Consider the following 221,859-nt stretch of genomic DNA (forward strand, 5'->3'; position numbering starts at 1 on the left):
TGCTTGACGGTGGAGGTCAGCTCTTCCATCGAGGCCGCGGTCTCCTGCAGCGAGCTCGCCTGCTCCTCGGTGCGCGAAGACAGGTTCTGGTTGCCGGCCGAGATCTGGCTGGAGGCGGTGGCAATGGCATCGGTGCCCTGCCGCACGCCGCCCACCACGCCGGCCAGGCCCTGGCGCATGGCTTCCACGGCGCGGGTGATCACGCCCATCTCGTCGCGCCGGTCCGAATCCAGCTGCCGCGACAGGTCGCCCCGCCCCAGCGCCTGCACATGCACGCTCAGCAGCCCCAGGGGCCGCACGGTGCGGCGGATGAAGACGATCAGCGCGGCGCCCAGCAGCACGGCAGCCAGCGCAATGCAGCCGCCCAACCAGGCCATCTGCCGGTAGAGCGCCGCCAGCACTTCGGCGGTGGGCACTTCCGCCACCACCAGCCAGCCCGTCGCCTCGCTCCTCGCCACGGAGGCATGGCGCTCACGCCCGTCCGCCGCTGCGAGCACGGCCCGCGCGTCGTCGATCCACAGGGCCTCCTTGGCCGAGATCCGCTCCAGCCATGCGGCCGATTCGTCGCCCGGCAGGAGCTCGGCCAGCTTCTTGCCGGCCGCCGACGGATGAAAGACCAGCGTCGCCGCGGCAGCGCCGCCCGTCGGGTTGACGATGTAGAGCCCGCCGGTGTCGAAGATCTGCGTCTTCTTCACGGCCTCGCCGAAAGCGGCCTGCTGCTGTGCGATGTCCAGGCCGATGTAGAGCACGGCGATCACGCGGCCCGCCGCATCCCGCACTGGCTCGTAGACCGTCATGAACGGGCGGCCGAACAGCATGACGCGGCCCACGAAGCGCTTGCCCTCGCGCAGGACCGGATAGGCGCCGCTCTTGCGGTCGAGCAGGGTGCCGACGGCACGATCGCCGTTCTCCTTCTTGACCGAGGTGGTGATGCGGCGGAAGTCCTCGCCCTGCGCGACGAACACCGTGGCGTTGGCGCCGGGAAAGTCGCGTGCGAAGGCGTCCACCTCGGCGATGCGCGCGGCGTCGATGGGCGTGCCGTCGATGCTCAACGCGCCCTGCGCCGCCGCGTCGAGCACGAAGCTGGCCGCGAACTGGCGCCGGAACACGCCGAAAGCGTTTTCCGCCGTGAGGCGCATGGTCTGGTCGAAGATGTCCAGCGACCGGGCGATGGCCTCGGCCTTGGCATTGGCGTACTGCGCGGCGCTGCGCTGCTGCTGCGAGGCGGCCAGCGCGTAGAAGACCGCCAGCACCAGCGCCGCCACCAGGAACATGCCCGCGGCGGCGCCGAGGGTCATGGTGCGGGTCAGGGAAACGAAGGAGGGCTCACGCCTCGAGGGGTTCGCGGTGTTCATCAGACGTCCTCCAGCTCAGAACTCGGTCCAGTCGCCGGCCGCGGCGACGCGCGCGCTTGCCGCCACGGGCCTGGGGAGCAGGCCCTCCTTCTTCTCGGGCAGGCTCGAAGTCGAAGTCGAAGTCGAAGGCGCGATGCGAATGGCCTGCGCGCCGGCATCGAGCCGGAACACGCTCACCGCCCGCACCAGGCTGCCGGCCTGCTCCTGCATCGACGCAGCCGCCGCGGCCGCCTCTTCCACCAGCGCCGCGTTCTGCTGCGTGACCTGGTCCATCTGCGTGATGGCCTGGTTGATCTGCTCGATGCCCTGGGTCTGCTCGTGGCTCGCCGCGGTGATTTCCCCGACGATGTCGCTCACGCGCTGGATGCTGCCGACGATCTCTTCCATGGTCTTGCCGGTCTCGCCCACCAGGGCGGTGCCCGCGTCCACCTTGCCGACCGAGTCGTCGATCAGGCCCTTGATTTCCTTGGCGGCGGCAGCGGAGCGTTGCGCGAGGCTGCGCACCTCGGAGGCCACCACCGCGAAGCCCTTGCCCTGCTCACCGGCCCGCGCAGCCTCCACCGCGGCGTTGAGCGCGAGGATGTTGGTCTGGAAGGCGATGCCGTCGATCACGCCGATGATGTCGACGATCTTCCTGGAGGAGGCATGGATGGAGGCCATGGTGTCCACCACCTGGTTGACCATGCCGCCGCCCTTGACGGCGACTTCGGAGGCCGAGCGGGCCAGTTGATTCGCCTGGCGCGCGTTGTCGGCGTTCTGCTTGACGGTGGAGGTCAGCTCTTCCATCGAGGCCGCGGTCTGCTGCAGCGAGCTCGCCTGTTCCTCGGTGCGCGAGGAAAGATCCTGGTTGCCCGTCGCGATCTGCGTGGAGGCTGCTGCGATGGTGTCGGTGCCGCTGCGCACGTCGCCCACCACGCGCGCCAGGTTGGCGTTCATGCCCTGGAGCGCCTGCATCAGCAGGCCGGTCTCGTCGCGGGTCTTCACCACCACCTCGCTGCGCAGGTCGCCGGCGGCCACGGTCTGCGCCACCTGCACCGCCTCGTTGAGCGGGCGCGTGATGCTGCGCGTCAGCAGCCAGGCCAGCACCGCGCCCAGCGCCAGCGCGAGCACGGCCAGCACGATCACGTTGACGCGGCCCGAGCGATAGAGCGCGTCGACCGAATCGGCCGCGCGGTCGATGCGCTCGGCCTGGTGCGTCAGCATGCCGCGGATGCTGGCGTCGTAGGCGTCGAGCATCGGGATCAGCTTCTCGTTGGTGATGCGCGCAGCCTCTTCCTGCCGGCCCTCGGCCTTGAGCTTGAGGATGCCGTTGCGCAGGCCGATGTACTCGGTGCGCTTCTTCTTGATGTCGGCGCTGATCGCCTGCTCCTCGGGCGTGTCCAGCATCTCCTCCAGCTTCTTCTGCGTCTCGGAGATGAGCGCGCTGGTCTTCGTCATGTTCTTCTGCAGGGAGTCCTGCACTTCCGCGTCGTTGCTCTTGACCAGCGCGAAGGTGCGCACGCTGTTGTTGCTGGTGTTCAGCAGCCAGCTCGCGGCCAGGCGCTCCTTCTGCAGCGAACGCTGGACCATCTCCGCGGTGGCCTCGCCCACGTTCTGCAGGCGCAACACGCCGATGCCCGCGACGATGGCCAGCAATGCCAGCACCAGCGCGAAGCCGATGCCCAGGCGGGTGCCAATCTTCCAGTTCCTCATCTCCATCCCCCGCCGGCTCATGGCCGGCTCCAAACAGTTAAAAAATGGGCTCTTCCCCAGAAACACCGCGGAACCGGCTTTGCCGGGCCGCTGGTGTTGCCCCCGGTGAGGGGGTGCGCGGCTACACGAAGTGAGCCAACCTGGGGGAGAGCCAAGTCAGGCTGCGATCCTTTCGATCAGGCCCATCTCGTCGCTCGACATCAGGCGGTCGATGTCCACCAGGATCAGCATCCGCTCCTCCAGCGTGCCCAGCCCGATCAGGTAGTCCGTGTCCAGCGACGCCCCCATCTCCGGCGCCGGCTTGATCTGCTCCGCAGCCAGCGTGATCACGTCCGACACGCTGTCCACCACCATCCCCACCACGCGCCCGCCGATGTTCAGCACGATCACCACCGTGAACTGGTCATACGTCGGCGTGCCCAGCGCGAACTTGATGCGCATGTCGATGATCGGCACGATGATCCCGCGCAGGTTCACCACCCCCTTGATGAACTCCGGCGCGTTGGCGATGCGCGTCACCGCGTCGTAGCCGCGCAGCTCCTGCACCTTCTGGATGTCGATGCCGTATTCCTCCTCGCCCAGCGTGAAGGTGACCACCTCCAGCCGGTTGCCGTTGAGGGCAGGGACGTTGGCCTGCGGGCGCAGGCTTGCGATTTCAGCCATGGAGGTCTTCCTTCTGTAGGTGGATTCAGGTGAACTTCTGCATGATGCGAACGAGCTTGTGCCCGTACTGCGGATCGGTGGCGTAGCCCGCCTTCTGCAACCCGTGCGCAGCCGCGGCGGGGTCGTCGGTGGCCAGCACGTTGGCGTAGCGCGGGTTGCGCGTGATGAACTTCGCGTAGTCGGTGAAGGCCTCCTCGTAGGAGCCGTAGGCCCTGAACTTCGCGCGCACCTTCTGCGGCTCGCCGTCCACGTACTCGGTGGTGGTGGTCTCGACCGTCGGGCCCTTCCAGCTGCGGTCGGCCTTGATGCCGAACAGGTTGTAGCTTTGCGTGCCGTCGTCGGCGCGGATCTCGCGCTTGCCCCAGCCGGATTCGAGCGCGGCCTGCGCCAGGATCAGCGGCGCAGGCACGCCGCTCGCCTCGCTCGCGGCCTGCGCCGAGGCGCCCATGCGGTCGACGAAGGCGTCGACCTTGCCCTGCAGCGAGTCCACCGTGGCCGGCGCACGCTCGACGTTGCTCTGGTAGAGGCTCAGGTCCGCGGCGCGGCGCGGCGCCGGCGACGTGGCGGGCAGCGTTGCCGGCGTCGGCGCGGAACCCAGCGGGATGCCCGCCTGCGGCTTGAGCGCGAAGCCGGCCGGCGGCGCCAGCGACATGCCTTCGGCCTCGCCCTCCGGCGCGGCGGACGGGAGGCTGCGGCTCAGCTGCGCGAGCATCGCCTCGGCCAGCCCGACGCCGCGCCCCGAGAGGTTCTGCGCAAGCTGCTGGTCGAACATCGAGAGGTAGAGCTTCTCGTTCTGGCTGTCCAGCAGGCCGCTCTGCGGCACCGCCTGGCGCATGCTCTTGAGCACCATGTTCATGAACAGCGCCTCGAACTGGCGCGAGACCTGCTTCAGGCCTTCCTCGGGCGAGGCGCGCACGGTGCGCCGCAGTGCGTCGACACCCTGCACGTCCAGCGCGAAACGCTGGTCGAGTGCGGCGTTGCGCGTGTCGGTGGTCATCGCCATGCGCGGGCCTTCAGATGACTTCCAGTTCGGCGCGCAGGGCGCCGGCACTCTTCATGGCCTGCAGGATGGACACCAGGTCCTGCGGATTCGCGCCCAGGCTGTTGAGGCCCTTGATCACGTCCGACAGCGAGGCGCCGCCGCGCACCATCTGCAGCGCGCCGCCGCCCTGCGTTACCGAGACCTGCGAGGTCTGGGCAACGACCGTGGAGCCGCCCGAGAAAGGTCCGGGTTGGCTGATCACCGGCTCGGTGTTGATCACGACCGAGAGGTTGCCGTGCGCCACCGCGCAGTCGTTGACGCGCACCGCCTGGTTCATCACCACCGAGCCGGTGCGCGCGTTGATCACCACGCGCGCCCCCGCCTGCGTCGGCGTCACCTCGATGTTCTCGAGCCGGGCCAGGAAGCCGACGCGCTCCTGCGCCTCCGGCGCGCGCACGCGGATCATCCGGGCGTCGGCCGCATCGGCGGTGCCGGGGCCGAGCTGGCGGTTGATGGCCTCGACCACGCGCTGCGCGGTGCCGAAGTCGGAGCGGTTGAGCTCCAGCGAGAAGGTGCCTTCGCCGCCCACCGGCGCGTCGACCGTGCGCTCGACCAGCGCGCCGGCCGGAATGCGGCCCGAGCTCAGCTGGTTGATCTGCACCTTGCTGCCGTTGGCCGAGGCGCCGGCGCCGCCGACCACCATGTTGCCCTGCGCGATCGCATAGGTCGCGCCGTCCACGCCCTTGAGCGGCGTCATCAGCAGCGTGCCGCCGCGCAGGCTCTTGGCATTGCCCATGGAGGAGACGGTGACGTCGATGGTCTGGCCGGGCCGCGCGAAGGACGGCAGCGTGGCCGTGACCATCACGGCCGCCACGTTCTTGAGCTGCATGTTGACGCCGGCCGGGATGGTGATGCCCAACTGCTGCAGCATGTTGTTCAGGCTCTGCGTGGTGAAGGGCGTCTGCATGGTCTGGTCGCCCGTGCCGTCCAGGCCCACCATCAGGCCGTAGCCGATCAGCGGGTTGTCGCGCACGCCCTGGATGCTGGCCAGCTCCTTGATGCGCTCGGCATGGGCGGGAAAGGTCAGCACACAAAGCGCTGCAATCGCAGTCATCAAATATCGCGACGAACTCATAAACAAACTCTCTCTTTCAGAGCGGCACCGGAACGGGCCGCGTTCGGGGGACACCGCGGAACCGGCTTTGCCGGGCCGCTGGTGTCGCCCCCGGTGAGGGCTGAAGGCCGCGGCTCCAAGCCTGCCTGCGCAGGCTTGGACGGCCTGAAGGGCAAGACCTCTGGTCGCAGCACGTTGGGCGGCTACACGAAGTGAGCCAACCTGGGGGAGAGCCATCAGAAGGGCATCACGTTGAGGAAGAAGCGTTGCATCCAGCCCATGTGCTGCGCCTCGTCGATGTAGCCCTTGGCCGTGTATTCGATGCGCGCATCGGCCACCAGCGTGGAGGGCACGGTGTTGCTGCCCGAGACGGTGCGCGGGTTCACCACGCCCGAGAAGCGGATGTACTCGGTGCCCTGGTTGATGCCCATCTGCTTCTCGCCGGAGACCAGCAGGTTGCCGTTGGGCATCACGTCCGTCACGGTGACGGTGATCACGCCGTTGAAGGTGTTGTTGGCGTTGGCACCGCCCTTGGCATTGAGGATGTTGTTGCCGGACAGCTTGGCGTCCTGGTCGTCCAGCAGGCCGCCGAGCAGCTTGGGGATGGTCGGGAAGGCGGCCGTGAGACTGCCCGTGCGGCTCGCGTTGGCGCCGGAGTTCTTGCTCGCGTTGACCTTCTCGCTGATGACGATGGTCAGGATGTCGCCGATGTTGCGCGGGCGGCGGTCCTCGAAGAGCGCATTGCCCCCGGGCCCGTCGCGGAAGATCGCGCCGTTGGCGCGCGGCGCCGGCAGCGGCGCGTATGCGTTGGCGCGCGCCGTCATCGGCTGGTGCACCAGCGGCTCGCGCGGGATCTGGGCGCAGCCGGTGGCCAGCAGGGCCGCAAGCGCGCCCGCGGCCAGACGATGAAGACGAGCGCAGTCCATCACAGCTGGGCCAGGCGCTGCAGCATCTGGTCGGAGGTCTGCACGGCCTTGCTGTTGATCTCGTACGCGCGCTGCGTCGCGATCATGTTGACCAGCTCCTCCACCACGTTGACGTTCGAGGCCTCCACATAGCCCTGGCTCAGGATGCCCGCGCCTTCCAGGCCCGGGTTCAGCTGGTTGGGCGCGCCGGAGGAGTCGGTCTCGGCATAGAGGTTCTCGCCCATGCTCTGCAGGCCCGCGGGGTTGAGGAAGGTGGCCAGCTGCAGCTGCCCGACCTGCACGGTCGCGGTGCTGCCGGCCTGCGTGACCGAGACCATGCCGTCGCGGCCGATGGTCATGCCGGTGGCGTTCTGGGGGATGGTGATGGCCGGCTGCACCGGGAAGCCGCTGGCGGTCACCAGCTGGCCGTCCTTGTCGGTCTGGAAGGAGCCGTCGCGCGTGTACGAGGTGGTGCCATCGGGCATCAGCACCTGGAAGAAGCCGGCGCCGTTGATCGCCACGTCCTTCGGGTTGTCGGTCTTGGTCATGTTGCCCTGCGCATGGATGCGCTCGGTGGCCACCACGTGCACGCCGGTGCCGACCTGCAGGCCCGAGGGCAGGCGCGTCTGGTCGGAGGTCTGGCCGCCGACCTGGCGCAGGTTCTGGTACATCAGGTCCTCGAACACCGCGCGGCTGCGCTTGAAGCCGGTGGTGCCGACGTTGGCCAGGTTGTTCGAGACCACGTCCAGCTGGGTCTGCTGGGCATCGAGGCCGGTCTTGGCGATATAGAGCGAGCGCATCATGGCGATGGGTCCTTTGTGCTTTGAATGGGGATCAGCCGTAGGCGAGCAGCTTGTTGGCCGACTGCGCGTTGTCGTTCGCGGTCTGCATGGCCTTCATCTGCATCTCGAAGCTGCGGGCCTGGGCGATCATGGAAACCATGGCCTCGACCGGATTGACGTTGCTGCCCTCGACCGCGCCGCTGGTCACGGTCACGGCCGCGTCGGCCTCGGCCGGCGGCAGGCCCTCGCGCATGCGGAACAGGCCGTCGTCGCCGCGCACCAGGTCGGTGGTCGGCGGGTTGACCAGCTTGAGGCGGCCGACCTCGGCCACGCCCACCAGCGGATCGCCGGCGCCGCGCGCCGTGATGGCGCCGTTGGAGGCGATCTGCACCTTGGAGCCGGGCGGCACCACCAGCGCGCCGCCCTCGCCCACCACCGGGCGCGCGCCCATGGTGAGCAGCTGGCCGTCGGCACCGACCTGCAGGTTGCCCACGCGGGTGTAGGCCTCGCCGCCGTCGGGCGTCTGCACCACCAGCCAGCCGTCGCCGTGCACCGCGACGTCGAGGTCGCGGCCGGTCTGCGTCAGCGGGCCGTGGCTGAAGTCGGCACCCGGCGTGGTGGCGACCACGAAGGAGCGGGTGGACGGCTCGTCGCCTCCCACCACCGGCACCGCGCGGAAGCTGTTGACCTGCGCGCGAAAGCCCGGCGTCGAGACGTTCGCCATGTTGTTGGCGACCGAGGCCTGCTGTTCCATGGCCTGCTTGGCGCCGCTCATGGCGACATAGAGCATGCGGTCCACTGGGTGCTACTCCTGGTGCCGCTCAGCGGATGTTGATGAGCGTCTGGACCACCTGGTCCTGCGTCTTCACCGTCTGCGCGTTGGCCTGGTAGCTGCGCTGGGCGACGATCAGGTTCACCAGCTCGGAGGTGAGGTCCACGTTCGACGACTCCAGCGCGCCCGATTCGAGCGAGCCCTGCTTGGTGCCCTCACCCGGGGTGCCGGTGAGCGCCGGGCCCGAGGCCTGGGTCTCGGCCCAGACGTTGCCGCCCTTGGGCTCCAGGCCGTTCGGGTTGGCGAAGCTGGACAGCACCACCTGCCCCATCAGCTTGGTCTGCTCGTTCGAGAACTTGCCGGTGATGGTGCCGTCGGGGTTGATCGAGAAGGAGGTCAGCGTGCCGGAGGTGTAGCCGTCCTGCGACAGCTTGTTCATGCCGTTGGCATTGCCGAACTGCGTGGTGCCCGAGAGGTCCACCGCCATGTTCATCGCGGCCGAGCCGTTGCCGAAGTCCAGGTTCGCGATGTTGAAGGTGCCGCCGGCCGGGGCGGTCATGTTGCCGTTGGTATCGAAGCTCAGGCCGGTGATCGCGCCGGCGCCGATGGCCGCGCCGTCGGCCTGGGCGTAGACGTCCCAGGCGTTGTCGCCGGTCTTCACGAAGTAGGCGGTGAGCTCGTGCGGGTTGCCCAGCGAGTCGTACACCGGGCCGATGGAGTTGGAGTAATTGAAAGTGCCCGAATCGGTGGCATCGAAGGGTGTCTTGCTCGGCACGGCCAGGCGCGAGTCGAGGTTGAACTCGGCCTCCACGCCGGTGGTGGCGTTCGGGTTCATCGAGCTGGTCTGCACCTGCAGCGCGGTGGGCGTGCCGCCGGAGAGGCCGCCGGCGGCCGTCACGCCGTAGCCGGTGAGGCGCAGGCCCTGGCTGTTGACGATGTAGCCGTCCTTGTCGCGGGTGAACTGGCCGTTGCGCGAGTAGGCCACCTCGCCGCTGGGGCTGGAGAGGCGGAAGAAGCCGTCGCCGTTCTGGATCGCCACGTCCAGCGGGCGGCTGCTGGTCTGCGTGACGCCCTGCGTGAAGTTCTGCACCACGCCCGAGACCGAGGCACCCAGGCCGATACGCGAGCCGGCATAGATGTCCTGGAAGGTGGCGGCAGCCGACTTGTAGCCCACCGTGCCCGAGTTGGCGATGTTGTTGCCGATGACGTCGAGGTTGGCGGCGGCCACGTTCAGGCCGCTGATGCCCTGGGAGAAACTCATGATCGATCCTTGTTGCTATGCATGAAAGAAGCAGCCGGCCACGCTTGCGCGGCGGCCGAAGGGAGAACTGTTCAGAGGTACATGCGCACGTCGTCGAGGCCGATGCTGCGGCCGTTGGCCAGCTCCAGCGTGACCCCGTTGGTGCCCTGCTTGACGGCCGCCACCTGCGCGAAGGTGAGCGCGGTGGCTTCGACCGCGGTGCCGTCGTTGGTGGCGACCACGCTGAAGCTGTAGTTGCCGGGCGGCACCGCCCCGCCGTCGTCGGCCTTGCCGTCCCAGGTGACGGCGTTGACGCCCTCGGCCAGGGAGCCCAGCTCGAGGGTGCGCACGGTGCGGCCCGCGGCATCGACGATCTTGACCTGCACGTCGCCGGCCGTGCCGGGCAGCTGCACGGCGAAGGGCACCGTCGCCGGCTCCTCGCCGTCCTTGGGCGCGGTGGTGGTGATCTGGTTGCCGGGCGACAGCACGTTGTAGCCGATCAGCGAGGCGGCCTGCAGCACCTGGTTGCTGCCGGTCTGGCTGACCAGGCCGGACAGCGTGCTGTTGAGCTTCTCGATGCCGCTGACCGTGCTCATCTGCGCGAGCTGCGAGGTGAGCTCGGCGTTCTGCATCGGGTTGAGCGGGTCCTGGTTGTTGAGCTGGGTCACCAGCAGCTTGAGGAAGCGCTGTTCGCTGTCGGAGCCGCTCACGCTGCTGCTGCTGCTCGATGTCGAGCTCGTGCCGCCGAGGGATGAGAGTGCGTCGTTGATGGCCATGTTCTGGAGGCTTGTGCTTGTTGTTGGGCGGGGTTACTGGCCGACCGACAGCGTCTTGACCATCAGCGTCTTGGCGGTGTTGAGCACCTCGACGTTGGCCTGGTAGCTGCGCGAGGCGGAGATCATGTTGGTCATCTCCTCGACCACGTTGACGTTGGGCATGCTCACGTAGCCCTGCACATTGGCGTGCGGGCTCTTCGGGTCGTAGACCATCCTGGCGGGCGAGCTGTCCTCGACCACGCCGGCGACCTTCACGCCGCCGATGTCCTGCTGGCCGGAGGCCGCGACTTCGAACATGACCTGCTTGGCGCGGTAGGGCTGGCCGTCGGGGCCGGCCACGCTGTCGGCGTTGGCCAGGTTGCTGGCGGTCACGTTCATGCGCTGCGACTGGGCAGCCATCGCCGAGCCGGCGACGTTGAAGATGTTCATGGAGGCGCTGGGCAATGGCATCGCAGGTGCTCCTTATTGCTGCGCCGCCGCCAGCAGCGACTTGATCCTGGCGCTCATCACCGTGAGGTTGGCCTCGTAGCGCAGCGCGTTGTCGGCGAAGGCGATGCGCTCGGCATCCATCTCGACGGTGTTGCCGTCGATGCTGGACTGCGTCGGCACGCGGAAGAGCAGGTCGGTATCGGGCATCGCCGAGGCGTCGCCCTGCAGGTGGCGCGCGGAGGTGGTGGCCATCGTGACCGACTGGCCGCCGCGGCCCTGCTCCACGGCCTGCGCGAGCCGGCTCGCGAAGTCGAAGTCGCGTGCCTTGTAGTTGGGCGTGTCGGCGTGGGCGATGTTGGCCGCCAGCACTTCCTGGCGCTGGGCCCGGAGGTTCAGGGCTTCGCGGCTGAATCGAAGCGCTGCATCCAGCTTGTCGATCATGAGGGCTCCATCTGTTTGGCGTCGCGGCCAGGGGAAGGCGTGGCGACAGATGGAAAGCGAGTCTATGCACGGGCCGCGTTAGCAATGGGCCGAACAAAGGGGCATTTGGCGTGCACTTCGCACCTTGGTGCAGGGCGCCGGTTTCCTAGAATCTGGCCCACCGATGATGGACAAGACCTGCTTCTCGCTTCGCTTCATGCCGATCGTGCTGGCCACGAGCCTGGGCGCTGCCGCGTGCCTGGCCGGGCCGCCGGACGGGAGCGATGCGCGGGCCGTCGTCGAGCAATTCCTGAAGACGCAGACCGCCGGCCTGCCGGGCCAGGCCCGCATCCGGGTGACGCTGCCGGGCTCGGCCCTGCCGGCCTGCGAGGCGCTCGAGGCCTTCCTGCCGAACGGCGCCTCGGCCTGGGGCCGGGTCTCGGTCGGCCTGCGCTGCCCGGGCGAGCGGCCCTGGACGCGCTTCGTGCAGGCGCACGTCGCGCTCGAAGGCCGCTACCTGGTGGCCGCGCGCGCTCTCGACGCCGGCCAGCCCCTGGGCGCCGGCGACGTGGCGGCGCGCACGGGCGACCTGACGGCGCTGCCGAAGTCGGTCCTGGCGGACCCGGCCGAGCTCAAGGGCATGGTGACGATCAACCGCGTCGCCGCGGGCGCGCCGCTGCGGCGCGAGCAGCTGCGTGGCACGGTCGTGATCCAGCAGGGCCAGACGGTGCAGGTGGTCGCCGAGGGGCAGGGCTTCACGGTCAGCACCGAGGCGCGCGCCCTGAACCGGGCGGAGATCGGCGCCACCGTCCAGGCCAAGACCCGCGATGGCCGGCTGGTCAGCGGGGTGGCCGACGAGGAAGGCCAGATCCGGCTGGCGCACTAGTTACAGCTGGATCGACCCTAAAGTTCGGGCCTGGACTGCCGATAAAGCGGTCAGCCCTTTGAGGAATCATCTTGAAAATCGACCAACCCGCCTCCTCGGCCACACCACTCACCCGCACGGGCAAGGGCGCCAAGGCCCAGCCGTCCGCCGGCGCCGACGCCACCGAACAGGCCAAGGACGCGGTACAGCTGTCCTCGGCCCAGGTCCATTCGCTGCCCAGCGACCCGAACACCGACTTCGATGCCGCGCGCGTCGCCGAGATCCGCAAGGCCATCCTTGCCGGCGAGTACACGGTGCATCCCGAGCGCATCGCCGGCGGCCTGCTGAAGAGCGTTCGCGACCTTCTCGGCGGCAAGAGCGGGGGCTGAGAACGATGAGCGCCACGCTGCTGCCCCACCTGCTGGCCGAGAAGTCCTGCGTGGAAGAGTTCCTCGATCTGCTGGGTCAGGAGGAACAGGCCATGCAGGAGGGCCTGTTCGCCGACCTGACGCCGCTGACGGCGCGCAAGGCTGCCCTGCTCGACCGCATGACCGCACTCGACCGCGCCCGCGAATCGGCCCAGGTGGCGATGGGCTTCGAACCCGGCCGCGCCGGTGCCGACGCCGCCGCCACGGCCGCCGGCGCCGCCGCGCAGGAGGCCTGGGCTGCGCTGCTGGAGCTGGCCGAAAGCGCCAAAACCGGCAACCGCCGCAACGGCGCCCTGGTCCACGGCCACCTCGACTTCACGCGCAACGCACTGCACTACCTGCAGGCGGCCGCCCTGCCCTTCTACGGGCCGGATGGGATTCGAAAGGCGGTGGGCGGGACGGGGACGCGGCTGGCGCTGGGGTAGGCGCGGGGCGGGGCTCTCCGGCGGGGAGCTCTCGAAGGCCAAGCCGATCGACGAGGGCCACAACTTTGGCGAAGTGAACGCCAGGTGAAGCCGTGCCGGTTTCTCCTCGGTCTGGTACAGCCACAATGAAGCCTTGCCCTTTGGGCGGCGTGTCAGTCTCATCCGACAGACAAGAAAGCCGCGATGAGAACACCATCGACGTTTTTCGGACGACGGCGGATGCCGTGCTCAACGCTTCAGGAGACATGAAATGACCAGCAAGAACACGATCTGCCTGTGGTACGACGGCACTGCCGTCGACGCCGCAAACTTCTATGCCAAGACATTCCCCGACAGCGCTGTCGGCACCATCCACCGCGCACCGGGCGACTACCCCGACGGCAAGCTGGGTGATGTCCTGCTGGTCGAGTTCACCGTGGCCGGCATCCCCTGCATCGGGCTGAACGGCGGCCCGCACTTCAAGCACAACGAAGCCTTCTCCTTTCAGATCGCCACCGACGACCAGGCCGAAACCGATCGCTTGTGGAATGCGATCGTCGGCAATGGCGGCCAGGAAAGCGCGTGCGGCTGGTGCAAGGACCGGTGGGGATTGTCTTGGCAGATCACGCCCCGCGCCCTCACCGCGGCAATCGCCGACCCCGATCGCGCGGCGGCCAAGCGCGCGTTCGACGCGATGATGACGATGAAGAATATCGACATCGCCGCGATCGAGGCCGCACGGCGGGGCTAAGACCTGTTAACGGGCCCTAGGCGAGTGCAGGGTCGGACGTCGTGACTTCGCGTCCATCCGCTCGGGCGAGAAGCCGGGCGGCGCTGGAGGCCGCAAGCTCCAGACGCCTGACGTCGCGCTCGTCCAGGTCGCTTTCGCCTTCGATGTTGAAGCCGCAGAGCATGCCGTAGACCCGCCCGTCCGCCATCCGGACGGGCACGCCGATGTGCGTTCCCATTCCCTCGAAGTTGGCGGGCAGTCCCTGCTCTTCACGCACGCTCGTGACGCTCTGAATCAGATTGGGCAGGCGCCCGTCGAGGATGCGCTGGCAGATGGTGTGTTCGAGCGGTGCAGACTGGCCCCGCTGTATGCGCAGCGCACTGCTCTGGGATTCGATATGTCGAAACACGCGCCTGCCGTCGACGAACTCGCTCACGAAAACCACCTGCAGTCCCAGCAGTTCCCGAACGACCACCAGCAGTTCCCCGATGGCGCGATCGACCGAAACCTCTCCGGAATGGAATTGAGCTTCCGCGGTGATGATGCCGAGGCGGGCCTCACGGCTTTCGCCGGCAGGAACTTGCGGTGTGCTTGGAACAATTTCCATATATAACGAGATTCAGGCGATCGTACGCGGCGTGCGACGGCCTTGGAAGTACATTTCGCACGCTCTCGGTGCCGCCTTCTTCCGCACTGCGACCCGTCAAGGCAGGTTGCCTCGCCCCTGGGCCCTGATGTTGTCGAGCCAGTCGTCGATCTCGATCCTGCTGAAAATGAAGATCAGCGCCACGGACGCGGTGTTGAAAACTGCCAGTCCTATGTTGCCGTCGCCCACCAGGTAGGCGGCCGCCGGCGCGGCGCTGGTGCAGACCATGGTGGCCGCCGTCATGCCGGTGTAGTGCATGGCGCACACGGCCACACCCATCACCGCGGCCGCAATGAACTGGTGCGCCAGTTCCGTGAGGTTGAAGGCCAGCCACAGCGCGGTCGCCGCCGCGCCGATGGCGATCGCGACCGAGCCGGCCACGACGACCAGGTCGAAGCTCATGCTGGCACGCATGTTCATGGCGAACATGCCGATGTAGTGCATCACGCACACGCCGATGCCCGCCAACAGGCTGCCGGCCAGCCAGCCGCCGCGGGTGAAGCGCTTGCCGCCGGCCAGGTACAGGGCAATGCCCGAGATGACGATCGCGGCGACCAGAGACAGGGCCGTCAGCGGCACGTCGTAAGCAATGGCCACGGGCAGCCGGTAGGCCACCATGCCGATGAAGTGCATGGACCAGATGCCGATGCCGCCCAGCGCCACCGCGCCGCCGCCCAGCATGGGCAGGTCGAGCGTGCCGTCCTTGCGCACCATCTTGTGGGCGCACAGCAGGGCAAGCAGCGAGCCGAAGAAGGAGATCACATACGAGAGCGCGACGGTTCCGAGGTCGTAGCGCGGGGAGAGCAGTTGGCCGACGATGGGATCCATGGGGTGTGATCGTAGGGTCGAGGGGCGAGACGGCCATCAAAGCCGGGGCGAGCTCTCGCTTCGAAATGTGCATTAGTTGGCCCATTCCGGCGCTTGCCCGCGTCCCGCCTCTCCCCCAGGGCACGAAGGGGAGGCCTCGCCTTCAGTCGCCCGGGATGTGAGGCGGATTCAACGCCACGCGCCTGGCCGCCTTGGCGCGCATCCGGATGTTGAGCGCCTCCACGCCCAGCGAGAAGGCCATGGCGAAGTACACGTAGCCCTTGGGCACGTGGTGATCGAAGCCCTCCGCGACGAGCACGACGCCCACTACCACCAGGAAGGACAGCGCCAGCATCTTGATGGTGGGATGGTCGGAGACGAAGCGGCCGATAGCGGCGGCGAACAGCATCATCAGCAGCACGGAGGCGACCACCGCCGCGATCATGACGCGGACGTCGTCCACCATCCCTACCGCGGTGATGATGGAGTCCAGCGAGAACACCAGGTCGACGACCATGATCTGCAGGATGACGGAGAGCAAGGTGGCGCCGGCCGCACCGCCCGTCTCCTCGTGGCCGCCTTCCAGCGACTGGTGCACCTCGGTCGTGCTCTTCCAGATCAGGAACAGTCCGCCCAGGATCAGGATCAGGTCGCGGCCGGAGATGTCCTCGCCCGCCACCGAGAAGAGCGGAGCCACCAGCCCGACGATCCAGGCCAGCACCAGCAGCAGGCCGACGCGCATGAACATCGCCATGAAGAGTCCCAGCCGTCGCGCGAGGTCGCGCTTGGCGGCGGGCAGCTTGTCCACCAGGATGGAAATGAAGATGATGTTGTCGATACCCAGCACGAGCTCGAGCGCGGTCAGGGTGGCGAAGGCAATCCAGGCTTGAGGATCCGTCAGGAGTTCCAGCATCGCAGTCCTTTTTCAAGCAGAGGCGCGAGGGGCGGCCCCACGCGGTTTTTTTCAAGGAGCGCCGATCATGCGTCAATTCACAGGACGGTCTCCCGCGCTGCCTGTCTTGCTGGGTCCTTCGTCGGCGCAAGTGGGCGCCGCTCGCCGCTAGACCACCGAGGCCGACGCCGAATCCGAAGCGCCCGCAGCGCCCGGCGCATCGGGCGCGGCGGTCACGATGGAACGCAGCGGCGGCTGCGGCTGCGACTTCAACAGCGCCTGCAGGTCCGGGCGCGGACGGCGCAGTTCGGCGCTGGACGCGAAGGCCCGCTCCATCGCGTGCGCGGCACCCAGCACCTGGCGGTCCGCCCTGAAGCCCCCGACGATCTGCAGGCCGAAGGGCATGCCCGCATGATCGACACCGCAGGGCAGCGAGAGCGAAGGATGCGTGAGCAGCGTGACCACGTAGGTCAGCGCCAGCCAGCGGTAGTAGTTCTCCTGCCGTTCCCCGTTGATCGTGTCCGCGTACAGCTGCGTCCACGGGAAGGGCGAGACGGGCGTGGTCGGCGACAGGATCAGGTCGACGTCGGCGAAGACGTCCTGGAACTTGCGGATCAGGCGGGTCTGCTCGGCCTGGGCCCAGGCGCTGTCCAGCAGGCTCATCCGCGCGCCCATCTCGTAGTTGGCGCGCGAGTTGGGGCCCAGGCTCATCGGGTCCTTCTCGTACGCGGCCTGCATGCCGGCGACAAAGGCCTCGGCACGCAGCACGTCAAAGCACCTGTGAACGTCGCCGAGGTCGAGCTCGATCTCGTCGCAGCGCTGGAAGAGGTGCCGCATGCCCTCGATCTTGCGGCGGAAGGTGGCGCGGATGTTCTGGTCCACGGCGCAGGCGCCGAAGTCCTCCGTCCAGGCGACGCGCAGCCGGCTCAGGTCGACGTCGGCCGGCCTCAGGAAGGACAGCGCATCGAGCGGATAGCTCAGCGGATCGCCGGCGTGCATGCCGGCCGAGGCGGCCATCTGCAGGCAGGCGTCCTCGACGGTGCGCCCCATGGGGCCGACGACCGAGATCGATGTCCAGCCCAGCAGCTTGCGCACGCTGGGCACGACACCGGGCGAGGGCCTGAAACCCACCACGCCGCATTTGGCGGCGGGGATGCGCAGCGATCCGCCGGTGTCGGAGCCGGTGCAGACCGGCAGCATGTCGCAGGCCAGCGCGGCGGCGGAGCCGCCGGACGACCCTCCGGCATTGAGATTCGGATTGAAGGGGTTGCCGGTCGCGCCCCACACCTCGTTGCGCGAGTTGGCGCCCGCGCCCATCTCGGGGACGTTGGTCTTGCCGGCCACGATGGCCCCGGCCCGGCGCAGGCGCGCCACCAGCTCGATGTCCTCGGTCGGCACATGGTTGCGGAACAGGGGCGAGCCCCAGGTGGTGAGGAGGCCCTGCGTCGGTTCGAGATCCTTCACGCCCAGGGGCAAGCCATGCAGCAGCCCGAGCGGGCGCCCGGCCATGACGGCTTCCTCCGCGGCGCGCGCTTCGGCGCGCGCGCGCTCGAAGCAGGTGGCGGTGACGGCGTTGACGAAGGGGTTCACGCTTTCGATGCGCGCGATGCAGGCCTCCAGCAGTTCCACCGGCGACAGCGCCTTGGCGCCGATGAGGCGGCGCAGCTCGACCGCGGAGGTCTCGACGAGCTCGCCGGCGACGGTATGGGCGGGCGCGGCCATGTTCAATCCGCGGTGATGTTGGAGCGGGCCGCGACCGCGCGCATCACCGGCAGTTCCTTGTTGATCAGCTCGCTGGCGGCGGCCGCGTTGCTGAAGGCAGGCTCCAGGCCGGCCGCGACCAGCTTCGCCCGGGTGTCCGCATCGGCCATGGTCGCGGCCAGGGCCTTCTCGAGCCGCGCCTTGACGGCGGGAGGCAGGCCCTTGGGGCCCGCGAAGATCAGCCAGGTGTCCATGTCGATGCCGGGAAAGCCGCTCTCGGCCATCGCGGGCACGTTGGGCAGGAGCGCTGAGCGCTTGGCGGTCGTCACCGCAATCGCCTTGACCTTGCCGCCGGCGAGCTGCGGGATGGCTGCGGTCACCGTGTCGACGCTGAAGGGGATCTGCCCGCCGATGAGATCGGTCATGGCCGGCGCACTGCCCTTGTAGGGAACGTGCGTCATCTTCAGCCCGGCGGCATTCAGGACGGTCTCGCCGGCGAAATGCGCGGTCGTGCCGCTGCCGAAGGAGCCGTAGGCGTACTTGCCCGGGGAGGCCTTCACGTAGTCGACGAACTGTTTGAAGTTCTGGACGGGGACGTCCTTGTTCGCGAGCAGGACGAGCGCGGTGCGGCCCGCGAGCCCGATCGGATCGAAGCCCTTGACGGGGTCGTAGGGCAGGTTGCTGCGGATCGCCGGGTTGACCGTGAAGGTGGTGCCCGAGCTCAGCAGCAGCGTGTAGCCGTCCGGCGCGGCCTTGGAGACGTAGGTCGCGCCGATGATGGTCCCTGCGCCGGCGCGGTTGTCGATGACCACCGGCTGCCCCAGCTCCTTGCCCAGGCGCGCGCCGATCACGCGCCCCAGCACGTCCGTCGCCCCGCCGGGCGGGAAGGGAATGATCAGGGTGACGGGCCGCGACGGAAAGTCGCTCTCGGCGGCGACGGCTGGCGCGCCGACCACGCCGAGGGAGGACGCCAGCGCAAAGCCGGCCAGGACGGAGAGGGTCTTCATCGGGGCTCTTGGAGATAAGAAAAGTGAAAGGAGGGTGAAAGACGGGGCCGCGCAGCGGCCGTCACGAAATCGTAAGAGTCCACATGGATTGCAGCAAGCGCCATGTTTAGAATCTTTCATTGCCAGAATCGCAATTCAAATCCATGGCCGGCTATTTGCTGCAGGAGACCGCCGTGCGCTACTTCCTCGAAGTCGTGCGCACCGGCTCGGTCAAGGAAGCCGCCTTGAAGCTCAATGTGGCGCCCTCGGCGGTCAGCCGCCAGGTGGCGCGCCTCGAGCGGGAGATGGACAGCCTGCTGTTCGAGCGCCACGCCCGCGGCATGGTGCCGAATGCCGCCGGGGAACTGCTGGCGGCGCACGCCAAGCGAGCGCAGCAGGACAACGAGCGGGTGCTGAACGACATCGCCGCGCTGCGGGGCCTGCGCAGCGGCTTCGTGCGCGTGGTCAGCGCCGAGGGATTCGCCTTCGACTTCATCCCCACGCTCATCGCCCGCTTCCGGGAGAAGTACGAAGGCATCCGCTTCCACCTGGAGGTCTGCTCCCGCACCGACATTCCGAGGCGCATCCGCGACGGCGAAGCGGACGTGGGCGTGACGCTGAGCTCGGTGCCCGAGCCCGGCATCCAGCTGGAGCTTCGCCATCCGAGCCCCATCCTCGCCGTCATGTCCACCGAGCACGCGCTGGCCCGGCAGCGCCAGCTGTCCCTGAGCCAGGCGGTCGCCTATCCGCTGGCGCTGCCGCTGCCCAACAGCTCGGTGCGGCAGCTGCTCGACATCAGCTGCAGCCGGCAAGGCCTGCAGTACCGGACCGCCATGTCGAGCAACCACGCCGATGCGCTGGTGAGCTTCGCGGCCGCGGCGCCCGAGTGCATCGCCTTCTACGGCGAGCTGTCCATCCGGACCCGGCTTCTTGCAGGGACGCTGGTGGCGGTTCCGCTGCGCGACCGGGAGATGAACGAACGCTACCTGGAGGTCGAGACGCTGGCCGGCCGGGCGCTGTCCGACGCGGCCAAGGGCTTCGTGCATTTCCTGACGGAAGCGATCCGGGCGGGATGAGCGGGCCCTCAAACAGCATTGCCGTTGGCGCAACCGACAAATCGAATAATTGCGCGGCTGGCACACGCGACCACGGCGATGCAGGCGCGACAATGACGGCCGCTCGCCGGCCTTACGATTCGCCCACTTCGATGACCCGCCCTCCCCCTTCCCTTCCGCCTCCTGAACTTGGCGCCGCCCTGCCGCCGCCCGTACATCCCGTGAGCTCGGCCCCGCTCACGATCCGGGAGTGAGCGGCTCGATGGCGCAGAAGCACAAGGAGGTCCTGGTCCTCGGCGCGGGCATCGTCGGCGTCAGCACGGCGCTGGCGCTGCAGCTGCGCGGCCATGCCGTCACGCTCGTCGACCGGAAGATGCCGGGGCTCGAAACCTCCTACGGAAACGCCGGCATCATCCAGCGCGAGGCGGTGCAGCCCTATGCCTTTCCGCGCGACATCGGGACGCTGCTGCGCGTCGCGACCGGGCGCAGCAACGACGCCCACTATCACCTGGATGCCTTGTGGCAGGTGTGGCCCCGGCTGTTCGCGTACTGGCGCTCGTCGGCGCCTTCGAGCTACGCCGAGATCGTCCCGGCGTACAGCCGGCTGATCGAGAAATGCATCGACGAGCACGCCTTCTGGATCGAGCAGGCCGGTGCCGGCGAGCTCATACACAAGGAGGGATGGCGGCAGATCTACCGCTCCCGCGAAACCTTCGATGCAGCCGCGGGCGATGCGACGGCCGCGGCGCGCGAGCACGGCCTGGGCTGTTCCGTGCTCGGCAGCGACGAGCTGGCGTCGGCAGAGCCGGGGTTGCAGCGGGCGCTTGCCGGGGCCATCCACTGGACCGATCCCTGGAGCGTGCGCGATCCGGGCGACCTGGTCGCACGCTACGCGAAGCTCTTCATCCGACGCGGCGGCCGCTTCGCCCTGGGCGATGCGATGACGCTGCGGCAACAAGGTGCCGGCTGGTCCGTCGATGCAGAAGGTGGCAGCGCTCAGGCGGAAGAGGCGGTCGTCGCGCTGGGCCCCTGGGCCGATGCCCTGCTCCGCCCCCTGGGTTACCGCCTGCCCTTGTTCATCAAGCGGGGCTACCACCGCCACTACGAAGGGCACGCCGGGCTCCGGCTGCCGATGCTGGACGTCGAACGCGGCGTGATGCTGGCGCCGATGTCGCGCGGCCTGCGGCTCACCACCGGTGCGGAGTTCGCCCGCCAGGATGCGGCCGCCACCCCGGTTCAGCTCGGCCGCGCGGAACAGTCGACACGCGAACTCGTGCCGCTGGGCAAGCCGATCGAGGCCTCGCCGTGGCTGGGCTCGCGCCCCTGCACCGTCGACATGAAGCCGGTGCTCGGCGCGGCGCCGCGCCACAAGGGCCTGTGGTTCAACTTCGGCCATGCGCACCAGGGCTTCACGCTGGGGCCCGTCACCGGCCGGCTGCTTGCCGAGCTGATCAGCGGCGAGCCCGCGTTCATCGATCCGACGCCGTACCTCGCGAGCCGCTTCGGTTGAGGGTGGGTCTGGGCAAGCAAGGTGTGGAGGACAGGATCGTGCTGAAGAACGTCATCGGCTTTGCCATGCTGGGCATGTGCCTGATGGGCCTGGAGAACTACCGATGCGCGCATCTGCAAAGCCGGCGCACCGCCGAGCAAGCGCAATTGCTGGGCGAGCTTGCGTCGTTGAACCGGCCCGCCGTGTCCCAACTGATCGAGGATTGGCGCACGACCTATCCTGAACCCAACGAGGACCGGCTGCACGAGCTGCGCGACCTGGCCGCACAACTGAGCGTCGATCCGGACGCGCTCGACAGGCGCCAGGTTCCTACAAATTGAAGGGCAGCTGGCGCAGCGGCTTGCCGGTCAGCCGCGCAATGGCGTTGGCGAACGCGGGCGCCAGCGGCGGCAGGCCGGGTTCGCCCATGCCGGTGGGCGCGTCGGCGCTGGGCACGATGTGGACTTCGAACGCCGGCATGTCGGTCATGCGGGCCACGGTGAAGTCGCCAAAATTGCTCTGCGTGACGACGCCGTCTTTCAGCGTGATGGCCGACCCGGGCAGGCACATCGACAGGCCCATGGCCGCCGCGCCCTGCACCTGGGCCTCCACGCTGCGCGGGTTGACGGCCAGGTTGCAGTGCACACCGGTGGTCACGCGGTTCAGCACCGGCTGGCCGTCCCGCACCGAAGCTTCCACCACGTAGGCCACCACCGAGTCGAAGGACTCATGCACTGCCACGCCCCAGGCACGGCCGGCAGGCAGCTGCTTCTTGCCGTAGCCGCTCTTGTCCACCGCAAGCTGCAACGCTGCGCGGTGGCGCGGGTGCTTGTCCCCGAAGAGCTGCATCCGGTAGGCCACCGGGTCCTGCTGCGTGGTGCGGGCGATCTCGTCGATCAAGGTCTCCATCACGAAGGCGGTGTGGGTCGACCCCACGCTGCGCCACCACAACACCGGCACGTTGACCTTGGGGTGGTGCACGGTCAGGCGCATCGGCAGCGGGTAGGGGTCCCGCATGCCCTCCGTGGCCGTGGCGTCGATGCCGTCCTTCACCTGGAAGGGCTCGAACACCGAGCCCGTGGTGATGGACTGGCCGACGATGACGTGGTCCCAGGCCAGGACCTTGCCGCGTTCGTCGAAGCCGATGCGCGCGCGGTGCAGGTGCATGGGGCGGTAGTAGCCGCCCTTGATGTCATCCTCGCGGCTCCACAGCAGGCGCACCGGCACGTTCAGGCCGGCGGCACGCGCGGCCTTGGCGATCTCGCAGGCCTCGACCACGAAGTCGCTCGTGCTCGCGAAACGCCGGCCAAAGCCGCCGCCCGCCATCTGCACATGCACCGCCACCTGCTGGGGCTCGAGGCCCAGCGCACGCGCGGCCGCGGCGCCGTCCAGGCCGGGGCACTGGGAACCTACCCACAACTCGGCGCGCCCCTCGGAAAGCCGAACGGTGCAGTTGAGCGGCTCCATGGGCGCATGGGCGAGGTAGGGGAAGACGAACTCGGCTTCCAGTTTCCGGGGCGCAGTTGCCAGGGGTGCCATGTCGGCGTCGAACTTGCGCTGGCCGGGGCGCTCGGCCATCTCGCGGTACTGGGTCAATTGCCGTTCGCTGTCGACCTTCTCCACGGCGGCCGTGTCCCACTGCAGCTTCAGCGCGTCGCGGCCCAGCTTGGCCGGCCAGTAGCCGTCGGCCACGACGGCCACGCCTTCGGCGCCACGGTCCAGCGGCACGCGCAGCACGGCCTTGACGCCCTTGACGGCGCGCGCGGCGCTGTCGTCCAACGAGGCCAGGCGTGCGCCGAACACCGGCGGGTGGGCCACGACCGCCGTGAGCTGGCCGGGATGCTTGACGTCGATGCCGAAGTCCTGGCGCCCACTGCTCTTGGCGCGCGCGTCCAGGCGCGTGGTGGCGCGGCCGATGGTGCGGAAGTCCTTGGGGTTCTTCAGCGTGACCTTCTCGGGCACCGGCAGGGCCATGGCAGCCTCGGCCAGTTCGCCGTAGCCCAGCTTGCGGCCACCGGGGCCCAGCACCATGCCGGCCTGCGTGCGCAGGGAGGCCACGTCGACCTTCCAGCGCACCGCCGCCGCGGCGAGCAGCATGGCCCGGGCGCGTGCGCCCAGCTCCCGGTACTGCGTGAAGCTGTTCTTGATCGAATTGGAGCCGCCGGTGAGGTGAATGCCGAACAGCGGATCGAGGTAGGCAGCGTCGTTCGAGCCGTTGCGGCTGCGCACCAGACTCCAGTCCGCGTCGAGCTCCTCGGCCAGGATCATCGGCAGGCCGGTCTGCACGCCTTGGCCGAACTCCAGCCGGTTGATGGTCACCGTGACCTCTCCATTGGGGGCGATCTGCACGAAGGCCGTTGGCTGTTGCGTCGGCTTGAGGGCGCTCGCCCCCTGCCCGTCGCCGTTGGCCTGCGCGGTTGCCAGAGGGGGAAAGGCACCGAGCGCAAGCCCGCCGGCACCGGCCAGCTTCAGGAAACTGCGGCGCGGCAGCATGGCGGGACGATCGATCCGGCCTCCAGCCATCAGGCGCTGGAAGGCGCGCGGCAGGTCGCGATAGTCGACGTTGGGCAACATGGCGGATTCCTTCAGGCGAGGGTTTTGGCGGCATCCGCCACGGCGGCACGAATGCGTGCATACGTCCCGCAGCGGCAGATGTTGCCGGTCATGGCAGCGTCGATCTCGGCTGCCGTGGGTTGCTTGCCGCGGGGCAGCGATTGGAGGAAGGCCGTGGCGCTCATGATTTGGCCGCTCTGGCAGTAGCCGCATTGCGCCACGTCGTGCTTGACCCATGCGGCATGCACGGCGGCACCGACACGGTCGCTGCCATCGGTTGTCGCTTCGACGGTGGTGATCTTCTTGCCCTCGGCAGCGGAGATCGGCGTGATGCATGAGCGGATGGCCTGGCCATCCAGATGCACGGTGCAGGCGCCGCAGAGCGCCGCGCCACAACCGAACTTGGTGCCGGTCATGCCCAGCGTGTCGCGCAAGGCCCAGAGGATGGGGGTGGCGGGGTCGGTGTTTACCGTGTGTTCACGGCCGTTGACGTTGAGCGCGCTCATGTTCGAATCTCCGCGGTGGGATGGGTCAGGAATGGGGAGACCAGCCTGGGCTGGGATCGATCACTTGGCGCCGTCGAGCAGCCATTGCGCAAGCGCCTGCAGCTCCGGCATCAAGCGTTTCCTATGTGATGGGAAACTGTACGGACGGGCATCCAAAAGAAAAAGTGCTCAATGCTGCATGCCTTGTGAAGCTAAGCTTCAAGGTATGAAGCTGAAGCAACTGGACGGATTGATGGCGTTCTGGAAAGTGGCGGAGCACCGCGGCTTCTCCGCGGCCGCCGCAGAACTGGAGGTCTCACCCTCTGCGCTCAGCCAGGCCATTCGACAACTGGAGACCCGACTCGGGGTGCGACTGTTGAACCGGACGACGCGAAGCGTCAGCCTGACGGAAGCCGGCCAGGCCTACATGGCCCGGGTCGGCCCGGCCCTCGGCCAGGTCATCGAGGCGGGGGAAGAGCTCAACGCGCTCCAGGGACGGCCCGCCGGGACACTGCGCCTCAATGCCGCAAGGATTTCCACTGCGCTGGTCGTGCAACCCCTGCTGGCCGGATTCCTCCAGGAGAATCCCCATGTTCAACTCGAACTCACCAACGACGAAGGCTTCATCGACATTGTCGAGAGAGGTTTCGATGCGGGCGTGCGCTTTGGCGAGAGTGTTCACCGGGACATGGTGGCCATCCCCCTCGGTGGACCGGTCCCCGTCGCGGTGGTTGCGACCCCGGAGTACCTGCGGCACCATCCTGCTCCCCGCCATCCGGATGATCTGGTGCGCCACAACTGCATCCGGTTCCGCTTTGCTGCGACAGGCGCGATCTACAAGTGGGAATTCGAGCTGGACAAGCGCCTGGTGGAATATGAGATCCAGGGCAACCTGACCATCAGCGACTCCCTGTTCGGGTTGGAGGCCGCACTCGAGGGCGTCGGACTGGCCTACACCTTCGAGCAGCTGGCACGGCCCTACCTGCGAGCCAAGCGGCTGAAGCGGGTGTTGACCGCGTTCTCGCCGACCTTTCCAAGCTTCTACCTGTACTACCCCAGCAGGCACGACCAGCCGACGAAACTGAAGGCGCTCGTGGAGTACGTCAAGCGGCACGGGTCTTGAGCTCGATCGCGAGAACGGCCGCGGCCGGTCAAAGTCGCTTCCGATAGAACACACGCTCATAGCCGCTTTGGGCCCGGCGGTCGTACTCGACATAGCCGATCCTGGGGTAGAGCACCTGGTTCTCCGTCATCCTGGAGTTCGTGCAGAGGTAGATGGACTCGAAGCCGCGTCCACGCGCCTCGCCTTCGGCAAACTCCAACCGGCGCGGCAGGTCCGACATCTCTTCTGCCAGGTCAGGCCGTGAAGCGCACGGGGAAGTCCAGCGGCCTCACGAGTTCTACCCTATCGAGAGGAAGCCATGCCCTTGCCTTGCCGGTACAACTCACGTATCGCCAAAGGGGGAGGTGCCATGAAACACCTGACGAACTTCACTCGCTGGATCTCGCTGCTCGCATGCATGCTGGTCGTTGCAGCGTGCGCCAACCTCGAAGCCGTGCGCGACTTCAGCGCGAGCTCCGCCAGCCTCACTGCATACAAGGACGTCACGGAGCGCTACCTGGCGAGCGATGACGTGGTGCTCGCGGAGCTGCCTGCATCGCCGGACTTCGCGCCCATCAAGACGGCGGTGCAAGCCCACAAGCAGGCCGTCGCGCAGGAGCAGGAGTCGCTCTTCAGGCTGCACAACGTCGCCACCGGCTACATGGCCGCGCTGGCCAACCTGGCCGGCGAGGGCGCCTTCGACATCTCGCAGGAGTTCGACCAGGTGACCGGCGCCATCGTCGCCGTGCCGGGCCTCGGCCTCAACACAGAGCACGTACAGGCCTACGCCAGCATCGCGCAGAGGGTCACCAGCTGGGCCTTGGCCGCCAAGCAGGCCCATGAGGTGAAGAGCCTGGTCAAGGAACACGGCCCGGCCATGGACACGCTGCTGCAGGCCATGGGCACCGTGGCGGACGCCTACCAGGTCGAGCTCAAGAACGAGCAGGGGCGAATCGCCTCCTTCCAGCAGGCGCGCGAGATTGCCTGGAATGCCGACCTGTCAGCCGAGGCCGCCCTCGCGGGCGATGACCGCGCCATCACCATCGACCGCCGCGAAGCGGTGATCGCCTGGTCGCGGCGCGGCCAGGCGCTGCGCGTCAAGGAACAGGCCAGCGCCATCGTTGCGGCCCAGGAGGCGCGCAGCGGCATCGACATCGTGCGGCAGGGCCACGCCGAGATGCTGCGCAACGTGGACCACCTCAGCGACAAGCAGTTGATCGCCTTGCTGCGGAAAGCCACCGTGGACCTGATGGAGGTCCGCGCCAATCTCAGGAAGCTTTGACGTCGATGCAACCAAAAGGGAGTGAACATGCCAAGAATCCAGATGCTCGAGGACGCCGATGCCGTGGTGAAGGCCGCGGAGCTGTTGCGGCAGTCGGCCGACGCCATGCAGGATCGTCGCCAGCAGGCCTTCGACAGCGGCGCGATCACGGCGCCGCAGGCCAGGAAGAACGTGCTCGAAGAGAACAACCTTCGCATTCACATCAGCGAGATGCTGCTGCGCGCGATCAAGCTGGTCGTGGATGGCGCAGGGCCCTCCCAGAGCGATCTGGAGGGCGCCATCGAGAAGGCGAACGAAGAGATCCGGAAGATCGAACAGGTGCGCCAGGCACTGAGGATCTTCGCGTCCGTCCTTCACCTCGCCACCGCCATCCTCGGGCGCGACCCGGTGAGCATCATCGACGCGCTGAGCGCCGTGAAGAAGCACAGCGGCGCGGTTTGAGTCGGACCGCGCTCGCCTGCAACCGTCGTTTTTTTCAACCACCCAGGGAGAGCAAACATGGCCACCACCCAGTCCATCGGCTGCGACATCATGAAGCGCGCCATCGCGCAGATGAAGCAGGAAATCAAGCGCAAGCGCGAGCGCGTCCAGGCCCAGTCGGAGCAGATCGAGAAGCTCGGACTCGAGCTCAAGTCGCTGGAGAACGAGCTTGAAACGGACCTGGCCCAGCTCAACGCATTCGAGGAGGAGTTTTCTGCCTCCTGCGGACCGGGCTGAGGCGCCCGCCTATGGCACTTGGGGCACCCTCACCCTCAGCAACGGCGCTTACTTGCTCGTTCAGAGCGGCAAGATCGCAGCCGTGGTGGGGGCCCGCGGTCCGCAGGGCGGCTACATGCAGTTCGGCTTGATCGACTGAAGCTCGGGGGCGATGCTCCCCGGGTGCGGCGTCTTCGTTCGCTGCTAGTCAAGCAGCGGTTCGAGCCCAGGCGCCTGGTCGACCTCGGCAGGCTTGTAGAGCTTGTGCTGCGCCGTCGGGCCGGGGGCGTCGGTGACGACCGCAAGGCGCCACGGATCCCCCCGCTTGGCGCAGGCGCGTTCCTCGCTCGTGAGCTGGAAGCTGGCCGCTCCGGGCGCGATGCCCTTCACCGCGAGCTTGAGCAAGGTGTTGCCCTTCTTGTCCGACACCTCGATGTCGTAGCCGAGCTTCTGGGCGGAGACGTTCTCGGCCTTGTACCCGTAGCCGGCGAAGTGACGCGTCAGGTAGTCCATCGCGGCCGCCTGCACCTCTTCCCGGGATGCCGGGCCGGTTGGCGCCTCTTGCGACACGGCCGGAACGCTGCCTCGCGCCCGAGCGGCCTGCATGTCTTCCTCGGTCGGCAGCCACCCGCGCGGGCCGCGCACCAGGACCGCCATCTTCTGATCGGGGTCCCACGTCGCGATGTGCCATTCCTGGTCGTCCGGCACCCGCGTCGACACCTTGGCAGACCTGTCGCTCTCCACCTCGAGGATGGCGACCCGGTTCGTCTGCAGCACGGCCCTCAATCCCAGGCCCGCATCCAGCGAGCGCTTGAGCAGGTCGAGCCGGTTCTTGGCGCGCTGGACCTGCTGCGCGCTGCGGTCGCCGCCGCCGACCCGGCGCTGCACATCCAGGGACTCGAGATAGAACCATCGCCCGCCGGCGCCGATGGTCACGAACTCCGCCCACAGGGTGGCGATGACGTTGTCGCCCGTTGCCAGCCAGGCGTTCTCGGCCGCTTGCTGCCGGGCATCGAACACGCCCATCCTGGCGATGATCTCGACGGGAGTGCGCTTCTCCCCTGTCAGGCGCTTTTCATTGATGACCGCGAGGACCGCGGGGTCGACTTCTTTGTCCATGGAGCGATTGTGGCGCACCGCGGCGCCGGTCTCGCGTCCTCGAGCAGCGCGCACGCCGCGCCCCTCGACAATCCGCTGAATATGCACGCCGCCGGATTGCGCCTATCCTTTCGCTCCTGACGCGCAACACAATCACCACCTGGAGACCAGCGATGGCAGTCAACGAGCTCTATCGTCAGAAGCGATGCAGCGCCGCAGACGCGGTTCGGCACATTCGCAACGGTGACACCATCATCGTCCCCACCGGCGCCGGCGAGCCGCCGACCCTCCTCACGGCGCTGTCCGAACAGCGCCGCAGCTTCCGCGATGTCAAGGTCTGCCAGATCCTGGCCGTTCGCAAGTACGCCTACATCGACCCGGAAACCGTCGATTGCGTCCGCCACGTGGCGCTCTTCTATGGCAGCGCCACGCGCGCAGGAGGCCAGGCCGGCTGGATCGATTTCATTCCAAACTATTTCAGCGAGATCCCAGCCCAGATCGAGCGCGGACAGATCGGCGCCGAGGTGGTGTTCAGTCTCGCGTCGCCGATGGATGACCAGGGGTATTTCTCGCTGAGCATCGGCACCGACTACACCATGGCCGCCGTGGCCAAGGCCCGCGCCGTGGTGCTGGAAGTCAACCCGAACGTGCCGTATGCCTTCGGCAACTGCCGCGTCCACATCTCGCAGGTCGCGGCGCTGATCGAAAGCGAAGAGCCGGTGCTCGAAGTCGGCCTGCCTGCCATCGGCCCGGTTCAGGAAGCCATCGGCAAGCATGTGGCCGACCTGATCGAGGACGGCTCCACCCTCCAGATCGGCTATGGCGGTATTCCCGATGCAGTGGTGATGCAGCTCACCAACAAGCGCGACCTCGGCATCCACACCGAGATGATCGGCGACGGCATCCTGTCGCTGGTGGAAAGCGGCACCGTCACCAGCCGCTGCAAGAACTACCTGCCGGGCAAGATCATTGCGACCTTCGCGCTCGGCTCGCAGAAGCTGTATCGCTTCATGCACCGCAACCCCGCGCTGGAAATGCACCCGGTCGACTTCACCAACGACCCGATGCTGGCCGGTCAGAACGACAAGCTGGTGTCGATCAATGCGACGCTGCAGGTCGACCTGCTCGGCCAATGCGGGTCGGAAAGCCTCGGCAGCTCGCCCTACTCGGGCACCGGCGGCCAGGCCGATTTCGTGCGCGCCGCCAACCGCTCGCGCGGCGGCAAGTCCTTCATTACGCTGCCTGCCACCGCGAAGAACGGCACGCTCTCGCGCATTGCGCCCGTGCTCTCGCCCGGCACACATGTGACGACCAGCAAGAACGACGTCAATTACGTGGTGACCGAGTTCGGCGTGGCGCAGCTGCGCGGAAAATCAGGCAAGCAACGCGCGCAAGAGCTCATCGGCATTGCCCACCCGGCGTTCCGTGAGGAGCTCAGGAGCCAGGCGAAGGCGATGCGTCTGATCTAGTCACACGTCTGCACTCAAGGGGCGTTGGATTTCTCGAAAGTCATCTGCGCAGATTCTGAAGGGAGAACGGATGAGATCGATCGTGCATCTTGCGCTCAGCGCTTTGCTGCTTTCTGCCATGGCGTTGCCCGCCGGCGCAGCGGGGACGAACAAGCTCTGCAACGGACGACAGACGGACATCGTCTTTGCTGTAATTCATGAGAGTTCGGACGACTCGGATTCGAGATGCGAGCTTCAGGGATCGCGGTGCCACGTGACGCTCCAGGGCTGGTACACCATGAAACCGGGCGTCTGCATGGACGTCGACGTGGGACATCAATGGGAATCCTATCTGTCGATCTTCATCAAGGATACGGCGGCCGGCCAGTACAGGCCCGAAACCTTTCCAGTCAACGACAGGTTCTACAAGGACAGGAACGAGAAGAACTCCGGAGTCGTTAACGTCACCGCGTGCATGCCTGTCGGACCGTTCAAGAAAAAGCGGCCTGGCGCCCTCGCGCCCATGCTGAGTTCAGCAGTCGCATGCGATCCCGGCGAGACGCCGCATCCGGTCAATTACGTCATGCGCGGTGGACCGCAAACCAACGTCGTCGTCACGTTGAACTAGTCCGCTGAATCACTGAAATCGGTCGGTGCTGTCCACCCGAGACGGGCGCGCTGCGGCGTTGCAAATGCTCGCGAAACCTACGGGTATCGCTGCGCTTTGCACCTTGCATCGCATCCCGTCTCGGGCGTCCCTCACCGCCCATTTCAATGATTCAGCGGACTAGTGGGCTGTAAAGGCCGTGTCGCCACGGTCGGTCGTTCGCCCAAGAGCGGACGCGGTTCGTCGCATGGACGTCACCGCACTTTCACGGCGCCGACATCGCCGTTGCCTAGTCTTCCCTCCCATGCACAACATCGTTCTCCCCTGGCGCCCCGTGAGCGCCCTGATCCTGGCCTGCGCACTGTCCGCCTGCGGCGGCGGCGACGACGGCGGCGGCTTCGCCAGCCCCTCGGCCACCAACGGCACCACCGGCGCCCAGAAGACCGAGACCCCGGCGCAAGCCACCTCCAGCGACAGCGCCGAAGTGCGCTACGCGCCCTGAACCACAGCGACGAGGAGAAGAACCCCATGAGCTCGCGCCGCCAATTCATCCAGGGCACTGCCACCACCGGCATCGCCGCCGCCACGCTGGCCGCCTTCCCGCCCAGCATCCGCAAGGCACTCGCGATCCCCGCGCACCACGAGACCGGCACCATCCAGGACGTCAAGCACGTGGTGATCCTGATGCAGGAGAACCGCTCCTTCGACCAGTACTTCGGCACGCTGCGCGGCGTGCGCGGCTTCGGCGACCGCTTCACCATCCCGCTGCCCGGCGGGCGCAAGGTCTGGCAGCAGAACAACGCCGCCGGCCAGCCGGTGCTGCCCTACCACCTGAACCAGGCCCAGGGCAACGCGCAACGCGTGAGCGGCACGCCCCACTCCTGGGGCGACGGCCAGAACGCCTGGGACGGTGGCCGCATCGAGCAGTGGGTGCGCTACAAGACGCCGGCTTCGATGGGCTACTACAAGGAAGCCGAGCTGCCCTTCCAGTTCGCGCTGGCCAATGCCTTCACCCTGTGCGATGCGTACCACTGCTCGATGCACACCGGCACCAATTCCAACCGCATGTTCATGTGGGCCGGCACCAACGGCCCGACCGGCGCGGGCGTGGCCACCGTAAACAACGAGTGGGACTCGATCGATTCCTCGGCCCTGGGCTACGACTGGAAGACCTACCCCGAGCGCCTGCAGGAAGCCAAGGTCAGCTGGATCGTCTACCAGAACATGCCCGACAACTTCGGCGACAACCCGCTGGCCGGCTTCCGCCAGTACCGCAAGGCCAACGAGGCCTCGGGCAAGCCGGTGAGCAACGACGCGCTCTCGCCGGCCTACGACCCGGCCAGCGACGACGCCGGCAACCCGCTGTACAAAGGCATCGCCAACACCATGCCGGGCCCGCTGGGCGACGTGAACGCGTATTTCGAGACCTTCCGCAACGACATCAAGAACGGCAAGCTGCCGCAGGTGTCCTTCGTGGTCGCGCCGGCCACCTACTCCGAGCACCCCGGCCCCTCGAGCCCGGTGCAGGGCGCCTGGTACATCCAGGAAACGCTGGACGCGCTGACCGCCGTGCCCGAGGTCTGGAGCAAGACCGTGCTGCTGGTCAACTTCGACGAGAACGACGGCTACTTCGACCACGTTCCCTCGCCCTCGGCCCCCTCGCTCAACCCCGACGGCACGCCGGCCGGCAAGACCACGCTGCGCGAGTCCGACATCGCCTTCGAGCGCTTCGTCCATCCCAACCCGCCCGGCACCACCAGCCAGCCGCAGCCCGACGGCCGCGTCTACGGCCCCGGCGTGCGCGTGCCGCTGTACGTGATCTCGCCCTGGAGCCGCGGCGGCTGGGTCAACTCGCAGGCCTTCGACCACACCTCGATCATCCGCTTCCTCGAGAAGCGCTTCGGCGTGAAGGAGCCGAACATCAGCCGCTACCGCCGCGCGGTGTGCGGCGACCTCACGAGCTGCTTCAACTTCGAGCGGCCCAACAACGAGCCGCTGCCCACGCTGCCGGGCCGCAAGACCCTGGGCCAGGCCGACGCGCTGCGCGCCGCGCAGCAGCAGCTGCCGCAGATCGTGCCGCCGGCCAATCCGCTGCTGCCGGTGCAGGCCACCGGCACGCGGCCCTCGCGCGCCCTGCCCTACGAGCTGCACGCGAGCGCGCGCAGCAACGCGCGGCAGGGCACGGTCAAGCTGGTGTTCGCCAACAGCGGCGAGCAAGGCGCGGTGTTCCACGTCTACGACAAGCTGCACCTCGAGCGGCTGCCGCGCCGCTACATGGTCGAGCCCAACGAGCGCCTGGACGACGAGTGGACGGTGATGACCGACAACGCCGGCCTCTACGACCTGTGGGTGCTCGGGCCCAACGGCTTCCACCGCCACTTCAAGGGCGACCTCAATCGCCTGCGCGCGGGCAACGCGCCCGATCCCGAGATCCGCGTCGGCTACAACGTGCGTCGCGGCGACCTGCACCTGAAGCTGCGCAACGAGGGCGAGCGCGCCTGCGTCTTCACGATCAAGTCACGCGCCTACCGCAACGACGGGCCCTGGACGGTGCGCGTGCGCGGCGGCGACGATGTGGAAAAGCAGTGGGACATCGAGGCCAGCGGCTGGTGGTACGACTTCGAAGTGAGCTGCGATGCCGACCCGGCCTACTACCGCCGCTTCGCCGGCCGGGTCGAGACCGGACGGCATTCGGTGAGCGACCCGGCGATGGGGCAGCCGGATCTCTGAGGCGGATGCGTGGGCTACGCCCGCGTCAGCACCGTCCGCACCGCATAGCCATTGCGGTACACGCCCTCGATCGTCCCCAGGACCGGGTCCTTGGGCGAGGCCGTCACGTACTTCTCGTCCGCAGTCCGGTAGACGATGACGGTGCGGTCGGCCTGCGCGCTGAGCGTGCGGGCGACGCCGGTGGCTTGGTTGAGCGTGCGGTAGCTGTTCATGAAATCCCCTCTTCGGCGGGCGAATGCTAAACCGAAGGTACTCAATTCAGCCGATTCCAGGCCCTGGCTGCGGCGCCGGATGCGGGCAAAAGGCCACACTTTGAGCGCTTATCTGTCGTCGCACCGTCAAAGAAGCTCCTCGGCGACGAACAGCGACATCACCCCCAGCCGCAGCCGCTGCGCCCAGCCCACGCCGGGCTCGCGCGGATGCACGACCTCGCGCCCGGCCTCGCGCGCCACCCATTCGACGCTGCCCGCGTCGTGCGCCGCAGGGCGCAGGCGGTAGCTGCCGACGTCGCGGTCGCGCTGCAGGGTCTGCGTCACCTCGATGGCCAGCGCCGGGCTGTCGATCAGCAGGCCCAGCTCGGTGTTGGCGCGCATCGAGCGCCGGTCCATGTTCATCGAGCCGACCAGCAGCCGCCGGCCGTCGATCACTGCCAGCTTGGCGTGCAAGCGGCCCATCGAGGACGCGGATTCGCCAGGCGCCGCCGCCGCGGGGCGGCCCAGTGCCGGGCTGAGCTCGTGCAGCTCCACGCCCAGGCTCACCATCTCGGCCCGGTAGCGGGCATAGCCCCAGTGCACCAGCGGCTCGTCGGTGGCGGCCAGCCCGTTGGTCATGACGATCACGCGCAGGCCCTTGGCCCGGGCCCGCCGCATCAGCGCCAGGCCGCGCTCGCCCGGCACCAGGTAGGGCGTGGCGACCAGCACCTGCGAGCGCGCCTCGCGCATCGCCTGCAATGCGCCTTCGAGCGCGAAGGCCTCGGGCGCGGGACGGCCTTCGGTCGCCGCCTTCTCCGGCCCGTCGGCGAAGAGGCGCGCCGGCGCGAAATGCTGGGTCAGCCGCCCGGCGTCGAGCTCGTCCGCCACCGGGCGGTAGCCGAAGCGGTCCAGCGGCGCCACCGGCGGGTCGCCGCCCAAGCCGCGCAGGGCGTGCGCGAAAGCCGCGGCGCCGCCCTCCGGCAGCAGCGCTTGCACCGGCCAAACCTGCTCGCTGTTCCAGAAGCGGTCGAACAGCGCCTCGAAGCCGCCCACCACCGGCCCGGAGCACAGCACGTCCATATCGATGAAGTTCGAAGGCTCGCCGCGCTTGAAGTAGTCGTCGGCGATGTTGCGCCCGCCGATCACGGCCAGCGTGCCGTCGGCGATGAAGAGCTTGTTGTGCATGCGCCGGTTGATGCGCTCGAACTCGTGCATCGACAGGGCCACGCGGGTCCCCACGCCGCCGTCGCGCTGGGGCAGCGGGTTGAACAGGCGCACCTCCACGTTCGCCTGGGCCGCCAGGCCGGCCAGCAGCCGGCGGCTGTCGTTGGCGTACAGGTCGTCGACCAGGAGCCGCACCCGCACGCCGCGTGCGGCGGCATCGCGGAGCTCGCGCAGGAAGCGCCGGCCGGTCGCGTCGGCCGCGACCAGGTAGTACTGGATGTCGAGCGAGACCTGGGCCCGGCGCGCCAGGGCGATGCGCGCATCCAGCGCCTGGTCGCCGTCGGCCAGCAGCCGGAAGCCCGACAGCGCCGGGTCCGCGTCCACGGCCGAGGCGCGCGCCACCTGCGCCAGGCGCGTGTGCCCCACCGCCTCCAGCGCCGTGGAGCGCGGGCGCTCGGCGTCGGGCGGCGGCAGGCTCGCGCAGCCGGTGCTCAGCAGGGCCGCCAACGCGTGGCCCAGCAGCGAGGCCATGCCGGGCCGCAGGCGATGCAGCTCGCGCGCCAGCGGCGCGCGCGCCTGCCAATGCAGCAGCACCAGCAACGCATGCAGCCGTTCGCGCAGGCGGACCAGGACTTCGACGGACGGGGCAAGTGGGGGCTCGGACATTACGACTCCTCGGGGACGCGGCTTCACTGGACTACCTTCGCCTTCGGCTGCGGTATTCGCCTTGGGAGCGGCCCGGCGTCTCATCGCGGGCCGATGTCGCAAGGATGGCCGGCGCGGGTATTCGCTTCATTTCCCGCGGCCGCGCATCCGTAGCCGTTTCGCTGCACGGCCGGGCCGCCGCAACCGCCATGTATCAGGCGTGTATCGAGCAGGCAATCAGGGCCACGGCGCCGCCGAGCAGGCCTAGACTGGCGTCATGCAAGCCACTGCAGCGACCTCCAGCGACGGCGCAACGATCGCCGGCCTCTCGGCGCAACTGCAATCGCTGCGCCGCGTGGCGCTGGCGGTCGCGCACCCCGGCGGGCCGGGCCTCTTCGATGCGTTGGTGCGCGAGCTGGCCGAGGCGCTGGCGGTGCCCACCGTGTTCATCGCCGTGTTCTCCGACGACGTCTGCAGCCTCATGCAGACCCTGGCCGTGCGGCTGGACGGCAAGACCTTGCGCAACTTCGACTACGTGCTGCAGGGCACGCCCTGCGCGCACGTGGTCGGGCGCGAGTTCCGCTACGTGGCGCGCGGCGTGGCGGTGGAGTTCCCGCGGGGCTCGCTGTTCGCGGCCAAGGGCATGGACTCCTACGCCGCCTTCCCCCTGCGCGACAGCCAGGGCGAGGCGCTGGGCCTGCTGGTGGCGATGGACCGCGTGCCGATCGCCGACGGCGACGCCGCCCATGCCGAGGCGATGCTCAAGATCGTTGCCGGCCGCGCGGCCGCCGAGATCGAGCGCACCCGCACCGACGAGGCGCTGCGCTCGGCCGCGCTCGCCGTGTCGGGCGCGCGCAGCGACACGGTCTTCGACGAGCTGGTGAGGCTTCTCGCGACCATCCTGCACGTGGAGGTGGCCTTCATCGCGCGCCGCGCCGCCGACGAGCCCAGCCAGCTGACCATGCTTGCCATGCAGTACGACGGCCAGGTGTTGCACGACATCCGCTACGCCATCGCCGGCACGCCCTGCGAGACCGTCCTGGGTCAGCAGTTCCGCGCCTATCCGAACGACCTGCAGGCGCTGTTCCCCGACGACGAGGAAGCGAAGACGCAAGGTGCCGTCAGCTACGCCGGCTACCCGCTCCTCGCGCTCGACGGCACGCCGCTGGGCGTGGTGTCGGTGGCCTCGCGCCGGCCGCTGATGCAGGTGGACCGGGTGGAGTCGATGCTCAAGATCTTCGCCATGCGCGCCGCCGCCGAGGTCGAGCGCCTGGCCGCCAGCGAGGCGCTGCAGCAGTCCGAGGCCAGCTACCGCGCCATCTTCGAGACGGCGGAAGACGCGATCTTCGTCCACGACTGGGACTCGGACCGCATCCTCGACGTCAACACCAAGGCCTGCGAGACCTACGGCTACACGCACGAGGAGCTGACGCGCCTGACGGTGGCCGACGTCAGCTCCGGCGTGCCGCCCTACACCACCGAAGACGCGCTGCGCTGGCTGGAACTCGCCAAGCAGGGGCACTGCCCGTCCTTCGAATGGCAGCGCCGCAACAAGGACGGCAGCCTGCACTGGGACGAGGTGCGGCTGAAGCCGGTGAGCTTCAACGGCCGGCGCTACATCCTGGGCTTCGCGCACGACATCACCGAGCGGCGCGAGCGCGAGCGCGCCCTGCAGCGCAGCGAGGCGCGGCTGCGCGCCACGGTGGAAGCGGCCTTCGACTGCGTGATCGGCATGGACGCGGAGGGCCGCATCGTCGAGTTCAACGCCGCCGCCGAGCGCGTGTTCGGCTACCGGCGCGAGGCCGTGCTGGGCCGGCCGGTGGCCGAGGTGATCGTGCCCGAGCGCCGGCGCGAGGCGCACCGGCGCTGGATCCGCGAATTCCCCATCACCGGCAGCAGCCCGATGCTGGGCCGGCTGGTCGAATCGACCGCGCTCACCGCCAGCGGCGAGGAGATCCCGGTCGAGCTCGCGGTGAGCGTGGCCGAGGCGCCCGAGGGCAACATCTTCGTGGGCCATGTGCGCGACATCAGCGCGCGCCGCGATGCCGAGGCGGCGCGCCTCGCACTAGAGGCCCAGCTGCGCCAGGCGCAGAAGATGGAGGCCATCGGCCAGCTCACCGGCGGCATCGCGCACGACTTCAACAACATCCTGACCAGCGTGATCGGCTACCTGGTGCTCGGCGAGGAGCGCGCCGAAGGCATCGGCGACGCGGTGCTGCTGCGCCAGCTGGGCCAGGCCCACCTGGCGGCGCAGCGTGCGCGCGACCTGATCGCGCAGATGCTGGCCTTCGCGCGCCGCCAGCGCGGCGAGGCGCGGGTGCTCGACGTGGCGCCGCTGGTGCGCCAGACCCTGCGCCTGTTGCGCGCCACCCTGCCCTCCTCGGTCACGCTGGGCGGCAACGCCGGCGTCGACGACCTGGCCTCGCCGCTGTGCGTGGCGGTCGATCCGGTGCAGCTGGAGCAGGTGCTCTTCAACCTGTGCATCAACGCGCGCGACGCGCTGGACGGCGCCGGCCGCATCAGCGTGGACCTACGCGCCCATGCGCACGAACGCTGGCAGTGCGCCTCCTGCCGCGCGCCGGTGGACGGCGGCCCCTGGGTCGAACTGAGCGTGGCCGACAGCGGCAGCGGCATCGCGCCGGAGCTGCAGGAGCGCATCTTCGACCCCTTCTTCTCGACCAAGGCGCCGGGCAGCGGCTCGGGCATGGGCCTGGCGATGGTGCACGGCATCGTGCACGGCCATGGCGGCCACCTGCGCGTGCGCACCGCGCCCGGCACCGGCTCGGTGTTCTCGGTGATGCTGCCGCGGGCGGCGGCCTCGCCCGCGCCCTGCTCGGAGACGGCGCCGCAGCGCGCCGCCGCAGCCGAGGCGCCCGCCCTGCGCGGCAGCGTGCTGGTGGTGGAGGACGATCCGATGGTGGGCGACTTCCTGGTCGAGCGCCTGGCCAGCTGGGGCCTGCGCGTGCGCCTGCAGCGCGAGCCGCAGACCGCGGCGGACTGGCTGGCCGAGCCGGCGCACGAGGCCGACCTGCTGGTCACCGACCAGACCATGCCGCACATGACCGGGCTGCAGCTGGCGGCCCGCGCCCGCGCCCTGCGTCCGACCCTGCCGGTGGTGCTGGTGAGTGGCAATGCCGGCGGCTTCGATCCGCAGGAGCTGGCGCGCTGCGGCGTGCATGCGCTGCTGCGCAAGCCGATCGACGCCGAGCGCCTGCGCACGGTGCTGCGCGAGGCGCTTGCAGCGAGCGGCTGAGCTTAGGGCGCGATCGCCGAGGGGAAAGTAAAAGAGCGCTCATGGGCCTGCGCGCAGCAAAGGCGCCCGCGGGTCCGCTGCGGCGCGCCGCAGCGGACCCGCGAGCACCTTTGCGGGATACGTTGTGCCGGTATCCCCAAACATCCAAAGACTCAAGCGCTGGGGGCGTGGGACCGGGGCCCCGGTATTCAGATCAATCCCACCGTCTCCTCCGCAGAAGGTGGTCTGCGGGCCGGGCGATTTCTGGGGCGGCGAGGAGCGCAGTCTGGGGGCGGGCGCGCCTGCCGAAGGACAGGCGCGCTTCGTAATCTGACTCGCCGCGGCTGTTTGAGCGAAGTGCACCGAAGGGGCACGCAGCGAGTTCCGCGGCGCCGCCCCCAGACGAGCACCGCAGCGGAGTCGGCGCGTAGCGACGACCGCCCCAGTATGAGCCCGGGCCGCAGACCGCCTTCCGCGGCGCGCAGGCCTGCATCACCGCTTTGAACTCAATGCGCTCCTGAATTTTCGGAGGCGCCAGGCTCAGGCCGCCATTGCTTCGGCGACCCCAGGCTGCTTCGGCATCGCATAGCCGAGCGGCGCGGTGGCGTTGCGAATGCGGGTGGCCTGCGCCGCATCCAGGCAGGAGAACAGGATCTTGTTGAAGCGCGGCTCCAGCAGGCCGGAGACGATGTACTGCCAGCGGTAGGCCTTCAGCACCAGCGCATGGATGGCCGCGGCGCGCTCGGCATGCCCGGACTGTCCGGTGATCGTGCAGAAATAGCTCGCATCGGCGGCGGCCTGCGCCTGCACGGTGCCGTCGACCGCGCCGATCAGCGCGATCAGCTCGCCGACCGCGGCGTCGCGCCCGGCGGCGTCGAGGCGGGCGTCCTCCTTGAGGAATTCCATCTCGTCGAGGATCGCGTGCTGCGACTCCTCGCGCCAGTGGTACAGGAAGACGTCCTTCCACAGCGGGCAGATGTGCTCGTCTGGCGCAATGCTGGCGCGGTAGTGGGCCTGCGAGAAAAGCTCGATGTAGAGCGTCAGCGCCAGCACGGCCCAGTTGCCGCTGCCGAGCACCGCCTGCGCGATGGCATCGGGATCGGCGCTCATCACGTAGCCGGCCGGCATCTCCTGCTCCATCATCGACTCCAGCCGGCGGAACAGCTTCTGGTGCTTGAGCTCCTCGTCGGTCATGCGCACCAGCGCCTCCATGGCGACCTGGTCGCCCAGGGCCTGCGCGCGGCCCAGCTCCATCACCTTCGCGGCGATGAAGCGTTCGACCAGACCGAACATGAAGGCGTAGCTGCGCCCCTGGACCTGGCTGAGCAGGCGCTGCTCCTCGCCGCTCAGGAAGGGCAGCTCGTCCGCGAGCGACAGCCCGTCGGGCAGGAAGCGGCGGCCGTAGTCGAATCCGCGGCCGCGGATGATGTCGCGATCGATCTCCCAGCGCACCCGCTTGGAGACTTCGATGACCCTGGCATAACGCTCGGTGCTGGTGCTGTTCATGGCTCGGTTCCTCAGGTTGGATATAGATACAGGGCCAAAGCCTGACCCTGGCCGGCAGTCTGGAAGCCGCTGGTAACCGGGGCACTTCAGCTGTCACCGCCCGTGTTGCAGTTGTGTAGCGCCCGGGTGTCGCGCAGAATGCCGCGCATGGACGAGCCCACCCGCGTGCTCATCGTCGACGACGACGCCTCGGTGCGCGCCATGCTGCGCGAGTACCTCGGCGGGCATGGCTTCGCGATGAGCGAGGCCTCCAGCGGCCCGCAGATGCGCGATTGCCTCGAGCGCGAGCCGCCGCACCTGGTGCTGCTCGACATCCGGCTGCCCGGCGAGGACGGCCTGAGCCTGGCCAAGTACCTGCGCGAGCATCACGACGTGGCGATCATCATGGTGACGGCCTCGGGCGACGTGATCGACCGGGTGGTCGGCCTGGAGATCGGCGCCGACGACTACATCGCCAAGCCCTTCGACCCGCGCGAGCTGCTGGCGCGCCTGAAGAGCGTGCTGCGCCGCACCCGCGCGCGCACGGGCGCGCCCGAGCCGCCGGCCTCCGCGCCTGCACCACTTGTGGGCGCGCGCCAGCGCTTCGGGCGCTGCGAGGTGGACCTGGAGGCGCGCCGCCTGTTCGAGACCGGCGGCGCGGAAGTCATGCTGACCGCGATGGAGTTCGAGCTGCTGCGGGTGTTCCTGGCCAACCCGAACCGCGTGCTCTCGCGCGACCAGCTGCTGGTGCACACCCGCAACCGCGAGTGGGAGCCCTTCGACCGCTCCATCGACATCCGCATCGGGCGGCTGCGACGCAAGGTCGAACCCGACCCGGCGGGCGAGCCGCGCTGCATCAGGACGGTGCGCAACGCGGGTTACATGTACGTGCCGGACGCCTAGACCCTAGACCAAGACTGGCTCTACGTCCGGTTGGGGTTGAGCAGGTACTTCTCCCCGGTCGCCTGCTTGGCGTAGACCGCGATCTCCTCCAGCTTCAGGGCCTCGCGCAGCGACACCTCCTTGGTGTAGCGGCTGGCAAAGGTGGTCTTGAGCTCCGCCGCCACGCGCGCCTTGAGCTTCGCCGCCCCCTCCGGCCCGATCTTCTGCAGGAAGGGAAAGAGCAGCCACCCGCCCATGCCCCAGGTCATGCCGAAGCCGCGCGTGAACTCGGTCGGGCCGCGGTCCAGGCCACCGTAGATGTAGACCTGCTTGTGCGTCATCGAGCCGTAGCGGCTGTACTCGGTGGCGGTCCTGCTGATCGCCGCTTCCATGCAGTTCAGGATCTGCCCGGCCAGCTTGCCGCCGCCGATGGCGTCGAAGGCCAGCGTGGCGCCGGTGGCGACCAGCGCCTCGGTCAGGTCCTCCATGAAAGTGGGTGCGCTGGCGTCGCACACATGCTTCGCACCGATCGCGCGCAGGATGTCCGCCTGCTCCTTTCTGCGCACGATGTTGACGAGCTCGATTCCGTCCGCGATGCAGATCCGGTTGAGCATCTGCCCGAGGTTGGAGGCCGCGGCCGTGTGCACCAGCGCCTTGTGGCCTTCGCGCTTCATGGTCTCGACCATGCCGAGTGCGGTGAGCGGATTGACGAAGGCCGAGGCGCCCTCGGCGGGCGTCGTGCCCTCGGGCAGCAGCATGCACTGGGCGGCGGGGAGGCAGCGGTACTGCGTGTACATCGCGCCGCCGATCGCCGCGACCGTCTTGCCCAGCAGCGCCTGCGCCGCGGGCGAGGCACCGGCTGCGACCACCACGCCGGCGCCTTCGTTGCCGACCGGCATGGACTGGTCGAGCCGGCCGGCCATGGCCTTCATCACGCCTTCGGGCACGGGGGCGGTGATGACCGGGCGCTCGGGCGTGCCGCTCGCCCTGGCGGCCTTCATGTCGGCCGCGCCGAAGAGCAGGCCGAGGTCGGAGGGGTTCATCGGCGCGGCCTCGACGCGCACGATCACTTCGTCGGGCTTGGGCTCGGGGATCGGCTCCTCGACGAGCGAGAGCTCGAGTTCGCCGCTGCGCTTGATCAGCGAGCGCAGCTGCAGGGCCGTGCGGGGGATTTCGGTGGGCATGGACGCGTCTCCTCAATGGGCGTGCCAGTATGTCAGCTCACGTGATGATCCGCAGCACCCGGCTCATGATGTCGAAGGTGCGGCCATAGGGCGGCTGCAGCAGCCGGGTGCCGGAAAGCGCCGCCTGGTGGAACACGGGCTTGTGTTTGCTGAAGGTGCGAAAGCCGTGCTCGCCGTGGTAGGCCCCCATGCCGCTCGCGCCGATGCCGCCGAAGGGCAGTTCCTCCTGGCCGAAGTGCCACATGCAGTCGTTGAGGGTCACGCCGCCTGAAATGGTTCGGGCGAGCACCTTGTCGCGGTCCGCGCGGTAGGTGCCGAACCAGTAGAGCGCCAACGGACGCTCGTGCCGGTTGACGTACGAGATCACGTCCTCGATGGTGTCGTAGGCCATCACGGGCAGCAGCGGGCCGAAGATCTCCTCCTGCATGATCTTCATGTCGTCCGTCACGTTCAGGACGAGCGCGGGGCCGAGCTTGCGCGTGCCGCTTGCCGTGCCCAGTCCTTCCGGATGAAGCGGCACGACCCGCGCGCCGCGCTGGCGCGCGTCGTCCAGCAGACCCTGCAACCGTTCGACATGGCGGTCGCTCACGATGGCGGTGTAGTCCGGGTTGGCGTCGATCGCCGGGTACTGGCGCTCGACCTCGCGGCGCATCGCGTGGACGAAGGCATCGACGGCGTGGCGCTGGACCGCCACATAGTCCGGCGCGATGCAGGTCTGGCCGGCATTGAACAGCTTGCCCATCACGAGCCGCGACGCGGCCTGCGCCATGTCGACCTGCGGGCTGAGGATGGCCGGCGACTTGCCGCCCAGCTCCAGGGTGACGGGCGTGAGGTTGGCCGCCGCGGCCAGCGCCACCTGCCGCCCCACGGCCGTGGACCCGGTGAACAGCAGGTGGTCGAAGGGCATGGCCACGAAGGCCGTGCCGATCTCGGCGCCGCCGGTGACGACGGTCAGTTCCTCGGGGGCGAAGCTTTCGGCGACGGCCTGGCGCATGAGCTCGGCCACGCGCGGGGTCAGCTCGGACGGCTTGATCATGACGCGGTTGCCGGCGCCGATCGCCGCGATCGCCGGCCCCATCGCCAGCTGGTACGGATAGTTCCAGGGGCTGACCACCCCGACCACGCCGATGGGCTGCGGCATGATGCGGTTCGATCCGGGCCGGAAGGCCAGCGCGGTGGGCGCGCGCCGCACCTTCATCCACGACTTCAGGCGCCGCCGCGCATGCTTGATGGCCGCCACCACCATCATCACGTCGGCCAGGCGGGTCACATGCGCGGAGCGGTGACCGAAGTCGGCGCAGACGGCCGCCTCGAGGGCCGGCGCGATGCGCTCGGTCATCGCGAACAGCCGGTCGAGGCGCTCCAGGCGGATTGCACGCGAGGGATTCATGTCGGCGGCGAACGCGGCCTGCTGGCGGGCGAAGGCCTCGTGCATGCCGTCGAGCGACGGATCGGGGGTCGTCTTCAGGACGGCGTTCATGGCTTGCTCCCGGCGGCTTGCGCTTGCTGTGCGGTGTTGGCGTCGGCCTCGGCATAAGCCCGCCCGCCGGGCACCAGCGCCGAATGCGCGCGCCGCGAATGGATGAGCGGGTAGAACATCTCCACGAACCAGCGCTCCTTGCCGAAGGCCAGGTCGTCCTGCAGGCCGACCTTGGCCGGGTAGCGGCGAGTGATCTTGGCGGTGCCGAAGATCAGGTCCCACACGAAGAGCAGGTTGCCGAAGTTGCCCTTGTAGTGGCCGATGCCGTCTTCGTTGGTGAGCGCGTGATGCGCCCAGTGGGTGGCCGGCGTCGACACCGTCCGCTCGAGCACCCACGCCAGCGGATGCAGCCACTTCGCGCGGTACAGCGGCGCATCCCAAGGCACCGCGCAGTGCGCGCCCAGGATCACGGTGAGCTTGATCACGATGTAGACCAGATAGGCGTTGCCGAAGCCCAGGTAGATCAGCACGCCGGAGGCCCACAGGCCCGGCATCATCAGGTAGTAGAAGAAGTTGTTGCGGTAGGTGATGCGGATGCTCATGTAGTGCGCCGTGTGATGCGCGCGATGCAGCGGCCACAGCAGCGGCGTGTGCGAGATGCGGTGCCACCAGTACTGCGTCATGTCGTCGGCGACCAGCAGGATCGCGCCCATCGCCCACCAGGGCAGATGCGCCCATGCGTCGCGCTGCCCGGGCATCGCCAGCGCGGACAGCTTGCCCGTCACCCCGAAGATGAAGGGCTGCGACACCGCGAGCAGCGAGAGGAACATGAACAGCTCCAGCCGGGTGTCGTCGGCGGTGGCGTGGAAGTGCTCGTGCTTGCGGGAGCGGATCTCCAGCAGGGCGAAGAAAAGAATGATCGTGACGAGCACGATGTTCTGGATGAGGTTCACCAGTTGTCTCCTGGGGGTCGATCGTGGGGCCCGGGTCCTGCGTCCGAACGCCGGGGCTGTCTGTCTGTGTTCTTGTGGTGTCCGGCGCGATTGTTCCGGCCGGCCACGATTGAGTCCAATGCATATTGACGCCAGAATCAATGCACTGGCTGCAATCGCCGGGCAAGGAGCCTCCCCATGGATCTCAAGCGCTGGGCCCACATCGTCGCGGTCGCCGACCGTCGAAGCTTCATCCGCGCCGCGGAGCAGGTGCATCTCAGCCAACCGGCGCTGACGCGCAGCATCCAGGCGGCGGAAGCGGAGCTGGGCCTGCAGCTCTTCGACCGCGGCACGCAGGAGGTGGTGGCAACGCCTGCCGGCGAGTTCATCGTGGCGCGGGCACGGCAGCTGCTGTTCGACAGCCGCTGCCTGCAACGCGACGTGGAGCTCTATCGCAGCCGCGGCCTGGGCGACACCGCGTTCGGCGTGGGGCCCTTCCCGGCCGCGACCTTCCTGTCACCGCTGCTGGCCGCGCTGCGGCGGGAGTTCCCCGGTATCCAGCTGCGCGTGGAGATCAGCAACTGGCAACTGCTGCTGAAGCGCCTGGTCGAAGAGGATGTGGAGTTCTTCGTGGCGGACACGCGGGACCTGCCTGCGGACCCTGTGCTGCAGGTACGCGCCCTGCGCGATGAGCCGGGTCACTTCTACGTGCGTGCCGGCCACCCGCTGACGATACACAGGAGCGTCACGTTGCAGCAGGTGTGGGCGCACGGCGTCCTGTCGGTGCGGCTGCCCGCCGACGTGCGTGCCGCGGTCTCACGCCTCCTGGGCCTGGCATCGCCGGACGCGCTCTCGCCGGCCCTCGAGTGCGACGATGTCGAGATCCTGAAGAAGGTCGCGCTGGGCTGCGACTCGGTGCTGGCTGCGCCGCATGCCGCGGTGGCGCAGGAAGTCGAGGCGGGCACGCTTCACGCCTTGAAGGTCACGGGCCTGCCGCCGCTCTCGGCGCAGATGGGGGTGGTCACCCTGCGCGGGCGCACGCCCTCGCCGATGGCGGAGCTCATCATGGGGCGGCTGCCGATGGCGCCCGTGCGAAGGGCACGAGGTCGCGGCGCCTGAGGGCGCCCTCTCGCATCAAGGATGCCTCGGCATGGTTGGAGGTGCATCAGGTGTTTGCACCGGGCCCACGGCAGGTCCGGTGGGCATCTTGAACACGGGCTTGGGAGCGGGCGGTGGCGCGTTCTTCATTCGTCCCTCGATCGTCTCCGCGAGAAAGCGCACATAGCTGTTGCCAGGATTCTGCTCAGAATGGCGGCGAGAGATGGCCGCCAGCTTCTGCACCGGCGAATCCGGCTCAGCCTCCGCGAGGAGCGGCATCGCGTCCCATGACGAGAGGTATGCCAGCAGCTTGCGCGGATCGGTGCCGGGCTCGCTCAGCTTGGCGACGATGATGTCGTCCATCTTGCGGCCCGTCTTCGCGCTCTCGATGGTGGCGCTCGCGCGCAGCCATGTGCAGTAGCGAAGGCCATCCGCCCCGCCGTACAGGCCCACCTCCCGACCGAAGTCGGGCTCCGTGGCGCGCAGCAGCTGGGCCATGTCCTCGGAGGACTTCAGGAAAGATGCGGCACTGGATTCCTGGTCACTGTTGAGCCCGGACGCCAGGATGTCGGAGGCGAGTCGATTGGACGACTTCAGAACTTCCGCCATGAATTCCTTTTGCTTCGCCGGTGGCGCGCTGGGGATAAGGTGCGCGATCTCGCGAAAGTAGGCATCGGTGGGCAAGGCGCCGCTTTGGAGCGCCTGATCGAGGACCTGCTTGGTGTCCGGCAGATAGCCCAATCTCGCGTAGTACATCGCGGCATAAGCTGCGACTTGCTGGTTCGAATCGGCAGCGAGATTTTTCAACTCAAGCGCGATGGCATGGTTCGCGCCGGATGTGTTCTTGGGGTTGTAGAGGGCGAAAAGGATGGAAGTCATCGCGATCCTTTCCTCGTCGCTCAGTCGGCCACTGCGTGAAAGCCCGAGGGCCAACGTGGCCGACAGGGGCGTCGCGGGGATGCCATTCGCGTGCATTTCCTCCAGGACAATGCGCCCCTGTATCCCAGGCATCGGCTTATAGGAGCGCAGCGGATTCCGTTCGTCGATCTTGGGGGCAGCAACCGCCACGTTGGCCCGATGCTCGGCAGTACCGTTCAAGAGAACAACGACACTCGCGAGACCAGCTATGCCTAGCAATAGCCAAGAAAAGATTTTCATTCGGCTGTGACCAGGAGTCTTCCGTTCATGGGTACTTCGGCACGGACTGAGGCGCCTCAAGTGTTTGCACCGGGGGCACGGCAGGTCCGGTGGGCTTCTTGAAAACGGGCTTGGGCGCGGCAGGTGGCGGGTTCTTCATTTGCGCCTCGATCTCCTCCGCGAGAAAACGCATATCTCTGTTGCCAGGGTTCTGGTCGGATTGGCGCCGGGCGATGGCCGCCAGCTTCTGCACCTGCGAATCCGGCGCGGCCTCTGTAAGCAGCTGCATCGCATACGGCGACGAGAGGTATGCCATGACCTTGCGCGGATCGGTGCCCGGCTCGCTCAGCTTGGCAACGATGATGTCGTCCATGTTGCGGCCCGTCTTCGCGCTCTCGATGGTGGCGCTCGCGCGTAACCACGTCTCATAGCGCAGAGCATCCGTACCGCCGTACTGGCCGATCGCCCCACCGAACTGGGGCTCTGTGTCGCGCAGCAGCTCGGCCATGTCCTCGGACGACTTCAGGAAAGGCGCGGCATTGAAGTCCTTTCCACTGTTGAGCGCGTCCGCCAAGATGTCGGAGGCGAGTCGATTGGACGACTGCCGAATTTCCGCCATGAATTCCTTTTGCTTGTCCGGCGGTGCGCTAGTGATGAGATGCGCCAACTCGCGAAAGTAAGAATCGATATCCAAGGCGCCACTCTTGAGGGCCTGCTTGAGCACGTGCTCGGTCCCCGGCAAATACTCCAAACCGGCATAGTACAGGGCCGCGTCGTGCGCGATCTGCTTGTTCGGGTCGGCGGCGAGCCTTTTTAGTTCGAGCGCGATGTCTTGGTTCGCGCCGGATGTATTCTCCCGGTTATAGATTGCGGAAAGTACAGACGTCATGGCGATTTTTTCGTCGTCGCTTAATCGGCCATCGCGTAAAAATCCCAAGGCCAACGTCGCCGACAGCGGCGTCGCGGGGATGCCTTTCGCGTAGAGCTCATCCAAGGCAATGCGCCCCGCTAAACCTGGTGTCGGCTTATAGGAGCGCAGTGGATTCTGTTCGTCGATCTTGGAGGCGGCGACGGCCACGTTGGCCTGATACTCCGCAGCGCTGCTATTCGAAGGTTTGCCGGCACTGCCAAAAGTGCTCGCCGGGCTCGAAGTGGCAACCTGCATCGTCGGTAGACCAGTCTTTGGCGCCTCGGACGCAAAGTTGTAGTAGACGCTGAAGGCACTCGCGAGACCGGCCATGCCTAGAAGCGTCCAATGGAGTTTTTTCATTCGACTTATCCTCCGAAGTTCTTCAATAGCTGAAATACGACTGCAGGAACGATGACAGCCGTCAGGGTGCTCTTTCTGAATGAATTCCATCGCGAATACGGCGAATCCGGAGATGCAATTTGAATTGGGTTGCCACGCCGATCCACCTGCCCCCCAGCGGTGAAGATGTTGTAGATATCTTTCACAAAAGTATCGCAGCGATACTTTCCCCTCTGGTATGGGCTGGTTTCTGATTTCGGAAGCACCGGAACAGTGTCGATTTGCGGTGTGTAAACAGCACCCAATCTATAAATCTGGAGTGCACGCGCATTCATGTCCCTCCGGCTTGCCAGCACTTGGCCGGGCTTATTCGTGCAATCTTGCTCGAAACATCCTTTGACGTAAAAATCCGGAATGTTCGGGTAACCTGCACCCCAGTAAGCGTTTGGCCCCTGCGCTCGCACAGTTGATTTGAAGTTATCGACTGTCACGTACTGAACGACGAGGAACTCGTTCATGACTTGATAAATGTTCGTGCCGTCGAAATAACCGACATGCCCAGGCGCAGCAAGGAAGCCTACGAGAGCGCGCCCCACCACATCACCCGCCTGCTTTGGCTCAGGCTTGTTCAGATCTGGATCGGACCCAATGCCCCAGATGGCTTGCCCGTTTGCGGCCACGACAACGAGATTGCCATCGTCTTGCGGTTTCAAATATGCACCTGCATTGCCGGAGGTCGCGGAATACCAAGTCGCATAACGCGCAGGCGGCTCCTTGTAGTAAACGGGCTCGCTTTTTTGTACCGGAAGGGGCGGCGGGTCGTAGTAGGTGACGGCATTTCCATCGCCCTGCATGACCAGAAATCCACCGGGAAGATTAGATGTGCCGGTATTCCAGCGCACTGCTCCATCGGCCACCCGGTAATACACGAGATTCCCATCGCCCTGCATGATCAGCACGTACTGCTGATTGTCCGAATAGATGCTTTGCCCCGGATACATCACCGACCCCGGTGCCAGGATCGCGGCGTTGGCAAGTCCGGCGACCAAGAACAGGGCGGCGGCGATCACCTTCGAAATCAACTCCCTCATTTTTTTCCTTCGGCTGTTTAACCACCCCGGAATGGAGCGGCGGCCGATGCTAGGCGCTACCTATTCAACCGACAACTACCAGAGTTTGTAGTTGTGCCAAGTCTGGAAATTTGGTAGTGCATTCCATACGTGGATATCGATGGACGCAAAAAAGCCGGCACGATGTGCCGGCTTTTTCTTGCCTGCGCCCCTCAGGACACGACTTGGTAATACAGATTCTGCGGATGCCGCGCCTGCGCGAAGAAGAACCAGCGCTCAGCCATCAGCCCCGGCGCCTGCACCAGCAGCGCCAGCACGAAGGCGAGCGTCGACTGCGAGGCGATGCCCCACAGCAGCAGCAAAGCCGGCAGCGCGAAGCCCAGCACGATGAAGCCCAGCTTCACCTGCTTCAGCGCCGCACGGCTCGCGCCATGGAAGAACTCGCGCGTGTTGAATGAGCCAGCCGACATGCCCATGGACTTCTGCACCAGCTTGGGCGCACGGATGCCGGTGGCCGTCTGCAGGGTGGAGCGCGGCACCAGCGCGGCATTGCGGCGCAGCGACAGCGTGCGCGTGCCCCAGGCGGCGAACGTGACGGCGAGCGCGCAGGGGCCGCTCACGCGCAGCAAGGCCGGCTCGCCCGCGAGCGCCGCCAGCGCGCTGGCGAGGATCAGCCCCGAGGACAGCCCGATCAGCGCGAAGTTGACCAGCGTCAGCGGCTGCGCCCATTCCTGGATGAAGCGCAGGCAGGCGTAGATCATCGCGGTGCAGTACCAAAGCAGCGCCGCGACGGCGATCGCGGCCAGCGGCAGCCATGGCGCATGAATGCCGTTGCGAAGCGCCAGCCACCAGAGCGCGACCACCGCGATGAAGCTGGGCAACACGATCACCTCGCGCGAGAGCCACGAGGTGCGCCACATCAGCACCGCGCGCCAGGCGCGCTCGGGCCGGCCCAGGTGGCCGAAGGAGGCGCCCAGGCCGACCAGCAGCATCGCCTCGGCCACGATCAGCGACAGGCTCACGAAGCCCGGCGCGAGCGCCATGCCGGCCAGCGTCGCAAGGGCCAGCGTGACCACCAGGCCCTGCGCGGCGCCGGCCACGGTGGTGAAGACGACGACGGAGAACGCCGGGTTCACGACAGGCCTCCCAGCTTCGGCTGGATCCTGGTCGCACCGCCCGCTTCGTTGGTGACGCGCCGGGGCAGGTACTGGTTGGCGGGGTTGGTCTCCCACTCCGGCATCAGCGAATAGCCGCCGCGCTCGCGGATCGCCTTCGAGACCTCGGACTCCGGGTCCTTCACGTCGCCGAACAGGCGCGCGCCGGTCGGGCAGGCCTTGACACAGGCGGGCTTGCGGTCTTCCTTGGGCAGCTTCTCGTCATAGATGCGGTCCACGCACAGCGTGCACTTGGTCATGACCTGGCGCTCCTCGTCGAGCTCGCGCGCGCCGTAGGGGCAGGCCCAGGCGCAGTACTTGCAGCCGATGCACTTGTCGTAGTCCACGAGGACGATGCCGTCTTCCTTGCGCTTGTAGCTGGCGCCGGTGGGACACACCGGCACGCAGGGCGGGTCCTGGCAATGCAGGCAGCTCTTGGGGAAGTGGATGGTCTCGGTGCCGGGGAAGGCGCCGGCCTCGTAGGTCTGCACGCGGTTGAAGAAGGTGCCGGTCGGGTCGGCGCCATAGGGCTTCTCGTCGGCCAGCGGGCCGGCGCTGCCGGAGGTGTTCCATTGCTTGCAGGAGGTCACGCAGGCGTGGCAGCCGACGCAGACGTTGAGGTCGATCACCAGCGCGAGCTGCTTGGCCAGGGTCTCGCCGGGCTCGGCGCGCACGCTGTCGCGCCCGCTGCGACGTGCGGTGCTGCGCTGCGCGACGGGCGGCTCCAGCTCCGCTTCACGGGCGGCGGTGGCGGCCGATCCGCAGCCGCAGCCCTCGCCACAAGTGCCGCCCGCCACTTCCAGCGCGGGCTCGCGCACCGGCTGCCCGGTGGACGCCAACAAGTCCTTCAGCCACTGCATCATTTCCTGCTCCTTCCCGCGAAATAGGTGAGCACGCTCGCCGCCTTGCCCAGCACGCCCGGCGCGGCCGGCATGGTGGCGATCTGCGGGAAGCTCTCGTGCGGCTCGTCCGGCTCGGCCGGCCGGATGCGCACCCGCACGTCGTACCAGCCGGCCTGGCCGGTGACCGGATCGGAGTTGCTGATGCGCTTGCCATTGAAAGGCAGCTCCTCCGAGATCAGGTGGTTGAGCAGGAAGCCCTTGCGCGCCTCGTCCGCGCCCGGCGCCAACTGCCAGGCGCCGTCGGCCTTGCCGATGGCGTTCCAGGTCCACACGGTGCCGGGCTCGACCGCCTCGCTGTAGCGCAGCATGCAGCGCACCCGGCCCCACTGGCTCTCGACCCAGCACCAGCCGCCGTCGGCAATGCCGGCCGCCTTGGCGGTGAGCGGGTTCACATGCAGGTAGTTGTGGCTGTGGATCTGCCGCAGCCACGCGTTCTGCGAATCCCACGAGTGGTACATCGCCATCGGCCGCTGCGTGATCGCATTGAGCGGATAGGCCTCCAGCTCGGTCGCCGCCTCCTCGAGCGGCGGATACCAGAAGGGCAGCGGATCGAAGTAGGTGTCGATGCGCTCGCGCAGCGCGTCCGGCGGCTGGCGGCCGGCGCTCTTGCCCTGGGCCGCGAGGCGGAAGCTCTGCAGCGTGTCGGAGTACAGCGCGAGCTGCACCACGTCGTTCTTCTGGCGCCAGCCCTTGTCCTTGGCGAAGTCCAGGTACTCGCGGTTCCAGTTGCGCATGTAGTGCATGGTCTCGGGCATGTGGTACTGGAACACGCAGTTGTTCTCTGCGTAGGCCTCCCACTGCTTCGGATTGGGCTCGCCGCGCAGGTGATCGGTGCCGTCCTTGCCGCGCCATCCCATGAGGAAGCCGATGCCCGGCTGCGGCTGGAAGTTGACGACGAAGTCCGGGTAGTCGGCAAACTTGCGAGCGCCTTCCGGCGTGGTGAAGGCCGGAAACTTCATGCGCGAGGCCAGCTCGATCAGCACCTCCTGGAAGGGCTTGCACTGGCCGGTGGGCGGCACCACCGGAATGCGCACCGAATCCACCGGCCCGTCGAACTCCGAGATCGGCCGGTCCAGCATGCTCATCACGTCGTGCCGCTCGAGGTAGGTGGTGTCGGGCAGCACCAGGTCGGCGAAGGCCACGGTCTCGCTCTGGAAGGCGTCGCAGACCACCAGGAAGGGGATCATGTACTCGCCCTTCTCGTCCTTGCGGTTGAGCATCTCGCGCACCGCCATCGTGTTCATGCTGGAGTTCCAGGCCATGTTGGCCATGAAGATCAGCAGCGTGTCGATGCGGTAGGGGTCGCCCTTTACCGCGTTGGTGATCACGTTGTGCATCAGCCCATGGGCCGAGAGCGGATGCTCCCACGAGAAGGCATGGTCGATGCGGATGGGCGAGCCGTCGGGGTTGATGGCCAGCTCCTCCGGGTTGGCCGGAAAGCCCAGCGGCGCCGCGTTGAGCGGGGTGTTCGGCTGAATCATCTCCGGTGAATTGAAGGCGCGGTAGTTGGGCACGATGTGCCGCGGGTACGGCGCCTTGTGGCGGAAGCCCCCCGGCGCGTCGATGGTGCCCAGCACGCTCATCAGCACCGCCAGCGCGCGCACCGTCTGGAAGCCGTTGGAATGCGCAGCCAACCCGCGCATCGCGTGAAAGGCCACCGGGCGCGCCTGCGTGGTCGGGTGCTTCTTGCCCCACGCATCGGTCCACGGGATGGGCAGCTCGAAGGCCTGCTGCAGCGCGGTCTCGCCCATCTCGCGCGCCAGCTTGCGGATGCGGATCGGGTCGATGCCGGTGATGGCCGAGGCCCACTCGGGCGTGCAGCTCGCCACGCGCTCGCGCAGCAGCTGGAACGAGGGCGCGACGCGCGTGCCGTCGGCCAGGGTGTAGTGGCCTTCGAGGGCCGGGTCGCAGCCCTCGGCGATGCCTTCCGGGTAGGCCGGCTTCACGCTGCCCGAGGCCTTGTCCCACACCAGCTTGTTGTGCGGGTTGCGGCCGTCGCCCGGCGGCCCGCGCTCAGGGTCGAAGGCGAACAGGCCCTGGCGGTCGCAGTCGTCCAGCACCACCAGCTGCGGCGCGTTGGTGAAGCGCTTGAGGAAGGCGTGGTCGACCAGCTCGTTCGCGATCAGCTCGTGCAGCAGCGCCATGAAGAGCGCGCCGTCGGTGCCCGGCTTGATCGGGATCCATTCGTCGGCGATCGCCGAGTAGCCGGTGCGCACCGGGTTGATCGAGATGAAGCGACCGCCATTGCGCTTGAACTTGGCGAGAGCGATCTTCATCGGATTGCTGTGGTGGTCCTCGGCGGTGCCGATCATCACGAACAGCTTGGCGCGATCGAGGTCGGGCCCGCCGAACTCCCAGAAGCTGCCGCCCACGGTGTAGATCATGCCGGCGGCCATGTTGACCGAGCAGAAGCCGCCGTGCGCCGCGTAATTGGGGGTGCCGAACTGGCGCGCGAACAGGCCCGTGAGCGCCTGCATCTGGTCGCGGCCGGTGAAGAGCGCGAACTTCTTCGGATCGGTGGCGCGGATCTTCGCGAGCCGCTCGGTCAGCAGCTCGAAGGCGCGCTCCCAGCTGATGGGCTCGAACTCCCCTGCCCCGCGCTCGCTGCCGGGCTTGCGCAGGAGCGGCTGCGTGAGCCTTGCCGGCGAGATCTGCTTCATGATCCCCGAGGAGCCCTTGGCGCAGATCACGCCCTGGTTCAGCGGGTGGTTCGGGTTGCCGTCGATGTAGCGCACCTCGCCGTCCCGCAGATGCACGCGGATGCCGCAGCGGCAGGCGCACATGTAGCACGTGGTGGTCTTGACCTCGGTGTCCGCCGTCGGCGTCGGCGAAGCCAGCGGATCGTGGAGCGGTTCGCGCGAAAGGAAGTTGAACAAGGCGCTGCCTCCGGTTGTCGTGGGGTGTTCGCTACCCATGATAGGGTTGTGCCTCTGAACAAAAAAGCAGGTAATTCAGCTCACCATGACCGAAAAAATCGATCATCGTCTGCGCCTCACCCTGCGCCAGCTCGAAGTCTTCGCGGCGACTGCACGCGAGGGCTCGACGCGCGCCGCGGCCGGCCGCGTGGCGCGCTCGCAGTCGGCCGCCAGCGCCGCGCTGGCCGACCTGGAGGCGGCGCTGGGCGCCCAGCTGTTCGACCGCATCGGCCGCCGCCTGGTGCTCAACGAGAACGGCCGCGCCCTGCTGGCCCGCTCGGTCTCGCTGGTGGACCAGGCCTCGGAGCTGCAGGCCATGTTCTTTGCCGACCAGCAGGCGCCGCTGCGCATTGCGGCCAGCTTCACCACCGGCGAGTACCTGCTGCCGGAGATCGTGCTGCGCTGGAAGCAGCACAACCCGCAGGCGCGCGCGCGGCTGATCATCGGCAACACCACCGACGTGATCGCGGCAGTGGTCGGCTTCGACGCCGATGTCGGCTTCATCGAGGGCCGGCAGACGCACCCCGACCTGCTGGTGCGCCGCTGGCTCAGCGACGAGATGGTGATCGTGGCCGCTCCCACCCATCCCTTGGCGGGCAAGATCGTGGGCGTACGCGAGCTGGCCGAGGCCGCCTGGGTGCTGCGCGAGGAAGGCTCCGGCACGCGCGAGGCCACGAACGACTGGCTCGGCCGTCGCCTCGGGCCGCTCAACATCGAGCTGGAGCTGGGCAGCAGCCATGCCATCAAGCGGGTGGTGGCCTCGGGCGTGGGCATCGGCTGCATGTCGCGCTACGCAGTGGCGGACGCGCTGGCCGAGGGCTCGCTGGTCGAGCTGAAGACCACGATGCCGAAGAACTCGCGCGCGCTCTCGATCGTGCTGCATCGGGAGCGGCGGCCGGGGCGCACGATGCAGGGCTTCATCGATTACTGCCTGGCCGGTCCGCGCTAGCTCGGATCCTGCGCGCCGAGTACTGCCAGCGCCACCGAGGCGATGCGCGAAGGCAGCGAATCCGCCCGCGAGGTCAGCACGATCGGCACGCGCGCGCCCAGCACCAGCCCGGCGCATTCGCCGCCGCCGATGTAGGTGAAGCTCTTGTAGAGCATGTTGCCGGCGTTGAGGTCGGGCACCAGCAGCAGGTCGGCATCGCCGGCCACGCGCGACGCCATCTTCTTGATCTGCGCGGCCTGGGCGGAGATCACGTTGTCGAACCCGAAGGGGCCTTCGACCAGCGCGCCGGGCCAGGCGCCGGCGCGTGCCATCGCCACCAGCGCCTGTGCGTCGACGGTGGCCGGGATGGCCGGATTCACCGTCTCCACCGCGGCCACGATGCCGACCTTGGGCTGCGCGATGTCCAGCTTGCGCAGGAGCGCGATCGCGTTGCCCAGGATGTCGCGCTTGGCGTCCAGCGAGGGCGCGATGTTGACCACGCAATCGGCCAGCCCCAGCAGCTTGGGATAGCGCGGCAGGTCGAACAGGAAGAGATGGCTGATGCGCGTCTCGCCGCGCAGGCCGATGGTCTTGTCGACCACGGCCGACATCAGCTCGTCGGTGTGCAGGGAGCCTTTCATCAGCGCGCCCACCACGCCCTGGCGCGCCATCGCGACGGCACGGCGCGCGCTCTGCTCGGCGGTGTCGCTGCAGTCGATGATCTCGAAGTCGCCGGCATCGACGCCGGCCGCGCCGGCGGCCCGCAGGATGTCCTCGCGCGGGCCGATCAGCACCGGCTGCGCGAGTTCCTCGCCGCGGATGCGCGCGGCTGCGTCGAGCGCCGCCGCATCGCACGGGTGGACCAGACCGATGCGCACCCGCCGGCCCTTCGCCCGCTCGCGCGCCTGGGCGACCAGCGCGTCGAGCCGGGGGTGGGCGGGTTCCGCCGTCGCGAGCTGCAGTGCGGCTGAAGCCATGTCGCTGCTTCGGCCCGTGCTCAAACGAAGTCTTTGTACTTATCGAGGTGGCGGATGGGCTTGGCCAGCGCATCGCGGCGGAACGGGTCGCCCAGCTCGCGCGTGCACATGACCTCGATCACCGTGGTCTTGCCCTGGTTCATCTGCATGTCCACCGCCTTCTTGAGCGCGGGGCCCACGTCCTCCAGCCGGTCGACCACGATGCCCTCGGCGCCCATCGCCTTGGCGATGCCCGCGAAGCTCTGGTTGTCGAGCTCGCCGGCCACGAAGCGGCGGTTGTAGAAGTCGACCTGGTTCTTCTTCTCCGCGCCCCACTGGCGGTTGTGGAAGACCACCGCCGTGACCGGGATGTCGTGGCGCACGCAGGTCATGATCTCGACCATGCTCATGCCCCAGGCGCCGTCGCCCGCGTAGGCGATGGCGGGGCGGTCGGGCGCGGCCAGCTTGGCGCCGATCATGGTGGGCAGCGAGTAGCCGCAGTTGCCGAAGCTCATGGGCGCGAAGAAGCTCCTCGGCTCCTCGAAGCGCAGGTAGCTGTTGGCCACCGCGTTGATGTTGCCGATGTCGGTGGAGACCATGGCGCGCGGCGGCATCGCCTTCTCGAGCTCGCGCAGCACCTGGCGCGGGTGCAGCCACTTGCCGCCTTCCTTCTCGGCCTCCTGGATCATGTCGAGGCTGTAGGGGTCGCGCTCATGCGTCCAGCCGTCGAGCTCCTTCTCCCAGGCGGCCTTCTCTTCCTTGATCTTCGCGGCGCGTTCGGCCTTGGTGGCATCGCAGGCGAGCTTGCGGTCCGCCAGGCGCGCGAGCAGCGCCTTGGCCACGGCCTTGGCGTCGCCGTGGATGCCGACGGTGATCTTCTTCACCAGGCCCAGGTTGGTGTGCTCGGCCTCGACCTGGATGATCTTGGCCTCCTTGGGCCAGTAGTCCATGCCGTGCTGCGGCAGCGTGCCGAAGGGGCCCATGCGCGAGCCCAGCGCGAGCACCACGTCGGCCTGCGCCATCAGCTTCATCGCGGCCTTGCTGCCCTGGTAGCCCAGCGGGCCGGCCCACAGCGGATGGCTGGCCGGGAAGGAGTCGTTGCGCAGGTAGCCGTTGGCCACCGGCGCGCCCAGGCGCTCGGCCAGGGCCTTGCATTCCTCGACCGCATCGCCCATCACCACGCCGCCGCCCGAGAGGATGACGGGGAATTTGGCCGTGGCCAGCAGCTCGACCGCCGCCGCCAGGCTGTTCTCGCCGCCCGAGCCGCGCTCCACGCGCATGGGCTTGGGGATCTCGCACTCGACCTCGCCGTAGAAGTAATCGCGCGGGATGTTGAGCTGGGTCGGGCCCATCTCGGAGATCGCGCGGTCGAAGCAGCGCGCCGTGTACTCGGCCATGCGCTTGGGGTTGTTCACGTGGCCCTGGTACTTGGTGAACTCCTGGAACATCGGCAGCTGGTTGGCCTCCTGGAAGCCGCCCAGGCCCATGCCCATGGTGCCGGTCTCGGGCGTGACGATCACCACCGGGCTGTGCGCCCAGTAGGCCGCCGCGATGGCGGTCACGCAGTTGCTGATGCCGGGGCCGTTCTGCCCGATCACCACCCCGTGGCGGCCCGAGACGCGCGCATAGCCGTCGGCCATGTGGCCGGCGCCCTGCTCGTGCACCACCGGGATCAGGCGGATCCCGGCGGGCGCGAAGATGTCCATCGCATCCATGAAGGCCGAGCCCATGATGCCGAACATGTCGGTCACGCCGTTGGCGACCAGGGTCTCGACGAAGGCCTCGGAGGGCGTCATCTTCTGCACGCCGGTGACGGGGGTGCGGGCGGGCGTGGCGGGGGGTTGCTTGCTCATGGAAGGGTCTCCTTGGGTCGGCGAAGGTCGCTGGGTTTCTCGAAAGTTGGAACAAGTGGTTCCGGAATTCGTGTTGGCGGAATATAGGCCCCGGTTTGGCCTGCGTCAACCGAATTCCAAAAATCGGTACGATTTGTCCCGTTTTTTGTTGAAAAGACTATGATCCGGGCCATGAAAGTCGTCAATGGCCTGAACCCCGAGACCGCCGAGCTCAACGGCGACACGCCCACGATGCGCCTGTTCGCGCTGCTGGAGGTGATCGCCGCCAAGGATCAGCGCTATGCGCTGCAGGACCTGGTGGAAGCCACCGGCCTGCCCAAGCCCACGCTGCACCGCATGCTCCAGCAGCTCGAAAGCGCGGGCCTGCTGCAGCGCGCGGGCGACAGCCGGCTCTACGGCATCGGCACGCGGCTGCGGCGGCTGGCGGAGAACCTGCTGCTCAACGACAGCCACCACGGCGCGCGCCACACGGTGCTGCGCCAGCTGGTGGAAGAGATCGGCGAGAGCTGCAACCTCACCGCCCTCTCGGGCAGCGAGGTGGTCTACCTGGACCGCGTGGAAACTGCGGCGCCGCTGCGCTTCTACCTGCATCCGGGCTCGCGCGTGCCGGTGCATTGCTCGGCGAGCGGCAAGGTCTTCCTGGCGCAGATGAGCCCGGCGCAGCGCCGGCGCCTGCTGGCCAACGCCAAGCTGGAGGCCTACACGCCCAAGACGCTGACCGGGCTCGATGCGCTGGAGCACGAGGTGCAGCGGGTGCGCAAGGACGGCTATGCCTTCGACAACGAGGAGTTCCTGCCCGGGCTGCTGTGCATCGCCGCCCTGGTGCCCAACGAGAGCGGCCCTTCCAACCTGTGCATCGCGGTGCAGGCGCCAGTGATGCGCCTCGATGCCGAGAAGGCGAAGAAGCTGCTGCCCGCGCTGCAGCGCGCCGCGCTCGCGCTGTCGCGCATCGATGCCGACACCGAGGGCGAAGACCGGGCACAGGCCTGACGAAAGCACCGACATGACCGACATCGCCTCCCTCAAACCCGAGCGCCTGCTGAGCGTGCGCGAGGTCTTCGGCATCGACAGCGACCTGATGGCGCCCGCCTTCGCCGAGCGCGACGACCACGTGCCCGAGATCGACGCGGTCTACCGCTTCAACCCCGACGTGACGCTGGCCATCCTCGCCGGCTTCATGCGCGACCGCCGCGTGATGGTGCAGGGCCTGCACGGCACCGGCAAGTCGACCCACATCGAGCAGGTGGCAGCGCGGCTGAACTGGCCCTGCGTGCGGCTCAACCTCGACGGGCACATCAACCGCCTCGATCTGGTGGGCAAGGACGCGGTGGTGCTGCGCGAGGGCCAGCAGGTGACGGAGTTCCAGGAAGGCATCGTGCCCTGGGCGCTGCAGCGGCCGGTGGCGCTGATCTTCGACGAGTACGACGCGGGCCGGCCCGACGTGATGTTCGTGATCCAGCGCATTTTGGAGCGCGATGGCAAGTTCACGCTGATGGACCAGAACCGGGTGCTGCACCCGCACCCCTCCTTCCGCCTGTTCGCCACCGCCAACACCGTGGGGTTGGGCAACCTCAACGGCCTCTACCACGGCGCGCAGCGGCTCAACCATGCGCAGATCGACCGCTGGAACATCGTCGCCTCGCTCGACTACCTGCCCGCCGAGGAAGAGATCGCGATCGTGCAGGCGCGCGTGCCCTCGATGCAGAGCGAGGCCGGCCACGACCGGGTGCGCGCGATGGTGGCGGTGGCCGATCTCACGCGCAAGGGCTTCGCGGCCGGCGACCTGTCGACGCTGATGTCGCCGCGCACGGTGATCACCTGGGCCGAGAACGTGGAGATCTTCCGCGACCCGGCGCTGGCCTTCCGCCTCTCCTTCGTCAACAAGTGCGACGAGGCCGAGCGGCCGCTGGTGGCGGAGTACTTCCAGCGCTGCTTCGACCTGGAGCTGAAGGAATCGCACCAGCTGTCGGGCTCCTGAGGCTCGCGCCGTGACCGACGCGCAACAGAAAGTCCGGCACGCGCAGCAGGTCGATGAGCTCTGCGCAGGGCTGGTGCGCGCCTTCAGCGGCGAGGGCGACCTGCATTTCCGCGGCCGTCGCCTGCACCGCGGCCGCCAGCCCCTGCCCTGGTATGCACCGCACCTGCATCCCTCGCCGGAGAGCGACGACTTCGCCTCCTTCCGCGGCGCGGCGGACGGGCTTGCGCTGCGCCTGCGCGCATCGGACGCCGCGCTGCACGAGCGCCTGCGCCCCGAGGAGCCGGTCGAGCGCATGCTGTTCGAGATGCTGGAGCAGTTTCGCGTGGAGTCGCTCGCACCCGAGGCCATGCCGGGCATGCAGCGCAACCTGCGGCATCGCCATGAGCAGTGGTCCCTGTCCTTTCACCATGGCGGCCTGACCGATACCGCGCGCGGGCTGCTGCTCTATGCCGTTGCGCAGATCTGCCGCGCGCGCGTGACCGGCCAGCAGGTGGTGGAAGAGACCGAGGACATGCTGGAAGCCACCCGCTTCGCGCTCTCCCCGCTGATCGGACATGCGCTCGCGGGCTTGCGCCGCGAGCGTGCGGACCAGGCCGCCTATGCGGTGCATGCGCGCGCCATCGCATGCACCGTCGCTGCGATGCTGCATGCCGCCGGCGAGGGCGAGGAAGGCCAGGACGACCCCGACGCCGAGCCCGACGACAAGCGCAGCGTCTTCAGCCTGGTCGCCGACATGGACCGCGAGATCGTCGAGCGCTTCGCCACCGCCGACTCGGGCCGCAGCGCGCTGCTGGAGGGCGAAGGCGTTGGCTACCGCGTCTTCACCAATGCCTACGACCGCGAGCACGAGGCCGCCTCGCTGGTGCGCAGGGAACTGCTGGCCGAGCTGCGCGAGACGCTGGACCGGCGCGTGGCTGCGCAGGGCATCAACATCGCCCGGCTCGCGCGCGAGCTGCGCGCCCTGCTGGCCGAGCCGCAGCGCGAAGGCTGGGACGGCGCGCAGGAGGAAGGCCACATCGACGGCCGCCGCCTGGCCCAGCTGGTCGCCTCCCCCACCGAGCGGCGGCTGTTCCGCACGGAACGCCTGGAGCCGGTGGCCGACTGCGTCGTGAGTCTTCTCATCGACTGCTCGGGTTCGATGAAGGCGCATGCCGAATCGGTGGCGATGCTGGCCGACGTGCTGGCGCGCGCGCTGGAGCAGGCCGGCGTGGCCAGCGAGATCCTGGGCTTTACCACCGGCGCCTGGAACGGCGGGCGGGCGCAGCGCGACTGGCTGCGCGCCGGCCGGCCGGCGCACCCGGGACGCCTCAACGAGCGCTGCCACCTGGTCTTCAAGAGCGCCGAGACGCCCTGGCGCCGCGCGCGCCCGGCGATCGCCGCCCTGCTCAAGGCCGACCTGTTCCGCGAAGGCATCGACGGCGAAGCGGTGGACTGGGCCTGCCGACGCCTCGAGGCGCGCGCCGAGGAACGCAAGCTGTTGCTGGTGCTCTCCGACGGCTCGCCGATGGACAGCGCCACGAACCTCGCCAACGACGCGCACTACCTCGACCACCATCTGCAGGACGTGGTGGCGGGGCGCGAGCAGGCCGGCCGCATCGGCATTGCGGCCATCGGCGTGGGTCTGGACCTGAGCCCCTACTACAGCCGCAGCCACGTGCTGGACCTGGCGGCTTCGAGCGGGCCGGCGATGTTCCGAGAGGTGATCGGCCTGATGGCTGGGCTGATCCGGCCCTGACGCAGCCCGCCCGGCGCGTGATCTTTCACACGAAGTAGTCCCTCCAATCAGGCTCCCGTACGGATCGCGTACACATCTGCTTACGAAAGTAGTAACCTGCATGTGATCTTTTCACATGGATACGCGGCGCTAAAAACGCCGCGAGGAGACGGCGGATGCGGGTAGCGGGGCAGGACAACAAGAACGAGATCGATACGAGCCTGGCGGCGGACGCTGCCGACACCCGCATGGTGGCGCGGATGCGGCTGGTTCTCTCCATCTCCGCTTTGCTCGCGGTGTTCGTCGACCCCGCCAGCCTGCGGGGCGTGGGCGGATCTACCTGGCTGCTCTTCTGCGGCTACGTCCTGCACAGCTTGGTGGTGTACGTCTACTCGGAGCTGGAGGCGCCGCTCTCGCAAAGCCGGGTGATCCACTGGCTGGATGTCTGCTGGTATGGGTTGATCGTGCTGCTCACGGACGGCGTCCACAGCTCCTTCTTCCTGTTCTTCTTTTTTGCCATCCTCACCTCCTCCTTCCGCTGGGGCCTGGAGGAAGGCGCCCGCGTGACCCTGGCCTCGGTCGCCCTGTTCGCGGCCTGCGGCGTGGGGTCGGTGACCGAGGGGGACCTGCCCCGCCTGTTGCTGCGCGCCACCTTCCTGCTGGCGCTGGGCTACATGATCATTTACTGGGGCCGCACGAAGCTGGAGCTCAAGCGGAGGTTGGCACTGCTGCGCGCCGTCAGCCGGCTGTCGAACCCGCGCTTCGGGGTCGACCACACCGTTACGGGCATCCTGGAAAAAATCCAGCGCTTCTTCCTGGAAAGCAGCAGCTGCCTGCTGGTCGTGCGAGACAAGGAGTCCGGCGCCTGCTCGCTGCGCACCATCCGGCACGACGGCGTGCAGCGCTCTCCCCAAGCCGAGCGGATCGCCCCGGAACTGGCAGCGCTGCTGCTGGCGGTCGCGCCGCTTCGCCCGGTGATCTATCGCCGCGCTCGCTGGCCTCGCCTGCCGATCTTCGCCGGCGCAGCAACCTACGATGGGGAGAAGGGGCGATGGACGAAGGAAACCCACCCGGCCTGCGACGGCCTGGCGGAGCTGCTGGAGGCGGGCGCCTTCATCAGCGTGCCCGTCAAGCTGCGCAAGAGCGAAGGCCGCCTGTTCGTCCTCTCCCGGTGCGGCGTGTTCCACCGCGCCGATGCGCTGTTCCTGGGCCACGTGGTCGCGCAGGCCTTTCCGGTGGTCGAGAACATCGAGCTGCTCGACCGCATGGCCTCGGACGCCGCGTCGCAAGAGCGCCAGAAGATCGCGCTGGACCTGCATGACACCGCCGTGCAACCGTACATCGGGTTGAAGATGGGCCTCAGCGCGCTGCGCAACAAGGCGAGTGCCGACAACCCGCTGGTCGAGGATCTGGACCGGCTGTCGGATATGGCGGCGAAGGTCATCGGAGACTTGCGCCGGTATGCGGGCGCGGTGCGGGATGGGCTGGATCGATCGGAACAAGCAGTGCTGATGGCGCTGCGCCAGCAGGCGGCTCAGGTGCACGACTTCTACGGCATCGACATCGCGGTCTGCGTCGAAGGCGAGCTGAACGTGAACGACCGTATGGCCGCGGAGATCTCGCAGATCGTCCGCGAGGGCCTGAACAACATCTGCAAGCACACCCTCGCACACTGCGGCGCCGTCAGGTTGGCCTGCGCCGACGGCTTGCTGAGAGTGGAGATCGAGAACGAGGCGGATGAATCGCATTCGATCGAGTTCCTGCCGCGCTCGATCTGCGAGCGGGCCAGCGCGCTGGGCGGCAACGCGAGTGTCCAGCGGGGCACCGGCGGTGCCATATCAGTGCACGTCGAAATACCAATGTAGGAGGTGGAAGATGCAACCAACGGCAAAACCGATCGGCGTCATGGTGGTGGACGATCACCAGACCATGCTGTGGGGCCTGTCCAAGCTGATCGACGGCGAGAAGCCGCGCATGCAGGTGGTGGGCACGGCCAGGAACTGCGAGGAAGCGATGGAGCAGGTCGGGCAGCTGACGCCCGACGTCATCCTTCTGGACCTCGACCTCGACGGCAAGAGCGCACTGGACATCCTGCCCGGCCTGCTGTCGAACTGCGCATCGCGCGCCCTCATCCTGACCGGCGAACGTGAGCAGAAGACCTTGGACATGGCCGTTCTGCAAGGCGCCCGCGGCGTGTTGCGCAAGGATGCCTCGGCCGAGCAGGTGCTGCGGGCGATCGAACGGGTCCACAGTGGCGAGCTCTGCATGGATGCCGAGACGATGACCCGGGTGTTCTCGGAATTCATGGCAACCAGGCAAAGCCCCCGAAGCGATCCCGAAGCGGAGAAACAGGCCGCCCTGACATGCAAGGAGCGAAAGATCATCGTCGCCGTGGTTCAGGGCAGCGGTGCTTCGAACAAGGCGCTGGCGAACCAGCTCTTCATTACCGAGCACACGCTGCGCAACCATTTGACGTCGATCTATCAGAAGCTCGAAGTGACGAATCGGCTGGAGTTGTATGTCTATGCGGTGAGGCACCAGCTGGGCAAGCCCTTGTCCTAGACCGCCGAATCATTGAAATGGGCGGTGCGGGTGGACTATGTGGGACTACCCGAGCGCGCTCTGGCGCTACCTCGACGCGCTCGCCTAGTCCACGGGTCACCTCACGACGGCTTGACAAACAAGTCCTCGTAGAAGTGGATTAGCGCGCCGGTACCGTGTCGACACGCACATGCACGACAGCCGTCTCGTCTGCATAGACCCTGCGCCAGCCTGGCAGTTCGTCGAGCACTGAGTTCGCGAGTGTTCCGGGAGTGAGCAAGGTCCACCCGAACCTGTACTCGTTCAGAAATTCGACGAACAGCTTGCGATCCCTGAGTCTGAGAGCATCCACCACCTTCTCGAGGAACGCGTCGCCATAAATGTCCGCGCGCCCGTCGATGAACACCGGGACGCCTTCGTGAATCAGAAAGCCGCCGAACACGTAATCGTTCAAAACGGGCCCCTTGGCGCCAGCGGCCACCGCGGCATCGATCGCGGCCCTGGGCGTGATCATCGGCGCCGGTGCCGGAGGGCGCAGATGCATCGATGCTGCAGCGAACAATGCCGTGGCAGCCACGCACACGGCAACGGCCGCCGGCCGTGCCGGCGCAGCCAGGGCGAGGAACCAGCGGTCGAGCGCTTGCGCGTCACGGTTCGGGTTCCCCGATGCATACCACTGCCGTGCAAACGGGGTCGCGACCAGGAACGGTGAAACGAGTCCCAGCATCGCGATGTTTCGCTGGTGCTTCAGCGCCAGGTGCACGAGTCCAAGTACCAGGACCAGGCGCAGCCACGGCAAGCGCACCCGGCCGCTGAGCGCGAGTGCCAACACCAGGAGCAGCCACAGCTCCAGAGGACTCCCCTGTTGGAAATTCGGCGACACCCACTCATCGATGATGGCGAGCGCGGTCTTCATCCGCACGATGTGGATCGCATGCACGAGCACCCCCCAGCCGCTGGGCGTCAGCAACGCCGCGCCCAAAGAGAGCACGACGAACAGCATCCATGGCTTGGCCGCCACCATGCGCGTTCCGCGGGGATGCGCGAGCACCGCCTCCAGCGCCATGCCGAAGCCGAGCACCAGGCCGAGCAGAAAGCTGCCGTGCATGTTGGCCCACAGCACCATGATGCCGAGCAGCCACCATGGTGGCCTGCGGCGCGCCTCCGCTGCGTTCACCAGTCCCGATATCCATAGCGCCAGCAGCGCCCAGGCCATCACGTGGGGCCGCGCAAGCAGATGCGTCATCATCATGCCGGCGGCAAGCCCGGTGAAGAGCAGCGCGTGGACCGGCTCCATGCGGGCCAACAGGAATCGCATCAGCAACGCAAGCACGAAGCCGAAGCAGGCGGCTGACAGAGCGATCAGTCCGCCCCAGCCGGCCAGCTGATGGGCGCCCAGCATCACGAGTTCGGACAGCCACTCGAAGGCCGTCCAAGGCGCGCCGGGCATCGAATGCGAGAAGGTGTCGACGGTCGGTACGCTCCCGTGCTCCACCATCCAGCGGGCGGCTGCGAGGTGCCAGTAGGTGTCCGCATCTCGCAGCATCAGACCCGACCCGTACGCAGTCGACCCCACGAACGCGGATGCGCAAACGGCAAGAGGCCACGAAATGCCCCAGGTTCGCACCGCGGGTGCTTCCGCGTGGGCGTCGATCGTGGATTCCATATTGCCGACCTTTCTCGAAAATTGGTACATCGCCTCGGGGCAGGAACTAGCCCCTGCCACTCAGCATCGGCACGATGGTCCGGATGATCTGGATCGCGGCGGGCGTCAGGATGACCATCGAGATACAGGGGAAGATGCACACGACCAGCGGGAACAGCATCTTCGTGGGCACCTTGGCGGCGAGTCCTTCCGCACGCATCTGCCGCTTGTGCCGCAGGTCTTCGGAGAACACCCGGAGCGAATCGCCGATGCTCGTTCCGAACCTGTCGGCCTGCACCAGCATGGTGGCGAAGGTGCCGATTTCCTCCACGCCCGTGCGCAGCGCCAGGTTGCGCAGCGCCTTCTCCCGCGTGCTCCCGGCCCTCATCTCCAGGTTGGTCCAGTGCAGTTCCTGCGCCAGCTCGGTGCTCTTCATCTTGATCTCTTCGGTGACCTTCGCGAGCCCCGCATCCAGGCCCAGGCCCGCCTCGACGCAGACCAGCATCAGGTCGGCCGCATCGGGAAAGTTCTCGAAGATCTCGCGCTGACGGCGCCTGATCGTCCATTGGAGGGCGAGGTTGGGCAGGTAGCAGCCCGTCAACGCTGCCACGGCCAGGTACAGCACGAAGTTCAGGTCGGCGGCTGATCCCCCTGCCCGCAACGCCAGTGCCGTGCCCCCCGCCAAGGCCAGCGGCAGCAGCGACTTGAGTCCGAAGTACACGAGGTGCGCGTCCTCGTGCCGGATGCCGGCATTGAGGAACTTGAGCCGCAGCGGCGTGGCATCGGCATCCCCGGTGGGCGACGACAGCTGGGCGAAGGGGCCGACGATCTTTACGACCGTTTCCTGCCATTGCGAATGCTTGGGTGTGTCGGTCATCGCCTGCAGGCGCTGCCCCGTCCTGCTGGGCGCCAGCCAGATGAACAGGCCCACAAGCCCGAAGGTCACGGAAACGAAGACGAGCACGGGAAACAACAGCATGATCTTTCTCCTTTACACCCGGATCCTGACGATCTTCCTCATGATCAGGACGCCGATCGCCATCAGGCCGAGCATGTACTTGACCACGGTGATGCCGATCGGGTCCGTCCACAGCGTGGACATGAACTTCGGGTTCGTGAAGTTCATGACGGCTGCCAGGCCGAAGGGCATCAGGAGGAGGATCCAGGCCGACAGGCGTCCTTCCGAAGAAAGGACCTTGACCTTGGACATCAGCTTCAGGCGCTCGCGGATGAGCCCGCTCAGGTTGCTCAGCACCTCGGTCAGGTTGCCGCCCGAATCTCGCTGGATCATCACGGCCACCACGAAGTAGCGCAGGTCGGTCAGCGGGATGCGCTCGCTCAGGTTCGTCAGCGCCTGCGGCAGCGACACGCCGAAGTTGACCTCGTCGCTCACGATGCTGAACTCATTGGCGATGGGTTCGGCCATTTCCTCGCTGATCATCTGCAGACCCGAGGGAAAGGAATGGCCGGAGCGCAATGCCCGAACCACCAGGTCGAGCGCCTCGGGCAACTGCTGCTCGAGTCGGGCCAGGCGCCGGCTGCGCATGAACTGCACCCACAACAGGGGCACGACACCGAACAGCGCAGCCGCGACGAGGCCCAGCAAGGGAGTCTGGTGGAGAAGCCCGACGACCGCCAGGAAGCCGGCCACGCCGAAGGCGGCGCAGGAGAGCAGCAGCCTGGACACGGTCCATTCCAGCCCCGCCTGGAGGATGAAGCGATCGAGGTGATGAGCTCGCGGAAAGCTCAGCAGCAGCCGCTCGAGCACAGGCACGTCGCTCAGCATGCGCTGTTTCAGCACCTGCGCCTGCGCGGTCGAGTCGCTGGAGGCCGATAGTGCGCGCAGCCGCTTCTCGATCTGCCTGGCTTCGGGTCCCTTGTAGCTGCGCCAGATCAGATAGAGGCCCTCGAGCAGCAGGAGCACGGCCACGAACACGAGCACGGCGATGATCAGGAAGGTATTGCCCCCGATGTCATTCAACATGGCCTCTGCTCCCTATTCGTAGTGCTTGGATGAATCGAACATGGCATCCGGCAGCACGAAGCCGAATGAGCGCAGCCGCTCGGCGAACTTCGGCCTCACGCCGGTTGCGTGGAAATAGCCCTGCACCTTGCCGTCGGCGCCCACGCCGGTCTGCTTGAAGGCGAAGATCTCCTGCATGGTGATGACGTCGCCCTCCATGCCGGTGATCTCCTGGATGCTGGTGATCTTGCGCCGGCCGTCGATCAGGCGCAGCCCCTGGATCACCACCGTGATGGCCGAGGCAATCTGCTGGCGGGCGGCCTTGTGCGGCAGGTTGAGATTGGCCATGCCGATCATGTTTTCCAACCGGGCCAGCGCATCACGCGGCGTGTTGGCATGGATGGTGGTGAACGAGCCTTCGTGGCCGGTGTTCATGGCCTGCAGCATGTCGAAGGCCTCGGCGCCGCGCACCTCGCCGATCACGATGCGGTCCGGCCGCATGCGCAGGGCGTTGCGCACCAGCGCGCGCTGCGTGATCTCTCCCTTGCCCTCGATGTTGACCGGCCGCGTCTCCATGCGGATCACATGGGGCTGCTGCAGTTGGAGCTCGGCTGCGTCCTCGATGGTCACGATGCGCTCGGTCTCCGGGATGTAGCCGGACATGATGTTCAGCAGCGTGGTCTTGCCTGCGCCCGTCCCGCCGGAGATGAGAATGTTGATCTTGGACTTGGCCAGGCCTTCCACCATCTGCGCCATCTGCGGCGTCAGGCTCTTCAGGTCTTCGACCAGGTTCTGCATCCGCAGCGGGATGTGGGCGAAGCGCCGAATCGACATCATGGGTCCGTCCAGCGCGACGGGCGGAATCACGGCATTGACGCGCGAGCCGTCGGGCAGCCGGGCGTCCACCATGGGGCTGGATTCGTCGATCCGACGGCCGACCAGCGAGACGATCTTGTCGATGATCCGCAGCAGGTGCTTCTCGTCGGTAAAGCTGACGTTGGTCAGCTCCAGCCGCCCCTTGCGCTCCACGTAGATCTGTTCGTAGGAGTTGACCAGGATGTCGGACACCGTGGGGTCGGCCATCAGCAGCTCGATCGGACCGAAGCCCAGCATCTCGTGCTGGATGTCGCGGATCAGCATCCGGCGCTCGATCTCGTTGGTGGCGGTCTGGTCCTCCAGCAGCAGTCGCCCCACCATGGCCGAGATCTCCTGCCGCAACGACTCGGGCGGCAGGGTCTCCAAGGCCGCGAGGTCGAACTTCTCGAGCAGCTTGAGGTGCATCCGGCCCTTCAGGGCCTTGTAGGCGTCGGTGGCGTCGGGGTTCCTGCTCAGGTCGACGGTGGGGTGCCCAGGTGCACGCACGAGGGGCTCCATCGCGGCCGCATCGAGTATTTCGCGGAATGACATGGTGATTGGCCTTGCTGGTTGAAGGGGGAGGTGCCGGTGCGGCCCTGGTTACGCCCTGCGGAAGAGCCGGCCCAGCAAGCTGGGCGACTCTTCCTGTCGGGGGCTGAGTGCGAGCGCGAGGTCGGCCAGGCTCCGGCTCACCGGATTGGCGCGGGCGATCTCGACCAGCGGGACGCCGTGGTTGATCGAGGCATTGACCTCCTTGTAGGCATCCGGCACGGTGAGCAGGGTCACGGGACCCAGGGCGCGCCGCATGTCGGCCAGGGCGATCTCGCCGCTCTTCTCGTAGCGGTTGACGATCAGCTCGACCTTGTTCGCGTGATAGCCCAGCGACTTGAAGGCCGACAACAGCTTGGTCGCATTCCGGATGTAAGGCAGACCGGCCTGCAGCACCGGGTAGATGCGTTCCGCGCGATCGAGCGCACGAATGACGAGCGTATTCAGAGTGCGCCCCACATCGAGCAGCACGAAGTCGTAGCGCGTCGCGGCCAGGCTGACGATGGCATCGACGTGCTCCGCCTTGACCTCCATCGCCTTCGACAGGTCCTCGGGCGCCGCCAGGATGCTGTAGTTGGGCGCAACCTTGAAGGTGCTGGCCGCCAGGAAGGAAGCGTCCAGCCGGCTGATATCGTGCGCGATGTCGGCGATCGTCGAGTTCGGCCGCCCGTCGCTCACGTAGGACAGCGCGTCGCCGAACTGCAGATCCAGGTCGATCAGCAGCACGGATTTCGACTCGGCGGCCAGCTGCCAACCCAGGTTGGTCGACAGGAAGGTGGCGCCGCTGCCGCCCTTGCAGGACATGAAGGCCAGCACCCTCCCGGCAGCATGCCCCTGCATGCCCGCGAGCTTGGCCGCCAGCCGCCCCACGGCCGCCTCCAGCGCCGCCGCCGGCACCGGCGACGGCAGCACCTCGCGCACGCCGGCGCGCATCGAGTTGATCAGGAACTCCGGCGTCTGGGCCGCGCACATCAGGATGACGGCGATCTTGGGGTGATGGGTGGTGACGTACTCGACCAGCGCGAGTTCGTTCGGGTCGCAGCACATGCCGTCGACCAGCATCAGGTCCGGCTGCTCCTGCTCGGCCACCTGGCGCATCCGGCTCTTGCCGCCGTCGAACAGCACGACGGCGTGCGACAGCGCTTCGAGCACCTTGCCCATTTCCTGATGGTGATTCTTGTTCGGCGAGATGATGGCGATCTTCATGAGACTTCCTTAAGAGCAGATCGAGGCACTGTTCGGGTCCTGCCGCATGACTTCACGCGGCAGGAAGGTGGAGAAGGTGGGCATCGGGATGGGCGCCAGCCCACTCACCCCCGCGACTGGCGAAATCCATTGGTAGTTGAGGCCGGTGATGCTCACCGTCACGCCCTCGCAGTTGACGGAATTGCACCCCGTGGGCGTCCAGACGACGCTGATGCTGGTGATCTGCGGCAGCATGCCTTGCATCTTCGCGAGCACCAGGCCCTGCTGGCCCGTGTCGTCGCAGACCACGGCGTAGCGGGCGCCGGCCCGGGTGGCTTCCTGCGCCGCGTTCCAGGTGAAGAGCATGCGGCTGAAGTCCGTGATGCCCAGCAGGAAGGTGAGGAACACCATCAGGGCGAACGCGAACTCGACGGCCGTGGCGCCGGTTTGCTTGTTTCTCTTCATGTCGGGCCCCTCATGGTGGCGGTGATGTCGGTGAAGACGATGTCGCCGTTGGCGTCTCCGAAGGCCAATCCCAGAAAGCTGGGAAGGAGCGGCTGGAAGGTGTAGTTGCTCACCCGCACGGTGACGGTGGTGATGGCCGGGTTGGAACCCGTGGTCTGCCAGGTGCAGCAGCTCCCCGCCGGCACGTTCGAGAGGCTGAGGCCGCGCGCCAGAGGCGAGCCCGTGCCGGCCAGGTTGCCGTACACCATGAGGTTTTGCGCCTGCGTGATGTGGGTGCCGGGCGTCTGGAACGAGAGGTAGCGCACGGCGTCGCGCGCCGACTTGGTGAGGGTGTTGTACTCGTACACCGCGCGGCCGAACTCGGTCGTGATGAAGGTCAGCAGCATCAGCAGCGGGATGATCAAAGCCAGCTCGATCAGGGCCACGCCGCGTTGGTTTTTTCTGAGGATCTTCATGGTCTTCACCGCACGAGCACCGGAACGAGGGGCCCCGCCGTGCCGCCGGGCAGTCCGCTGGTGGTGCAGGGACTGCCGAGCGCACCGGCATTGCCCCTGAATTCCAGCTGGACGTTGGACATCGGAACGGTGAGCGGCTGCAGCATCAGCATGCAGGCGTAGTCGATCACGCCGTTGGCGCCATTGATGACCGGCACGGTCACGATCCGGCGGCTTTGCCCGTACTGCATATGGCCACCCGCCACGGGGCCGGGCGTCGCCAGCTTCTGGAAGCTGTTCAGCGACAAGCCGGTGATCGACTCGCAGCTGTTCGCTCCCCTGACCCGGGTGCCGGTGTCGGCGCAGGAGGCGTAGCTCGCGCGCTTGGTCACGTAGTTCTGCGCACTCGCATGCGCCCCGGCGCCCGGCGAGCCGTCGTAGGCATTGAAGGCGGCCGGCCAGTTGGTCGCGGTGTAGGCATAGCCGGTCAGGTCGGGCCGGTTCTGGTCCGGGCCGCTGCTGTTCTTGTAGATGCCGAAGCGCGCGTTCCACGCATCGGCCACCGATGTCTGCACGCCGGGCGTGCCGAGCGTGTCGCCCACCTCGGTGCCGCAGAAGCCGTTGAGCTCGGCCTCGGTCTCGGAGGCGTTGTTGCTGCCATCCAGGTTGGCCCAGCCGATCTCGCCGCCCACGGCCGCATTCTGTGCGTTGATGAGCGTCACCCATTGGCCGACCGTGAAGCCGTAGTCCGGCGCGGTGCCCCCGGGCATCGGCTTGAGCGCGACCGGGATCGGGCAGGTGGTCTGGGCGCTGGCGCGCGTTGCCACCGCCATCGCCGCGACGCTGCGGGTACTCGGATTGCCGGCGGTGTCGCCGGCGAAGGCGCCGATGGCCGGCATGAGCCACATCGCCACGTTGGGCTGTGTGTGCTGACACTGCGCATAGCGCGCGGCTGCCGCAACCGTGGTGGGGGCGTAGGCCGCATCCCTGAAGCTGATGTCCGTGGCCACGATCTGGCCTTGTCCACTCCAGGTGGCGGACTGCATGTTGACGCTGTTCTGGTTGCCGGCGTTCATGCCGGCACTGGTGGCGCGGGTCAGCGCCGTGCTCTGGCCGTCCAGTTCCCTCGCGGCCGCCAGCGCGCAACTGTCCATCGCCGTCTGCAGCTCCGTCTTCACGATGAAGAGGTGACCGAAGTCCAGCGCGATGCCCATGAAGCCGAGCAGGAACAGCAGCACAAAGGCCGCCGTCAGGATCACGGCCCCGCCTTGGCGACGACGACGAGCCATCACGTAGCGCATGGGATTTCTCCTTCCTGGTGGTCCGCCGGGCGGATTAGGGGCATGTCCCGGTCGTCAGGCAGGCGGCCAGGCGTGTGATGAAGGACCCGATACCCGCGGAGATGATCAGCGGCTGCACTGCCAGGACCAGCACGATGGAAATCAGCGCGATGATCAGCGCGTACTCCACGACCTGAGAGCCGTCTTCGTGTTGGATCAGCTTGGCAAGCATGAGGATTTCCTTTGGGTCGGGCTGACGCGGAATGCCGCAGGGGTTGGACGGAGGAGGACAGGCGATGGGCTGCCATCGCCGGTCCCCGTTCCGGTCATCGTCAGGCGCAGCTGTTCGCGACGGTCAGGCAGAGAACAACGCGATTGATGAAAGTAGCGAAGCTCCCGCCGTTGGCGGTCAGTGCCGAAAGCGCGATCACCAGGGCGATCGAGACGACAGCGATGATCAGCGCGTACTCGACGACTTGTGCGCCTTCGTCATCCTTGATGAAGGAGCCGACGGAGTTGCGGATGGCATTGACAAACTTGTTCATGTGATTACCTATTGGGTTGATGATTGAAAGAAGAAAAATGAGTTCGTGGATTGATGTCTTGCTGTGAGTTAGTGGGCTCAACTCCTTTCTTTCGAACGTTGCTATTGGGCTTTGCTTACTTCGAATTACCGATGCCGCCGCCGATGTTGATGACGTTGATTGCGGGCGGCGGCGTCTTGTAGGTGTCCTGGTAGCGAAGCATCGATTCGCGCGCTGCCCTGCCGTCCAAGCCGGTAGCAAGGTCGGTGTTCTTTCCCGCATCGGGATTGATGGTCATCTGCCGCTTGGCGTCGCGCACCGCCTCGCCGAAGCGCTTGTCGTAGTTCGGGGTTGTTGTCGATGCGCAGCCCGTCAGCAGACCGGCGAGCGCTGCGATGGCCAGAAGCTTCATGTTCATGACGGTCCTCTTCACTTGGTTTAGGGAGCGGTAGCGGCCGGCGCGGGCGTCGAGCTCTCCAACGCGCCGTTGAGATAGAGCTCGGCGCGGCTGGGCACGACGTGGTTGTCGGTGGGCAGGCGTGGCGACTCGGCCAACGGCTTGACCATGCGCGGGGTAATCACGAACAGCAGCTCGGTCTGCTCGTTCTGGAACTCGGTGCTGCGGGCCAGTGCGCCCACCACCGGCACTTCGCCCAGCCCCGGATAGCGCTTGACCGTCTCGTTGACGTTGTTCTTGATCAGCCCGGCGATGACCAGGCTCTGGCCGTCGTTGAGTTGCACGGTGGTATCGGCGCGGCGCACGGTGAGCGAAGGCAGCACCGCGGTGATGCCGTTGACGGAGGTGAAGGGCGAGCCCGTCTGGGTGAGGTCCGACACCTCCGACACCATCTTGAGATGCACCCGGCTGCCGTCCAGCACGGTGGGCGTGAACTTCACGCCGATGCCGAATTCCTTCTCCTCCAGGGTGATGGTGGGAAAGCCGCCGTTCTGGCTCTGGGACACCGGAATGAAGATCTTGCCGCCCGAGAGGAAGCTCGCCTGCTGGCCGCTGATGGCCATGATGTTGGGCTCGGCCAGCACGCGCACCAGGCCATCGTCCTTCTGGCCGTCGAGCGAGATGGCCGTCTTGCCGACCCGCAGCGCCTCCACGAAGCCGCCGCCGCCGCTCAGGAAGCTGGAGATCAAGGTGTAGGTGTTGGAGCCGCCGCTGGTGAACCTGCGCGCAGCGATGCTCGAACCCAGCTTGTCGAGCAGCGTCTTGCTGACCTCGGCGATCTTGACTTCGAGCATGACCTGCTGCGGCGTCGTGACGCGCAGCAGGTTCACCACCTTCTTGCCGTCGCCGTACGAGCTGGCCAGGTGCATCACATCGTCGAGCTTGAGCGAGTTGCTGACTTCGCCCGTGAGCACGATGGAACGCTCGGCCCCGCGCACCCGGATGCCTCTTTCCTCGGGCATCAGCTCGGCCAGCTTCGCCTGCAGGGCCATCGTGTCGACGGTGACGACGATGTCCTTGATGAAACATGTGCCCTCGGCGTTCTGCAGGACCACGTTCATGGAACCGGCGGTCCGGCCCTTGAAGAACAGGTCGGTCGGGCTGAGCAGACTCACTTCCAGATCGGCGACGCCGTCGCCGCCGCCGCCCGCTGCCGCCGGGGCGCCGCCCGGCATCGCACCCACGCCGGGCGCCACCGAGGGGGCGGCCGGCCGGCCCCCGCCACCCGAGGGACCGCCGACGAGGATGCGAGTGACCCGCGACTTCAGCGGGATGACCGCAGACTTGCCCAGGGTCACGTAGGTGGGCTGGTCGTCCGAGACGATGGAGGTGCAGCGCCGGGCCGCAGGAGCCGCGGGTGCCGCGGGAGCCACTGCGGGGGCCTGGGCGACCGGAGGGTTGTCGGCCCCGAAGGCAGGGCCGGCGACCGCGAGTGCCGCGAGCAGGCTGGCGAAATAGGCTTTGTTGTGCACTTGGACTCTCCTCGATGTCTTGCTAGAAGCAGCTGAGCGCGCGAGCCGAGCTTTGGATCACTTCGACGCACTCCGCTGCGGGTGTTCGGATGGCGGGCTTGCCGCCGGGGACTCGCGGCTTGGCTGCAGTGGGCGCAGGCGCTGCGAGCACCACGGGCAAGAGTTCCTTCTCGCCGAAGAGCTGGCTCTTGGTGATGCCCGAGGTCGCGACCATCGTCTTGTCGACCTGGTTGCGCAGCACCAGGGACAGGGTGCCGACGCTGCGAGCCAGGTCGAGCTTTTCCGAGTCCTCGAGCGAGAGCTCGAGCGTCACGGCACTGACCACCTTCGGCTTGGTGTCGTCGCGGCTCGCCTCTTGAGCGACGGCCAGGACCAGGACGTGCTCGAGCACCGTCTTGCTGATCTGCTTGCCTTCCTCGCCCTTGCCCTTGTCCTGCTGGGCGTTCACGACGATGTCCACGTAGTTGCCGGGCAGCGCGAAGCCGGCCACGCCCACCACGTCATTGACGCGAACCGTCATCGCTCGCTTGCCCGGGGCAATGACCGCGGACAGGCCGCCCTGCGTGCCCACCGGCGCCAACTTGCCCTCGAGGATCGCCTCGCCGCGCAGCAGGCTGACCTTCGCGACTCGCTCCTGGACGTCCTTCATGTCCTTGAAGGCACCCGCCGGCACGGAGCCGCTCGGCCAGTCGACGGTGGTCAGCATCTGCGAATTGATGCGGCTGCCCAGTTCGATGTCGACCACCGCCACCACCACCTTGTCGGAAGCAATGCCGCCCTGCCGGGAGACCCAGCCGCTCGCATAGACCGCGGCGACCAGCCCGATCAGCAGCGCCAGAATCAAAAGACCCATTGCCTTGATATTTCTCATTTCATGCCCCGATGAATTGATCGCTGAATTTGACGTGGCGGATCAGGCGTAGCCCAATTGCCGGCTCAGCACATAAGCGACCGTTCCAATGCTGATGCACACGCCATACGGGAGTTTTCCGATCGACTGCTCCGCATCGATTTCGCCATGCGGCTTCACGCGGACCAAGGCCGACAACGCCATGCCCTGCAACACGTTCTTTGCATTGCGCAGCATGCGGCCCAGCTTTTGGTGCAGCAGCGCAAATCCCAATGCACCGACGCCCCCGACGATGAAAGCGAAAAGCACCGCATTGAATGTTTCATCGACGCCCAGGAAAGCGCCGACCATCGCCATCAGTTTCACATCCCCGGCACCCATCACGCCCAGTGCATAGGGCGGCAGCATGATGAGGAAACCGAGGAAAAACCCACCGAAGGCCACCATGAAGGCCGAGCCTGGAGACACCGCAATGACGGTCTTGTAGACCAATGCAAATGCGCTGCCGCCGAAAGTCAGCCAGTTGGGAATGCGGTAGGTCCTGTAATCGCTGACGGCAGCAATCGCCAGCAAAACAAATAGCACCACGACGCGTGGGTCGAACGCCAGCATGGCGAGAAGCTCGAGGAATGCATAAAACTCTTGCATGATGATTTTTTCCGGCTGATTCGATCGATTTCTTGAATTGACCTTGATGGGTCTTGCTTCCTCAGGCGCTCTTGCTCCACGCAAGCAACAAAAGCATGCAGAAAACCAGAACGAGCGAGCCGACCAGCGCAAACTCCATGAACGAAACCCCTGCCTCTTCCTTCCATAAAGTGGTCAGGGCAAAAGACGGGTATCCGGCAAATGGCATGTAGCTCTCCAAACAGTTGCTCGTCGCAGATCGCCTGTAACGCTTGGACCAAATTTCTTTCGTTGGAGCGACTTTAAAAAGTAAGACAAATGGATACATGAGCGCTTCGTCCTTTTTTGCTCGGGACAGAGCGCCCCTTCAGGCCGGCCCTTGGGCATGACAAAAAGCCTACGAAAGTATTCGTTTCACCTGCAACCAAGGCACCGTCACGGGCCGTGACTCGATGGGTGGTGATGCTGGTCTTGCCGGGCGGAGGACGCATCGCCCCGCGTGGCGGGGGTGTCAGGGGTGGCCGCGACGGCCAGGGGTGCCGGACTCGGCCGGTGGCGCGTCGCTCACCGGACGCGTGTCCCGCCGCGTCGCGATGTCATGACATCGCCCGGGCGGTGTAGCGACTTTGGTCGAATGACGGGGTCTTTCGACCTACAAACCCGCCGATTTCGAGAAGCTTTGCACAGTGGTCTTCGCGCAAAGATCATGGCTGCCCCGGTTGACAGCACTGCATCAGGCTCCTAAAGTTGTTCCATATGTGCGAACGTTGTTCTAGTATTTAGAACAACCGATCCAGGAACCCCATGGACTCCACGCTTGCCAAGGGCCTCGCTGCCATCGAATGGATGGTGCGCCAGCAGCGCGACTGCCGCGTGACCGACCTGGCCCAGGCCTTCGGCATGGCGCGCAGCAATGCGCATCGCACGCTGCAGACGCTGGTGGAATGCGGCTGGGCGGTGCAGGACCCGGCGACCAGCGCCTACCGCCCGAGCCTGCGCCTGTTCGAGCTCGGCTCCCTGGTGGCCGAGGTGGCGGACATCGGCGCGCTGCTGCGCCCGCACCTCGCGGCGCTGGCGCAGGCCACGGGCGAGACCATCCACCTGGCGGCCCTCGACGGCGCCGAGATCGTCTACCTCGACAAGTTCGACAGCCCGCTGCCGGTGGCCGCCTACTCGCGCGTGGGCGGCCGCGCGGCCGCCTACTGCGTGGCCTCGGGCAAGGCGCTGCTCGCTGCGGCGCAGCTCGATGTGGCCGCGCTGCGCGCGCGCCTGGGCACACTCGTGCCGCACACGCCCAACAGCATCACCGGCTTCGACGCGCTCCACGCCGAACTCGAGCGCACCCGCGCGCGCGGCTATGCCGAGAACCGCGAGGAATGGAGGCTCGGCGTCTGCGGGCTGGGCGCGCCGGTCTTCAATGCGCGAGGCGAAGCGGTCGCTGCACTGGGCATGAGCGTGCCCTCGATCCGCTTTGCGCGCACTCAGGCACGCGGCCTCGCCGAGCAGGTCATGACCTGCGCGCGCGACGCCAGCGCCACGCTGGGCTACCGGGTAGGCCCGGGGCCGATGACGACGACCACCCCCAAGAGAAGGAGACTGGAATGATTCGCTTCGCCCCCTGGCTGCGCACCGCCGTCCTGACGGCGGCCGCGCTCGCCGCGCCCTTCGCCACGCAGGCACAAGGCAGCAGCGGCAGCAACGGCCCCGACTACCCCACCAAGCCCATCAAGCTGATCGTCCCCTACCCGCCCGGCGGCGGCACCGACGTGATCGCGCGCATCGTGCAGGAGCGCTTCCAGGCCCAGCTGGGCCAGCCGGTGGTGATCGACAACCGCGGCGGCGCGGCGGGCTCGATCGGCACCGAGCTCGCGGCCAAGTCGGCGGCGGACGGCTACACGGTGCTGTTCACGCTCTCCTCGCACACCATCAACCCTGCGATTTACGCCAAGCTTCCCTTCGACACGCAGAGGGACTTCGAGCCGGTCGCGATGGTGGCCTCGCTGCCGCAGATCCTGGTGGCCAACGCCAGCTTCCCGGTCAACAACGTGGCCGAGCTGGTGGCGATGGCCAAGGCCAAGCCGGGATCGCTGTCCTATGCCACTGTGGGCAACGGCTCGCCCGGCCACCTGGCCGGCGAGCTGTTCAAGCTGCGCACCGGCACCGAGATGACGCACGTGCCCTACCGCGGCGGCGGCCCGGCCGTGACCGACGTGATGGGCGGCCAGGTGCCGCTGCTGTGGGTGTCCATTCCCGCGGCGGCGCAGTTCGTCAAGGCCGGCAAGCTCAAGGCGCTGGCCGTCTCCACCACCAAGCGCAGCGCCGCCTTCCCCGACGTGCCGACCATGCAGGAGGCGGGCATCGCCGACTTCGAGGTCGACTCCTGGTACGCGATGTTCGTGCCCACGAAGACGCCCAAGGCCGCCATCGAGAAGCTCAACCGCGTGGTCAACACCGTCGTGCGCGAGCCCGAGATCCGCGACAAGCTGCTGGCTCAGGGCAGCGAAGGCGTGGGCGGCACGCCGGAGCAGCTCGGCAAGGTGGTGTCCACCGAACTGGTTCGTTGGAACAAGCTGGCCAAGGAGGCCAACATCCGAGTGGACTGAACCGCAAGCCCCCATAGAAAGAACCCTATTGAATGACGCTCATGGAACACTCGACATCTCCCATCGCCGAACTCGTGGCCCGCGCGCGCTCGGCCCAGCGCATCTATGAAACCTGGTCGCAGGACCAGGTGGACATGGCGGTGGCCGCCGCGGGCTGGGCCATCATCGAGCCGAAGCGCAACCGCGAGTTGGCCGAGCTCGCGGTGGCCGACACGGGCATCGGCAACGTGGAAGACAAGGTCGGCAAGAACCATCGCAAGACCTTCGGCCTGCTGCGCGACCTGCGCGGCGCGCGTTCGGTGGGCGTGATCTCGGAAGACCCGGCGCGCGGCATCGTCGAGATCGCGCGGCCGGTGGGCGTGGTGTGCGCCGTCACGCCCTCGACCAATCCCGGCGCGACGCCGGCCAACAAGATCATCAACGCACTCAAGGGGCGCAACGCGGTGATCGTCGCGCCCTCCCCCAAGGGCTGGTCGACGGCGGCGCGGCTCATCGAATTCATCCATGCGCAGTTCGACCGCATCGGCGCGCCGCGCGACCTGGTGCAGCTGCTGCCCACCCCGGTCACCAAGCAGGCCACGAGCGAGCTGATGCGCCTGTGCGACCTGGTAGTGGCCACCGGCTCGCAGGCCAATGTGCGCGCCGCCTACGCGAGCGGCACGCCGGCCTTCGGCGTGGGCGCGGGCAACGTGGCCAGCATCGTCGACGAGACGGCGGACACGGCGCTGGCGGCCGATCGCATCGTGCTGTCGAAGACCTTCGACAACGCGACCAGCTGCTCGTCCGAGAACAGCCTGATCGTCGTCGATGCGGTGCGCGCATCCATGGTCGCGGCGCTCGAGGCGCGCGGCGCGGTCATGCTCGATGCGGCGCAGAAGAAAGCCCTGCAGTCGCTGATGTGGCCGGAGGGCAAGCTCTCGGCCGCGGTGATCGGCAAGTCGGCACGCGAGATCGCCGAGCGGGCGGCGGCGCAGGACGATGCGGGCCGCGCCGGCTGGATTGCGATCGCCGAGCGCCATCCACTCATCCTCATGGTGGCCGAGGACGGCGTGGGCCACGAGCATCCTTACTCGGGCGAGAAGCTGAGCCCTGTGCTCGCGGTCTATGCCGCGAAGGACTTCGAGGAGGCCGCTGCCACCGTCGAGCGCATCTACGCCTACGAGGGCGCAGGCCACTCGGTGGGGCTGCACAGCGCCGAGCCGGAACGGGCCATGCGCCTGGGCCTGACCTTGAAGGTATCCCGGGTGATCGTCGACCAGGCGCATTGCATTGCCACCGGCGGCAGCTTCAACAACGGGCTGCCCTTCTCGCTGTCGATGGGTTGCGGCACCTGGGGCAAGAACAACTTCTCGGACAACATGAACTACCGGCACTACCTCAACATCACGCGAGTGTCGCGGCCGATCCCCGAGCGCGTGCCGAGCCAGGAGGAAATCTTCGGCGAGTTCTTCGCCAGGCATGGTGCCGAGTGAGCGCCTCGACCGTTCGCGCACTGATCGAGGAACAGGCTGCGCGCCGGCCCGAGGCGATCTATGCACTGTCCACCGAGGGCGGCCCGCCGCTGCGCTATGACGACCTGGCCCGCGGATGCCGAAGCGTCGCGGCGGTGCTGCGCCAGCATGGCGCGAAGCCGGGCGACACCGTCTCGCTCGTCATGCCCAACGGCCTGCAGACCCTGCGCGTGCTGCTGGGCGCGATGCATGCCGGCCTGTGCGTGAATCCCGTCAACCTGCTGTCGCAGCCCGAGCAGATGCGCTATGTGCTCGCGCATTCCGACTGCCGGCTGGTGTGCATCTCGCCCGAGTGGGAAGAGCGCGTGCGCGCCATGCTGCAGGGCGTGGAGCGGCCGGTGTCGCTGATGGTGGTCGAGCCCGAGGCCGTCACCCTGCCGGGCGAGGCCGAAGCGCCCGCCATCGGCGAAGAGCCCGCCCCGGCGCCCGAGGACCTGGCCCTGCTGATGTACACCTCCGGCACCACCGGCATGCCCAAGGGCGTGATGCTGAGCCAGCGCAATCTCGTTGCCAATGCGCAAGCCATCAGCGCCGAACATGGGCTGGGTCCGGCCGATCGCGTGCTCGCCGTGCTGCCGCTCTACCACATCAACGCCTTCGCAGTGACCATGCTGTCGCCGCTCGCACACGGCGGCAGCCTGGCGATGCCGCCCAAGTTCTCGGCCGGCCGCTTCTGGGAGCAGGCGGCTCAGGCCCGGTGCAGCTGGATCAACCTGGTGCCGACGATGATCTCCTACCTGCTCGAAGGCGAGAAGCCGCCGCCGGCGCAGACCGCGGCCATCCGCTTCTGCCGCTCGGCCTCGGCCGCACTGCCGCCCGAGCACCACCGCGCCTTCGAGCAGATGTTCGGCATCGGCATCGTCGAAACCATGGGCCTCACCGAGACCGCGGCGCCCTCCTTCTCCAACCCCATGGACCCTGCGAAGCGCAAGCTGGGCTCGGTGGGCCGCGCCTCCGGTTGCGAGGCGCGGGTGATCGACGCCCAGCTCTCCGAAGTGCCCGACGGGACCACCGGAGAGCTCGCGATTCGCGGGCCCAACGTGATGCTCGGCTACTACAAGAACGACGAGGCCACGCGCGCCAGCTTCACGCCCGACGGATGGCTGCGAACCGGCGACCTCGGGCACCGCGATGCCGACGGCTTCTTCTTCGTCACGGGGCGCATCAAGGAACTGATCATCAAGGGCGGCGAGAACATCGCGCCGCGCGAGATCGACGAGGCGCTGCTCGCGCATCCCGCGGTGCGCGACGCCGCCGCGGTGGGCGTGCCGGACCGCCACTACGGGCAGGAGATCGGCGTCTGCGTGATCCTGCGCGAGGGCAGCGCCTGCACCGAGGAAGACCTGCGCGCGTACTGCGCGGTCGCGCTCGGGCGCTACAAGGCGCCGGGGCACTATCGCTTCGTGGAGGAACTGCCGCGAGGTCCTTCCGGCAAGGTTCAACGGCTCAAGCTGCTGCCGCTCTTCGAGTAGAGCGCACCGGCAGTTGTATTCCAGTGTGTTCGCCGCCCTGGCGATTACACGTCAGTTCAAAAGTCCGGTTCGGTCGACACATCGTCGATACATGCGCGCGCTGCAATGGCGACACCCGCTCGAAAGGCGGGAATGACGATCCCGACCGATTCGACATCCATCCAATTCATTTGAAGGAACTGACATGAACACCACCTCGAAGATCATTGCCGCAGCCGCTTTCTCGCTCTTCGCCGCTGCCGGCGCACAGGCCGAGACCTACCATGGCGTGCATGCGCCGGTCTCGGCCAACAGCCGCGCCGACGTGCGCACCCAGGCCGTGATCGCGGCACGCAGCGAGAACCCGTATGCGGAAGGCGTCTCGTCGCGCGTCGCGCCTGTCCTGAGCGCCTCGACCGACCGCGGCAGCGTGCGCAGCGAAGCCGTCGCCGCTGCACACAGCGCCAATCCCTATGCCGAAGGCTACGGCCAAGGCGTGGCGCGGGTGTCGGGCGGCAGCATCGAGCGCGCCACGGTTCGCGCCCAGGCGCGCGGCACTGCCCGCGGTGAGCAGTTGCCGCTGTAGGCGCTGCTCGGCCGGCCGGATGTGCGGTGCCTGCCGTACCGGCCGGCGAGCTCTCCGCGCGGAGCGAGCGGCTTCTACAGATGAACCGAGCGTCTGCCCTACATCTTCGAGTCGATGATGTTGAGCTGCTCGCCCAGTGACCGGTAGAGCTGGTATTGCTTGCGCACGAAGTCGCGCGTCTCCTCCGGCGGACGAACGAAGGGAATCGAGCCGGTCTGCTCGGTCGCGGCGATCCAGGCCGGGTCCGCGGCGATGGTCTTGAGCGCAGCCGCCAGCCGGTCACGCACCTCGGCCGGCAGCTTCGGCGGGCCGAAGACTGCGCTCCACCCGACGATGCCCTCCATCTCGCCATAGCCCAGCTCGCGCGCGGTCGGCACCTCGGGCATGGAGGCCATGCGCTCTGCGCTGGTGACCATCAGCGCCCTCAGCGCGCCGCTCTTGATCAGCGAGATGAACGACCCGAGGCTGCCGCAGGCGAATTCGGTCTGGCCGGCGACCAGCGACATCGAGGCCTCGCCGGTGCCCTTGTACGGGATCTGGGTCGGCGTCTGGTCGGTGAGCTTGAGAAGCCTGAACAGCTGCCGCGGCCCCATGTCGTTGGTGGTGAGCACGCCGGCAGTGCCGAAGTTCATGCTCTTGCCCTTGGTGCGCATGGCGCCGACCAGGTCCTCGAAGGTCTTGTAGGGCGACTTGGCGTTCACGATGCAGCCGTAGGGATTGAGCTCCAGCGTGCCGATGAAGGTGTAGTCATCCCACTTGTACTTGGTCGTCGACGGCATGATGGCCGGCAAGATGGCCTGCGACCCGGTGCGCGCCAGCAGCAGGGTGTAGCCGTCGGGCGGCGACGCGATGACCTGGGCCGATCCGATCACGCCGCTGGCGCCGGTCTTGTTCATGACCACCACGGCCTGGCCCAGCGCGCGCTGCGCGGCGGCCGCGAAGTTGCGCGCCGCCAGGTCGGCATCGCCGCCCGCGCTGTAGGGCGCAATGACGGTGACCGGGCGGTTCGGATAGGGGTCTTGCGCAAGGGCCTGTCCGCCCCCGAGCAGCAGCGCCGCCGCAGCAGCAGCGGTGCCGACGCCCTCGATGATTCGTGAAGTAAAGCGCATGCCTGTGTCTCCTTTCGTTGGAATCCTGATGAGCCGATGGCGCGTTCAGCCGCCGGCCTCGTTGGCCGCGCGCTTCTCGCGCAGCACCATCACGCAGTCCACTGCCACCGGCCCGTCGGGGCCGACCAGCACCGGATTGAGGTCGAGCTCGGCCAGCCGCTCCTGCATCGCCGCGGCAAAGCGCGACAGGCCCGCAAGCATCTGCGCGATGGCGCTGCGATCGACCGCGCTCTGGCCGCGCACGCCATCGAGCAACGCGCCCATGCGCAGCTCGCCCAGCATCTGCAGCGCCTCTGGCTCGTCGAAGGGTGCACGGCGGAAGGCGACGTCCTTGAGCACTTCCACCAGCACGCCGCCGATGCCGACCATCACCACCATGCCGAACACCGGACTGCGCTGCACGCCGACCACCAGCTCGACGTGGCCCTGCGCCATGCCCTGGACCACCACGCCGTGCAGCCGCGCCGCCGGCTCGGCCGCGGCGGCACGCTGCATCAGGGTGGCGAAGCCCTTGCGCACAGCCGCCTCGTCGTCGAGCTTGAGCAGCACGCCGCCGACCTCGGTCTTGTGGGTGATGTCGGGCGATTCGATCTTCAGCGCCACGGGGCCGCCGGCGGCGCGCCACAGTGCGACGGCCTGGTCCTCGTCATGCGCCAGGGCCACCGGGGCCATGGGCACGCCGGCCGCGCGCAGCCACTCGGTCGCCTGCACGGTCGGCTGCACGCCGTCGCGCAGGTCGGTAGGCAGCGCCGGCATCGTCGTCGCCGATCGAAGGGCCTGGCGGCCGGCGGCACTCTGCCGGAAGGCGTTCCAGCGTGCCAGCGCAGCGGCAGCCTCCACCGCGCGTTCGCCGGCGGTGTAGACCACGATGCCCAGCGCGCGCAGCCGCTGCAGCGCCTCCTGCGGCGCCGCCACCCAGCAGACGAAGAAGGGCTTGTCGGTGCGGGCCTGGATCTCGTCGAAGATGCGCACCAGTGTGTCGACGTGGGCGGTCATCAGCTGCAGCCAGACGATGCCGACGTGCACGCCCGGATCGTCCATCAGCGCCACCACCGATTCGCGCAGCAACTCGGGCCGCGCCACGAACTGGCCGGTCACGTCGACCGGATTGCCCATCGCGCCGAAGGCCGGCATCACCTCGGCCAACCGCGAGCGCGTGGCCGGCGCGAGCTCCGGGACGGCGAGCCCCATTTCCTCGGCGCGGTCCGCCATCATCACGCCGGCGCCGCCCGACTGGGTCGCAATGCCGAGGCCGTTGCCGGCGGCGGTGCGCGGCTGGCTCAGCGCTTCGAGCATGTCGAGCATCTGCTCCTCGTTGCGAGCGCGCAGCACGCCGTACTGGCGGATCACGGCGTCGAACACCGCGTCCTCCACGGCCAGCGCGCCGGTGTGGGAGGCGGCGGCGCGCGCGCCCGAGGCCATCCTGCCGACCTTGGTCAGCACCAGCGGCTTGCCCAGTTCATGGCAGCGCTGCGCCAGGCGAACCAGGGAAGCACCGTCCTCCAGGCCCTCGAGGTAGCCGGCGGCGACGCGAATGCGCGGGTCCTCGATGACACTCGCCATCAGCTCGCTGAAGCCGAGGTCCGCCTCGTTGCCCGTGTTGATGAAGTAGCCCAGCCCGAGGCCGCGCTGCCGCACCAGGGCGGCGATGGCGGTGCCGAAGGCGCCCGACTGGGTGACGAAGGCGATCGGCCCCGGGCCGGTCTCGCCGTCCGCGTACTGGCTGAAGGTGGCGTAGACCTTGTCGAAGGCGTTGATGAAGCCCAGGCAGTTGGGCCCGCACAGCACGACGCCGCATTCGCGCGCGCGCTGCGCCAGCGTCGCCTCCATTGCGCGGCCCGCGTCGCCCATTTCGCCGAAGCCGGAACTGAAGATCACCGCGGCGCGGATGCCACGCCGTCCCAGCGCCTCGACGGCGGCGAGCACGTCGGCGGCCGGTACCGCGACGATCGCCAGGTCTGCCGCCTCGGGCAGGCTCTCGATGTCCGGATGGCAGGGCAGCCCCCCGATCTGACGGTATTTGGGGTTGACCGGCAGGATGCGGCCGGCGTAGCCCTTGTCCAGCAGATGCTTGAGGGGGCGGCCGTTGATCTTGCCGAAGTCCGCCGAGGCGCCGATCACGGCGATCGATCGCGGGCTGATCAGGCGTTTCACGACCTCGGCGCGGTCCAGTTTCGAAAGGGTCATGGCGGAAGATCGGTCAGTGGGTGTTCAGTGGTGTCAGTTGGCGTCAATTGGAAAAGGCGGAAATGCCCGTCTGGGCCCGGCCCAGCACCAACGCATGGATGTCGTGTGTACCCTCGAGCGTGTTGACGGTCTCGAGGTTGAGCACGTGGCGGATCACGTGATATTCGTCGGAGATGCCGTTGCCGCCATGCACGTCGCGCGCGGCGCGCGCGATGTCCAGCGCCTTGCCCGCGCAGTTGCGCTTGAGCAGCGACACCATCTCCGGGCTGGCACGGCCTTGGTCGCGCAGCCGGCTCAGGTGCAGACAGGCGTGCAGGCCCAGAACGATTTCGGTCTGCATGTCGGCCAGCTTCTTCTGCACCAGCTGGTTGGCCGCCAGCGGCCGGCCGAACTGCTTGCGGTCCAGCGCGTACTGACGAGCCGCATGCCAGCAGAACTCGGCCGCGCCCAGCGCACCCCAGCAGATGCCGAAGCGCGCGTTGTTCAGGCAGGCAAAGGGGGCGCCGATGCCGCTGGCACCGGGCAGGCGCTGCGACTCGGGCACGAAGACGTCGTCCATCATGATCTGGCCCGTGGGCGATGCGCGCACCGAGAACTTGCCCTCGATCTTGCTCGTGGCGAGACCCTTCATGCCGCGCTCGAGGATGAAGCCGCCGATGCGGCCATCGTCGTCCTTGGCCCAGACGACCATCACGTCCGCGATCGGCGCGTGCGTGATCCAGGTCTTGGTGCCCGACAGGCGATAGCCGCCCTCCACCTTGCGTGCCCGGCTGTTCATGCTGCCGGGATCGGACCCGTGGTCCGGCTCCGTGAGGCCGAAGCAACCCAGCTTGTCCGCGCGCGCCATGGCCGGCAGGTAGCGCTCGCGCTGCTCCTGGCTTCCGAACAGGTAGATCGGCGTCATGCTGAGCGTCGTCTGCACGCCGAGCGCCGAACGGAAGCAGGTGTCGACCCGCTCGAACTCGCGCGCAATCAGCCCGTAGCCCACGTAGCTGATGCCGGCGCAGCCGAAGCCCTCGATGGTCGCGCCGAGGAAGCCGAGCTCGGCCATCTCGCGCATCACGCCGACGTCGAAGGTCTCGTGCCGGTGCGCATCGCGGATGCGCGGCATCAGCTGCCCCTGCGCATAGTCGCGGGCGGCGTCGCGGATCATGATCTCCTCGGGCGTCAGCAGGTCGTCGAAGCGCAGCGCATCCTTCCAGTCGAAGGGCACGTCGCGCATGGCCGCCTTTCGCAGGGTCTGCGCGTCGGGGATGTCGTGCGCCATGGTCAGCGCTCCCCGGCAGCGCCTTCGCGCAAAGGCCGGAAGCGCGGGATGCCGGCCTCCGCGCCGATGGCCTGGAAATGCGCCTCGACGCGCATGCCGATGCGCACCTGGCCGGGCGCGCAGTCGGTGAGCTGCCCGTACATGCGCGCGCCGTCGTCCAGGTCGATCAGGCACATCACGACCGGCAGCTCGGCTTCCCAGCCGGGGTAGTTCATCGCGACCGATCGCGACACGGTGTGCGAGTACACGGTACCGAAGGGTCGGGCCTCGGTCCAGTCCAGCTCGCGGCTGCCGCATTCGATGCACCAGGGCTTCGGATGGAAGTTGAAAGTCGCGCAGCGCCGGCATTTCTGCAGCATGAGCCGGCCCTCTCTGGCGCCGGCCCAGAACGGCCGCGTGAGGTCGGTGATGGTGGGCTGCGGCTTGTCCGGGTAAAGGTCTGCCATGCTCAGGGCTCCGTTCCGAGAATGAGGGAAATGCAGGTGCGGCCGGGGCGGCCGTAGGGAATGCCGCCGAAGCCGCAGGCGATGCCGATGCGGGCGCCGCGCACCTGCCGGTCGCCGGCCTCGCCGCGCAGCTGAGTGACCGCCTCGACCAGCGGCATGAAGCCGCCGATGGCGCCACCGGGCTGGCCACCCGAGAGCTGCCCGCCGTCGGTGGACATCGGGAAGTCTCCGTCGAAGCGCAGGTCGTGCTCCTCGACGAAGCGGCCGCCCTCGCCCTTTCGGCAGAAGCCGTGGTCCTCGATGGTCATCATCGCGATGAAGGGATAGTCGTCGTAGGGCTGGAGGAAGTCGATGTCCTCGTGCCGCACGCCGGCACGCTGCATGGCGAGCGGCGCGGCCACTGCATAGCCGGTGGTCGTGATGTCCGGCAGCGCGCGCGAGCCGTGGTAGTAGTTGTTCGCCTCGCCGGCGCCGAGAAGGTAGACCGGCCGGTCGGTGAGTGTGCGGGCGGTCTCGGCCGAGGTCACGATGTAGGCCAGGCCGCCGTTGACGATGGGCACGCAGTCCAGCAGGCGAATCGGATCGGACAGCACGCGCGAACTCATGTAGTCCTCCAGCGTGAAGGGCTGGCGATAAATCGCGCCGGGATGCAGCGATGCGTGGAAGCGGTTGGTCACCGCGATCTTGCCGAGCTGTTCGGACTTCAGCGCGTACTGGTGCTGGTAGCGCGTCTGCACCAGCGCGAATTGCGCGCTCGCCCCCATCACGCCGAAGGGCCCCTGGAAGTCCCAGTACACGCCGCGCGTGCGTTCCGGCGACAGCGGCAGGCCCGGCGCCAGCGAGGGAATGTTGAGCGGCGTGTCGGCACCGACCACCAGCACCCGGTCGACGATGCCGGCGCGGATCATCGCAGCCGCGCGGATCAGCAGCGACGCCGCCGATGCACCGCCCTGGTCGCCGCGCAGCAGCACCTGCGGGCTGATGCCCAGGTTCTCGGCCGTGGCGGCCGACCAGTTGACGGTGTGGGCGACCTCGGCATGCGAGACGCCGAGGCCCTGGCCATCGAAGTCGTTCTTGGACATGCCCGCCTTCTGCAGGGCCAGGTCCGCGGCCCAGGCGATGTATTCGTCCACGGTAAGCACCGGCTCACCCGGCTTGGCCCGGCTGTAGGGCGTTCGCCCGTAGCCCACGATCGCAACGTCTGCACGCATGAAGTCTTTTCCTTTGTCGGTCAGTGAAATTCGGCGGGAGCGGCTCAGCGCCCGGCGAAGCGGGGGATGCGGCGCTCCGCGAAGGCCTGCATGCCTTCCTTCTGGTCGGTGCTGTCGAACAGCAGTTCGAAGGCGCGGCGCTCCAGCAGCAGGCCGGTCGAGAGCGGCGCGTCCGCGCCGGCCAGCGCGACCTCCTTGAGCAATCGCAGCGCCATCGGCGGGCGCGCGGCGATGAGCGCGGCGAGTTCGAGCGCGCGCCCTTCGAGCGCCTGGTCGTCGACGACTTCGCTGACCATGCCCATGGCCAGCGCCTCGTCGGCGCCCACGGGCTCGCCGGTGAGCATGAGCTTCATCGCACGGTACTTGCCGACCGCCTTCATCAAGCGCTGGGTCGCACCGCCGCCGGGCATGATGCCGACCGTCACCTCAGGCTGGCCGAAGCGGGCGCTGCGCGCGGCCACGATCACATCGGCATGCAGCGCGAGCTCGCAGCCACCGCCCAGCGCAGGGCCGGCCACGGCCGCGAGCAGCGGCTTGGAGAACTCGGCGATGGGCTTCCAATAGCGCGGCACCGCCAGGCGCCAGACCTCGCTCGCACCGAGCGCGGCGATCTCCTTGATGTCTGCGCCGGCGGCGAAGCACTGGGTGCCGCCGCACAGCAGGACGCAGCGCACGCTCTCGTCCTGGTCCAGCTGCGCAAAGGCCTCGGCCAGCGCGCGGCGCAGCGCCTGGTTCAACGCGTTGCGCGCTTCAGGGCGGTTCAGTCTCAGGCGCGCCACGCCGTCGAGCGGGCGGTCCATCAGCAAGACGGCTGCGGCCTCTGTCATGCACTTGTCTCCTTCGGTATGCAGTGCATTGTCCCGAGGGTCAGGTCATTCCGCCACTTTCATTGCCAAATGGCGAATATTCAAATTCCAAATACCATTGCGACCCATGAACCTTCGCTCGCTGGACCTCAATCTCCTGCTGATCTTCGATGCCGTCTACAAGGAACGCAGCATCTCCAAGGCTGCGCGTTCGCTGCACCTTTCGCAGCCGACGGTGAGCAACGCCTTGGGGCGCCTGCGCGACCGGCTGGGTGATCCGCTGTTCGAGCGCAGCGGCCAGGGCATGGTGCCGACCTCGCGCGCCAAGACGCTGGCCGAGCCGATCCGCCAGGCGCTGGATGCGCTGGAGCGCGGCCTGCGGGGGGGCGGCGACTTCGACTTCGCGCACTCCGACCGCGAGTTCGTGGTCGCGGTGGAGGACTACGGCGAAACCATCATCCTGCCGCGCTTCGTGGACTGGCTCGCCAAGGTGGCGCCACGCATCCGCATCAGGATCCGCCCCGAGTCCAGTGCGCAGCTCATGGGCGAGCTGCGCGAGGGTGCCGTGGACCTGGCCCTGGACTACTTCGTGCCGCAGGAGCCGGGCTACCGGAACCAGTGCGTGCTGACCGAGACGCTGCTGAGCCTGTCACGGCGCGACCACCCCGAGATCGGCGAGAAGCTCGGCCTGGAGACATTCCTCGGACTGCGCCACGTCGTCCTCGCGCCGCGCACCAACACCATGCCCATGATCGACCTGGCACTGTCCAAGCGCGGCCTCGCGCGGAAGATCGCGGTGACCGTTCCGCACTTCCTGTCGATGCCGGTGATGGTGCAGACCTCCGACATGATCTGCACCCTGCCGCGACGCATGGCGCATCTGTACGCCGATCACTTCCGCCTCAAGTCGCACACGGTGCCGCTGCGCATGCCCAGCTTTCCCGTCTACCTTATCTGGCACGAGGCGGCGGAGCGCGATGCAAGCCACCAATGGTTTCGCAACCACCTGATGGATTTCTGCGAGCGGCTGTGAGGCTCTCACCCCCCATGCCTCAGAGCAACCCTGCCATCCTCCCCGCGGCCTTCCTCAACGCCCCGATCGCCTTGATCGCATCCTCCATCGTCATCCGCGCCGTCGGCGCATGCACCGCCATCGCCGCGCGCGGCTTCCCCGCGGCATCCAGCACCGGAACCGCCACGGCGACCAGCCCCGCGATGAACTCCTCCCGATCGGTCGAGTAGCCCCGCTTGGCGATCGCCTCGCACTCGGCCCGCAGCGTGTCCGCATCGGTGATCGTGTTGGCCGTCATGCGCGTCAGCGTGATTTGCCCGATGACCGCATCGCGTTCCTTCTGCGCCATCTGCGCCAGGAACAGCTTGCCGCTCGCCGTGCAATGCAGCGGCACGTGCGAGCCCACGTCCAGTGTCAGCCGCAGCGGCCATTGCGCCTCGACGCGGTCGAGGTACAGCACCTGCACCCCGTCCAGCGTCGTGAAGTTGCAGGTCTCCCCCACCTGCCGCACCAGCTCCGACAACACTTCGTGCCGCAGCCCGCGCACCACGCCGTGGTTCAGCGTGTCGAAGGCCAGCTGCCGCAGCGCGGGCCCGACGCTGAACATGCGCTCGTCCACGTCGCGCGCCAGGAAGCCCGTCGCCAGCAGCTGCGTGCAGATGCGATGCGCCGTGCCCTTGGGCAGCGACAGCTGCGCCGCCAGGTCGGCCAGCGAGAGCGCGCGGCCCTCGTTGGCCAGCAGGGCCAGCAGGCGCAGGCTGCGCTCGGCCGATGAGCCCGTCGCCGGCTCCTCGGGCTGGGGCGCGGGCGCGGAGACATGCGCCGCAGGGCGCTTCTTCGAGACAACGGCAGGGGCAGCAGCGGATTTGCGTGCAGGAGACGTCATACGGGTAAACCTCTAAAGTGGAACATTGCGTTCCGAAAATCCATCGCCTAGCATCGACGACCGAAGCGATTGTTCCATTGCCGAAAGCCTGCATGCCTGTTGAAGAAGAGTTCGATTACATCGTCGTGGGCGCCGGCTCGGCCGGCTGCGTGCTGGCCGGACGGCTCAGCGAAGACCCGGCGACACGGGTGCTGCTGCTGGAGGCAGGGCCGGCCGACAACTCGCTGTGGATCCACCTGCCCATCGGCTACGGCAAGACGATGTGGAGCCCCACCTACAACTGGCGCTTCGAGACCGACCCCGACCCGAACATGAACGGCCGGCGCATCTACTGGCCGCGCGGCAAGACGCTGGGCGGCTCCAGCTCGATCAACGGCCTGATCTACATCCGCGGCCAGCGCGAGGACTACGACCACTGGGCCGCGCTGGGCAACACGGGTTGGAGCTACGACGATGTGCTGCCCTACTTCATCCGGTCCGAAGGCAACCAGCGCGGCGCGGACGCCTTCCACGGCGCGGACGGCCCGCTCAAGGTCTCGGACATCGGCGCGAAGCACGAGCTGATCGAGGCCTTCATCGAAGGCGCACAGCAGATCGGCCCGTTGAGCGTGAAGCGCACCGACGACTTCAACGGCGCAGAGCAGGCCGGCGCCGGCTACTACCAGCTCACCACGCACCAGGGCTGGCGCTGCAGCACGGCCAAGGCCTACCTCGAGCCGGCGAAGGGCCGGAGCAACCTGCGCATCGCGACCGAGGCGCTGGCCAAGGGCCTCGCGTTCGAAAGCCGCCGCGCGGTCGGCGTGCGCTACACGCAGGGCGGCGTGGCGAAGAGCGCGCGCTGCCGCGCCGAGGTGCTGCTCTGCGCAGGCGCAATCCAGTCGCCGCAGCTGCTGCAGCTCTCCGGCATCGGCCCGCGCGCATTGCTGGAGCAGCGCGGCGTTCCGCTCGTCCACGAACTCCCCGGCGTGGGCGAGAACCTGCAGGACCACCTGCAGATCCGCCTCGGCTACGAGTGCACCAAGCCCATCACCACCAACGACCAACTCAACTCCTGGATCGGCCAGGCCAGGATGGGCCTCGAATGGCTGCTGCACCGCAGCGGCCCGCTGGCGGTGGGCATCAACCAGGGCGGCTGCTTCATGCGCGCGCTGGCCGATGCGAATGGGCAGCCCGTGGCGGCCACGCCCGACATCCAGTTCCACGTCGCCACGCTGTCGGCCGACATGGCGGGCGGCAAGGTGCACCCCTGGTCGGGCTTCACGCTGTCGATCTGCCAGCTGCGGCCGCAGTCGCGCGGCCACATCCGAATCCGCTCGCGCGACCCGGCCGAGCCGCCGGAGATGCAGCCCAACTACCTCGCGACCGAGCTCGACCGCGCGACCGCGGTGGCCGGCGTGAAGGCGGCGCGCGCCATCGCCGCCTCGCCGGCGATGCGGCCCTACGTCAAGCGCGAGCTCAAGCCGGGGCCCGAGGCGACGAGCGATGCCGATCTGCTGGAGTTCTGCCGCAACAACGGCGCCACCATCTTCCACCCCACCGGCACCTGCCGCATGGGCAGCGACCCGTTGGCCGTGGTCGATGCGCGCCTGCGCGTGCACGGCATCGGCGGGCTGCGCGTGGTCGACTGCTCGGCCATGCCCACGCTGGTGTCGGGCAACACCAACGCGCCGGCCGTGATGATGGCCGAGAAGGCCGTCGACCTGATACGCGAGGACGCCACCGCCCTCGCCCACTGAGTTCCGCCGCCCTCGCAGAAGGGCATCCCACAGACACTTCACCGGAGACAAAGAATGAGCGCAACGGACGAGAAGGCGATTCGACGGGTCGTGACCTCCGCGCTGGTAGGCGCCAGCATCGAGTGGTACGACTTCTTCCTCTACGGCGTGGTCGCCGGCATCGTGTTCAACAAGCTCTACTTCCCGGGCAGCGACCCGGTGGTGTCGACGCTGCTGGCCTACACCACCTTCGCGGTGGGCTTCGTCACGCGGCCGCTGGGCGGCGTGATCTTCGGGCACTTCGGCGACAAGATCGGCCGCAAGAGCATGCTGATCCTCACGCTGATGATCATGGGCGTGGCCACCTTCCTGATCGGGCTGGTGCCGACCTATGCGCAGATCGGCATCGCCGCGCCCATTCTGCTGCTCCTGCTGCGCGTGGCGCAGGGCATCGGCCTCGGCGGCGAATGGGGCGGCGCGGTGCTGATGGCCTACGAGTACGCGCCCAAGGAGAAGCGTGGCTTCTACGCCTCGCTGCCGCAGATCGGCCTGGCGATCGGGCTGTGCATGGCCTCGGGCGTGGTGGCGCTGTTGTCCTTCCTTTTGACCGACGAGCAGTTCCTGGCCTGGGGCTGGCGCGTCGCCTTCCTGCTGTCGGGCGTGATGGTGGCGGTGGGCATGTACATCCGCCTGCATGTGCAGGAGACGCCGGAGTTCGCCGCGGTGAAAGCGCGCAACGCCGAGCTGCGCATTCCCTTCATGGACATGATCCGGCGCTATCCGGGCAATGTGCTCAAGGGCATGGGCGCGCGCTACATCGACGGCGTGTTCTTCAACATCTTCGGCGTGTTCTCCATCAACTACCTCACCACCACGCTCAAGATCAGCCGCACCGAGGCGCTGCTGGGCGTGATGGCGGCGGCGGTGGTGATGATCTTCACCATCCCCTTCTTCGGGCGCATGTCCGACCGGCTGGGGCGGCCCAGGGTCTACATGTGGGGCTCGCTGATCACCGCCATCGCCGCCTTCCCCGGCTTCTGGCTCATGACGCACAGCGGCGGCAACGTGCTGCTGGTGTGGCTCGCGATCATCGTGCCCTTCGGCATCCTCTACGCCTCGGTGTACGGGCCGGAGGCGGCCCTCTTCTGCGACCTCTTCGATGCCAAGGTGCGCTACACCGGCATCTCCTTCGTCTACCAGTTCTCGGGCATCTTCGCCTCGGGCATCACGCCCATCGTCGCGACCGCGCTGCTCAAGTCGGGCGGGGGCGAGCCCTGGCAGATCTGCCTGTACGTGCTGTTTGCAGGGGTGGTGTCGGCCTTGTGCGCGTGGCTGATCGGGAGATCGGGGGGAGCGGGTCGGGTGGAGGGGCGGTCGTTCAGCGCGAGTGGCGCGGGGCGCTGAGGCTCGCACGAGTCAAGCACCCGGTGCCCCCACCCCAACCCTCCCGGGAGGGGGACGGAGCAAAGTCCGAAGCGGGGGCAGAATCCGGCCTTGCGCCATTCACGAGCACAAGGATCTCCATGACCGACCTGTCCGCCTTCCCGATCACGAAGAAGTGGCCCGCCGCGCATCCGGACCGGCTGCAGCTCTACTCGCTGCCGACGCCCAACGGGGTCAAGGTCTCGGTCATGCTGGAGGAAACCGGCCTGCCCTACGAGCCGCACCTGGTCAGCTTCGAGACGCACGACCAGATGTCGCCGGAATTCCTCTCGCTCAGCCCCAACAACAAGATCCCGGCGATCCTCGATCCCGACGGGCCGGGCGGCAAGCCGCTGCCCGTCTTCGAGTCCGGCGCGATCCTGGTCTATCTGGCCGACAAGACCGGCCAACTGATGCCCGCCGACCCTGCTGCCCGCTACGAGACGCTGCAGTGGCTGATGTTCCAGATGGGCGGCATCGGCCCGATGTTCGGCCAGGTCGGCTTCTTCCACAAATTCGCCGGCAAGCACTACGACGACAAGCGGCCGCTCGACCGCTACGTGGCCGAATCGCGGCGCCTGCTCGCCGTGCTCGAGAGGCGGCTCGCGGGGCGCGACTGGATCATGGGCGACGACTACACGATCGCCGACATCGCCACCTTCCCCTGGGTGCGCAACCTGGTGGGCTTCTACGAGGCGGGCGAGCTGGTGGAGTTCCACGCCTTCCCGCACGTGAAGCGCGCGCTCGAGGCCTTCGTGGCCCGCCCCGCGGTCGTGCGAGGCCTGGGCATTCCGAGCCGCACGGCGGGCGGCTGAATCCGCTGACGGGGCAGGTCCTTAGCGGCCTGCAGCAGGCACTCCCGAATCGACTGCTACAGGCCGCTGCTCCTCACTCTTCCTTCCACTCCTGCCCCGCCAGCGTCAGCGCTGCGCGGTAGGCGGCCCGGCCGGCCACCTTGGTTTCATGGATCAGATCTTTCACCCGCTGCGCCCGCTCCTTCGGCGGCAGCAGGTGGGGCGGCTCGTCCGCCAGCTGGCGGGCGGCGGCCAGCAGCGCGTTGGCCGCGCTGACGCAGAACTGGATGGCCGCACGATCGCTGGCGCTCCCGTGCTCGTGCTCCAGCACCAGTCCGGACGGCAAATGAGGCAGGATGGGCGCATCGTTGCCGGCCTGGATGTGGTCGGGCCAGGGCCCGATCATGGCCAGCCTGTCGTGCAGGCAATCCTGCGACGCCGTGTACGAGCAGAAGCCGTCGAACGCGCGCTGGGTGGTGTCGGACAGGGACTGTTCCATCGAATGCTGCTTCGTCATGCGCGCGCCGCCAGTGCCTGCGGCGCCGGTGGTTGGTGCCAGGCCGAGTCCGGCGCTCCGGACTCCTCGAGCCAGTCCCGGAGCGTCAACAGCAAGGCCTCCGGCTGGTCCGCATGCACCCAGTGGCCGGCATGGGGGATGGTGTGCACGCGCGCCTGCGGGAACATGCGCGCGATGCCCGCGTGCGACTCGGGCCGAACGTAGTCGGAATAGGCCCCCGCCAGGAACAGCGCCGGCCCCTCGTAGCACCGGCGCGACGGCCGCTGGAACTCGCACAGGTCCTGCATGCACATGGCCACCGCCAGCAGGTTGAGCCGCCAGTCGAAGCGCTCGTCGTTGCGCCAGACCCGGGGCAGCAGGAAGTCCATCGGCGCTTCGCCTTCGAGACTGCGGGCGAGCGCCGCGCTGGCCTCCTGGCGCCCCAGGGCCGCCGCCAGGTCCAGGCCCCGCATGGCCGTCATGTAGGGCGAAAACTGATCGCCGTAGCGCTCGGGCGCGATGTCGACCACCGCCACGCCGGCAAGCGCTTGCGGATGCTCGAGGGCCAGGGTCATGGCGGTCTTGCCGCCCATGCTGTGGCCGATCACGAAGGGCCGGCCCAGCCGCTCGCGCTCGATCAGCGCCAGCACGTCGCGTGCCATCTCGGCATAGGACATACCCTGGCCGCGGGGCGACGCCCCGTGGTTGCGGGCGTCGGGCAGGTAGACGCGATGGGTCTTGCCGAGCGCCTGGGCGATCCGCGTCCAGTTGCGTCCGGCCCCGAACAACCCATGCAGGATGATCACCGGGGGCCCGTCGCCGACGGCCTCACATGCCAAATCGATAGCCATGGCGCGCCTAGACCAGTTTCGCGTGCAGCCGCCCAAGCGGCGTGGATTTCATCAATCTCTCCCTCTGGCGCACCGTCATCTGTCGTGTCTCCTGAATGGGGATGGGAATGGCGATTGGAAGTGGGGCGGAGCTTAGGGGCGCCGCACCGGCCCGTAAAATGGTTTCGGTCGATGGGTCGCATTGATATGACGAATACCTGACACCCGCTGCCGGGGTGTCGACGAGCGGAGGCCGGCCATGCACTTCAACAAGCTGGACCTGAACCTGCTGGTGGCGCTGGACGCGCTGCTCATCGAGGGCAGCATCAGCCGGGCGGCGGCGCGCGTGCACCTCAGCCAGTCCGCCATGAGCAACGCCCTGGCCCGGCTGCGGGCCTTTTTCGAGGACGATCTGCTGGTGCAGGTGGGCCGCACGCTGGAGCTCACGCCCCGGGCGAAGGCCCTCAAGGAAGCCGTGCGCGACGTGCTGATGCGCGTCGACAGTGCCATCGCGGCGCAGCCGCAGTTCGACCCCTCACGCTCCGACCGCACCTTCCAGCTGCTGGTCTCCGACTACACCACGGTCACCTTGATGCCGCACCTGCTCGCCCTGGCGCGCCGGCAGTCGAGCACCGTGCGCTTCCAGCTATGCCCGCTGCCGCATCTGGACCAGCCGCAGCGCGCGCTGGGGCGCGGCGAGGCCGACATGATGGTGGTCCCGCGCAACTACTGTTCGCCCGACCATCCGGTCGAGCCGCTGTTCGAGGAGGAGTACGTGTGTGCGGTCTGGAACGGCAGCCGCTTCGCGCGCGCCGGCGCCGTGAGCGAGGCGGACTACGCGGCGGCCGACCACGTCGAGGTGCAGCCGTCCGGCATTGGCCAACCCACGCTCGACAGCTGGTTCCTGGAGCGCAGCGGCATGGAACGCCGCATCGAGGTCACGACCTTCAGCTTCATCGCCGCGCCCTTCCTGGTCCTGGGCACCGACCGCATCGCCACGATCCAGCGGCGCCTGGGCCGCATGGCGCAGCAGTTCCTGCCGCTGGCGATCCTGGAGGCGCCCGTGGTGCTGCCCCGGATGGCGCAGTCGGTGCAATGGCACAAGTACCGCAGCCGCGACCCGGGGCTGGTCTGGCTGCGCGGCCTGCTGCACCAGGCCGTCGAGGAAATGGATGCGCAGCCGGCGGCGGCGCTCCCTACATCCGCCCCTTCCAAGGCACCAGCCGCCGCTCCAGCCAGCGCATCAGCAGATCGAACAGGTAAGCCACCACGCCGATCACGATGATCCCCATGATCACGATGTCGGTGCGCAGGAAGTTGGAGGCGTTGAGCACCATCTGCCCGAGCCCCATGTTGGCCGCCACCATCTCCGCCGCCACCAGCGTGGTCCAGCCGAAGCCGATCGCGATGCGCATGCCCACCAGGATGTCGGGCAGGGCCGAAGGCAGGATCACGTGGCGGATCACCTGCATGTAGCTGGCGCCCATCGAGTAGGCGGCGTTGATCTGCTCCTGCGACGCGCTGCGCATGCCCGAGCGCGCGGCCAGGGCCAGCGGCGCGAAGCAGGACAGGAAGATCAGCAGCACCTTGGGCAGCTCGTCGATGCCGAACCAGATGATGATCAGCGGCAGGTAGGCCAGCGGCGGCAGCGGCCGGTAGAACTCCAGCGGCGGGTCGAAGATGCCGCGCGCCACCCGGCTCATGCCCATGGCAATGCCGATCGGGATGGCCGTGACGCAGGCCAGGGCGAAGGCCGAGAACACGCGGAACATGCTGGCCAGGAAGTGCTGCCACAGCGGCTTGTCGTTGGCCTGGCCGGTGACGTATTCGTAGAACTGCTGCATCACCGCCTGCGGCGAGGGCAGGAAGAGCGGCTTGACCCAGCCCATGTTGGTGACGATGAACCACAGCGCCACCAGCAAGGCCACGGTGACCACGCTGATGGTGGCGCTCGAGCCCGCGCCCGGCACCTTGAAGGCGCTGGTCTTGAGCTTGGTGCCGCCCTTCGCCGGCGCGGCCACGACGGCCGGCTGCGCGGGACTGTTGGCGGGTGGCGTCATGGCGACGGGCGAGGCGATGATGGCGTCAGGCATGAGCGGGCTCCCGATGATGGATGATCGCCAAGACCTCTTCGCGCATGCGGATGAACTCGGGTTCCGACTTCACCTTGCGCGAGTCGCCGTGCGACAGGTACTGGCGCGAAAAGGGCACGCGGTCGTAGACGTGCGAGATGCGCCCCGGGCTCGGGCTCATCACGATCAGCCGGGTGGCGAGGAACAGCGCCTCCTCCACCGAGTGGGTGATGAAGAACACCATCTTGTTCGACTTCGACCAGGCCTTCAGCAGGATCTCCTGCACCTGCTCGCGGGTGAAGGCGTCGAGCGCGCCCATGGGCTCGTCCATCAGCAGCACGGCCGGGTCGCTGGCCAGCGCGCGGGCGATGCCCACGCGCTGCTGCATGCCGCCGGAAAGCTCGTAGACGGCGCGGCCGGCGTACTGCTGCAAGCCGACCAGCGCCAGCTTGTCCTCGGCGATGCGGTCGCGCTCGGCCTTGCCCACGCCGGCCAGGCGCAGGCCCAGCGAGACGTTGTCGCGCACGTTGAGCCAAGGCATCAGCGCATGCTTCTGGAACACCACGCCGCGGTCGGCGCCGGGGCCGGCGACCGGCTTCCCGTCGAGCAGGATCTCGCCGGTGGAGGGCGGCAGGAAGCCTGCGATGCAGTTGAGCAGCGTGGTCTTGCCGCAGCCGGAGGCACCGAGCGCGACCACGAAGTCGCCGTCGTGCATCTGCAGGTTGACCGGGGCCAGCGCCTGCAGCGTGCCGCCCGTGACGGCGTAGTTGACCGTGAGGTCGCGGATGTCGAGTGTGGGCATCAGGGGGCTCCTTACTTGGCCATCGCCTTCTCGACGTAGGCCGTGGTCACGAAGCCGCTGTAGTCGGCCTTGACCTCCTGCACCCGGCCCTGTTCCTTGAGGAACACCGCCGTGTTGGCCATCGCCCTGGCCGCGCCGCCACCCAGCCAGGTGGGCGAGACCTGCTCGGCCAGCGTCGGGAAGCTGTAGAGCGCCATCGCCGCGCCCACGTCCTTGGGGTCGGCCTTGGTCCACTTGGCCATGGCCTTGGTCTGGGGCGAGTCGGGCGTCCAGCTCTTGCCGGAGGCCTTGTACTCCTCGTTGGCGCGGTTGAGCGCCTTGACGAAGGCGATCATGAAGGGCTCGTTGGCGGCAGCCCACTTGGCGTTCACCACGATGCCCTCGAAGGTGGGCGCGCCGCGCTTGCCGATGCTGCCGGAAGTGGCGATGGTCTTGCCGCCGGAGCGGATGCGCGACAGCACCGGGTCCCAGATGAAGGTGGCATCGATGTCGCCGCGCTCCCAGGCGGCGGCGATCTCGGGCGGGCGCATGTTCATCACGTTGACCGTCTTCGGGTCCACGCCGTCCATCTTCATGCCGGCCATCAGCTGGTAGTGGGCGGTGGAGACGAAGGGCGTGGCGACCTTCTTGCCCTTCAGGTCCTTCATGCTCGTGATGCCGGAAGCGTTGCGTGCGATCAGCGCCTCGGCGTCGGCGATGTCGGCCGAGATCCAGAACAGCTTGATGTCCTGGCCCTGGCTGGCCGCCGCGGTGAGCGGGCTGGAGCCGGTCTCGCCCATCTGCACGTCGCCCGAGGCCATGGCGCGGATCACGTCGCCGCCGCCGGAGAACATGCGCCAGTTGATCTTGTAGCCGGTGGCCTTCTCGACCTCGCCCGATTCCATCACGAGGCGCAGCGGGACCAGCATGTCCTGGTGGGCGAAGGTGAGCTCCTTGGTCTGCGCCTGGGCGGCGGCGCCGAGGGCCATCGCGGCGGAGAAGGCCGCGCATGAGAGGGTGAAGCGGCGAGACATGTTCATTCGTTTCTCCTGGTGGTGAAGCTGAATGGACTTTGCACCCATCGCCGGGCAGCCGGAAGTGCCAGGCCTGAAGCGGGCATGGAGCCAGTGGATGGGGACTTACCCTTGTTCTGGTGCGCAGCGCACGAGGGCGGTGCAAGTCAGTGAGTGCGAGGCCCGGCGCTCAGGCTTTCACCGCGCGCCTGCGCCAGTTCCTGCACCGCCATCCCCAGCGCCCGGATCCCCGCCGGGATCTGCGCCGCCGCGATCGACGACAAGCGCAGCCGGAAGAACGGACACGGATACGGCGGCTTGTTGAAGAACACATCGCCCGCCTCGATCAGCACCCCATGGCTGCGCGCCATCAGCGCCAGCTCCGCCGCATCCACCCACGACGGCGCCTGCACCCAGATCGAGGCGCCGCCCGAGGGCAGCTTGAACTCGAAGTCCGGCAGGTGGTCGCGCAGCGCCTGCGCCGCCAGCGCCAGGCGCTCCTGCATCGCGTGGTTGACCCGGCGCGCATGCGACTCGTGATGCCCCAGCGAAAGGAACAGCGCATAGGCATGCTGCAGGAAGGCGCTGGGATGCCGCACCATCGCATGCCGGATCACCCGCAGCTCCTTGATCAGCGCGCGCGGCGCCACGATGAAGCCCAGGCGCAGCGCCGGCGACAGGCTCTTGGACACCGAGCCCACGTAGATCACGCGCCCCGTCTTGTCCAGGCTCTTGAGCGCCGGCATCGGCGTGCCTTCGTACAAATTCTCGGCCTCGTAGTCGTCCTCGATGATCACGAAGTCCTGCAGTTCGGCCTTGCGCAGCAGCCACTGGCGGCGCTCCAGGCTCAGCGTGGCGGTGGTGGGGCTCTGGTGCGACGGCGTGCAGAACAAGTAGTCGGCGGCCGGCAGCGCATCGACCACCAGGCCCTCCTCGTCGACCTCGATCTCCACCCACTTCGGGTTGCGCATCGCGAAGCTGTTGCGCGCATGCGGATGGCCCGGCTCCTCCAGGCCGACGCGCGTGTGCTCGTCGAACAGTGCCTCGGCCAGCAGGTAGCACGCATGCTGGGCGCCAAGGGTGACCAGGATCTCCTCCTTCAGCGCGAACACGCCGCGCCGGGGCAGGAGGCGCGTGCGGATCTGCTCGATCAGGTCGGGCACGTCGTCGGTCTCGAAATCGGGCGTCCAGTTCGGCAGTTGCGAGCGCGCCAGGCTGCGCGCGCAGCATTCGCGGAAGTCCTCGGTGGGAAACAGCTGCGGGTCGTAGGTGCCGTAGACGAAGGGGTACGGGTAGTCGCGCCACCGGTCGGGCTTGGAGAGCGTGGGCCGGTCGAGCTGCGAGCGCAGCACCCGCGCCGACCACTCGGGCGGCTGGCCCGACTGCCCGCTGCGCCCCACCAGCGGCTCGGCCAGCTCGGCCGTGAGCGGCCGCGCGTTGTGCGCGACGAACACGCCGCTGCGCGGGCGCGCCTCCAGGAAGCCTTCGTCCATCAATTGCAGGTAGGCCGAGGTCACGGTGTTGCGGCTCAGGCCCAGCAGCGCCGCCAGCTCGCGCGACGAGGGCAGCGGCGCGCCCGGGCTCAGCCGGTCCTCGAGGATGGCCTGCACCACCGCCGCGCGCAGGCGGCCCTGCAACGGCAGGCCGGGTTGGTCGGGCAGCGCGAAGAGCTGCGCCCACTGGATGGCGCGGGAGTTGTGCATGGTGGGCAAAGTTTAGGCCGGTTGAGAGCGTCTGGCTCGGTCGAATCCCCGCATCTGGCTCTATCACCGCGCGCGCCGGCTCTCTACGCTCCACTCATCGACCAGACAGGAGTTTCGCGTGACAGCAACAGCATCGCCCGCCCCCGTGACCACCGCCACCCTGGAGGCCTTCAGCGACGCCTGGAACCGCCACGACATCGAGGCGCTGATGAGCTTCATGCACGCGGACTGCGTGTTCCAGACCGCCGCCGGCCCCGAGGCCAGCGGCACCCGCCACAGCGGCACGGCGGCCGTGCGCAAGGCCTTCGCCGCAGCCTGGGAGACGGTGCCCGACGCGCAGTGGATCAACGGCCGGCACTTCGTCGCCGGCGACTTCGGCACCTCGCAGTGGACCTTCACCGGCACCGCGGCCGACGGCAGCCGCATCGAGACCGACGGCATCGACGTCTTCAGCTTCAAGGACGGCAAGATCGCGCTCAAGAACGTGTTCCGCAAGGCGCGGCCGAACCTGCCCGCGGCGAAGTAGTTCGCGGTTCGAGGAAACGCCATGACGATCACCGCAGGCACCGCCCAGTTCTCGACCGCCGGCCGAGCCGCGTCCGCGGCCAAGCCCTACGACCCGCGCTACGACCCGCTGGTGGCGTCCGATCCCGGCGCCGGCCGCGCCTACGCGCCCACCTGGTGGGTGGCCAGTGCAGGCACGCCGCCCGAGGACAACGGGCCGGTTGTGCGCGACATCGACGTGGACGTGGCCATCATCGGCTCCGGCGCGACCGGCATGTCCACGGCGCTGTACCTCGCGCAGGAGCACGGCATCCAGGCCACGGTGCTGGAGGCCAACCAGGCGTCGTGGGGCTGCTCCAGCCGCAGCGGCGGCCAGGGCCAGAACGCCAGCGGCCGGCTCAAGCGCTCGCAGTGGATCCAGCGCTGGGGCCTGGACACGGCCCGGCGCCTCGATGCCGAGATCCGCGCCGGCTTCGAGAACTTCAGGCACCTCACGACGCAGATCGACTGCGACGCCTACGACGGCGGCCACCTCTACCTGGCCCACCGGCCCGAAAAGCTCGCCAGCCTCGAGGCCGAGGCGCGCGTGATGCGCGAGCAGTTCGGCTACGACACGCGCATGCTCACGGCCGAGGAAGTGCGGCGCGACTACTGCGACGAGCGCGAGGCCGCGGGCGCGCTCTTCGAGCGGGAGGGCGTGGGCATCCATCCGCTCAAGTTCACCTTCGGGTTGATGCGCAAGGCGCGCGCGCTGGGCGTGAAGGTTCACACCTCGAGCCCGGTGCAGGGCTGGCAGACCATCGACGGCGTGCATCACCTGCGCACCCCCGGTGGCATCGTGCGCGCGCGGCGCGTGGCGGTGTGCACGGGCGGCTACACGGGGCAGGCGCTCTCGCCGCTGCTCAAGAACAAGATCATGCCGATCCTGTCGAACTCGGTGGTCACGCGCCCGCTGACCGAGGCCGAGCTGCAGGCCACCAACTTCAAGTCGCTTACCTTCCTGACCGACACGCGCACGCTGCGCTTCTACTACCGGCTGCTCAAGGGCAACCGGCTGCAGCTGGGCAGCCGCAGCTCTGTCAGCGGCGCCGATGCCGAGGACCCGGTACACCTGAAGCTGCTCACCGACGCGATCGCGCGCAAGTTCCCGCCACTCGCCGGCATCCAGATCGACTATTCGTGGTGGGGCTGGGTCGACGTGAGCCACGACATGATGCCGCGCATCACGCAGCCCGAGCCCGACAAGAAGATCTGGTACGCCGTGGGCTACGGCGGCAACGGCGTCTCCTTCTCGACCTGGGCCGGCAAGCGCCTGGCCGAGCGCATGGCCGGCCAGGACGCGGGCCGCGAGGTCTTCGAGCTGCCGATCTACCGCTCGCCGCTGCCCTTCCCCAACGTGATGGGACTCGTGGAGTCGCCGGCCTTCGCGCCCTTCCGGCGGATTGGGCAGCGCGTGCTCTACAAGTGGTACTGGCTGCGGGACGAGAAGTAGGCGCGCCGGTGGTGCGCGCTGCGGCGAGCGCGCATTGCCCTGGTGCGCACCCGTAAAAACCCGCCCCTTCTGGCCCTTCAACTGGCCGCCACGTGGATCTTCGCCGGCGCCCGCCCTGGGCCTATCTTCCGCATCGAGGCCGGCAACGGCCGCAGACGCTTTTCCCCCAGTCGACTTTCACGAGGTCACGCATGCCCACCTTCACGTTCACACGCCGAGCCGCCATGCTGTCGGCCACCCTGGCCGCCGCCGGCGCGCTGCTCGCGACACCCGCCGCAGCCGCCGCCGCCGACGAAGCCCCCAAGCGCGGCGGCACGCTGGTGCTGGGCAACACCCAGACTCCGCGGCACCTCAACGGCGCGGTGCAGTCGGGCATCGCGACCGCCGTGCCTTCGACCCAGATCTTCGCCAGCCCGCTGCGCTTCGACGACAAGTGGAATCCGCAGCCCTACCTCGCCGAGTCGTGGAAGCTGGCCGAGGACGGCAAGTCGCTCACCCTCAACCTGCGCAAGAACGCCGTGTTCCACGACGGCAAGCCCGTGACCTCGGCCGACGTGGCCTTCTCGATCATGGCGATCAAGGCCAACCACCCCTTCACCACCATGATGGGCCCGGTGGAGAAGGTCGACACGCCCGACCCCCACACCGCCATCATCCGCATGAGCACGCCGCACCCGGCGATCGTGCTGGCGATGTCGCCGGCGCTGTGCCCGATCCTGCCCAAGCACATCTACGGCGACGGGCAGGACCTCAAGACCCACCCGCGCAACAGCACCGACATGGTGGGCTCCGGCCCCTTCAAGCTGGTCGAGTTCAAGCCGGGCCAGCGCATCGTGATGGAGCGCTTCGACAAGTTCTTCCTCCCCGGCAAGCCCTACCTCGACAAGGTGATCGTCAACATCACCCCCGACATGGCCAGCCTGATGCTCGGCCTGGAGCGCGGCGACGTGCAGATGCTGCCCTTCGCGAGCGTGCCCACCGACCTCAAGCGCCTGGCGACCAACCCGCAGGTCACGCTCACGCCCAAGGGCTACGAGGGCATCGGCGCGCTCAACTGGCTGGCCTTCAACCTGACGAAGAAGCCGCTGTCGGACGTGCAGGTGCGCAAAGCCATCGCCACCGCGATCGACAAGAACTTCATCACCAAGGCACTGATGGCCGGCTTCGCGACGCCGGCCGACGGCCCCATCGTGGCCGGCAGCCCCTTCGCCGTACCCGACCTGGTGCGCTACCCGGTGGACCTGAAGAAGGCCGCCGAGATGCTGGACGCCGCCGGCTACAAGGCCGGCGCGGGCGGCGAGCGCTTCAAGCTCACCATCGACTACCTGCCCGGTGCCGACGACCAGCAGAAGACCGTGGCCGAGTACATCCGCGGCCAGCTCAAGAAGGTCGGCATCGCGGTCGAGGTGCGCGCCTCGGCCGACTTCCCGGCCTGGGCCAAGCGCATGGCCTCGCACGACTTCGACATGTCGATGGACCTGGTCTTCAACTGGGGCGACCCGATCATCGGCGTGCACCGCACCTACCTCTCGACCAACATCAAGCCCGTGGTCTGGACCAACACGCAGTCCTACAGCAACCCGAAGGTGGACGAGCTGCTCAACACCGCCGGCGGCATCATCGACCCGGTGAAGCGCAAGGCCTACTACGCCACCTTCGAGAAGATCGTGACCGACGAGCTGCCCATCGTCTTCATCAACCAGGTGCCCTACCACACGGCCGTGAGCAAGAAGCTGGCGAACGTGCCGGCCAGCATCTGGGGGCCGATGTCGCCCTACGACGAGGTGTACTTCAAGTAGGCCGGAGCGACGACCATGCCGCGCTACATCGCATCGCGCCTGCTGCAGGGCCTGGCCCTGGTGCTGGCGGTGGTGATCCTCAACTTCGTGCTGGTGCACGCCGCGCCCGGCGATCCGGTGGAGACCATCGCCGGCGCCAGCGGCGGCATGTCGCCCGAGCTGATGGCGCAGCTGCGCACGCAGTACGGGCTCGACCGCCCGCTGCCGGTGCAGCTGGGCGTCTACCTCGGCAAGGTGCTGCAGGGCGACCTGGGCTACTCCTACTTCTTCAATCTGCCTGTCACCTCGCTGATCGCCGAGCGCGTGCCCGCCACGCTGCTGCTGGTGCTGAGTTCGGTTCTGCTGGCCTTTTTGGTCGGCACTTCGCTGGGTGTTCTGTCCTCGCGCAAGCCCAACGGCGCGCTGTCGCAGTTCATCACCGTGCTGTCGATGGTGGGCTTCGCGGCGCCGGTGTTCTGGGTGGGGATCATGCTGGTGATCCTGTTCGCCTCCATCCTGCCCATCCTCCCGGTGGCCGGCATGCGCTCGGTCGACGGCTCGGGTGAAGGCATTGCCGGCGTGTTCGACGTGCTGCACCACCTGGTGCTGCCGACGGTCACGCTGGGCCTGGTGTACCTCGCGCAGTACAGCCGGCTCGCGCGCTCGTCGATGCTCGACGTGCTGGGCGCCGACTTCATCCGCACCGCGCGCGCCAAGGGCCTGGCCGAGCGCGTGGTGCTCTACAAGCATGCGCTGCGCAACGCGCTGCTGCCGGTGGTGACGGTGCTGGGCCTGCAGTTCGGCAACGTGCTGGCCGGCGCGATCCTGGTCGAGACGGTGTTCAACTGGCCCGGCCTGGGCCGGCTCGCGTTCGACTCGGTGCTGCGCCGCGACTACCCGACCATCCTCGGCGTGCTGCTGTTCTCTTCCATCGTGGTGGTGGTGATGAACCAGCTCACCGACCTGTGCTATCGCCTCATCGATCCGCGGATCAAGTCGTCATGAACAAGAGCGCCACCCTGCAACACTCGGTCGCTGCGGCCCGGCCCGCGGCCCGCCCGACGCCGAAGGTCGAGCACCCCGGCGCCGAGGCGCTGCGCATGTTCCTGCGCAACCCCTCGGCCATCGCCGGCATGGCGATGCTGCTGCTGATTCTGCTGGTCGCGATCGCCGGCCCGTGGGTCTACCCGGCCGACCCCTTCGAGATCCGCTCCGCCCCGCTCACCCCACCCTTCAGCGAAGAGGCGTGGCTGGGCAGCGACTACCTGGGCCGCGACGTCTTCACCACGCTCATCTACGGCGGCCGCGCCACGCTGCTGGTGGGCGCGGTGGCGGCGCTGCTGTCGGTGGCGATCGGCATCACGCTGGGCGCCTTCGCCGGCTACTACGGCGGCAAGGTCGATGCCGCGCTGATGCGCGTGACCGAGTTCTTCCAGGTGCTGCCCGCCCTGCTCTTCGCGATGGTGGTGGTGACGCTGTTCTCGCCCTCGCTGGTCACGGTGACGCTGGCCATCGGCATCGTGAGCTGGACCGGCACCGCGCGGCTCACGCGCGCCGAGTTCCTCAAGTACCGCGGCCTGGAGTTCGTGCGTGCGGAGCGCGCCATCGGCGCCGGCAACGCACGCATCATCTGGAAGGTGATCCTGCCCAACGCGCTGCCGCCGCTGGTCGTGTCGGCCACGCTGGCGGTGGGCGCGGCCATCCTGTTCGAGGCCGGCCTCTCCTTCCTGGGCCTGGGCGATCCCAACCAGATGAGCTGGGGCCTGATGATCGGATCGAGCCGGCAGTACGTGCTGTCCTGCTGGTGGGCGGTGGCCTTCCCGGGCGCGGCCATCTTCTTTACCGTGCTCGCCGTCAGCCTGATCGGCGATGGCCTGAACGATGCGCTGAACCCCAAGCTCCGGGAGCGTTGAACATGCCCGCAACTTCCCCCAACCAGCCCCTGCTGCGCGTGCAGGACCTGCACGTCGAATTCAGGACCCGCCGCGGCCAGGCGCAGGTGCTCAACGGCGTGGACTTCGAGATCCGCGGCGGCGAGACCCTCTGCGTGGTCGGCGAGTCCGGCTGCGGCAAGAGCATGACCGCACTCGCGCTGCTGCGCCTGATCCCCTCCCCGCCCGGCCGCATCAGCGGCGGCCGCGTGCTGTTCCAGGACGAAGACCTGCTCAAGGCCGGCGAGGCCCGCATGCGCGAGGTGCGCGGCAACCGCATCTCGATGATCTTCCAGGAGCCGATGACATCGCTCAACCCGGTGTTCACCGTGGGCGACCAGATCGCCGAATCGCTGCAGCTGCATGCCGGGATGAACGTGCATGCGGCGCGGCTGCGCGCCATCGAGATGCTGCGGCAGGTGGGCATCCCGGCGCCGGAGCGGCGCGTCGACGAGTACCCGCACCAGCTCTCCGGCGGCATGCGCCAGCGCGTGATGATCGCGATGGCCCTGGCCTGCCGGCCCGACATCCTGATTGCCGACGAGCCCACCACCGCGCTGGACGTGACGGTGCAGGCGCAGATCTTCGACCTGCTGCGCGAGCTGCAGCGCGAGAAGGGCACGGCCATCCTGCTCATCACCCACGACATGGGCGCGGTGGCCGAGATGGCCGACCGCGTGATGGTGATGTACGCCGGCCGCGTGATCGAGCAAGGCACCACCGCCCAGGTGCTGGGCGAGCCGAGCCACCCCTACACCCGCGGCCTGATCGAGTGCCTGCCCGAGCTGGGCAGCAGCACGGGCAGCGAGGAGCGCGAGGCCCTGCCCGAGATCGCCGGCATGGTGCCCTCGATCTGGGAGCTGGGCAGCGGCTGCGCCTTCCGCGAGCGCTGCCCGCATGCCATGGAGCGCTGCGCGACCGAGGTGCCGCCCATGTTCGAGGTGCCGAGCGCCGTCGTTCCCCTGCACGCGGCGATGCCGCATGGCGCGGCCTGCTGGCTGCATGCGGCGCCGCAGCCGCACAAGTTGAAGGAGGCTGCATGAGCTTCATGGCCGATACCGATACGCTGCTGTCGGTCAACGACCTCAAGGTCCACTTCCCGCGCGGCAAGGCCGGCTGGGGCCGCCCCGCCGAAGTGGTGAAGGCGGTCGACGGCGTGTCCTTCCAGGTCCGCCGCGGCAGCACGCTCGCCGTGGTGGGCGAATCGGGCTCGGGCAAGACCACCACCGCGCTGGCCGTGATGCGGCTCGCGCCCATCACCGGCGGCCACGTGCAGCTGGGCGACACCCAGCTCGGCGCGCTGGAGGGCGAGGCGCTGCGCAAGGCGCGCTCGCGCATGCAGATCATCTTCCAGGACCCCTTCTCCTCCCTCAACCCGCGCGAGCGCGCCGGTGCTGCGGTGCGTGCGCCGCTGGACCTGATGAAGATCGGCACCCCGGCCGAGCGCACGCAGCGCGTGGCCGAGCTGTTCGAGGCGGTGGGCCTGCGTCCCGAGCAGCAGCAGCTCTTTCCGCACCAGTTCTCGGGCGGCCAGCGCCAGCGCATCAACATCGCGCGGGCCTTGGCCACCAACCCCGAGCTGGTGGTGTGCGACGAGCCGGTGTCGGCGCTGGACATCGCGATCCGCGCGCAGATCCTCAACCTGCTCGCGCGCCTGCAGCGCGAGCTGGGCCTGACCTACCTCTTCATCTCGCACGACATGGCGGTGGTGGAGCACATCTGCGACGACATCGCCGTGATGTACCTGGGCCAGATCGTGGAACGCGCGCCGCGCCGCAGCTTCTTCGCGCGGCCGCTGCATCCCTACAGCGTGGCGCTGATGTCGGCGGTGCCCACCGTCAGCGGCGGACGGCGGCGCGCGGCGCAGCGCATCAAGCTCACGGGCGACCCACCCAGCCCCATCGACCCGCCCGCGGGCTGCCGCTTCGCCGGCCGCTGCCCGGTGGCCGAGCCGGCCTGCAAGGCCGAGCTGCCGCCGCTGCGCGAGGTGGCCCCCGACCACTGGGTGCGCTGCCGGCGCGTCGAGATCGTGCAGGGCCAGCTGCAGCCGCCTCTGCGCCTGCAGCCGGCCTGAAACCGGCGCACCATTCGCTCCTCTTCCCTCTCATTCTTTCCCCACTTCTTTCATGAGCGCCACCACCGTCTACCCCGCCCGCAAGATCATCACCATGAACCCGATGCAGCCCGAGGCCACCCACGTGGCCGTGCGCGACGGCCGGGTGCTCGCGGTCGGCACGCTGGAGGACATGCAGGCCTGGGGCACGTTCACGCTCGACGAACGCTTCGCCGACAAGGTGCTGATGCCCGGCCTGGTCGAGGGCCACTGCCACCTGAAGGAAGGCAGCATGTGGGACTGGACGTACCTGGGCTGGTTCGACCGCCGCGACCCCGAAGGCAAGGTCTGGAGCGGCCTGCGCTCGATGGCGTCCGTGGTGGAGCGCCTGGCCGAGGTCGATGCGCAGATGAAGGCCGCGGGCCGGCCCGAGAGCGAGCCCCTGATCGCCTGGGGCTTCGACCCCATCTACTTCGGCGGCGAGCGCATGACGGTCGCGCACGTCGACCGCGCGAGCAGCACCCGCCCCATCGTGATCGGCCATGCCAACGGCCACCTGATGAACGTCAACAGCGCCATGCTGCGGCTGGCCGAGATCACCCGCGACAACGAGGTCGAGGGCGTGGTCAAGTTCGCGGACGGCGACGCGGCCGGCGAGCCCACCGGCGAGTTGCAGGAGCCGGCCGCGATGTTCCTGGTGCTGCGCAAGATCGGCAACGCGGGCCTGCTGGCGCCGATGACCGAAGACGGCGTGCGCTCCTTCGGCCGCCTGGCCTGCATGCAGGGCGTGACCACCGCCACCGACCTGGTCAACAAGCTGACCGAGCAAGACTGCCGCGTGCTCGAGACCGTGACCGGCGACGAGGGCTACGCCGTGCGCATCCTGCCCGCCTTCCAGGCCTTTCATGGCACGCACGGCGCGCCGGCCGGCGCCGAGCATGTGAAGAGCCTGATGCCGCGCAACACCGACCGCCTGCGCTACGGCCTGGTGAAGATGATGCTGGACGGCTCGATCCAGGGCTTCTCGGCGCGGCTGCGCTGGCCCGGCCATTTCAATGGCGCGCCCAACGGCATCTGGGTGACGGCGCCTGCGCAGTACGAGGCCGACTTCGAGGCGTATCACCGCGCCGGCCTCACCATCCACACCCACACCAACGGCGACGAGGCCAGCGAGGCGGCCATCGACGCCATCGAGCGCGTGCTGGCCCGCGCGCCGCGGCCCGGTCATCGCCACACGCTGCAGCACGGCCAGATGATCGACGCGCCGCTGTTCCGCCGCATGGCCGCGCTGGGCTTGAGCGCCAACCTGTTCGCCAACCACATCTGGTACTGGGGCGACCAGCACTACGAGATGACCATGGGCCCCGACCGCGCCAACCGCCTCGACGCCTGCGGCAGCGCGCTCGCGGCCGGCGTGCCGCTGGCCATTCATTCCGATGCGCCGGTCACGCCGCTGGGGCCGCTTTTCACGGCCTGGTGCGCGGTCAACCGCGTCACGCCCAAGGGGCGCCTGCTCGGCGCGGCCGAGCGCATCAGCGTGCCGCAGGCGCTGCGCGCCATCACGCTCGGCGCGGCCTGGACGCTGAAGCTGGACCAGGAAATCGGCAGCATCGAATGCGGCAAGCGCGCGGACTTCTGCGTGCTGGAGGAGGACCCGCTGGCGGTCGATCCGATGAAGCTCAAGGACGTGCGCGTGTGGGGCACGGTGCTGTCGGGGCGGGTGTTCGAGGCGCGGCGGGGTTGATGTGAAGCAGCGGCTGCCGCTTACCGTCATCGGCGGTTTTCTGGGCGCCGGCAAGACCACGCTGGTCAACCGCTGGCTACGGGAGGCCGAGGGGCAGCGCATCGCGGTGCTGGTCAACGACTTCGGTGCGCTGAACATCGATGCGGCGCTGATCGCGGGGGCGAGTGGGGACACGATTGCGCTGACCAATGGGTGCGTGTGCTGTCAGATCGGAGACGATCTTTCTCGGGCGCTGATCCAGGTGCTGGAGTCGGGGACCCGCTTCGATGCGGTGGTGATCGAGGCGAGCGGCGTGTCGGATCCGTGGCGCATCGCGCAGATGGGGATGGCGGCGCCGGAGCTGGGGTTGGAGGGGGTGATCGTGCTGGTCGACGCGGCTGCGGTGATGGGGCAGGCGCGCGATCCGCTGCTGGCGGATACGCTGGAGCGGCAGCTGAGGGCGGCGGATCTGGTGGTGATCAACAAGGTCGATCGCGTGACGGCTGAGGAGCTGGCGCGGGTGCGCGAATGGGTGTCGGCGGTTGCGGGGCGGACGCCGCAGTACGAGACCTCGCAGGCGGAGCTGCCTAGGGTGTTGCGCGAAGGGTTGAACTTGACGGAGGCGCGCGCGGAGCGCGGCTGCGCGCACGCGGGCCGTACCCACGAGGATCATGCGCACCACGAGGCGCATGACCATGGCGAGCTCTTCGACACTTGGTCCTGCCGGCCCGAGCGGGCTTTCGACGCGGGCACTCTGCGCGCCTGGCTGCGCGACACGCCGCCCGGTTTGCTGCGACTCAAGGGCCTCGTGCGAACCGGCGAGGCCGAATGGTCGGAGATCCAGTTCGCGGGGCGGCATGGCACGCTGCGCAAGACCGACGCGCCGGCGGATGGGGCGGCCGTGGTGGCGATCGGTTTGCAGGGGCACCTGAACGTCGCTGCGCTGGTGAAGGTTTTCTTTCAAGGCGCCCCTGCCGGCATGGACGCTTGAATCGCAACAAAACGCTACATTTTTCTCGGTCGGTTTCGGGCCTCTTGATGTGCGAGCTTGTTGGCGCTATTTCTCTGTCGCTCTCTCTGGTCATCGTGAAAGGAGGACTCAAAATGGCCATGGACATGCTCAGACAGCTTGCCGGTTCCTCATTGCCGGCCACCTTCCGCACTTCAGCGGAGATCGACAAGATCAAGGTTCTGCGCGCTGCGGGTTTGGTGATCGCGCTCACGCCCGCACCTTCAGATGCGCTGACGTTTTCGGGCACGACCGATGCGGCTCAGGTGCTGGCGATCACGGAAAAGGGCCGTGAAGAACTGGCCAAATTTTCTCTTCCTGGCGACGCTCCTTCAGTGCAGCCTCCACGCGCGTCCTGGTGGAAAGCCAAGCTGCACGCAACAGTCGATGTGCGTCGTGCGACGCAACGGAGGTGAAATATGCGACAAGCCACCTCAGATGCGATCGTTTACCGCGACGTCGCTATCGCGATCAAGGTTCAACGGGCTGGCGGCCGCGTCTTCGGTCACGCCGATCTCGTCAAGAAGAACGAGTTCAAGGGCAGGATCTCGCTCGGGAGCGTGCGAAGTCGCTCCAGGGAGGTGCGCGATCGATTGCGCATACTGGCAAAAGCCAAGGTGGATGTTTGGGCGACGGTTGAATCGGCCGCGGTTCATTGAAGGCGATGCGGCATTGCCGCCAATGGGCGCCACCGAAGACAAAGGCCCCTTCACGGGGCCTTCGTTCGTCCAGCTGACTCAGCGCCCGTCGCGGTCGGAGTCACCAGGGACTGCACGCTCGACCTTGTCGCTCAGGCGTTGCCAGGCATCACGCGTGGCGTGCTTGGCGCGCTCCCACTCAAGGGAAGATCGGCCTCGGGCGGTTCCCCAGTCCCGGCTCAATTCGGGCTCCACATCGTCGAACCTGCGGTCGGGATTGCGCGTATAGGCGTCGACGCCATAGCGGTATGCCGGGGCGTAGTCGTCATACGTCGACCCGCTCTCGACGTAGGGGCGCCCGGTGTAGTTGTCGCGCCAATATGCGTCCTCTTCGGCCGGGTCTGCCTTGACCGCTCGGCCGGCGAGTGCCCCGGCCACCGCTCCAACTGCCGCCCCAACGGCAGCGCCTACGGGACCGGTCATGCCGCCGAGAGCCGCTCCTGCGGCCGCGCCGCCTGCCACACCCCCGGCGACGCCACCCACGGCGGCGCCAACCCCTGTCGCGGTTGCCTTGTCTTTGGGTTCGTTCCGTTCAGCCATTGAAGTCTCCTTGGTTAGATGGAGAACTTAAGTTCTGCTTGCATCGACGAGAAGCACAGGGTCTATCGCCTGATCGGGTTGAAGGGGGTAAGCCCTGCGACATGACGGCGCGTGCCTACATGTCTGTTCGACGCGTGGAAGCACAGCGCTGCTTCCCACCCACCTTCTCGCGCAGCACCGCGTTGATCTCGGCGCCGAAGATCAGTGTGGTCGCGCTGATGTACAGGAACACCAGCGTCGCGACCACGCCGGCGAAGCTGCCGTACAGCAACGCCAGTTCGCCGGCGCTGCGCAGCGTATACGACAGGGTGGCGGCAGCTGCTACCCACAACGCCGCACCCACCACGGCGCCGGGCATCACGGTGCGCAGCCGCTGCGAAATGTCGGGCAGCCAGCCGTACAGCAGCGCGTACAGCGTCGTCAGCACCAGGAAGGCCGAGCCGTAGCGCACGCTGTTGCGCAGCCAGGGCGCCTCTTGCCCCGCACCCACGTTGGTCTCCAGCAGCTGCCACAGGTACGGCATGACGATCACCGAGCTGAATGCTGCCAGGATGCCGGTGCCCACGATCACCGTGAAGAGCGTGACCTTGATGCGCGCCTTCCAAAACGGCAAGCCACGCTGGATGCCGTAGGAGCGGTTCAGCGCCGTGCGCACCCCCTGCATGCCCGACGATGCGGTCCACAGCGTCATCACCACGCCGATGGTCAGCAGCGCCTGGTTGCGCTGGGCCAGCACCTGGTCGATGACCGGCTGTACCGCGTCGCGCACCACCTGCGGCGCGTAGCCCATCACGCGATCGGCCAGCGCCGCTGCGTCGCCAGGCTGCCCCATGAAGCCGGCGGCGGCGGACAACAGGATCAACAGCGGAAACATGGCAAGCACCCACGAGAACGCCAGGCTTCCGGCTTGGTTGGCGCTCTGGTGCAGGATGTAGTTGCGGATGGCCAGGAGGATGACGCGCAGGCCCGGCGTAGCGATCGCGGCGTGCTGCACGCAGTGCCAGGCATCGCTGAGGCGGCTCATGGGGTGGCAGGCCAGGTCATGCTGCCTGCAGTTGCAGCGAGCGAATCAGTCGGCATCGGTGTTCACCTGCTTGGTGGTCAGTACATAGCGCGCAGTTGCGAGGGCCGCACGCCCTCCCTGCCCTTCCGAGTTGCTGCGTGGGGGCTGTCTACTCTGGGCTGGCTTCGGCAGTTCGATGCCGGAGCAGTGTTGGTTTGAGTGAAGGACGCCTGCCCGTCGTGGGAAGGGTGGTCACGCCTCGAGGACGGCGTGGCGCCGGGATTGGGCGATGACTTTCCGCCCTGGCAGGGCCACCGCGGTCATGGCCCGGCGCGCGGCACTCCCCCCCTGCCCTGACTTCTTGCGCGCGGCGCTAGAGTTCGCGTTCATCCGAGCATGCAGGCCGGCCTCGGCTCAAGCGATCCGCCCGATTAGTTCCGGTGCGGATATTCCGATAGCCTTGCACACGGCGATGAACTCAACGACATCCAACTGACGCTCGCCGTTCTCGTACTTCGAAACAAACGACTGCGGCCGCTTCAGCCGCTCTGCGACCTGCGCCTGCGTGAGGCCAGCTGCGGCACGAGCCTCGCTCAGCAGGCTGGAAAGCTTCTTGTAGGTTGGATGAAGGCCGCGCGACACGCGGCGAAAGTACATCCTGTTTTAGAATATCCCAATTCAGGATTTTCACAAGCAAGCAATGCTGTACGACGGGGCCAGATGAAGAGCGCGACGTCCCTCGGGCTGCTACGCCGCATCGCCCTCGAACCGCTCCCCTTGATCCTGACGGACGAAGGCGAGTTCGAGGTCGTCAGCCTTCTTGTTAAGGCAGGGCTCGTGCAAGCAACCATGCAGGTCATCCTGGACCCGATGGGCGGATTGCCTCAGCCAGGAGTTTTGGTTCACAAGATCACCCACTTGGGCTCGATGACACTACAGCGCAACGGCGCGCGCAGCACATAGCCAGAAGCCGGAACAAGAGCGAAAGGAGCGCCTGACAAGCACATGAGCCTGTCCAAGCGCGCCAATCTGAAAGAATGGATGCCTGCCCCAGCCAGTGCATATCAACCCCCAACCGGCAGATGACCCTCACCGCGTCACCATCGGTCGAGACACTGACCGAGCTCAACATCTTCGACCTGCTGGATTCGATCGGCCTGCTGCGCCTCCGCGGCACGCCGTTGTCCCGCTTGTTTCAGCCTGCAGCCCGCCGCTTCGCCCGGACCGCGCACGAGTTCGACACTCGCGTCGGCGAGCATGGCCTTGCGCAGGGCAGCGCGTGGCTGATGAGCCGGATGACTGCCGGCATCGTCACCTCCGGCCTGGAACACGTTCCGCCGCAAGGCCCTGTGATCATTCTGGCCAACCACCCCGGCATGACGGACACGGTCGCACTCTTCACCAGTCTCGCGTCCCGCCCGGACCTTCGTGTGATTGCCTTGGATCGCCCGTTCCTTCGCGCCCTGCCCAACGTCGCGCGGCAACTGATCTTCCTGTCGGATGAGGAAAGCGGGCGCATGAGGGTTATGCGAACCGCCGCCAGGCATTTGCAGGAAGGTGGCGCCCTGCTGACCTTCCCGGCCGGAGAGATCGAGCCCGACCCCGCCACCTTTGGTCCGCAGCGGGCAGCGGCGTCGTTGCAGAGCTGGTCCAGCAGCTACACCTTGTTCACCCGGCTGGCCCCCCGAACACAGTTCGTGCCCGCGCTCGTGAGCCATGTCATCTCGCCGGACGCACAGAGGCATCCGCTCACGCTGTTGCGGCGCACGCCGCGCAACAAGGAAAAGCTCGCTGCAGCGTTGCAGGTGGCGCTACCACGCTACCGCGATCTGGTCGCCAAGGTCACGTTCGGCCATGCGCTGAACGCAGGACCTGACGGGGCGCAGGCGCTCAGCGCATCCATCGCCGCGCAGATGCGCTGCCTCATCCTGGCGGACGGGTCGGACCAACGCGCGAATGGGTCGCTGGAGACGCGTTGGACTGATCTCGCACGTTCAGCGAGATCAGAGTGAGCCACCATCACAGGTCGCCCGTTCAGCCGCCGAACATCGAGCTCAACCGAGCGCGCGCATCGGGCTTGCTCACTCTCGAGGCAACCCGTACTCCGCGGAGAGCGTCAGTTCGCCTTCGGCAATGAATTCGACGATCTCTTCGAGCGATGCCTTGACCGATCCGGATCTTCCACGAAGAGCGACACCAAAGTATTGCTGAATGCCAACCTTTGCGCCAGCGGCCTGGCGTGCGCCGAGTGCCGAACTCACGGGTGAACGTCTTCGCCCAGGATCTCGTCAACGCGTCGCCACGCCGCCGCCCTTCGTTCCATCAGGCTCCGGTATCGACAACGGGGTGACCTCGACCTGCGCCAGTCCGTCTTCTCGCGAAAGACCGATCTCGCGTGCCGTGGCGGGCGAGAGATCGACGATGCGCCCCTTCACGAACGGACCGCGATCCTGGATGGTGACCACCGCGCTGCGCCCCGTCTCCAGGTTGGTTACCTTGGCGGTGGTCCCGAGGGGCAGCGTCTTGCTGGCAGCGTTGTCGTCGCGCGGATTCATGCGGGTGCCGTCCGCCATCTTGCGGCCGGCGAATTTGTCAGCGTAGAAGGACGCCTTTCCGACCTGCTTGCTGCCGCTGCGGTCGAGGCCGGACTTGCCGGCCGAGGATGGTTTCGCAGCCGGCGTCGGCGCGCTCGATGGCGGCGAGGCCTCACGTGACGAACGCAGCTCCGAAGGGGCGCCTTGCGCGGGCCGCTCACGCGGCGTCGGGGCGATTGCGCAGCTGGAGAGCACGCAGGCGATCACCGTGAGCGCCGCGGCGCGTTGGCCCGATGGGCCCGATGGGCCCGATGGGCCCGATGCCAGCTTTCGGATCATGGCGGCTCCCCTTGCAGACGCTATGGATGCAGGCAGCATTTCCTGTCCAGCGCACGCCATGTGTCGGACGCCGCCGATTTGCCTGGCGGATTCCGCCGGGCAGCTGTGCGAGGCAGCGCTCATGCGCCGGGTGCGACACTCACGTGTTCAAAAAGGCAGCGCATGCGAATCCACGAAATCAAACGCCGACTACGGGAAGCCGGAGCGGGCCCCAGCCACGAGCACCGCATCCTGCGGCTGTGGTCCCACGCCCTCCCCCGCAACAGCGGAAGGCGCCGGCCGGACAGCTTCTTTCCGTCGTCGCTCCTGGCCGCCCTGCCCGCCATCGAAGCCGAGCTGGCAGGCCTGGCGCGCATCCACGCGGTCCATCCCGGCGCCGATGGTTCCGAACGGCTGCTGGTCGCCCTCGCGGACGGTCAGATGGTGGAGAGCGTGTTGCTGCCTCGGGACGGCCTGTGCGTCTCGTCGCAAGTGGGGTGCGCCGTCGGATGCCGGTTCTGCATGACGGGCCGCGACGGATTGCTGCGCCAGCTGGGCAGCGCCGAGATCGTTGCCCAGGTTGCCCTCGCCCGCCTGCGCCGGCCGGTACGCAAGGTGGTGTTCATGGGCATGGGCGAACCGGCCCACAACCTCGACAACGTGATGGAGGCGATCGACCTGCTCGGCACGGTGGGCAACATCGGCCACAAGAACCTGGTCTTCTCCACCGTGGGCGATCCACGCGCGTTCGAGAGGCTGCACCAGCAATCCGTGAAGCCCGGGCTGGCGCTCTCGTTGCACACGACCAAGGCCGAGTTGCGCAGAAGGCTCCTTCCGCGCGCGCCGAACATGACACCCGGGGAACTGGTTGCCGCATGCGAACGCTACGCCCGGGCCAGCGGCTACCCCATTCAATACCAGTGGACGCTGCTGGAAGGCGTCAACGACAGTGAAGAGGAGATGGAAGGGATCGTGAAGCTGCTCTCCGGCAAATACGGCGTGCTGAACATGATCCCCTTCAACGCAGTCGATGGCGTGGCGTTCAGCCGCCCCTCGCGGGAGCGCTGCGAGCGCATGGCCCGTACGCTGCACCAGCGCGGCATCCTGACCAAGCTGCGCTATTCAGCGGGCCAGGATGTCGACGGCGGGTGTGGTCAGCTGCGGGCGCGCGCGGCTGAAATGCAGGTGCCGCTTCGAAGGATCGACCGAGGCGCTGGCAATCCGGTGCGCCCCGTCACAGGGTAATGGTCACGGTGCTTCCACTCCGGCCCGTACACATGAGGTATTCCGCAATGGCGCGCTTCACCGTGTCGAAATGCCGCAGGTGGATCTTTCCGTAGGACTTGTTGTTGTTCTTGTCGTAGTTGTCCGTGTTGTTCATGATGCTGTCGGTGGTAAAGCCCGGCTTGTCGTAGATGTCCGCTCGATAAGGCGACGGGACATTCTCGAAGCTCTTCACATAGTATTCGTCGGGATTGCCGATCATGTGGCCGAACTCGTGGATCACTTCCACCCGATCGTCCACATCCCATTTGCTCAGGCTGGCGCCGGCACCTCGCGTTTCGGACACCTGGTCTCTCCACGCCTTCAGTTCCGTCGGATTCATGGCGCTCAATGCCTTGGGCGGAAGGCCGACGGGTGTCGTCTTCGGCACGATGAGTTGACGGTAAGAACCGGCGCCTGGGTCCACCCAGGTCAGATCGAATTGCAGGTCTCTCGGTCTCCGACCGTCGCCCAGATCCACTTTGGCAACGTTCCAGTAGCTTTCAATCACGTTCTTCATGGATTGCTTGATTGCCTCGCTCTTCGCACCGCCCGGGTCGTAGGCCGCGAAGACTCGGACAAGAACCACAGAGCCATGCTCCGCCACCTCCAGGTAGGTCGACCACGTGTACGTCTTCATCTTCTCATTGGGCCACTGTTGCCTTTGCTGAATGTGATAGCTGATCTTCAACGGCAGCTGCCCACTCTTCAGAACGACGGCCCGTTGAGCGATCACCTTCTGCCCGAAATCGCTTCCCCTGGCGTTCACCGTGGCGGTGCTCTGGTGATAGACACCCGCAGCCCACCTTTCCAGGGCGGTCACCGCCTGCCAGGTCTTGTCTGATGCGCCCGCACCGGCATGCTCGCCGTGCCACCTGTCGATCATTTCCAGAAGAATTGCCAGCCCGAGCTTCGAGCCCTGGTAGGTGCTCCAGAGCGCACTCAACGCACTGTCGATGTCGAGCAGCTTTCCCGACAGGGCGGTCTTGCCGGCGGCCTTCAGATCTTCGGCCCACTTCTTTCTCATCTTTTCGCAGTCTTGAGACGTCATATCAACACCTCCGAAGAAAGTTGAAATCCGACAAGCGGCGCTGTTACGGAGAAAGCACTCTTGTCGATGGTGCCGAGCGGGTGCGCCACGCTTCCGGAGAACAGCCGAACTGCGTGCCGAACCATCGGGTGAATGCGCTGTGCGTGGTGTAGCCCAGCATCGCCGCCACCTCGCCAAGGCTGTGGTGGGTGTTGGCGACATAGCGGCGCGCGAGCTCCTGCCGCACTTCATTGATCAAGGCCTTGAAGGTGAATCCATGTTCATCGAGCTCTCGCTGCAAGGTGCGCATGCTGATCCCCAAGCCGGAGGCGACGGATTTGCACGTCGCGCGGCCCGTCGGCAGCATCAGGTAGATGGCCTTGCGAACCTCCTGGTCGATGGAGCGCTGCCGATCGTCAGGCAGCGCCGCAATCATCTTCCTGGCATGTTCGGCCAGCACCGGATCGGCCGCCGAATTGGCCACATCCAGATCCGCGGCGCGGCACACCAGCCCATTGAAGGCGCCGTTGAACTCGACGCGGCACTTGAAGAAGCGGCGATGAAAGGCCAGGTTCGCCGGCGGCTCGTGCGCAAAGCTGACGCTCGTCGGTAGCCAGCGCTCCCGAAGAAGCACCTCGCCCATGCGGTAGAGAACGCCGATCGCCAATTCGATGGACTGGCGAGCGGCACCCGGAAGCAGCAGTTCCTCGCGCAGGACCACCCGATCCCCGACGTCCTCGACCTGGATCGCCAAGCGCTCGTTGAGCAAATGCAAGTGCTCGATGAGCGTCAGCAGCACCTGCCGCAGCGTGGGTTGGTGCATGAGCAGCAGGCTGACCACGCCGAAGTTGGACAGCTGGCGCCGCGCGGCCATGCGCAGACCGAAGGACTCGCAGCCGGTGCTGTGGGCAGCATCCTCGAACAGGCGCGCTACCCGATCCGCTTCGATCAGCTGGTCCGGTTGGCGGATGAGCTCGGCTCGCAGTCCCGCCCTGCGCAGCGCCGCGCCCGGATCGAATCCGAGCTCCTGTGCAACTTCAGAGAAGTTCGTCAGCGCGGCTGCGCGCACCAAGGCCGTCATCGTGAAGCCCTTCCGTGGGGAGGCGATTTTGGCACGAAATGTCAAGCGAAAGGCATCAATTGCAAAGCGCCAACACAGCGCGACTCCTACAGTTCGATCACTGTCCGAGCCCCCTGAAGCTCGAGGCAAAGAAGGAGACAAACATGAAGATCGAAGCACTCACATGCGCCATAGGCGCACAGCTGCACGGCGTCAGTCTTGCCGACGCCGTTCGCAGCGAGGACTTGTTCACGGAGATCAAGGCCGCACTGCTGCGCCACAAGGTGCTGTTCCTGCGCGACCAGACCTTCAGCCGCGAGGACCACGTGGCCTTCGCTCGCCGCTTTGGCGAACTGGAAGACCACCCCGTTGCCGGCAGCGATCCCGAGCACCCCGGGCTGGTGCGCATCTACAAGACGCCCGATGCCCCCAACGATCGCTATGAGAACAGCTGGCACACGGACGCGACCTGGCGCGAGGTGCCGCCGATGGGCTGTGTGCTGCGCTGCATCGAGTGCCCGCCCGTGGGCGGCGACACCATGTGGGTGAACATGGCGCTGGCCTACGAAAGGCTGCCCGAGCACATCAAGACGCTAATCGCCCCGCTGCGGGCACGCCACAGCATCGAGGCGACCTTCGGCGCGGCCATGCCGGCCGAGAAGCGGTTGACGCTCAAGGCACAGTTCCCGGACGCCGAGCATCCCGTGGTTCGCACGCACCCCGAAACGGGCGAGAAGGTGCTGTTCGTCAACAGCTTCACCACGCACTTCACCAACTTCCACACGCCGGCCAACGTGCGCTACGGGCAGGACTTCGTGCAGGGCTCGTCGTCGCTGCTGCAGTACCTGCTCGGCCAGGCCACGATTCCCGAGTACCAGGTGCGCTGGCGCTGGCAGCCCAACAGCGTGGCGATCTGGGACAACCGGGCCACGCAGCACTACGCGGTGATGGACTACCCACCCTGCCATCGCAAGATGGAACGCGCAGGAATCATCGGCACGCCGACCTTCTGACCTGCCGCCCATCCCCTGCCGCCCATCCCTGCCGCCCATCCCTGCCGCCTTATCCCTCGACATTCCCCCCGGAGCATTCAATGAACTTCCTCGACGGTCACCTGTTCCCCGAAAACCAGCAGCCGCTGGTCATCACCGCGGCGCCTTACGCGCCCTCGTGGGTGCCTTCCGATTTTCCCGGCGAGATCGCCGTGACGATGGAGGAGCAGATTCAGAAGGCGGTGGACTGCTATGAAGCCGGCGCCACCGTGCTGCACCTGCATGTGCGCGAACTGGACGGCAAGGGCTCCAAGCGGCTGTCCAAGTTCAACGAGCTGATCGCCGGCGTGCGCGCCCGTGTGCCGGAGATGATCATTCAGGTGGGCGGCTCCATCAGCTTTGCGCCCGAGACGGACGGCGCAGCCGCCAAGTGGCTGAGCGACGACACGCGCCACATGCTGGCAGAACTGGACCCCAAGCCCGACCAGGTGACGGTGACGATCAACACCTCGCAGATGAACATCCTGGAGCAGTTCGACGCCCGGGACATCCAGGGGACTTCGATGGAGGATCCGGCCGTCTTCAATGCCTACAAGGAGATGACCGTGCCGGCCCAGCCCGGCTGGGCCGAGGAGCACATCCGCCGCCTGTCGGCCGCGGGCATCCAGAGCGCCTTCCAGTGCTACAACATCAACAGCTTCGAGTCGGTCGAGCGCCTGATGCGGCGCGGCATCTACAAGGGCCCGCTGGCCTTGAACTGGGTGGCGATCGGCGGAGGCATGGACGCGCCGAACATCTACAACCTCGCCAACTTCGTGCGGGCCGTGCCCGATGGCGCGATGTTGACGGTGGAAAGCTCGGTGCTCAACGTGCTGCCGGTCAACATGATGGGCATCGCCATGGGGCTGCATGTGCGCTGCGGCACCGAAGACAACCTCTGGAACCAGTCGCGCACCGCAAAGATCGGCACCGTGGCGCAGATCGAGCAGCTGGTGCGCATCGCCGGCGAGTTCGGCCGGCCCATCGCGACCGCGCAGCAGGCGCGCGAGATCTGCAAGATCGGTGTGTTCTACGACTCGGTGGAAGAGACGCTGCTGGCCAACGGCTTCGCACCCAATCGCAATGGCGGCCAGCAAGGCTTCCTGCGCAAGGCCGCCTGAGCGCGGCACAGGAGACTCCATGAAGCGCTTTTTCAATCTCGCCTTGTGTGCCGCGCTCGCCGCCGCCGGGCTGCTGCCGGCTTCGGCATCTGCTTTCGCCGACAAGCCGGTCAAGATGATCGTGCCTGCGCCGCCGGGAGGCACCATCGACGTGATGGCGCGCATCGTGAGCGATCAGCTCTCGCGCGACATCGGCCAGCCGGTGGTGGTCGAGAACAAGCCGGGCGCCGGCGGCTCCATTGCGGTGAAGTACCTGCTCTCGCAGCCGGCGGACGGCCAGACGCTGATGGTGACGGCCAGCAACGTGCTCACCGAGGTGCCGCACGTGCTCAAGGGCGGCTTCGATCCGCTCAAGGACGTCAAGCCCCTCTCGCTGATGGCGCTCTCCTCCATGCTCTTCATCTCTTCGCCGCAGTTCCCGGCCAAGGACGCGAAGGAGGCCATCGCCTACGTGAAGGCGCATCCCGGCCAGGTGTCCTATGCCTCCTACAGCGCGGGAACGGCATCCCAGTACGCCGGCGCCATCCTGAACAAGGCGGCGGGGCTGGACATGCAGCATGTGCCCTACCCGGGGTCGGCGCCGGCCCTGGCCCAGTTGATGGGCGGCCAGGTTCCGCTCATGTTCGACGGGGCCGTCACCTCCAAGAACCTGATCGCTGCCGGCAAGGTGCGGCTGCTGGCGGTCGCGACCAAGGCCCGCTTGCCGGAGTTTCCCAACGTGCCCACGCTCGCGGAGCTGGGCTACCCGGCGCTGAACTTCAGCAACTGGACCGGCGTGATCGCCTCGTCGCAGATGCCGGCACCGGTGGCCGAGAAGATTCATGCGGCGCTGCAGAAGGTCGCGGCGAATGCAACGGTGCGCGAGCGCCTGATCGGTGCCGGCTTCGAGCCGATGCCGGAGCGTTCGCTGGCCCAGGCGCAAAGCCAACTGCGGGAGGAATTCGACCGCAACGCCGACATCGTCAAGACCTTCAACATCAAGCTCGACTGAGCGTCGACGCCACCGCCAGAAGGTGCTGCATGCCGGGCGCCTCGACACCGAAAAAACAGGAGACATGACATGGCCAAAGCCATCCGCTTTTACGAGACCGGCACGCCCGAGGTGCTGAAGCTGGAAGACGTCGAGGTCGGCGATCCCGGCCCCGGCCAGGCCCGCGTGCGCCACAGCTACATCGCGCTGAACTTCATCGACATCTATTTCCGGACCGGGCGCTATCCGCTCGCGCTGCCCAACGGGCTGGGCTCCGATGCGGTGGGCGTGGTCGAAGCCGTGGGCCCGGGCGTGACGGACATCCGGGTGGGTGACCGCGTGGGCTACCTCATCGGGCCGCAGGGCGCGTACTCGCAGGTCCGCGTGATGCCGGCCGAGGTGCTGATCCCGCTGCCCGACGGCGTGTCGGACCGCACGGCCGCCACCTTGATGATGAAGGGCATGACGGCGCAGTACCTGTTCCGCCAGGTGTTTCCGCTCCAGGGCGGCGAGACCATCCTCTACCACGCGGCGGCCGGCGGCGTGGGCCTCATCGCCTGCCAATGGGCGCGCGCCATGGGCGTGACCATGATCGGCACCGTCAGCACCGACGAGAAGGCCGAGCTCGCCAAGGCCAACGGCTGCGCCCACACCATCGTGACTTCGCGTGAGGACATCGTCCAGCGCGTCAAGGAGATCACCGACGGCAAGGGCGTGCCGGTGGTCTACGACTCGGTGGGCAAGGACACGCTCGCGGCCTCGCTGGACTGCCTGCAGCCCCGCGGCTCGCTGGTCAGCAACGGCACATCGTCGGGCCCGGTGGTGATCGACTCGCAGATGCTGGCCGCCAAGGGTTCGCTCTGGGTCACGCGGCCGGCAATGGTGCATTACATCCAGCCGCGCGCCCACATGCTGGACATGGCCCGCGAACTGTTCGACCACGTGCTGGCCGGGCGCATCGTCAGCGAGCCCAAGCAGGTGTTCGCGCTCGCGGATGCGGCCGAAGCCCATCGCGCCCTGGAGTCGCGCAAGACCACCGGATCGACCGTCCTGGTGCCCTGATCCGCCGCATCGTCATCGGCGGTCGCTGCGCCGGGCCTGAACGCGCATGACCATTCACTATGAGGAGAAACAAACCATGAAGAAAAACGTGCTGGCGCTGTGCGCGCTCGCCGCTGCGGGAACTGCCGCGGCACAATCGTCCGTCACCATGTTCGGCGTCGTGGATGCCGGCATCAGCTACTACAGCGTCAAGAGCCGATCCTGGGGCCTGACGCCGCCGCGGGAGGTGACGCAAAGCCAGAAGGTGCTGTCGAGCTCGGGCTACAACTCCAGCAGGTTCGGCTTTCGAGGGACCGAAGACCTGGGCGGCGGGCTGGCGGCGAGCTTCTGGCTGGAAGCGCCGGTGGCCAACGACTCGGGCGCCAGCGGCATCGCGAACTTCGGCCGTCGCTCCACCGTGAGCCTCTCCGGCCCCTTCGGCGAGATTCGGCTGGGCCGCGATTACACCGCCTCTTTCTGGAACGATGCCGTGTTCGATCCCTTCGGCGTCAATGGCGTCGGCACCAATCTGATCGCGGTGGTCAACAGTAACCTGGCGGCTTCCCGAGCGCTGGCCACGGGCGGGCTTCTGGGCGGGGGGCTGTCCGCCGGCACGGACAGCTATCTGCGCACGAGCAATGCCGTCAGCTACTTCCTGCCGCCGGGACTGGGCGGCTTCTACGGACAGGTGCAGTACGCGCTTCACGAGAACGTGGATGTCAGCACCGCGCTCGCCGGTACGTCCGAGCGCGGGCGCTATGTGGGCGGCCGCCTGGGCTGGACCGACAGCAAGGCCGACGTGGCGCTGGGCTATGGCGAAAGCACCTTGGTCAGCACCCTACCCGGTGGCGAGAAGATCAAGAGCCTGAACATCGGCGGCTCCTACGACTTCGGGGTGGCGAAGGTCCTCGGCGAATGGTCGCGCGTGCGCGATGTGCGCGATGGCACCGCGGCCCTTCCCATCCGGCTGACGGACCGCTACGACGGCCTCGTCGCCGGCGTGAATGTGCCGGTGGGGCCGGGCGTCATCCGCGCATCGCTGGCGCGGGTGAACTTCAAGAACGGCAACGGCCTGCCGGACAGCGATGCCTCGGTCAACAAGCTGGCACTGGGCTATGTGCACCACCTGTCCAAGCGCACGGCCTTGTATGCGTCGGTGGCGCGCATCCGCGTGCGAAACGGCCACAACAATCCGACGGTGATGGGCGTCACCCCGCTGGTGCTGAGTCTCCCGGCCATCCTGCCTCAGCCTGCCTATGTCAGCACCGGCGGCATGGAGCCTCGCAGTTCCTACGGCTACGACTTCGGCCTCCGGCACGCCTTCTGATCTTCCGATCGTCGAGAGGCTCCATGCCCCGCCTCAAAGATCCAGTCGTTCCCGTACCTTGGCTGCGAGTTCGTGGAATGAATAGGGCTTGGTGATCAAGGAAATGCCGGCATCCAGGCGCCCATGCTCGACGATGGCGTTGCGCGCATACCCCGTGGTGAAAAGCACCTTGAGGCCCGGGCGCTTGCGGGCGGCCTCATCGGCGAGTTGACGGCCATTGACACCGCCCGGCATCACGACGTCGGTGAACAGCAGATCGATCGCGGCGTCACCGCTCACGATCTGCAGGGCCTCCGAGCCGTTCGAGGCCTCCAGGACGCGATACCCCAGTTCACGCAGGGTCTCGGTGGCATGCCCTCTGAGCCCGACGTCGTCTTCCACCACCAGCACGCACTCGTCGCCGACGGCTTTCGGTGCTTCGGCAGGCAGGGCGGCAGGAGGCGCGACGTTGCGGGCGTCGCCCAGATAGCGCGGAAGGTAGATCCTGATCGTGGTGCCTTCGCCGATCTCGCTGTAGATCCGGATATGGCCGGACGACTGGCGAACGAAGCCATAGACCTGGCTCAGGCCCAGGCCGGTTCCCTTGCCGACATCCTTGGTCGTGAAGAAGGGCTCGAAGGCCCGTTCGACCGTGGCGCGGCTCATGCCGGTTCCCGTGTCCGTCACCGCCACCATCACGTACGGGCCCGGCAGAACCGGATCGGTGAGCTTGCTGACATAGTCCTGGTCCAGGTGGCAGTTGGCCATTTCGATGGTCAGCTTGCCGCCTTGAGGCATTGCGTCGCGCGCGTTCACCGCGAGGTTGACGATGGCATTCTCAAGCTGGTTGGCGTCCACATCGCACGACCAGAGGCCTGCGGCCGAGACCGTTTCGAGCGTGATCGTCTCACCCAGGGTGCGGCGCAGCAGCTCGCAGATGTTTCCGACCAGCTTGTCGGCATCGACGACGGTCGGCGTGAGGGGCTGTTGGCGCGAGAAAGCCATCAGGCGATGGACCAGGGCGGCAGCGCGACGCGCCCCCTGAACGGACATCTCCCGCGCCTTCCTGATGCGCGCCACCGGAGGCGATTCCGGAAGGTGCGAAAGCTGCCGCCCGATCACTTCGAGTCCACCGAGCACCACCGTCAGGAGATTGTTGAAGTCGTGCGCGATGCCGCCGGTCAGCTGACCGACCGTCTCCATCTTTTGCGTCTGGCGCAGCGATTCTTCGGCCTTGTGCCGCGCCGCGAACTCGATCTCCAGTTCCCGGGTGCGTTCCCTGACGCGCTCTTCCAGCGTTTCCGTGAAGGCGCGCAACTGAACAATGGCCCGCTTCTGCTCCGTGACGTCGACGTGTACGCCGACCACCCGCAAAGCACACCCATTGGCGTCGTAGAAGATGAGGTTGCGCGCCTCGATCCAGACCACAGCCTGGTCGGTGCCCCGGCTGATGCGGAATTCGCAATGGAGCTCCCCCGCGCCTTCCGAAAGGGCCGTCTCGATCAGGTGCGAGATGCGGATGCGGTCCTCGCGAAAGATGCACGCGAGCCAGGTGTTGTAACGTCCATCGAATTGGGCCAGGCCGTACAGCGCCAGGAAACGCTCCGACAGGCGCACGACGCCGGTCGGCACCTCCCACTCGAAAAGTCCCAGCCGACCCGCCTCCTGGGCGAGCGCCAGCAGCTCCTCGCTGCGGCGGGGCGAGACGGCGTCTCTTTCAGGAGGGTCAGCCACCCAGCACTCGCTTGGCCTCGGTCATGGCCTTGAGCTTGCCGAAGGCCGTTTTCCTCGGCAGATGGTTCAAGCCACAGGAACTGGTGATGATCGTCTGCTCGGGTGCGAGCCATCCGTAGGCCAGGATCCGCTCGGCCACCAGTTCGCCGCTTTCCACCTTCGGGTCCTGGACGTCCACCGCCCCGACGCCCAGCTGCTTGTTGCCGACCCGCCCCTCGTAGTGATGCATCATGTCGTGTTCGACCAGGAGCGACGTGCAGTCGATGCCGCATATCTTGTCGGCCTTGTAGCGGCCGTGGTCGAAGTACCGGTGTCCGATCTGGCCGTCGTATTCCTTGCCGACGGCGTAGTTGCCCTGGCATACATGGACGGAGACGTGGACGTCTTCGGGGAGTCCCTCGATCGCCATGTTGATGGCCGCGATGGCAGCGTCGACCTCGTCTTCCTCGCAGACCGTGAAGAGCGGCTCGTCAAGCTGGATGTTCTTGCAGCCTGCCGCGGCCAGCAGGCGGAAGTTGCGGCTCAGCAGCTTGGCGATGTCGGACATCATGGCGCCGATGTCGCCGTAGTAGTCGTCATAGGCGATCTTCGCGAGCATCAGGGGCCCGGTCATCGTGATCTTCACCGGCCGGCTCGTCAAGGCGGACACCATGTGGAATTCGTCGACCAGGCCCAGGTCGATGTCGTGGCCGATGCGGGAGCGGCACGTGGCCGCCGGATGGAACACGTCGGGGTCGTGCCGGGTGATCGGCTTCGGCCGCGTGCTGCCCTGGAACGCGGGGATCTTCTGCCAGAAGAAGTTCAGCATCGCGTTGGGCGGGGAGTGGCGGTTGTGCGTGCGCCTGTGCATCTCGCCGCCGGTGATCACGTCGATGGCAGCGAGCTCCTGGTCCAGGACCGCCGCCTGTGTCGCGCGGTACTGTGCATCGGCCATCGCCCCCAGCGCAAGGTGCCCGACGGCGATCAGGCGGTCGAGGGCTTCGTACCAGTCGGGCACGCTGTGCGCGCCGATGACCGTGGTCGTGTACTTCGGGTATTTCACGGAACTCGCCTCCTTTTCACGCCCTCGCGCAACCGGCTCTCGGTTGCCATAGTATCCCGCGCCTGAGCGGCGTGCGCCAAGCGCACCGCCTCTTCAAGATCGGGGCACGATCGGGTGAAGCCTCTGTCAGGAATCATTCCTACCCCGCAATGTCATGAGTGCTCACCTGCGTCGGAGCCGGCATCGCTAGGGTGGTTTCCCAAAGCAAAGGGAATCCCTCTATGGCTGCGCTTTCAGTATTCCTCGTCGAAGACAACCCGAGGATCCGTGCGCATCTGGTGCCTGCCCTGGCGAATCTCGGTTCCGCGAGCGTCATGGCGACGGCCGAGACGGAAGCGCAGGCCATCGACTGGCTCGCCAAGCACAAGGGTGAATGGGATCTGGCGGTGGTGGATCTCTTCCTGAAGGAAGGGCATGGCCTCGGCGTCTTGGAGTGGGCCCTGGGACGGGAACCGCGCCAACGCGTTGTCGTGTTGACGAACTCCGCCACAGAGGCCATGCGGACCGCCTCCAAACAGGCCGGCGCGGACGCCATCTTCGACAAGTCCACAGAACTCGAGGAGTTCTTCGCGTACTGCCTGAATGTGCATCGATCCCCCCAGCCACCGGCGTGAACCCGGGCTTGTTCCGGCCGCGAGGCTCAATTCGAGGTAGCAGCGGGGGAATCCGCTCGCCCCCTCGGAAAGCTGAACGTAAAAGTAGTGCCATCGACCCGCGACGAGCTCACCCGCACGTCTCCCCCGTGCGCACGTGCGATGGCTCGCACGATGAAGAGGCCCAGTCCCACGCTGCGCGCGGCGCTCCCCGCGGAATCGCCCCGTACCATGGGTTCGAAGAGCGATGCCTGTACCTCGGGCGCGATGGGCTCGCCCCAGTTGTGTACGGAGAGACTGGCCATTTCCCCCCGAAGCGTGGAGGTCACCGTCACGGTGCCGCCGGGCTCGCCGTACGCCATCGCATTGCCCACCAGGTTGCCGAGGAGCTGAGCTACGCGGTCCGCGTCGGCGACGCAGTGGCCTGTGCCTTCGGCGTGGTGGACGATGGTGCGGTCGGGGAATGCAAGCGCGAGCTCCTCCACGATCTTTGCGGCCAAGGCATGCAGGTCAAGGCTCGCGGCGGCGACCGCCAGGCCGCGCCCGACTCGCACGAGCGTGAAGTCGAGCAGTTCCTCGATCAGGCGCTGGGCGCGCTGCGCCGAGCTGTCGACATGGCCGAGCACGCGAAGCCTGTCGGCGGAGGTCTCTCCACGCGCGAGCAGCTTCGCGCCCATGAGGATGGCGGACAGCGGATTGCGCAGGTCGTGGCTGACGATGCCCACCATCTGCTCTGCGAAAAGCGCCCTGTCGTGGGCGCGCGCGTGCTCGCGGGTCGCTTCGGTGATGTCGCTCAGCACGCCGATGAAGTAGACCAGGCTGCCGTCATCGTTGAAGAACCCCTGCCCCGTGGACGCCACGGTCCGTTGAACGCCATCGACGCCGTCGAGCCTGTAGGTGCAGTTGTAGACGTCCTCGGTCCGATCCAGCGCGCATTCCATGGCGCGGCGCTCGCTCTCCCGGTCGTCCGGCGCAACCGCGGCGGCATAGAGCGCATCGCTCACGGGTTGTGGCGAAGCGAATCCGAGCAGCCGCGCCACGTCGTCTTCGTAGCGACGCACGCCCGATGCCGCATCCACGTCCCAGAGGAAGAGATTGCCCAGCTTCAAGGCCTGCCGGAGCCGGGCCTGCGTCACCTTCAGCGCGGCCTGGGCTTCGCGTTCCTTCGTCACCAGGTCATCGGCGCGTTTGCGCGCGGCGAGGAGCTCGCGCTCGTACTTGTTGCGCTCCTCGGCGACCACCATCGAGACCTCGTCGTAGCTGCCGGCCCCCGTGGCACGCCGAATCGCGTTGAGCATCATCGGAATGGTGTGCCCGTCCTTGTGGCGAAGGTCGAGCTTCACTTCGGACAGGGAACCCTGCATGTCCAGGGTCGGCAGCCAGTGGGTCTGGTGGAAGATGCGGCCGCCCATCGTGAAGAGTTCCTGGAGCCGCTTCCTGCCGACCAGCTCGTCGCGTTCCATGCCGAGCCAGGCGCAGAAGGTCTTGTTGACCTTCAGGATAGTGCCGGTGACGGTGGTGACGAGCAGGCCCGTCGGGAACTCATCGAAGAGCTGCTCGGCGTCCGGCAGTTCGGGAACGTGCTCGGCCATTCATCGAAGCCGCAGGGTCGCGAGAAATTCATCCACCGCGTCGGCGCTTGCGCAGGGCGCGCTCAGGTGCGGGCAGTGGCCCACGTTCTCCACCACGCGAAGCAGGGCGTTCGGAAGATGTCGATGCATGTATTCGCCGACGGCGACAGGCGCAATGAGGTCGTCGCTGGACTGGACGATAAGGGTCGGCGCGGTGAGCTTGGGCACATCGGCCCGGTTGTCCGACAGGAAGGTGACGCGCGCGAATTGCTTGGCGATGTCGGGGTCGGTGCGGCAGAAGCTGTTCGTGAGTTCGACGCCCAACTCCGGCTGCTCGGGCGCACCCATGATGGCGGGCGCCATGCTGCTGGCCCAGCCCAGGTAGTTCGACTCCAGCGTGTCCAGCAGCGAGTCGATGTCTTCCCTGGTGAAGCCGCCGACGTAGTCCGCATCGTTGATGTAGCACGGCGACGGACCCATCATCACGTGGCCTGCAAAGCGTTCCGGGGCGCGGATGCCGGCCAGCAGGCCGATCATGGCGCTCACGGAGTGCCCGACGAAGATGACCGGCCCATCGGCGAACTCGTCGATCAGCTCCAGCAGGTCGTCTGCGTAGCCGGACAGGTGGTTGTACTTGACGGGGTTATAGGCTGCGATCTCCGACTGTCCCGCGCCGACCAGGTCGAAGGTGACGGTGCGAAAGCGCAAGGCATACTGCGGCGCCAGGAAGCGCCACATGTTCTGGTCGCATCCGAATCCGTGCGAGAAGACCATCGTGGCAGGCCCGTTGCCTAGAACCTTGACGTTGTTCCGCTTCTTGACCGACATCCCTGTCCTTTGCTGGCGCTGCCGGCTCGCCCGGTGGAGCGGTCAGCGGCAGAAAATGGATTATTCCCCAAGCCAAGCGCGGCGCCCCGCCTTGCTTTCCGCCTTGTCGACAAGCCCTATCAGCAGGGTTCCGGGAACGAGAAAACCGAGGGTGACCAAGCTGCCCTGCAGCAGATGCGCCCAGGGTTCGTTCAGGCCCGCGACCTGCTTCATGGGCGAAAGCCACGGTGACAGGCTGAGGAACAGGACGACGAGCACGATCGCAGGCCAGAACAGGCTGACGCCGCGACGAGCGCTCGTCGCCCATGCGTACGCGACCAGGGCCGCAGCGAACACACCTTCCAGAACCCACGATCCAGTGCCCAGCTTGCCCCACAGCCCATAGCCCCAATGGGTCTCGGCGTGTGGATACAGTGCCAGGTCGTCGTTGTGCACGGCCCAGTCCGCGACGAAGTGCGACAGGGACGCGACGAAGGCCAGGGCCGCAACCCGCCTTTCCCGCAGGAACAGCGCGCCCCAGATCGCCGACCAGAAGAATGCGGCCAGCAACGAGTGGTCCCAGTCGATGAAGGTGTTGTCGAAGAAGAGGTACGGGCCGGCGAGCAGGTTCGGCGTGACGCGATCCCAGCCCAGAACGATGAAGAGGCCGTCGAGAATGTCCAGGAAGCCCGCGCCGAGCACGAGGGGCAAGGCGGGCACCGCCGGATAGCGTGCCTTCAATGCCAGGCCGATGGCGAAATGACCGATGTACATGAGAGGATGTTAGAGGCATCGCCCGCGAGGGCCGGACCCGTCCTCACTTGCGCCGGAACGAGGGCGTCAGCAGTGCGATGAAGCTCAGCATCTCGAGCCGGCCCAGCACCATCGCGAAGGTGCAGACCCACAGCTGGAAGTTCGTCAGGCCGCCGAAGTTGGCGGCCGGACCGACGGTGCCGAGCGCGCGGATGCACGAGGCTGGTCATCTCGCGCCGCGCCTGCTTGACGAGGATGAGAACCCGGACCATCTTGATGCCACACCCGGTGGACCCGGCGCTGGTCGCCACGAGCAGCAGCATGAAGAGCGGCGCGAACACGGGCCAGTGCAGGTAGTCGACCGTGGCCCGTCATGCCGCCGGCCCAGTACGCAAGGAAGCAGACGGCGGAAAAGGTCGCATAGATGCCCCGGAGCAGCGGCACTTTTGGTCCACGCCGAAGCCCGGCGACACGCTGACCCTGAGCACCCCGCTGGCCTGCCCAGCATCGGCGGACACACCGGCGATCGTGTTTTGAATGTCTTCGAGCCCGCCCGCCACCGACTGCAGGAAACGCTCCCCCGCCTCGATGAGCGTGAGCCGCCGCGTACTGCGCTGGAACAGGCGCACAACAAGAGATGGCCTCGAGCCGCGCAACGTTGCGACTGACAGAAGCGGGCGTGAGGCCCAGCCGGCGCATTGCTTCGGCGATGCTGTCCGACTCGGCGCTGCGGATAAAGGATTCGAGGTTTGCAATGCCAACCTATCGAGGTGGACCTTTCGCCTCTGTCGCGTGCTCCGACACACGCACCGCGTCAGCCGCATGCGGAGGGGGGCCCGTTTCCCGCCACGTGCTCAACGACGCGACCATGTGCCGGGCCAGCGTGTCGTACAACGGCCGGCTGATCATGCGCGAAACCAGGCTTGCCATCAGTGCTGCCGCCATCAGGCTCAACACCATGGCATGGCCGTCGACCATCTCCATGACGATGATGAACGCCGTGAGCGGTGCCTGCGTCACGGCAGCCAGAAAGGCCGCCATGCCGATGGCGATCAGTGCAGGTCCGAGGCCAGAGCCGGAGGCCTGCGCGACCGCCTGGCCAATGCCGGCGCCAATCGACAGAGATGGCGCGAAGATGCCGCCGGGCACGCCACACCAGGCCGACAGCCATGTGGCGATGAACTTGAGCACGGTGGCGACAGGAGTGACTTCCGTATGCCCCTGCAGCATGTGCTTCACAACCTCGGAGCCCGAACCGAACGTCACGCCGCCCGTGACCAGTCCAATCACAGCAATGGCCAGCCCGCACAACGCCGCGAATCGAATGGGATGCCGAGCCCGCCAACGCGTGACGCGCTCCGGCGCACCCGTGATGGACGCGATCAGCAATCGAGAAAACAGGCCACCCGCCACGCCGCTAATGAGGGCAATCACCAAGCCAGGCCCGACCATCTCCCACCCCAGCGATGGCACCTTGATCACCCCGAAGTAGCTTGCGTTACCAAAGGCGGACACCGCGACAAGGCCGGCAAGGACGATCGCCGTGATGATCAGCCCGCTCGCACGAGCTTCGATGCGCCCCGAGAGCTCCTCGATGGCGAACACGACGCCGGCCAATGGGGCATTGAAAGCGCCGGCAATCCCGGCCGCGCCACCCGCGAGCAGGAGCCCGCGCGCATCGATCGAGGTGTTGGACGAAAGCCAGCGGCGCGCATGCAGCATCACGCCGGCGGCCACTTGCACTGATGGCCCTTCTCGTCCGATCGACAGGCCTGCCGCAAAGCCAGCCATGCCCAGCGCCATCTTGGCCAGCGTCAAACGCAGAGAAACAAACAGATGCTCAGCGCCCCCCGGCAGCTCCGAGTGCAATGCAGCCTTGACCTGAGGAATGCCGGAACCGGCAGTGGTGGGAAACCAGCGGCGCGTAGTCCAGACAATGCCTGCTGTGAGCAGCGGCGTCGCCAACAGCACCAGCCATGGGTTCCAGCCGTGCAATTGGAGAAACCTGGCGCTGGCCCAATCGCTGAGGAACGTGAACAAGACCACGAAGCCCCCGGCCGCCACCGCATAGGTAAGCACTATCGTGCGGTCGAGCCAGAGGCGCCAGCTGGACAGCTCGCTGCGCAGATGCGCAAGAAAATCAGGTTCGTGGTGCATGCGGGGGGTCTACCGTTGCCCGATTGTGCCCCCCTGTCCGGACCCTGAGACTGCACTCAGGCTAAGGCAAGGCGCGAAGCCGTCCAGGTGCGCGGGGCGAAGACACTGCGGCGTATCGAATCGAAGATCTGTACGCGAACGCCGGCGGGCTCTGCTTCAACGCACGATGAGGACGGGCACCTTGCTCAAGGCGAGGACCTTGACCGTCACCGATCCCATCAGAAGCCCGGCAATCGCCCCATGACCGTGCGACCCCATCACGATCAGGTCGAACCGGTCGTCGCCGGCCATCGTCGCGATAACCCGCGCGGGACTCCCTACCCTGCTGACAAAGTCCGGATCGAGTTCATGGCGTCTGAAGAACGCCCTGATCGGCTCGAACACCCGCTCAGACTCGCTTGCGTAGTAGAGCAGCAGGACATCGCTCCGGAGGTACGCGGCAGCGCGCGGAGGCATGGGCTCGACGCAGTGAACTGCCGTGTAGCGGTGCACGTCGCTCAGCCATTCGTCGTGCTTGGCCAGGTGGGTCAGCATTCTCTCGGTGTAGATGCTTCCGTCAGCGGCGATGAGTATCTTCATCGGTTCTCCTGATCCGGAGGTCGCGGAACGCCTGCGCACAGCACCATCCCATCACCTCAGCCGCCCCACAACGTGGAGTACGGTCGGCGCTCATGATGCGGATTCTCGGAGACGTGGAAGTCGCCGAACGAGTGCCTTCTCGGCCTCGAGCAGCAACAGTAAGGCGACGCCCGCGCCGCCCGCGAGCAGCAGATCGACCACCGCCAAGGGTTGCGTCGCGAAGAGCTGGTTCATCACCGGCAGGTAGGTGAAGGCCAGTTGCATGGTTGCCAAGGTCCCCACCGCGGCTAACACGGCTGGCGTGCCGATCACCCCGCGCAGCGTGAACGATCGCATGCCGAGATAGCGCACGTTGAAGAGATAGGCCACTTCCATGGCCATCACCGCGTTGACGACCAGCGTGCGCGCGGTGTCGAGGCTGTCGCCGCGACCCAGCACATGGAAAAGCAGTCCCAGCGTCACGATGGCAAAGATGGAGGACACCAGCACGACTCGCCACAGCATGAATCGCGAGAGCAGGGGCGCATCGGCATGCCGTGGAGGCCGGGCCATCACGCCGGGTTCGGGCGGCTCGAAGGCGAGCGCCAAGCCCAGCGTGACCGACGTGACCAGGTTCACCCAGAGGATCTGCGCCGCGCTCATCGGCAGCGCGAAGCCCCACAGCACCGCGATCAACACGCCCAGCACTTCCCCGCCGTTGGTCGGCAGCGTCCAGGCAATGACCTTGCGGATGTTGTCGTACACGGTCCGGCCCTCGTGAACGGCATTCACGATGGAGGCAAAGTTGTCATCGAGCAGCACCATCTCGGCGGCCTCCTTGGCCGCTTCAGTGCCCTTGATGCCCATGGCCACGCCCACGTCGGCCTGCTTGAGCGATGGCGCGTCATTCACCCCGTCGCCAGTCATTGCGACCACGCGCCCTCGCGACTGCAGGGCCCGCACGATGCGCAGCTTGTGTTGCGGGCTGGTGCGCGCGAACACGTGAGTTTTCTCCACAACGTCTGGTAGCGACGCATCTGGCACGGCATCGAGTTGGCTGCCGGTCAGCGTGCGCGGTTCGTCCCCGAGCTCGAGTTGCCAGGCGATGGCTGTCGCCGTATCGGCGTGGTCGCCTGTGATCATCTTGACAGCGATGCCGGCCGCCCTGCACTCCGCAATCGCGCGCTGGGCTTCCCGGCGCGGTGGATCGATGAAGCCCACGAGCCCGAGTATCTCGACACCACGGGCCAGGTCGTCGAAGTGCAGATGCTCATGTCCTGCCGGCATGCGCTTGGCGCCGAAGCCGAGCACCCGCTCGCCGTTCGAAGCAGCTTCGGTGAGCGCCGTTGCCCACCGTGTGCGGACAGCGTCGGACATCGGCTGCGCCATCTCCAGCAATTGCTCGGGCGCGCCCTTGACGAACACGACCGACTCCTGCGCGGGATTGCGGTGCAGCGTGGCCATGAAGCGGTGAGCGGCGTCAAACGGGATCTCGTCCACGCGCAACCACTCGCCGCGTTCATGGTCAGGATCGAGCCCGGCCTTGCCGGCAAGCGCGAGCAGCGCTCCCTCCATCGGATCTCCGACGACGGTCCATGCCCCACCAAGCTCATGGAGCGTCGCGTCGTTGCACAGCATCCCACAACGCAGCAGCGCGGTCGCGCTGGCCAGGGCGTCGGCATCGTCGCTGTCGCCGCTGGTGCGCAGACGCCCGTGAGGTGCATACCCTTCGCCGTCGACCATCAAAGTGTGTGACGGTCCAACCACACGGCAGGCCGTCATCTCGTTGCGCGTGAGCGTGCCCGTCTTGTCCGAGCAGATCACCGAGGTGGCGCCGAGCGTTTCCACGGCAGGCAGCCGGCGGATCACTGCGTTGCGCGCGGCCATGCGCTGTACGCCGATGGCCAATGTGATCGTGATCACGGCGGGCAGCCCCTCGGGGATCACCCCGACAGCCATCGCCACGACGGCCATCAGTGCATCGACCCAGCTCCATTCACGAATCCACACGGCGTAGGCGAAGAGGATCGCTGCGCCGGCAGCCACGAGCGCGGCGAAGCGGCGGCCGAATCGGTCGACCTGGCGCAGCAATGGCGTGGTCAGCGGCTCCACCGATGACAGCAGGTCGCTGATGCGCCCGAGTTCGGTGCGTGCGCCGGTGGCGACCACCACGCCGCTCGCCTGCCCGGCCGCCACCATCGTGCCGGAGAAAGCCATGCTGTGGCGGTCGCCGAGCGCGGCATCTCGTGCTGCCGGACGGTCCTGCTTCTGCGCGGCGACCGACTCGCCCGTCAGCAAGGCCTCGTCGATCAGCAGGCCGCGCGCCCGCAGCAGCCGCAGATCCGCCGGCACGCGGTCGCCCGCTTCCAGCAGCACGACGTCACCCGGAATCAGGTCCGCGACGGGCACGCTCAGGCGGCTCCCGTCGCGCAGCACATGCGCACGTGGCGAGATCAGCCGCCGGATCGCGGCCAGGGCGTTCTCCGCCCTGCCCTCCTGCAGGAAGCCGACGATCGCGTTGACCAGCACGACGGCAACAATCACCGCCGCGTCGAGCCCGTGCCCCAGCAGGGCGGCCGCTGCGGCAGCCGCCAGCAACGCATAGATGAGCGTGCTGTGGAACTGGGCAAGGAATCGGGCCAGCGGGTGGCGGGTGGGCGCCGTGGGCAACGCGTTCGGACCATGTCGAGCCAGCCGCGACACGGCCTCGGCCTGGCTGAGGCCTTCGTGCCTGCTGTCCAGCGCAGCGAGTACATCGTCGTTGGCACATGCGTGCCATGGCGAATCTTCGGGCGCATGCCGCCCTCCTTCGACGGGGCATTCCATGCGCGGGGCAGAGAATGTCGACTGCATAGGCTCCAAGCATCGGCCGTTGCGCTGGCCGCATGCTTGATGCACGTCAAGGCGAGCACCGGAAACCAGCGGTGGGCGTCCACGATGACGGCAGCCGACCGCCCCTTATGGGGTCCCGCTGTGCGCCATCAGGGCTTGATCGCCACCTTCAGCACACCCTCGCGTTGATGCCCGAACAGCTCGTAGGCATCGGTCCCGCAGATCGTCGTGGTCGTCACCTTCATCAACGCATCGAGCGACCCGCCGTCGGCAATCGGCTTCTCATCCCGGACGATACGGCCGGTTGCACAAAGATCGCTGCTTCATCTTCGCCCTATGGCACTGTCCAAATATGGTCGCAGGGCGGGCAAACCAGGATAGCTCCCCTGCTGCAAGCGGGCTTGATCTGTGTCAAATTGCGAAGCCGTCGCCCCGTCATCGCCGTCGCGCCTCCGCATGCCTGGCCAAGCGCCCTTCGAGGAGAAACTACCCGGCCCCTGGCGAGTTCGCGAGGTGTAACCGTGTCCGCGCGCCTGTCCTTACCCGCCGTGAAGAAGATCCTGCTCCTGGTAATTTCGCACTTGACCGTGGCCGCCCTGGGCTTCGGCGCGGGTGTCTATGTCTTGCCCATCCTCACGGCGCCGACCGCGCCCGCGCAGGACGAGGTGACTGCACTGGCCGCCCAGGCGCAGTTCACAGGCCGGTTCAGGCGCGACCTGACAGACAGCGACGCTCTGCACTGGGGTGAAGGCACGGTGGCGGTGAGCCGGAGCGCGGTGTCGCTGGCAGGCAGAATCGCGCCTGGACCTGACTACAAGCTTTACCTTTCGCCGGAGTTCGTGCAGACCGAGGCCGACTTCCTGCGGCTGAAGGCGAAGATGCTGCGCGTGGGCGACGTGAAAACGTTCGAGAACTTCGTCGTGCCGATGCCGGCATCGGCCGATCCGACGGCCTACAACACGGTCATCGTTTGGTGCGAATCATTCGGCCAGTTCATTACGGCGGCCCAGTACCGATGATGATGTGGCATCGGCTGTTGCCTCGAGTGGCCACCCACGAAGCAGGTTGTTGTCCACGCCCGATCCCCTAGAAAAGAGTGAATGCGGCCACCGCCATCAGTGTCGGAAACAACGCGCCCAGGAGCAACCCGCCCGCGCCGATCGTCTCGTCGGAGAAGCCGCGCTTGAGCAGCGCCACGCCTGCCGGGTTCGGCGCATTCGCAATGATCGTCAGGCCGCCTCCGGCGACCGCGCCGGCCACCAGGCTGTACTTGGCAGGTTCGGAAATGCCCGTGATCAACGAGCCGAGATAGGTCAGTGCGGCGTTGTCGGTCACTGCGGTCAGGGCCGTCGCTCCAAAGAAGAGGATCTTCGGCGACATACCGGAAACGACGGGCTGCAGCCACCATTGCTGCATGCCGCCGAGCACCACCAGACCTGCAAGGAAGAAGGCCACCAGCAGCGCCTCCTTGATGATGAGCGGGCTCTGGTGGCGTTCGTAGGCTTGCGTGAAGCCCAGGAACATCAGAAAGAGTCCGAGGAACGCGACCGGATGATGTGCCAAGACCACGACACCGACGAGAAATGCCAGGTGCACCGCCATCACGGGCAAGGGAACCTTCTCCAGCGTCGCACGGTTCACGAGCGCCGGCGCCGCAGAAAGGTGATTGCGAAGCACGGCCGTCGCGACGGTGGCGTTGAGCAGCACGGCGATGGCCGCCTTCCACCCGAAGGTGACCAGCATGAAGGCACTGTCCCAGCCCCAGGTCGAGGCAACCATCAGCACCGGGGGCGCGGCGAAGGACGTCATCGTGCCGCCGATGGAGATGTTCACGAACAGCACGCCCAGCGCGAGGTATTTGACCCGCTCCGGAACGTCTCGCCTGAAGACCTGGGGCGCGAGCATCAAGGCCGCAATGGTCATCGCCGCGGGCTCCGTGATCGCGGAGCCCAGCAGCGGCACCGCCGCCAGGCCGAGCCAGGCGGTCGCCAGCGACGTGCGCACGGGAACGCGCCGTGCCACGAAATCGATGGCGCTCATCACGGCCCGCAGGATGGGCCGGGACGCGGCCACCACCATAACGACGAAGACGAAAAGCGGCTCCGTGTACTGCCGCGATTCGGCATATGCCAAGGCCTGGTCGCCGCCGCTGATGGCCGCCATAGCCAAGACCAGCACGATCGCCCAGAAGCCGAAGACGACCTCGACTTCGCCCAAGAGATGGAAGACGCCAGCGTGGCGCGGGAAGCGCTTCGACAGCCGCTCGAACTGCTTGGCTGCGAATGTGTGAAGGAGCGCTACTGCAAAGAGGCCAGCGGCCATCAGCTCGATCGTGTGGTTGGGCATGGGGTGCGGGCGCAGAGAGACCGCGTGGCGGCCCGACCAGCGCACAAACCTGCCCCACCAAAGCGGTGTGACACCCACCCATAGTCTACCCAAGTGCCGAGGTCATGCCAGGGTCATCCATGGGGCGGGTCGTTGGGCTTCTTCGTGCATCAGTTGCTGCGTTTGCGGCGACTTCTGATTTCGCCCGAATCTGCGCCGCGCGGTTGCACGATGCACCTGCCTCGCGAATAAATGCTGGCGCACTGCGCCGCATGAAGGCCAGCGCTGGCGCGCGGTGATCCCCGCGCGTCGGACAGGCCCCTACTACTCTGCCCGAATGCCGTTGCGCAGCACGCCGACGGCGTCCACCTCGATCTCCACGATGTCACCGGCCTTCATCCACACCGGCGGATTGCGCTTGGCACCCACGCCACCGGGCGTACCGGTGACGATCACGTCGCCCGGCGCCAGCGGGGTGAAGGCCGAGATGTGCGCGATCTGGCGCGGGATGCTGTGGATCAGCTTGTCCGTGGTGGTGCGCTGCATTTCCTCGCCGTTCAGGCGCGTCACCAGCGTCATGACCTGGTCGTCCCGGATCTCGTCGCGCGTGACCATCCACGGCCCGAAGCCCCCGGTGCGCCAGAAGTTCTTGCCGGCCGTCCACTGCGGCGTGGCCGTCTGCCAGTCGCGGATGCTGCCGTCGTTGTAGCAGGCATAGCCCGCGATGTGCTCCCAGGCGTCGGCCTCGGCGATGCGTCGGCCGCCCTGGCCGATCACGACGGCGATCTCGCCTTCGTAGTCCAGCCGGGACGACTCCGGCGGCAGCACGATGTCTTCGCCATGGGCGACCTGGGACTCGGCGACGCGCAGGAACAGGGTCGGTTTCTCGGTGATCTCGCGGCCGGTCTCCCGCACGTGGTCGCCGTAGTTGAGGCCCACGCAGACGATCTTGCCGGGATTGGGAATCACGGGCAGGAGGCGCACCTCCGCGAGCGCCAGGGTGGCGCCGGCCGAGCCGAGCGCGGCCGCCGCCTCGCCGAGCAGGCCGGCGGCGATCAGCGCCTTGAGGTCCGGGGCGCGTGCGCCGAATACTTCGCGCAGATCGACGACGCGGTCGCCGAGCACTGCGCCGTAGCTGTCCTGGCCGTTGTTGTGTTGGAAGCTGATGAGTTTCATGGTCCGTCCGTGGTGGGGGTTGAAGTAAAGAGAACCTGGGCGCCCGGACGGCCGAAACCTTTCCGTTGAACGCCTAACCGAGCCGCCTGCCGATCCGCTCTGCGGCCTCGGTCACCAGGTGGACGGTCTTGTCGATGTCGACGATGGCAAGGCGCGAGGTCTCGAACACCAGCGAGATCGCTGCCCAGGCACCGCCTTCGGCCTTGAGGATCGGCGCCGCGACGGCGGCCAGCTGCGGCTCGAGCTCGCCGATCGAGACGTAGTGGCCGGCCCTGCGGATCGCCGCGTAGTGCCGGCGGAATTCGCTCCAGTCCGGCGGCAGGCCATTGCGCACGATCTCCTCGTGCCGGGCATCGAAGACCTTGCGCAGCTGCTGCGGCGTGAAGCTGGCCAGCAGCACCTTGGGCGCGCCGCCCTGGAACAGCGGGCGCGGCCGTCCCCGCCCATACGCCAGCGCGGCCGGCGCGCCGCCCATCTCTCGATGGGTGTCCAGCACCTGCGTGCCGAACAGGCTGGTGAGAACGCAATCGAAGCCGGTCGCCGCGACCAGTTCGCGCATCACCGCAATGCCTTCGCGCAGCACCGGGTCGGCCTTGCGGATGTAGTGGTCGAGCAGGATGATGCGCGGCCCCAGCGTGTACTGGGAGTCCTCCACCCGCTGCAGCAGGCCGGCCTCCAATAGCATCCGCACATAGCGATAGCCCGTGGGCAGTGAAACGTCGAGCGCGTTCGAGATGTCCTCGGCCGTGCGCGTGAGCCGGGTGTCGTCGAACAGGTCGAGCACCCCCAGCATGCGCCCCAGACTGGACATGGATTTTTCCGGCACGCCAATTCCTCCGATGTGTCATGGCGCGACGGGGAGGTATTGCGAGATGCGATCCAGATCGGGCCCCGTGCGCGCGACGCCGACGATATACCGGTCGGGGCGCAGCACGACCGCGCGCGCCGCGTGGGCGTCCAGCCAGTTGGCCAGCGGCGCCTCGGGCCGATCGATGACGATCGCGCCCGCGCGCTGCCAATGCTCGAGCGTAGCCGGCGACGCGGAGGCGATGGCCTCGGCGCTGCCGATCACCGCGCTGCGGCGGCCCAGCAGCTCGTCGAGCAGACGGCCATCGGCCAGGCGCGGCTGCGGGAAGGGCTGGCCCGCGGGCGTGCCGCAGGCGCCATCGAAAGCCCCTGCCCCCAGCATCTGCGGCGGCAGCTCGAAGATCTCGGGCCTGCCGGCGCGGAACTTCGCGTCGCGCTCGGCGGCCAGCGCCGGATCGGTGGTCTGGATGATGTTGCCCAGCCGCACGGCCAGCTCGATCAGCGCGCGCACGTGCGGCGAGCGCTCGGTCTCGTAGGTGTCGAGCAGCGTGTCCGGCGCCTGCCGCGACAGCACGGCCTCCAGCTTCCACGCCAGGTTGGCCGCATCGCGGATGCCGGCGCACATGCCCTGGCCGAGGAAGGGCGGCGTCTGGTGGCAAGCGTCGCCGGCCAGCAGCAAGCGGCCCTGGCGCCAGCCCTGCGCGATGACCGAATGGAAGGTGTAGATCGCGGCCCGTTCGAGCCGCGCCTGCTCGGGCTTCACCCACGGGGCCACCATCTGCCACAGGGAGGCGGGCTGCACGAGGGCTTCGTGATCGTCGCCGGGCATGACCATGATCTCCCAGCGGCGGCGCGGACCGACCACGTTGCAGTAGGTCATGGGCCGGGCCGGGTCGCAGTACTGCACCGTGTGGTCGGGCAGCGCCATCGGCTGCTCCAGGACCACGTCGAACACCAGCCACGGCTGGCGCAGGCCGAGGTCCTGCATCGGGCTGCCCATGTGCTGGCGCACGGGCGAGCGAGCGCCATCGCAGCCCACCACGTAGCGGGCGCGGGCCGTGCTCTCGCGCCCGCTCTGCACATCGCGCACGGACAGCGTCACGCCCTGCGCGTCCGTGACCAGCCCGGTCAACGCGTGCTGCAGCCGCAGCTCGACGCGCGGGAAGCGCGCGAGCCCCGCTCGCAGCACGGCCTCGAGCTGCGGTTGGTGGAAGTAGTAGTTGTTCGCGCAGCCGTGCGGCCCCAGGGCCGAGGTGCCGCCGCGGATCAGCATGGTGTCGCCGGCAGCGTTGACGAAGTGCATGCCCTGCGTGCCGGCACGCGCGATGGCCAGCACCTCGTCGCGCAGCCCGGCGCCTTGCAGGATGCGCAGCACCTCGCCGTCGAAGTGGATGGCGCGCGGCAGCGGGAAGATGCCCGCCTCCTTCTCGATCACCAGCACCGACAGCCCGGCGGCGCCCAGCAGGTTCGCGAGCGTCGCGCCGGTGGGGCCCAGGCCGACGATCGCGACGTCGTAGGGAGAGATCGGCTCAGCCACGCTGCTGGTCTTCCTGCATGCGCCGCGCCACTTCGGCCTGCCATTGCGCGCGGCTCATGAACCGGGCATGGCGCTTGGCGATGGCTTCGGCCTGGGCCAGGATGACTTCGTCAGGCTGCCCCAGGTCGATGGGCTCGCGCAGCGGCTGCTCGCAGTACCAGGGCGTGTCCATGAACAGCTCCAGCCGGTTGCCTTCCGGGTCGCGGCAGTAGACGGACACCGCGTTGCCATGGGTCACCGGGTGCATGTCCTGGGCGCCGTGCGCCAGCAGCCGATCGTGGAACTCGCGCAGGGTCGCGATGTCGGGCACGCGAAAGGAAATCTGGTTGACCACGTTGAAGCCCGGCTCCGCAGGCCGGCCCGTCGCGAGCACCAGTTGGTGATGCTCCGCCGGATCGCGGCTGAGAAACACCAGCTGCACTGCCCCCAGGTCGCCCGCGTCGGTCTGCGTGAAACGCAAGGCCTGCTTGTAGAAGGCGGCCACCCGGGGCAGGTCGCTGACGTACAGGCCGATGTGGCTGAACTGCAGCTTCGAGGAACTTTCCATGGTCATTGCAAATGTCTCCAGACGAGAAGCCGCACGACTTCCTCGGCAGCTACGTGATTAATTTGTGCCTCCATTATCGTATTTTGACAAATCAAGTCAAATAACTATCATGAAGGCTCGTGCAAGTGGCACGGATTCCCACAAGGAGACAACAGATGAATGATTTGAAGAAGGCCGCCCGCCACTGGCTGGCGGCCGCCCTGACGGCCGCCGTGGCGGCAAGCGCGAGTGCGCAGGCCGACTACCCGAGCAAGCCGGTGCGCATCATTGCCCCCTTCCCCGCAGGCAGCGGCCCGGATGCGAACGCCCGCGAGATCGCGGCGGAGCTGACGAAGATCCTGGGCCAGTCCTTCTTCGTCGAGAACCGGCCGGGCGCATCGAACATCATCGGCACCGAAGTGGCGGCCAAGGCACCGGCGGACGGCTACTCGCTGTACATCGGCACGACCAGCTCGCTGTCGGTGGTGCCGCACCTGTATTCGAAGCTGCCCTTCAACGCCGAGAAGGACTTCGCGCCGGTCAGCCTGCTGGGCGTGCTCAACACCGGCCTGGTCGCCACGCCCGGCGTGCCGGCCAAGGACGCACGCGCGCTGATCGCCGAGCTCAAGGCCAAGCCCGACTCGGTGACCGTGGCGACCGCCGGCATCGGCAGCTATTCGCACCTGTCGGCCGTCTGGTTCAACAACGCCGCCGGCGTGAAGACCAATCTCGTCCCCTACAACAGCAACAGCCCCTACACCGACCTGATCGCCGGGCAGGTGCAGCTGATGTTCGACGGCCTGCCCGCCGCGGCGAGCAACATTCGCGCGGGCAAGCTCAGGCTGCTGGCCATCACCGGCAAGGAGCGCCACCCGAGCTTCCCCGACACCCCCACCTTTGCCGAGTCGGGCCTGCCGGACTACGCACCCATCGCCTGGCAAGGCATCCTGGCGCCGGCGGGCACGCCCAAGCCGATCCTGGAAAAGCTCAGCGCCGCGATGCAGAAGGCCTGCCAGTCGCCCGACCTGGCCCGGAAGTGGCGCGAGTACGGGGGTGAATTGCGCTGCAACAGCCCGGCGGAGTTCACCGCCTTCATCGACGCGGACCGGGCCATGTGGGGCAAGGTCATCCGCCAGGCCAACGTGAAGCTGGACTGAGCCGAGTTCGACATCGAGAAGGCGATCCGGCTCCCCTGCTCGCAGCGGCCGCGGCACGCGGCGTCCCCATGCAACTGCTCGACCTCGAAGCCAGGGAAGGCGCCGAGGTCTACGACTGCGGGCTCGTGTTGTCGCGGCCCGACCAGCACGTGGCATGGCGCGGCGATGCGTGCGCCGACGACTGCGATGAACTGGTGGAGCGCATCCGCGGCGCCAAGGTGGAAAGCCGCAGAATCGCCTCCGACGCGCCGGCCGCGCTCGCCGCCTGAGTTCCACCGACTTTTTCGACGTGGTTCAGCGCATGAGCAGCGAGATCGCCGCCGTGCTCAAGGACCCCGACACAAAGCGCCGGCTGCAGACCGCGTACTTCGACGCCGTTGGCAGCACGCCGCAGGAGCTCGCGGCCTTCATGAACGAAGAACTCCGCCGCCGGAAGCCGGTGATCGAACGCGCCGGCCTGAAACCCGACAACTGAACCGTACATGCCAGCGCTCAAAGCCCGATCCGGAACTCGATCCGACAGGCGCGGCGAGCGCGCACGCCAGCAGCCAAGCAATCAGTTCGAAGGCTTGACGCGCCTCTGCAGCTCGATGGTCGCCACCAGCAGGAAGCCGCCCGCCATGGCCACGTTCTTCAAGAAATGGTTCATCTGGTTGCCGAACTGCGCAGGGTCGACCGACCAGAAACGGTGCGCGAGCAGACCGGAGGCCAGCGAGAACAGCGCGAGCGCCACCGCGACGCGACCCGCCTGCCAGCCGGCGAGCAACGCGATGCCGCCACCGAGTTCGAGCAGGATCGTCAGCGGCAGCACGACCTCGGGCAACGGGATTCCGAGCGTGCCGAAATAGCCGATCGTGCCGGCGTAGCTCATCGCCTTGCGAAGGCCGGCGACGATGAAGATCAACGCCATCAGCGCGCGCGCGGCGGCATAGGGGGTCTTTGGCAACGTGTTCATTCAGTCCTGGTCCAGGTTGGTCATTCAAAGGCAGGCCGACTTTAGGACCGCGAGCGGCAGCTGAGAAATGAATTGATTGGAAACGTGATATGCGCAAAACGGATGAAACCGAAGGGCGCCCGCAGCGAGCCGCTATTCCAGGAACAGGTCGGAGATGACGGACCGCAGCCACCGGTTGGCAGGGTCTTGCTGGTAGCGGTCGTGCCAATGCTGCTTGATCGCAATGACGGGCAGTTCAAAGGGTGGCGGCAGCGCCTTGACGTCGGCGATCCGCAGCAGCGCTTCTGCGACCCGTTGCGGCACCGTGACCATCAGGTCGGTGCTGGCCACCAGGCCCCCAAGGCCGAGAAAGTTCGGCAGGCGCAGCGCGACGTTGCGCCGGACCCCGAGGCGTTCCAGTTCCTGCTCCACCAAGGTATGCCCGGTGCCGGCCGCAGTGACCACCACATGGTTCTCGCGCTTGAACATGCTCCGGGTCAGGCGCGAATGAACCCGCGGATGGTCTCGGCGCAGCACACAGGAAAAGTCCTGGTCGAACAGCTTCTGCTGGTAGAAGCCCGCCTCGAGCTGAGGCATGAAGCCGACGGCCAGGTCGGCTTCCCCGGCTTCGAGCATCTTGGGCGTCTGAGCGGAGATGTGCGTGATCTCGACGTTGATGGAAGGCGCGATGTCGCGCAGCCGATTGATGAGCGCAGGCAGCAGGGCCAGATGGCTGATGTCGGTCATGCAGATGCGGAATGTCCGATGCGCCTTGGAAGGCTCGAAGCCCGCCTGTTGCCTCGTGATGCCACGCAGCAGCTGCAGCGCCTGGCGGATCGGCGCTACCAGCGTTGTGGCGTGCGGCGTCGGTTGCATGCCCTCTGAAGTGCGCACGAAGAGCGGATCGCCGAAGTGGCGTCGCAGCCTCCCCAGCGCAATGCTGATCGAGGACTGCGCCATGTCCAGGTTCTCGCCCGCTCGCGAGACGCTGCGCGTCTTGTAGACCTCGTCGAAGACGGCGAGCAGCTTCAGATCCATTATTTAGATTCCCGTTTTTCGGTATTGAGCGCATGGCATTGTCGAAATAGTGGGCCAAACCTAGCATCCACGCAATCCCGAAACCTACCGAGATCTGCCGATGCAAACCCCCACGCATGCCACCCTGACCGAACCCAGCCGCGAGACGCCCGTCTGGGGCGAATTCGACGTCGTCGTCCTTGGCGGCGGCCCTGCGGGAATTGCCGCAGCCGCGGCCGCGGCGCAGGCAGGTCAATCCACCTTGCTGATCGAGTCCTACGGTTTCCTGGGGGGCATGGGGACCGCGGCCGGCGTGACGAACTTCTGCGGCTTGCACGCCAATGTGTACGGCACCATCAAGCAGGTCGTCCATGGCGTGGCCGGCGACTTGCTGGACCGGATGCGCGCGTTGGGGGGCCTGAACGAGCCCCACATGCTCTTCGGCAACAAGATCGCTGCACAGGCGTATGACAACGCGGCCTTCAAGGTCGCGGCCGATGAGCTGGTGCTGGCCAGCGGCGCGAAGCTGCTGTTTCACGCCAACGTGGTCGGCGTGCTCATGCGCGAGGCCGGCGTCATTCGCGCGGCCCTGATCGAGACGAAATCAGGCCGCCACGCGGTGCTTGCCAAGACCTTCATCGACTGTTCGGGCGACGCAGACCTCGCGGCCTTTGCGGGAGCGCCCTTCGAGAAGGGCACGAGCGGCCACGACATGATGTACCCGTCCACGATGTTCCGGGTCAACGGCGTGAATGCGGCACTGGCGGGCGATGCATTCGACAAGTTCGATCACCTGATGCAGGAAGCCGAAAAGGCCGGGCGCAAGTTCCCGCGCAAGACGCCCATCATCCGGCCGCAGAAGAACCCTGCCGAGTGGCGCGCCAACGTGACCCAATTGGCCAACGCGGATGGCGGTCCGGTCGACGGCACCGATGCCGCGCAGCTGAGCGATGCCGAGGTGCAGGGGCGCCGGCAGATCGTGGACTTCTTCCAGTTCCTGCGCGAATGGGCGCCGGGCTTCGAGGACTCGTACATCCTGGAGATCGCGCCGCAGGTCGGTGTGCGCGAAACGCGCCGCGTGGTGGGCGATTACCAGTTGACCGAGGACGACGTCCTGCAATGCGCCAGCTTCGAGGACACCATCGGCGTGAACGGCTGGATGATCGAAGAGCACGTGGCGGGCAACATCGCATTCAAGTGGCAAAACATCCCCCACTGCCGGGGCTTCAATCACCTGCCCTATCGCATGCTGCTGCCGCTGCGGGTGGACAACCTGCTGGTTGCCGGCCGCTGCGCCTCCATGACGCACATGGGCCAGTCGGCGGCGCGCGTGTCAGGCGGCTGCTTTGTCATGGGCCAGGCCGCCGGCATGGCCGCCGCGCTGGCCATCGAGGCGAATGTTCGGCCACGCGATCTGAATGTTCAAGACCTGCAAGCCCGGCTGGAGGCCGCCGGTGCCTACCTGGGGCGCGAAACGGCCTGAGCGCACATCCGCTTCGCGATCCAACCTGGAGACAAACTTGAAAAGACGCAGACTCAACATCGTGGCATGGGCCGCCGCCCTGACCATCATCGCTCCCTTGGCCTCGGCGCAGCCCAGCAACGCCGCAACGGCCTGGCCTTCGAAGACGGTACGCATCCTGGTCGGCTTCCCCGGCGGCTCGACGCCGGACATCGTGGCGCGCAGCCTCGCCGAGCCGCTGTCCAAGGTCTTGGGGCAAGCCGTCATCGTCGAGAACAAGGCGGGCGCGTCGGGCAACATCGCCGCTGACCAGGTGGCGAAGGCCACCGACGATCACACCTTGGGCGTGGTCATCAACGGCAACCTGACCTCCGCCAGGATGCTTTATCCAAGGCTCCCGTACGACCCCGCCAAGGACTTCAGCTGCATCTCGCTGCTCGCTACTGCACCTCTGATGCTCGTGGCGCCCGCCAAATCCCCGGAGGGGGCGGCATTCTTTTCTGCGGCCGCCCAGAATGGCGACAAGTGGTCCTATGGATCGGTCGGCAATGGTTCGGTGGCTCACTTGGGCATGGAGGTGCTGAAGGCGAAGGTCAAAGGCCTTGCGCCTGTGCATGTGCCGTTCAAGGGGAATCCCGAGGTCATCACCGGCCTGCTCAGCGGTGAGATCCAGATGGCCCTGGTCCCGCCGGGTATTGCCATGCCGCAAGTCAAGGCCGGCAAGCTCAAGGCGATCGGACTCACGAGCGGTCGCAGCGCGGTCGCGCCTGAAGTGGCCCCATTGGCCGATGCAGGCGTGCGCGATTTCACGCTGGAAGTGTGGACGGCGCTGGTGGGCCCCGCCAGGCTATCCAAAGCCGCGCAGGACCGCTTGAACGCCGAAGTGCCGAAGATCATCCGCGACGCCGACACGCGCCAGAAGCTCTTGAACCAGGGCTGGCAAGCGGTGGGCTCTTCGCCGGATGGGCTGAAGAGCCGCATCAAGGACGAGGCCGCGATCATGAGCGACATCATCTCTGCCCGGGGGATCAAGCTGGAATAGGCGACCCTCTGCGGGTCAGCCCCATTTCATTCGAGCCGGGGATTGACGATATTTCCGCCGGAGGCGTCACAAACGCCCGCGTCAGGACGTCTTGTAAGCATGGACGGCCGCATGGGGCGACCGTCCGGCAATCACCAGACAAAACTGGACGGAAAGGTACTCACATGAAGATCGTCGTCATCGGCGGCAGCGGGCTCATCGGATCGAAGCTGGTGCCGAAGCTTCGCCAAAAAGGACACGAGGTCGTCGCTGCCTCGCCGTCGACGGGCGTCAATGCCCTGACCGGCGAGGGATTGGCCGAGGCCCTGAAGGGCGCGCAGGTGGTCGTGGATGTCTCCAACGCGCCCTCGTGGGAGGATGCCGCGGTCCTGAACTTCTTCGAAACCTCGGAACGCAATCTCTCGGCCGCCGAAGAGGTGGCGGGCGTCAAGCACCACGTCGCGCTGTCGGTCGTCGGCACCGAACGGCTCCTCGCCAGCGGCTACTTCCGCGCCAAGATGGCGCAGGAGAAGCTGATCGAGGCGTCGCCCATCCCCTACACCATCGTGCGCGCGACGCAGTTCTTCGAATTCGTCGCCGGCATCGCGCAGTCGGGCGCGGAAGGCGACACGGTCCGGATGTCCACCTCGCTCATCCAGCCCATCGCGGCTGAAGACGTCGCGCAGGCGCTGTCGGACATCGCGCTGGCGGAGCCGGTCAACGGGATGGTGGAGGTCGCCGGCCCCGTGGCGCTGGGCATGGACAAGCTGGTCGAGCAGTTCCTGCGCGGCACCGGCGACGCTCGCCGGGTCGTCCCCGACCCCGAAGCTTCCTATTTCGGCACGCCGGTCAACGACCAGTCGCTCACGCCGGGCAAGAACCCGCGCCTCGGCACGATGAGCTTCGCGAAGTGGCTCGAGACCGCAGGCAGGAAGGAATAGGAACCGCGCGGCGTCCGCGGCCGCCAAGGAGAAAGCGCGAATGAAAGTCGAACGTATGGAGTTCCCGGGCGCTCAAGGCCACCGTCTCGCCGCGCGTATGGACACGCCGGACTCGGAGGTGCGGGCCTACGCACTGTTCGCTCACTGCTTCACTTGCGGCAAGGACATCTTCGCGGCGAGCCGTATCGCGCAGACGTTGACGGAGCACGGCATCGGGGTCTTGCGCTTCGACTTCACGGGCCTGGGTGCCAGCGAGGGCGAGTTCGCCAACACGAACTTCTCCTCGAACATCGCCGATCTTCTTGCGGCTGCGGCCTACCTGCGCGAAACCGATCGAGCGCCGCGGCTCCTGATCGGCCACAGCCTTGGTGGCGCGGCCGTGCTTGCTGCCGCGCAACGCCTGCCGGAGGTGCGCGCCGTGGTCACGCTGTGCGCCCCCAGCGACCCCGCGCACGTGACGGGCCTGTTTCGAACGAGCCTGGACGCCATCGAGGCCGAAGGCGAGGCAGAGGTGCAGCTGGCAGGCCGTCCCTTCAGGATCAGGCGCGAGTTCCTGACGGACGTCGCCGAGCACCGGCTGACTCAGCAGATCGCGCAGCTCGGCAAGCCCTTGCTCGTGATGCACGCGCCGCTGGACGCGACCGTGGACATCTCCAATGCCACGCGCATCTTCATGGCAGCCAGGCATCCGCGCAGTTTCATCTCGCTGGACGATGCAGACCACCTCCTCACGCGCAAGCGGGATGCGGCCTACGCGGCCAACCTGATCGCGGCGTGGAGCGAGCGATACCTGGTCGACGCGCCGTGACGGCCCCTCACTCGCGCGACGCGAGTTCGTCGCGCACCGCGGTGACGTGATCGCCGACCTTGGCGATCGCATCCCGCAGCGTTGCCTCGTTGCATCGAAGCTGCATGCACCAATACTGCGCCTCCACCGGATCGTCGACGTGAATGCGGCCAGGATCGATCGGCTTGAAATGGCTCAGGTCTTCGGGCATGCGGCCTCCTTGGTCAGTCTGGGCGGCCCTTTATAGACCTCGGCGCGCCGCTGTGCAAGGCTGCGTCGCGCGCGAGGTTTCCGTCAAGCCGGTTTCTTGAATGCGGGTGGGCGCGCCGGCTCTCATTCGTCGCCGAGCTGCAAGCCGCTCGGCCGGCGCTTCTCGATCGCGAACTTGAGCAGCGCCGCCGAGCGAAAGATGCCGTGCGCGAACTTGCCGTAGGGCAAGGTGAGGAACAGCGCCATCACCACCCCGAGGTGCACCGCCAGCAGCAGGGCCATGAAGCGCGTGTCGCGCCAGGCCAGCAGCGCGAGCCCGGTGAGGCTGGTCAACAGCAGCAAGGCGATGAAGCCGCGGTCCATGGGCCGCTGCGCCGTGTCGCCATGCGCCGGGTCGCGCCGCAGGTTCATCCACAGCAGGCCCAGCGGGCCGATCACCAGCCCGATGCCGCCGGCCGTGCCCAGCAACACCGGCAGGCTGGTGAGCGCATAGGGGGCCTGCAGCCCCAGCAGGTAGTGATAGAGCGTCGCCACGCAGGTGGACGCGAAGCACAGCAGGAAGCCGTAGAAGGTGAAGTGATGGAAGCGCCGCCGCCACAGCGTGAAGCGGTCGTCCTCGTTGTTGCAGCCTTCGCCGTGGCCGCCGTCGAGGTACTTGAGGCGCAGCGCGTCGCGCGTGGCTTCGGCGGCCGCGCCGTTGGCCGGCGAGCCATCGCGACCTGGCGAGACCTCGCGCCAGAAGCGGCGCAAGCCCATGCCCAGCGCGAAGACGACAAAGAGGAACACCGCGCCGAACACGCCCGCCAGGAAGTTGTGCGGAAAGATCGCGTAGAAATTGCCGGCCAGGGGCTCGTGCAGCAGCGACCCGGACATCGCCACGGCCAGCACCAGGAACAGCGCCAGCCCGCCGGCCAGCGCCATCGCGACCGTGAGGCCGGCGCGGCCATAGAGCGTGCCCAGGGCCGGCGGCCACGCGTAGTCGTGGTAGGTCTGCATCCGCACCTGCGCCATCGCCCGCGGCACGTTGACCGCGAACTCGTGGGGCGGCGCGTACTGGCAGGCGTGCAGGCAGGCGCCGCAGTTGTGGCACAGGTTGGCGAGGTAGTGCGTGTCGGCCTTGCCGAATTCGAGCCGGCGCGTCATCGCGGGAAATACGGCGCAGAAGCCTTCGCAGTAGCGGCAGGCGTTGCAGATCTGCAGGATGCGGGAGACCTCCTCCTCGGTCGCCGTGAGCGGCAGCGCGGGCCGGATCGGAATGACGCGCGGGTTGGCCGTTCCAACCCCGTCCGCATCCGACCTGGCGCGCGCGACGAGTTCAGTGAGCGGCTGCAACGGCGGTCTCCATCGATGTCCTTGCCTTGTCGTTCAATGCGCAGCGCGCGGCCTGCGTACCGGCGATGCGGCCGAAGGCCGTGCCGATGCTCATGCCCACGCCCGCGGTGTAGCCCTGCCCCAGCACGTTGCCGGCCATCATCTCGCCGGCCACGAAGAGGTTGGGGCTCGGACGGCCGGCAAAGCGCACCGCCGCCGTCTCGTCGACCTTCAGGCCGAGGTAGGTGAAGGTAATGCCGGGCCGCAGCGGGTAGGCGTAGAAGGGCGCGCTGTCCAGCGGACGCGCCCAGTGGGTCTTGGCCGGCACCAGGCCTTCGGTGTGGCAGTCGTCCAGCGTCGTATGGTCGAAGCTGCCGGCGCTGCAGGCAGCGTTGTAGTCGTCGATGGTCTGCAGGAAGGTGGTCTCGTCAAGGCCGATCTTCCTGGCGATCTCGCCCAGCGTATCGGCCTGCGTGCCCGGGAACACCGGCGGCATGAATCGGCCCACGGCCTTGCGGTCGATCACCGACCACGCGATCTGCCCCGGCTGCATGGCGACCAGCCGGCCCCAGATCGCATAGCGCTTGGGCCAGAAATCCTCGCCTTCGTCGTAGAAGCGCTTCGCCTCGCGGTTGACCACCACGCCGAGCGACACGCAGTCGATGCGGGTGCAGATGCCGCCGTCGTAGAGCGGCGCGCGCGCGTCGATGGCGACGCAGTGCGACTGCGAGGGGTCGCCGACGGTGTCGGCGCCGGCATCGATCATGTGCTTCAGCAGCACGCCCGTGTTGAAGCGCGTGCCGCGGATCAGGAAGTTGTCGGCGGGCCATTCCCCCCGCTCGTTCTGGCCCCAGGCCTCGCGCAGCCATTCGCGGTTCGATTCGAAGCCGCCGCAGGCCAGCACACAACTCTTCGCCTCGATGCGCTCGCCGGCGGCGGTGCGCGCCGCGACGAAGCGCTCGCCGTCGAGTTCGATGGCGAGCACGGGCGTGTCGTAGCGAATCGCCACGCCCAGCCGCTCGGCGCTGCGGTAGTAGGCGTTGACCAGCGCCTTGCCGCCGCCCATGAAGAAGGCGTTGGTGCGCGCCACGTGGAGCGCGCCCGAGAGCGGCGGCTGGAAATGCACGCCGTGGCTGCGCATCCAGTCGCGGCAGCTCGAGGAAGCACGGACCACCAGCCGCGCGAGCTTCTCGTCGGTGCGGCCGCCGGTGACCTTGAGCAGGTCCTGCCAGTACTCCTCTTCGGGATAGGCATCGACCAGCACGTCCTGCGGCGCGTCGTGCATGCAGCGCAGGTTGCGTACATGCTGCGAGTTGCCGCCGCGCCATTCCCGAGGCGAGGCCTCCAGCATCAGCACCGAGGCACCGGCCTCGCGCGCCATCAGCGCGGCGCAGAGCGCGGCATTGCCGCCGCCGATCACCAGGACATCAAGGGGAGTCATGCACTGCGTTCTCTTGTCTTCATCGAAGGAAGCAGCAACTGTAGGAAGGGGAGCGCCCTCTGCCCAGGGGGCGCATCGCATGGCCCCTTCACGAATCGTGATGGGTCAGAGAACTAACGCGCGCCGTCCGCCAGCGATGCACCGGGCCAGTGCCCGGCACGCACCAGCGCCTGCGCGGTGTCCGTCAACACGATGCGCACCGCCAGCGCCGCGGGCGAGAGCTCATCGTCCGACAGGCTGCACACCGCATTGCGGCGCCGAGCCTCGCGATCGGCCAGCGGCGCCATGTGAAAGCGCTCCGCCGCATCCGGCCACCGCCCCACCGCCGCGCCGGGCTGCACCGTCGCGCCGAAGCCGGCGTCGACGGTGTCCATGAGCATCGCCAGCGAATCGATCTCGGCCACCAGATGCGGCACCACCCCTTCACGCAGAAAGGCGGCATCGATCACGCTGCGCAGCCCGTGGGTGCCCGTGGGCAGGATCAGCGGCAGCCTGGCCAGCCGGGCGGTGGAGATGCTGCGCGTGCTCGTCGCGGCGCTGGCCGACATGTGGCGGCGGGCCCGGATCAGCAGCAGCTTCTCCTCCAGCAGCGGCATCACGCTCCAGCGCCTCGCGGCCTGGGTGTTGAAGAGGACCGCCAGGTCGAGCTGCCGGGCATTGAGCATCGCCGTCAGGTGGCCCGAGAGGCTTTCGACCATGTGCAGGCGCACGTCCGGATAGCGCTCGCGCATCGCGCGCATGAAGGGCATGGCCAGCACGGCCGCGGTGGTCGGCGCGAGCCCGACGCTGACGGTGCCCGTCAGCCGCGCATGCTTGGCGACGCGCGCGGCCTGGTCGGCATGCCGCAGCGTCAGCTGCGCTTCGCGGAAGAAGGCCAGGCCCGCTTCCGTGGGCACCGCGCCCTTGGCCGTGCGTTGCAGCAGGCGCGTCGCCAGCTCGCTCTCGAGCCGGCTGATCTGCTGGCTGAGCGCCGATTGCACGAGGTCGAGGTCGATCGCCGCGCGGCCGATGCTGCCGAGCTCGACCGTGCGAACGAAGTAGCGGAGCTGGCGCAGTTCCATGTGGGGCCGATCGAAGGAGGCAGCGGCGATCCTCGCATACCTTCACGCGGCGAACTCGGGCGACCGGGCCACCACCGCGCCGATCTCCTGCATCAGCGCCCGCGCGCCCGGCGAGGGGAAGGCGCCCTGGCGCTGCGTGAGTCCGATCCGGCGCTGCGTCTTGTCGAGTGGAAAGTTCAAGACGACCAGGCTGCCGTCGCGAATCTCGTAGCGCAGCTGGTGCGCCGAGATGGCGGTCAGCATGTCGCTCTCCAGCAGCAGCCCGCGCAGCACTGCGAGGTCGCCGGTCTCGACGGCAGGCACCGGCGCGGCCTGCTTCGCCTCCGAGAAGAAGCGCTCCAGCAGCTCGCGCGACGGCGAGCCCGGCCGCGAGAGCACCCAGCTCGCCTGGCGCAGCGCGTCGAAGTCGATGCTGCGTGCGGCGCGCGCCAGCGGATGGCCGGCGCGCGCGATCACTGAAATGCGGTCCTCGAACAGCGCTTCCTGCTGCAGGTCCTTCGCCTCCTCGTCGCTGCGCAGCGCGCCGAGGATGAAGTCGATGTCGCCGCTGCGTAGCGATGCCGCCAGCGCGTCGTACGGGCTCTCGACCGTCGCGACGTGCAGCCCCGGATGGCGCGCGAGCAGCGAGGCGATCGCGAGCGGCAGGATCTGCGTGCGCCCGAGCGGCAGCGCACCGACGTTCACGCTGCCCTGCAGCGTCCCCTCGCTGGCCGCGATGTCCGGGCCGATGTGGCGCAGCTCGGCCAGCACCCGCTTGAAGTGGAAGGCGGCGATCTCGCCGGCCGGCGTCGGCGACAGCCCGCGCGCGGTGCGATCGAAGAGCGCGACACCGAGTCCGGATTCCAGGTCCTTCAGCGCACTGCTGATGGCCGGCTGCGTGATCCCGAACTCGCGCGCCACGGTGAGCATGCTGCGCTTCTCCACCAGGCTCGCGACCACCGCGAGACGCCGGCCGTTCAGGATCGATGCGAACAGCGAGTGGACATCGGCAGAAGCCCCGATGCCGCCGCGCGCCACGAGCTGCGCCCGCGCATCCTCGAACTCGCGCTCGATGCGGCGCGCGCGCACCAGCACCAGCTCGCCGTAGGAGTTCAGCGCCATGCCGCGCGCGCGGCGCTCGAACAGCGGCCGGCCCAGCTCGCCCTCGAGTTCGGAGATGGCGCGCGTGACGCCCGAGGCCACGCGGTACAGCGACTCCGCGGCGCCGGCAATGCTGCCGGCCGCGGCCACGGCCGAGAACGCGCGCAGGTGCCGCAGGTTGATGCCGAGGGCAGCAGCGTGCGTCCTGCCTATAACTTTGTGTCGTTCGCGTTCGCGCGCCATCGTCTGCACTCCTTACCGGGCAGCGAGCTCTGAGTGTTCTGGGTGTAAACCCTAGCACATAAGAAAGTCTGAGGGCAGCGCAAGGCGAACTCACCCCACGCGGCGGCATGCGCAATCACACTCTCGGCATGCCCGATTCACTGCATTTCCCCCGGCCCTCGCGCCGACTGGAGGCCCGATGATCATCGACTGCCACGGCCACTACACGACCGCTCCCAAGGCACTGGAAGACTGGCGCAACCGGCAGATCGCCGGCATCCAGGACCCGTCGGCGAAGCCCGCGGTGTCGCAGCTGAAGATCAGCGACGACGAGCTGCGCGAGTCGATCGAAAGCAACCAGCTGCGCCTGATGAAGGAGCGCGGCAGCGACCTCACGATCTTCAGCCCGCGCGCCAGCTTCATGGCGCATCACATCGGCGACTTCGAGGTGTCCTCCACCTGGGCCGCCATCTGCAACGAGCTGTGCTTCCGTGTGAGCCAACTCTTTCCCGAGCATTTCATCGGCGCGGCCATGCTGCCGCAGTCACCGGGCGTGGACCCGCGCTCGTGCATCCCGGAGCTGGAGCGCTGCGTCCGGGACTACGGCTTCGTCGCCATCAACCTCAACCCCGACCCCTCCGGCGGCCACTGGACCAGCCCGCCGCTGTCCGACCGCCACTGGTACCCGCTCTACGAGAAGATGGTGGAGCACGACATTCCGGCGATGGTGCACGTGAGCACGAGCTGCAACGCCTGCTTCCACACCACCGGCGCGCACTACCTGAATGCCGACACCACCGCCTTCATGCAGTGCCTGACCTCGGACCTCTTCAAGGACTTCCCGACGCTGCGCTTCGTCATTCCGCACGGCGGCGGCGCGGTGCCCTACCACTGGGGGCGCTTCCGCGGCCTGGCGCAGGAGCTGAAGAAGCCGCTCCTGAAAGACCACCTGCTCAACAACATCTTCTTCGACACCTGCGTCTACCACCAGCCGGGCATCGACCTGCTGACGCGCGTGATCCCGGTCGACAACATCCTGTTCGCCAGCGAGATGATCGGTGCAGTGCGCGGCATCGATCCGGAGACGGGCTTCAACTACGACGACACGCGGCGCTACGTCGACGCCACGCCGATGCTCGACGACGACGCCCGGCACAAGGTGTTCGAGGGCAACGCTCGCCGCGTGTACCCGCGCCTGGATGCCGCGCTCAAGGCCAGGGGCCTTTGACGAACTCGATCAAAAGGAGCTGACCATGTACGAACTCGGAGTCGTCCACCGGAACATCGAACGCGCAGAGAGCGCCACGGCCGACGCACTGGCTGCGCTGGGCTCTGCGACCGTGCACGAGGCCATGGGACGCGTCGGCCTGCTCAAGCCCTACATGCGCCCGATCTATCCTGGCGCGCAGGTGTCCGGCACCGCCGTGACGGTGCTGCTGCCGCCCGGCGACAACTGGATGCTGCATGTGGCGGCCGAGCAGATCCGCCCCGGAGACGTCGTGGTCGCGTCCACCTTCACCGATTGCACCGACGGCTACTTCGGCGACCTCCTGGCCACCAGCTTCCAGGCGCGCGGCGCCCGGGCGCTGGTGATCGACGCGGGCGTGCGCGACGTGCGCACGCTGGCCGAAATGAGATTTCCGGTGTGGAGCCGCGCCATCAGCAGCAAGGGCTGCGTCAAGGCCACGCTCGGCTCCGTCAACGTGCCGGTGGTGTGCGCAGGCATGCTGGTGCACCCCGGCGATGTGATCGTCGCGGACGACGACGGCGTGGTCTGCGTCCCGCGCGCCCTGGCCTCGCAGACGCTCGAAGCCGCCAGGAAGCGCGAGGCCAACGAGGGCGAGAAGCGCGCCAAGCTGGCTTCCGGCGTGCTGGGCCTCGACATGTATTCCATGCGCGAGCCGCTGGCGAAAGCCGGCCTGCGCTACATCGACTGATTCGAAAGACGCATCCATGCATCTGAACAGCCTGAGCACCTTCGCTGCCGTTGCCGCCACCTCGCTCGACTGACGCCGGACAAGGAAAAGCATCATGGCTCGCATCATCGGCGCCGTCGCCTGCTCCCACCCCCCACCATCGGCTTCGCCTTCGACAAGAGCAAGCAGCAGGGTCCGGTGTGGGCTCCCATCTTCGAGGCCTTCGCGCCGGTGCAGCAGCTGGGCGCGGTGGTGGGCGTGTCCAACCTGCACATCTATGCCGCCATGCGCCAGCAGACCCGAGCAACTGGCGGCGCTGCTCGACAGCGAGATCAAGCGCTGGAGCGATGTGATCGCACGAGCCAAGATCCCGCGCCAATGAACTTCTCGTTGCACTGACCATGAACCCACCCCTGCTCATCATTTCGTCCATGGCCACGCGCGCGCTGCTCGAAGAGCTCGCGGCGGCCTACGCGCAGCGCACCGGCGCGGCCGTCGCCCTCGAATCGGTGGGCGGGGTCGAAGCCGCGCGGCGCGTATCGGCCGGCGAGCCTTTCGATGGAGTGGCGCTCGCCTCCGACGCGATCGACAAGCTGGCCGCGGCCGGCAAGGTCGACGCCGCCGGCAAGGTCGACCTGGTCCGCTCGGGCGTCGGCGTGGCCGTGCCGGCGGGCGCCGCGCGGCCCGACATCGCGACAGAAGACGCGCTGCGCCGCGCCGTGCAGAGCGCGGCCCGCATCGGCTACTCGACGGGTCCCAGCGGCGTCGCGCTGATCGCCCTGTTCCAGCGCTGGGGCATCGCCGGCGAGCTCGAAGGCCGGCTGGTGCAGGCGCCGCCGGGCGTGCCGGTCGGCTCGCTGCTGGCGCGCGGCGACGTGGCCCTGGGCTTCCAGCAGATGAGCGAGCTGCTGCAAGTCGAGGGCATCGACCTGCTGGGGCCCTTGCCGTCGTCGGTCCAGATCACGACGGTGTTCTCCGCCGCGCCGTGCCTCGCGTCGGCCCGGCGCGACGCCGTACGTGCGCTGCTCGAATTCATTGCCTCGCCGGACACCGCCGAGGCCAAGCGTCGCCACGGCATGGAGGCGGCATCATGAGATGCCGAGCCTGCCCCCAAATCGAAAGCAGGCCGATCACTCGGGCAGACCGCACTCGACGAGGCCGCGGCAAAACCGCGACCCATGGTCTGGATCTTGAAATGGCCACCTTCTCAGGTCGCGCAGCCGGAACTCGGGAAAACCTGCCCGCAGGGTATCGGCCGCTCGCCGCGCCAGGTCGAACTGGCCTGCATGCCACGCGGCCGTCGTGAGAAGTAGAAGGTACCGAGGGACGTTGCGCTCGCGTTGGTCGGCGCGCTGGGCCCATTCGACGGCATCGTCGTAGCGCTGGAGAACGAAATATCCGAGCGCCACGCTCTGCATGAACCATGCGTTGGCAGGGAAGCGAGGATTGGCTTCGACCGCCTTCAGGCAATGAGCAACACCTGCTGCAGCATCCCCTGAAAAGATCATCGCGGCGCCAAGAAGGTCCATCGCCATGATGTGGGTTGCGTTCAGCTCCAAACTTCGTCTGGCCTCGCGAATGGCAGAGCCAATATCACGCTCGCCATAGAGGTGGAACGTTCCGAGAATCGAATGGCTGAAATCGCTTCGCTCGTTCAGGTCGATGGCCCTCTGCGCAAGACGTCGGCAGTCGGCGGCGTCTTCGGGGGACATCTCCTTGTAGCCGCAAATGACCTGCGTCATCGCGCCGGCCGCGCGAATGCTCAGCGCCATGAAATTGTCTGGACTCCTGGCGATCACCCGGTCGATCAGGTCCCTGGAGCGCTGCCAATCGGCGGCCCTGGAGCACAGAAGAATATGACCCGCCTGCGACAGCAGTTCCTCGTCGCTGAGTTCTTCGGGCGCATGGCGGGCGGCCATTTCGGTCTCGCGCGCATGAATTTCGTAGCGCACCGCCGTTGAGGCGTGCAGGGCAAGATCGTCGATCGCCTGGAATACATCGGTCGATGTGGAGTCGAAGCGCTGCGACCAGAATTCCTTTGTCGTGTGCTGATCGAGCAGATGGACAGTGACCCGCACACGGCCTGCGGCGTTCTGGACTCTTCCTCTTACCGCATAGTCGGCCATTTCGGCGGAGGTGACCACGGAAAGCCCGGTCAGCTTTGCAAGCGCAGACCCTATTTCTTCGGTCGCCGCGGTGGCAAGCAGTCGACCCTGCGCGTCGTCGCCGAGTGATTCCAACGCAAACAGCATCACGCTCGGCTTGGCGTCCGGGCTTCTCGACCTGCGGCTCGGGGGCGCGGCCCGAGGCGGCGGCGCGCCCGTGCCGTCGGTGTGGACGCGAAATGCCCGAACGGGGTACGGTATGTTCTTGACCGATTGCACGCCCAGATCCTCGAAGGTCGCCTGGAGTCGATTGCGTACGGCCTCCTGGGTCATTCCCGAGATGGTCAAGCCACCCGGGTGGGCCAGCCCTTCCAGCCGCGCAGCGATATTCACGCCATCGCCATAGATCGTGCCGTCGGCCTTTTCAATCACATCGCCCAGATGCACGCCGATTCGAAATCGCATTTGATGATCGTCGGGAGCCTGCCCGATCGACGCATTGAGCGTCTTCTGTATCGCGAGGGCCGCCGTCACTGCTCCGATCGCCGTCTCGAACATGGCGAGCACCGAATCCCCGGCCATGTCGATCACATGGCCTTGGTGAGATTCGATCTGAGCCTTGAAGACGCTGCGCCCAACATCGAGCGCAGCGATGGTGCTGCGCTCGTCTCTAGCCATGAGCCGCGAATAGCCCGAAACGTCCGCAACCAATATGGCCGCCAGGCGCTGCCGAATGCCCGTGTCGTCCATTGCCAGCCCCGATGATGGAGAGCAGGATCGTAGACCTCAACACGCGGCGCCGCCATACGTGCTGCCATCCTGAATCAGCCGGCTTTGCCGCGGGCGGATTTCCTCTTCGGTTCAGCGCGCGGCGTCTCCGCGCCCGCCGAGGCACTGCCGGCGTTCGCCCGGTCGAGCCACAGCAAAGCCTCGACGTGCGACATGAAGCGGTGGAGGTACTCCGGGGACAGCTCGCGCATCAGCATGAGTGCGCGATGCACGAGTTGGTGCGAGTTGAGCGGGCCCGCATTCTCCGGCACGGCCGCGAGGGTCTGGGTCAGCCGCCGATCGGCACTGAGCCTGGACCAGGTGCTGCGGAAATAGCTGAGCGTCTTCAGCTCCTGAGAGGAGGAGGAGGAAGAGGACAAGCCGGGCACGCCAGCGCCTGCCGCCGCGCCCTCCCCCTGTGACGGCGCCGGCCGGGAGATGGCGTCCACGAGTTCCGCAAGCGGCCCGCGAGGGGTTTGGCCTTTCTGCGCCGCGCCGGCAGTGCCTTCCGCGGCGGGAATCTTGGCCAGATCCTCGGCATACGCGGCCAGCAGTTCACGCAGCTTGGCGTCCAGGATGTGCCGCGTTTCGCCGTGGTGCGTGGCGGCCCGCCTCGCCAGCGCTTCGATGAAACGGAAGCGCACGGGGTCGCGGCGATGATCGCCACGCGCGCGGCATGCGTCGATCATCGCGCCGGCGTCCAGGGCCGAGGCCGTGGACGCCGCGCCGCTTTCCGAGTTCAGCTCACTACTCACGAGACTTCGAGTCGGCATGGGACTGCCTCGGCGCCGGCGCCATCTCCACGCGCCGATTCTTCGACCGCCCCTCGGCATCGGCATTCGACGCCACGGCCTGCTCGGAACCGAAGGCGGCGGCGAAGACCGAGGACGATGGAATGCCCTCTTCGATCAAGGCCCGCGTCACCGTCAGCGCCCGCTGGGCAGACAGCTCCCAGTTGTCGGCAAAGCGGCGGTTGCCGTCCCGCAGCTGCCGGTCGTCGGTGAAGCCGCTCACCATCAGCACTTCGTCGCGGGCCTGGAGGTAGGTGCCCAGCGGCACGCTGAGGCTCTTCAGCAGCTGCCGGCCTTCGGGCTGCAGCTCCGCGGAACTGGAAGCAAACAGCACGCTGCCGCTGATGCCGATGCGCCCGTTGCTGAGCGTCACCCGGCCCGCCGCCAGAGGGACCGCCAGGGCCTTCTCGAGGGCCTGCAGCCGCTGCGCCTGCGCCTCGCGCTTCTTGATCTCGGCCTGCAGCTGGGTCGTGAGCTCCAGCTGCATGCCGATCGCAAACACGAGGATCAGCACGAAGGCGCCCAGCAGCCCCGACATCAGGTCGCCGAAGATCGCCCAGACCGGCACGCTCGGCTCCAGGCCGGCGTCGTCGACGTCTTCCCGCATCACGCCTCGCTGCCCGCTGAGGCCCGCTCGCCGGCGAGCCGCTGCAGATCCTCGACGATCTGCTTCTGCGACATGATGCTCAGGTCGATGACCTCCCTCGCCTGCGCGACGTAGTAGGCCAGCTGCTCGTCGCTGCGCGCGATGGACTTGCCGAGCGCGCCTTCGATGCGCTGCAGGTGGGCCACCAGCTTGTCGTTCGATTGGCTGAACAGCTGCACGGCGAAGCCGAAGGCCTCGCCCAGGCTCGCCACCTCGACGGCACTGCCGGTGAGCTGGGCGGCGACCTCGGCCATCTTCCCGGCTTCCGCGTCGACCTTCTCGGTGAAGCGCGTGCCGACGCGGTCCAGCAGGTCGGCCGATGCGGCGACCAGCGCGTCGATCGCCGAGCGCTGCTCGGCCGAGGCATGGTTCACGGCGTCGAGCAGGGTGCCCAGCGTTTCGAGGATGCGGCTGCGTTCCTCCAGCATGGCGTTGTCGCGCGCCATGCCTTCGGAAACCTTCTGGCGCAGCTCGGCGATCACTTCGGCCGCGGCACGCGGCGCTTCGGCGGCGGCCTGCACGAGCTGGGCAATCTCGGCGATGGTGTTGCTCGCCTGCGCCTCGGTGCGTGCGGAGATGTCGCGGGCGGTCTCTGCGAGCGTGTTGCAGATGTCCTGCTGCTGCCTCTCGGCGCGTGCGCCGGCCTGCTGCCATTCCTGCCGGAGCGAACCGGCCATCGATTCCAGCGCCTGGGTCCAAGCCGCCAGCCGCTGCTCGTCGCGCGACGCCATCTCCGTCTGCAGGTCCACATGCGCCTGGTCCACGGTGCGCAGCAGCGAAGCCGCGTGCTGCTCGAAGGTGGCGGCGGCCGAGCTCAAGGCCTGCTGCGTATCGCCCGAGAGCTTCTCGCTGGCGCGCTCATGCTGCGCGAGCGCGCCGCGCCAGCTGTCCGACACGCTGCCGACCGTGCTTTCCAGGCGGGCGGAAACGCCTTCCACCAGGGACGCGGAACGCTGCTCGAAGGTCTGGGCGAACTGGTCGAGCGCGCTGCGCAGGTCCTGCGACAGCGCCTCGCTTTCGCGCCGATGCCCGGCGAGCGCGCTCTGCCAGAGCTCCGCCACGGTGGCGGTGGAGGACTCGAAGCGAGTCGACAGACCGTCCAGCTGCCGCTGCACGCTGTGCTCGATGGTGTCGTTCAAGGACGCCGCCTCGCGCGCAATCCCGGCCATTGCGGCTTCGACGACAGGCTGGAAGGTCGCACCGGCGATGCGGGCGCTTTCCGTGAGGCTCTCGTTCAGCGACCGGCCGACGGAAGAAGCCAGGTTCGCATACGCGGCCTCGGCCTGGCTGTGGAAGCGGTCCTGGCTGGAGACCAGGCGCTCGTTCAAGGCCTGGCTCTGCCGTTCCATCATCGCCATCATGGCCTGCAGCCGTTCGACCACCGCGGGCATGCCCTCGACCTGCTGCTGCAGCATCCTGAAGGACTCGTCGCGCTGATGGGCCCGCGACCAGGGGCGCAAGGTGGTGGCGATGCGCGTGTCGAGCATCTGCCCGGCTTGCAGCCGCTCGCGCCGGCACAGGGCGGAGGCGAGGCCCAGCATCGCGGACGCGGCCACGCCCGCCACCGAGGTACCGAAGGCCAGGCCCAGGCCCTTCACCGGGGCGGACAAGGAGGCGCGGATGGCCTGCAGGTCGCTCGCGTTTTCCAGCGCCATCCCGGTGCCGTTCAGCGTGACCACCATGCCGATGAAGGTGCCCAGCATGCCCAGCAGCACCAGGAGCCCCGCAAGATACGGCGTCAGGGTCGGGCCGGGCAAGCCGACGCGCTCGCCCTCGATGCGCAGGCGCACCGCGTTGCGCAGGGAAGGATGCAGTTGGTCGAGCCACTGGCCCAGGCTGGCCGGGGCATCGGGCAGGTCCGTCACGGCCCGTTCCAGGCTGCTCGTGGCCTGGTGGAAGCGGTGCAGCTCCAGCGCGCCCATGAGATAGAACGCACCGACGAGCACGGTGATCGCCAGCGCCAGCGGGTTCGAGCCGATGTAGCCCGCGCCGACCCAGCACACGGCGGCCAGGCCAACGAAGAAAACGAAGTAATGAAGTGATCTGTTCATGAGCTCTTGCGAAGGGCCTCGAGCAGCCCTTCGACAGGTTCGAATCGAAGTTCCAGTTCGGCGAGCAGCACGGCCTGCATGTCCTTGCAGAACACGTCCTGCCATGCCACAGGCAGCGCCCCGCCCTCGGGCTCGTCCGGCAGCGCCTGGTGGGCCTGCCGCAAACGCACGAAATGCTTTTCCAGCAGCCCGGGCACGGCCGACAGCAGGTTGTGCTCCTGCGCACCGAGGGCCTGCTCCATCACGGCATCGACGGCGGCGAGCTGCGCCATCGCCGGCGATCGGGCCGCCAGGCTCGCCCGCAGACGCTCGCGCAAGGGGCCGATGGCCACCTCCATCGTCTGCTGCCGGGCGAGGTAGTGCCGGCGGTACGGCGAGAAGTTGGCGGCCGTTTCCGCGCGTTCCTTCTCGGTGGCCAGCGCGCCATCTTCGGCGATGGCCTTTGCCAACACGCCGCGCAGGCGGATGCATTCGCCTTCCTCGCTGCCCCGCCCGGCGCGAACGCCCGCCGGCACCGCCGCCGGACTGCCCTTCAGCACCGAGGACAGCGAGATCGCATCGGCCCAGCCGAGCCATTGGCTCAGCCGATCCGCGAAGGCATGCCTGGGCTCGGAAACGTCGATGTCGGCCAGCCGGGCAAGCAAGCGAGTGAGCGCCGAGCCGGTGAAAGCTGTGCGCCTTGAAACTTGCGCCATACGCGGGGTGAAAAACCCGGCAGTCTACACTGCCCGCCCATCCGGACCGGTCCGCGCGCCCTGGATCACCGCGTCCCAGAAGCGCTCCGCCGCCCTGGGAAGCTTGCCGGGCGTGCGAAACACGCGGATCTCGACCTCTGCGTTCCATCGGCCCTCCCCGACCGGCAGGAGCGTGCCTTCCGCCAGTTCGGCCTGGATCAGGCTGGCCGGCAGCCAGGCGATGCCGCGGGCCTCCAGCGCCATGGTCTTGAGCACCGTCGCCAGGTGCGCGGTGAGGACCACCTGGGTCGCCAGCTCATCCAGCCTGGCGCCGAGCACGGCGCGCACGATTGCCGCTCAGCTACGGCCTCGTCGAGTACCTGCGCACGCTGGAGATGCTCTACCCCGACCTGTTCCAGCCCTACGGCGGCTTTCCGGATGGGGTCAAGGTCGACAACAGCTACGTCGTGCTGCCCGGGCTGCCGGGCATCGGCTTCGAGGGCAAGGCGGACCTTTTTGCGGAGATGAAGCAGCTGGCATCCTGAGGCGTCGCCGGCGCGCCATCGATCGGCTGCCGCAGACCGTTCAGCCGGCGTCGGATTTGGATGACACCACGCCGGCGCCGGCAGGCGCATCGTCGGGTTCCCGTTCACTCGCGCGAGGTGATGCCATGCCTGAGCACCCTGGATCCGGAAGAGCGCTGCGCCGCATCGGCGCACAGGTGGCGATGGCGCTCGGCGTCGTGGCCGTGCAGCCGGCTTCGGCAGAACCCATCTTCAAGTGCGGGAAGGCCTATACCAATGTGCCGGCCGATGCCGGACCCGCAAAGGCGCGCTCCCGCGACTGCGTGCTGGTCGAAACCAGCGGCCAGCCCAAGGGCAAGAGCGAGAACATCTCGGTCGACGGATCGAAGCAGATCACGGTTCCGGTCGGGCAGGACGGCCGGTTCTGGATCCGCGGCACGGTCAACGGCTTCCCGGTGCAGTTCGCGATCGACCGCGCTGCGACGGTCAACGCCGGCGTCGCCGTGAGCGAGGACTTCGCCGCCCGGGCCAACCTGATCGGCGGTACCCCCGCCTACATCCAGACCGCCGGAACCGGCACGGATGCGCGCCGCATCGAGCGCGTGCCCATGACCTTCGGGCCCTTCCGGGTGCCGCAGGCGACCGTGCTGATCGGCCCGCTCGGCGGCAAGTCGACGGATGCCGTGCTTGGCCCGGAACTGCTCTCGCTCTTCGACGTGACGGCCAACGACCGCGAGCTGACGATCGTCGGCAAGTAGCCGCGAGGAGGCGCCGCTCGCTCAGCCGTTGGCGATCCGGCTCACCAGCGCCTGGGTGAAGGCTGCGGTCCCGGCGCTGCCGCCCAGGTCGCCGGTGCGCACCTTGTCGATGTTGAGCGTGTCGTCGATGGCCTTGCGCAGGCGCGTCGCCAGCGCCGGCAGCTGGACGTGGTCGAGCATCAAGGCAGCAGCCAGCAGCAGCGCCGTGGGATTCGCGATGCCCTTGCCGGCGATGTCCGGCGCGGAGCCGTGCACCGCCTCGAAGATGGCGGCGCCGGCACCGATGTTGGCCCCGGGCGCCATGCCCAGGCCGCCGACCAGCCCGGCGACCAGGTCGGACAGGATGTCGCCGAAGAGGTTGGTCGTGACCAGCATGTCGAACTGCCAGGGGTTGAGCACCAGCTTCATCGCGCAGGCGTCGATGATGACCGTGTCGAGCTCGAACTTGCCCTTGTACTTGCGCTCGTAGAGCTCGAGGCCGGTCTCCAGGAAGATGCCGGTCAGCGCCTTCATGATGTTGGCCTTGTGCACGATCGTGACCTTCTTGCGGCCGGTCGCGACGGCGGTCTCGAAGGCGAACTCGAGCAGGCGCCGGCTGCCCTGGCGCGTGTTGATGCCGGTGGCCATCGCCACCGCGTGCGGATCGCCGTCGATGGGCACGTAGTGCTCGTGGCCGATGTACAGGCCCTCGAGGTTCTCGCGGACCACCACCAGGTCGATGTTGTCGAAGCGGCCGCCGGGAATGATGGTGCGCGCCGGGCGCAGGTTGGCATAGAGCTGGAACTCCTCGCGCAGGCGGACGTTCGAGGAGCGGTAGCCGCCGCCGGAGGGCGTCTCCAGCGGCCCCTTCAGCGCGAGGCGGGTGCGGCGGATGCTCTCCAGCGTGGCCGCCGGCAGCGGGTCGCCGGCCTGCTGCACGCCGGCAAGGCCGGCGACCTGGCGCTCCCACTCGAAGGGGGCGCCCAGGGCGTCGAGAGCAGCGAGCGTGGCGTCGACGATCTCGGGGCCGATGCCGTCCCCGGCGATCAGCGTTGCGGGAATGACAGCGGACATGGGGTGCTCCAAGGGGGTGAAAAAGCGCTCGACTCGGTGGCGCGGACCGGGCGATTATCGGCGGACAATCCAGGCCCTCTCCCCCTCGAACGAGCCGCTGAAAACGCCATGACCAGACTTGACGACCCTCTCCACGATGCCGAAATCGGCTCCCGCGACAGCACGCTCGACACCACCCGCATCGACGACGTGCGCATCGGCGCCGTCCGCCCCCTGATCACGCCCGCGCTGCTGCAGGAGCGCGTGCCGGTGCGCGACGACACGCTCGCGCTGGTCGAGGCCAGCCGCGCCGCGATCGCCGACGTGCTGCACGCCCGCGACGACCGGCTCGTGGTGGTGGTCGGGCCCTGCTCGATCCACGACCATGACCAGGCGCTCGAATACGGCCACCAGCTCAAGGCCGTGGCCGACGATCTGCACGACGACCTGCTGATCGTGATGCGCACCTACTTCGAGAAGCCGCGCACCACGGTGGGCTGGAAGGGCTACATCAACGACCCGCACCTGGACGGCAGCTTCGCGATCAACGAAGGCCTCGAGCGCGCGCGGCGCCTGCTGCTGGAGCTGACGACGATGGGCCTGCCGACCGGCACCGAGTTCCTCGACCTGCTGAGCCCGCAGTTCATCGCCGACCTGATCGCCTGGGGCGCCATCGGCGCACGGACGACGGAGAGCCAGAGCCACCGCCAGCTGGCCTCCGGGCTGAGCTGCCCGGTGGGCTTCAAGAACGGCACCGACGGCAGCATCAAGGTGGCGGCCGATGCGATCCTCGCCGCGCGGGCGCCGCATGCCTTCATGGGCATGACGAAGATGGGCATGGCGGCCATCTTCGAGACCCGCGGCAACGACGACTGCCACGTCATCCTGCGCGGCGGCAAGACGCCCAACTACGCGGCCGCGGACGTGGCCGCGACCTGCGAGGCGCTGCGCGCGCTCGGCCTGCGCGAGCAGGTGATGATCGACGTCTCCCATGGCAACAGCAGCAAGCAGCACCGGCGGCAGGTCGAGGTCGCGCAGGATGTGGCCGGGCAGATTGCCGCCGGCGAGCGGCGCATCGCCGGGGTGATGATCGAGAGCCACCTCGAGGAAGGCCGGCAGGACCTGGTGCCGGGCGTGCCGCTGAAGCACGGGATCTCGGTCACCGACGCGTGCATCGGCTTTGCGCAGACGGTGCCGGTGCTGCAGGGGCTGGCCGCGGCCGTGCGCGCGCGGCGGCGGGTCTAGCCACCCCTTCGATTCGCTAGCGGATCAGCGCCAGCACATCCTTGAAGCGCGGGTGCTCGGCGCTGCGCACCCACTCGAAGCCGACCATCTCGGTGGTCACCAGCTCGGCACCGGCGCCGGCCAGGCGGTCGAAGGCGGCGTCCCGGTTGCGCTCGGTGCGCGAGCCGCAGGCGTCGGTCACCACCCAGACCTCGAACTCGTCCTCGAGCAGGTCCAGGGCGGTCTGGAGCAGGCACACATGGGCCTCGCAGCCGGCGATCACGACCGTGTTGCGCTCCTCGGCGGGCTTGTGCGCCTTCTGCAGGTGCTTGGGCAGGCTGCGTGCATTGCCCTGGGGCGCCTTGGCCGGCGCGCGCAACCAATCGGCCAGGCCTTCTTCCACGGCGCTGAAATGCATCTTGGGCAAGGTGCGCTGGCACAGCGCGCGCAGCTCGGCGACGTTTTCGCCCAGCTTCGAGGGGTTCTCCTCGGTGCCCCAGACCGGGAGCTCCAGCAGGCCCGCCATGCGGCCCAGCCGCACCGCATTCGCGAGCACCGCCTGCGACTCGAAGATGGCGGGCATGAGGCGCTGCTGGTAGTCGACCAGGACCAGTTGGGATTGCGAAGCGTCGAGCAGCATGGAGCGGGTCTTTCGGGGAAGCAGGGCGATCGGAAAGCCCTAGACCGTACCACCGAACCGGCCGGCCCGATCGGGCTCGCTTGCCTCGCCATCACCAGCTTGGTCTACAGAGACAGTTCATTTTTTGGGGCGACTTGACGATTTCAGGCCATGTATATACATCGATATCTACACAGGAAATCCGCTCGTGATCCGGATGCCAATCGATCGACCGAGCCCTGCGCAGTCCTGAACAGCCACCTTGGAGCTCATCATGGAACAGCCCACTGCAAAACTATTCGCCACGGGCGGCAGCCAAGCAGTGCGGCTGCCGGCCGAATTCCGCTTCGAGAACACCACCGAGGTCTACATCCGCCGCGATGCAAGCACCGGCGACGTCATCCTTTCCACGCGCTCGCCAGTGGACTGGGGCGCATTCATACAGCTGCGCGAGGAGCTCGGCCCGGTGCCCGAAGATTTCTTGGCCGACCGCGGGCAGGGCACGGAGCAGCGCGACCCCTTCGAGGATTGGAAGGAATGACGCTGTACATGCTGGACACCAACGCGGCGAGCGAAGCGGTGCGCGGACATCCCGAGTTCGATGAACGCCTGAAGTCCCTGCCGCCGGGGCAGTGGTGCATTTCGGCGGTGACCCGCTCGGAGATCCGCTTCGGCGTGGCCAACAAGCCCGAGGCCGTGCGGCTGCATCGCATCGTCGACGAATTCCTGCGCATCGTGCCGGTCCTGCCCTGGGACGCCAAGGCGGCGAAGGCACGGCGAACTCCGAGCAGATCTGCAGTCGCGCGGCCTGGCGATCGGGGACTTCGACGAAATGATCGCGGCGCACGCACTGGCGGTTGGCGCCGTGGTGGTCACCGACAACGTCCGGCACTTTTCTCGGGTTCCTGGCCTCGTCCTCGAAAACTGGCTGCGGCCCGGCCCGGGCCATTGAACGGGCGAACCGCATCCAGCTTCACCGGCTTTCGCGGCGAGCTGGCTAGACGCATTTGCCGCCACCCGGCGAAACCGATTCAGTCCGGCAGCAGGCGGATGAGCTTGCCGTCGGATTGATCGGTCAGCACATAAAGCAGGCCATCCGGCCCCTGCTTGACGTCGCGGATGCGGGCCCGGCCCTCTTCCAGCAAGCGATGCTCCGCCACCACCTTGCCGTCGCGCAGTTCGATGCGGTCGAGATAGCCGAACTTGAGCGAGCCCACGAAGAGGTTGCCCTTCCAGGCCGCGCCGTAGCGATCGCTGGTGAGAAAGGCCATGCCCGAAGGCGCGATCGAAGGCACCCAGTAGTGCAGCGGCTGCTCCATGCCCTCCTGGCGCGTGAGGCCGTCGCCGATCTTGCCGCCGCCGTAGTTCTCGCCGTAGGTGATCACCGGCCAGCCGTGGTTGCGGCCTGGCTGGGGGATGTTGATCTCGTCGCCGCCTTGCGGGCCGTGCTCGTGCATCCACAGCTTGCCGTCGGGTGCCAGCGTCGCGCCCTGGCCGTTGCGGTGCCCGTAGCTCCAGATCTCGGGCAGTGCACCGGGGCGGCCGACGAAGGGGTTGTCCGCGGGCGCCGTACCGTCCTTGGCGACGCGCACCAGCTTGCCCACGTGGTTGTCGAGCTTCTGGGCGTCCTCCTTGCGGCTGAAGCGGTCGCCCAGGGTCAGGAACAGCGTGCCGTCCCTGGCCTCGACGATGCGACAGCCGAAGTGGTGGCGGCTGGCCACCTTGGGGCGCTGGCTGAAGATGACGCGCAGGTTGTCGAGGCGGCTGCCATCGGCCGACAGTTGGGCGCGCGCCAGCGCGGTGCCATTGGCGGAACTGCCCGCCTCGGGCTCGGAGTAGCAGAAATAGAAGGTCCGGTTCTTCTCGAAGTCGGAATCCGCCAGCACGTCCAACAGGCCACCCTGCCCGCCGGCTGCCACGGGCGGCACCCCGGCCAGCGGCGCGCCCACCTTGCCGTCGACGCCGACCACCCGCATACGGCCGGCCTTCTCGGTCACGAGGAAGCGGCCGCCGGGGAGAAAGGCCACGCCCCAGGGATTTTCCAGACCTGAGGCAACCACCTCCGGCCGGGGCGCCGCGGCGGCGATCCCGGCCGCAGCCAAAATTCCAAGAACCAGAAGCGTGGTCCGCAACGACGGTGACTGCATGGCAACCTTTCGTACTCGGTACTAGAAAAAATTCGTACTACCCGCCCGGATCAATTCAAAACTTTTGGATTACAGATTCGCAGAAACTTATTGCTCATAACTTGAACTTTACAATTCAAGCAATTCGGTTCTTTGAAAACCTCAAGAGTGACAATGAGTTACATGCATAATCGCGACTTCGCATGAAATTGACACCCGTTTTTGTCGTCCATATCCTACGCGCCATGCGATTTTTCCTCCTCCCCGCCTGCCTCCTGCTCGCCTTCGCCGCTCACGCCGCGCCGCAGCTGGATCGCCATGAAGAGATGGACGCCCAGCCCGCCGACAAGGGCCTGATCAGCCAGCTCCACCAAGTTCGCCAGACGGTGGTGGCTCGCACCTCCGACCTCGTCGTCACCGCCATCGGCTTTCTGGGCGTACCCTACAAGCGCGGCGGCAATACGGTGGAAACCGGCTTCGACTGCAGCGGCTTCGTGCGCGCGATGTACAACCAGACGGTGGGCCACCTGCTCCCGCGCCGCGCCGAAGAGCAAGCCGCCGCCACCCAGAAGATCGACCGCAGCGAGCTCAAGCCGGGCGACCTGGTCTTCTTCAACACCATGCGCCGCGCCTTCAGCCACGTTGGGATCTATGTGGGCGACGGCAAGTTCATCCACGCGCCGCGAACCGGCGCCGAGGTGCGGGTCGAGGACATGAACGGCAGCTACTGGCAGCGCCGCTTCAACGGCGCCCGCCGTGTGCTGTCGGCGCAGGACGAGGCCAAGACCGTCTCCGGCGAATAAGCGCTCTCGCGCTTTCCAACAAAAAACCCGCCTCGGCGGGTTTTTTGTTGTGCTCGCGGCCGCGGGCTAACTGCGCTTCACCGGCGGCAGGTCCGTGCAGTGGCCGTGCGCCGCCTCGGCTGCCAGGCCGATGCTCTCGCCCAGCGTCGGGTGCGGGTGGATGGTCTTGCCGATGTCGAAGGCGTCCGCGCCCATCTCGATCGCCAGGGCGATCTCCCCGATCATGTCGCCCGCATGCGTGCCGACGATGCCGCCGCCGACGATGCGATGCGACTCCTTGTCGAACAGCAGCTTGGTGAAGCCTTCGTCGCGGCCGTTGGCGATCGCCCGGCCGGAGGCGGTCCAGGGGAACAGGCCCTTCTCGATCTTCACGCCCTCGGCCTTGGCCTGGTCCTCGGTGAGGCCGACCCAGGCCACCTCGGGGTCGGTGTAGGCCACGCTGGGGATCACGCGGGCGTTGAAGGCCGCGCTCGCGAGCTCCTTGTCGCCCTTCTGCTCGCCGGCAATCACCTCGGCCGCCACGTGCGCCTCGTGCACCGCCTTGTGCTCCAGCATGGGCTGGCCCACGATGTCGCCCACGGCAAAGATGTGCGGCACGTTGGTGCGCATCTGGATGTCGACCGGAACGAATCCGCGGTCGCTGACGGCCACGCCCGCCTTCTCGGCACCGATCTTCTTGCCGTTGGGGCTGCGGCCCACGGCCTGCAGCACGAGGTCGTACAGCTGCGGCTCCTTCGGGGCCTGCTCGCCTTCGAACATCACGCGAATGCCGTCCTTGGTGGCCTCGGCGCCGACCGTCTTGGTCTTGAGCATGATGTTGTCGAAGCGCGGCGCGTTGAGCTTCTGCCAGACCTTGACCAGGTCGCGGTCGGCGCCGGTCATCAGGCCGTCCAGCATCTCGACCACGTCGAGCCGCGCGCCCAGCGTCGAGTACACCGAGCCCATCTCGAGGCCGATGATGCCGCCGCCCAGGATCAGCATGCGCTTGGGCTCGATGCCCAGCTCCAGCGCGCCGGTGGAATCGACGACGCGCGGGTCCTTGGGCATGAAGGGCAGATGCACCGCCTGCGAGCCGGCCGCGATGATGCAGTGGCGGAACTTGACGGTCTTCGCGCTGCCGCTCGCATCCTTGCCGTCGCCGGAGGTTTCCTGCACCTTGACGTGGTAGGGGTCGACGAACTCGCCGATGCCGCGCACGGTGGTCACCTTGCGCATCTTCGCCATCGCGGCCAAGCCGCCGGTGAGCTTGCCCACCACCTTGTTCTTGCGCGCCAGCAGCTTGCTGCGATCGATGACCGGGTCGTTGTAGGCGACGCCGAAGTCGGCGAAATGCTTGACCTCGTCCATCACCGCCGCGACGTGCAGCAGCGCCTTGGAAGGAATGCAGCCGACGTTGAGGCAGACGCCGCCCAGCGTGGCATAGCGCTCGACCAGCACGACCTTGAGGCCCAGATCGGCCGCACGGAAGGCGCCGGAATAGCCGCCGGGGCCGGCGCCGAGCACCAGCAGGTCGCATTCGAGGTCGACCGCGCCGGTGTAGCTGCCGGCAGGCGCCGGGGCCTGCGCGGGCGCCGCGGCCTTGGGCGCCGATGCGGCCGGCGCAGAAGCCGGTGCGGGCGCTGCGGGCGCGGGTGCCGGCGCAGCGGCGCCGGCTTCGGCCGCATCCACCGTCAGCACGATCGAGCCTTCGCTCACCTTGTCGCCGACCTTCACTGCCACCGACTTCACGACGCCGGCATGCGAGGACGGGATCTCCATCGAGGCCTTGTCGGACTCGACGGTGATCAGCGACTGCTCGACCTTGATGGTGTCGCCCGGCTTGACGAGCACCTCGATGACCGCGACCTCCGCGAAATCGCCGATGTCCGGAACCTTGACTTGCACTTCGCTCATGGTCGGCACCTCAGAGAAGGACACGGCGGAAGTCCGCGAGGACCTGACCGAGGTAGGCGTTGAAACGCGCGGCGGCGGCGCCGTCGATCACGCGGTGGTCGTAGGACAGCGACAGCGGCAGGGTCAGCCGCGGCACGAACTGCTTGCCGTCCCACACCGGCTTCATCGCGCTCTTCGAAAGGCCGAGGATCGCGACCTCCGGCGCGTTGATGATCGGCGTGAAATGCGTGCCGCCGATGCCGCCCAGCGAGCTGATCGAGAAGCAGCCGCCGGTCATGTCGGCCGCGCCCAGCTTGCCGTCGCGGGCCTTCTTCGCGAGCTCGCCCATCTCCTGGCTGATCTGCAGCACGCCCTTCTTGTCGGCGTCGCGCAGCACCGGCACCATCAGGCCGTTGGGCGTGTCGGCGGCGAAGCCGACGTGGTAGTACTGCTTGTAGACGAGCTGGTCGCCGTCCATGCTGGTGTTGAACTCGGGGAACTTCTTCAGCGCCGAGACCACCGCCTTGATCACGAAGGCCAGCATGGTCACCTTGACGCCGGACTTCTCGTTCTCCTTGTTGGTGGAAACGCGGAAGGCCTCGAGCTCGGTGATGTCCGCGTCGTCGTTGTTGGTGACGTGCGGGATCATGACCCAGTTGCGGTGCAGGTTGGCGCCGCTGATCTTCTTGATGCGCGACAGGTCCTTGCGCTCGACGGGGCCGAACTTGGTGAAGTCGACCTTGGGCCAGGGCAGCAGGCCCAGCGCTTCGCCGCCGCCGCCCGCGGGCGCCTTGGCGGCCCCGGCCTTGGTGCTGGCCGCGCCGGTCATGACCGCGCGGGTGAAGCTCTGCACGTCCTCCTGCGTGATGCGGCCCTTCAGGCCGGTGCCCTTGACCTCCTCGAGCGGCACGCCGAGTTCGCGGGCGAACTTGCGCACCGAGGGCGAGGCATGAGGGAGATTGCCGGAGGGCGCCACGGTCGGGTCGTGCGCGGGCGCCGCGGCCGTCGCTGGCGCTGAAGCCTGCGCCGCCGAAGGTGCTGCAGCCGGCGCGCTCGTCGGTGCCGCCGCTGCCGCCGGTGCAGGCGCTGCAGCCGCAGCGCCGCCCGCGGAGCCTTCGAGGACCGCGACCAGATCACCGATGTTGACCTTGTCGCCGACCTTGACCTTGAGCTCCTTCAGCACGCCGGCCGCCGAGGACGGGATCTCCATCGAGGCCTTGTCCGACTCGACCGTGATGAGCGACTGCTCTTCCTTGATCGTGTCACCCGGTTTCACCAGCACCTCGATGACGGCGACGTCCTTGAAGTCGCCGATATCGGGCACCTTGACCTCGACCGGTCCGGTCGCCGCGGGCGCCGCGGCTGCGGGTGCCTGTGCGGGTGCAGCAGCGGCAGGCGCCGGTGCCGCGGCAGCCGGCGCAGCTGCCGGCGCAGCAGCCGCCGCGCCCTCGCCTTCCAGCACCAGCACGACCGAGCCTTCCTTGACCTTGCTGCCCACGCCGACCTTGAGTTCCTTCACCACGCCGGCCGCGCTCGACGGGATTTCCATCGAGGCCTTGTCCGACTCCACCGTGATCAGCGACTGCTCGGGCTTCACCGTGTCGCCGACCTTCACCAGCACTTCGATCACCGCGACTTCGTCGAAATCGCCGATGTCCGGCACCTTCACTTCCACTGTAGCCATGTCGTCTCTCCCGCCCTAGAGGCGCAGTTGGTTGTTGCTTGTTGCTTGTTGGTTACGCGTAGAGCGGGTTGACCTTGTCGACGTTGATGCCGTACTTCTTGATTGCTTCCGCCACCTTCGCAGCCGGCATCGCGCCATCGTCCGCCAGCGCCTTCAGCGCAGCGACCACGATGTAGTGGCGATTCACCTCGAAATGCTCGCGCAGCTTGTTGCGGAAGTCGCTGCGGCCGAAGCCATCGGTGCCCAGCACGCGATAGCTGCGGTCCTTCGGGATGAAGGGGCGGATCTGCTCGGCGTAGGCCTTCATGTAGTCGGTCGACGCGACCACCGGGCCGTTCGTCTTGGACAGCTGCTCGGCCACGAAGGACACGCGCGGCACCTCGGTCGGGTGCAGCAGGTTCCAGCGGTCGGCGTCCTGGCCGTCGCGCGTCAGCTCGTTGAAGCTCGGGCAGCTCCACACCGAGGCGGCGACGCCCCAGTCCTGCTCGAGCAATTCCTGCGCGGCGAAGCTCTCGCGCAGGATGGTGCCGCTGCCCAGCAACTGCACGGCCGGCGCTTCCTTGCCCTTGGCGGCCTTGATCGCCGGCGCCTGCTTGCACAGGTACATGCCCTTGATGATCTGCTCCTCGGTGCCAGGCTGCAGGCCGGGCATCGCGTAGTTCTCGTTCAGCAGCGTCAGGTAGTAGTAGACGTTGTCCTGCTTCTCGACCATGCGCTTCAGGCCGTGGTGCAGGATCACGCCGACCTCGTGCGCGAAGGTCGGGTCGTAGCTCACGCAGTTCGGGATGGTGTTGGCGAGGATGTGGCTGTGGCCGTCCTCGTGCTGCAGGCCCTCGCCGTTGAGCGTGGTGCGGCCGGAGGTGCCGCCCAGCAGGAAGCCGCGCGCCTGCATGTCGCCGGCCGCCCAGGCCAGGTCGCCGATGCGCTGGAAACCGAACATCGAGTAGTACACGTAGAACGGCACCATGATGCGGTTGTTGGTGCTGTACGAGGTGGCCGCGGCGATCCAGCTCGCCATGCCGCCCGCCTCGTTGATGCCTTCCTGCAGGATCTGGCCGGCCTTGTCTTCCTTGTAGTACATGACCTGGTCCTTGTCGACCGGGGTGTACTGCTGGCCATCGGGGTTGTAGATGCCGACCTGGCGGAACAGGCCTTCCATGCCGAAGGTGCGCGCCTCGTCGACCAGGATCGGCACCACGCGCGGGCCGAGCGCCTTGTCGCGCAGCAGCTGCGTGAGAAAGCGCACGTAGGCCTGGGTGGTGGAGATCTCGCGGCCCTCGGCCGTGGGCTCGAGCACCGCCTTGAAGGTGTCCAGCGCCGGCACGGTGAAGCTCTCTTCAGCCTTGGCGCGCCGCGACGGCAGGTAGCCGCCCAGCGCCTTGCGGCGCTCGTGCAGGTACTTCATTTCCGGCGTGTCGTCGGCCGGCTTGTAGAAGGGCAGGTCGGCGAGCTGGCTGTCGGGGATCGGAATGTTGAAGCGGTCGCGGAAGCCCTTGATGTCTTCTTCGCCGAGTTTCTTCGTCTGGTGGACCGTGTTCTTGCCCTCGCCGATCTTGCCCATGCCGAAGCCCTTGACGGTCTTGATCAGCAGCACCGTCGGCTGGCCCGTGTGCTTGACGGCCGCGGCGAAGGCCGCATACACCTTTTGCGAATCGTGGCCGCCGCGGCGCAGGCTCCAGATGTCCTCGTCGCTCATCTTCGAGACCAGCTCCAGCGTGCGCGGATCGCGGCCGAAGAAATTCTTGCGCACATAGGCGCCGTCGTTGGCCTTGAACGACTGGTAGTCGCCGTCGTTCGTCTCCATCATGATCTTGCGCAGCGCGCCTTCCTTGTCGCGCGCGAGCAGCGGATCCCAGCCGCTGCCCCACAGCAGCTTGATCACGTTCCAGCCTGAGCCGCGGAACTCGCCTTCCAGCTCCTGGATGATCTTGCCGTTGCCGCGCACCGGGCCATCCAGACGCTGCAGGTTGCAGTTGATGACGAAGACCAGGTTGTCCAGACGCTCGCGCGCCGCCAGGCCGATGGCGCCCAGCGACTCGACCTCGTCCATCTCGCCGTCGCCGCAGAACACCCACACCTTGCGGTTGGCGGTGTCGGCGATGCCGCGCGCATGCAGGTACTTGAGGAAGCGCGCCTGGTAGATCGCCATCAGCGGGCCCAGGCCCATCGAGACGGTGGGGAACTGCCAGAACGCGGGCATCAGCTTCGGATGCGGATAGCTCGACAGGCCCTTGCCGTCGACCTCCTGGCGGAAGTTGAGCAGCTGTTCTTCTGTCAGGCGGCCTTCGAGGTAGGCACGGGCATAGATGCCGGGGGAGACGTGGCCCTGGATGTAGAGGCAGTCACCGCCGTGGTTCTCGCTTTCGGCATGCCAGAAGTGGTTGAAGCCCGCGCCGAACATGTTGGCCAACGAGGCGAAGGAGCCGATGTGGCCGCCGAGGTCACCCCCCTCGGGCGGGTGGTGGCGGTTGGCCTTCACCACCATGGCCATGGCGTTCCAGCGCATGTAGGCGCGCAGGCGCTCCTCGATCTCGAGGTTGCCGGGGCAGCGCTCTTCCTGGTCTGCCTCGATCGTGTTGACGTACGCGGTATTGGCCGAGAAGGGTTTGTCGATGCTGTGCTGGCGCGCATGCTCCAGCAGCTGTTCGAGCAGGAAGTGAGCGCGATCGGCCCCCTCGCTCTGAATCACGGCGGACAGGGCGTCCATCCACTCACGGGTTTCTTGGGCGTCCGTGTCATTCGCAGCGGAACCGAACCGGTTCTCGGGAATTGCCGACATGCTTGTCTCCTTTTGAGGGGGTGTGGCTGGGTAATTTAGTGCCGGAATCGGCAGCGCGCGGAGTTTCTCACAGAAATTTCGTAATTTCAAATAGTGCGCGACGATTTCTTATTATGAAATTCATAGGGTTTCATAGATGGAGAAATGAACCTCATCGCCTCTTTCGCAGTCATGTCACTGCCCCCAGCCCACATGCCCGTGGAAAGGCCTTCCCCTACACTCGCTCGATGCCCTTCTCCTCCCCGATCGCGGTGGCGCGCAGCGCCGTCAGCGCGTCGCCGCTTTCCTGGTGGCGGCGCTGGTGGCGCCGGCAGACGCCGATGCTGCAGGACGCGGTGGCGATGCTGGCTCCGCTGGCGGCGGTGCTGCTGTTCCTGGCCGCCATCGTCTCCGCCTTCTGGTACCTGCGCGCGGAGGAGGTGGAGCGCGAGCAGGAGTCGGTGAAGCGCGACGTCGAGTACGCCCAGCAGCGCGTGCGCCTGCGCCTGCTGGAGCGCCAGGAGCAGCTGATGCGCCTGGCGCGCGACGCCTCCAACCGCGAGATCGACGCGACCGAGTTCTCGAGCCGGGCGGAGTCGCTGGTGAGCCAGTTCCCCGAGCTGCAGGCCATCAGCTGGATCGACGACCGGCGCCGCTTCAAGGCCGGCTACGCCGCACCCAGCGTGCACCCGTCCCAGCAGCATGCGGTGGGCGACGTGCTGCGGCCGGGCGACATCGAAAGCAACTACGCGCTGGCGCGCGAGCTGCGCCAGCCGGTGTTCTCGCAGCCGGTGGCGGGCGGCGATCCGACGGCGATGCTGCAATTGCACGTCCCCTTCTTCGACCAGGGCCTGTTCGCCGGCGAGGTGCTGGGCGAGTTCTCGATCGACGGCATCCTGCGCTACGGCATGCCCTCCGAAGTGTCGGCGCGCTATGCGGTCTCGCTGCTCGACGCCAAGGGCGGGCTGATCGCCGGCAACACGGTCGCCAGCCCGCGCGAGGCCGAGACCCGCCTGCTGCCCTGGAGCGAGCAGACCAACGAATACGAGGTCCCGGTGTCGCCGGTGGGCAATGCGCTGGTGCTGCGGGCGCAGGCCTACCGCACCTCGCAGGGCGTGGTCGGCAACGGGCTGTTCTGGCTGGTCGGCGCGCTCAGCGTGCTCACGAGCTGGATGCTGATCGGCACCTGGCGCCACACGCGGCGGCGGCTGCAGGCCCAGCAGGCGCTGGTGGCCGAGACCAACTTCCGGCGCGCGATGGAAAACTCCATGCTCACCGGCATGCGCGTGCTCGACCTCGAGGGCCGCATCACCTACGTCAACGCCGCCTTCTGCGCGATGACCGGCTGGGACGAGAGCGAGCTGGTCGGCCAGACGCCGCCCTTCCCCTACTGGCTGGAATCCGACCGCGAGATCATGAACGAGCGGCTCGAGGAAGAGCTGCACGGCCGCGCGCTGCCGGGCGGCTTCCAGGTGCGCGTCAAGCGCAAGAACGGCACCGTGTTCAACGCCCGCCTCTACGTCTCGCCGCTGATCGACGCACGCGGCCACCAGACCGGCTGGATGACCTCGATGACCGACATCACAGAGCCGACCCGCATCCGCGAGCAGCTCTCGGCCTCCTACGAGCGCTTCACTACCGTGCTGGAAGCGCTGGACGCCTCGGTGTCGGTCGCACCGCTCGGCAGCGAGGAACTGCTGTTCGCCAACAAGCTGTACCGGCTCTGGTTCGGCTCCGACACCGTCGGCCACCTGGGCATGGTGGCGCAGGCCGGCGTGCCGGCCTCGCATGCGCACGACGATGCGCTGGACGACGTCGACCCCTTCGCCGGCCTGCCGATCGACCAGTTGACCGCCGCGCAGCCGGCCAACAACGAGATCTTCGTGCCCGAGCTCGGCAAGTGGCTGGAAGTGCGCTCGCGCTACCTGACCTGGGTCGACGGCCGCCTGGCGCAGCTGGTGATCGCGACCGACATCACGCCGCGCCGCATGGCCGAGGACCTGTCGGCCGCGCAGGCCGACCGCGCCCAGGCTGCCAGCCGGCTGATCACGATGGGCGAGATGGCCTCCAGCGTGGCGCACGAGCTCAACCAGCCGCTGACCGCGATCACCAACTACTGCAACGGGATGATGTCGCGCATCCGCGGCCAGCAGATCGATTCGGATGCCCTGCTCGCGGCCCTGGACAAGACTTCCAAGCAGGCGCAGCGGGCGGGCCAGATCATCCAGCGCATCCGCTCCTTCGTGAAGCGCAGCGAGCCCAACCGCACGCCGGCCGAGGTCTCGACGATGGTGAGCGAGGCGGTCGAGCTCGCCGGTATCGAGCTCAGGCGCCGCAACGTGCGCCTCAACCACTACGTGGCGGCGCGGCTGCCGGTGGTGCGGGTCGATCCGATCCTGATCGAGCAGGTAATGGTCAACCTGCTGAAGAACGCGGCCGAGTCCATCGACCTGGCCGACCGGCCGCTGGCGCGCCGCAGCGTCGAGCTGCGCGTGCTGCCCAAGGTCATCGACGGCCAGAACGCCATCGAGTTCTCGGTGCAGGACACCGGCATGGGCCTGGCGCCGGAAGTCATGGACCGGCTCTACGAGGCCTTCTTCTCCACCAAGCCCGAAGGCATGGGCATCGGGCTCAACCTCTGCCGCACCATTGTCGAGTCGCACCGCGGCCGGATGCGGGCAGAGAACATCTACAATGGCCCGGACGTGGTCGGATGCCGTTTTTCCTTCTGGATTCCGGTGTTGGACGCTATTGATTCCGTAGCAAGCAACGAGGCGAAAGTACCCGCATGAGTTTGATTCCGAAGAAGGGCACGGTCTATGTCGTCGACGACGACGAAGCAGTCCGCGATTCGTTGCAATGGCTGCTCGAAGGCAAGGACTACCGGGTCCGCTGCTTCGATTCGGCCGAGTCCTTTCTCTCGCGCTACGACCCGCGCGAAGTCGCCTGCCTGATCGTCGACATCCGCATGGGCGGCATGTCGGGCATCGAGCTGCAAGACCGCCTGATCGAGCGCCGCTCGCCGCTCCCCATCGTCGTCATCACCGGGCACGGCGACGTCCCCATGGCGGTCGACAGCATGAAGAAGGGCGCGATGGACTTCATCCAGAAACCCTTCAACGACGAAGCGCTGGTGGCCCTGGTCGAGCGCATGCTCGAGCATGCACGCGGCGCCTTCGCCCAGCACCAGCAGTCGGCCAGCCGCGATGCGCTGCTGTCCAAGCTGACCGGCCGCGAGGCCCAGGTGCTCGAACGCATCGTCGCCGGCCGGCTCAACAAGCAGATCGCCGACGACCTCGGCATCAGCATCAAGACGGTGGAGGCGCATCGCGCCAACATCATGGAAAAGCTCAACGCCAACACGGTGGCCGACCTGCTCAAGATCGCACTCGGGCAAGCAGCCCCCGCCAAAGCCTGACGGCCATCGCGGCCATAGCCACAATCAAATCCGACGCCTGCGCAAGCGGGCGTTTTTACTTGGAGAATTGAAAACGATGACAGCTCAACTGATCGACGGCAATGCACTCGCGGCGCGCACCCGGGCCGATGTGGCGCGCCGGGTGCAGGCGCTCAAGGCGCGCGGCATCGCGCCGGGGCTCGCCGTGATCCTGGTGGGCGAGGACCCGGCCAGCCAGGTCTACGTGCGCCACAAGGTCAAGGACAGCGAAGAAGCCGGCCTGCATTCGGTGCTGGAGCGCCACCCGCCCACGCTGTCCGAAGCCGAGCTGCTGGCGCGCATCGATGCGCTCAACAAGGACCCGGCCATCCACGGCATCCTGGTGCAGTTGCCGCTGCCCAAGCACATCGACGCGGCCCGCGTCATCGAATCGATCTCGCCCGCCAAGGACGTGGACGGCTTCCACGTCGCCAGCGCCGGCGCGCTGGTGACCGGCCAGCCCGGCTTCTGGCCCTGCACGCCCTACGGCTGCATGAAGATGCTGGAGTCCATCGGCTACGAGCTGCGCGGCAAGCATGCGGTGGTGATCGGCCGCAGCAACATCGTCGGCAAGCCGATGGCCATGATGCTGCTGGCCAAGAGCGCCACCGTGACCATCTGCCACAGCGCCACGCAGGATCTCGCCGCCTTCACGCGCCAGGCCGACGTGGTCGTCGCCGCGGTCGGCAAGCGCAATGTGCTCACGGCCGACATGGTCAAGCCCGGCGCCGTGATCATCGACGTGGGCATGAACCGCAACGACGAGGGCAAGCTCTGCGGCGACGTCGACTTCGAGGGCGTGCGCGAGGTGGCGGGGTGGATCACCCCGGTCCCCGGCGGCGTCGGCCCCATGACCCGCGCAATGCTGCTCGTCAACACCCTGGAAGCGGCCGAACGCTCTTGAACTCCTTCGGCCCTACCGCCAACTGCCTCAGACCATGACCAATCCGCTCCTCGACTTCAACGATCTCCCGCTCTTCGACCAGATCAGGCCCGAGCATGTCGCCCCCGCGGTCGACGTGCTGCTGGCCGATGCCGAGGCGGCCCTGCAGACGGTCACGGCGCCCGAGTTCCCGGCTGACTGGAACGCGATCGCCAAGGTGCTGGATGTCGCCTCGGAGCGCTTCAGCCGCGCCTGGGGTGCGGTGGGCCACCTCAACGCGGTGGCCGACACGCCCGAGCTGCGTGCGGCCTACAACGAGGCCATGCCGCGCGTCACCGCCTTCTGGACGCGCCTGGGCTCCGACGAGCGGCTCTACGCCAAGTACAAGGCCATCGATCCGGCAACGCTGAACACGGAGCAGCGGCAGGCGCATCGCTATGCAGTGCGCAACTTCGTGCTCGGCGGCGCCGAGCTGCAGGGTGAGGCCAAGAAGCGCTTTGCCGAGATCCAGGAGCGTCAGGCCGAGCTGAGCCAGAAGTTCAGCGAGAACGCGCTCGACGCCACCGACGCCTTCGCCTATTACGCGCAGTTCGGCGAGCTGGAAGGCCTGCCCGAGGACGTGATCAGCGCCGCGCGCGCGGCGGCCGAGGCCGAGGGCAAGCAGGGCTACAAGCTCACGCTGAAGATGCCTTCCTACCTGCCGGTCATGCAGTTCGCGAAGAGCAGCGCGCTGCGCGAGAAGCTCTACCGCGCCTACGTCACGCGCGCCAGCGAGTTCGGCGACCCGGCGCTCGACAACACCGAGCTCATCCGCGAGATCCTCGCGCTGCGCCAGGAAGAAGCGAAGCTCCTGGGCTACCCCAACTTCGGCGAACTCTCGATCGTGCCCAAGATGGCCGAGTCGGCCGATCAGGTCATCCGCTTCCTGCGCGACCTCGCCACCAAGGCCCGCCCCTTCGGCGAGCGCGACCTGGCCGACCTGCGGGTCTTCGCCTCGCAGCAGCTGTCCATCGGCGATCCGCAGCCCTGGGACTGGAGCTACATCGGCGAGAAGCTCAAGGAAGCGCGCTACGCTTTCAGCGAGCAGGAGGTCAAGCAGTACTTCACCGCGCCGAAGGTGATGGCGGGCCTGTTCAAGATCGTCGAGACGCTGTTCGAGGTGTCGATCCGCCGCGACAGCGCGCCGGTGTGGCACCCGAGTGTCGAGTTCTACCGCATCGAGCGCCAAACCCCAGAAGGTCGCCAGAAGGTCGGCCAGTTCTACCTCGACCCCTCGGCCCGCGCCGCCAAGCGCGGCGGCGCCTGGATGGACGACGTGCGGGCCCGCTGGCTGCGCCCTGACAACGGCACGCTTCAGACGCCGGTCGCGCAGCTGGTCTGCAACTTCGCCGAGGGCGTGGACGGCAAGCCGCCGCTGCTCACGCATGACGACGTGACCACGCTCTTCCACGAGTTCGGCCACGGCCTGCACCATATGCTCACCCAGGTGAACGAGCGCGACGTCTCCGGCATCAGCGGGGTGGAATGGGATGCCGTCGAACTGCCCAGCCAGTTCATGGAGAACTTCTGCTGGGAATGGGAGGTGCTCGCGCACATGACGGCACATGTCGACAGCGGCGAGCCGCTGCCGCGCCCGCTCTTCGACAAGATGATCGCGGCCAAAAACTTCCAGAGCGGACTGCAGACGCTGCGCCAGATCGAGTTCTCGCTCTTCGACATGCTGCTGCACACCGAGCACGACGCCGCCACCGCCAAGTCCGGCGACGTGATGGCCCTGCTCGAGAAGGTGCGCGCCGAAGTCGCGGTGATGCCCGCGCCGCCCTTCAGCCGCACGCCCAACACCTTCAGCCACATCTTCTCGGGCGGGTATGCGGCCGGCTACTACAGCTACAAGTGGGCCGAGGTGCTGAGCGCCGACGCCTACGCCGCCTTCGAGGAAACCGCCGGCGCCAACGGCGAGCCGAGCATCGAGACCGGCCGCCGCTATCGCCAGGCCATCCTCGAGGCCGGCGGCAGCCGCACCGCGATGGAGTCCTTCAAGGCCTTCCGCGGCCGCGAGCCGCAGCTCGACGCCCTGTTGCGCCACCAGGGAATGACCGAGGCGCAGCCGGCCTGAGCCGCCGGGCCGCTCCCAAGGCGATACCGCAGCCGAAGGCGAAGGTACTCCCGTGATCTGGCCTTCTGGCGGCCGGGCCTGAGATACTCCGCGGCATCGGATCACGAAAGGCATCGATGAAGATTCACTCGCGTTTCTCGGCCCCCGCCCTCTTGTTGCTGCTCGCCGCCGGAGCCGCCTTTGCGCAGCCGGTCTATCGCCATGTCGACAAGAACGGCAAGGTCACCTTCTCCGATCAGCCGCCGGCGGCCGATGCCCAGGCGGCGACGCCGCGCGGCGGCGCTGCAGGCGGTGCCGGCCCCGCCCTCCCCTACGAACTGCGGCAAGTGGTGCAGCGCTACCCCGTCACGATCTACACCGGCGACGAGTGCGGCCCTTGCGGTGCCGGCCGCTCGCTGCTGGTGACGCGGGGCATTCCTTTCGAGGAGCGCACCGTGAAGAGCAACGAGGACATCGAGACGCTGCAACGCCTGAGCGGCCAGAGCTCGCTGCCGCTGCTCTCCATCGGCTCGCAGCAACTCAAGGGCTTCTCGGACGCGGAATGGTCGCAGTACCTGGACGCGGCCGGCTACCCCAAGAGCGCCCAGTTGCCGGCGGGCTATCGCAATCCGCCGGCGCAGCCGCTGGTCGCGATCCAGGCGGCGCCCGCGGCGCCTGTCAGGCCTGTCGCCGCACCCGCTCCGGCGCCTGCGCCGGCCGCGGCCAACGGGCCGACGCCGAGCAATCCGGCGGGCATCAAGTTCTGAAGTTCTGTGGAGGGCGGCCGCTGCGCTCAGTCGAAGCGCAGCGTCTGAACGCCCGAAGGCGTGCCCAACAGGCAAAGATTGGCGCGCTGGTGGGCGAAAACGCCGACGGTCACCACGCCGGGCCATTGGTTCACTTCCGACTCGAAGCCCAGTGGGTCGGTGATCCGCAGGCCCGTCACGTCGATGATGTGCTGGCCGTTGTCGGTGACCAGGGCGGCACCGTCCTTCTCGCGCACTTGTGCCATGCCGCCGAGGCGGGCGAACTGCCGGATCACGCGCTGCGCTGCCATCGGGATCACCTCCACCGGCAGCGGGAAGGCACCGAGGGTGTTCACGCGCTTGGAGGCGTCGGCGATGCAGATGAAGCGCCGGGACTGCGCCGCGACGATCTTCTCGCGCGTCAGCGCCGCGCCGCCGCCCTTGATCATGTAGCCCCGGCCATCGATCTCGTCGGCGCCGTCGATGTAGACGGCGAGTTCTTCCACCTCGTTGCTGTCGAACACCGGGATGCCCAGCGCCCGCAGGCGCTCGGTCGATGCCACCGAGCTCGACACGGCGCCCCGGATGTCTTCCTTGATGGTGGCCAGGGCATCGATGAACTTGTTGACGGTCGAGCCGGTGCCGACGCCGACGATGTCTCCCTTCGCGACATGGGCGAGTGCGGCGCGGCCGACCTGCGCCTTCTGCTCATCCTGGGACAGCGCCGGAACGGAAGGGGGGGAATTCATCGGGGACAATCCTTGTGACGAAGCCCGCAATTATCCAATGTCCCTGCTGCTGCCCTCCTCGCTTTACACACTAGCCCGACCTTTCCTCTTCGGCTTCGACCCCGAGCATGCCCACGAGCTGACGCTCGACGCACTGGCGCGCACACAGAACACACCGCTTGCGTGCGCGTACGCCGCGCCCCGGGTCGACGACCGGCTGACGCTGGCGGGCCTGCGCTTTCCGAACCGGATCGGCCTGGCCGCAGGGCTGGACAAGAACGCCCGCTGCATCGACGCCTTCGCCGCCATGGGCTTCGGCTTCGTCGAGGTCGGCACGGTGACGCCCAAGGCGCAGCCGGGCAATCCCAAGCCGCGCATGTTCAGGCTGCCGCAGCGCAACGCCCTCATCAACCGGCTGGGCTTCAACAACGAAGGGCTGGACACCTTCCTGACCAACGTTCAGCGCGCGCGCTTCAGGCGCGACGCCGGCAAGGCGCCGATGCTGCTGGGCCTCAACATCGGCAAGAACGCCGCAACGCCGATCGAGCGGGCCGTGGACGACTACCTGGTCTGCCTGGACGGCGTGTATTCGCATGCCGACTATGTGACGGTCAACATCTCCAGCCCCAACACCGCGAACCTGCGCTCGCTGCAGAGCGACGAGGCGCTGGACGCGCTGCTCGGCGCGGTGGCGGACAAGCGCGAGGCCCTGGCGCAGCGCCATGGCAAGCGGGTGCCGCTGTTCGTGAAGATCGCGCCGGATCTGGAAGAAGCGCAGGTCCAGGTGATTGCCGCCACGCTGCGACGACACGGCATGGACGGCGTGATCGCCACCAACACCACGCTGGCACGCGACGCTGTCGCAGGCCTGCCCCATGCGAACGAAACGGGCGGCCTCTCGGGTACGCCGGTGCGGGAGGCGAGCAACCGGGTGATCGCCCAGCTGCGAGCGGCCCTGGGCGCCGATTTCCCGATCATCGGGGTCGGCGGCGTGCTGAGCGGGGCCGACGCGCAGGCCAAGGTCGACGCCGGCGCGGACCTGGTGCAGATCTACACCGGGCTCATCTACAAGGGACCGGCGCTGGTGCGCGAAGCCGCGCAGGCGCTGCTTCGGCACGGACGCTGAGCAGGCACGCCGCTCAGCGCATTCGCCACAGCACGGGAACGATCACCGCCGCCCAGCGCAGCAGACGGCGCGGACCGATCACCACGACGGCAGCAGCCGCCACGGCGCCGGTCGCGACCGGATGCTCGCGTGCGATCCGCAGCGCGGCGGCACTGGCGGTCTCGTCGGCAGGCGCCGGCCCCGCGGCCTTCGATGGCGCGCCCTGGAGGGTCGCGATGCGCTCACGCTGGCGCGCGATGCGTGCCAGCAGTTCCTCGCGGCTGCGTGGCCGGGGCTCGCGCGAAGACGCTTCGTCCTCGTCGCCCAGATCGAATCGCGCCTGCACCCATTCCCAGTCGCGCTCGAACTCGCGGCGAGCCGGCTCGAAGGCGTCCGAAGCGCTCCGCAGCGTCTTCATCAGGGCAACGACGGCGACCACCCAGAGCGCGATCCACACCACCGCCACCGACCAGGCGGAAGCAACGCGGTTGGGCGTATCCCAGAAATGCACGACGACCGCGACGGAGAGCAGCGCCACGGTGACGGTGGTGAGGCCGATCACGGCGACCACCAGGCCCAGCACCAGCCGCAGCCGCTGCCGTTCCTCTTCCCAGGCCAGCTTCAGCAGCTGGACACGGTCCTCGGCCGCCAGGGCGCCCTCCCCGGCCGCGATGCGCAGCCGGCGCAGGCGCGCATCCAGCCCGAGCAGGGACAGCAGCCTTTTCATGCGCGCCGCCTCCGGCGCGCGCCGGACCGCTCGCGCTCAGCGGCGGCCAAGCAGCAGACCCACCAGCACGCCCACCGCCAGGGCGGCACCGGCGATCTGCCATGGCTCGTCGTGAGCGTAGGCGTTGGCCGTGCTCGCCGCCTCGCGGGCCTTCTTGGCCGCGAGCTTGCTCTTCTCGGCGGCGAGCTCGCGAGCAATCGCCAGCTTGCTGTCGATGCGCTGGCGCAAGGCCTTGATGTGGGGCAAGGTGTCGAGTTCCTTGCTGGCAAGCACGCCGCGGACGTCGCTGGCGATATCTTCCGCCACGGCATTGGCCGCCGCTTCGAGGTTTGAGGATGCAGTCATTGAAATCTTCCCTCCGGGATTCCCACCGGCACCGCGCCGGCGACTTCACGCCGGACTGCGGCGTGGCATCCCATGGTACATGGCCGAATGGGGCTAAGGCAGCAAAGCCGCTACATGTCTTGCGATGGCGAGGCTGCTGGTGAGCCCGGGCGACTCGATGCCGAACAGATTGACCAGCCCCGCGACGCCGTGCGCTGCGGGCCCTTCGATCAGGAAATCGCGGGCCGGCTCTCCCGGACCGGAGATCTTCGGCCGGATGCCGGCATAGCCCGGAACGAGTGCGTTATCGGGCAGTGCCGGCCAGTACTTGCGCACCTCGGCATAGAAACCTTCGCCGCGCCGGGGATCGACCACCAGATCGCCGGGCGAATCGACCCATTGGACGTCCGGACCGAACTTGGCTTGGCCGCCGAGATCGAGCGTCAGATGCACGCCCAGTCCGACGGCTTCGGGCACCGGGTAGATCAGCCGGCTGAAAGGTGCGCGGCCTGTCAGGGTGAAATAGTTGCCCTTGGCGAAATAGGCCGCCGGGACCGCGCTCGCGGGCAAGCCCTCGAAGCGCCGCGCGAGCGCCGGTGCGCCCAGGCCCGCGGCGTTGACAACGCTGCGGCATCGCAGCGCGGTGCCGTCCTCTGCGATGAGCACGATGGCACCGTCCGTGCACTGCGCGCGCGCCACCGGCGATTTCAGCGCCAGCATGCCGCCCGCACTTTCCAGGTCGCCTTGCAGGCTCAGCATCAGCGCATGGCTGTCGACGATGCCCGTACTCGGCGAATGCAGGGCAGCCACGCATTCCAGTTGGGGTTCCATCGCCCGTGCCTGCTCGCGCGTGAGCAGGACCAGATCGTGCACTCCGTTGGCCAGGGCCTTGGCGGCGATCACGTCCAGCTCCGGCATCTGCGCCGGCGTCGTGGCCACGATCAACTTTCCGCAGCGGCGATGTGGGAGACCGCGCTGCTCGAGATACTCGTAGAGCAGCTGCTTGCCCTCGACGCACAGGCGAGCCTTCAGCGAGCCCTCGGGGTAGTAGATGCCGGCGTGGATCACCTCGCTGTTGCGAGAGCTGGTGCCGGTGCCGATGGCGCCCTCGGCCTCCAGCACGATGACCTCGCGTCGCGCGAGCGCAAGCGCTCGGGCCACTGCCAGGCCCACCACACCGGCGCCAATGACGGCGCAATCGAATTCGTCCATGCCGCGAGCTTAGCGGGCCCGCGCGCTCACTTCGGCTGGGACGAGAAGGGCTTCTCCGGATCGGTCGGCTCTGGTGGTGCGGAGGGGCCTTCGTCGGGCTCCACCGGCAGCTCCGGCACGTCGGGGGGGTCGGAGGTGATGGGCGTCGGAAGATCGGGGCTGGTGGCCATGACCGTTTTCTCCTTTCAGCGCCGTTCTACAGGATTGGGAACGTGCAACAACCGGCGCAAGACCGCAGTTTGCGTCGGCATGGGCCGACAACGCCAGCAGGAAGGGAAAAGGAAGTTGGTGGGCGGTGGAGGTTTCGAACCTCCGACCCCAGCAGTGTGAATGCTGTGCTCTACCCCTGAGCTAACCGCCCCTCCCGACACGACGACGGCGATCTGCGCATCGCATCGGTTGGATTCTTTCAGCGCCGCTTGGCGCGAAGCCTGCGATTATGCCACAGCATTTTCGGCTGCCTGCCGAAAAATCGTCCGGCCGTTGCTGGCCTTGTCGAGCTGCAGCAGCAGCTCTTCGTGAGCGGCGAGTTCGTGGTCGGCGGCCGTCAGCACCGGCAGGACGAAGCTGCGCAGATCGACCGCCACCACTGCGCTCCCCTGCACCGGCTCGTTGGCCGCGATGTCGATCAGCAGCGCGTCCTGGCCGCGCGTCAGGTTGATGTAGACATCGGCCAGCAGCTGCGCGTCCAGCTTGGCGCCGTGGAAGGTGCGGTTCGAGCGGTCCACGCCGAAGCGGTCGCACAGCGCATCGAGCGAATTGCGCTTGCCCGGGTACACCGTCTTCGCGAGCGCCAGCGTGTCGGTGACATCGCCCACGAAGCTGCGCAGCGGCGGCAGGCCGGCGAGCTCGAACTCCTTGTTGAGGAAGCCGACGTCGAAGGCCGCGTTATGGATGATCAGCTCGGCGTCGCGCAGGTACTCGACGATGTCGTTCGCCAGCGTCGCGAATTTCGGCTTGTCGCGCAGGAAGTCGCTCGTCAGCCCGTGCACCTTGAGCGCATCCTCGTGGCTCTCGCGCTCCGGATTGAAGTAGATGTGCAGGTCGTTGCCGGTGAGCTTGCGGCTGAACAGCTCCACGCATCCCAGTTCGATGATGCGGTCGCCGTTCTCGGCCGAAAGGCCCGTGGTTTCGGTGTCGAGAACGATTTGGCGCGTCATCAGTGGTTTTCTTTGGCGTGATTGATCGAGTACTTGGGGATTTCGACCGTGAGGTCGGTTTGGGCGAGTATCGCCTGGCAGCTGAGGCGCGATTGCGGCTCCAGACCCCAGGCGCGGTCGAGCAGGTCTTCCTCACCCTCCTGCGCCTCGTTGAGCGATTCGATGCCCTTGCGCACGATCACGTGGCAGGTGGTGCAGGCGCAACTCATCTCGCAGGCATGCTCGATGTCGATGTGGTTCTCGAGCATCGCCTCGCAGATCGAGGTGCCGGCGGGCGCGCTGATCTCGGCGCCCTCGGGGCAGTACTCGGCGTGGGGAAGGATCTTGATCGTGGGCATTGAGGCTTCTAGAGAGATTCGATCTGCCGGCCGGCGAGCGCGCGTGCAATGCCCGCGTTCATGCGCTGTGCGGCGAAGGCTTCGGTGCCGTCGGCCAGGGCCTTGGTCGCGGCCTCGATGGCGGCAGCATCGTCGGCCGATCGCGCGGCGCTCAACGCGCTCATCAGCACCTCGATGGCCTCGCGTTCCTCGGCGTCGAGCAGGTCGCCGTCGGCATCGAGCGCGCTGCGGGTGGCCAGCAGCATGCGGTCGGCGTCCACACGCGCCTCGACCAGCGCGCGCGCCTGCATGTCCTGCTGCGCGGTGGAGAAGCTGTCCTGCAGCATCCTCGCGATCTGGTCGTCGGACAGGCCATAGGAAGGCTTGACCGTCACGCTCGCCTCCACGCCGCTGCCCTGCTCCCTGGCACTCACGCTGAGCAGGCCATCGGCATCGACGGTGAAGGTGACCCGGATGCGCGCTGCGCCCGCGACCATCGGCGGGATGCCGCGCAGCTCGAAGCGCGCGAGGCTGCGGCAATCGGCGACCAGGTCGCGCTCGCCCTGCACCACATGCAGCGCCAGCGCGGTCTGGCCGTCCTGGTAAGTCGTGAAGTCCTGCGCCATCGCGGTCGGGATGGTCTGGTTGCGCGGCACGATGCGCTCGACCAGGCCGCCCATGGTCTCGATGCCGAGCGAGAGCGGGATCACGTCGAGCAGCAGCAGGTCGTCCGTGCCGCCGTTGCCGGCCAGCTGGTTCGCCTGGATCGCGGCGCCCAGCGCGACGACCTCGTCGGGATTCAGGTTGATCAGGGGGTCGCGGCCAAAGAACTCGGCCGCGGCGCGCCGGATCTGCGGCATGCGGGTCGCACCGCCGACCAGCACGATGCCCTGCAGCTCGCCCGGCTGCAGGCGGGCGTCGCGCAGCGCCTTGCGCACGGCCGCGATGGTGCGCGCGGTCAGGGCTGCGGTGGCGGCTTCGAACTGTGCGCGCGAGATGTCCAGGTGCAGTGCTCCGCCGGCCAGGGCCGCTTCGAAGGTGGCCGTGTCCGCGGCAGACAAGGCTTCCTTGGTGGCGCGTGCGGCGACGAGCAGGGCGGCCTTGTCCGCATCGCCGCGGGCCTCCAAGCCGGTCTGCGCCAGGGCGAAATCGGCGAGCGCGTGGTCGTAGTCATCTCCGCCGAGCGCGGAGTCGCCGCCGGTGGCGATCACCTCGAACACGCCCTGCGTCAGGCGCAGGATCGAGATGTCGAAAGTGCCGCCGCCGAGGTCGTAGACCGCATAGACGCCCTCGCTGGCGTTGTCCAGCCCGTAGGCGATCGCGGCCGCCGTCGGCTCGCTGATCAAGCGCAGCACGTTGAGCCCGGCGAGCTGGGCCGCATCCTTGGTCGCCTGGCGCTGGCCCTCGTCGAAGTAGGCGGGCACGGTGATCACGGCGCCGTAGAGCTCGTCGTCGAAGGTGTCCTCGGCGCGGTAGCGCAGCGTCGCGAGGATTTCGGCGCTCACCTCGATCGGCGACTTGGCACCGGCCGCCGTCTGCACCTGGACCATGCCCGCGTCGCCACCCAGGCGATAGGCCAGGGCCTCGCGATTGGTGACGTCCTGCACGCCGCGCCCCATCAGGCGCTTGACGGAGGTGATGACGTTGGACGGATCGGCCGCGCGTGCGGCCAGCGCGTCGAAGCCGATCTGGCGGCGGTCCTTGTCGAGGTAGCGCACGGCCGAGGGCAGAAGGACGCGGCCCTCGGCGTCGGGCAGGCACTCGGCGACGCCGTTACGCACGGACGCCACCAGCGAATGGGTGGTGCCAAGGTCGATGCCCACCGCGATGCGGCGCTGGTGCGGGTCGGGCGCCTGGCCGGGTTCTGAAATCTGCAGCAATGCCATGGCGCTATTGTCCCAACGCTTCGGATTTGGCCTCGATGTCCTCGGCAAAGCGCTCGATGAACATGAGGGCTCTCACCTGCCTGGCGGCGCCGGCGTAGTCGCTCTTTTCGTCGATCAGCCAGCCCAGCGACGACAAGGCGCGGGCGCGCCCGGCCTCGACCTCCGCACGCAGCTTGTCGAACGCGGCGGCGTCCCGCGCCTCGTCGAGCTCTTCCCGCCATTCCATCTGCTGCATCAGGAAATCGGGCGGCATCGCGGTGTTCTTCTCCGCATCGATCGGATGGCTGTTCAGTGCGCACAGGTAGCTCGCGCGCTTGATCGGGTCCTTCAGCCGCTGGTAGGCCTCGTTGATACGCACCGACCACTGCATCGCCACCCGCTGCGCCGCGGCGCCCTGGGCGGCGAAGCGGTCGGGGTGCGCTTCGCGCTGCAGTTCCTTCCAGCGCACGTCGAGTGCGGCGCGGTCCTGTGCAAAGCTCGCCGGCACGGCGAAGAGCTCGAAATCGCTGTCGTTCAGGTTCATGGCGTCAAAAAGCCGCCAGCCCATGACCGGGTGGTGGCGGCTTGGACGGGAAGCCGGTGAAAAGTCAGATGCGGAAGCTTTCGCCGCAGCCGCAGCGGTCGCGCTCGTTCGGGTTGTTGAACTTGAAACCCTCGTTCAGCCCCTCGCGCACGAAGTCCAGCTGCGTACCGTCGATGTAGGCAAGGCTCTTGGGGTCGACCAGCACTTTCACGCCGTGGTCCTCGAAGATGACGTCCTCGGGCGTCATCTCGTCCACGTACTCGAGCTTGTAGGCCAGGCCCGAGCAGCCGGTGGTCTTGACGCCCAGCCGCACACCCAACCCCTTGCCTCGCTTGCCGAGGTAGCGGGTGACGTGGCGCGCGGCCGCTTCGGTCAGGGTCACAGCCATGTCAGTGAGCGGTTTCCGTCGTGGCCGCGGCCGCGCCGTGCTTGGCCTTGTAATCGTTGACGGCCGCCTTGATCGCGTCTTCCGCAAGGATCGAGCAGTGGATCTTGACGGGGGGCAGCGCCAGCTCTTCGGCGATCTGCGCATTCTTCAGCGCAGCCGCTTCGTCGAGCGTCTTGCCCTTGACCCACTCGGTCACCAGCGAGGAGGAAGCGATTGCCGAGCCGCAACCGTAGGTCTTGAAGCGCGCGTCTTCGATCACGCCCGTTTCGGGGTTGACCTTGATCTGCAGCTTCATGACGTCGCCGCAGGCCGGCGCGCCGACCATGCCGGTGCCCACCGAGTCGTCACCCTTCTCGAAGGAGCCGACGTTGCGGGGGTTCTCATAGTGGTCGATGACCTTGGATGAATAAGCCATGGGGTACCTCTCAGTCTGTGTTCAATGCGCCGACCACTGGATCGCGCTGATGTCGATGCCGTCCTTGAACATCTCCCACAGCGGGCTCAGTTCGCGGAGTTTGGCGACGTTGTGCTTGATGGTTGCGACCGCGTAGTCGATCTCTTCCTCGGTCGTGAATCGGCCGATGGTCATGCGCAGGCTGCTGTGTGCGAGCTCGTCGCTGCGGCCGAGCGCGCGCAGCACATAGCTCGGCTCCAGGCTGGCCGAAGTGCAGGCCGAGCCGCTGGACACCGCGATGCCCTTGATGCCCATGATCAGCGACTCGCCCTCGACATAGTTGAAGCTCATGTTGAGGTTGTGCGGAACGCGGTGCTCGAGGTCGCCGTTGATGAAGACCTGTTCGACGTCCTTGAGGCCGTCGAGCAGGCGTTGCTGCAGGGCGCGCGCCTTGGCGATGTCCTGCTTCATCTCGAGCCTGGCGATGCGGAAGGCTTCGCCCATGCCGACGATCTGGTGCGTCGGCAGGGTGCCGGAGCGCATGCCGCGCTCGTGGCCGCCGCCGTGCATCTGGGCTTCCAGCCGCACGCGCGGCTTGCGGCGAACGTACAGGGCGCCGATGCCCTTGGGGCCGTAGGTCTTGTGCGAGGCCAGGCTCATGAGGTCGATGGGGAGCGCCTTGACGTCGATCTCGACCTTGCCGGTGGCCTGCGCCGCGTCGACGTGGAAAACCACGCCCTTCTCGCGGCAGATATTGCCGAGCGCCACGACGTCCTGGATCACGCCGATCTCGTTGTTCACGAACATCACGCTCGCGAGGATGGTGTCGGGACGGATCGCGGCCTTGAAAGCCTCCAGGTCGAGCAGGCCGTTCTCCTGCACGTCCATGTAGGTCACCTCGAATCCCTGGCGCTCGAGCTCGCGCATGGTGTCGAGCACCGCCTTGTGCTCGGTCTTGACCGTGATCAGGTGCTTGCCCTTGCCCTTGTAGAACTGGGCCGCGCCCTTGAGTGCCAGGTTGTTCGACTCGGTGGCGCCCGAGGTCCAGACGATCTCGCGGGGATCGGCACCGATCAGTTCAGCCACCTCGCCACGCGCCTTCTCCACCGCCTCTTCCGCTTCCCAGCCCCAGGCGTGGCTGCGTGATGCCGGATTGCCGAAATGCTCGCGCAGCCAGGGAATCATCGCGTCGACCACGCGCGGGTCGACCGGCGTCGTGGCACCGTAGTCGAGGTAGATCGGGAAATGGGGGGTGACATCCATGGCTGGCTCGGGCTGGCGTGGGGTTGACGTTCTCTGGGAATATTCGACGCGGCGCCCTGGGCGCCGCCGGGATCAGGACTTGGCGAAGACGTTGCCGAGGGCGAACACCGAATTGGGCGCATTGACCCGGATCGGCTTCACCACCGGCTGGCTCGAGATCGCCCGCTTGACCGCTGGCTTGTTCTCGATCTGCACGCCCTTGGCGATCTGGTCGTCCACCAGCTTCTGCAAGGTGACGGAATCCAGGAATTCGACCATGCGCTGGTTCAGCGAGGCCCACAGCTCGTGCGTCATGCAACGGCCGGCCTCACCCAGGCAGTTCTCCTTGCCGCCGCATTGCGTGGCGTCGATGGGCTCATCGACGGAAACAATGATGTCGGCCACGGTGATCTCCGATGCCTTGCGGCCCAGCGAATAACCGCCGCCGGGACCGCGTGTCGACTCCACCAGCTCGTGACGGCGAAGCTTGCCGAACAGCTGCTCGAGGTACGACAGGGAAATCTGCTGCCGCTGGCTGATTGCGGCCAGCGTGACCGGACCGGAGTTCTGGCGCAGGGCCAGGTCGATCATGGCTGTGACCGCAAAACGGCCTTTGGTAGTGAGACGCATCGCAAGCTCCTTTGAGTGCTTACCGTTGAAAAGACACCTCGGCGTTGTGGGCTTTGGTGACGCCGTCTCCGCCCTTCCCGGCCCGCTTCCGCTGGTGATCCCATTGGTAGGAGCCGGTCCTTCATCGCGAAGTTCGTTTTTCCTGACTATTTCTGTCAAGTATAACAGAAGGCCCTCCGGCCTGCTCGGGTAAACCCGATTGCAAGCGGAGAGGGCCACGGGCGGTGTGCCATTCGCCGGATCAGAGAGGTGCGATGTTGTCCTTGCCCGGGGCGCCGAAGGCCTGCTCGCGCAGCTGCGCCAGTTGGTCGCGCACGCGGGCCGCCTTCTCGAACTCCAGGTTGCGCGCGTGCTCCAGCATGAGCTTTTCCAGCCGCTTGATCTCGCGAGCCATGTCTTTTTCGGACATGTCCTCGACCTTGGCGCGCTCGAGCTCGCGCTTGGCGGCTTCCTTGCCGCTCTTCTCGCTGTAGACGCCGTCGATCAGGTCACGCACCTGCTTGACGATGCTGCGCGGCGTGATTCCGTGGGCCTGGTTGTAGGCGATCTGCCGTGCCCGGCGCCGCTCCGTCTCGCCGATGGCCTTCTTCATCGACTCGGTCATGCGGTCGGCATAAAGGATGGCCTTGCCGTTCAGGTTGCGGGCGGCGCGGCCGATGGTCTGGATCAGCGACCGCTCGGCGCGCAGGAAGCCCTCCTTGTCGGCGTCGAGGATCGCAACCAGCGAGACCTCCGGAATGTCCAGGCCCTCCCGCAGCAGATTGATGCCGACCAGCACGTCGAAGGCGCCCAGTCGCAGGTCACGCAGGATCTCCACCCGCTCGACCGTGTCGATGTCGCTGTGCAGGTAGCGCACCTTGACGCCGTTGTCGCCCAGGTAGTCGGTCAGTTGCTCGGCCATGCGCTTTGTCAGCGTGGTGATCAGCACGCGCTCGCTCTTCTCGACGCGCAGACGGATTTCCTGCAGCACGTCGTCCACCTGATGGGTGGCGGGGCGGACCTCGACTTCGGGGTCGATCAGCCCGGTCGGCCGCACCAGCTGCTCGACCACGTTGCCTGCATGGTCCCGCTCGTACTGCGCCGGCGTCGCGGACACGAAGATGCATTGCCGCATGCGGGCCTCGAACTCGTCGAACTTGAGCGGGCGGTTGTCCAGCGCCGACGGCAGGCGAAAGCCGTACTCGACCAGCGTGGTCTTGCGTGCCCGGTCGCCGTTGTACATGGCGCCGAGCTGGCCGATCATCTGATGGCTCTCGTCGAGGAACATGATCGCGTCCTTCGGCAGATAGTCGGTCAGCGTGGCCGGCGGATCGCCCGGCGCGGCGCCCGACAGGTGCCGCGTGTAGTTCTCGATGCCCTTGCAGTGGCCGATCTCGGCCAGCATCTCGAGGTCGAAGCGGGTGCGCTGCTCGAGGCGCTGAGCCTCGACCAGCTTGCCATCGCCCACCAGTTCCTTGAGCCGCTGGTCGAGCTCGATCTTGATGGTCTCGACGGCGGTCAGCACCTTGTCGCGCGGGGTGACGTAGTGGCTGGACGGATAGACCGTGAAGCGCGGGATCTTCTGCCGGATGCGCCCGGTCAGCGGGTCGAAGAGCTGCAGGGTCTCGATCTCGTCGTCGAACAGTTCGATGCGGATCGCCAGCTCGCTGTGTTCGGCCGGGAACACGTCGATGGTGTCCCCCCGCACACGGAAGGTGCCGCGCGCGAAATCCTGCTCGTTGCGCGTGTACTGCATGCGGATCAGGCGCGAGATCACGTCGCGCTGGCCGATCTTGTCGCCCGTGCGCATGATGAAGCGCATCTGGGTGTAGTCCTCGGGCGTTCCGATACCGTAGATCGCGCTCACGGTGGCGACGATCACCGTGTCGCGCCGCTCCAGCACGCTCTTGGTGGCTGACAGGCGCATCTGCTCGATGTGCTCGTTGATCGAGCTGTCCTTCTCGATGAACAGGTCGCGCTGCGGCACGTAGGCCTCGGGCTGGTAGTAGTCGTAGTAGCTCACGAAGTACTCGACCGCGTTCTTCGGGAAGAACTCACGGAACTCGCTGTAGAGCTGGGCGGCCAGCGTCTTGTTGGGGGCGAACACGATGGCCGGACGGCCCAGCCGGGCGATCACGTTGGCCATGGTGAAGGTCTTGCCGGAGCCGGTCACGCCCAGCAGGGTCTGGTAGACCTCGCCGTCGCGCAGGCCCTCGACCAGTCCATCTATCGCGTCGGGCTGGTCGCCCGCCGGCGGATAGGGCTGGTAGAGCTCGAAAGGCGAGTTCGGAAAATGGATGAATTCGCCCTGCTTGACGGGGCCCACGGGCTCGGCTCCTGGCCGATCCGGAATGACTTCGGTGATTTCAGGCATGGCGTCCAGGGCAGGTGCGGCTCGGCCGGTAAAATTCAAGCGAACTCGTGAGGCTAACCGACCCGCGAGTCATGGCGCAAACCCGGATGCAGCCGGGGGCGAAACGCATCACCCAAAGGACTTTTCTCCATGTCAATGTTCACCGCCGTCGAGATGGCGCCGCGAGACCCGATCCTGGGCCTCAACGAGCAATTCGCCGCCGACAGCAATCCCAACAAGGTCAACCTCGGCGTCGGCGTCTACTACGACGACAACGGCAAGCTCCCCCTGCTGCGCTGCGTGCAGGCGGTCGAAGAGGACATGATCAAGGCGCCCAAGGCGCGCGGCTACCTCCCCATCGACGGCATCGCCGCCTACGACGAAGCGGTGAAGGGCTTGGTCTTCGGCACCGACAGCGAGCCCGTGAAGTCCGGCCGCGTCGCCACCATCCAGGGCATCGGCGGCACCGGCGGCCTCAAGGTCGGCGCAGACTTCCTCAAGAAGCTCAACCCAAAGGCCAAGGTGCTGATCAGCAACCCGAGCTGGGAAAACCACCGCGCCCTGTTCACCAACGCCGGCTTCGTCGTCGAGGAGTACCCCTACTACGACGCCGCCAAGCGCGGCATCGACTTCGACGGCATGCTGAGCGCGCTGAACGCCGCCCCCGCCGGCACCGTCGTTGTGCTGCACGCCTGCTGCCACAACCCCACCGGCTACGACATCCGCGCCGACCAGTGGGACCAGGTGATCGCCGCCGTCAAGGAGAAGAAGCTGGTCGCCTTCCTCGACATGGCCTACCAGGGCTTCGGCTACGGCATCCAGGAAGACGGCGCCGCCATCGGCAAGTTCGTCGCCGCCGGCCTGAGCTTTTTCGTCTCGACCTCCTTTTCCAAGAGCTTCAGCCTGTATGGCGAACGCGTCGGCGCCCTGTCGGTGCTGTGCGAGGACAAGGAGGAGGCCGGCCGCGTGCTGAGCCAGCTCAAGATCGCGATCCGCACCAACTACAGCAACCCGCCCACGCACGGCGGCGCCGTGGTCGCGACCGTTCTGGGCACGCCCGAGCTGCGCACGCTGTGGGAAAAGGAACTCGGCGAGATGCGCGACCGCATCAAGCTGATGCGCCACAAGCTGGTCGACGGCCTGTTAGCCGCCGGCGTGAAGCAGGACATGCACTTCATCACCGACCAGATCGGCATGTTCAGCTATTCCGGCCTGAACAAGGACCAGATGGTGCGCCTGCGCCAGGAGTTCGGCGTTTACGGCACCGACACCGGCCGCATGTGCGTGGCCGCCCTCAACAGCAAGAACATCGACTACGTCTGCCAGAGCATCGCGAAGGTGCTCTGACAGCCGACTGGCAGGCGGCAGCGTTCATTCAATTTGAGCGTTTCGCCTACATTCGGACCGACGCTGCTGATATATTGCATCGCAACAACACCACCCGCGGAACTCGATGCTTTATCAACTCTACGAAGCACAGCGCTCCCTCATGGAGCCCTTTGCCGATTTCGCGCAAGCTGCTTCCAAGCTCTATGGCCAAGGCGGCGTCTTCGGCCGAGCCCCGTTGGCGCAGCGCATGGCGGCCGGCTATGACCTGCTCTATCGGCTCGGCAAGGACTACGAGAAACCCGAGTTCGACATCAAGACGGTGAGCGTCGACAACGACGACGTGGTCATCCAGGAAGTCGTTGAGATCGACAAGCCCTTCTGCCACCTGCGCCGCTTCAAGCGCTTCACCGACGATCCACACACCCTGCAGACGCTCAAGGCTCAGCCCGTGGTGTTGATCGTGGCGCCCCTGTCCGGCCACTACGCGACGCTGCTGCGCGACACGGTGCGCACGATGCTGCAGGACCACAAGGTCTACATCACCGACTGGGTCAACGCCCGCCTCGTGCCGCTGTCCGAGGGCGAGTTCCGGCTCGACGACTACGCCAATTACATCCAGGAATTCATCCGCCACCTGCAGGCCGAGTACGGCAACTGCCATGTGATCAGCGTCTGCCAGCCCACCGTGCCGGTGCTGGCGGCCGTGTCGCTGATGGCCAGCCGCGGCGAGAAGGTGCCGCTGTCGCTGACCATGATGGGCGGCCCCATCGACGCCCGCAGATCGCCTACCGCGGTCAACAACCTGGCGATGAACAAGAGCTACGAGTGGTTCGAGAACAACGTGATCTACCGCGTTCCGCAGGGCTTCCCCGGGGTTGGCCGGCGCGTCTATCCGGGCTTCCTGCAGCACACCGGTTTCGTCGCGATGAACCCGGACCGCCATGCGAGCAGCCACTACGACTATTTCAAGGACCTGATCAAGGGCGACGACGCCAGCGCCGAGGCGCACCGCAAGTTCTACGACGAGTACAACGCCGTCCTCGACATGGATGCGGACTACTATCTGGACACCATCCGCACCGTGTTCCAGGACTTCAATCTCGTCAACGGCACCTGGGAAGTCAAGAGCCCCGACGGCAAGCTGGAGCTCGTACGCCCGCAGGACATCCATTCGACCGCCGTGCTCACCGTCGAGGGCGAGCTGGACGACATCTCCGGCGCCGGCCAGACGCGTGCCGCCCACGAGCTGTGTACGGGCGTCCCGTCGACCCACCAGCGGCACTACGAGGTCAAGGGTGCCGGCCACTACGGCATCTTCAGCGGCCGCCGCTGGCGCGACAAGGTGTACCCCGAGGTGAAGGCATTCATCGCCGCGCACGACACGCCGCAGAAGCGCGCCGGCCGGCCCACCGTGTCGGCGGAGGACACGATCAAGGCCGCCGCCGCCACCAAGACGACCGCCGTCGCGCGCAAATCCGCGCCGGCGCGCCGCAAGCGCGGCGCCTCGCGCTAGAGCGAGGGTTTTCCCCGTGAACGCGCTGGCCGGGCGCATCCTCGATGCACTGCCGCAAACGCAGTGCACGCGCTGCGGCTATCCCGATTGCGCGGGCTACGCGCAGGCCATCGCCGCCGGTGAGGCCGGCATCCACCAATGCCCGCCGGGCGGCACCGAAGGGGTGGCGCGGCTATCGCAACTCACCGGTCGACCGGCGCGGGCGCTCGACCCGCAGTTCGGCACCGAGGGCCCGCGTGCGATGGCGGTGATCGACGAGGCCTGGTGCATCGGTTGCACGCTGTGCCTCGATGCCTGCCCGACCGACGCGATCCTGGGCATCCACAAGCGCATGCACACCGTGATCGAGGCCCACTGCACCGGCTGCGAGCTCTGCATCCCGGTCTGCCCGGTGGACTGCATCTCGCTCGAAGTGGCCACGCCGGGAAAGAGCGGCTGGCAGGCCTGGTCACAGGCGCAGGCCGACGCGGCGCGCAGCCGCTATGAGGCACATCGCCGCCGCCACGACAAGGACGAGCCGGCCGCGGCCGAGCCGCCCGAGGCCGCCACGCCCGACCGCAAACGCGCTATCGTCGAAGCGGCGCTGGCGCGCGCGCGTGCTGCCGCTGCCGCGTCGCGTAACGATCCCAAGGCACGCCCATGACCCTCGACACCCTGCTGCTCTTCATGATCGCCTCCGTCGCCCTGGCGATCACGCCCGGCCCCACCATGCTGCTGGCCATGTCCAACGGCATCGCCGGCGGCATGCGCGCCGCGGTCTGGGGCATCGCGGGCGCTTCACTGGGGGCCGCCATCCTGATCGCCGTGGTGGCGCTGGGGCTGGGCTCCCTGCTCGCGGCCTCGGAAGGGCTCTTCAACGCCATCCGCGTGGCGGGCGTCGCCTACCTGGTCTGGCTCGGGGTCAAGATGTGGCGCAGCCAGCCGATCGACATCCACGCAGCGCTTGCCGCATCGCCGGCCGACGTCCTCCGCGGCCGCACCGCTTTCCTGCGCAGCCTGACGGTGGCACTGTCCAACCCGAAGACCCTGCTCTTCTTCGCGGCCTTCCTGCCGCAGTTCATCACCACCACGAGCCCGCAGATTCAACAGTACGTGGTGCTGGGCACCATCTTCATCGGCATCGACACCTGCGTCATGCTGGGCTACGCCGCCGCCGGTACGCAGGCCGTGCGCTGGCTCTCGCGGCGCAGCCTGCGCATGGTCAACCGCGGCTGCGCTGCAGGCATGTGGCTGCTGGCTGCCACCCTGGCCGTCTGGCGCCGCCCCGGCGCCTGAAAACACTCAGCCGGCCGCCAGCGCCGCGAAGGCCTTCACCACTTCCGGCGGCGCCTGCACCAGCTCGACCAGCACTCCTTCGCCGGCAATCGGGAACTCCTCGTTGCCCTTGGGATGCAGGAAGCAGATGTCGAAGCCGGCCGCGCCCTTGCGGATGCCGCCCGGCGCGAAACGCACCCCCTGCGCCGTGAGCCAGCCGACTGCGGCGGGCAGGTCGTCGATCCACAGCCCCACGTGATTGAGCGGCGTGGCATGCACGGCCGGCTTCTTGTCCGGGTCCAGGGGCTGCATCAGGTCGACCTCGACCTTGAAAGGGCCGCTGCCGATCGCGCAGATGTCCTCGTCGACGTTCTCGCGTTCGCTGCTGAAGGTGCCGGTCACCTCGAGGCCCAGCATGTCGACCCACAGCTTGCGTAGCCGGGACTTGTCCGGCCCGCCGATCGCGACCTGCTGGATGCCGAGCACCTTGAAGGGACGTTGTTGCGGCGTGTTCATGCGGCGGTCTCCTTCAGGCAAATTCCATGATGACCTGGTCCACGGCGAGCGACTCGCCCTTGGCAGCCGAGATGTTGCCCACCACGCCGTCCTGCGTGGCGAAGAGCACGTTCTCCATCTTCATCGCCTCGATCACCGCGAGCTTCTCGCCGGCCTGCACCTGCTGGCCAGGCTGCACCGAGATCTCGACCAGCAGCCCCGGCATCGGCGACATCAGGTACTTGCTGAGATCCGGCGGCGCCTTGTACGGCATGAGCTTGAGCAGCCGCGAGCCCCGCGGCGACAGCACCATCGCCTCGATCTGCTTGCCGTCGTGCGCGATGCGCAGCGCCAGGGGGTTCTTGCCGACGCCGCGCTCGACCTGCGCAATGAAGCCGCGGCCGTTGACGCGGCCCTCGACCCGCGCGCTGCCCAGCGGCGCCTGGCTCTCGATCTTGTAGGTGTTGGCGCCCACCGTCACGGCGCTCGAACCCGTGGGGCCCTGGTAGTCGGTGACCGTCACCGGCTGATGCACGTGCTGCCCGTTCGCGGCGAGCACGACCACCACGAACTGCTCGCCCACCTTCACGCCATGCCCTTCCAGCTGCCCGCTGATGCCCGAGGCGCGCGCGCGGTAGCGCCGATGCATGCAGGCCGCCAGCGCGACCAGGAAGTCAGGGTCATCGTGCGGCACATCCTCCGCATGGAAGCCCTTGCCGTAGTGCTCGGCAATGAAGCCGGTGTTGAAGGCCCCGCTCACGAAGCTGGGATGCGCCAGCAGCGCGGCCTGGAAAGGGATGTTGCTGCTGATGCCGCGGATCACGAAGCCGTTGAGCGCCTCTCGCATCATGGCGATCGCATGCGCGCGGTCCCGCCCATGCACGACCAGCTTGGCGATCATCGAGTCGTAGAACATGGGGATCTCGCCGCCGTCGTAGACGCCGGTGTCCACCCGCACGCCGAAGAGATGCTCCGTATCGGCGGAGAACATCGTCTCCTTGGGCGGCTGAAAGCGGACCAGCCGCCCCGTCGAGGGCAGGAAGTTCCGGAACGGATCTTCCGCGTTGATACGGCACTCGATGGCCCAGCCATCGCGCTTCACATCATCCTGCCCGAGCGGCAGCTTCTCGCCGGCGGCGACGCGGATCATGAGCTCGACCAGGTCCAGCCCCGTGATCGCCTCCGTCACCGGGTGCTCCACCTGCAAGCGGGTGTTCATCTCCAGGAAATAGAAGCTCTGGTCCTTGCCGACCACGAACTCCACCGTGCCCGCGCTCTGGTAGTTGACCGCCTTGGCAAGCGCCACCGCCTGCTCGCCCATGGCCTTGCGCGTGGCCTCGCTGATGAAGGGCGAGGGCGCCTCCTCGATCACCTTCTGATGGCGGCGCTGGATCGAGCATTCGCGCTCGTTGAGGTAGATCACGTTGCCGTGTGCGTCGCCCAGCACCTGGATCTCGATGTGGCGCGGCTCCTCGACGAACTTCTCGATGAACACGCGGTCGTCACCGAAGCTGTTGCGAGCCTCGTTGCGGCAGGAGGTGAAGCCGTCGAAGGCATCCTTGTCGTTGTACGCCACCCGCAGGCCCTTGCCGCCGCCGCCGGCCGAGGCCTTGATCATCACGGGGTAGCCCACCTCGCGCGCGATATCGACCGCCCGCTCGGCCGTCTCGATGGCATCGTTCCAGCCCGGAATGGTGTTGACCTTGGCCTCGTTGGCCAGCTTCTTCGAGGCGATCTTGTCGCCCATGGCCGCGATCGAATAGTGCTTGGGGCCGATGAAGACGATGCCCTCCTCCTCGACCTTCTTCGCGAAGCCCTCGTTCTCGGACAGGAAGCCGTAACCCGGGTGAACCGCCTCGGCGCCGGTCTTCTTGCAGGCCGCGATGATGCGATCGGCCTGCAGATAGCTCTCGCGGCTGGGCGAAGCGCCGATGTGGACGGCCTCATCGGCCAGCTCGACGTGGCGGGCGTCCTTGTCGGCGTCGGAGTACACGGCGACCGTCTTGATGCCCATCTTTTTCGCGGTCTTGATGACGCGGCAGGCGATTTCTCCGCGGTTGGCGATCAGGATCTTCTTAAACATGGTCGACTCCCGTTCTCAAAGCGGAATGTTCCCGTGCTTGCGCCACGGGTTGTCCAGTTTCTTCCCGCTCAGCATCACCAGGCTGCGGCAGATTCGCTTGCGCGTCTCGCTGGGCAGGATCACGTCGTCGATGTAGCCGCGCGTGCCGGCCACATAGGGATTGGCGAAGCGGGCCTTGTACTCGGCCTCGCGCGCAGCCAGCTTCCCGGGGTCGTTCTTGTCCTCGCGGAAGATGATCTCCACCGCGCCCTTGGCGCCCATCACCGCGATCTCGGCCCGCGGCCACGCCAGGTTGACGTCGCCGCGCAGGTGCTTGGAGGCCATCACGTCGTAGGCGCCGCCATAGGCCTTGCGCGTGATCACCGTGATCTTCGGCACCGTGCACTCGGCATAGGCGTAAAGCAGCTTGGCGCCGTGCTTGATGATGCCGCCGTACTCCTGGCTGGTGCCGGGCATGAAGCCGGGCACGTCGACGAAGGTGACGACCGGGATGTTGAAGGCGTCGCAGAAGCGCACGAAGCGCGCCGCCTTGATCGAGGACTTGATGTCGAGGCAGCCCGCCAGCACCAGCGGCTGGTTGGCGACGATGCCCACGCTCTGCCCATCGAAGCGGGCGAAGCCGATCACGATGTTCTTCGCATAGTCCGGCTGCAGCTCGAAGAACTCGCCGTCGTCGACCACCTTTACGATGGCCTCCTTGATGTCATAAGGCTTGTTCGGGTTGTCGGGGACCAGCGTGTCGAGCGAGGGGTCGGCGCGGTCGGCCGGGTCGCCGCTGGGCCGCACGGGCGCCTTCTCGCGGTTGTTGAGCGGCAGGTAGTTGTAGAGGCGGCGCAGCATCATCAGCGCCTCCACGTCGTTCTCGAAAGACATGTCGGCCACGCCGCTCTTGGTCGTGTGCGTGGTGGCGCCGCCCAGTTCCTCGGCCGTCACGTCCTCGTGCGTCACCGTCTTCACCACCTCGGGGCCGGTGACGAACATGTAGGAGCTGTCGCGCACCATGAAGATGAAGTCGGTCATGGCAGGCGAGTAGACGGCGCCGCCGGCGCAGGGCCCCATGATCATGCTGATCTGCGGCACCACGCCGGAGGCCATCACGTTGCGCTGGAACACCTCGGCATAGCCGCCGAGCGAGGCCACGCCTTCCTGAATGCGCGCGCCGCCCGAATCATTGAGGCCGATGACGGGCGCCCCCACCTTCATCGCCTGGTCCATCACCTTGCAGATCTTCTCGGCATGGGCTTCGCTGAGCGCGCCGCCGAAAACGGTGAAGTCCTGGCTGAAGACGAACACCAGGCGGCCGTTGATCATGCCGTAGCCGGTCACCACGCCGTCGCCCGGGATCTTCGTGTCGGCCATGCCGAAGTCGTTGGAACGGTGCTCGACGAACATGTCCCATTCTTCGAAGGTGTTGTCGTCGAGCAGGAGCTCGATGCGCTCGCGCGCCGTCAGCTTGCCCTTGGCGTGCTGCGCATCGATGCGCTTCTGGCCGCCGCCCAGCCGCGCCTGGGCGCGCCGTTTTTCGAGTTGTTCGAGGATCTCTTTCATGGGTCCTGTTCCGGAAGTGATGTGAATGTGTTCTTCAGAGCGCTAGGCCTGTCCGGCCTGCGCGGAGAGCAGATGGCGCGCCGCCGTCGAAGCCGGCAGCGTACCGGCCGCGACCTGGGCCAGGGCCTGCGGCAGCAGCTCGCGCACCTTCGGATGGTGGCGGAAGGCGTGCTTGAGGCCCGCGTCGATGCGTTCCCACATCCACGCGAGCGCCTGTTTCTCCCGGCGCGCGCCGAGCTTGCCGTTCGCGGTCTGCAAGGTCTTGAATTGCTTCACGGCCTCCCAGAAGGCGTCGACGCCAGTGCCCTGGAGGGCGCTGGATTGCATCACCCTGGGCTGCCATTGGTGCTGCACCGCTTCTGCACCATGCACCGCATGCGCATGCGCCGGATTGCCGTGGTGGCCAAAGAGCCGCAGCGCCGAGGTGATCTGGGCCTGCGCGCGCGTCGCCGCGTCGGGGTCGATGTCGGCCTTGTTGATGACCACCAGGTCGGCCAGCTCCATCACGCCCTTCTTGATCGCCTGCAGGTCGTCGCCCGCATTGGGCAGCTGCAGCAGCACGAACATGTCGGTCATGCCCGAGACCGCGGTCTCGCTCTGGCCCACGCCCACCGTCTCCACGATCACGATGTCGTAGCCGGCGGCTTCGCACACCAGCATGGCCTCGCGCGTCTTCTCGGCCACGCCGCCCAGCGTGCCGCTCGAGGGGCTCGGGCGGATGTAGGCACGCTCGTGGACCGAGAGCTTCTCCATGCGCGTCTTGTCGCCGAGGATGGAGCCGCCGGAGACCGTCGACGAAGGATCGATGGTGAGCACCGCCACGCGATGGCCGCGGTCGATCAGGTACAGGCCCAGCGTCTCGATGAAGGTGGACTTGCCGACGCCGGGCACGCCAGAGATCCCGAGGCGGAATGAATTCCCGGTGTACGGGAGCAGCGAAGTGAGCAACGCGTCGGCACGGGCGCGATGGTCGTCGCGGGTCGATTCGAGCAGTGTGATGGTCTTTGCAATGGCCCGACGCTGCAGGGGCGCCGCACCGTGCAGGATGTCGCCGAGTTCGACGTGTGCGCTTTTCACGGCCGCGCACGCTCTCCGCGAACGGCGTCCGCCTTTCTCTGATACAAGACTTGGCCCACGCGCTCGATGTGCGCCTGCAGGGCGGCATCCTCGATCTGTGCCCGCAGCAGAAGATCCATCTGGTATGGAAGCATCAGATCGTCGATGGCCGTCTCGATGGCAAGTAGATCGCGGATACCGATGTCGTCTCCTTCGATGGCCAGATCGATGTCCGAACCTGGCCGATGATTGCCTTTCGCGCGCGATCCGAAGATGACGGCCCGATCGACACCCGGAAATCGCGACAGGACGAAGCAGATCGCGCCGAGCGCCGCGGCAGGCAGCCCGAAGCGCCCTGCATTTTCAGATGTCACGCAATGCCTCCATTCTTCGCGCGAAGGCTTCGAACAACGCAGCGTAGCGATCGGTGATCCGCTGTGCCAACGCGGTCGCCGTGGCCCGGTTGTAGGTGTGCGAGGACTGGTTCCTGCTCTGGATCATCTCCATCCAGGTCTCCCCGTCGTCCACGAGTCCGACCGCGAAAGCTTGCCGTGTGGCATCGCGCGAACCAGTGATCTGGTGGGCGCCCTGGTAGTCGAAATAGTCCTTCATGACCTTCCAGGCCAGTTCGTGCGTGAACTCGAACGCCTGGATCAAACCCTGCTGCTCGAGCTCCGAAAGGGGTCGCTGTGCAGCCAGCGTCACGGCGCTCGTGAGCTGGGCGAGGGCCCGGGCGTAGTTGTCGAGCCGTTGCTGCCAGCGGATATCGGGCGTGTTGCTCATGTCGTTACGCAGTCAGCCGGGCGCGAATCTGCTCCAGCACATCCTTCGCACTGGCCGGAATCGGCGTGCCCGGCCCATAGATGCCCTTGACCCCGGCTTCGTAGAGGAACTCGTAGTCCTGCCGCGGGATCACGCCGCCGACGAAGACGATGATGTCGTCCGCGCCCTGCTTCTTCAGCTCCTCGATGATGGCCGGCACCAGCGTCTTGTGGCCTGCCGCCAGGGTGCTGACGCCGACGGCATGCACGTCGTTCTCGATCGCCTGGCGCGCGCATTCCTCGGGGGTCTGGAACAGCGGGCCCATGTCGACGTCGAAGCCCAGGTCGGCGAAGGCGGTGGCGACGACTTTCGCGCCGCGATCGTGGCCGTCCTGCCCCAGCTTGGAAATCATCACGCGCGGACGGCGGCCCTGCTCTTCGGCAAACGCGGCAATCTCGTTCTGCAGCGCCTCCCAGCCCTCGGCCGAGTCGTAGGCGGCGGCGTAGACGCCGGTCACCTTCTGCGTGTCGGCGCGGTGGCGGCCGTAGATCTTTTCCAGCGCGTCGCTGATCTCGCCCACCGTCGCGCGCAGCCGCACCGCCTCGACGCTCAGCGCCAGCAGGTTGCCCTCGCCGCTTTCGGCGGCCGCTGTCAGCGCATCGAGCGCGGCCTGCACCTTGGCGCCGTCGCGCTTCTCGCGTACCGACTTGAGCCGCGCGATCTGGCTGTCGCGCACCTTGACGTTGTCGATCTGCAGGATGTCGTGCGTGTCCTCGTTCTGCAGCTTGTACTTGTTGACGCCCACGATCACGTCCTGCCCCGAATCGATGCGCGCCTGCTTGTCGGCCGCGGCCGCTTCGATCTTGAGCTTGGCCCAGCCGCTGTCCACGGCCTTGGTCATGCCGCCCATGGCCTCGACCTCCTCGATGATGGTCCAGGCCGCATCCGCCATGTCCTGCGTGAGCTTCTCCATCATGTAGCTGCCGGCCCAGGGATCGATCACGTTCGTGATGTGGGTCTCTTCCTGGATGATGAGCTGCGTGTTGCGCGCGATGCGCGCGCTGAACTCGGTGGGCAGGGCGATCGCCTCGTCGAGCGCGTTGGTGTGCAGGCTCTGCGTGCCGCCGAAGACCGCGGCCATGGCCTCGATGGTGGTGCGCACCACGTTGTTGTAGGGGTCCTGCTCGGTCAGGCTCCAGCCGGAGGTCTGGCAGTGGGTGCGCAGCATCAGGCTCTTCGGGTTCTTGGGGTTGAACTCCTTCATGATGCGGCACCACAGCAGGCGCGCCGCGCGCATCTTGGCGACCTCGAGATAGAAGTTCATGCCGATGGCCCAGAAGAAGCTCAGCCGCCCGGCGAAGCCGTCGACGTCCAGCCCCTTGGCCAGCGCCGTCTTCACGTACTCCTTGCCGTCCGCCAGCGTGAAGGCCAGCTCGAGCGCCTGGTTGGCCCCGGCTTCCTGCATGTGGTAGCCGCTGATGGAGATGGAGTTGAACTTCGGCATCTTCTCCGCGGTGTACGCGATGATGTCGCCGATGATCCGCATCGAGGGCTCGGGCGGGAAGATGTAGGTGTTGCGGACCATGAACTCCTTGAGGATGTCGTTCTGGATGGTCCCCGAGAGCTGGTCCTGCGCCACGCCCTGCTCCTCGGCCGCGACGATGTAGCCGGCCAGCACGGGCAGCACCGCGCCGTTCATCGTCATGGAGACGCTGACCTTGTCCAGCGGGATCCGGTCGAACAGGATCTTCATGTCTTCCACACTGTCGATGGCCACGCCGGCCTTGCCGACGTCGCCGGTCACGCGCGCATGGTCGCTGTCGTAGCCGCGGTGCGTGGCCAGGTCGAAGGCCACGCTCACGCCCTGCCCGCCGGCGGCCAGCGCCTTGCGATAGAAGGCGTTCGATTCCTCGGCGGTGGAGAAGCCCGCGTACTGCCGGATGGTCCAGGGGCGCACCGCGTACATCGTGGCCTGCGGGCCGCGCAGGTAGGGCTCGAAGCCGGGCAGCGTGTCGGCGTACTTCAGGCCCTTGAGATCGGCCGCGGTGTAGAGCGGCTTGACCGCGATGCCGTCGGGCGTGAGCCAGTTCAGCGCCTGCAGGTCGCCGCCGGGGGCGGACTTGGCCGCAGCCTTGGCCCAGGCTTCGAGGGTCGCGGTTTGGAAGGTCGGTTCGGGTTTGCTGCTCATGGCGCCGGCTTTTGCGAGTGGAGGGAGTGTCCGCGCAGGCGCGTCACAGTTCAATGCGAGTCTAACCCATCTGTAATTATTAATTCAAATACTTTGGGTTGAGGTACATTTCGGGCATGTCCGCCCTCACCCTTACCCCGCGCGCCCTCTACGAAGAGGTGGCGGAGCTGCTGCGCCAGCGCATCTTCAACCGCGAGCTCGAGCCCGGCAGCTGGATCGACGAGCTCAAGCTGGCGGAGGAATACGGGATCAGCCGCACGCCGCTGCGCGAGGCGCTCAAGGTACTGGCGGCCGAGGGCCTGGTGACGATGAAGGTGCGGCGCGGCGCCTACGTGACCGAGGTGTCCGAGAAGGACCTGGCGGACGTCTACCACCTGCTGAGCCTGCTCGAGAGCGACGCGGTCGGCGTGGTGGCCGAACGGGCCTCCCCGGCGGAGCTGGCCGAGCTCGAAGCCCTGCATGCCGAGCTCGAGGCCGCCGCGGCACCCGGCAAGGTGGACCGTGCCCACTTCTTCGCCATCAACGAGCGTTTCCATATGCGCATCCTGGCGATGGCCGACAACCGCTGGCGCGACCAGATGGTGGCCGACCTGCGCAAGGTGATGAAGCTCAACCGCCACAACTCGCTGCTGAAGTCAGGACGCATCGCGGAGTCGCTGACCGAGCACCGCGCGATCATGGAGGCGCTCGCCCGCCGTGATGCGAGCTCAGCGGTCAGGCGGATGCAGGATCACTTCAGGAACGGGCTCGAAGCCGCAGCCTGAGAGCTGTTCGCGATGCCGATCGCGGGGCATCGCACCAATATTGTGAACAGACGCTGAAATTCGGCGATGCCCGCGCTTCTGCCGATTTTCGCGCAGGAGCGACGCGCGCAGGGATCGATCTGCGGCTCGGCGTTACCAATCCCTAGAGCTCAGGCGCAGATGCCGCATTGGCGCTGAATTGCGATGCATCGACATCGTTGCACATGAGCTCACAGGAAAGTTCGGCGAGGTCGACGGTGGCCGGCCGAATAAAAGCAATCTCATTCCGCACAGGATCAATCAATGCAAACCGCAACCTTCAAGGATCTGGGCCGGGCAGCGTACCACGCGCTCAACGTGGGCGACGTCGCCTTCAACGAGACCGTCGCCACACTGATGGTGGACGACGCCATTGTCACATTGGAATTCGACGAAGAGATCGATGACGATTGCCTGTGCGTGCATGTGCAAATGCCCGACACCGAAAAACTGACGCAGAACCTCGACGTTTTGCGCTCACTGCTCGCGCTGAACATGCTCAGCGGTTCGAAGACAAACGGTGTCTTCGCGATGCACCCGGGCAGCGGTCAGCCGATCTACACCGTGCAACTCACCGATCTCGATCAGTTCACATCCACATCGCTCGCCGAGATCTTGCGCATTCTTGTGGCGCAAGGTGTTGGTGGCATCGGCGCTCTTCGCAATTTGGTTTGAGGACGTCAACCATGGGCGATTTCCTAACGAGAGCTCTTTCCGAGCCGAATGTACGCACACCCGGTCGGCAGCCGTCGGAGCGGCAGCCGCCGCCGCAACCAGAGACCGCCATTCCTTCGATCTTGAAAGAAGTCTCGAAGGGCTTTCAGCGGCTACGGGCATGAATGCCACGGAGAACTTGAATGCCACGGACCCCGGGGCCCGCAGGCATGGAACTCCACGTTCCCTGGCAATTCGACTCTACCGCCACAGCATCAAGGCGGCACGGCCTGGGGCGCGGCGACAGCCGCGATGGTCATGATTCCGCAACTGTTCAATCTCGTTGCATTGATTAGGGACGGTCGCGATGGGAGCGCTCAAGGCCATGTCCAAGTCTCGCGCATCATCCAATTTGGTTTGTGCGTGACTGCACTCAGCATTGGCTTCTCGATGCCAGCGACCGGAGGACAAGGGCTTGCTGTGGCTTGGACCGTCGCCACCTTCGCAGACGTTCTCAAGGGCTTGCTTTATTCCGTTGGCCGAGACAGCTTCAACTATTTCTGGCCTAAGGTTCGCCCCAACGCGGAAACACTCACCGTCAAGGCAGTGGTCCAGGATGCGATGGTCTACTTCGGTACGCAGACCCTGCTTGGAATCGCCTTTGGCTATTTCGCGGGTATCAAGACCGATACTTCCTTGCATCTTCCCTTCTTTGGTACCGACCTCACTGGCGGCGACGCCGCCGTCTTGGGGTCCATGTCCTTTGGGAACTCAGTTGTGGAGACCATTGATGAGATCAGTTTGGCCTATTTCATGAGGAATGAAAATAAGAAACAGTTCATGAAGAACGTGATAGAAAAAAATGAGGAGGGAATCCGGAAGATCAACGAGAGGAAAGAAGAGTTCATCAAGCAGAAACTGCCGAAGATTCTCGCAAAGAGGAAGGGGCTGGTTCAGACATACGACGACGACAATTCCGACAGATGGCAGAAGGATCTGGAAGCGCTGGCCGAAGAAGAGCTGAAGGAACTCGCGGAGGATTGGGAAAAGGAAGCTAGGCTCTATGTGAAGGAGCACCTCACAGGCCTCGTCATGAAGTTGCCGACCTGGGAGCAGACGAAGGCCAAGGTGACGGACCGCACGAGGCTGATTGACTTCTTGTTCAAAGGGCGGCTTACGACGAATCGAGCCGCTGCCATGGCTACCGCGTTCTTCTTCTCAAGCACCGTCCTCGACGCGATGGCACACCCTGAGGATCCCACGTTTGACAGGGCAGCGCAGGCAGTTTCTGCAGCCGCTACCATCATTGCGGTATATCTGCCCGGCATATTGGCCTGCAACAGACGAGGCTTTGACAACCCAAAGCCCGCCGATATGACTCATTGGCAAGCGATCAAGTACTTCATGGGCTTCCTGACAGCGAAAGACGTGAAGAAAGAAAGGGTAGACGCCGAGTTGGTAAGCGTCGGTGTGGAGGAGGAGAGCGATGACGATCACAAATCTGGAGATGGTCCGCCGCCGCCTGGCTATCAACCGCAGCCTCCGCCTAATAAGTCCACCGCGTCAGAATAGTTGTCGCCGATAGACAAAGAACCTAGGGCGTGAAACGCTGCACCAGGCAGTGCGCGCAGCGCCTGGTGCCGCAAACACGGCGTGCTTCCAGCGCGCGGGTCCTGATGTTATGCGCCGACAATCCCCGACTGCGGCATCGCATCATGCGCCCGCGCCATCACCTCATGCGGCGGCAGCGCCTTGAGCCTGTGGTCGCTCCACACCTGGCGCCAGCGGCGCGCGCCCGCCAGGCCGTTGCGCAGGCCCAGCATGTGGCGCGCAATGTTCGACCAGGGCGTGCCGTGCTCGGCAGCCTCGCGGGCCATGTAGTCGCACATCTTCAGCTCCACGTCCTCGCGCGTGAGCGTGGAGGGCGGCTCATGGAAGAACGCCGCGTCCCACTCGGCCAGCGACCACGGGTTGTGATAGGCCTCGCGGCCGATCATCACGCCGTCCAGCAGCCGAAGATGCGCCTGCATCTCGGCGATGTCGTCGAAGCCGCCATTGATCGAGATGCGCAGCGCCGGAAAATCATGCTTGAGGCGGTGCACCAGCTCGTAGCGCAGCGGCGGGATCTCGCGGTTCTGCTTGGGCGAGAGGCCCTTCAGCCAGGCGTTGCGCGCGTGGACGATGAAGCTGCGGCAACCCGCTTCGCTCACATGGCCGACGAAGTCGCGCACGAATTCATAGGACTCGGTCTTGTCGATGCCGATGCGGTGCTTGACCGTGACCGGCACACTGACCACGTCCACCATGGCCTTGACGCAGTCGGCCACCAGCTGCGGCTCGTTCATCAGGCAGGCACCGAAGGCGCCGCGCTGCACCCGCTCGCTGGGACAGCCGCAGTTGAGGTTGATCTCGTCGTAGCCCCACTCCTCGCCCAGCTTCGCGCAATGCGCGAGCTCGGCCGCCTCGCTGCCGCCGAGCTGCAATGCCACCGGGTGTTCCTCGGCGTTGAAGCGCAGATGCCGCGGCACGTCGCCGTGCACCAGCGCGCCCGTTGTCACCATCTCGGTGTAGAGCAAGGCGCGGCGCGTCAGCAGGCGGTGGAAGTACCGGCAATGGCGGTCGGTCCAGTCCATCATCGGCGCGCAGGAAACGCGGCCGGCCCAGGTGTGTTCTGTGTCCATCGATATCAATGACTTGCCGACCGATGCCCCTCGATCAGGCGCATTTTCAGGCGCGAGGCGCGCACGGCAGGTGTCTGTATTTTGCCTGCGCCGGCTCGACTCGCGCCGGGTCGCAGCGGCATGCGGCCAATCAACGCTCGCGCGCGGCGCGGCGCAGCACCTGGGTGATGGGCTCCAACAGGTACTGGAGGGCGGTGCGCTCGTCCCCCTGCAGGTAGATCTCGGCGGGCATGCCGGCCAGCAGCTTCAGGTCCCCCGCCGCCGCGAGCGAAGCCGGATCGGCCTCGACCAGCACCGAGTAGTAGGGAGCGTTGGTCGCACGGTCGATCAGGCGGTCGCCCGACACATAGACCACCTTGCCATGCACCAGTTGCGTGGTGCGGTACTTGAATGCCGTGAAGCGGATGTCGGCCGGCTGGCCGCGGTGGATCCGGCCGATGTCCTCGGGACGCACGCGCGCATCGGTCATCAGACGGGTATCGTCCGGCACGACGTCGGCGATGGTCTCGCGAGGCGGGATCACCGCGCCGGGCGTCGAATACTTCAGATCGATGATCTCGCCGCTGGCCGGCGCCGTGATCACCTGGCGCGCCGAGGCGTCGGCCGACTTGCGCCGCTCCTGCTCGATCTCGGCCAGCCGCGCCGCCGTGACCTTGAGCTGGTCGCTCGCCTGCTGACGGTAGTCGCTCTCCAGCGAGCGGATGCGCAGATCGGCATCGACCGTGCGCTGCTCGGCGCGCGCCAGCTCCGCGCGCCGCTCCTCGATCTTTACGCCGTAGTCGGCCACGGTGCCTTCGAGCTGCGCGATGCGCGCGGCCGAGACGAAACCATCCTTGAGCAGCTTGCGGTGGGTCTCCAGGTCGTTCTTCTGGAACTTCATCGACTCGCTCGCCTGCATGACCTGGGCGCGCAAGGCGACGATTTCCTCGGCCACCTTCTCGCGCTGCGAGCGCAGCAGGCGCACCTGCCCCACCAGCGCATCGCGCCGCGCCTCGAACAGCGCGCGCTCCTTGTCCAGCTGCGCGGCCAGACGCGGGTCGGCTGCCGCGGTCTCGACCACATCGGACGGGAAGGCGATCGCGCGCGCCATGGTCTGCTCCGCGTCCAGCCGCGCGAGGCTGGCCCGCTCGGTCTTGACGCGGTGGTCCAGCCGGTTCCGGTCGGCATCGACCGAGACGTCGCCCAGCACCAGCAAGGGCTCCCCCTGCCGCACATGCTGGCCGTCACGCACCAGCACCTCGCGCACGATCCCGCCTTCGGCATGCTGCACCGGGCGCCGGTTCAGGTCCACCTTCACATGCGCCTGCGCCACCACGGCGGACGACAGCGGCGCGAAGCCCAGCCACGCAGCGGCCGGCAGCAGTCCGCAGACCACCACGGCCACGCCCCAGTGCGTCAGGCGACGCGCTTCGCGCACATGGAGCGCCAGCGGGTCATTGGCCGCAAGGGCATGGGCTGTGGGGTTCATGACACTTTCTCCACAGGGCGGGGCATCATCACCACTTGCGCCCCGCCCAGGTTCTGGCCGGTCCGCTTGATCGACTGCATGACCTCGGCCACCGGTCCGTAGTGCTGTACGCGGCCGGCCTCCAGCACCAGCAGCTTGTCCATGTGCTGCACCAGCGTGCTGCGGTGCGTGACGACGATCACGGTAACCTGCCCGCGCAGCGCCTTCAGGGCCTCTGCCAGCGCCAGTTCCCCTGCCCCGTCCAGGTTGGAGTTGGGCTCGTCCAGCACCAGCAGTTTCGGGTCTCCGTAGAGCGCCCGTGCCAGGGCGATGCGCTGGCGTTGGCCCGGCGACAGCATTACGCCGAGGGTGTCGACCACCGTGTCATAGCCCTCGGGGAGCCCCAGGATCAGCTCGTGCACGCCGGCGCGCTGAGCCGCCTGCACGACCTTGTTCGCGTCGACTTCGCCCAGCCGTGCGATGTTGTCGGCGACGGTGCCGGCGAACAGCTCGACATCCTGCGGCACATAGCCGAGCCAGGGGCCGAGCGCTTCGCGCGGCCACTGCGCAAGGTCGACGTGGTCCAGCCGCACGGTACCGGCGTTGGGCTTCCACAAGCCGGTCAGCAGGCGCACCAGGGTCGACTTGCCGGCACCGCTCGGGCCGGTGATGGCCAGCGACTCGCCGGGCTCCAGGCTCAGCGATACACCGGCCAGGATCATCCGCTCGCTCTGCGGCGGCCGGAACACCAGGCCCTGCGCATGGAGCCGGCCGCTCGGGGCCGGCAGCGTCATGCGTTCCGGCTGGCGCTCGGCGGCTCCCAGCAACTCGGAAAGGCGCGCGAAGGCGAGCCGCCCCTCGGCCAGCACCCGCCAGCTCCCCACCACCTGTTCCACCGGCGCCAGCGCCCGACCCAGCAGGATGGTGCAGGCCACCAGGATGCCCGGCGTGCCTTCGCCGGTGATGACGAGGTAGGCGCCGAGTGCCTGGAGCAGAACCTGGACCGCCTGGCGCGTGGTTCGCGTGAGTGCTGCCATTGCCACCGACTTGCGGGCGGTCGGGCCCTGCAGCGCGGTGACGCCAGCGTTGAGTTGCCGCCAGCGCGCGATCAGCGCGTCACCCATCCCCAGCGACTGCGCGAGCTCTGCGTTCTGCATCGAGACTTCGAGGTAGCGCGTGGCCCTGGCGGCCTCCTTCTGCAAGGCTTCGATCTCGCGGCGCGTGACACGGTCGTTCACCACCGCAAGAGCGAGCATCAGCACGGATGCGGCGGCGGCCGCCATGCCCAGCAGCGGATGCGCCAGCCAGATGACGGCCACGTAGACGAAGGCCCAAGGCATGTCGAACAGCGCCAGCAGCCCCTGCGCGGAAAACAGGTTGCGCAGCGCCGCCACGTCGCGCAAGCCTTCGGACGGCGCGCGCTCTGCCCGGCGCGCCGTGTGGGCCAGCATCAGCTTGGCCACGGTCGGGGACAGCTGTTCCGCGATCAAATTGCCGGCGACGCCCTGCAGTCGGCCACGCAGGTAGTCCAGCATCGCCATCAGGCCGAGAGCCACGGCCACGCCGAGCAGCAGCACGAGCAGCGTCTCCTGGCTTTGGCTCGTCAGCACGCGGTCGAAGACCTGCAGCATGAAGAGTGCGGGGGCGAGCAGCAGCAGGTTGACGAAGAAGGAGAAGCCCGCGACGAACAGGAGCGGTCGCTCGAGAAGCTGGAGAAGAGGCTTCATGTCGCCAGCCGATCATTCATCAAGGTCGACATCGGATGTCATGCGCCGACCTTGATGTCGTTGTTGTCGAAGGTGTCGCCCGGATTGGTCAAGGTCAGCGTCGCCACCAGCGTGCGGTTGGCGGCGCCGAGGCCGTCCGAGTCGTAGTAGAGGCTGCCCGTCGCGCTGTCGTAGATCACGTGTACGTCCGCGCCTACCGCGTCTCCGGCACCACCGCCGCTTACGGATGCGAACTCGCTCGCCGATAGCGTGCTGCCGCTTGCGGTCGAGAGCGCCGTGAAGGTGCCGAGCGAGAGCTCGACCAGATCGCCGCTCGCCGCCGATCCCGAGGCGTTGAAGTCGGTGACCGAATCCACCGCGTTCGGTGCCGAGTCGAAGACGAAGGTGTCGTTGTCGGCGCCGCCGGTGAGGATGTCGGCGCCGGTCCCGCCGACGATGCGGTCGTCGCCGGCGAGGCCGTTGATCACGTCGTTTCCGCCGCCGCCGCGCAACTGGTCTGCGGACGCCGAGCCGGTGATCGTGTCGGCGAAGGCCGTGCCGATCACCCCCTCGAAGTTCCTGTAGCTGTCGGTGCCGAGCCCGGCAGCGCTGGCATTGAAGTTCGTCGCGCTGCTGCTTTGCGTCAGCGTGAACGTGAGCCCGGCCTGGCCGTCCGAGAAGTCGAGCAAGTCTGCGTTGCCACCGGCGCCGTCGAGCGTGTCGTTGCCGGCGCCGCCGCGGATGATGTCGTTCGCGGCGCTGCCGGTGAGTGTGTCGGGGTTGGCAGTGCCGATGACACCCTCGATGTTCCGGTAGGTGTCATTTCCAAACGAACCGGGTCCGTTGAAGGTGGTGTTGCTGCTGGACTGCGTCAGCGTGAAGGTAATGCCGGTTCCGACCGTAGGATCCGAGAAGTCAATGAGATCCTCCGTGCCGTCCCCGCCGTCGATATCGTCATTGCTGGCACCACCACGCAGCACGTCGTTCCCGGCGCCACCGTTGAGGTCGTCATTGTTGTCGCCCCCAATCAGCAGGTCTGATCCCGCGTTGCCGTTCAGCTCATCGTTGCCGTTGCTGCCGACGAGAACCGATTGGAATGCACCGTCGCTCAAAGTATCACCACCCGCCTTGCCGTCGATGTAGGAGCCTTGATAGTTCGCGACGCCCGTGAGGTTGACGGTGTTTCCGCCCGAAGTCGTGTCCAGCACGTTCAGCGTGATGGCGCCAGTCGCAGTTCCACCGGCGCCATCGCTGAGCGTGTAGCTCAGCGTGACGACGGTCGGGCTGGCGACGGTCCCGCCGGTCGCGCCGGTCGTGAACGAGAAGGTTCCGTCGGCGTTGATGGTGACCGGGGTGGCCAGCGTTCCCGTCATGACGCTGATCGCACCCACGCTGAGCGCGGCGCCGTCGATGTCCGTGTCGTTGGCCAGCAGCACGCTGGTGGGCAACCTCACGACGGTGTTGTTCGACACGTAAAGCACGTCGCTGGCTGTGAGCGGGTTGTCATTGACGGCCTGCACGGTAATGTTGGCAGTCTCGGTCGTGCTCGAAAACGCGGAACTGCCTCCGTTCGTCACGGTGCTCGCCGTGGTGCCGGCCGTGCCGCTCGTCTGATCCCAGGCACGGAAGGTGATGCCGTCGCTGACCGTCCCGCTGAAGTTCGAATCCCCCTGGAAATAAACCCGCGTGTTCGCGTCCGCAGCCAACAGCAGTGCGGACGCGTCCGACACCGCACCCACCGTCGCCCACGTGGCGCCGCCATTGATGGAATACCACCAGCTTCCGTTGGCGGCATTCACGCCCGTCAACGCGATGCCGGTGACGGCGCCGTTGTCCGCATCGCTCACGTTGTCGAGGCCACCGGCCGGTGGGTTCAAATTCACCAGGGTCGATACGAGCGTCCCGACGGCCCCGACCGGTGCGCCGGCATCTTCGTTGACCGAAGCCAGGACAGGTGTCGCGGCAGCGCTCAGGACCGGCGCATCGTTGGTGCCGGCGATGGTGACGGTGACCACCTGACTGGCTGTACCGTCGGACGAGACGGCAGTGAAGCTGTCGCTGAGCGATTGATTCGCGCCCAACTGTTGGATCGCCGCCTGGCTGTTGTTGGCCGTGTAGCTCCAGTTCCCATCGGCCGCCAGCGTGAAGCTGCCGTAGCCGTTGCTGCCGGCGGTGCTCGCCTGCGGCGTGAAGTTTGACTGGCCTTGGTCGACATCGGCGATCGTCAGCGCACCGCTGGTGCTCAGGTTCGGGGTCGAGGCATCCTCGCTCACCGCACCGCTCGCCACACCGCCGATCACTGGCACATCGTTGGTTCCGGTGATGGTCACCGTCACAACCTGGCTGGCTGTCCCATCGGACGACACTGCGGTGAAGCTGTCGCTGATCGACTGGCCGGTGCCCAGTTGCTGGATCGCGCTTTGGCTGTTGTCGGCCGTGTAGCT

General features: G+C 67.3%; 210 protein-coding genes, 1 tRNA gene and 2 pseudogenes. 84 read left to right on the forward strand and 129 right to left on the reverse strand.

What is annotated here, in order from left to right:
- From AC3A6X_RS08660 to flgB, 12 genes are all read right to left on the reverse strand, one after another.
- Nucleotides 1–1,355: Cache 3/Cache 2 fusion domain-containing protein (locus tag AC3A6X_RS08660; RefSeq protein WP_487841816.1), on the reverse strand; the 1,355-nt coding region annotated here is incomplete at its 3' end.
- 15 nt (nt 1,356–1,370) lie between these two features.
- Nucleotides 1,371–3,068 (reverse strand): methyl-accepting chemotaxis protein, encoded by a 1,698-nt coding sequence (locus AC3A6X_RS08665; RefSeq protein ID WP_487841817.1) that lies wholly within the window; start codon nt 3,066–3,068, stop codon nt 1,371–1,373.
- 135 nt (nt 3,069–3,203) lie between these two features.
- Nucleotides 3,204–3,710: a chemotaxis protein CheW gene (locus AC3A6X_RS08670; RefSeq protein ID WP_487841818.1), complete on the reverse strand. Its 507-nt coding sequence runs from the start codon at nt 3,708–3,710 to the stop codon at nt 3,204–3,206.
- 25 nt (nt 3,711–3,735) lie between these two features.
- A complete protein-coding gene (gene flgJ, locus AC3A6X_RS08675) occupies nt 3,736–4,713 on the reverse strand; it encodes a flagellar assembly peptidoglycan hydrolase FlgJ (protein WP_487841819.1) in 978 nt (325 codons plus the stop codon).
- Nucleotides 4,714–4,723: 10 nt separating this feature from the next.
- A complete protein-coding gene (locus AC3A6X_RS08680) occupies nt 4,724–5,827 on the reverse strand; it encodes a flagellar basal body P-ring protein FlgI (protein ID WP_487841820.1) in 1,104 nt (367 codons plus the stop codon).
- Nucleotides 5,828–6,042: 215 nt separating this feature from the next.
- Nucleotides 6,043–6,732 carry a flagellar basal body L-ring protein FlgH gene (locus AC3A6X_RS08685; RefSeq protein WP_487841821.1) on the reverse strand — a complete coding sequence of 230 codons (690 nt, stop codon included), beginning with the start codon at nt 6,730–6,732 and terminating at the stop codon, nt 6,043–6,045.
- Nucleotides 6,732–7,514 (reverse strand): flagellar basal-body rod protein FlgG, encoded by a 783-nt coding sequence (flgG, locus tag AC3A6X_RS08690; protein WP_487841822.1) that lies wholly within the window; start codon nt 7,512–7,514, stop codon nt 6,732–6,734. The genes AC3A6X_RS08685 and flgG overlap by 1 nt, the downstream gene beginning before the upstream one ends.
- Before the next feature lie 31 nt (nt 7,515–7,545).
- The gene (gene flgF, locus AC3A6X_RS08695) at nt 7,546–8,292 is read right to left on the reverse strand and encodes a flagellar basal-body rod protein FlgF (RefSeq protein ID WP_106560174.1); all 747 of its coding nucleotides are present in this window, start codon (nt 8,290–8,292) and stop codon (nt 7,546–7,548) included.
- 22 nt (nt 8,293–8,314) lie between these two features.
- Complete coding sequence (flgE, locus tag AC3A6X_RS08700; RefSeq protein WP_487841823.1) at nt 8,315–9,526, reverse strand: flagellar hook protein FlgE; 1,212 nt, start codon at nt 9,524–9,526, stop codon at nt 8,315–8,317.
- A gap of 71 nt (nt 9,527–9,597) precedes the next feature.
- Nucleotides 9,598–10,281, reverse strand: a complete 684-nt coding sequence (locus AC3A6X_RS08705; protein ID WP_487841824.1) for a flagellar hook assembly protein FlgD — start codon at nt 10,279–10,281, stop codon at nt 9,598–9,600.
- A gap of 33 nt (nt 10,282–10,314) precedes the next feature.
- Entirely contained in the window at nt 10,315–10,731 is a 417-nt protein-coding gene (gene flgC / locus AC3A6X_RS08710; protein ID WP_106560177.1) for a flagellar basal body rod protein FlgC, read from the reverse strand.
- A gap of 12 nt (nt 10,732–10,743) precedes the next feature.
- Nucleotides 10,744–11,151, reverse strand: coding sequence for a flagellar basal body rod protein FlgB (gene flgB / locus AC3A6X_RS08715; protein WP_487841825.1), 408 nt, complete (start codon nt 11,149–11,151; stop codon nt 10,744–10,746).
- A gap of 163 nt (nt 11,152–11,314) precedes the next feature.
- On the opposite strand from flgB, the gene flgA reads away from it, so the two are divergent.
- The 4 genes from flgA (at nt 11,315) to AC3A6X_RS08735 (ending at nt 13,578) form a co-directional block, all read left to right on the forward strand.
- Complete coding sequence (gene flgA / locus AC3A6X_RS08720; protein WP_487841826.1) at nt 11,315–12,016, forward strand: flagellar basal body P-ring formation chaperone FlgA; 702 nt, start codon at nt 11,315–11,317, stop codon at nt 12,014–12,016.
- Nucleotides 12,017–12,087: 71 nt separating this feature from the next.
- A complete protein-coding gene (flgM, locus tag AC3A6X_RS08725) occupies nt 12,088–12,384 on the forward strand; it encodes a flagellar biosynthesis anti-sigma factor FlgM (protein ID WP_487841827.1) in 297 nt (98 codons plus the stop codon).
- 5 nt (nt 12,385–12,389) lie between these two features.
- Nucleotides 12,390–12,848, forward strand: a complete 459-nt coding sequence (locus AC3A6X_RS08730; RefSeq protein WP_487841828.1) for a flagella synthesis protein FlgN — start codon at nt 12,390–12,392, stop codon at nt 12,846–12,848.
- A 250-nt stretch (nt 12,849–13,098) separates the two neighbouring features.
- Nucleotides 13,099–13,578 carry a VOC family protein gene (locus AC3A6X_RS08735; protein ID WP_487841829.1) on the forward strand — a complete coding sequence of 160 codons (480 nt, stop codon included), beginning with the start codon at nt 13,099–13,101 and terminating at the stop codon, nt 13,576–13,578.
- Nucleotides 13,579–13,594: 16 nt separating this feature from the next.
- On the opposite strand, the gene AC3A6X_RS08740 is transcribed toward AC3A6X_RS08735, so the two are convergent.
- The 5 genes from AC3A6X_RS08740 to AC3A6X_RS08760 all read right to left on the reverse strand — a co-directional run bounded on the left by AC3A6X_RS08740 (nt 13,595) and on the right by AC3A6X_RS08760 (nt 18,610).
- The gene (locus AC3A6X_RS08740; protein WP_487841830.1) at nt 13,595–14,164 is read right to left on the reverse strand and encodes a GAF domain-containing protein; all 570 of its coding nucleotides are present in this window, start codon (nt 14,162–14,164) and stop codon (nt 13,595–13,597) included.
- A 96-nt stretch (nt 14,165–14,260) separates the two neighbouring features.
- Nucleotides 14,261–15,031 (reverse strand): MHYT domain-containing protein, encoded by a 771-nt coding sequence (locus AC3A6X_RS08745; RefSeq protein WP_487841831.1) that lies wholly within the window; start codon nt 15,029–15,031, stop codon nt 14,261–14,263.
- A gap of 142 nt (nt 15,032–15,173) precedes the next feature.
- Nucleotides 15,174–15,923, reverse strand: a complete 750-nt coding sequence (locus tag AC3A6X_RS08750) for a TerC family protein (RefSeq protein ID WP_487841832.1) — start codon at nt 15,921–15,923, stop codon at nt 15,174–15,176.
- Between the two features lie 147 nt (nt 15,924–16,070).
- Nucleotides 16,071–17,624, reverse strand: coding sequence for an amidase (locus AC3A6X_RS08755; protein WP_487841833.1), 1,554 nt, complete (start codon nt 17,622–17,624; stop codon nt 16,071–16,073).
- A gap of 2 nt (nt 17,625–17,626) precedes the next feature.
- Complete coding sequence (locus AC3A6X_RS08760; RefSeq protein ID WP_487841834.1) at nt 17,627–18,610, reverse strand: Bug family tripartite tricarboxylate transporter substrate binding protein; 984 nt, start codon at nt 18,608–18,610, stop codon at nt 17,627–17,629.
- Between the two features lie 143 nt (nt 18,611–18,753).
- On the opposite strand from AC3A6X_RS08760, the gene AC3A6X_RS08765 reads away from it, so the two are divergent.
- The 3 genes from AC3A6X_RS08765 to AC3A6X_RS08775 all read left to right on the forward strand — a co-directional run bounded on the left by AC3A6X_RS08765 (nt 18,754) and on the right by AC3A6X_RS08775 (nt 21,474).
- Nucleotides 18,754–19,665 carry a LysR family transcriptional regulator gene (locus tag AC3A6X_RS08765; protein ID WP_487841835.1) on the forward strand — a complete coding sequence of 304 codons (912 nt, stop codon included), beginning with the start codon at nt 18,754–18,756 and terminating at the stop codon, nt 19,663–19,665.
- 241 nt (nt 19,666–19,906) lie between these two features.
- On the forward strand, nt 19,907–21,154 hold the full coding sequence (locus AC3A6X_RS08770; RefSeq protein ID WP_487842415.1) for an NAD(P)/FAD-dependent oxidoreductase: 1,248 nt from the start codon (nt 19,907–19,909) through the stop codon (nt 21,152–21,154).
- 38 nt (nt 21,155–21,192) lie between these two features.
- Nucleotides 21,193–21,474 (forward strand): hypothetical protein, encoded by a 282-nt coding sequence (locus AC3A6X_RS08775; RefSeq protein ID WP_487841836.1) that lies wholly within the window; start codon nt 21,193–21,195, stop codon nt 21,472–21,474.
- Here the strand turns inward: AC3A6X_RS08775 and AC3A6X_RS08780 are convergent.
- Entirely contained in the window at nt 21,464–23,707 is a 2,244-nt protein-coding gene (locus AC3A6X_RS08780) for a xanthine dehydrogenase family protein molybdopterin-binding subunit (protein WP_487841837.1), read from the reverse strand. The genes AC3A6X_RS08775 and AC3A6X_RS08780 overlap by 11 nt on opposite strands.
- 11 nt (nt 23,708–23,718) lie before the next feature.
- The gene (locus tag AC3A6X_RS08785) at nt 23,719–24,192 is read right to left on the reverse strand and encodes a (2Fe-2S)-binding protein (RefSeq protein ID WP_487841838.1); all 474 of its coding nucleotides are present in this window, start codon (nt 24,190–24,192) and stop codon (nt 23,719–23,721) included.
- A 205-nt stretch (nt 24,193–24,397) separates the two neighbouring features.
- Between AC3A6X_RS08785 and AC3A6X_RS08790 the strand changes: the two genes are divergently transcribed.
- Nucleotides 24,398–25,294 carry a LysR family transcriptional regulator gene (locus tag AC3A6X_RS08790; RefSeq protein WP_487841839.1) on the forward strand — a complete coding sequence of 299 codons (897 nt, stop codon included), beginning with the start codon at nt 24,398–24,400 and terminating at the stop codon, nt 25,292–25,294.
- 28 nt (nt 25,295–25,322) lie between these two features.
- Here the strand turns inward: AC3A6X_RS08790 and AC3A6X_RS08795 are convergent, their stop codons facing one another.
- Nucleotides 25,323–25,514, reverse strand: coding sequence for an N-acetyltransferase (locus AC3A6X_RS08795; RefSeq protein ID WP_487841840.1), 192 nt, complete (start codon nt 25,512–25,514; stop codon nt 25,323–25,325).
- A gap of 129 nt (nt 25,515–25,643) precedes the next feature.
- On the opposite strand from AC3A6X_RS08795, the gene AC3A6X_RS08800 reads away from it, so the two are divergent.
- The 3 genes from AC3A6X_RS08800 to AC3A6X_RS08810 are packed head-to-tail and all read left to right on the forward strand — an operon-like array spanning nt 25,644 to nt 27,272.
- Nucleotides 25,644–26,555 (forward strand): hypothetical protein, encoded by a 912-nt coding sequence (locus AC3A6X_RS08800; protein WP_487841841.1) that lies wholly within the window; start codon nt 25,644–25,646, stop codon nt 26,553–26,555.
- Between the two features lie 27 nt (nt 26,556–26,582).
- Nucleotides 26,583–26,996: a hypothetical protein gene (locus tag AC3A6X_RS08805; protein ID WP_487841842.1), complete on the forward strand. Its 414-nt coding sequence runs from the start codon at nt 26,583–26,585 to the stop codon at nt 26,994–26,996.
- Between the two features lie 57 nt (nt 26,997–27,053).
- Nucleotides 27,054–27,272 carry a hypothetical protein gene (locus tag AC3A6X_RS08810; protein WP_487841843.1) on the forward strand — a complete coding sequence of 73 codons (219 nt, stop codon included), beginning with the start codon at nt 27,054–27,056 and terminating at the stop codon, nt 27,270–27,272.
- A 183-nt stretch (nt 27,273–27,455) separates the two neighbouring features.
- On the opposite strand, the gene AC3A6X_RS08815 is transcribed toward AC3A6X_RS08810, so the two are convergent.
- Entirely contained in the window at nt 27,456–28,370 is a 915-nt protein-coding gene (locus AC3A6X_RS08815) for a protein NO VEIN domain-containing protein (protein WP_487841844.1), read from the reverse strand.
- A 152-nt stretch (nt 28,371–28,522) separates the two neighbouring features.
- Here AC3A6X_RS08815 and AC3A6X_RS08820 point away from each other — a divergent pair, with 152 nt between their 5' ends.
- The 4 genes from AC3A6X_RS08820 to AC3A6X_RS08835 all read left to right on the forward strand — a co-directional run bounded on the left by AC3A6X_RS08820 (nt 28,523) and on the right by AC3A6X_RS08835 (nt 33,134).
- The gene (locus AC3A6X_RS08820; RefSeq protein WP_487841845.1) at nt 28,523–29,818 is read left to right on the forward strand and encodes an acetyl-CoA hydrolase/transferase family protein; all 1,296 of its coding nucleotides are present in this window, start codon (nt 28,523–28,525) and stop codon (nt 29,816–29,818) included.
- A gap of 70 nt (nt 29,819–29,888) precedes the next feature.
- Complete coding sequence (locus tag AC3A6X_RS08825; RefSeq protein WP_487841846.1) at nt 29,889–30,425, forward strand: hypothetical protein; 537 nt, start codon at nt 29,889–29,891, stop codon at nt 30,423–30,425.
- A gap of 283 nt (nt 30,426–30,708) precedes the next feature.
- A complete protein-coding gene (locus tag AC3A6X_RS08830; protein WP_487841847.1) occupies nt 30,709–30,906 on the forward strand; it encodes a hypothetical protein in 198 nt (65 codons plus the stop codon).
- A 26-nt stretch (nt 30,907–30,932) separates the two neighbouring features.
- Entirely contained in the window at nt 30,933–33,134 is a 2,202-nt protein-coding gene (locus AC3A6X_RS08835) for a phosphocholine-specific phospholipase C (RefSeq protein WP_487841848.1), read from the forward strand.
- Between the two features lie 14 nt (nt 33,135–33,148).
- On the opposite strand, the gene AC3A6X_RS08840 is transcribed toward AC3A6X_RS08835, so the two are convergent.
- On the reverse strand, nt 33,149–33,346 hold the full coding sequence (locus tag AC3A6X_RS08840; RefSeq protein WP_487841849.1) for a hypothetical protein: 198 nt from the start codon (nt 33,344–33,346) through the stop codon (nt 33,149–33,151).
- A 126-nt stretch (nt 33,347–33,472) separates the two neighbouring features.
- Nucleotides 33,473–35,155 carry a phospholipase D-like domain-containing protein gene (locus AC3A6X_RS08845; RefSeq protein ID WP_487841850.1) on the reverse strand — a complete coding sequence of 561 codons (1,683 nt, stop codon included), beginning with the start codon at nt 35,153–35,155 and terminating at the stop codon, nt 33,473–33,475.
- Between the two features lie 256 nt (nt 35,156–35,411).
- On the opposite strand from AC3A6X_RS08845, the gene AC3A6X_RS08850 reads away from it, so the two are divergent.
- Nucleotides 35,412–38,387: a PAS domain S-box protein gene (locus AC3A6X_RS08850; protein ID WP_487841851.1), complete on the forward strand. Its 2,976-nt coding sequence runs from the start codon at nt 35,412–35,414 to the stop codon at nt 38,385–38,387.
- 519 nt (nt 38,388–38,906) lie between these two features.
- Here the strand turns inward: AC3A6X_RS08850 and AC3A6X_RS08855 are convergent.
- Complete coding sequence (locus tag AC3A6X_RS08855; RefSeq protein WP_487841852.1) at nt 38,907–39,872, reverse strand: hypothetical protein; 966 nt, start codon at nt 39,870–39,872, stop codon at nt 38,907–38,909.
- Between the two features lie 147 nt (nt 39,873–40,019).
- Here AC3A6X_RS08855 and AC3A6X_RS08860 point away from each other — a divergent pair, with 147 nt between their 5' ends.
- Entirely contained in the window at nt 40,020–40,754 is a 735-nt protein-coding gene (locus AC3A6X_RS08860) for a response regulator (protein ID WP_487841853.1), read from the forward strand.
- Nucleotides 40,755–40,774: 20 nt separating this feature from the next.
- Here the strand turns inward: AC3A6X_RS08860 and AC3A6X_RS08865 are convergent, their stop codons facing one another.
- The 3 genes from AC3A6X_RS08865 to AC3A6X_RS08875 are packed head-to-tail and all read right to left on the reverse strand — an operon-like array spanning nt 40,775 to nt 44,293.
- On the reverse strand, nt 40,775–41,917 hold the full coding sequence (locus tag AC3A6X_RS08865; protein WP_487841854.1) for a zinc-binding dehydrogenase: 1,143 nt from the start codon (nt 41,915–41,917) through the stop codon (nt 40,775–40,777).
- A 37-nt stretch (nt 41,918–41,954) separates the two neighbouring features.
- Nucleotides 41,955–43,397 (reverse strand): coniferyl aldehyde dehydrogenase, encoded by a 1,443-nt coding sequence (locus tag AC3A6X_RS08870; protein WP_487841855.1) that lies wholly within the window; start codon nt 43,395–43,397, stop codon nt 41,955–41,957.
- Entirely contained in the window at nt 43,394–44,293 is a 900-nt protein-coding gene (locus tag AC3A6X_RS08875) for a sterol desaturase family protein (RefSeq protein WP_487842416.1), read from the reverse strand. Before AC3A6X_RS08875 ends, AC3A6X_RS08870 begins: the two co-directional genes overlap by 4 nt.
- A 174-nt stretch (nt 44,294–44,467) precedes the next feature.
- Between AC3A6X_RS08875 and AC3A6X_RS08880 the strand changes: the two genes are divergently transcribed.
- Nucleotides 44,468–45,388: a LysR family transcriptional regulator gene (locus tag AC3A6X_RS08880; RefSeq protein ID WP_487841856.1), complete on the forward strand. Its 921-nt coding sequence runs from the start codon at nt 44,468–44,470 to the stop codon at nt 45,386–45,388.
- 15 nt (nt 45,389–45,403) lie between these two features.
- Here the strand turns inward: AC3A6X_RS08880 and AC3A6X_RS08885 are convergent, their stop codons facing one another.
- From AC3A6X_RS08885 to AC3A6X_RS08910, 6 genes are all read right to left on the reverse strand, one after another.
- Nucleotides 45,404–46,525: a hypothetical protein gene (locus AC3A6X_RS08885; protein WP_487841857.1), complete on the reverse strand. Its 1,122-nt coding sequence runs from the start codon at nt 46,523–46,525 to the stop codon at nt 45,404–45,406.
- A gap of 25 nt (nt 46,526–46,550) precedes the next feature.
- Nucleotides 46,551–47,774, reverse strand: coding sequence for a hypothetical protein (locus tag AC3A6X_RS08890; RefSeq protein WP_487841858.1), 1,224 nt, complete (start codon nt 47,772–47,774; stop codon nt 46,551–46,553).
- A 5-nt stretch (nt 47,775–47,779) separates the two neighbouring features.
- Nucleotides 47,780–48,844: a hypothetical protein gene (locus tag AC3A6X_RS08895; protein ID WP_487841859.1), complete on the reverse strand. Its 1,065-nt coding sequence runs from the start codon at nt 48,842–48,844 to the stop codon at nt 47,780–47,782.
- Between the two features lie 191 nt (nt 48,845–49,035).
- Nucleotides 49,036–49,959 (reverse strand): dimethyl sulfoxide reductase anchor subunit family protein, encoded by a 924-nt coding sequence (locus tag AC3A6X_RS08900; protein ID WP_487841860.1) that lies wholly within the window; start codon nt 49,957–49,959, stop codon nt 49,036–49,038.
- The gene (locus tag AC3A6X_RS08905) at nt 49,956–50,840 is read right to left on the reverse strand and encodes a 4Fe-4S dicluster domain-containing protein (RefSeq protein WP_487841861.1); all 885 of its coding nucleotides are present in this window, start codon (nt 50,838–50,840) and stop codon (nt 49,956–49,958) included. The genes AC3A6X_RS08900 and AC3A6X_RS08905 overlap by 4 nt, the downstream gene beginning before the upstream one ends.
- Nucleotides 50,837–53,755, reverse strand: coding sequence for a molybdopterin oxidoreductase family protein (locus AC3A6X_RS08910; RefSeq protein ID WP_487841862.1), 2,919 nt, complete (start codon nt 53,753–53,755; stop codon nt 50,837–50,839). The genes AC3A6X_RS08905 and AC3A6X_RS08910 overlap by 4 nt, the downstream gene beginning before the upstream one ends.
- Nucleotides 53,756–53,840: 85 nt before the next feature.
- Here AC3A6X_RS08910 and AC3A6X_RS08915 point away from each other — a divergent pair, with 85 nt between their 5' ends.
- Nucleotides 53,841–54,743, forward strand: coding sequence for a LysR family transcriptional regulator (locus tag AC3A6X_RS08915; RefSeq protein ID WP_487841863.1), 903 nt, complete (start codon nt 53,841–53,843; stop codon nt 54,741–54,743).
- On the opposite strand, the gene AC3A6X_RS08920 is transcribed toward AC3A6X_RS08915, so the two are convergent.
- A complete protein-coding gene (locus tag AC3A6X_RS08920; protein WP_487841864.1) occupies nt 54,740–55,699 on the reverse strand; it encodes a bifunctional enoyl-CoA hydratase/phosphate acetyltransferase in 960 nt (319 codons plus the stop codon). The two genes, AC3A6X_RS08915 and AC3A6X_RS08920, sit on opposite strands and share 4 nt — an antisense overlap.
- 20 nt (nt 55,700–55,719) lie before the next feature.
- Entirely contained in the window at nt 55,720–57,531 is a 1,812-nt protein-coding gene (gene xsc, locus AC3A6X_RS08925; protein WP_106559960.1) for a sulfoacetaldehyde acetyltransferase, read from the reverse strand.
- Between the two features lie 159 nt (nt 57,532–57,690).
- Between xsc and AC3A6X_RS08930 the strand changes: the two genes are divergently transcribed.
- From AC3A6X_RS08930 to AC3A6X_RS08950, 5 genes are all read left to right on the forward strand, one after another.
- On the forward strand, nt 57,691–58,521 hold the full coding sequence (locus tag AC3A6X_RS08930; RefSeq protein WP_106559959.1) for an IclR family transcriptional regulator: 831 nt from the start codon (nt 57,691–57,693) through the stop codon (nt 58,519–58,521).
- A gap of 13 nt (nt 58,522–58,534) precedes the next feature.
- Complete coding sequence (locus tag AC3A6X_RS08935) at nt 58,535–59,509, forward strand: AAA family ATPase (protein ID WP_487841865.1); 975 nt, start codon at nt 58,535–58,537, stop codon at nt 59,507–59,509.
- A 10-nt stretch (nt 59,510–59,519) separates the two neighbouring features.
- The gene (locus tag AC3A6X_RS08940) at nt 59,520–61,244 is read left to right on the forward strand and encodes a cobaltochelatase CobT-related protein (protein WP_487841866.1); all 1,725 of its coding nucleotides are present in this window, start codon (nt 59,520–59,522) and stop codon (nt 61,242–61,244) included.
- A gap of 155 nt (nt 61,245–61,399) precedes the next feature.
- Entirely contained in the window at nt 61,400–63,088 is a 1,689-nt protein-coding gene (locus AC3A6X_RS08945) for a sensor histidine kinase (protein ID WP_487841867.1), read from the forward strand.
- A gap of 40 nt (nt 63,089–63,128) precedes the next feature.
- Nucleotides 63,129–63,785 carry a response regulator gene (locus AC3A6X_RS08950; protein ID WP_487842417.1) on the forward strand — a complete coding sequence of 219 codons (657 nt, stop codon included), beginning with the start codon at nt 63,129–63,131 and terminating at the stop codon, nt 63,783–63,785.
- Nucleotides 63,786–63,924: 139 nt separating this feature from the next.
- Here the strand turns inward: AC3A6X_RS08950 and AC3A6X_RS08955 are convergent, their stop codons facing one another.
- From AC3A6X_RS08955 to AC3A6X_RS09025, 15 genes are all read right to left on the reverse strand, one after another.
- Nucleotides 63,925–65,430: a hypothetical protein gene (locus AC3A6X_RS08955; RefSeq protein WP_487841868.1), complete on the reverse strand. Its 1,506-nt coding sequence runs from the start codon at nt 65,428–65,430 to the stop codon at nt 63,925–63,927.
- Nucleotides 65,431–65,476: 46 nt separating this feature from the next.
- Entirely contained in the window at nt 65,477–66,388 is a 912-nt protein-coding gene (locus tag AC3A6X_RS08960) for a type II secretion system F family protein (protein ID WP_487841869.1), read from the reverse strand.
- Between the two features lie 12 nt (nt 66,389–66,400).
- Nucleotides 66,401–67,393, reverse strand: coding sequence for a type II secretion system F family protein (locus tag AC3A6X_RS08965; protein WP_487841870.1), 993 nt, complete (start codon nt 67,391–67,393; stop codon nt 66,401–66,403).
- Nucleotides 67,394–67,405: 12 nt separating this feature from the next.
- Complete coding sequence (locus AC3A6X_RS08970) at nt 67,406–68,779, reverse strand: TadA family conjugal transfer-associated ATPase (RefSeq protein WP_487841871.1); 1,374 nt, start codon at nt 68,777–68,779, stop codon at nt 67,406–67,408.
- Between the two features lie 48 nt (nt 68,780–68,827).
- Nucleotides 68,828–69,982, reverse strand: coding sequence for a CpaE/TadZ family protein (locus tag AC3A6X_RS08975; RefSeq protein WP_487841872.1), 1,155 nt, complete (start codon nt 69,980–69,982; stop codon nt 68,828–68,830).
- A 9-nt stretch (nt 69,983–69,991) separates the two neighbouring features.
- Nucleotides 69,992–70,426 (reverse strand): TadE/TadG family type IV pilus assembly protein, encoded by a 435-nt coding sequence (locus AC3A6X_RS08980; RefSeq protein WP_487841873.1) that lies wholly within the window; start codon nt 70,424–70,426, stop codon nt 69,992–69,994.
- Nucleotides 70,423–70,881: a TadE/TadG family type IV pilus assembly protein gene (locus AC3A6X_RS08985; RefSeq protein ID WP_487841874.1), complete on the reverse strand. Its 459-nt coding sequence runs from the start codon at nt 70,879–70,881 to the stop codon at nt 70,423–70,425. The genes AC3A6X_RS08980 and AC3A6X_RS08985 overlap by 4 nt, the downstream gene beginning before the upstream one ends.
- A 5-nt stretch (nt 70,882–70,886) precedes the next feature.
- A complete protein-coding gene (locus AC3A6X_RS08990; protein WP_487841875.1) occupies nt 70,887–72,161 on the reverse strand; it encodes a pilus assembly protein TadG-related protein in 1,275 nt (424 codons plus the stop codon).
- A 34-nt stretch (nt 72,162–72,195) separates the two neighbouring features.
- Nucleotides 72,196–72,372, reverse strand: a complete 177-nt coding sequence (locus tag AC3A6X_RS08995; protein WP_487841876.1) for a Flp family type IVb pilin — start codon at nt 72,370–72,372, stop codon at nt 72,196–72,198.
- 100 nt (nt 72,373–72,472) lie between these two features.
- The gene (locus tag AC3A6X_RS09000; RefSeq protein WP_487841877.1) at nt 72,473–72,685 is read right to left on the reverse strand and encodes a Flp family type IVb pilin; all 213 of its coding nucleotides are present in this window, start codon (nt 72,683–72,685) and stop codon (nt 72,473–72,475) included.
- 115 nt (nt 72,686–72,800) lie between these two features.
- Nucleotides 72,801–73,082 (reverse strand): hypothetical protein, encoded by a 282-nt coding sequence (locus AC3A6X_RS09005; protein WP_487841878.1) that lies wholly within the window; start codon nt 73,080–73,082, stop codon nt 72,801–72,803.
- Nucleotides 73,083–73,102: 20 nt separating this feature from the next.
- A complete protein-coding gene (locus AC3A6X_RS09010; RefSeq protein WP_487841879.1) occupies nt 73,103–74,593 on the reverse strand; it encodes a type II and III secretion system protein family protein in 1,491 nt (496 codons plus the stop codon).
- Nucleotides 74,594–74,615: 22 nt separating this feature from the next.
- Nucleotides 74,616–75,464 (reverse strand): Flp pilus assembly protein CpaB, encoded by an 849-nt coding sequence (gene cpaB / locus AC3A6X_RS09015; protein ID WP_487841880.1) that lies wholly within the window; start codon nt 75,462–75,464, stop codon nt 74,616–74,618.
- Between the two features lie 42 nt (nt 75,465–75,506).
- Entirely contained in the window at nt 75,507–76,091 is a 585-nt protein-coding gene (locus AC3A6X_RS09020; RefSeq protein WP_487841881.1) for an A24 family peptidase, read from the reverse strand.
- A gap of 61 nt (nt 76,092–76,152) precedes the next feature.
- A complete protein-coding gene (locus tag AC3A6X_RS09025) occupies nt 76,153–76,299 on the reverse strand; it encodes a hypothetical protein (protein ID WP_487841882.1) in 147 nt (48 codons plus the stop codon).
- Between the two features lie 575 nt (nt 76,300–76,874).
- Here AC3A6X_RS09025 and AC3A6X_RS09030 point away from each other — a divergent pair.
- From AC3A6X_RS09030 to AC3A6X_RS09050, 5 genes are all read left to right on the forward strand, one after another.
- Entirely contained in the window at nt 76,875–77,675 is an 801-nt protein-coding gene (locus tag AC3A6X_RS09030) for an IclR family transcriptional regulator (RefSeq protein ID WP_487841883.1), read from the forward strand.
- Nucleotides 77,672–78,673: a tripartite tricarboxylate transporter substrate binding protein gene (locus tag AC3A6X_RS09035; RefSeq protein WP_487841884.1), complete on the forward strand. Its 1,002-nt coding sequence runs from the start codon at nt 77,672–77,674 to the stop codon at nt 78,671–78,673. The genes AC3A6X_RS09030 and AC3A6X_RS09035 overlap by 4 nt, the downstream gene beginning before the upstream one ends.
- Nucleotides 78,674–78,714: 41 nt before the next feature.
- Nucleotides 78,715–80,145, forward strand: a complete 1,431-nt coding sequence (sauS, locus tag AC3A6X_RS09040) for an acylating sulfoacetaldehyde dehydrogenase (protein WP_487842418.1) — start codon at nt 78,715–78,717, stop codon at nt 80,143–80,145.
- A complete protein-coding gene (locus tag AC3A6X_RS09045) occupies nt 80,142–81,656 on the forward strand; it encodes an AMP-binding protein (RefSeq protein ID WP_487841885.1) in 1,515 nt (504 codons plus the stop codon). The genes sauS and AC3A6X_RS09045 overlap by 4 nt, the downstream gene beginning before the upstream one ends.
- Nucleotides 81,657–81,840: 184 nt before the next feature.
- Nucleotides 81,841–82,221: a helicase SNF2 gene (locus AC3A6X_RS09050; protein ID WP_487841886.1), complete on the forward strand. Its 381-nt coding sequence runs from the start codon at nt 81,841–81,843 to the stop codon at nt 82,219–82,221.
- Between the two features lie 98 nt (nt 82,222–82,319).
- Here AC3A6X_RS09050 and AC3A6X_RS09055 read toward each other — a convergent pair whose 3' ends face one another.
- The 6 genes from AC3A6X_RS09055 to AC3A6X_RS09080 are packed head-to-tail and all read right to left on the reverse strand — an operon-like array spanning nt 82,320 to nt 89,268.
- Nucleotides 82,320–83,330 (reverse strand): tripartite tricarboxylate transporter substrate binding protein, encoded by a 1,011-nt coding sequence (locus AC3A6X_RS09055; protein WP_487841887.1) that lies wholly within the window; start codon nt 83,328–83,330, stop codon nt 82,320–82,322.
- Between the two features lie 45 nt (nt 83,331–83,375).
- Nucleotides 83,376–85,517, reverse strand: coding sequence for an acetate--CoA ligase family protein (locus AC3A6X_RS09060; RefSeq protein WP_487841888.1), 2,142 nt, complete (start codon nt 85,515–85,517; stop codon nt 83,376–83,378).
- 43 nt (nt 85,518–85,560) lie between these two features.
- Complete coding sequence (locus AC3A6X_RS09065; protein ID WP_487842419.1) at nt 85,561–86,739, reverse strand: acyl-CoA dehydrogenase; 1,179 nt, start codon at nt 86,737–86,739, stop codon at nt 85,561–85,563.
- 47 nt (nt 86,740–86,786) lie between these two features.
- Complete coding sequence (locus AC3A6X_RS09070) at nt 86,787–87,230, reverse strand: Zn-ribbon domain-containing OB-fold protein (RefSeq protein WP_487841889.1); 444 nt, start codon at nt 87,228–87,230, stop codon at nt 86,787–86,789.
- Nucleotides 87,231–87,232: 2 nt separating this feature from the next.
- The gene (locus AC3A6X_RS09075; protein WP_487841890.1) at nt 87,233–88,441 is read right to left on the reverse strand and encodes a thiolase family protein; all 1,209 of its coding nucleotides are present in this window, start codon (nt 88,439–88,441) and stop codon (nt 87,233–87,235) included.
- 44 nt (nt 88,442–88,485) lie between these two features.
- Nucleotides 88,486–89,268: an enoyl-CoA hydratase-related protein gene (locus tag AC3A6X_RS09080; RefSeq protein ID WP_487841891.1), complete on the reverse strand. Its 783-nt coding sequence runs from the start codon at nt 89,266–89,268 to the stop codon at nt 88,486–88,488.
- A gap of 106 nt (nt 89,269–89,374) precedes the next feature.
- Between AC3A6X_RS09080 and AC3A6X_RS09085 the strand changes: the two genes are divergently transcribed.
- The gene (locus AC3A6X_RS09085; RefSeq protein WP_487841892.1) at nt 89,375–90,280 is read left to right on the forward strand and encodes a LysR family transcriptional regulator; all 906 of its coding nucleotides are present in this window, start codon (nt 89,375–89,377) and stop codon (nt 90,278–90,280) included.
- Between the two features lie 19 nt (nt 90,281–90,299).
- Here the strand turns inward: AC3A6X_RS09085 and AC3A6X_RS09090 are convergent, their stop codons facing one another.
- Nucleotides 90,300–91,145 carry an IclR family transcriptional regulator gene (locus tag AC3A6X_RS09090; protein ID WP_487841893.1) on the reverse strand — a complete coding sequence of 282 codons (846 nt, stop codon included), beginning with the start codon at nt 91,143–91,145 and terminating at the stop codon, nt 90,300–90,302.
- 92 nt (nt 91,146–91,237) lie between these two features.
- Between AC3A6X_RS09090 and AC3A6X_RS09095 the strand changes: the two genes are divergently transcribed.
- From AC3A6X_RS09095 to AC3A6X_RS09105, 3 genes are all read left to right on the forward strand, one after another.
- Nucleotides 91,238–92,881 carry a GMC family oxidoreductase gene (locus AC3A6X_RS09095; protein WP_487841894.1) on the forward strand — a complete coding sequence of 548 codons (1,644 nt, stop codon included), beginning with the start codon at nt 91,238–91,240 and terminating at the stop codon, nt 92,879–92,881.
- A 54-nt stretch (nt 92,882–92,935) separates the two neighbouring features.
- Nucleotides 92,936–94,264, forward strand: coding sequence for an MFS transporter (locus tag AC3A6X_RS09100; RefSeq protein ID WP_487841895.1), 1,329 nt, complete (start codon nt 92,936–92,938; stop codon nt 94,262–94,264).
- Between the two features lie 119 nt (nt 94,265–94,383).
- Nucleotides 94,384–95,097 (forward strand): glutathione binding-like protein, encoded by a 714-nt coding sequence (locus AC3A6X_RS09105; protein WP_487841896.1) that lies wholly within the window; start codon nt 94,384–94,386, stop codon nt 95,095–95,097.
- Nucleotides 95,098–95,170: 73 nt separating this feature from the next.
- Here the strand turns inward: AC3A6X_RS09105 and AC3A6X_RS09110 are convergent, their stop codons facing one another.
- Together AC3A6X_RS09110 and AC3A6X_RS09115 are read right to left on the reverse strand one after the other, a co-directional pair.
- Nucleotides 95,171–95,593: a hypothetical protein gene (locus AC3A6X_RS09110; protein WP_487841897.1), complete on the reverse strand. Its 423-nt coding sequence runs from the start codon at nt 95,591–95,593 to the stop codon at nt 95,171–95,173.
- Complete coding sequence (locus tag AC3A6X_RS09115; RefSeq protein ID WP_487841898.1) at nt 95,590–96,423, reverse strand: alpha/beta fold hydrolase; 834 nt, start codon at nt 96,421–96,423, stop codon at nt 95,590–95,592. The genes AC3A6X_RS09110 and AC3A6X_RS09115 overlap by 4 nt, the downstream gene beginning before the upstream one ends.
- A gap of 238 nt (nt 96,424–96,661) precedes the next feature.
- Here AC3A6X_RS09115 and AC3A6X_RS09120 point away from each other — a divergent pair, with 238 nt between their 5' ends.
- Nucleotides 96,662–97,687: a LysR family transcriptional regulator gene (locus tag AC3A6X_RS09120; RefSeq protein WP_487841899.1), complete on the forward strand. Its 1,026-nt coding sequence runs from the start codon at nt 96,662–96,664 to the stop codon at nt 97,685–97,687.
- On the opposite strand, the gene AC3A6X_RS09125 is transcribed toward AC3A6X_RS09120, so the two are convergent.
- From AC3A6X_RS09125 to pdxR, 4 genes are all read right to left on the reverse strand, one after another.
- Nucleotides 97,599–98,495 carry an ABC transporter permease subunit gene (locus AC3A6X_RS09125; RefSeq protein ID WP_487841900.1) on the reverse strand — a complete coding sequence of 299 codons (897 nt, stop codon included), beginning with the start codon at nt 98,493–98,495 and terminating at the stop codon, nt 97,599–97,601. The genes AC3A6X_RS09120 and AC3A6X_RS09125 overlap by 89 nt on opposite strands.
- Nucleotides 98,488–99,276, reverse strand: coding sequence for a taurine ABC transporter ATP-binding protein (locus AC3A6X_RS09130; RefSeq protein WP_309965846.1), 789 nt, complete (start codon nt 99,274–99,276; stop codon nt 98,488–98,490). The genes AC3A6X_RS09125 and AC3A6X_RS09130 overlap by 8 nt, the downstream gene beginning before the upstream one ends.
- 11 nt (nt 99,277–99,287) lie before the next feature.
- Nucleotides 99,288–100,295 carry a taurine ABC transporter substrate-binding protein gene (gene tauA, locus AC3A6X_RS09135; RefSeq protein WP_487841901.1) on the reverse strand — a complete coding sequence of 336 codons (1,008 nt, stop codon included), beginning with the start codon at nt 100,293–100,295 and terminating at the stop codon, nt 99,288–99,290.
- A gap of 140 nt (nt 100,296–100,435) precedes the next feature.
- Nucleotides 100,436–101,971: a MocR-like pyridoxine biosynthesis transcription factor PdxR gene (gene pdxR / locus AC3A6X_RS09140; RefSeq protein WP_487841902.1), complete on the reverse strand. Its 1,536-nt coding sequence runs from the start codon at nt 101,969–101,971 to the stop codon at nt 100,436–100,438.
- A gap of 118 nt (nt 101,972–102,089) precedes the next feature.
- Between pdxR and AC3A6X_RS09145 the strand changes: the two genes are divergently transcribed.
- The 11 genes from AC3A6X_RS09145 to AC3A6X_RS09195 all read left to right on the forward strand — a co-directional run bounded on the left by AC3A6X_RS09145 (nt 102,090) and on the right by AC3A6X_RS09195 (nt 113,120).
- Nucleotides 102,090–102,497 (forward strand): nuclear transport factor 2 family protein, encoded by a 408-nt coding sequence (locus AC3A6X_RS09145; protein WP_487841903.1) that lies wholly within the window; start codon nt 102,090–102,092, stop codon nt 102,495–102,497.
- A gap of 21 nt (nt 102,498–102,518) precedes the next feature.
- Nucleotides 102,519–103,967: an NAD(P)/FAD-dependent oxidoreductase gene (locus tag AC3A6X_RS09150; protein WP_487841904.1), complete on the forward strand. Its 1,449-nt coding sequence runs from the start codon at nt 102,519–102,521 to the stop codon at nt 103,965–103,967.
- Nucleotides 103,968–104,158: 191 nt separating this feature from the next.
- Nucleotides 104,159–105,766 carry an ABC transporter substrate-binding protein gene (locus AC3A6X_RS09155; RefSeq protein ID WP_487841905.1) on the forward strand — a complete coding sequence of 536 codons (1,608 nt, stop codon included), beginning with the start codon at nt 104,159–104,161 and terminating at the stop codon, nt 105,764–105,766.
- 15 nt (nt 105,767–105,781) lie between these two features.
- The gene (locus tag AC3A6X_RS09160) at nt 105,782–106,750 is read left to right on the forward strand and encodes an ABC transporter permease (protein ID WP_487841906.1); all 969 of its coding nucleotides are present in this window, start codon (nt 105,782–105,784) and stop codon (nt 106,748–106,750) included.
- Entirely contained in the window at nt 106,747–107,658 is a 912-nt protein-coding gene (locus tag AC3A6X_RS09165; protein ID WP_309965828.1) for an ABC transporter permease, read from the forward strand. The genes AC3A6X_RS09160 and AC3A6X_RS09165 overlap by 4 nt, the downstream gene beginning before the upstream one ends.
- Before the next feature lie 2 nt (nt 107,659–107,660).
- Nucleotides 107,661–108,719: an ABC transporter ATP-binding protein gene (locus AC3A6X_RS09170; RefSeq protein WP_487841907.1), complete on the forward strand. Its 1,059-nt coding sequence runs from the start codon at nt 107,661–107,663 to the stop codon at nt 108,717–108,719.
- A complete protein-coding gene (locus tag AC3A6X_RS09175) occupies nt 108,716–109,750 on the forward strand; it encodes an ABC transporter ATP-binding protein (RefSeq protein ID WP_487841908.1) in 1,035 nt (344 codons plus the stop codon). Before AC3A6X_RS09170 ends, AC3A6X_RS09175 begins: the two co-directional genes overlap by 4 nt.
- A 52-nt stretch (nt 109,751–109,802) precedes the next feature.
- Complete coding sequence (locus AC3A6X_RS09180) at nt 109,803–111,473, forward strand: amidohydrolase (RefSeq protein WP_487841909.1); 1,671 nt, start codon at nt 109,803–109,805, stop codon at nt 111,471–111,473.
- Nucleotide 111,474: 1 nt separating this feature from the next.
- Complete coding sequence (locus AC3A6X_RS09185; protein WP_487841910.1) at nt 111,475–112,443, forward strand: CobW family GTP-binding protein; 969 nt, start codon at nt 111,475–111,477, stop codon at nt 112,441–112,443.
- Nucleotides 112,440–112,877, forward strand: a complete 438-nt coding sequence (locus tag AC3A6X_RS09190; RefSeq protein ID WP_487841911.1) for a hypothetical protein — start codon at nt 112,440–112,442, stop codon at nt 112,875–112,877. Before AC3A6X_RS09185 ends, AC3A6X_RS09190 begins: the two co-directional genes overlap by 4 nt.
- A 3-nt stretch (nt 112,878–112,880) precedes the next feature.
- The gene (locus tag AC3A6X_RS09195) at nt 112,881–113,120 is read left to right on the forward strand and encodes a hypothetical protein (RefSeq protein WP_487841912.1); all 240 of its coding nucleotides are present in this window, start codon (nt 112,881–112,883) and stop codon (nt 113,118–113,120) included.
- Between the two features lie 78 nt (nt 113,121–113,198).
- On the opposite strand, the gene AC3A6X_RS09200 is transcribed toward AC3A6X_RS09195, so the two are convergent.
- The 3 genes from AC3A6X_RS09200 to AC3A6X_RS09210 all read right to left on the reverse strand — a co-directional run bounded on the left by AC3A6X_RS09200 (nt 113,199) and on the right by AC3A6X_RS09210 (nt 115,359).
- Nucleotides 113,199–113,699, reverse strand: a complete 501-nt coding sequence (locus AC3A6X_RS09200; protein ID WP_487841913.1) for a glycine zipper domain-containing protein — start codon at nt 113,697–113,699, stop codon at nt 113,199–113,201.
- A 115-nt stretch (nt 113,700–113,814) separates the two neighbouring features.
- The gene (locus AC3A6X_RS09205; RefSeq protein ID WP_487841914.1) at nt 113,815–114,723 is read right to left on the reverse strand and encodes a YihY/virulence factor BrkB family protein; all 909 of its coding nucleotides are present in this window, start codon (nt 114,721–114,723) and stop codon (nt 113,815–113,817) included.
- Nucleotides 114,724–115,116: 393 nt separating this feature from the next.
- The gene (locus AC3A6X_RS09210) at nt 115,117–115,359 is read right to left on the reverse strand and encodes a helix-turn-helix domain-containing protein (protein WP_487841915.1); all 243 of its coding nucleotides are present in this window, start codon (nt 115,357–115,359) and stop codon (nt 115,117–115,119) included.
- A 63-nt stretch (nt 115,360–115,422) separates the two neighbouring features.
- Between AC3A6X_RS09210 and AC3A6X_RS09215 the strand changes: the two genes are divergently transcribed.
- Both AC3A6X_RS09215 and AC3A6X_RS09220 read left to right on the forward strand, forming a co-directional pair.
- Entirely contained in the window at nt 115,423–115,665 is a 243-nt protein-coding gene (locus tag AC3A6X_RS09215) for a hypothetical protein (protein WP_487841916.1), read from the forward strand.
- Nucleotides 115,666–115,784: 119 nt separating this feature from the next.
- A complete protein-coding gene (locus tag AC3A6X_RS09220) occupies nt 115,785–116,714 on the forward strand; it encodes a 1-acyl-sn-glycerol-3-phosphate acyltransferase (RefSeq protein ID WP_487841917.1) in 930 nt (309 codons plus the stop codon).
- Nucleotides 116,715–116,783: 69 nt separating this feature from the next.
- On the opposite strand, the gene AC3A6X_RS09225 is transcribed toward AC3A6X_RS09220, so the two are convergent.
- A complete protein-coding gene (locus AC3A6X_RS09225; RefSeq protein WP_487841918.1) occupies nt 116,784–116,963 on the reverse strand; it encodes a hypothetical protein in 180 nt (59 codons plus the stop codon).
- A gap of 27 nt (nt 116,964–116,990) precedes the next feature.
- Complete coding sequence (locus AC3A6X_RS09230) at nt 116,991–117,503, reverse strand: septal ring lytic transglycosylase RlpA family protein (RefSeq protein WP_487841919.1); 513 nt, start codon at nt 117,501–117,503, stop codon at nt 116,991–116,993.
- A gap of 234 nt (nt 117,504–117,737) precedes the next feature.
- Here AC3A6X_RS09230 and AC3A6X_RS09235 point away from each other — a divergent pair, with 234 nt between their 5' ends.
- A complete protein-coding gene (locus AC3A6X_RS09235) occupies nt 117,738–118,799 on the forward strand; it encodes an RNA methyltransferase (protein WP_487841920.1) in 1,062 nt (353 codons plus the stop codon).
- On the opposite strand, the gene AC3A6X_RS09240 is transcribed toward AC3A6X_RS09235, so the two are convergent.
- Both AC3A6X_RS09240 and AC3A6X_RS09245 read right to left on the reverse strand, forming a co-directional pair.
- A complete protein-coding gene (locus AC3A6X_RS09240) occupies nt 118,789–119,868 on the reverse strand; it encodes a hypothetical protein (protein WP_487841921.1) in 1,080 nt (359 codons plus the stop codon). The genes AC3A6X_RS09235 and AC3A6X_RS09240 overlap by 11 nt on opposite strands.
- A gap of 43 nt (nt 119,869–119,911) precedes the next feature.
- On the reverse strand, nt 119,912–120,928 hold the full coding sequence (locus AC3A6X_RS09245; RefSeq protein WP_487842420.1) for an AraC family transcriptional regulator: 1,017 nt from the start codon (nt 120,926–120,928) through the stop codon (nt 119,912–119,914).
- Nucleotides 120,929–121,071: 143 nt separating this feature from the next.
- Here AC3A6X_RS09245 and AC3A6X_RS09250 point away from each other — a divergent pair, with 143 nt between their 5' ends.
- From AC3A6X_RS09250 to AC3A6X_RS09270, 5 genes are all read left to right on the forward strand, one after another.
- Entirely contained in the window at nt 121,072–121,920 is an 849-nt protein-coding gene (locus tag AC3A6X_RS09250; protein WP_487841922.1) for a TauD/TfdA dioxygenase family protein, read from the forward strand.
- 80 nt (nt 121,921–122,000) lie between these two features.
- Nucleotides 122,001–123,059, forward strand: a complete 1,059-nt coding sequence (locus AC3A6X_RS09255) for a beta-keto acid cleavage family enzyme (RefSeq protein WP_487841923.1) — start codon at nt 122,001–122,003, stop codon at nt 123,057–123,059.
- A 19-nt stretch (nt 123,060–123,078) separates the two neighbouring features.
- Nucleotides 123,079–124,050 carry a Bug family tripartite tricarboxylate transporter substrate binding protein gene (locus tag AC3A6X_RS09260; RefSeq protein ID WP_487841924.1) on the forward strand — a complete coding sequence of 324 codons (972 nt, stop codon included), beginning with the start codon at nt 123,079–123,081 and terminating at the stop codon, nt 124,048–124,050.
- Nucleotides 124,051–124,119: 69 nt separating this feature from the next.
- Entirely contained in the window at nt 124,120–125,091 is a 972-nt protein-coding gene (locus AC3A6X_RS09265; RefSeq protein WP_487841925.1) for a quinone oxidoreductase family protein, read from the forward strand.
- Between the two features lie 76 nt (nt 125,092–125,167).
- The gene (locus AC3A6X_RS09270) at nt 125,168–126,397 is read left to right on the forward strand and encodes a porin (RefSeq protein WP_487841926.1); all 1,230 of its coding nucleotides are present in this window, start codon (nt 125,168–125,170) and stop codon (nt 126,395–126,397) included.
- 33 nt (nt 126,398–126,430) lie between these two features.
- On the opposite strand, the gene AC3A6X_RS09275 is transcribed toward AC3A6X_RS09270, so the two are convergent.
- Together AC3A6X_RS09275 and AC3A6X_RS09280 are read right to left on the reverse strand one after the other, a co-directional pair.
- Nucleotides 126,431–128,110 (reverse strand): ATP-binding protein, encoded by a 1,680-nt coding sequence (locus tag AC3A6X_RS09275; protein WP_487841927.1) that lies wholly within the window; start codon nt 128,108–128,110, stop codon nt 126,431–126,433.
- Nucleotides 128,103–129,152, reverse strand: a complete 1,050-nt coding sequence (locus tag AC3A6X_RS09280; RefSeq protein WP_487841928.1) for a uroporphyrinogen decarboxylase/cobalamine-independent methonine synthase family protein — start codon at nt 129,150–129,152, stop codon at nt 128,103–128,105. The genes AC3A6X_RS09275 and AC3A6X_RS09280 overlap by 8 nt, the downstream gene beginning before the upstream one ends.
- A gap of 221 nt (nt 129,153–129,373) precedes the next feature.
- Between AC3A6X_RS09280 and AC3A6X_RS09285 the strand changes: the two genes are divergently transcribed.
- Entirely contained in the window at nt 129,374–129,766 is a 393-nt protein-coding gene (locus AC3A6X_RS09285; RefSeq protein ID WP_487841929.1) for a response regulator, read from the forward strand.
- 26 nt (nt 129,767–129,792) lie between these two features.
- Here the strand turns inward: AC3A6X_RS09285 and AC3A6X_RS09290 are convergent, their stop codons facing one another.
- The 7 genes and pseudogenes from AC3A6X_RS09290 to AC3A6X_RS09320 form a co-directional block, all read right to left on the reverse strand.
- Nucleotides 129,793–131,337 carry a sensor histidine kinase gene (locus AC3A6X_RS09290; RefSeq protein ID WP_487841930.1) on the reverse strand — a complete coding sequence of 515 codons (1,545 nt, stop codon included), beginning with the start codon at nt 131,335–131,337 and terminating at the stop codon, nt 129,793–129,795.
- Nucleotides 131,338–132,144, reverse strand: a complete 807-nt coding sequence (locus AC3A6X_RS09295; RefSeq protein WP_487841931.1) for an alpha/beta fold hydrolase — start codon at nt 132,142–132,144, stop codon at nt 131,338–131,340.
- A gap of 60 nt (nt 132,145–132,204) precedes the next feature.
- The gene (locus AC3A6X_RS09300; RefSeq protein WP_487841932.1) at nt 132,205–132,897 is read right to left on the reverse strand and encodes a hypothetical protein; all 693 of its coding nucleotides are present in this window, start codon (nt 132,895–132,897) and stop codon (nt 132,205–132,207) included.
- A 43-nt stretch (nt 132,898–132,940) separates the two neighbouring features.
- A pseudogene (locus tag AC3A6X_RS09305) lies at nt 132,941–133,244 on the reverse strand (TrkH family potassium uptake protein); the annotation flags it as partial.
- A 394-nt stretch (nt 133,245–133,638) separates the two neighbouring features.
- A complete protein-coding gene (locus AC3A6X_RS09310; RefSeq protein ID WP_487841933.1) occupies nt 133,639–135,033 on the reverse strand; it encodes a chloride channel protein in 1,395 nt (464 codons plus the stop codon).
- 156 nt (nt 135,034–135,189) lie between these two features.
- Nucleotides 135,190–135,612, reverse strand: coding sequence for a universal stress protein (locus tag AC3A6X_RS09315; protein ID WP_487841934.1), 423 nt, complete (start codon nt 135,610–135,612; stop codon nt 135,190–135,192).
- 90 nt (nt 135,613–135,702) lie between these two features.
- Nucleotides 135,703–138,417, reverse strand: coding sequence for an HAD-IC family P-type ATPase (locus tag AC3A6X_RS09320; protein WP_487841935.1), 2,715 nt, complete (start codon nt 138,415–138,417; stop codon nt 135,703–135,705).
- Between the two features lie 527 nt (nt 138,418–138,944).
- Here AC3A6X_RS09320 and AC3A6X_RS09325 point away from each other — a divergent pair.
- Nucleotides 138,945–139,442, forward strand: coding sequence for a DM13 domain-containing protein (locus AC3A6X_RS09325; RefSeq protein ID WP_487841936.1), 498 nt, complete (start codon nt 138,945–138,947; stop codon nt 139,440–139,442).
- Nucleotides 139,443–139,509: 67 nt separating this feature from the next.
- On the opposite strand, the gene AC3A6X_RS09330 is transcribed toward AC3A6X_RS09325, so the two are convergent.
- From AC3A6X_RS09330 to AC3A6X_RS09350, 5 genes are all read right to left on the reverse strand, one after another.
- A complete protein-coding gene (locus AC3A6X_RS09330) occupies nt 139,510–140,769 on the reverse strand; it encodes a putative Na+/H+ antiporter (RefSeq protein ID WP_487842421.1) in 1,260 nt (419 codons plus the stop codon).
- A 303-nt stretch (nt 140,770–141,072) separates the two neighbouring features.
- Nucleotides 141,073–141,924 (reverse strand): fumarylacetoacetate hydrolase family protein, encoded by an 852-nt coding sequence (locus AC3A6X_RS09335; RefSeq protein WP_487841937.1) that lies wholly within the window; start codon nt 141,922–141,924, stop codon nt 141,073–141,075.
- 73 nt (nt 141,925–141,997) lie between these two features.
- Entirely contained in the window at nt 141,998–142,735 is a 738-nt protein-coding gene (locus tag AC3A6X_RS09340) for an IclR family transcriptional regulator (protein WP_487841938.1), read from the reverse strand.
- 33 nt (nt 142,736–142,768) lie between these two features.
- Nucleotides 142,769–144,268: a bifunctional 3-(3-hydroxy-phenyl)propionate/3-hydroxycinnamic acid hydroxylase MhpA gene (gene mhpA, locus AC3A6X_RS09345; RefSeq protein WP_487841939.1), complete on the reverse strand. Its 1,500-nt coding sequence runs from the start codon at nt 144,266–144,268 to the stop codon at nt 142,769–142,771.
- Entirely contained in the window at nt 144,261–144,815 is a 555-nt protein-coding gene (locus AC3A6X_RS09350) for a VOC family protein (RefSeq protein WP_487841940.1), read from the reverse strand. The genes mhpA and AC3A6X_RS09350 overlap by 8 nt, the downstream gene beginning before the upstream one ends.
- A 155-nt stretch (nt 144,816–144,970) precedes the next feature.
- Between AC3A6X_RS09350 and AC3A6X_RS09355 the strand changes: the two genes are divergently transcribed.
- The 3 genes from AC3A6X_RS09355 (at nt 144,971) to AC3A6X_RS09365 (ending at nt 146,426) form a co-directional block, all read left to right on the forward strand.
- On the forward strand, nt 144,971–145,951 hold the full coding sequence (locus AC3A6X_RS09355; RefSeq protein ID WP_487841941.1) for a Bug family tripartite tricarboxylate transporter substrate binding protein: 981 nt from the start codon (nt 144,971–144,973) through the stop codon (nt 145,949–145,951).
- Nucleotides 145,952–146,019: 68 nt separating this feature from the next.
- Entirely contained in the window at nt 146,020–146,220 is a 201-nt protein-coding gene (locus tag AC3A6X_RS09360; protein ID WP_487841942.1) for a hypothetical protein, read from the forward strand.
- Between the two features lie 32 nt (nt 146,221–146,252).
- Nucleotides 146,253–146,426 carry a hypothetical protein gene (locus tag AC3A6X_RS09365; RefSeq protein WP_487841943.1) on the forward strand — a complete coding sequence of 58 codons (174 nt, stop codon included), beginning with the start codon at nt 146,253–146,255 and terminating at the stop codon, nt 146,424–146,426.
- A gap of 81 nt (nt 146,427–146,507) precedes the next feature.
- Here the strand turns inward: AC3A6X_RS09365 and AC3A6X_RS09370 are convergent, their stop codons facing one another.
- Both AC3A6X_RS09370 and AC3A6X_RS09375 read right to left on the reverse strand, forming a co-directional pair.
- On the reverse strand, nt 146,508–146,906 hold the full coding sequence (locus AC3A6X_RS09370; RefSeq protein ID WP_487841944.1) for a DoxX family protein: 399 nt from the start codon (nt 146,904–146,906) through the stop codon (nt 146,508–146,510).
- Nucleotides 146,907–147,038: 132 nt separating this feature from the next.
- Nucleotides 147,039–147,923, reverse strand: a complete 885-nt coding sequence (locus AC3A6X_RS09375; RefSeq protein ID WP_487841945.1) for a LysR family transcriptional regulator — start codon at nt 147,921–147,923, stop codon at nt 147,039–147,041.
- A gap of 100 nt (nt 147,924–148,023) precedes the next feature.
- On the opposite strand from AC3A6X_RS09375, the gene AC3A6X_RS09380 reads away from it, so the two are divergent.
- The 4 genes from AC3A6X_RS09380 to AC3A6X_RS09395 all read left to right on the forward strand — a co-directional run bounded on the left by AC3A6X_RS09380 (nt 148,024) and on the right by AC3A6X_RS09395 (nt 152,134).
- Nucleotides 148,024–149,385: an FAD-dependent oxidoreductase gene (locus AC3A6X_RS09380; protein ID WP_487841946.1), complete on the forward strand. Its 1,362-nt coding sequence runs from the start codon at nt 148,024–148,026 to the stop codon at nt 149,383–149,385.
- Between the two features lie 61 nt (nt 149,386–149,446).
- Nucleotides 149,447–150,406 (forward strand): Bug family tripartite tricarboxylate transporter substrate binding protein, encoded by a 960-nt coding sequence (locus tag AC3A6X_RS09385; protein ID WP_487841947.1) that lies wholly within the window; start codon nt 149,447–149,449, stop codon nt 150,404–150,406.
- Between the two features lie 164 nt (nt 150,407–150,570).
- A complete protein-coding gene (locus AC3A6X_RS09390; RefSeq protein WP_487841948.1) occupies nt 150,571–151,326 on the forward strand; it encodes an SDR family oxidoreductase in 756 nt (251 codons plus the stop codon).
- 40 nt (nt 151,327–151,366) lie between these two features.
- On the forward strand, nt 151,367–152,134 hold the full coding sequence (locus AC3A6X_RS09395; protein WP_487841949.1) for an alpha/beta hydrolase family protein: 768 nt from the start codon (nt 151,367–151,369) through the stop codon (nt 152,132–152,134).
- Nucleotides 152,135–152,141: 7 nt separating this feature from the next.
- Here AC3A6X_RS09395 and AC3A6X_RS09400 read toward each other — a convergent pair whose 3' ends face one another.
- The 5 genes from AC3A6X_RS09400 to AC3A6X_RS09420 form a co-directional block, all read right to left on the reverse strand.
- A complete protein-coding gene (locus AC3A6X_RS09400; RefSeq protein ID WP_309973205.1) occupies nt 152,142–152,324 on the reverse strand; it encodes a DUF3606 domain-containing protein in 183 nt (60 codons plus the stop codon).
- A 122-nt stretch (nt 152,325–152,446) separates the two neighbouring features.
- Nucleotides 152,447–153,655, reverse strand: coding sequence for a tricarballylate utilization 4Fe-4S protein TcuB (tcuB, locus tag AC3A6X_RS09405; RefSeq protein WP_487841950.1), 1,209 nt, complete (start codon nt 153,653–153,655; stop codon nt 152,447–152,449).
- Entirely contained in the window at nt 153,639–155,075 is a 1,437-nt protein-coding gene (tcuA, locus tag AC3A6X_RS09410) for an FAD-dependent tricarballylate dehydrogenase TcuA (protein WP_487841951.1), read from the reverse strand. Before tcuA ends, tcuB begins: the two co-directional genes overlap by 17 nt.
- A gap of 113 nt (nt 155,076–155,188) precedes the next feature.
- Complete coding sequence (locus tag AC3A6X_RS09415; protein WP_487841952.1) at nt 155,189–156,136, reverse strand: LysR family transcriptional regulator; 948 nt, start codon at nt 156,134–156,136, stop codon at nt 155,189–155,191.
- 42 nt (nt 156,137–156,178) lie between these two features.
- Nucleotides 156,179–157,459, reverse strand: coding sequence for a LysR family transcriptional regulator (locus AC3A6X_RS09420; protein ID WP_487841953.1), 1,281 nt, complete (start codon nt 157,457–157,459; stop codon nt 156,179–156,181).
- 178 nt (nt 157,460–157,637) lie between these two features.
- Here AC3A6X_RS09420 and AC3A6X_RS09425 point away from each other — a divergent pair, with 178 nt between their 5' ends.
- The 3 genes from AC3A6X_RS09425 to AC3A6X_RS09435 all read left to right on the forward strand — a co-directional run bounded on the left by AC3A6X_RS09425 (nt 157,638) and on the right by AC3A6X_RS09435 (nt 160,448).
- Nucleotides 157,638–158,666 carry an amidohydrolase family protein gene (locus tag AC3A6X_RS09425; RefSeq protein ID WP_487841954.1) on the forward strand — a complete coding sequence of 343 codons (1,029 nt, stop codon included), beginning with the start codon at nt 157,638–157,640 and terminating at the stop codon, nt 158,664–158,666.
- Nucleotides 158,667–158,691: 25 nt separating this feature from the next.
- Nucleotides 158,692–159,375: a 4-carboxy-4-hydroxy-2-oxoadipate aldolase/oxaloacetate decarboxylase gene (gene ligK / locus AC3A6X_RS09430; RefSeq protein ID WP_487841955.1), complete on the forward strand. Its 684-nt coding sequence runs from the start codon at nt 158,692–158,694 to the stop codon at nt 159,373–159,375.
- 380 nt (nt 159,376–159,755) lie between these two features.
- Complete coding sequence (locus AC3A6X_RS09435; protein ID WP_487841956.1) at nt 159,756–160,448, forward strand: substrate-binding domain-containing protein; 693 nt, start codon at nt 159,756–159,758, stop codon at nt 160,446–160,448.
- A gap of 36 nt (nt 160,449–160,484) precedes the next feature.
- Here the strand turns inward: AC3A6X_RS09435 and AC3A6X_RS09440 are convergent, their stop codons facing one another.
- The 6 genes from AC3A6X_RS09440 to AC3A6X_RS09465 all read right to left on the reverse strand — a co-directional run bounded on the left by AC3A6X_RS09440 (nt 160,485) and on the right by AC3A6X_RS09465 (nt 166,737).
- On the reverse strand, nt 160,485–162,209 hold the full coding sequence (locus AC3A6X_RS09440) for an adenylate/guanylate cyclase domain-containing protein (RefSeq protein WP_487841957.1): 1,725 nt from the start codon (nt 162,207–162,209) through the stop codon (nt 160,485–160,487).
- Nucleotides 162,210–162,283: 74 nt separating this feature from the next.
- Nucleotides 162,284–162,982: a DUF2894 domain-containing protein gene (locus AC3A6X_RS09445; RefSeq protein WP_487841958.1), complete on the reverse strand. Its 699-nt coding sequence runs from the start codon at nt 162,980–162,982 to the stop codon at nt 162,284–162,286.
- Nucleotides 162,975–163,625: an OmpA family protein gene (locus tag AC3A6X_RS09450; protein ID WP_487841959.1), complete on the reverse strand. Its 651-nt coding sequence runs from the start codon at nt 163,623–163,625 to the stop codon at nt 162,975–162,977. Before AC3A6X_RS09450 ends, AC3A6X_RS09445 begins: the two co-directional genes overlap by 8 nt.
- Nucleotides 163,625–165,715, reverse strand: a complete 2,091-nt coding sequence (locus AC3A6X_RS09455) for a DUF802 domain-containing protein (protein WP_487841960.1) — start codon at nt 165,713–165,715, stop codon at nt 163,625–163,627. The genes AC3A6X_RS09450 and AC3A6X_RS09455 overlap by 1 nt, the downstream gene beginning before the upstream one ends.
- A complete protein-coding gene (locus AC3A6X_RS09460) occupies nt 165,712–166,410 on the reverse strand; it encodes a DUF3348 domain-containing protein (protein ID WP_487841961.1) in 699 nt (232 codons plus the stop codon). The genes AC3A6X_RS09455 and AC3A6X_RS09460 overlap by 4 nt, the downstream gene beginning before the upstream one ends.
- Before the next feature lie 24 nt (nt 166,411–166,434).
- Nucleotides 166,435–166,737: a LysR substrate-binding domain-containing protein gene (locus AC3A6X_RS09465; RefSeq protein ID WP_487841962.1), complete on the reverse strand. Its 303-nt coding sequence runs from the start codon at nt 166,735–166,737 to the stop codon at nt 166,435–166,437.
- Between the two features lie 8 nt (nt 166,738–166,745).
- Here AC3A6X_RS09465 and AC3A6X_RS09470 point away from each other — a divergent pair.
- Nucleotides 166,746–166,934: pseudogene (locus tag AC3A6X_RS09470) on the forward strand (mandelate racemase); the annotation flags it as partial.
- A gap of 125 nt (nt 166,935–167,059) precedes the next feature.
- A complete protein-coding gene (locus AC3A6X_RS09475) occupies nt 167,060–167,671 on the forward strand; it encodes an aspartyl protease family protein (protein ID WP_487841963.1) in 612 nt (203 codons plus the stop codon).
- 21 nt (nt 167,672–167,692) lie between these two features.
- On the opposite strand, the gene AC3A6X_RS09480 is transcribed toward AC3A6X_RS09475, so the two are convergent.
- Nucleotides 167,693–168,724, reverse strand: coding sequence for an isocitrate/isopropylmalate dehydrogenase family protein (locus AC3A6X_RS09480; RefSeq protein ID WP_309973175.1), 1,032 nt, complete (start codon nt 168,722–168,724; stop codon nt 167,693–167,695).
- Between the two features lie 108 nt (nt 168,725–168,832).
- Between AC3A6X_RS09480 and AC3A6X_RS09485 the strand changes: the two genes are divergently transcribed.
- Entirely contained in the window at nt 168,833–169,948 is a 1,116-nt protein-coding gene (locus AC3A6X_RS09485; RefSeq protein WP_309973173.1) for a 3-deoxy-7-phosphoheptulonate synthase, read from the forward strand.
- Between the two features lie 16 nt (nt 169,949–169,964).
- Here AC3A6X_RS09485 and AC3A6X_RS09490 read toward each other — a convergent pair whose 3' ends face one another.
- Entirely contained in the window at nt 169,965–170,567 is a 603-nt protein-coding gene (locus AC3A6X_RS09490; RefSeq protein WP_487841964.1) for an isochorismatase family protein, read from the reverse strand.
- Between the two features lie 253 nt (nt 170,568–170,820).
- On the opposite strand from AC3A6X_RS09490, the gene AC3A6X_RS09495 reads away from it, so the two are divergent.
- Together AC3A6X_RS09495 and AC3A6X_RS09500 are read left to right on the forward strand one after the other, a co-directional pair.
- A complete protein-coding gene (locus tag AC3A6X_RS09495) occupies nt 170,821–171,087 on the forward strand; it encodes an antitoxin (protein WP_487841965.1) in 267 nt (88 codons plus the stop codon).
- Nucleotides 171,084–171,617 carry a PIN domain-containing protein gene (locus tag AC3A6X_RS09500; protein ID WP_487841966.1) on the forward strand — a complete coding sequence of 178 codons (534 nt, stop codon included), beginning with the start codon at nt 171,084–171,086 and terminating at the stop codon, nt 171,615–171,617. The genes AC3A6X_RS09495 and AC3A6X_RS09500 overlap by 4 nt, the downstream gene beginning before the upstream one ends.
- On the opposite strand, the gene AC3A6X_RS09505 is transcribed toward AC3A6X_RS09500, so the two are convergent.
- Nucleotides 171,578–172,693 (reverse strand): PQQ-dependent sugar dehydrogenase, encoded by a 1,116-nt coding sequence (locus AC3A6X_RS09505; protein ID WP_487841967.1) that lies wholly within the window; start codon nt 172,691–172,693, stop codon nt 171,578–171,580. The two genes, AC3A6X_RS09500 and AC3A6X_RS09505, sit on opposite strands and share 40 nt — an antisense overlap.
- Before the next feature lie 224 nt (nt 172,694–172,917).
- On the opposite strand from AC3A6X_RS09505, the gene AC3A6X_RS09510 reads away from it, so the two are divergent.
- Entirely contained in the window at nt 172,918–173,475 is a 558-nt protein-coding gene (locus AC3A6X_RS09510) for a C40 family peptidase (protein ID WP_309973165.1), read from the forward strand.
- Between the two features lie 66 nt (nt 173,476–173,541).
- On the opposite strand, the gene lpdA is transcribed toward AC3A6X_RS09510, so the two are convergent.
- Genes lpdA through aceE form a run of 3 tightly spaced genes read right to left on the reverse strand, consistent with a single transcriptional unit; the run spans nt 173,542 to nt 179,810 of the window.
- Nucleotides 173,542–175,368 carry a dihydrolipoyl dehydrogenase gene (lpdA, locus tag AC3A6X_RS09515; protein ID WP_487841968.1) on the reverse strand — a complete coding sequence of 609 codons (1,827 nt, stop codon included), beginning with the start codon at nt 175,366–175,368 and terminating at the stop codon, nt 173,542–173,544.
- Nucleotides 175,369–175,378: 10 nt separating this feature from the next.
- Complete coding sequence (gene aceF, locus AC3A6X_RS09520) at nt 175,379–177,031, reverse strand: dihydrolipoyllysine-residue acetyltransferase (protein WP_487841969.1); 1,653 nt, start codon at nt 177,029–177,031, stop codon at nt 175,379–175,381.
- 52 nt (nt 177,032–177,083) lie between these two features.
- On the reverse strand, nt 177,084–179,810 hold the full coding sequence (gene aceE, locus AC3A6X_RS09525) for a pyruvate dehydrogenase (acetyl-transferring), homodimeric type (RefSeq protein WP_487841970.1): 2,727 nt from the start codon (nt 179,808–179,810) through the stop codon (nt 177,084–177,086).
- Between the two features lie 227 nt (nt 179,811–180,037).
- Between aceE and AC3A6X_RS09530 the strand changes: the two genes are divergently transcribed.
- From AC3A6X_RS09530 to AC3A6X_RS09550, 5 genes are all read left to right on the forward strand, one after another.
- The gene (locus AC3A6X_RS09530; protein WP_487841971.1) at nt 180,038–182,581 is read left to right on the forward strand and encodes a PAS domain-containing sensor histidine kinase; all 2,544 of its coding nucleotides are present in this window, start codon (nt 180,038–180,040) and stop codon (nt 182,579–182,581) included.
- Entirely contained in the window at nt 182,578–183,207 is a 630-nt protein-coding gene (locus AC3A6X_RS09535) for a response regulator transcription factor (RefSeq protein ID WP_028253580.1), read from the forward strand. The genes AC3A6X_RS09530 and AC3A6X_RS09535 overlap by 4 nt, the downstream gene beginning before the upstream one ends.
- 76 nt (nt 183,208–183,283) lie before the next feature.
- Nucleotides 183,284–184,129, forward strand: a complete 846-nt coding sequence (gene folD / locus AC3A6X_RS09540) for a bifunctional methylenetetrahydrofolate dehydrogenase/methenyltetrahydrofolate cyclohydrolase FolD (RefSeq protein WP_487841972.1) — start codon at nt 183,284–183,286, stop codon at nt 184,127–184,129.
- A 34-nt stretch (nt 184,130–184,163) separates the two neighbouring features.
- Nucleotides 184,164–186,224, forward strand: coding sequence for a M3 family metallopeptidase (locus AC3A6X_RS09545; RefSeq protein WP_487841973.1), 2,061 nt, complete (start codon nt 184,164–184,166; stop codon nt 186,222–186,224).
- A 116-nt stretch (nt 186,225–186,340) separates the two neighbouring features.
- Nucleotides 186,341–186,970 (forward strand): glutaredoxin family protein, encoded by a 630-nt coding sequence (locus AC3A6X_RS09550; RefSeq protein WP_487841974.1) that lies wholly within the window; start codon nt 186,341–186,343, stop codon nt 186,968–186,970.
- Between the two features lie 26 nt (nt 186,971–186,996).
- On the opposite strand, the gene rpiA is transcribed toward AC3A6X_RS09550, so the two are convergent.
- The gene (gene rpiA / locus AC3A6X_RS09555; protein WP_309973147.1) at nt 186,997–187,698 is read right to left on the reverse strand and encodes a ribose-5-phosphate isomerase RpiA; all 702 of its coding nucleotides are present in this window, start codon (nt 187,696–187,698) and stop codon (nt 186,997–186,999) included.
- A gap of 37 nt (nt 187,699–187,735) precedes the next feature.
- Between rpiA and AC3A6X_RS09560 the strand changes: the two genes are divergently transcribed.
- A complete protein-coding gene (locus tag AC3A6X_RS09560; protein ID WP_487841975.1) occupies nt 187,736–188,803 on the forward strand; it encodes a quinone-dependent dihydroorotate dehydrogenase in 1,068 nt (355 codons plus the stop codon).
- A 13-nt stretch (nt 188,804–188,816) separates the two neighbouring features.
- Here the strand turns inward: AC3A6X_RS09560 and AC3A6X_RS09565 are convergent, their stop codons facing one another.
- From AC3A6X_RS09565 to uvrB, 14 genes are all read right to left on the reverse strand, one after another.
- Entirely contained in the window at nt 188,817–189,509 is a 693-nt protein-coding gene (locus AC3A6X_RS09565) for a phage holin family protein (protein ID WP_487841976.1), read from the reverse strand.
- 36 nt (nt 189,510–189,545) lie between these two features.
- On the reverse strand, nt 189,546–189,854 hold the full coding sequence (locus AC3A6X_RS09570) for a glycine zipper domain-containing protein (RefSeq protein WP_106557786.1): 309 nt from the start codon (nt 189,852–189,854) through the stop codon (nt 189,546–189,548).
- Between the two features lie 93 nt (nt 189,855–189,947).
- Nucleotides 189,948–191,045 carry an NAD(P)/FAD-dependent oxidoreductase gene (locus AC3A6X_RS09575; protein ID WP_487841977.1) on the reverse strand — a complete coding sequence of 366 codons (1,098 nt, stop codon included), beginning with the start codon at nt 191,043–191,045 and terminating at the stop codon, nt 189,948–189,950.
- Between the two features lie 26 nt (nt 191,046–191,071).
- Entirely contained in the window at nt 191,072–191,215 is a 144-nt protein-coding gene (locus tag AC3A6X_RS09580; protein ID WP_106557788.1) for a stereocilin, read from the reverse strand.
- 116 nt (nt 191,216–191,331) lie between these two features.
- Nucleotides 191,332–191,406 (reverse strand) — tRNA-Val (locus AC3A6X_RS09585).
- A gap of 76 nt (nt 191,407–191,482) precedes the next feature.
- Nucleotides 191,483–192,205 (reverse strand): DNA polymerase III subunit epsilon, encoded by a 723-nt coding sequence (dnaQ, locus tag AC3A6X_RS09590; protein ID WP_487841978.1) that lies wholly within the window; start codon nt 192,203–192,205, stop codon nt 191,483–191,485.
- Complete coding sequence (gene fdx / locus AC3A6X_RS09595) at nt 192,205–192,543, reverse strand: ISC system 2Fe-2S type ferredoxin (RefSeq protein WP_487841979.1); 339 nt, start codon at nt 192,541–192,543, stop codon at nt 192,205–192,207. The genes dnaQ and fdx overlap by 1 nt, the downstream gene beginning before the upstream one ends.
- A gap of 8 nt (nt 192,544–192,551) precedes the next feature.
- On the reverse strand, nt 192,552–194,408 hold the full coding sequence (hscA, locus tag AC3A6X_RS09600; RefSeq protein ID WP_487841980.1) for a Fe-S protein assembly chaperone HscA: 1,857 nt from the start codon (nt 194,406–194,408) through the stop codon (nt 192,552–192,554).
- A 4-nt stretch (nt 194,409–194,412) separates the two neighbouring features.
- A complete protein-coding gene (hscB, locus tag AC3A6X_RS09605; RefSeq protein WP_487841981.1) occupies nt 194,413–194,931 on the reverse strand; it encodes a Fe-S protein assembly co-chaperone HscB in 519 nt (172 codons plus the stop codon).
- Between the two features lie 64 nt (nt 194,932–194,995).
- A complete protein-coding gene (gene iscA / locus AC3A6X_RS09610) occupies nt 194,996–195,319 on the reverse strand; it encodes an iron-sulfur cluster assembly protein IscA (protein ID WP_106557793.1) in 324 nt (107 codons plus the stop codon).
- A 1-nt stretch (nt 195,320) separates the two neighbouring features.
- Nucleotides 195,321–195,734 carry a Fe-S cluster assembly scaffold IscU gene (gene iscU, locus AC3A6X_RS09615; protein ID WP_309973130.1) on the reverse strand — a complete coding sequence of 138 codons (414 nt, stop codon included), beginning with the start codon at nt 195,732–195,734 and terminating at the stop codon, nt 195,321–195,323.
- 21 nt (nt 195,735–195,755) lie between these two features.
- Nucleotides 195,756–196,976: an IscS subfamily cysteine desulfurase gene (locus AC3A6X_RS09620; protein ID WP_487841982.1), complete on the reverse strand. Its 1,221-nt coding sequence runs from the start codon at nt 196,974–196,976 to the stop codon at nt 195,756–195,758.
- 72 nt (nt 196,977–197,048) lie between these two features.
- A complete protein-coding gene (gene iscR / locus AC3A6X_RS09625; protein WP_309973127.1) occupies nt 197,049–197,585 on the reverse strand; it encodes a Fe-S cluster assembly transcriptional regulator IscR in 537 nt (178 codons plus the stop codon).
- 241 nt (nt 197,586–197,826) lie between these two features.
- Entirely contained in the window at nt 197,827–199,938 is a 2,112-nt protein-coding gene (gene uvrB / locus AC3A6X_RS09630; protein WP_487841983.1) for an excinuclease ABC subunit UvrB, read from the reverse strand.
- 129 nt (nt 199,939–200,067) lie between these two features.
- Here uvrB and AC3A6X_RS09635 point away from each other — a divergent pair, with 129 nt between their 5' ends.
- The 4 genes from AC3A6X_RS09635 to AC3A6X_RS09650 all read left to right on the forward strand — a co-directional run bounded on the left by AC3A6X_RS09635 (nt 200,068) and on the right by AC3A6X_RS09650 (nt 204,034).
- Nucleotides 200,068–201,264 carry an amino acid aminotransferase gene (locus tag AC3A6X_RS09635; RefSeq protein WP_487841984.1) on the forward strand — a complete coding sequence of 399 codons (1,197 nt, stop codon included), beginning with the start codon at nt 200,068–200,070 and terminating at the stop codon, nt 201,262–201,264.
- Between the two features lie 106 nt (nt 201,265–201,370).
- Nucleotides 201,371–202,759: a polyhydroxyalkanoate depolymerase gene (locus AC3A6X_RS09640; RefSeq protein ID WP_487841985.1), complete on the forward strand. Its 1,389-nt coding sequence runs from the start codon at nt 201,371–201,373 to the stop codon at nt 202,757–202,759.
- Nucleotides 202,760–202,775: 16 nt separating this feature from the next.
- On the forward strand, nt 202,776–203,402 hold the full coding sequence (locus AC3A6X_RS09645; protein ID WP_487841986.1) for an RnfABCDGE type electron transport complex subunit B: 627 nt from the start codon (nt 202,776–202,778) through the stop codon (nt 203,400–203,402).
- Nucleotides 203,399–204,034, forward strand: a complete 636-nt coding sequence (locus AC3A6X_RS09650; protein ID WP_487841987.1) for a LysE family translocator — start codon at nt 203,399–203,401, stop codon at nt 204,032–204,034. Before AC3A6X_RS09645 ends, AC3A6X_RS09650 begins: the two co-directional genes overlap by 4 nt.
- 6 nt (nt 204,035–204,040) lie before the next feature.
- Here the strand turns inward: AC3A6X_RS09650 and AC3A6X_RS09655 are convergent, their stop codons facing one another.
- The 7 genes from AC3A6X_RS09655 to scpA are packed head-to-tail and all read right to left on the reverse strand — an operon-like array spanning nt 204,041 to nt 212,145.
- On the reverse strand, nt 204,041–204,529 hold the full coding sequence (locus AC3A6X_RS09655) for a VOC family protein (RefSeq protein ID WP_487841988.1): 489 nt from the start codon (nt 204,527–204,529) through the stop codon (nt 204,041–204,043).
- Nucleotides 204,530–204,542: 13 nt separating this feature from the next.
- Nucleotides 204,543–206,591: an acetyl-CoA carboxylase biotin carboxylase subunit gene (locus AC3A6X_RS09660; RefSeq protein ID WP_487841989.1), complete on the reverse strand. Its 2,049-nt coding sequence runs from the start codon at nt 206,589–206,591 to the stop codon at nt 204,543–204,545.
- A gap of 15 nt (nt 206,592–206,606) precedes the next feature.
- Nucleotides 206,607–208,139 (reverse strand): acyl-CoA carboxylase subunit beta, encoded by a 1,533-nt coding sequence (locus AC3A6X_RS09665; protein ID WP_487841990.1) that lies wholly within the window; start codon nt 208,137–208,139, stop codon nt 206,607–206,609.
- 42 nt (nt 208,140–208,181) lie between these two features.
- Nucleotides 208,182–209,216 carry a methylmalonyl Co-A mutase-associated GTPase MeaB gene (gene meaB, locus AC3A6X_RS09670; RefSeq protein WP_487841991.1) on the reverse strand — a complete coding sequence of 345 codons (1,035 nt, stop codon included), beginning with the start codon at nt 209,214–209,216 and terminating at the stop codon, nt 208,182–208,184.
- Nucleotides 209,213–209,569, reverse strand: coding sequence for a nucleotidyltransferase domain-containing protein (locus AC3A6X_RS09675; RefSeq protein ID WP_487841992.1), 357 nt, complete (start codon nt 209,567–209,569; stop codon nt 209,213–209,215). The genes meaB and AC3A6X_RS09675 overlap by 4 nt, the downstream gene beginning before the upstream one ends.
- Complete coding sequence (locus tag AC3A6X_RS09680) at nt 209,559–209,978, reverse strand: nucleotidyltransferase substrate binding protein (RefSeq protein ID WP_309973105.1); 420 nt, start codon at nt 209,976–209,978, stop codon at nt 209,559–209,561. Before AC3A6X_RS09680 ends, AC3A6X_RS09675 begins: the two co-directional genes overlap by 11 nt.
- A 4-nt stretch (nt 209,979–209,982) precedes the next feature.
- On the reverse strand, nt 209,983–212,145 hold the full coding sequence (gene scpA / locus AC3A6X_RS09685) for a methylmalonyl-CoA mutase (protein ID WP_487841993.1): 2,163 nt from the start codon (nt 212,143–212,145) through the stop codon (nt 209,983–209,985).
- Nucleotides 212,146–212,261: 116 nt separating this feature from the next.
- Here scpA and AC3A6X_RS09690 point away from each other — a divergent pair, with 116 nt between their 5' ends.
- The 3 genes from AC3A6X_RS09690 to AC3A6X_RS09700 all read left to right on the forward strand — a co-directional run bounded on the left by AC3A6X_RS09690 (nt 212,262) and on the right by AC3A6X_RS09700 (nt 215,153).
- Nucleotides 212,262–212,909 carry a GntR family transcriptional regulator gene (locus AC3A6X_RS09690; protein WP_487841994.1) on the forward strand — a complete coding sequence of 216 codons (648 nt, stop codon included), beginning with the start codon at nt 212,262–212,264 and terminating at the stop codon, nt 212,907–212,909.
- A 282-nt stretch (nt 212,910–213,191) separates the two neighbouring features.
- Nucleotides 213,192–213,602, forward strand: a complete 411-nt coding sequence (locus AC3A6X_RS09695; RefSeq protein ID WP_487841995.1) for a CesT family type III secretion system chaperone — start codon at nt 213,192–213,194, stop codon at nt 213,600–213,602.
- Between the two features lie 297 nt (nt 213,603–213,899).
- Nucleotides 213,900–215,153 carry a hypothetical protein gene (locus AC3A6X_RS09700; RefSeq protein WP_487841996.1) on the forward strand — a complete coding sequence of 418 codons (1,254 nt, stop codon included), beginning with the start codon at nt 213,900–213,902 and terminating at the stop codon, nt 215,151–215,153.
- Nucleotides 215,154–215,260: 107 nt separating this feature from the next.
- Here the strand turns inward: AC3A6X_RS09700 and dusA are convergent, their stop codons facing one another.
- From dusA to AC3A6X_RS09720, 4 genes are all read right to left on the reverse strand, one after another.
- Complete coding sequence (gene dusA / locus AC3A6X_RS09705; RefSeq protein ID WP_487841997.1) at nt 215,261–216,262, reverse strand: tRNA dihydrouridine(20/20a) synthase DusA; 1,002 nt, start codon at nt 216,260–216,262, stop codon at nt 215,261–215,263.
- 130 nt (nt 216,263–216,392) lie between these two features.
- Entirely contained in the window at nt 216,393–217,730 is a 1,338-nt protein-coding gene (locus AC3A6X_RS09710) for an HlyD family type I secretion periplasmic adaptor subunit (protein WP_487841998.1), read from the reverse strand.
- On the reverse strand, nt 217,727–219,436 hold the full coding sequence (locus tag AC3A6X_RS09715) for a type I secretion system permease/ATPase (RefSeq protein ID WP_487841999.1): 1,710 nt from the start codon (nt 219,434–219,436) through the stop codon (nt 217,727–217,729). Before AC3A6X_RS09715 ends, AC3A6X_RS09710 begins: the two co-directional genes overlap by 4 nt.
- A 38-nt stretch (nt 219,437–219,474) precedes the next feature.
- Nucleotides 219,475–221,859: VCBS domain-containing protein (locus AC3A6X_RS09720; protein WP_487842000.1), on the reverse strand; the 2,385-nt coding region annotated here is incomplete at its 5' end.

The sequence above is a fragment of the Variovorax sp. Soil_C_12 genome, assembly GCF_057657375.1.

Bases quoted from the DNA above. Each gene is read 5' to 3' on its own strand.
- AC3A6X_RS09180 (WP_487841909.1), top strand. From the start codon at position 109,803: ATGAGCGCCACCACCGTCTACCCCGCCCGCAAGATCATCACCATGAAC.
- AC3A6X_RS09250 (WP_487841922.1), top strand. From the start codon at position 121,072: ATGAAGATCGAAGCACTCACATGCGCCATAGGCGCACAGCTGCACGGC.
- AC3A6X_RS09390 (WP_487841948.1), top strand. From the start codon at position 150,571: ATGAAGATCGTCGTCATCGGCGGCAGCGGGCTCATCGGATCGAAGCTG.
- AC3A6X_RS09085 (WP_487841892.1), top strand. From the start codon at position 89,375: ATGAACCTTCGCTCGCTGGACCTCAATCTCCTGCTGATCTTCGATGCC.
- AC3A6X_RS09570 (WP_106557786.1), bottom strand. From the start codon at position 189,854: ATGACTGCATCCTCAAACCTCGAAGCGGCGGCCAATGCCGTGGCGGAA.
- AC3A6X_RS08990 (WP_487841875.1), bottom strand. From the start codon at position 72,161: ATGCGCTACGTGATGGCTCGTCGTCGTCGCCAAGGCGGGGCCGTGATC.
- AC3A6X_RS09370 (WP_487841944.1), bottom strand. From the start codon at position 146,906: ATGAACACGTTGCCAAAGACCCCCTATGCCGCCGCGCGCGCGCTGATG.
- AC3A6X_RS08680 (WP_487841820.1), bottom strand. From the start codon at position 5,827: ATGAGTTCGTCGCGATATTTGATGACTGCGATTGCAGCGCTTTGTGTG.
- AC3A6X_RS08865 (WP_487841854.1), bottom strand. From the start codon at position 41,917: ATGCCCACCGAAATCCCCCGCACGGCCCTGCAGCTGCGCTCGCTGATC.
- AC3A6X_RS09020 (WP_487841881.1), bottom strand. From the start codon at position 76,091: ATGCAAGAGTTTTATGCATTCCTCGAGCTTCTCGCCATGCTGGCGTTC.
- AC3A6X_RS09350 (WP_487841940.1), bottom strand. From the start codon at position 144,815: ATGGAAAGTTCCTCGAAGCTGCAGTTCAGCCACATCGGCCTGTACGTC.
- AC3A6X_RS09665 (WP_487841990.1), bottom strand. From the start codon at position 208,139: ATGAAAGAGATCCTCGAACAACTCGAAAAACGGCGCGCCCAGGCGCGG.
- AC3A6X_RS09565 (WP_487841976.1), bottom strand. From the start codon at position 189,509: ATGAAAAGGCTGCTGTCCCTGCTCGGGCTGGATGCGCGCCTGCGCCGG.
- AC3A6X_RS08665 (WP_487841817.1), bottom strand. From the start codon at position 3,068: ATGAGCCGGCGGGGGATGGAGATGAGGAACTGGAAGATTGGCACCCGC.
- AC3A6X_RS08735 (WP_487841829.1), top strand. From the start codon at position 13,099: ATGACCAGCAAGAACACGATCTGCCTGTGGTACGACGGCACTGCCGTC.
- AC3A6X_RS09510 (WP_309973165.1), top strand. From the start codon at position 172,918: ATGCGATTTTTCCTCCTCCCCGCCTGCCTCCTGCTCGCCTTCGCCGCT.
- AC3A6X_RS09245 (WP_487842420.1), bottom strand. From the start codon at position 120,928: ATGACGGCCTTGGTGCGCGCAGCCGCGCTGACGAACTTCTCTGAAGTT.
- tauA (WP_487841901.1), bottom strand. From the start codon at position 100,295: ATGAACATGTCTCGCCGCTTCACCCTCTCATGCGCGGCCTTCTCCGCC.
- AC3A6X_RS09175 (WP_487841908.1), top strand. From the start codon at position 108,716: ATGAGCTTCATGGCCGATACCGATACGCTGCTGTCGGTCAACGACCTC.
- AC3A6X_RS09330 (WP_487842421.1), bottom strand. From the start codon at position 140,769: ATGCCCAACCACACGATCGAGCTGATGGCCGCTGGCCTCTTTGCAGTA.
- AC3A6X_RS09580 (WP_106557788.1), bottom strand. From the start codon at position 191,215: ATGGCCACCAGCCCCGATCTTCCGACGCCCATCACCTCCGACCCCCCC.
- flgJ (WP_487841819.1), bottom strand. From the start codon at position 4,713: ATGGCGATGACCACCGACACGCGCAACGCCGCACTCGACCAGCGTTTC.
- scpA (WP_487841993.1), bottom strand. From the start codon at position 212,145: ATGAGCAGCAAACCCGAACCGACCTTCCAAACCGCGACCCTCGAAGCC.
- flgC (WP_106560177.1), bottom strand. From the start codon at position 10,731: ATGCCATTGCCCAGCGCCTCCATGAACATCTTCAACGTCGCCGGCTCG.
- AC3A6X_RS08765 (WP_487841835.1), top strand. From the start codon at position 18,754: ATGGCCGGCTATTTGCTGCAGGAGACCGCCGTGCGCTACTTCCTCGAA.
- AC3A6X_RS09425 (WP_487841954.1), top strand. From the start codon at position 157,638: ATGATCATCGACTGCCACGGCCACTACACGACCGCTCCCAAGGCACTG.
- AC3A6X_RS09360 (WP_487841942.1), top strand. From the start codon at position 146,020: ATGCAACTGCTCGACCTCGAAGCCAGGGAAGGCGCCGAGGTCTACGAC.
- AC3A6X_RS09340 (WP_487841938.1), bottom strand. From the start codon at position 142,735: ATGTCCAGTCTGGGGCGCATGCTGGGGGTGCTCGACCTGTTCGACGAC.
- AC3A6X_RS09100 (WP_487841895.1), top strand. From the start codon at position 92,936: ATGAGCGCAACGGACGAGAAGGCGATTCGACGGGTCGTGACCTCCGCG.
- AC3A6X_RS08905 (WP_487841861.1), bottom strand. From the start codon at position 50,840: ATGATGCAGTGGCTGAAGGACTTGTTGGCGTCCACCGGGCAGCCGGTG.
- flgA (WP_487841826.1), top strand. From the start codon at position 11,315: ATGATGGACAAGACCTGCTTCTCGCTTCGCTTCATGCCGATCGTGCTG.
- AC3A6X_RS09715 (WP_487841999.1), bottom strand. From the start codon at position 219,436: ATGAAGCCTCTTCTCCAGCTTCTCGAGCGACCGCTCCTGTTCGTCGCG.
- AC3A6X_RS09005 (WP_487841878.1), bottom strand. From the start codon at position 73,082: ATGAACATGAAGCTTCTGGCCATCGCAGCGCTCGCCGGTCTGCTGACG.
- AC3A6X_RS09690 (WP_487841994.1), top strand. From the start codon at position 212,262: ATGTCCGCCCTCACCCTTACCCCGCGCGCCCTCTACGAAGAGGTGGCG.
- cpaB (WP_487841880.1), bottom strand. From the start codon at position 75,464: ATGAGAAATATCAAGGCAATGGGTCTTTTGATTCTGGCGCTGCTGATC.
- AC3A6X_RS09485 (WP_309973173.1), top strand. From the start codon at position 168,833: ATGACCAGACTTGACGACCCTCTCCACGATGCCGAAATCGGCTCCCGC.
- AC3A6X_RS08795 (WP_487841840.1), bottom strand. From the start codon at position 25,514: ATGTCGGACCTGCCGCGCCGGTTGGAGTTTGCCGAAGGCGAGGCGCGT.
- AC3A6X_RS09320 (WP_487841935.1), bottom strand. From the start codon at position 138,417: ATGGAATGCCCCGTCGAAGGAGGGCGGCATGCGCCCGAAGATTCGCCA.
- pdxR (WP_487841902.1), bottom strand. From the start codon at position 101,971: ATGCACAACTCCCGCGCCATCCAGTGGGCGCAGCTCTTCGCGCTGCCC.
- AC3A6X_RS09060 (WP_487841888.1), bottom strand. From the start codon at position 85,517: ATGACCCTTTCGAAACTGGACCGCGCCGAGGTCGTGAAACGCCTGATC.
- AC3A6X_RS08850 (WP_487841851.1), top strand. From the start codon at position 35,412: ATGCAAGCCACTGCAGCGACCTCCAGCGACGGCGCAACGATCGCCGGC.
- AC3A6X_RS09655 (WP_487841988.1), bottom strand. From the start codon at position 204,529: ATGAACACGCCGCAACAACGTCCCTTCAAGGTGCTCGGCATCCAGCAG.
- AC3A6X_RS08895 (WP_487841859.1), bottom strand. From the start codon at position 48,844: ATGAGGGAGTTGATTTCGAAGGTGATCGCCGCCGCCCTGTTCTTGGTC.
- dnaQ (WP_487841978.1), bottom strand. From the start codon at position 192,205: ATGACGCGCCAAATCGTTCTCGACACCGAAACCACGGGCCTTTCGGCC.
- flgE (WP_487841823.1), bottom strand. From the start codon at position 9,526: ATGAGTTTCTCCCAGGGCATCAGCGGCCTGAACGTGGCCGCCGCCAAC.
- AC3A6X_RS08945 (WP_487841867.1), top strand. From the start codon at position 61,400: ATGCGGGTAGCGGGGCAGGACAACAAGAACGAGATCGATACGAGCCTG.
- AC3A6X_RS08840 (WP_487841849.1), bottom strand. From the start codon at position 33,346: ATGAACAGCTACCGCACGCTCAACCAAGCCACCGGCGTCGCCCGCACG.
- AC3A6X_RS09640 (WP_487841985.1), top strand. From the start codon at position 201,371: ATGCTTTATCAACTCTACGAAGCACAGCGCTCCCTCATGGAGCCCTTT.
- AC3A6X_RS09560 (WP_487841975.1), top strand. From the start codon at position 187,736: ATGTCCCTGCTGCTGCCCTCCTCGCTTTACACACTAGCCCGACCTTTC.
- AC3A6X_RS09065 (WP_487842419.1), bottom strand. From the start codon at position 86,739: ATGCGCGACGTGCCCTTCGACTGGAAGGATGCGCTGCGCTTCGACGAC.
- AC3A6X_RS08825 (WP_487841846.1), top strand. From the start codon at position 29,889: ATGAGATCGATCGTGCATCTTGCGCTCAGCGCTTTGCTGCTTTCTGCC.
- AC3A6X_RS09450 (WP_487841959.1), bottom strand. From the start codon at position 163,625: ATGCGGGAAGACGTCGACGACGCCGGCCTGGAGCCGAGCGTGCCGGTC.
- AC3A6X_RS08920 (WP_487841864.1), bottom strand. From the start codon at position 55,699: ATGGCTTCAGCCGCACTGCAGCTCGCGACGGCGGAACCCGCCCACCCC.
- AC3A6X_RS08950 (WP_487842417.1), top strand. From the start codon at position 63,129: ATGGTGGTGGACGATCACCAGACCATGCTGTGGGGCCTGTCCAAGCTG.
- AC3A6X_RS08805 (WP_487841842.1), top strand. From the start codon at position 26,583: ATGCCAAGAATCCAGATGCTCGAGGACGCCGATGCCGTGGTGAAGGCC.
- AC3A6X_RS08730 (WP_487841828.1), top strand. From the start codon at position 12,390: ATGAGCGCCACGCTGCTGCCCCACCTGCTGGCCGAGAAGTCCTGCGTG.
- folD (WP_487841972.1), top strand. From the start codon at position 183,284: ATGACAGCTCAACTGATCGACGGCAATGCACTCGCGGCGCGCACCCGG.
- AC3A6X_RS08980 (WP_487841873.1), bottom strand. From the start codon at position 70,426: ATGAAGAGAAACAAGCAAACCGGCGCCACGGCCGTCGAGTTCGCGTTC.
- dusA (WP_487841997.1), bottom strand. From the start codon at position 216,262: ATGGACACAGAACACACCTGGGCCGGCCGCGTTTCCTGCGCGCCGATG.
- AC3A6X_RS09575 (WP_487841977.1), bottom strand. From the start codon at position 191,045: ATGGACGAATTCGATTGCGCCGTCATTGGCGCCGGTGTGGTGGGCCTG.
- AC3A6X_RS08845 (WP_487841850.1), bottom strand. From the start codon at position 35,155: ATGTCCGAGCCCCCACTTGCCCCGTCCGTCGAAGTCCTGGTCCGCCTG.
- AC3A6X_RS08745 (WP_487841831.1), bottom strand. From the start codon at position 15,031: ATGGATCCCATCGTCGGCCAACTGCTCTCCCCGCGCTACGACCTCGGA.
- AC3A6X_RS09505 (WP_487841967.1), bottom strand. From the start codon at position 172,693: ATGCAGTCACCGTCGTTGCGGACCACGCTTCTGGTTCTTGGAATTTTG.
- AC3A6X_RS08740 (WP_487841830.1), bottom strand. From the start codon at position 14,164: ATGGAAATTGTTCCAAGCACACCGCAAGTTCCTGCCGGCGAAAGCCGT.
- AC3A6X_RS08935 (WP_487841865.1), top strand. From the start codon at position 58,535: ATGACCGACATCGCCTCCCTCAAACCCGAGCGCCTGCTGAGCGTGCGC.
- AC3A6X_RS08975 (WP_487841872.1), bottom strand. From the start codon at position 69,982: ATGAAGATCGCCATCATCTCGCCGAACAAGAATCACCATCAGGAAATG.
- AC3A6X_RS08705 (WP_487841824.1), bottom strand. From the start codon at position 10,281: ATGGCCATCAACGACGCACTCTCATCCCTCGGCGGCACGAGCTCGACA.
- AC3A6X_RS09355 (WP_487841941.1), top strand. From the start codon at position 144,971: ATGAATGATTTGAAGAAGGCCGCCCGCCACTGGCTGGCGGCCGCCCTG.
- AC3A6X_RS09255 (WP_487841923.1), top strand. From the start codon at position 122,001: ATGAACTTCCTCGACGGTCACCTGTTCCCCGAAAACCAGCAGCCGCTG.
- AC3A6X_RS08790 (WP_487841839.1), top strand. From the start codon at position 24,398: ATGAAGCTGAAGCAACTGGACGGATTGATGGCGTTCTGGAAAGTGGCG.
- hscB (WP_487841981.1), bottom strand. From the start codon at position 194,931: ATGAACCTGAACGACAGCGATTTCGAGCTCTTCGCCGTGCCGGCGAGC.
- AC3A6X_RS09000 (WP_487841877.1), bottom strand. From the start codon at position 72,685: ATGAACAAGTTTGTCAATGCCATCCGCAACTCCGTCGGCTCCTTCATC.
- AC3A6X_RS08955 (WP_487841868.1), bottom strand. From the start codon at position 65,430: ATGGAATCCACGATCGACGCCCACGCGGAAGCACCCGCGGTGCGAACC.
- AC3A6X_RS08770 (WP_487842415.1), top strand. From the start codon at position 19,907: ATGGCGCAGAAGCACAAGGAGGTCCTGGTCCTCGGCGCGGGCATCGTC.
- AC3A6X_RS08880 (WP_487841856.1), top strand. From the start codon at position 44,468: ATGGATCTCAAGCGCTGGGCCCACATCGTCGCGGTCGCCGACCGTCGA.
- AC3A6X_RS08800 (WP_487841841.1), top strand. From the start codon at position 25,644: ATGAAACACCTGACGAACTTCACTCGCTGGATCTCGCTGCTCGCATGC.
- AC3A6X_RS09435 (WP_487841956.1), top strand. From the start codon at position 159,756: ATGAACCCACCCCTGCTCATCATTTCGTCCATGGCCACGCGCGCGCTG.
- AC3A6X_RS09710 (WP_487841998.1), bottom strand. From the start codon at position 217,730: ATGAACCCCACAGCCCATGCCCTTGCGGCCAATGACCCGCTGGCGCTC.
- AC3A6X_RS09620 (WP_487841982.1), bottom strand. From the start codon at position 196,976: ATGGATGTCACCCCCCATTTCCCGATCTACCTCGACTACGGTGCCACG.
- AC3A6X_RS09070 (WP_487841889.1), bottom strand. From the start codon at position 87,230: ATGGCAGACCTTTACCCGGACAAGCCGCAGCCCACCATCACCGACCTC.
- AC3A6X_RS08815 (WP_487841844.1), bottom strand. From the start codon at position 28,370: ATGGACAAAGAAGTCGACCCCGCGGTCCTCGCGGTCATCAATGAAAAG.
- AC3A6X_RS08830 (WP_487841847.1), top strand. From the start codon at position 30,709: ATGCACAACATCGTTCTCCCCTGGCGCCCCGTGAGCGCCCTGATCCTG.
- aceE (WP_487841970.1), bottom strand. From the start codon at position 179,810: ATGTCGGCAATTCCCGAGAACCGGTTCGGTTCCGCTGCGAATGACACG.
- AC3A6X_RS09420 (WP_487841953.1), bottom strand. From the start codon at position 157,459: ATGGCGCGCGAACGCGAACGACACAAAGTTATAGGCAGGACGCACGCT.
- AC3A6X_RS09030 (WP_487841883.1), top strand. From the start codon at position 76,875: ATGGACTCCACGCTTGCCAAGGGCCTCGCTGCCATCGAATGGATGGTG.
- AC3A6X_RS09160 (WP_487841906.1), top strand. From the start codon at position 105,782: ATGCCGCGCTACATCGCATCGCGCCTGCTGCAGGGCCTGGCCCTGGTG.
- AC3A6X_RS09530 (WP_487841971.1), top strand. From the start codon at position 180,038: ATGCCCTTCTCCTCCCCGATCGCGGTGGCGCGCAGCGCCGTCAGCGCG.
- AC3A6X_RS08685 (WP_487841821.1), bottom strand. From the start codon at position 6,732: ATGGACTGCGCTCGTCTTCATCGTCTGGCCGCGGGCGCGCTTGCGGCC.
- AC3A6X_RS09300 (WP_487841932.1), bottom strand. From the start codon at position 132,897: ATGTACATCGGTCATTTCGCCATCGGCCTGGCATTGAAGGCACGCTAT.
- aceF (WP_487841969.1), bottom strand. From the start codon at position 177,031: ATGGCTACAGTGGAAGTGAAGGTGCCGGACATCGGCGATTTCGACGAA.
- AC3A6X_RS09460 (WP_487841961.1), bottom strand. From the start codon at position 166,410: ATGGCGCAAGTTTCAAGGCGCACAGCTTTCACCGGCTCGGCGCTCACT.
- AC3A6X_RS09310 (WP_487841933.1), bottom strand. From the start codon at position 135,033: ATGCACCACGAACCTGATTTTCTTGCGCATCTGCGCAGCGAGCTGTCC.
- AC3A6X_RS08835 (WP_487841848.1), top strand. From the start codon at position 30,933: ATGAGCTCGCGCCGCCAATTCATCCAGGGCACTGCCACCACCGGCATC.
- AC3A6X_RS08750 (WP_487841832.1), bottom strand. From the start codon at position 15,923: ATGCTGGAACTCCTGACGGATCCTCAAGCCTGGATTGCCTTCGCCACC.
- tcuA (WP_487841951.1), bottom strand. From the start codon at position 155,075: ATGACTCCCCTTGATGTCCTGGTGATCGGCGGCGGCAATGCCGCGCTC.
- AC3A6X_RS08870 (WP_487841855.1), bottom strand. From the start codon at position 43,397: ATGAACGCCGTCCTGAAGACGACCCCCGATCCGTCGCTCGACGGCATG.
- AC3A6X_RS09290 (WP_487841930.1), bottom strand. From the start codon at position 131,337: ATGGCCGAGCACGTTCCCGAACTGCCGGACGCCGAGCAGCTCTTCGAT.
- AC3A6X_RS09660 (WP_487841989.1), bottom strand. From the start codon at position 206,591: ATGTTTAAGAAGATCCTGATCGCCAACCGCGGAGAAATCGCCTGCCGC.
- AC3A6X_RS09480 (WP_309973175.1), bottom strand. From the start codon at position 168,724: ATGTCCGCTGTCATTCCCGCAACGCTGATCGCCGGGGACGGCATCGGC.
- AC3A6X_RS09155 (WP_487841905.1), top strand. From the start codon at position 104,159: ATGCCCACCTTCACGTTCACACGCCGAGCCGCCATGCTGTCGGCCACC.
- AC3A6X_RS09295 (WP_487841931.1), bottom strand. From the start codon at position 132,144: ATGTCGGTCAAGAAGCGGAACAACGTCAAGGTTCTAGGCAACGGGCCT.
- AC3A6X_RS09260 (WP_487841924.1), top strand. From the start codon at position 123,079: ATGAAGCGCTTTTTCAATCTCGCCTTGTGTGCCGCGCTCGCCGCCGCC.
- AC3A6X_RS09490 (WP_487841964.1), bottom strand. From the start codon at position 170,567: ATGCTGCTCGACGCTTCGCAATCCCAACTGGTCCTGGTCGACTACCAG.
- sauS (WP_487842418.1), top strand. From the start codon at position 78,715: ATGGAACACTCGACATCTCCCATCGCCGAACTCGTGGCCCGCGCGCGC.
- AC3A6X_RS08820 (WP_487841845.1), top strand. From the start codon at position 28,523: ATGGCAGTCAACGAGCTCTATCGTCAGAAGCGATGCAGCGCCGCAGAC.
- AC3A6X_RS09285 (WP_487841929.1), top strand. From the start codon at position 129,374: ATGGCTGCGCTTTCAGTATTCCTCGTCGAAGACAACCCGAGGATCCGT.
- AC3A6X_RS09415 (WP_487841952.1), bottom strand. From the start codon at position 156,136: ATGGAACTGCGCCAGCTCCGCTACTTCGTTCGCACGGTCGAGCTCGGC.
- AC3A6X_RS09055 (WP_487841887.1), bottom strand. From the start codon at position 83,330: ATGCGCTTTACTTCACGAATCATCGAGGGCGTCGGCACCGCTGCTGCT.
- AC3A6X_RS08860 (WP_487841853.1), top strand. From the start codon at position 40,020: ATGGACGAGCCCACCCGCGTGCTCATCGTCGACGACGACGCCTCGGTG.
- AC3A6X_RS09105 (WP_487841896.1), top strand. From the start codon at position 94,384: ATGACCGACCTGTCCGCCTTCCCGATCACGAAGAAGTGGCCCGCCGCG.
- AC3A6X_RS08760 (WP_487841834.1), bottom strand. From the start codon at position 18,610: ATGAAGACCCTCTCCGTCCTGGCCGGCTTTGCGCTGGCGTCCTCCCTC.
- AC3A6X_RS09500 (WP_487841966.1), top strand. From the start codon at position 171,084: ATGACGCTGTACATGCTGGACACCAACGCGGCGAGCGAAGCGGTGCGC.
- AC3A6X_RS09025 (WP_487841882.1), bottom strand. From the start codon at position 76,299: ATGCCATTTGCCGGATACCCGTCTTTTGCCCTGACCACTTTATGGAAG.
- AC3A6X_RS09440 (WP_487841957.1), bottom strand. From the start codon at position 162,209: ATGGACGACACGGGCATTCGGCAGCGCCTGGCGGCCATATTGGTTGCG.
- AC3A6X_RS09050 (WP_487841886.1), top strand. From the start codon at position 81,841: ATGAACACCACCTCGAAGATCATTGCCGCAGCCGCTTTCTCGCTCTTC.
- AC3A6X_RS09315 (WP_487841934.1), bottom strand. From the start codon at position 135,612: ATGAAGATACTCATCGCCGCTGACGGAAGCATCTACACCGAGAGAATG.
- AC3A6X_RS09120 (WP_487841899.1), top strand. From the start codon at position 96,662: ATGCACTTCAACAAGCTGGACCTGAACCTGCTGGTGGCGCTGGACGCG.
- iscR (WP_309973127.1), bottom strand. From the start codon at position 197,585: ATGCGTCTCACTACCAAAGGCCGTTTTGCGGTCACAGCCATGATCGAC.
- uvrB (WP_487841983.1), bottom strand. From the start codon at position 199,938: ATGCCTGAAATCACCGAAGTCATTCCGGATCGGCCAGGAGCCGAGCCC.
- AC3A6X_RS08930 (WP_106559959.1), top strand. From the start codon at position 57,691: ATGATCCGGGCCATGAAAGTCGTCAATGGCCTGAACCCCGAGACCGCC.
- AC3A6X_RS09150 (WP_487841904.1), top strand. From the start codon at position 102,519: ATGACGATCACCGCAGGCACCGCCCAGTTCTCGACCGCCGGCCGAGCC.
- AC3A6X_RS09635 (WP_487841984.1), top strand. From the start codon at position 200,068: ATGTCAATGTTCACCGCCGTCGAGATGGCGCCGCGAGACCCGATCCTG.
- AC3A6X_RS09270 (WP_487841926.1), top strand. From the start codon at position 125,168: ATGAAGAAAAACGTGCTGGCGCTGTGCGCGCTCGCCGCTGCGGGAACT.
- AC3A6X_RS09110 (WP_487841897.1), bottom strand. From the start codon at position 95,593: ATGACGAAGCAGCATTCGATGGAACAGTCCCTGTCCGACACCACCCAG.
- iscU (WP_309973130.1), bottom strand. From the start codon at position 195,734: ATGGCTTATTCATCCAAGGTCATCGACCACTATGAGAACCCCCGCAAC.
- AC3A6X_RS09090 (WP_487841893.1), bottom strand. From the start codon at position 91,145: ATGACGTCTCCTGCACGCAAATCCGCTGCTGCCCCTGCCGTTGTCTCG.
- AC3A6X_RS09395 (WP_487841949.1), top strand. From the start codon at position 151,367: ATGAAAGTCGAACGTATGGAGTTCCCGGGCGCTCAAGGCCACCGTCTC.
- AC3A6X_RS09235 (WP_487841920.1), top strand. From the start codon at position 117,738: ATGCGAATCCACGAAATCAAACGCCGACTACGGGAAGCCGGAGCGGGC.
- AC3A6X_RS09695 (WP_487841995.1), top strand. From the start codon at position 213,192: ATGCAAACCGCAACCTTCAAGGATCTGGGCCGGGCAGCGTACCACGCG.
- AC3A6X_RS08810 (WP_487841843.1), top strand. From the start codon at position 27,054: ATGGCCACCACCCAGTCCATCGGCTGCGACATCATGAAGCGCGCCATC.
- AC3A6X_RS09035 (WP_487841884.1), top strand. From the start codon at position 77,672: ATGATTCGCTTCGCCCCCTGGCTGCGCACCGCCGTCCTGACGGCGGCC.
- AC3A6X_RS09115 (WP_487841898.1), bottom strand. From the start codon at position 96,423: ATGGCTATCGATTTGGCATGTGAGGCCGTCGGCGACGGGCCCCCGGTG.
- xsc (WP_106559960.1), bottom strand. From the start codon at position 57,531: ATGAGCAAGCAACCCCCCGCCACGCCCGCCCGCACCCCCGTCACCGGC.
- AC3A6X_RS09550 (WP_487841974.1), top strand. From the start codon at position 186,341: ATGAAGATTCACTCGCGTTTCTCGGCCCCCGCCCTCTTGTTGCTGCTC.
- AC3A6X_RS09125 (WP_487841900.1), bottom strand. From the start codon at position 98,495: ATGCCTGACGCCATCATCGCCTCGCCCGTCGCCATGACGCCACCCGCC.
- AC3A6X_RS09220 (WP_487841917.1), top strand. From the start codon at position 115,785: ATGACCCTCACCGCGTCACCATCGGTCGAGACACTGACCGAGCTCAAC.
- hscA (WP_487841980.1), bottom strand. From the start codon at position 194,408: ATGGCATTGCTGCAGATTTCAGAACCCGGCCAGGCGCCCGACCCGCAC.
- AC3A6X_RS09195 (WP_487841912.1), top strand. From the start codon at position 112,881: ATGCGACAAGCCACCTCAGATGCGATCGTTTACCGCGACGTCGCTATC.
- AC3A6X_RS09365 (WP_487841943.1), top strand. From the start codon at position 146,253: ATGAGCAGCGAGATCGCCGCCGTGCTCAAGGACCCCGACACAAAGCGC.
- AC3A6X_RS09335 (WP_487841937.1), bottom strand. From the start codon at position 141,924: ATGAAACTCATCAGCTTCCAACACAACAACGGCCAGGACAGCTACGGC.
- AC3A6X_RS08915 (WP_487841863.1), top strand. From the start codon at position 53,841: ATGACCGAAAAAATCGATCATCGTCTGCGCCTCACCCTGCGCCAGCTC.
- AC3A6X_RS08755 (WP_487841833.1), bottom strand. From the start codon at position 17,624: ATGGCCGCGCCCGCCCATACCGTCGCCGGCGAGCTCGTCGAGACCTCC.
- AC3A6X_RS09650 (WP_487841987.1), top strand. From the start codon at position 203,399: ATGACCCTCGACACCCTGCTGCTCTTCATGATCGCCTCCGTCGCCCTG.
- AC3A6X_RS09495 (WP_487841965.1), top strand. From the start codon at position 170,821: ATGGAACAGCCCACTGCAAAACTATTCGCCACGGGCGGCAGCCAAGCA.
- AC3A6X_RS08785 (WP_487841838.1), bottom strand. From the start codon at position 24,192: ATGAGCGCGCTCAACGTCAACGGCCGTGAACACACGGTAAACACCGAC.
- AC3A6X_RS09170 (WP_487841907.1), top strand. From the start codon at position 107,661: ATGCCCGCAACTTCCCCCAACCAGCCCCTGCTGCGCGTGCAGGACCTG.
- AC3A6X_RS09215 (WP_487841916.1), top strand. From the start codon at position 115,423: ATGAAGAGCGCGACGTCCCTCGGGCTGCTACGCCGCATCGCCCTCGAA.
- AC3A6X_RS09475 (WP_487841963.1), top strand. From the start codon at position 167,060: ATGCCTGAGCACCCTGGATCCGGAAGAGCGCTGCGCCGCATCGGCGCA.
- AC3A6X_RS08985 (WP_487841874.1), bottom strand. From the start codon at position 70,881: ATGAAGATCCTCAGAAAAAACCAACGCGGCGTGGCCCTGATCGAGCTG.
- AC3A6X_RS09455 (WP_487841960.1), bottom strand. From the start codon at position 165,715: ATGAACAGATCACTTCATTACTTCGTTTTCTTCGTTGGCCTGGCCGCC.
- AC3A6X_RS08855 (WP_487841852.1), bottom strand. From the start codon at position 39,872: ATGAACAGCACCAGCACCGAGCGTTATGCCAGGGTCATCGAAGTCTCC.
- AC3A6X_RS08970 (WP_487841871.1), bottom strand. From the start codon at position 68,779: ATGTCATTCCGCGAAATACTCGATGCGGCCGCGATGGAGCCCCTCGTG.
- lpdA (WP_487841968.1), bottom strand. From the start codon at position 175,368: ATGAGCGAAGTGCAAGTCAAGGTTCCGGACATCGGCGATTTCGCGGAG.
- flgB (WP_487841825.1), bottom strand. From the start codon at position 11,151: ATGATCGACAAGCTGGATGCAGCGCTTCGATTCAGCCGCGAAGCCCTG.
- AC3A6X_RS08885 (WP_487841857.1), bottom strand. From the start codon at position 46,525: ATGAAAATCTTTTCTTGGCTATTGCTAGGCATAGCTGGTCTCGCGAGT.
- rpiA (WP_309973147.1), bottom strand. From the start codon at position 187,698: ATGAATTCCCCCCCTTCCGTTCCGGCGCTGTCCCAGGATGAGCAGAAG.
- AC3A6X_RS09130 (WP_309965846.1), bottom strand. From the start codon at position 99,276: ATGCCCACACTCGACATCCGCGACCTCACGGTCAACTACGCCGTCACG.
- AC3A6X_RS08965 (WP_487841870.1), bottom strand. From the start codon at position 67,393: ATGTTGAATGACATCGGGGGCAATACCTTCCTGATCATCGCCGTGCTC.
- AC3A6X_RS09700 (WP_487841996.1), top strand. From the start codon at position 213,900: ATGATTCCGCAACTGTTCAATCTCGTTGCATTGATTAGGGACGGTCGC.
- AC3A6X_RS09535 (WP_028253580.1), top strand. From the start codon at position 182,578: ATGAGTTTGATTCCGAAGAAGGGCACGGTCTATGTCGTCGACGACGAC.
- AC3A6X_RS08890 (WP_487841858.1), bottom strand. From the start codon at position 47,774: ATGAAAAAACTCCATTGGACGCTTCTAGGCATGGCCGGTCTCGCGAGT.
- AC3A6X_RS09205 (WP_487841914.1), bottom strand. From the start codon at position 114,723: ATGAGCCGCCTCAGCGATGCCTGGCACTGCGTGCAGCACGCCGCGATC.
- AC3A6X_RS09400 (WP_309973205.1), bottom strand. From the start codon at position 152,324: ATGCCCGAAGACCTGAGCCATTTCAAGCCGATCGATCCTGGCCGCATT.
- AC3A6X_RS08670 (WP_487841818.1), bottom strand. From the start codon at position 3,710: ATGGCTGAAATCGCAAGCCTGCGCCCGCAGGCCAACGTCCCTGCCCTC.
- AC3A6X_RS09680 (WP_309973105.1), bottom strand. From the start codon at position 209,978: ATGAGCAACACGCCCGATATCCGCTGGCAGCAACGGCTCGACAACTAC.
- AC3A6X_RS08780 (WP_487841837.1), bottom strand. From the start codon at position 23,707: ATGTTGCCCAACGTCGACTATCGCGACCTGCCGCGCGCCTTCCAGCGC.
- AC3A6X_RS09380 (WP_487841946.1), top strand. From the start codon at position 148,024: ATGCAAACCCCCACGCATGCCACCCTGACCGAACCCAGCCGCGAGACG.
- AC3A6X_RS09080 (WP_487841891.1), bottom strand. From the start codon at position 89,268: ATGACAGAGGCCGCAGCCGTCTTGCTGATGGACCGCCCGCTCGACGGC.
- flgG (WP_487841822.1), bottom strand. From the start codon at position 7,514: ATGATGCGCTCGCTCTATATCGCCAAGACCGGCCTCGATGCCCAGCAG.
- fdx (WP_487841979.1), bottom strand. From the start codon at position 192,543: ATGCCCACGATCAAGATCCTTCCCCACGCCGAGTACTGCCCCGAGGGC.
- AC3A6X_RS08995 (WP_487841876.1), bottom strand. From the start codon at position 72,372: ATGCTTGCCAAGCTGATCCAACACGAAGACGGCTCTCAGGTCGTGGAG.
- AC3A6X_RS09240 (WP_487841921.1), bottom strand. From the start codon at position 119,868: ATGACGTCTCAAGACTGCGAAAAGATGAGAAAGAAGTGGGCCGAAGAT.
- AC3A6X_RS09200 (WP_487841913.1), bottom strand. From the start codon at position 113,699: ATGGCTGAACGGAACGAACCCAAAGACAAGGCAACCGCGACAGGGGTT.
- AC3A6X_RS09375 (WP_487841945.1), bottom strand. From the start codon at position 147,923: ATGGATCTGAAGCTGCTCGCCGTCTTCGACGAGGTCTACAAGACGCGC.
- AC3A6X_RS09545 (WP_487841973.1), top strand. From the start codon at position 184,164: ATGACCAATCCGCTCCTCGACTTCAACGATCTCCCGCTCTTCGACCAG.
- AC3A6X_RS09265 (WP_487841925.1), top strand. From the start codon at position 124,120: ATGGCCAAAGCCATCCGCTTTTACGAGACCGGCACGCCCGAGGTGCTG.
- ligK (WP_487841955.1), top strand. From the start codon at position 158,692: ATGTACGAACTCGGAGTCGTCCACCGGAACATCGAACGCGCAGAGAGC.
- AC3A6X_RS09075 (WP_487841890.1), bottom strand. From the start codon at position 88,441: ATGCGTGCAGACGTTGCGATCGTGGGCTACGGGCGAACGCCCTACAGC.
- AC3A6X_RS09095 (WP_487841894.1), top strand. From the start codon at position 91,238: ATGCCTGTTGAAGAAGAGTTCGATTACATCGTCGTGGGCGCCGGCTCG.
- AC3A6X_RS09165 (WP_309965828.1), top strand. From the start codon at position 106,747: ATGAACAAGAGCGCCACCCTGCAACACTCGGTCGCTGCGGCCCGGCCC.
- iscA (WP_106557793.1), bottom strand. From the start codon at position 195,319: ATGGCTGTGACCCTGACCGAAGCGGCCGCGCGCCACGTCACCCGCTAC.
- AC3A6X_RS09210 (WP_487841915.1), bottom strand. From the start codon at position 115,359: ATGTACTTTCGCCGCGTGTCGCGCGGCCTTCATCCAACCTACAAGAAG.
- AC3A6X_RS08960 (WP_487841869.1), bottom strand. From the start codon at position 66,388: ATGCTGTTGTTTCCCGTGCTCGTCTTCGTTTCCGTGACCTTCGGGCTT.